The organism is Streptomyces sp. NPDC046859 (genome assembly GCF_040645135.1).
GTDB lineage: Bacteria > Actinomycetota > Actinomycetes > Streptomycetales > Streptomycetaceae > Streptomyces.
On sequence record NZ_JBEYXR010000001.1, the window covers coordinates 282090 to 512775 of the forward strand.

The 230686-nt window shown below is 72.3% G+C and carries 198 protein-coding genes, 4 tRNA genes and 4 pseudogenes (1 of these 206 running past the window's edge); 115 read left to right on the forward strand and 91 right to left on the reverse strand.

Features of this window, described 5'->3' with window-relative positions:
• The first annotated feature begins 3 nt into the window (after positions 1 to 3).
• Together ABZ899_RS01315 and ABZ899_RS01320 are read left to right on the forward strand one after the other, a co-directional pair.
• Positions 4 to 432 (forward strand): thioesterase family protein, encoded by a 429-nt coding sequence (locus ABZ899_RS01315; RefSeq protein ID WP_361339026.1) that lies wholly within the window; start codon positions 4 to 6, stop codon positions 430 to 432.
• Positions 429 to 1121: a hypothetical protein gene (locus tag ABZ899_RS01320; protein WP_361339029.1), complete on the forward strand. Its 693-nt coding sequence runs from the start codon at positions 429 to 431 to the stop codon at positions 1119 to 1121. Before ABZ899_RS01315 ends, ABZ899_RS01320 begins: the two co-directional genes overlap by 4 nt.
• A 21-nt stretch (positions 1122 to 1142) precedes the next feature.
• Here the strand turns inward: ABZ899_RS01320 and ABZ899_RS01325 are convergent, their stop codons facing one another.
• Positions 1143 to 1556 carry a globin gene (locus ABZ899_RS01325; protein ID WP_361339032.1) on the reverse strand — a complete coding sequence of 138 codons (414 nt, stop codon included), beginning with the start codon at positions 1554 to 1556 and terminating at the stop codon, positions 1143 to 1145.
• 99 nt (positions 1557 to 1655) lie between these two features.
• On the opposite strand from ABZ899_RS01325, the gene ABZ899_RS01330 reads away from it, so the two are divergent.
• The gene (locus ABZ899_RS01330) at positions 1656 to 2678 is read left to right on the forward strand and encodes a methyltransferase domain-containing protein (protein WP_361339034.1); all 1023 of its coding nucleotides are present in this window, start codon (positions 1656 to 1658) and stop codon (positions 2676 to 2678) included.
• A 109-nt stretch (positions 2679 to 2787) separates the two neighbouring features.
• Here ABZ899_RS01330 and ABZ899_RS01335 read toward each other — a convergent pair whose 3' ends face one another.
• The 15 genes from ABZ899_RS01335 to ABZ899_RS01405 form a co-directional block, all read right to left on the reverse strand.
• A complete protein-coding gene (locus ABZ899_RS01335; RefSeq protein ID WP_361339037.1) occupies positions 2788 to 4104 on the reverse strand; it encodes an FHA domain-containing protein in 1317 nt (438 codons plus the stop codon).
• Positions 4105 to 4198: 94 nt separating this feature from the next.
• A complete protein-coding gene (locus tag ABZ899_RS01340; protein ID WP_361339039.1) occupies positions 4199 to 5539 on the reverse strand; it encodes a VWA domain-containing protein in 1341 nt (446 codons plus the stop codon).
• 96 nt (positions 5540 to 5635) lie between these two features.
• The gene (locus ABZ899_RS01345; protein WP_361339042.1) at positions 5636 to 7009 is read right to left on the reverse strand and encodes a PP2C family serine/threonine-protein phosphatase; all 1374 of its coding nucleotides are present in this window, start codon (positions 7007 to 7009) and stop codon (positions 5636 to 5638) included.
• A gap of 3 nt (positions 7010 to 7012) precedes the next feature.
• On the reverse strand, positions 7013 to 9526 hold the full coding sequence (locus ABZ899_RS01350) for a tetratricopeptide repeat protein (protein WP_361339044.1): 2514 nt from the start codon (positions 9524 to 9526) through the stop codon (positions 7013 to 7015).
• Positions 9527 to 9542: 16 nt separating this feature from the next.
• Positions 9543 to 10880 (reverse strand): hypothetical protein, encoded by a 1338-nt coding sequence (locus tag ABZ899_RS01355; protein WP_361339046.1) that lies wholly within the window; start codon positions 10878 to 10880, stop codon positions 9543 to 9545.
• A 67-nt stretch (positions 10881 to 10947) separates the two neighbouring features.
• Positions 10948 to 12009: a glutamate ABC transporter substrate-binding protein gene (locus ABZ899_RS01360; protein WP_361339048.1), complete on the reverse strand. Its 1062-nt coding sequence runs from the start codon at positions 12007 to 12009 to the stop codon at positions 10948 to 10950.
• Positions 12010 to 12023: 14 nt separating this feature from the next.
• Complete coding sequence (locus ABZ899_RS01365) at positions 12024 to 13493, reverse strand: hypothetical protein (protein WP_361339051.1); 1470 nt, start codon at positions 13491 to 13493, stop codon at positions 12024 to 12026.
• A 255-nt stretch (positions 13494 to 13748) separates the two neighbouring features.
• The gene (locus ABZ899_RS01370; protein ID WP_361339053.1) at positions 13749 to 14720 is read right to left on the reverse strand and encodes a BadF/BadG/BcrA/BcrD ATPase family protein; all 972 of its coding nucleotides are present in this window, start codon (positions 14718 to 14720) and stop codon (positions 13749 to 13751) included.
• Entirely contained in the window at positions 14711 to 15976 is a 1266-nt protein-coding gene (locus ABZ899_RS01375) for a 6-phospho-beta-glucosidase (protein WP_361339056.1), read from the reverse strand. Before ABZ899_RS01375 ends, ABZ899_RS01370 begins: the two co-directional genes overlap by 10 nt.
• A gap of 7 nt (positions 15977 to 15983) precedes the next feature.
• Positions 15984 to 16874, reverse strand: coding sequence for a carbohydrate ABC transporter permease (locus ABZ899_RS01380; protein ID WP_361339059.1), 891 nt, complete (start codon positions 16872 to 16874; stop codon positions 15984 to 15986).
• Positions 16871 to 17818, reverse strand: a complete 948-nt coding sequence (locus tag ABZ899_RS01385) for a sugar ABC transporter permease (protein ID WP_361339062.1) — start codon at positions 17816 to 17818, stop codon at positions 16871 to 16873. The genes ABZ899_RS01380 and ABZ899_RS01385 overlap by 4 nt, the downstream gene beginning before the upstream one ends.
• A 5-nt stretch (positions 17819 to 17823) precedes the next feature.
• A complete protein-coding gene (locus ABZ899_RS01390) occupies positions 17824 to 19152 on the reverse strand; it encodes an ABC transporter substrate-binding protein (protein ID WP_361339065.1) in 1329 nt (442 codons plus the stop codon).
• Between the two features lie 93 nt (positions 19153 to 19245).
• Entirely contained in the window at positions 19246 to 20457 is a 1212-nt protein-coding gene (locus tag ABZ899_RS01395) for an ROK family transcriptional regulator (RefSeq protein WP_361339068.1), read from the reverse strand.
• A 169-nt stretch (positions 20458 to 20626) separates the two neighbouring features.
• Entirely contained in the window at positions 20627 to 21892 is a 1266-nt protein-coding gene (locus ABZ899_RS01400) for an MFS transporter (protein ID WP_361339071.1), read from the reverse strand.
• Between the two features lie 245 nt (positions 21893 to 22137).
• A complete protein-coding gene (locus ABZ899_RS01405; protein ID WP_361339074.1) occupies positions 22138 to 23232 on the reverse strand; it encodes a mechanosensitive ion channel family protein in 1095 nt (364 codons plus the stop codon).
• A 326-nt stretch (positions 23233 to 23558) separates the two neighbouring features.
• Between ABZ899_RS01405 and ABZ899_RS01410 the strand changes: the two genes are divergently transcribed.
• Positions 23559 to 24095, forward strand: coding sequence for an HNH endonuclease (locus ABZ899_RS01410; RefSeq protein ID WP_019760491.1), 537 nt, complete (start codon positions 23559 to 23561; stop codon positions 24093 to 24095).
• Positions 24096 to 24144: 49 nt separating this feature from the next.
• Here the strand turns inward: ABZ899_RS01410 and ABZ899_RS01415 are convergent, their stop codons facing one another.
• From ABZ899_RS01415 to ABZ899_RS01435, 5 genes are read right to left on the reverse strand one after another with little or no spacing between them, the layout of a single operon-like run.
• Complete coding sequence (locus ABZ899_RS01415; RefSeq protein ID WP_361339078.1) at positions 24145 to 24744, reverse strand: hypothetical protein; 600 nt, start codon at positions 24742 to 24744, stop codon at positions 24145 to 24147.
• Positions 24741 to 26075 carry a hypothetical protein gene (locus tag ABZ899_RS01420; RefSeq protein WP_361339081.1) on the reverse strand — a complete coding sequence of 445 codons (1335 nt, stop codon included), beginning with the start codon at positions 26073 to 26075 and terminating at the stop codon, positions 24741 to 24743. Before ABZ899_RS01420 ends, ABZ899_RS01415 begins: the two co-directional genes overlap by 4 nt.
• Entirely contained in the window at positions 26072 to 26833 is a 762-nt protein-coding gene (locus tag ABZ899_RS01425; protein WP_361339083.1) for an ABC transporter ATP-binding protein, read from the reverse strand. The genes ABZ899_RS01420 and ABZ899_RS01425 overlap by 4 nt, the downstream gene beginning before the upstream one ends.
• 52 nt (positions 26834 to 26885) lie before the next feature.
• Positions 26886 to 27719 carry a zf-HC2 domain-containing protein gene (locus ABZ899_RS01430; RefSeq protein WP_361339086.1) on the reverse strand — a complete coding sequence of 278 codons (834 nt, stop codon included), beginning with the start codon at positions 27717 to 27719 and terminating at the stop codon, positions 26886 to 26888.
• The gene (locus ABZ899_RS01435; protein ID WP_361339089.1) at positions 27716 to 28315 is read right to left on the reverse strand and encodes an RNA polymerase sigma factor; all 600 of its coding nucleotides are present in this window, start codon (positions 28313 to 28315) and stop codon (positions 27716 to 27718) included. Before ABZ899_RS01435 ends, ABZ899_RS01430 begins: the two co-directional genes overlap by 4 nt.
• A 175-nt stretch (positions 28316 to 28490) precedes the next feature.
• On the opposite strand from ABZ899_RS01435, the gene ABZ899_RS01440 reads away from it, so the two are divergent.
• The 3 genes from ABZ899_RS01440 to ABZ899_RS01450 are packed head-to-tail and all read left to right on the forward strand — an operon-like array spanning position 28491 to position 31220.
• Positions 28491 to 28751 carry a hypothetical protein gene (locus tag ABZ899_RS01440; protein WP_361339091.1) on the forward strand — a complete coding sequence of 87 codons (261 nt, stop codon included), beginning with the start codon at positions 28491 to 28493 and terminating at the stop codon, positions 28749 to 28751.
• Positions 28752 to 30893, forward strand: a complete 2142-nt coding sequence (malQ, locus tag ABZ899_RS01445; protein ID WP_361339095.1) for a 4-alpha-glucanotransferase — start codon at positions 28752 to 28754, stop codon at positions 30891 to 30893.
• Positions 30894 to 30944: 51 nt separating this feature from the next.
• Positions 30945 to 31220, forward strand: coding sequence for a hypothetical protein (locus ABZ899_RS01450; protein ID WP_361339097.1), 276 nt, complete (start codon positions 30945 to 30947; stop codon positions 31218 to 31220).
• A 114-nt stretch (positions 31221 to 31334) separates the two neighbouring features.
• Here the strand turns inward: ABZ899_RS01450 and ABZ899_RS01455 are convergent, their stop codons facing one another.
• Entirely contained in the window at positions 31335 to 31913 is a 579-nt protein-coding gene (locus ABZ899_RS01455; RefSeq protein ID WP_361339100.1) for a TetR family transcriptional regulator, read from the reverse strand.
• A 94-nt stretch (positions 31914 to 32007) separates the two neighbouring features.
• Entirely contained in the window at positions 32008 to 32481 is a 474-nt protein-coding gene (locus ABZ899_RS01460; protein ID WP_361339103.1) for a DUF1203 domain-containing protein, read from the reverse strand.
• A gap of 112 nt (positions 32482 to 32593) precedes the next feature.
• Here ABZ899_RS01460 and pepN (ABZ899_RS01465) point away from each other — a divergent pair, with 112 nt between their 5' ends.
• Complete coding sequence (gene pepN / locus ABZ899_RS01465) at positions 32594 to 35176, forward strand: aminopeptidase N (RefSeq protein WP_361339106.1); 2583 nt, start codon at positions 32594 to 32596, stop codon at positions 35174 to 35176.
• An 87-nt stretch (positions 35177 to 35263) separates the two neighbouring features.
• Here the strand turns inward: pepN (ABZ899_RS01465) and ABZ899_RS01470 are convergent, their stop codons facing one another.
• Positions 35264 to 36280 (reverse strand): aspartate-semialdehyde dehydrogenase, encoded by a 1017-nt coding sequence (locus ABZ899_RS01470; protein ID WP_361339109.1) that lies wholly within the window; start codon positions 36278 to 36280, stop codon positions 35264 to 35266.
• Between the two features lie 345 nt (positions 36281 to 36625).
• On the opposite strand from ABZ899_RS01470, the gene ABZ899_RS01475 reads away from it, so the two are divergent.
• A complete protein-coding gene (locus ABZ899_RS01475) occupies positions 36626 to 37177 on the forward strand; it encodes a sigma-70 family RNA polymerase sigma factor (RefSeq protein WP_361339112.1) in 552 nt (183 codons plus the stop codon).
• A gap of 1 nt (position 37178) precedes the next feature.
• The gene (locus ABZ899_RS01480; protein ID WP_361339115.1) at positions 37179 to 37937 is read left to right on the forward strand and encodes a hypothetical protein; all 759 of its coding nucleotides are present in this window, start codon (positions 37179 to 37181) and stop codon (positions 37935 to 37937) included.
• A 51-nt stretch (positions 37938 to 37988) separates the two neighbouring features.
• On the opposite strand, the gene ABZ899_RS01485 is transcribed toward ABZ899_RS01480, so the two are convergent.
• From ABZ899_RS01485 to ABZ899_RS01495, 3 genes are all read right to left on the reverse strand, one after another.
• Positions 37989 to 41276 carry a S8 family serine peptidase gene (locus tag ABZ899_RS01485; protein ID WP_361339118.1) on the reverse strand — a complete coding sequence of 1096 codons (3288 nt, stop codon included), beginning with the start codon at positions 41274 to 41276 and terminating at the stop codon, positions 37989 to 37991.
• 207 nt (positions 41277 to 41483) lie between these two features.
• The gene (locus ABZ899_RS01490) at positions 41484 to 41903 is read right to left on the reverse strand and encodes a hypothetical protein (RefSeq protein WP_115508631.1); all 420 of its coding nucleotides are present in this window, start codon (positions 41901 to 41903) and stop codon (positions 41484 to 41486) included.
• Positions 41904 to 41913: 10 nt separating this feature from the next.
• On the reverse strand, positions 41914 to 42645 hold the full coding sequence (locus tag ABZ899_RS01495; protein ID WP_361339121.1) for a hypothetical protein: 732 nt from the start codon (positions 42643 to 42645) through the stop codon (positions 41914 to 41916).
• A 232-nt stretch (positions 42646 to 42877) separates the two neighbouring features.
• Between ABZ899_RS01495 and ABZ899_RS01500 the strand changes: the two genes are divergently transcribed.
• The 4 genes from ABZ899_RS01500 (at position 42878) to ABZ899_RS01515 (ending at position 47659) form a co-directional block, all read left to right on the forward strand.
• Positions 42878 to 43609, forward strand: a complete 732-nt coding sequence (locus ABZ899_RS01500; protein WP_361339124.1) for a Crp/Fnr family transcriptional regulator — start codon at positions 42878 to 42880, stop codon at positions 43607 to 43609.
• 167 nt (positions 43610 to 43776) lie between these two features.
• On the forward strand, positions 43777 to 46122 hold the full coding sequence (locus tag ABZ899_RS01505; protein ID WP_361339127.1) for an AAA family ATPase: 2346 nt from the start codon (positions 43777 to 43779) through the stop codon (positions 46120 to 46122).
• An 18-nt stretch (positions 46123 to 46140) separates the two neighbouring features.
• Positions 46141 to 46356, forward strand: coding sequence for a hypothetical protein (locus ABZ899_RS01510; RefSeq protein WP_361339129.1), 216 nt, complete (start codon positions 46141 to 46143; stop codon positions 46354 to 46356).
• A 106-nt stretch (positions 46357 to 46462) separates the two neighbouring features.
• Positions 46463 to 47659 carry a serine hydrolase domain-containing protein gene (locus tag ABZ899_RS01515; RefSeq protein ID WP_361339132.1) on the forward strand — a complete coding sequence of 399 codons (1197 nt, stop codon included), beginning with the start codon at positions 46463 to 46465 and terminating at the stop codon, positions 47657 to 47659.
• Between the two features lie 81 nt (positions 47660 to 47740).
• Here the strand turns inward: ABZ899_RS01515 and ABZ899_RS01520 are convergent, their stop codons facing one another.
• The gene (locus ABZ899_RS01520; RefSeq protein WP_361339135.1) at positions 47741 to 48793 is read right to left on the reverse strand and encodes a hypothetical protein; all 1053 of its coding nucleotides are present in this window, start codon (positions 48791 to 48793) and stop codon (positions 47741 to 47743) included.
• Positions 48794 to 49002: 209 nt separating this feature from the next.
• The gene (gene pepN, locus ABZ899_RS01525; RefSeq protein ID WP_361339137.1) at positions 49003 to 51585 is read right to left on the reverse strand and encodes an aminopeptidase N; all 2583 of its coding nucleotides are present in this window, start codon (positions 51583 to 51585) and stop codon (positions 49003 to 49005) included.
• A gap of 135 nt (positions 51586 to 51720) precedes the next feature.
• Between pepN (ABZ899_RS01525) and ABZ899_RS01530 the strand changes: the two genes are divergently transcribed.
• Positions 51721 to 52359 carry a DsbA family protein gene (locus ABZ899_RS01530; protein ID WP_361339140.1) on the forward strand — a complete coding sequence of 213 codons (639 nt, stop codon included), beginning with the start codon at positions 51721 to 51723 and terminating at the stop codon, positions 52357 to 52359.
• 3 nt (positions 52360 to 52362) lie between these two features.
• On the opposite strand, the gene ABZ899_RS01535 is transcribed toward ABZ899_RS01530, so the two are convergent.
• The 10 genes from ABZ899_RS01535 to ABZ899_RS01580 are packed head-to-tail and all read right to left on the reverse strand — an operon-like array spanning position 52363 to position 62270.
• A complete protein-coding gene (locus tag ABZ899_RS01535) occupies positions 52363 to 52596 on the reverse strand; it encodes a hypothetical protein (RefSeq protein WP_361339143.1) in 234 nt (77 codons plus the stop codon).
• Positions 52596 to 53651, reverse strand: a complete 1056-nt coding sequence (locus ABZ899_RS01540) for a glycerophosphodiester phosphodiesterase family protein (protein ID WP_361339146.1) — start codon at positions 53649 to 53651, stop codon at positions 52596 to 52598. The genes ABZ899_RS01535 and ABZ899_RS01540 overlap by 1 nt, the downstream gene beginning before the upstream one ends.
• Positions 53652 to 53705: 54 nt before the next feature.
• Complete coding sequence (locus ABZ899_RS01545) at positions 53706 to 55130, reverse strand: FGGY-family carbohydrate kinase (RefSeq protein WP_361339149.1); 1425 nt, start codon at positions 55128 to 55130, stop codon at positions 53706 to 53708.
• Between the two features lie 20 nt (positions 55131 to 55150).
• Entirely contained in the window at positions 55151 to 56179 is a 1029-nt protein-coding gene (locus tag ABZ899_RS01550; RefSeq protein WP_361339152.1) for a 2-hydroxyacid dehydrogenase, read from the reverse strand.
• Positions 56176 to 57255: an ABC transporter ATP-binding protein gene (locus ABZ899_RS01555; protein ID WP_361339154.1), complete on the reverse strand. Its 1080-nt coding sequence runs from the start codon at positions 57253 to 57255 to the stop codon at positions 56176 to 56178. The genes ABZ899_RS01550 and ABZ899_RS01555 overlap by 4 nt, the downstream gene beginning before the upstream one ends.
• Positions 57233 to 58057 (reverse strand): DeoR/GlpR family DNA-binding transcription regulator, encoded by an 825-nt coding sequence (locus tag ABZ899_RS01560; protein ID WP_361339157.1) that lies wholly within the window; start codon positions 58055 to 58057, stop codon positions 57233 to 57235. The genes ABZ899_RS01555 and ABZ899_RS01560 overlap by 23 nt, the downstream gene beginning before the upstream one ends.
• A complete protein-coding gene (locus ABZ899_RS01565; RefSeq protein WP_361339160.1) occupies positions 58054 to 59139 on the reverse strand; it encodes an ABC transporter ATP-binding protein in 1086 nt (361 codons plus the stop codon). Before ABZ899_RS01565 ends, ABZ899_RS01560 begins: the two co-directional genes overlap by 4 nt.
• A complete protein-coding gene (locus ABZ899_RS01570) occupies positions 59136 to 59966 on the reverse strand; it encodes a carbohydrate ABC transporter permease (RefSeq protein WP_361339163.1) in 831 nt (276 codons plus the stop codon). Before ABZ899_RS01570 ends, ABZ899_RS01565 begins: the two co-directional genes overlap by 4 nt.
• Complete coding sequence (locus ABZ899_RS01575) at positions 59963 to 60844, reverse strand: sugar ABC transporter permease (RefSeq protein WP_361339166.1); 882 nt, start codon at positions 60842 to 60844, stop codon at positions 59963 to 59965. The genes ABZ899_RS01570 and ABZ899_RS01575 overlap by 4 nt, the downstream gene beginning before the upstream one ends.
• 4 nt (positions 60845 to 60848) lie before the next feature.
• A complete protein-coding gene (locus tag ABZ899_RS01580) occupies positions 60849 to 62270 on the reverse strand; it encodes a sugar ABC transporter substrate-binding protein (protein ID WP_361339169.1) in 1422 nt (473 codons plus the stop codon).
• A 170-nt stretch (positions 62271 to 62440) separates the two neighbouring features.
• On the opposite strand from ABZ899_RS01580, the gene ABZ899_RS01585 reads away from it, so the two are divergent.
• Positions 62441 to 63904 carry an FGGY-family carbohydrate kinase gene (locus ABZ899_RS01585; RefSeq protein ID WP_361339172.1) on the forward strand — a complete coding sequence of 488 codons (1464 nt, stop codon included), beginning with the start codon at positions 62441 to 62443 and terminating at the stop codon, positions 63902 to 63904.
• A complete protein-coding gene (locus ABZ899_RS01590; RefSeq protein WP_361339175.1) occupies positions 63901 to 64551 on the forward strand; it encodes a histidine phosphatase family protein in 651 nt (216 codons plus the stop codon). Before ABZ899_RS01585 ends, ABZ899_RS01590 begins: the two co-directional genes overlap by 4 nt.
• 128 nt (positions 64552 to 64679) lie before the next feature.
• Here the strand turns inward: ABZ899_RS01590 and ABZ899_RS01595 are convergent, their stop codons facing one another.
• The 8 genes from ABZ899_RS01595 to ABZ899_RS01630 form a co-directional block, all read right to left on the reverse strand.
• Positions 64680 to 65321, reverse strand: a complete 642-nt coding sequence (locus tag ABZ899_RS01595; protein WP_361339178.1) for a superoxide dismutase — start codon at positions 65319 to 65321, stop codon at positions 64680 to 64682.
• Between the two features lie 104 nt (positions 65322 to 65425).
• Positions 65426 to 66817 (reverse strand): amino acid permease, encoded by a 1392-nt coding sequence (locus tag ABZ899_RS01600; protein WP_361339181.1) that lies wholly within the window; start codon positions 66815 to 66817, stop codon positions 65426 to 65428.
• 121 nt (positions 66818 to 66938) lie between these two features.
• Complete coding sequence (locus tag ABZ899_RS01605; protein WP_361339183.1) at positions 66939 to 67835, reverse strand: TauD/TfdA family dioxygenase; 897 nt, start codon at positions 67833 to 67835, stop codon at positions 66939 to 66941.
• Between the two features lie 27 nt (positions 67836 to 67862).
• Entirely contained in the window at positions 67863 to 69203 is a 1341-nt protein-coding gene (locus tag ABZ899_RS01610; protein ID WP_361339186.1) for an LLM class flavin-dependent oxidoreductase, read from the reverse strand.
• Positions 69204 to 69253: 50 nt separating this feature from the next.
• Entirely contained in the window at positions 69254 to 69967 is a 714-nt protein-coding gene (locus ABZ899_RS01615) for an ABC transporter ATP-binding protein (protein WP_361339189.1), read from the reverse strand.
• Entirely contained in the window at positions 69943 to 70791 is an 849-nt protein-coding gene (locus ABZ899_RS01620; protein ID WP_361339192.1) for an ABC transporter permease, read from the reverse strand. Before ABZ899_RS01620 ends, ABZ899_RS01615 begins: the two co-directional genes overlap by 25 nt.
• 5 nt (positions 70792 to 70796) lie before the next feature.
• Positions 70797 to 71861: an ABC transporter substrate-binding protein gene (locus ABZ899_RS01625; protein WP_361339195.1), complete on the reverse strand. Its 1065-nt coding sequence runs from the start codon at positions 71859 to 71861 to the stop codon at positions 70797 to 70799.
• Positions 71862 to 72078: 217 nt separating this feature from the next.
• Positions 72079 to 73293 (reverse strand): ROK family protein, encoded by a 1215-nt coding sequence (locus tag ABZ899_RS01630; protein ID WP_361339198.1) that lies wholly within the window; start codon positions 73291 to 73293, stop codon positions 72079 to 72081.
• A 463-nt stretch (positions 73294 to 73756) separates the two neighbouring features.
• On the opposite strand from ABZ899_RS01630, the gene ABZ899_RS01635 reads away from it, so the two are divergent.
• On the forward strand, positions 73757 to 74338 hold the full coding sequence (locus tag ABZ899_RS01635) for a biotin transporter BioY (RefSeq protein ID WP_361339201.1): 582 nt from the start codon (positions 73757 to 73759) through the stop codon (positions 74336 to 74338).
• A gap of 82 nt (positions 74339 to 74420) precedes the next feature.
• Here the strand turns inward: ABZ899_RS01635 and ABZ899_RS01640 are convergent, their stop codons facing one another.
• Positions 74421 to 75149, reverse strand: a complete 729-nt coding sequence (locus ABZ899_RS01640) for an LPXTG cell wall anchor domain-containing protein (protein WP_361339203.1) — start codon at positions 75147 to 75149, stop codon at positions 74421 to 74423.
• Between the two features lie 240 nt (positions 75150 to 75389).
• On the opposite strand from ABZ899_RS01640, the gene ABZ899_RS01645 reads away from it, so the two are divergent.
• Positions 75390 to 77996: a protein kinase gene (locus tag ABZ899_RS01645; protein ID WP_361339205.1), complete on the forward strand. Its 2607-nt coding sequence runs from the start codon at positions 75390 to 75392 to the stop codon at positions 77994 to 77996.
• A gap of 87 nt (positions 77997 to 78083) precedes the next feature.
• On the opposite strand, the gene ABZ899_RS01650 is transcribed toward ABZ899_RS01645, so the two are convergent.
• On the reverse strand, positions 78084 to 79559 hold the full coding sequence (locus ABZ899_RS01650) for an amino acid permease (RefSeq protein ID WP_361339208.1): 1476 nt from the start codon (positions 79557 to 79559) through the stop codon (positions 78084 to 78086).
• Between the two features lie 219 nt (positions 79560 to 79778).
• Between ABZ899_RS01650 and ABZ899_RS01655 the strand changes: the two genes are divergently transcribed.
• A complete protein-coding gene (locus tag ABZ899_RS01655; RefSeq protein WP_361339210.1) occupies positions 79779 to 80270 on the forward strand; it encodes a ribose-5-phosphate isomerase in 492 nt (163 codons plus the stop codon).
• Between the two features lie 85 nt (positions 80271 to 80355).
• Positions 80356 to 81165, forward strand: a complete 810-nt coding sequence (locus tag ABZ899_RS01660) for a DNA-formamidopyrimidine glycosylase family protein (protein WP_361339213.1) — start codon at positions 80356 to 80358, stop codon at positions 81163 to 81165.
• Between the two features lie 16 nt (positions 81166 to 81181).
• On the opposite strand, the gene ABZ899_RS01665 is transcribed toward ABZ899_RS01660, so the two are convergent.
• On the reverse strand, positions 81182 to 82438 hold the full coding sequence (locus ABZ899_RS01665) for a GNAT family N-acetyltransferase (protein ID WP_361339216.1): 1257 nt from the start codon (positions 82436 to 82438) through the stop codon (positions 81182 to 81184).
• Positions 82439 to 82600: 162 nt separating this feature from the next.
• Between ABZ899_RS01665 and ABZ899_RS01670 the strand changes: the two genes are divergently transcribed.
• Together ABZ899_RS01670 and ABZ899_RS01675 are read left to right on the forward strand one after the other, a co-directional pair.
• Complete coding sequence (locus ABZ899_RS01670; protein ID WP_361339218.1) at positions 82601 to 83779, forward strand: PP2C family protein-serine/threonine phosphatase; 1179 nt, start codon at positions 82601 to 82603, stop codon at positions 83777 to 83779.
• A gap of 16 nt (positions 83780 to 83795) precedes the next feature.
• A complete protein-coding gene (locus tag ABZ899_RS01675; protein ID WP_361339221.1) occupies positions 83796 to 84272 on the forward strand; it encodes an HD domain-containing protein in 477 nt (158 codons plus the stop codon).
• A 9-nt stretch (positions 84273 to 84281) separates the two neighbouring features.
• Here ABZ899_RS01675 and ABZ899_RS01680 read toward each other — a convergent pair whose 3' ends face one another.
• The gene (locus ABZ899_RS01680) at positions 84282 to 85484 is read right to left on the reverse strand and encodes an acyltransferase family protein (RefSeq protein WP_361339223.1); all 1203 of its coding nucleotides are present in this window, start codon (positions 85482 to 85484) and stop codon (positions 84282 to 84284) included.
• Between the two features lie 540 nt (positions 85485 to 86024).
• Between ABZ899_RS01680 and ABZ899_RS01685 the strand changes: the two genes are divergently transcribed.
• The 4 genes from ABZ899_RS01685 to ABZ899_RS01700 all read left to right on the forward strand — a co-directional run bounded on the left by ABZ899_RS01685 (position 86025) and on the right by ABZ899_RS01700 (position 90679).
• On the forward strand, positions 86025 to 86219 hold the full coding sequence (locus ABZ899_RS01685) for a hypothetical protein (RefSeq protein WP_004001285.1): 195 nt from the start codon (positions 86025 to 86027) through the stop codon (positions 86217 to 86219).
• A 70-nt stretch (positions 86220 to 86289) separates the two neighbouring features.
• Positions 86290 to 88452 (forward strand): serine/threonine-protein kinase, encoded by a 2163-nt coding sequence (locus ABZ899_RS01690; RefSeq protein ID WP_361339225.1) that lies wholly within the window; start codon positions 86290 to 86292, stop codon positions 88450 to 88452.
• 44 nt (positions 88453 to 88496) lie between these two features.
• Positions 88497 to 89288 (forward strand): alpha/beta hydrolase, encoded by a 792-nt coding sequence (locus ABZ899_RS01695; protein ID WP_361339227.1) that lies wholly within the window; start codon positions 88497 to 88499, stop codon positions 89286 to 89288.
• Positions 89289 to 89398: 110 nt separating this feature from the next.
• A complete protein-coding gene (locus ABZ899_RS01700) occupies positions 89399 to 90679 on the forward strand; it encodes a PP2C family protein-serine/threonine phosphatase (RefSeq protein ID WP_361339230.1) in 1281 nt (426 codons plus the stop codon).
• 113 nt (positions 90680 to 90792) lie between these two features.
• On the opposite strand, the gene ABZ899_RS01705 is transcribed toward ABZ899_RS01700, so the two are convergent.
• Positions 90793 to 90863, reverse strand: a tRNA-Gly gene (locus ABZ899_RS01705).
• A 131-nt stretch (positions 90864 to 90994) separates the two neighbouring features.
• Between ABZ899_RS01705 and ABZ899_RS01710 the strand changes: the two genes are divergently transcribed.
• The 5 genes from ABZ899_RS01710 to clpX all read left to right on the forward strand — a co-directional run bounded on the left by ABZ899_RS01710 (position 90995) and on the right by clpX (position 95745).
• Positions 90995 to 91071: transfer RNA gene (locus ABZ899_RS01710), tRNA-Pro, on the forward strand.
• 208 nt (positions 91072 to 91279) lie between these two features.
• Positions 91280 to 92674: a trigger factor gene (gene tig / locus ABZ899_RS01715; RefSeq protein ID WP_361339233.1), complete on the forward strand. Its 1395-nt coding sequence runs from the start codon at positions 91280 to 91282 to the stop codon at positions 92672 to 92674.
• Between the two features lie 268 nt (positions 92675 to 92942).
• On the forward strand, positions 92943 to 93551 hold the full coding sequence (locus ABZ899_RS01720) for an ATP-dependent Clp protease proteolytic subunit (protein WP_055570713.1): 609 nt from the start codon (positions 92943 to 92945) through the stop codon (positions 93549 to 93551).
• A 52-nt stretch (positions 93552 to 93603) separates the two neighbouring features.
• On the forward strand, positions 93604 to 94284 hold the full coding sequence (locus ABZ899_RS01725) for an ATP-dependent Clp protease proteolytic subunit (protein ID WP_361339236.1): 681 nt from the start codon (positions 93604 to 93606) through the stop codon (positions 94282 to 94284).
• 177 nt (positions 94285 to 94461) lie between these two features.
• Positions 94462 to 95745, forward strand: coding sequence for an ATP-dependent Clp protease ATP-binding subunit ClpX (clpX, locus tag ABZ899_RS01730; RefSeq protein WP_062669900.1), 1284 nt, complete (start codon positions 94462 to 94464; stop codon positions 95743 to 95745).
• A 69-nt stretch (positions 95746 to 95814) separates the two neighbouring features.
• Here the strand turns inward: clpX and ABZ899_RS01735 are convergent, their stop codons facing one another.
• On the reverse strand, positions 95815 to 96762 hold the full coding sequence (locus ABZ899_RS01735; RefSeq protein ID WP_361339238.1) for a hypothetical protein: 948 nt from the start codon (positions 96760 to 96762) through the stop codon (positions 95815 to 95817).
• Positions 96763 to 96898: 136 nt separating this feature from the next.
• Here ABZ899_RS01735 and ABZ899_RS01740 point away from each other — a divergent pair, with 136 nt between their 5' ends.
• The 11 genes from ABZ899_RS01740 (at position 96899) to ABZ899_RS01790 (ending at position 112383) form a co-directional block, all read left to right on the forward strand.
• Positions 96899 to 99523, forward strand: a complete 2625-nt coding sequence (locus ABZ899_RS01740) for a valine--tRNA ligase (protein ID WP_361339241.1) — start codon at positions 96899 to 96901, stop codon at positions 99521 to 99523.
• A gap of 89 nt (positions 99524 to 99612) precedes the next feature.
• Positions 99613 to 101115, forward strand: coding sequence for a folylpolyglutamate synthase/dihydrofolate synthase family protein (locus ABZ899_RS01745; RefSeq protein WP_361339243.1), 1503 nt, complete (start codon positions 99613 to 99615; stop codon positions 101113 to 101115).
• Between the two features lie 7 nt (positions 101116 to 101122).
• Complete coding sequence (locus ABZ899_RS01750; RefSeq protein WP_361339246.1) at positions 101123 to 101479, forward strand: DUF4233 domain-containing protein; 357 nt, start codon at positions 101123 to 101125, stop codon at positions 101477 to 101479.
• 65 nt (positions 101480 to 101544) lie between these two features.
• Positions 101545 to 101958, forward strand: coding sequence for a nucleoside-diphosphate kinase (ndk, locus tag ABZ899_RS01755; protein WP_361339248.1), 414 nt, complete (start codon positions 101545 to 101547; stop codon positions 101956 to 101958).
• Positions 101959 to 102225: 267 nt separating this feature from the next.
• Positions 102226 to 103245 carry a rod shape-determining protein gene (locus ABZ899_RS01760; RefSeq protein ID WP_004001297.1) on the forward strand — a complete coding sequence of 340 codons (1020 nt, stop codon included), beginning with the start codon at positions 102226 to 102228 and terminating at the stop codon, positions 103243 to 103245.
• Positions 103246 to 103394: 149 nt separating this feature from the next.
• Entirely contained in the window at positions 103395 to 104417 is a 1023-nt protein-coding gene (mreC, locus tag ABZ899_RS01765) for a rod shape-determining protein MreC (protein ID WP_361339250.1), read from the forward strand.
• A gap of 13 nt (positions 104418 to 104430) precedes the next feature.
• On the forward strand, positions 104431 to 105102 hold the full coding sequence (mreD, locus tag ABZ899_RS01770; protein WP_361339252.1) for a rod shape-determining protein MreD: 672 nt from the start codon (positions 104431 to 104433) through the stop codon (positions 105100 to 105102).
• A gap of 167 nt (positions 105103 to 105269) precedes the next feature.
• Positions 105270 to 107531 carry a penicillin-binding protein 2 gene (gene mrdA / locus ABZ899_RS01775; RefSeq protein ID WP_361339255.1) on the forward strand — a complete coding sequence of 754 codons (2262 nt, stop codon included), beginning with the start codon at positions 105270 to 105272 and terminating at the stop codon, positions 107529 to 107531.
• Positions 107528 to 108727, forward strand: coding sequence for a rod shape-determining protein RodA (gene rodA, locus ABZ899_RS01780; RefSeq protein ID WP_361339258.1), 1200 nt, complete (start codon positions 107528 to 107530; stop codon positions 108725 to 108727). The genes mrdA and rodA overlap by 4 nt, the downstream gene beginning before the upstream one ends.
• 91 nt (positions 108728 to 108818) lie before the next feature.
• On the forward strand, positions 108819 to 110321 hold the full coding sequence (locus tag ABZ899_RS01785) for a CYTH and CHAD domain-containing protein (RefSeq protein ID WP_361339260.1): 1503 nt from the start codon (positions 108819 to 108821) through the stop codon (positions 110319 to 110321).
• Positions 110322 to 110409: 88 nt separating this feature from the next.
• Entirely contained in the window at positions 110410 to 112383 is a 1974-nt protein-coding gene (locus ABZ899_RS01790) for a TIGR03960 family B12-binding radical SAM protein (RefSeq protein WP_361339263.1), read from the forward strand.
• Between the two features lie 117 nt (positions 112384 to 112500).
• On the opposite strand, the gene ABZ899_RS01795 is transcribed toward ABZ899_RS01790, so the two are convergent.
• Positions 112501 to 113073, reverse strand: coding sequence for a hypothetical protein (locus ABZ899_RS01795; protein ID WP_361339265.1), 573 nt, complete (start codon positions 113071 to 113073; stop codon positions 112501 to 112503).
• 299 nt (positions 113074 to 113372) lie between these two features.
• On the opposite strand from ABZ899_RS01795, the gene ABZ899_RS01800 reads away from it, so the two are divergent.
• From ABZ899_RS01800 to ABZ899_RS01850, 11 genes are all read left to right on the forward strand, one after another.
• Positions 113373 to 114443 (forward strand): hypothetical protein, encoded by a 1071-nt coding sequence (locus tag ABZ899_RS01800; protein ID WP_361339267.1) that lies wholly within the window; start codon positions 113373 to 113375, stop codon positions 114441 to 114443.
• 48 nt (positions 114444 to 114491) lie between these two features.
• Entirely contained in the window at positions 114492 to 115274 is a 783-nt protein-coding gene (locus tag ABZ899_RS01805; protein WP_361339269.1) for a TIGR03936 family radical SAM-associated protein, read from the forward strand.
• A gap of 261 nt (positions 115275 to 115535) precedes the next feature.
• Positions 115536 to 119519, forward strand: a complete 3984-nt coding sequence (locus tag ABZ899_RS01810; RefSeq protein ID WP_361339271.1) for an Rne/Rng family ribonuclease — start codon at positions 115536 to 115538, stop codon at positions 119517 to 119519.
• Positions 119520 to 119765: 246 nt separating this feature from the next.
• Entirely contained in the window at positions 119766 to 120086 is a 321-nt protein-coding gene (rplU, locus tag ABZ899_RS01815) for a 50S ribosomal protein L21 (protein ID WP_004931419.1), read from the forward strand.
• A 14-nt stretch (positions 120087 to 120100) separates the two neighbouring features.
• Positions 120101 to 120355 carry a 50S ribosomal protein L27 gene (gene rpmA, locus ABZ899_RS01820; RefSeq protein WP_055620927.1) on the forward strand — a complete coding sequence of 85 codons (255 nt, stop codon included), beginning with the start codon at positions 120101 to 120103 and terminating at the stop codon, positions 120353 to 120355.
• Positions 120356 to 120493: 138 nt separating this feature from the next.
• Positions 120494 to 121939, forward strand: a complete 1446-nt coding sequence (obgE, locus tag ABZ899_RS01825) for a GTPase ObgE (protein ID WP_361339274.1) — start codon at positions 120494 to 120496, stop codon at positions 121937 to 121939.
• A 232-nt stretch (positions 121940 to 122171) separates the two neighbouring features.
• On the forward strand, positions 122172 to 122405 hold the full coding sequence (locus ABZ899_RS01830; protein WP_361339277.1) for a hypothetical protein: 234 nt from the start codon (positions 122172 to 122174) through the stop codon (positions 122403 to 122405).
• Between the two features lie 218 nt (positions 122406 to 122623).
• Positions 122624 to 124183: an alkaline phosphatase D family protein gene (locus tag ABZ899_RS01835; RefSeq protein WP_361339279.1), complete on the forward strand. Its 1560-nt coding sequence runs from the start codon at positions 122624 to 122626 to the stop codon at positions 124181 to 124183.
• A gap of 471 nt (positions 124184 to 124654) precedes the next feature.
• Complete coding sequence (locus ABZ899_RS01840; RefSeq protein WP_361339282.1) at positions 124655 to 126154, forward strand: bifunctional cytidylyltransferase/SDR family oxidoreductase; 1500 nt, start codon at positions 124655 to 124657, stop codon at positions 126152 to 126154.
• A gap of 147 nt (positions 126155 to 126301) precedes the next feature.
• Complete coding sequence (locus ABZ899_RS01845; protein ID WP_361339533.1) at positions 126302 to 128341, forward strand: hypothetical protein; 2040 nt, start codon at positions 126302 to 126304, stop codon at positions 128339 to 128341.
• A gap of 270 nt (positions 128342 to 128611) precedes the next feature.
• Positions 128612 to 129781 carry a glycosyltransferase family A protein gene (locus ABZ899_RS01850; protein ID WP_361339535.1) on the forward strand — a complete coding sequence of 390 codons (1170 nt, stop codon included), beginning with the start codon at positions 128612 to 128614 and terminating at the stop codon, positions 129779 to 129781.
• On the opposite strand, the gene ABZ899_RS01855 is transcribed toward ABZ899_RS01850, so the two are convergent.
• Together ABZ899_RS01855 and proB are read right to left on the reverse strand one after the other, a co-directional pair.
• On the reverse strand, positions 129753 to 131795 hold the full coding sequence (locus ABZ899_RS01855; RefSeq protein ID WP_361339285.1) for a hypothetical protein: 2043 nt from the start codon (positions 131793 to 131795) through the stop codon (positions 129753 to 129755). The genes ABZ899_RS01850 and ABZ899_RS01855 overlap by 29 nt on opposite strands.
• A 107-nt stretch (positions 131796 to 131902) precedes the next feature.
• The gene (gene proB, locus ABZ899_RS01860; protein ID WP_361339537.1) at positions 131903 to 133009 is read right to left on the reverse strand and encodes a glutamate 5-kinase; all 1107 of its coding nucleotides are present in this window, start codon (positions 133007 to 133009) and stop codon (positions 131903 to 131905) included.
• 210 nt (positions 133010 to 133219) lie between these two features.
• On the opposite strand from proB, the gene ABZ899_RS01865 reads away from it, so the two are divergent.
• The 5 genes from ABZ899_RS01865 (at position 133220) to ABZ899_RS01885 (ending at position 138848) form a co-directional block, all read left to right on the forward strand.
• The gene (locus ABZ899_RS01865; protein WP_361339288.1) at positions 133220 to 134635 is read left to right on the forward strand and encodes a polysaccharide pyruvyl transferase family protein; all 1416 of its coding nucleotides are present in this window, start codon (positions 133220 to 133222) and stop codon (positions 134633 to 134635) included.
• A 261-nt stretch (positions 134636 to 134896) separates the two neighbouring features.
• Entirely contained in the window at positions 134897 to 135352 is a 456-nt protein-coding gene (locus ABZ899_RS01870) for a hypothetical protein (protein WP_361339539.1), read from the forward strand.
• Positions 135353 to 135445: 93 nt separating this feature from the next.
• Positions 135446 to 136732 (forward strand): glutamate-5-semialdehyde dehydrogenase, encoded by a 1287-nt coding sequence (locus tag ABZ899_RS01875; RefSeq protein ID WP_361339291.1) that lies wholly within the window; start codon positions 135446 to 135448, stop codon positions 136730 to 136732.
• A 162-nt stretch (positions 136733 to 136894) separates the two neighbouring features.
• Positions 136895 to 137491 carry a hypothetical protein gene (locus tag ABZ899_RS01880; protein WP_361339294.1) on the forward strand — a complete coding sequence of 199 codons (597 nt, stop codon included), beginning with the start codon at positions 136895 to 136897 and terminating at the stop codon, positions 137489 to 137491.
• Between the two features lie 274 nt (positions 137492 to 137765).
• Positions 137766 to 138848 (forward strand): hypothetical protein, encoded by a 1083-nt coding sequence (locus ABZ899_RS01885; protein ID WP_361339297.1) that lies wholly within the window; start codon positions 137766 to 137768, stop codon positions 138846 to 138848.
• Positions 138849 to 138858: 10 nt separating this feature from the next.
• Here ABZ899_RS01885 and ABZ899_RS01890 read toward each other — a convergent pair whose 3' ends face one another.
• Entirely contained in the window at positions 138859 to 139962 is a 1104-nt protein-coding gene (locus ABZ899_RS01890) for a M48 family metallopeptidase (protein ID WP_361339300.1), read from the reverse strand.
• Positions 139963 to 140089: 127 nt separating this feature from the next.
• Here ABZ899_RS01890 and ABZ899_RS01895 point away from each other — a divergent pair, with 127 nt between their 5' ends.
• From ABZ899_RS01895 to ABZ899_RS01940, 10 genes are all read left to right on the forward strand, one after another.
• Positions 140090 to 140251, forward strand: a complete 162-nt coding sequence (locus tag ABZ899_RS01895; protein WP_361339303.1) for a hypothetical protein — start codon at positions 140090 to 140092, stop codon at positions 140249 to 140251.
• 130 nt (positions 140252 to 140381) lie between these two features.
• On the forward strand, positions 140382 to 140546 hold the full coding sequence (locus ABZ899_RS01900) for a hypothetical protein (protein WP_361339306.1): 165 nt from the start codon (positions 140382 to 140384) through the stop codon (positions 140544 to 140546).
• A 76-nt stretch (positions 140547 to 140622) separates the two neighbouring features.
• The gene (gene nadD, locus ABZ899_RS01905; protein WP_361339309.1) at positions 140623 to 141261 is read left to right on the forward strand and encodes a nicotinate-nucleotide adenylyltransferase; all 639 of its coding nucleotides are present in this window, start codon (positions 140623 to 140625) and stop codon (positions 141259 to 141261) included.
• A 25-nt stretch (positions 141262 to 141286) separates the two neighbouring features.
• Entirely contained in the window at positions 141287 to 142954 is a 1668-nt protein-coding gene (locus ABZ899_RS01910; RefSeq protein ID WP_361339311.1) for an LCP family protein, read from the forward strand.
• Positions 142955 to 143051: 97 nt separating this feature from the next.
• On the forward strand, positions 143052 to 143498 hold the full coding sequence (gene rsfS / locus ABZ899_RS01915) for a ribosome silencing factor (protein WP_062669963.1): 447 nt from the start codon (positions 143052 to 143054) through the stop codon (positions 143496 to 143498).
• The gene (locus tag ABZ899_RS01920; protein WP_361339314.1) at positions 143489 to 144166 is read left to right on the forward strand and encodes a histidine phosphatase family protein; all 678 of its coding nucleotides are present in this window, start codon (positions 143489 to 143491) and stop codon (positions 144164 to 144166) included. Before rsfS ends, ABZ899_RS01920 begins: the two co-directional genes overlap by 10 nt.
• A 108-nt stretch (positions 144167 to 144274) precedes the next feature.
• Positions 144275 to 144347: transfer RNA gene (locus ABZ899_RS01925), tRNA-Ala, on the forward strand.
• 325 nt (positions 144348 to 144672) lie between these two features.
• Positions 144673 to 144846, forward strand: coding sequence for a hypothetical protein (locus ABZ899_RS01930; protein WP_361339316.1), 174 nt, complete (start codon positions 144673 to 144675; stop codon positions 144844 to 144846).
• A gap of 3 nt (positions 144847 to 144849) precedes the next feature.
• Complete coding sequence (locus tag ABZ899_RS01935; protein ID WP_003976229.1) at positions 144850 to 145083, forward strand: hypothetical protein; 234 nt, start codon at positions 144850 to 144852, stop codon at positions 145081 to 145083.
• Positions 145084 to 145221: 138 nt separating this feature from the next.
• Positions 145222 to 145294 (forward strand) — tRNA-Ala (locus tag ABZ899_RS01940).
• A 132-nt stretch (positions 145295 to 145426) separates the two neighbouring features.
• On the opposite strand, the gene ABZ899_RS01945 is transcribed toward ABZ899_RS01940, so the two are convergent.
• A complete protein-coding gene (locus tag ABZ899_RS01945) occupies positions 145427 to 147049 on the reverse strand; it encodes an NADH-ubiquinone oxidoreductase-F iron-sulfur binding region domain-containing protein (protein WP_361339318.1) in 1623 nt (540 codons plus the stop codon).
• Positions 147046 to 148380, reverse strand: coding sequence for a cytochrome b/b6 domain-containing protein (locus tag ABZ899_RS01950; protein ID WP_361339321.1), 1335 nt, complete (start codon positions 148378 to 148380; stop codon positions 147046 to 147048). The genes ABZ899_RS01945 and ABZ899_RS01950 overlap by 4 nt, the downstream gene beginning before the upstream one ends.
• A gap of 446 nt (positions 148381 to 148826) precedes the next feature.
• Between ABZ899_RS01950 and leuS the strand changes: the two genes are divergently transcribed.
• The 8 genes from leuS (at position 148827) to holA (ending at position 159676) form a co-directional block, all read left to right on the forward strand.
• Positions 148827 to 151700, forward strand: a complete 2874-nt coding sequence (gene leuS / locus ABZ899_RS01955) for a leucine--tRNA ligase (RefSeq protein ID WP_361339322.1) — start codon at positions 148827 to 148829, stop codon at positions 151698 to 151700.
• A 131-nt stretch (positions 151701 to 151831) separates the two neighbouring features.
• On the forward strand, positions 151832 to 152596 hold the full coding sequence (locus ABZ899_RS01960) for a hypothetical protein (protein ID WP_361339323.1): 765 nt from the start codon (positions 151832 to 151834) through the stop codon (positions 152594 to 152596).
• A 90-nt stretch (positions 152597 to 152686) separates the two neighbouring features.
• Complete coding sequence (locus ABZ899_RS01965) at positions 152687 to 153532, forward strand: DegV family protein (RefSeq protein WP_361339326.1); 846 nt, start codon at positions 152687 to 152689, stop codon at positions 153530 to 153532.
• Between the two features lie 110 nt (positions 153533 to 153642).
• Positions 153643 to 154758: a ComEA family DNA-binding protein gene (locus tag ABZ899_RS01970; RefSeq protein ID WP_361339328.1), complete on the forward strand. Its 1116-nt coding sequence runs from the start codon at positions 153643 to 153645 to the stop codon at positions 154756 to 154758.
• Between the two features lie 104 nt (positions 154759 to 154862).
• Positions 154863 to 157373: a ComEC/Rec2 family competence protein gene (locus tag ABZ899_RS01975; protein WP_361339541.1), complete on the forward strand. Its 2511-nt coding sequence runs from the start codon at positions 154863 to 154865 to the stop codon at positions 157371 to 157373.
• A gap of 4 nt (positions 157374 to 157377) precedes the next feature.
• Entirely contained in the window at positions 157378 to 158226 is an 849-nt protein-coding gene (locus ABZ899_RS01980) for an arylamine N-acetyltransferase (protein ID WP_361339331.1), read from the forward strand.
• 67 nt (positions 158227 to 158293) lie between these two features.
• Positions 158294 to 158539 (forward strand): hypothetical protein, encoded by a 246-nt coding sequence (locus ABZ899_RS01985; RefSeq protein ID WP_062669464.1) that lies wholly within the window; start codon positions 158294 to 158296, stop codon positions 158537 to 158539.
• Between the two features lie 147 nt (positions 158540 to 158686).
• Positions 158687 to 159676: a DNA polymerase III subunit delta gene (holA, locus tag ABZ899_RS01990; protein ID WP_361339333.1), complete on the forward strand. Its 990-nt coding sequence runs from the start codon at positions 158687 to 158689 to the stop codon at positions 159674 to 159676.
• Between the two features lie 265 nt (positions 159677 to 159941).
• Here the strand turns inward: holA and rpsT are convergent, their stop codons facing one another.
• Positions 159942 to 160208: a 30S ribosomal protein S20 gene (gene rpsT / locus ABZ899_RS01995; protein WP_015660447.1), complete on the reverse strand. Its 267-nt coding sequence runs from the start codon at positions 160206 to 160208 to the stop codon at positions 159942 to 159944.
• 240 nt (positions 160209 to 160448) lie between these two features.
• On the opposite strand from rpsT, the gene lepA reads away from it, so the two are divergent.
• Both lepA and ABZ899_RS02005 read left to right on the forward strand, forming a co-directional pair.
• Positions 160449 to 162317, forward strand: coding sequence for a translation elongation factor 4 (gene lepA, locus ABZ899_RS02000; protein ID WP_361339336.1), 1869 nt, complete (start codon positions 160449 to 160451; stop codon positions 162315 to 162317).
• Between the two features lie 230 nt (positions 162318 to 162547).
• A complete protein-coding gene (locus ABZ899_RS02005; protein ID WP_361339339.1) occupies positions 162548 to 164422 on the forward strand; it encodes an AMP-dependent synthetase/ligase in 1875 nt (624 codons plus the stop codon).
• A gap of 49 nt (positions 164423 to 164471) precedes the next feature.
• Here the strand turns inward: ABZ899_RS02005 and ABZ899_RS02010 are convergent, their stop codons facing one another.
• Positions 164472 to 165047 carry a response regulator gene (locus ABZ899_RS02010; protein WP_361339341.1) on the reverse strand — a complete coding sequence of 192 codons (576 nt, stop codon included), beginning with the start codon at positions 165045 to 165047 and terminating at the stop codon, positions 164472 to 164474.
• A gap of 10 nt (positions 165048 to 165057) precedes the next feature.
• Positions 165058 to 169687, reverse strand: a pseudogene (locus ABZ899_RS02015) (HAMP domain-containing protein).
• 192 nt (positions 169688 to 169879) lie between these two features.
• Here ABZ899_RS02015 and ABZ899_RS02020 point away from each other — a divergent pair.
• Positions 169880 to 171994, forward strand: coding sequence for an ATP-binding SpoIIE family protein phosphatase (locus tag ABZ899_RS02020; RefSeq protein WP_361339344.1), 2115 nt, complete (start codon positions 169880 to 169882; stop codon positions 171992 to 171994).
• 27 nt (positions 171995 to 172021) lie between these two features.
• Positions 172022 to 173254 carry a radical SAM family heme chaperone HemW gene (gene hemW / locus ABZ899_RS02025; protein ID WP_361339347.1) on the forward strand — a complete coding sequence of 411 codons (1233 nt, stop codon included), beginning with the start codon at positions 172022 to 172024 and terminating at the stop codon, positions 173252 to 173254.
• A gap of 135 nt (positions 173255 to 173389) precedes the next feature.
• On the opposite strand, the gene ABZ899_RS02030 is transcribed toward hemW, so the two are convergent.
• Both ABZ899_RS02030 and ABZ899_RS02035 read right to left on the reverse strand, forming a co-directional pair.
• Complete coding sequence (locus tag ABZ899_RS02030; RefSeq protein ID WP_361339350.1) at positions 173390 to 174190, reverse strand: DUF3097 domain-containing protein; 801 nt, start codon at positions 174188 to 174190, stop codon at positions 173390 to 173392.
• 31 nt (positions 174191 to 174221) lie between these two features.
• A complete protein-coding gene (locus ABZ899_RS02035) occupies positions 174222 to 174965 on the reverse strand; it encodes an MBL fold metallo-hydrolase (protein WP_361339352.1) in 744 nt (247 codons plus the stop codon).
• Between the two features lie 166 nt (positions 174966 to 175131).
• On the opposite strand from ABZ899_RS02035, the gene hrcA reads away from it, so the two are divergent.
• The 8 genes from hrcA to ABZ899_RS02075 all read left to right on the forward strand — a co-directional run bounded on the left by hrcA (position 175132) and on the right by ABZ899_RS02075 (position 184518).
• Positions 175132 to 176148, forward strand: coding sequence for a heat-inducible transcriptional repressor HrcA (gene hrcA, locus ABZ899_RS02040; protein ID WP_361339355.1), 1017 nt, complete (start codon positions 175132 to 175134; stop codon positions 176146 to 176148).
• A complete protein-coding gene (gene dnaJ / locus ABZ899_RS02045; RefSeq protein ID WP_361339357.1) occupies positions 176149 to 177285 on the forward strand; it encodes a molecular chaperone DnaJ in 1137 nt (378 codons plus the stop codon).
• Positions 177286 to 177363: 78 nt separating this feature from the next.
• Positions 177364 to 178491, forward strand: coding sequence for a nitronate monooxygenase (locus tag ABZ899_RS02050; protein ID WP_361339360.1), 1128 nt, complete (start codon positions 177364 to 177366; stop codon positions 178489 to 178491).
• Complete coding sequence (locus ABZ899_RS02055; protein ID WP_361339362.1) at positions 178488 to 179234, forward strand: 16S rRNA (uracil(1498)-N(3))-methyltransferase; 747 nt, start codon at positions 178488 to 178490, stop codon at positions 179232 to 179234. The genes ABZ899_RS02050 and ABZ899_RS02055 overlap by 4 nt, the downstream gene beginning before the upstream one ends.
• Before the next feature lie 140 nt (positions 179235 to 179374).
• Positions 179375 to 179827, forward strand: coding sequence for a hypothetical protein (locus tag ABZ899_RS02060; RefSeq protein WP_361339544.1), 453 nt, complete (start codon positions 179375 to 179377; stop codon positions 179825 to 179827).
• 75 nt (positions 179828 to 179902) lie between these two features.
• Complete coding sequence (locus tag ABZ899_RS02065) at positions 179903 to 183154, forward strand: S41 family peptidase (RefSeq protein WP_361339365.1); 3252 nt, start codon at positions 179903 to 179905, stop codon at positions 183152 to 183154.
• Between the two features lie 92 nt (positions 183155 to 183246).
• Entirely contained in the window at positions 183247 to 183600 is a 354-nt protein-coding gene (locus ABZ899_RS02070; protein ID WP_361339368.1) for a histidine triad nucleotide-binding protein, read from the forward strand.
• Positions 183601 to 183606: 6 nt separating this feature from the next.
• Entirely contained in the window at positions 183607 to 184518 is a 912-nt protein-coding gene (locus ABZ899_RS02075; RefSeq protein ID WP_361339370.1) for a ribonuclease Z, read from the forward strand.
• Positions 184519 to 184522: 4 nt separating this feature from the next.
• Here ABZ899_RS02075 and ABZ899_RS02080 read toward each other — a convergent pair whose 3' ends face one another.
• On the reverse strand, positions 184523 to 185791 hold the full coding sequence (locus ABZ899_RS02080; RefSeq protein WP_361339373.1) for an MFS transporter: 1269 nt from the start codon (positions 185789 to 185791) through the stop codon (positions 184523 to 184525).
• A 199-nt stretch (positions 185792 to 185990) separates the two neighbouring features.
• Positions 185991 to 186779 carry an IclR family transcriptional regulator gene (locus tag ABZ899_RS02085; RefSeq protein ID WP_361339375.1) on the reverse strand — a complete coding sequence of 263 codons (789 nt, stop codon included), beginning with the start codon at positions 186777 to 186779 and terminating at the stop codon, positions 185991 to 185993.
• Positions 186780 to 186874: 95 nt separating this feature from the next.
• On the opposite strand from ABZ899_RS02085, the pseudogene ABZ899_RS02090 reads away from it, so the two are divergent.
• Positions 186875 to 187297 (forward strand): annotated as a pseudogene (locus ABZ899_RS02090) (dihydrodipicolinate synthase family protein); the annotation flags it as partial.
• On the opposite strand, the pseudogene ABZ899_RS02095 reads toward ABZ899_RS02090, so the two are convergent.
• Positions 187292 to 187636: pseudogene (locus ABZ899_RS02095) on the reverse strand (dihydrodipicolinate synthase family protein); the annotation flags it as partial. The pseudogenes ABZ899_RS02090 and ABZ899_RS02095 overlap by 6 nt on opposite strands.
• A 2-nt stretch (positions 187637 to 187638) precedes the next feature.
• Between ABZ899_RS02095 and ABZ899_RS02100 the strand changes: the two are divergent.
• Together ABZ899_RS02100 and ABZ899_RS02105 are read left to right on the forward strand one after the other, a co-directional pair.
• Positions 187639 to 187842 (forward strand): annotated as a pseudogene (locus ABZ899_RS02100) (5-dehydro-4-deoxyglucarate dehydratase); the annotation flags it as partial.
• 158 nt (positions 187843 to 188000) lie between these two features.
• Positions 188001 to 189089 carry a PfkB family carbohydrate kinase gene (locus ABZ899_RS02105; protein ID WP_361339547.1) on the forward strand — a complete coding sequence of 363 codons (1089 nt, stop codon included), beginning with the start codon at positions 188001 to 188003 and terminating at the stop codon, positions 189087 to 189089.
• 7 nt (positions 189090 to 189096) lie between these two features.
• Here the strand turns inward: ABZ899_RS02105 and ABZ899_RS02110 are convergent, their stop codons facing one another.
• The 3 genes from ABZ899_RS02110 to ABZ899_RS02120 form a co-directional block, all read right to left on the reverse strand.
• Positions 189097 to 189897: a VOC family protein gene (locus ABZ899_RS02110; protein ID WP_361339378.1), complete on the reverse strand. Its 801-nt coding sequence runs from the start codon at positions 189895 to 189897 to the stop codon at positions 189097 to 189099.
• A gap of 87 nt (positions 189898 to 189984) precedes the next feature.
• Positions 189985 to 190338, reverse strand: coding sequence for a cytidine deaminase (locus ABZ899_RS02115; protein ID WP_361339381.1), 354 nt, complete (start codon positions 190336 to 190338; stop codon positions 189985 to 189987).
• Between the two features lie 29 nt (positions 190339 to 190367).
• The gene (locus ABZ899_RS02120; RefSeq protein WP_361339550.1) at positions 190368 to 191186 is read right to left on the reverse strand and encodes a helix-turn-helix transcriptional regulator; all 819 of its coding nucleotides are present in this window, start codon (positions 191184 to 191186) and stop codon (positions 190368 to 190370) included.
• A 148-nt stretch (positions 191187 to 191334) separates the two neighbouring features.
• On the opposite strand from ABZ899_RS02120, the gene ABZ899_RS02125 reads away from it, so the two are divergent.
• A complete protein-coding gene (locus ABZ899_RS02125) occupies positions 191335 to 192786 on the forward strand; it encodes an MFS transporter (RefSeq protein WP_361339383.1) in 1452 nt (483 codons plus the stop codon).
• On the opposite strand, the gene ABZ899_RS02130 is transcribed toward ABZ899_RS02125, so the two are convergent.
• The 5 genes from ABZ899_RS02130 to era form a co-directional block, all read right to left on the reverse strand.
• A complete protein-coding gene (locus tag ABZ899_RS02130) occupies positions 192748 to 193107 on the reverse strand; it encodes an MmcQ/YjbR family DNA-binding protein (RefSeq protein ID WP_361339386.1) in 360 nt (119 codons plus the stop codon). The two genes, ABZ899_RS02125 and ABZ899_RS02130, sit on opposite strands and share 39 nt — an antisense overlap.
• Entirely contained in the window at positions 193104 to 194411 is a 1308-nt protein-coding gene (locus ABZ899_RS02135) for a hemolysin family protein (RefSeq protein ID WP_361339389.1), read from the reverse strand. Before ABZ899_RS02135 ends, ABZ899_RS02130 begins: the two co-directional genes overlap by 4 nt.
• Positions 194408 to 194905, reverse strand: coding sequence for an rRNA maturation RNase YbeY (ybeY, locus tag ABZ899_RS02140; protein WP_055620879.1), 498 nt, complete (start codon positions 194903 to 194905; stop codon positions 194408 to 194410). The genes ABZ899_RS02135 and ybeY overlap by 4 nt, the downstream gene beginning before the upstream one ends.
• 13 nt (positions 194906 to 194918) lie before the next feature.
• A complete protein-coding gene (locus ABZ899_RS02145) occupies positions 194919 to 195992 on the reverse strand; it encodes a PhoH family protein (RefSeq protein ID WP_361339392.1) in 1074 nt (357 codons plus the stop codon).
• A 141-nt stretch (positions 195993 to 196133) separates the two neighbouring features.
• The gene (gene era, locus ABZ899_RS02150; protein ID WP_361339395.1) at positions 196134 to 197102 is read right to left on the reverse strand and encodes a GTPase Era; all 969 of its coding nucleotides are present in this window, start codon (positions 197100 to 197102) and stop codon (positions 196134 to 196136) included.
• 158 nt (positions 197103 to 197260) lie between these two features.
• On the opposite strand from era, the gene ABZ899_RS02155 reads away from it, so the two are divergent.
• Complete coding sequence (locus ABZ899_RS02155) at positions 197261 to 197599, forward strand: P-II family nitrogen regulator (protein WP_361339398.1); 339 nt, start codon at positions 197261 to 197263, stop codon at positions 197597 to 197599.
• A 24-nt stretch (positions 197600 to 197623) separates the two neighbouring features.
• On the opposite strand, the gene ABZ899_RS02160 is transcribed toward ABZ899_RS02155, so the two are convergent.
• Positions 197624 to 198472 carry a helix-turn-helix transcriptional regulator gene (locus ABZ899_RS02160; RefSeq protein WP_361339401.1) on the reverse strand — a complete coding sequence of 283 codons (849 nt, stop codon included), beginning with the start codon at positions 198470 to 198472 and terminating at the stop codon, positions 197624 to 197626.
• Positions 198473 to 198591: 119 nt separating this feature from the next.
• On the opposite strand from ABZ899_RS02160, the gene ABZ899_RS02165 reads away from it, so the two are divergent.
• On the forward strand, positions 198592 to 199446 hold the full coding sequence (locus ABZ899_RS02165; protein ID WP_361339404.1) for an NAD(P)H-binding protein: 855 nt from the start codon (positions 198592 to 198594) through the stop codon (positions 199444 to 199446).
• A 16-nt stretch (positions 199447 to 199462) separates the two neighbouring features.
• Here the strand turns inward: ABZ899_RS02165 and ABZ899_RS02170 are convergent, their stop codons facing one another.
• The 3 genes from ABZ899_RS02170 to ABZ899_RS02180 are packed head-to-tail and all read right to left on the reverse strand — an operon-like array spanning position 199463 to position 202230.
• Positions 199463 to 200818, reverse strand: coding sequence for a GH1 family beta-glucosidase (locus ABZ899_RS02170; protein WP_361339552.1), 1356 nt, complete (start codon positions 200816 to 200818; stop codon positions 199463 to 199465).
• A gap of 54 nt (positions 200819 to 200872) precedes the next feature.
• Complete coding sequence (locus ABZ899_RS02175; protein WP_361339406.1) at positions 200873 to 201139, reverse strand: protealysin inhibitor emfourin; 267 nt, start codon at positions 201137 to 201139, stop codon at positions 200873 to 200875.
• Between the two features lie 20 nt (positions 201140 to 201159).
• Positions 201160 to 202230: a M4 family metallopeptidase gene (locus tag ABZ899_RS02180; protein ID WP_361339408.1), complete on the reverse strand. Its 1071-nt coding sequence runs from the start codon at positions 202228 to 202230 to the stop codon at positions 201160 to 201162.
• 348 nt (positions 202231 to 202578) lie between these two features.
• On the opposite strand from ABZ899_RS02180, the gene leuA reads away from it, so the two are divergent.
• The 5 genes from leuA to ABZ899_RS02205 all read left to right on the forward strand — a co-directional run bounded on the left by leuA (position 202579) and on the right by ABZ899_RS02205 (position 208698).
• On the forward strand, positions 202579 to 204300 hold the full coding sequence (gene leuA / locus ABZ899_RS02185) for a 2-isopropylmalate synthase (protein ID WP_361339410.1): 1722 nt from the start codon (positions 202579 to 202581) through the stop codon (positions 204298 to 204300).
• Positions 204301 to 204485: 185 nt separating this feature from the next.
• A complete protein-coding gene (locus ABZ899_RS02190) occupies positions 204486 to 205184 on the forward strand; it encodes a TerB family tellurite resistance protein (protein WP_361339413.1) in 699 nt (232 codons plus the stop codon).
• Between the two features lie 87 nt (positions 205185 to 205271).
• The gene (locus tag ABZ899_RS02195; RefSeq protein WP_361339416.1) at positions 205272 to 205682 is read left to right on the forward strand and encodes a VOC family protein; all 411 of its coding nucleotides are present in this window, start codon (positions 205272 to 205274) and stop codon (positions 205680 to 205682) included.
• A gap of 55 nt (positions 205683 to 205737) precedes the next feature.
• Positions 205738 to 208101 (forward strand): excinuclease ABC subunit UvrA, encoded by a 2364-nt coding sequence (locus tag ABZ899_RS02200; RefSeq protein ID WP_361339419.1) that lies wholly within the window; start codon positions 205738 to 205740, stop codon positions 208099 to 208101.
• Between the two features lie 180 nt (positions 208102 to 208281).
• On the forward strand, positions 208282 to 208698 hold the full coding sequence (locus ABZ899_RS02205; protein ID WP_361339554.1) for a helix-turn-helix transcriptional regulator: 417 nt from the start codon (positions 208282 to 208284) through the stop codon (positions 208696 to 208698).
• 63 nt (positions 208699 to 208761) lie between these two features.
• Here the strand turns inward: ABZ899_RS02205 and ABZ899_RS02210 are convergent, their stop codons facing one another.
• Entirely contained in the window at positions 208762 to 209688 is a 927-nt protein-coding gene (locus ABZ899_RS02210) for a hypothetical protein (protein WP_361339422.1), read from the reverse strand.
• Entirely contained in the window at positions 209685 to 210209 is a 525-nt protein-coding gene (locus ABZ899_RS02215) for a SigE family RNA polymerase sigma factor (RefSeq protein WP_361339425.1), read from the reverse strand. The genes ABZ899_RS02210 and ABZ899_RS02215 overlap by 4 nt, the downstream gene beginning before the upstream one ends.
• Before the next feature lie 81 nt (positions 210210 to 210290).
• On the opposite strand from ABZ899_RS02215, the gene ABZ899_RS02220 reads away from it, so the two are divergent.
• Positions 210291 to 210728: a protein-tyrosine phosphatase family protein gene (locus ABZ899_RS02220; RefSeq protein WP_361339428.1), complete on the forward strand. Its 438-nt coding sequence runs from the start codon at positions 210291 to 210293 to the stop codon at positions 210726 to 210728.
• On the opposite strand, the gene bla is transcribed toward ABZ899_RS02220, so the two are convergent.
• Complete coding sequence (bla, locus tag ABZ899_RS02225; RefSeq protein ID WP_361339430.1) at positions 210721 to 211674, reverse strand: class A beta-lactamase; 954 nt, start codon at positions 211672 to 211674, stop codon at positions 210721 to 210723. The two genes, ABZ899_RS02220 and bla, sit on opposite strands and share 8 nt — an antisense overlap.
• Positions 211675 to 211742: 68 nt before the next feature.
• Here bla and ABZ899_RS02230 point away from each other — a divergent pair, with 68 nt between their 5' ends.
• The gene (locus tag ABZ899_RS02230) at positions 211743 to 212885 is read left to right on the forward strand and encodes an abortive phage infection protein (RefSeq protein ID WP_361339433.1); all 1143 of its coding nucleotides are present in this window, start codon (positions 211743 to 211745) and stop codon (positions 212883 to 212885) included.
• On the opposite strand, the gene ABZ899_RS02235 is transcribed toward ABZ899_RS02230, so the two are convergent.
• Positions 212882 to 213415, reverse strand: coding sequence for an N-acetyltransferase (locus ABZ899_RS02235; protein ID WP_361339436.1), 534 nt, complete (start codon positions 213413 to 213415; stop codon positions 212882 to 212884). The two genes, ABZ899_RS02230 and ABZ899_RS02235, sit on opposite strands and share 4 nt — an antisense overlap.
• Positions 213416 to 213596: 181 nt before the next feature.
• Between ABZ899_RS02235 and ABZ899_RS02240 the strand changes: the two genes are divergently transcribed.
• The 6 genes from ABZ899_RS02240 to ABZ899_RS02265 all read left to right on the forward strand — a co-directional run bounded on the left by ABZ899_RS02240 (position 213597) and on the right by ABZ899_RS02265 (position 220170).
• Positions 213597 to 214394, forward strand: a complete 798-nt coding sequence (locus ABZ899_RS02240; RefSeq protein WP_361339439.1) for an SCO2525 family SAM-dependent methyltransferase — start codon at positions 213597 to 213599, stop codon at positions 214392 to 214394.
• Between the two features lie 72 nt (positions 214395 to 214466).
• Entirely contained in the window at positions 214467 to 216317 is a 1851-nt protein-coding gene (locus ABZ899_RS02245; RefSeq protein ID WP_361339442.1) for an SCO2524 family protein, read from the forward strand.
• Between the two features lie 3 nt (positions 216318 to 216320).
• A complete protein-coding gene (locus ABZ899_RS02250) occupies positions 216321 to 217238 on the forward strand; it encodes an SCO2523 family variant P-loop protein (protein WP_361339445.1) in 918 nt (305 codons plus the stop codon).
• The gene (locus ABZ899_RS02255) at positions 217235 to 218215 is read left to right on the forward strand and encodes an SCO2522 family protein (RefSeq protein WP_361339447.1); all 981 of its coding nucleotides are present in this window, start codon (positions 217235 to 217237) and stop codon (positions 218213 to 218215) included. Before ABZ899_RS02250 ends, ABZ899_RS02255 begins: the two co-directional genes overlap by 4 nt.
• Position 218216: 1 nt before the next feature.
• Positions 218217 to 219191: an SCO2521 family protein gene (locus ABZ899_RS02260; protein ID WP_361339450.1), complete on the forward strand. Its 975-nt coding sequence runs from the start codon at positions 218217 to 218219 to the stop codon at positions 219189 to 219191.
• Positions 219192 to 219234: 43 nt separating this feature from the next.
• Positions 219235 to 220170, forward strand: a complete 936-nt coding sequence (locus ABZ899_RS02265) for a DUF6879 family protein (protein WP_361339453.1) — start codon at positions 219235 to 219237, stop codon at positions 220168 to 220170.
• On the opposite strand, the gene ABZ899_RS02270 is transcribed toward ABZ899_RS02265, so the two are convergent.
• Positions 220154 to 220348 carry a DUF397 domain-containing protein gene (locus ABZ899_RS02270; RefSeq protein WP_361339456.1) on the reverse strand — a complete coding sequence of 65 codons (195 nt, stop codon included), beginning with the start codon at positions 220346 to 220348 and terminating at the stop codon, positions 220154 to 220156. The genes ABZ899_RS02265 and ABZ899_RS02270 overlap by 17 nt on opposite strands.
• Complete coding sequence (locus ABZ899_RS02275) at positions 220330 to 221160, reverse strand: helix-turn-helix transcriptional regulator (RefSeq protein ID WP_361339459.1); 831 nt, start codon at positions 221158 to 221160, stop codon at positions 220330 to 220332. The genes ABZ899_RS02270 and ABZ899_RS02275 overlap by 19 nt, the downstream gene beginning before the upstream one ends.
• A 113-nt stretch (positions 221161 to 221273) precedes the next feature.
• Here ABZ899_RS02275 and ABZ899_RS02280 point away from each other — a divergent pair, with 113 nt between their 5' ends.
• The 4 genes from ABZ899_RS02280 (at position 221274) to ABZ899_RS02295 (ending at position 223416) form a co-directional block, all read left to right on the forward strand.
• Complete coding sequence (locus ABZ899_RS02280) at positions 221274 to 221480, forward strand: hypothetical protein (protein WP_361339557.1); 207 nt, start codon at positions 221274 to 221276, stop codon at positions 221478 to 221480.
• On the forward strand, positions 221477 to 221692 hold the full coding sequence (locus tag ABZ899_RS02285; protein ID WP_361339462.1) for a hypothetical protein: 216 nt from the start codon (positions 221477 to 221479) through the stop codon (positions 221690 to 221692). Before ABZ899_RS02280 ends, ABZ899_RS02285 begins: the two co-directional genes overlap by 4 nt.
• 110 nt (positions 221693 to 221802) lie before the next feature.
• Positions 221803 to 222549 (forward strand): DNA repair protein RecO, encoded by a 747-nt coding sequence (gene recO / locus ABZ899_RS02290; protein ID WP_361339465.1) that lies wholly within the window; start codon positions 221803 to 221805, stop codon positions 222547 to 222549.
• A 27-nt stretch (positions 222550 to 222576) separates the two neighbouring features.
• Positions 222577 to 223416, forward strand: coding sequence for an isoprenyl transferase (locus ABZ899_RS02295; RefSeq protein WP_361339468.1), 840 nt, complete (start codon positions 222577 to 222579; stop codon positions 223414 to 223416).
• A 68-nt stretch (positions 223417 to 223484) separates the two neighbouring features.
• On the opposite strand, the gene ABZ899_RS02300 is transcribed toward ABZ899_RS02295, so the two are convergent.
• The 5 genes from ABZ899_RS02300 to ABZ899_RS02320 all read right to left on the reverse strand — a co-directional run bounded on the left by ABZ899_RS02300 (position 223485) and on the right by ABZ899_RS02320 (position 227143).
• On the reverse strand, positions 223485 to 223892 hold the full coding sequence (locus ABZ899_RS02300; RefSeq protein WP_361339471.1) for a hypothetical protein: 408 nt from the start codon (positions 223890 to 223892) through the stop codon (positions 223485 to 223487).
• Positions 223893 to 224028: 136 nt separating this feature from the next.
• The gene (locus ABZ899_RS02305; RefSeq protein WP_361339473.1) at positions 224029 to 224445 is read right to left on the reverse strand and encodes a transcriptional repressor; all 417 of its coding nucleotides are present in this window, start codon (positions 224443 to 224445) and stop codon (positions 224029 to 224031) included.
• A 60-nt stretch (positions 224446 to 224505) separates the two neighbouring features.
• Positions 224506 to 225408, reverse strand: coding sequence for a metal ABC transporter permease (locus ABZ899_RS02310; protein WP_361339476.1), 903 nt, complete (start codon positions 225406 to 225408; stop codon positions 224506 to 224508).
• Positions 225408 to 226199 (reverse strand): metal ABC transporter ATP-binding protein, encoded by a 792-nt coding sequence (locus ABZ899_RS02315; RefSeq protein WP_361339479.1) that lies wholly within the window; start codon positions 226197 to 226199, stop codon positions 225408 to 225410. Before ABZ899_RS02315 ends, ABZ899_RS02310 begins: the two co-directional genes overlap by 1 nt.
• The gene (locus ABZ899_RS02320; protein ID WP_361339481.1) at positions 226196 to 227143 is read right to left on the reverse strand and encodes a metal ABC transporter substrate-binding protein; all 948 of its coding nucleotides are present in this window, start codon (positions 227141 to 227143) and stop codon (positions 226196 to 226198) included. The genes ABZ899_RS02315 and ABZ899_RS02320 overlap by 4 nt, the downstream gene beginning before the upstream one ends.
• A 163-nt stretch (positions 227144 to 227306) precedes the next feature.
• Between ABZ899_RS02320 and ABZ899_RS02325 the strand changes: the two genes are divergently transcribed.
• The 3 genes from ABZ899_RS02325 to ABZ899_RS02335 all read left to right on the forward strand — a co-directional run bounded on the left by ABZ899_RS02325 (position 227307) and on the right by ABZ899_RS02335 (position 230015).
• A complete protein-coding gene (locus ABZ899_RS02325; protein ID WP_361339484.1) occupies positions 227307 to 228689 on the forward strand; it encodes a glycine--tRNA ligase in 1383 nt (460 codons plus the stop codon).
• A gap of 119 nt (positions 228690 to 228808) precedes the next feature.
• On the forward strand, positions 228809 to 229474 hold the full coding sequence (locus tag ABZ899_RS02330) for a 1,4-alpha-glucan branching protein (RefSeq protein WP_361339487.1): 666 nt from the start codon (positions 228809 to 228811) through the stop codon (positions 229472 to 229474).
• A gap of 7 nt (positions 229475 to 229481) precedes the next feature.
• Positions 229482 to 230015, forward strand: coding sequence for a GNAT family N-acetyltransferase (locus ABZ899_RS02335; protein ID WP_361339489.1), 534 nt, complete (start codon positions 229482 to 229484; stop codon positions 230013 to 230015).
• Here the strand turns inward: ABZ899_RS02335 and ABZ899_RS02340 are convergent, their stop codons facing one another.
• Positions 230016 to 230686 carry the 3' portion of a chitinase gene (locus ABZ899_RS02340; RefSeq protein WP_361339492.1) on the reverse strand. It continues 376 nt past the right edge of the window, so the window shows 671 of its 1047 coding nt (coding positions 377-1047); its start codon lies off the right edge, out of view; it ends in the stop codon at positions 230016 to 230018.

Genomic DNA, 230686 nt, shown 5'->3' on the forward strand with positions numbered 1-230686 from the left:
GTCTTGCGGCACCTCTACCGCTGCCCACTGCGCTGGGCGGACATGGACGCGTACGGCCACGTCAACAACGTGGTGTTCCTCCGCTATCTGGAGGAGGCCCGTATCGACTTCCTGTTCCGCCCGGAGAAGGACTTCCAGCAGGGGTCCGTGGTGGCGCGCCACGAGATCGACTACAAGCGGCAGCTCGTCCACCGGCACACCCCGGTGGACATCGAGCTGTGGGTCACGGAGATCAGGGCCGCGTCCTTCACCCTCGCCTACGAGGTGAAGGACGGCGACGTGGTCTACGTCCGGGCGTCGACGGTGATCGTGCCGTTCGACTTCGAGGCGCAGCGACCGCGCCGGATCACCGCGGAGGAGCGGGAGTTCCTCCAGGAGTACACGGACGACGGCCGGGAGAAGGCCGACGAGGAGGAGGCCGTCGCCGCATGACGGTGCTCCATCTCGCCGACGAGGGGGAGGCGGCGGATCTCGCGGCCTTCCTCTCCCGGCTGCTGCACTACGACCGCGGCGCGGCCGTCCGCCTCCAGGCGGCCGGCACCGCCCTCGCCGTGTTCGGGCGGCCGCCCTCCTTCGAGGTGCTGGCGATCCGCGCGGCGCGGCTCGCCAAGCCGTACGAGAACGGCCTGGACGTCACACTGGACGTGACCGTCTCGGCCGGTGAACTGCTCGAGTCCGTCGACGAGTCGGCGGCGACCGCCGTCGTCCCGGCGGCGGTGACCGGCCCGCCCTGGGCCGGGGTGCTGCCCCCACGCGGCGGCTGGCGGCGCGAACCGGGGCTGCCGGCGCCGGACGCGCTGCGCGCGATGGTGGACGCTGCGGTCGCCGAGTTCCGCTCCCGCACCGGGGAGTTGCCGCCCGAGCGGCGCACCCGGGCCGAACTCGACGGGATCGGGCGGCAGATCTGGTCCCGTACGGTCGGCGACACCGCGTTGCCCGTGCGGGCCGTGCACGCCGCGCAGTCGCTGGGCTTCCTGCGCGGCCGCGCGGGCGCGGCACAGCCGGACCAGCCGCCGGCCGGGCTCTTCTCGTCGGGCGCCTGGCTCAGGCTGCGCACGCCCTTCGGGTCGGTCGCCGTACGCCGGGCGGGGCTCGGGACGCTGGACGTCAGCGTCCGCTGACCACAGGGCTCCGGGGCGTGGTCAGCCCGCCGTGTTGACCATGGACGCCGCCGCGTAGGTCAGGTACTTCCACAGCGTCCGCTCGTGCTCCTCGGAGAGGCCGAGCTCGTCCACGGCGACCCGCATGTGCTTCAGCCAGGCGTCGTGGGCCGCGCGGTCCACGGTGAACGGGGCGTGGCGCATCCGCAGCCGGGGGTGGCCGCGGTTGTCGCTGTACGTGCTGGGTCCGCCCCAGTACTGGATCAGGAACAGGGTCAGGCGCTCCTCGGCCGGACCCAGGTCCTCCTCGGGGTACATGGCCCGCAGCTGCGGGTCCCCGGCCACGCCCTCGTAGAAACGGTGGACGAGGCGGCGGAAGGTCTCCTCCCCGCCGACCTGCTCGTAGAAGGTCTGCTCCTGAAGCGTGCCGCGCCGAATCTCATTCACATCGTCCATGGTCTCAGACGCGGAGACGGAGGACTTCAGGCTTAGGACCAGCCGTCCCCGGCGCCCGGGACGGTCGCCGCGGGGCGGCTTCCGCAGGACAGTGGACGTATGAGCGCGCAGGCTTCGGACCATGATTTCGACGACCTTGACGACCTTGACGACCTTGACGACCTCGACGAGCTCGCCGTCTCGGCGCGGGCCGCGATGGTGCGCGAGATCGAGCGGAGCGGGGCGTGGGACGACGACCCGGTCTGGCGGGACGCCTTCGAGCGGGTGCCCAGGCACCTGTTCGTGCCGTACTACTACGTCGGCGCCACCCGCGGCTACGAGCGGTGCTGGGGCGAGAGCCCGGGCGCGGCCGCGCGGGCCCGCTGGATGCGGGGGGCGTACGCCGACACCCCGCTCGCGACCCGGCTGCGCGACGGCGAACTGCTCTCGTCCAGCAGCCAGCCGTCCCTCATGGCGATGATGCTGGTGGCGCTGGAGGTGGCGGACGGGCACCGGGTGCTGGAGATCGGCACCGGCACCGGCTACAACGCCGCCCTGCTCGCGCACCGGCTCGGCGACGACGGCCTCGTCACCACCATCGACCTGGAGCCCGAGATCACCGAGTCGGCGCGACGGCATCTGGAGGCCGCGGGCCACCGCCCCGTCGTGGTGACGGGCGACGGGGCGCGCGGGGTGCCCGAGCGCGCCCCCTTCGACCGGATCATCGCGACCTGCACGCTGCGGTCCGTCCCGCGGGCCTGGCTGGCCCAATGCCGCCCGGGCGCGCGCGTCCTCACGCCGTTCGCCACCGGACTGGTCGTGCTGACCGTGACGGACGCCGGGCACGCCGAGGGGCGCTTCCTGGCGACGCCCGCCTACTTCGTGCCCCTGCGCGGGGCGTCCCGGTCGGAGCCGGAGCCCGTCCAGGTGGGCGGGCTGCCGCGCGGGACCAGGGACCACGAACTGTTCCGCTTCCTGCTGGCGCTGACCCGGGGCGGCATCGACCCCCAGGAGGCGTACGCGCTCTGGGAGCGGGAGGGCCGGCCGTCGCGGGAGCGGTACGGGATCACCGTGCGCGGCGAGCGGGCGTGGGCCTGGCTGGACGACCCCGAGGGACCGTACGCCTGGCCGCTGCCCGGCTGAGCAGCCCGCGGCCCCGCCCTACCGCGTGAAGGGACCGCGCATACGGCGAAGGGGCGGCCGTACGCGCCGTCAGGCCGTACGGCCGCCCCTGCGAGCGCCGGAGCGCGGGCTAGCCGCGCCGGATCGTGATCGTCGTCCACGCCCCGACGTGCACCCGGTCGCCGTCCTGGAGCGGAACGGGGACGAAGGGCTGGATCGGGTCCTCGGAGTTGTTCACCGTGGTGCCGTTCGTCGAGTTCTGGTCGACGACCGCCCAGGTGCCGTCCGGCTGCTGCACCAGCACGGCGTGCTGGTGCGAGACGCCCGGGTCCTCCGGCGGCACCGACAGGTCGATGTCGGGGGACTCGCCGGTGGAGTGCCGGCGGCGGCCGATGGTGACCTGGTTGCCGGTGAGCGTGCGCTGCTGCTCGGGCGAGTACGCGGGCAGGTTCAGGCCCGCGGCCTCCGGGCCGGAGCGCTGCATCATCGCCATGAAGTACTCACGGTCCGGACCGATGGTCGCCGTCCAGGTCGCCGGCTGCTGCTGGTAGCCGGGGCCGGGCGGCGGGGCCTGCCCAGGACCCTGCTGCGGGTAGCCGTAGCCGCCCTGCCCGGGGCCGCCCGGCGCGCCCTGGCCGGGGACGGAGCCCGGAGGCGAGATCACCCAGTCGTCCCCGCCGCCACCGAAGGACGGGCCGCCTTGCTGCGGGCGGTTGCCCCCCTGCGGGAAACCGGGCGGGGCCTGCGGGGCCGAGTGGCCGGGACCGGCCGGATGGAACGCCTGCGGGGCGCCACCGCCCGCGCCGGGGCCGGGCTGCGTGGGGGCGGGCGGCGGGGGAGCCTGCCGCGAGGGGTCGCCGAAGCCACCGGGACCGCCCGGACCGCCACCGGGGCCGCCGCCGAAGCCGCCAGGCCCACCGGGGCCACCCTGGCCGCCACGGCCGGGGCCGCCCGGGCCCTGCGGGTCCGCGCCGAACGGCGGGATGGGCTCCGCCGGGCGGTTCACCTGGGACGGGCGCGAGCCCTGGTAGTCGTAGGAGTCACCGCCGCCGAACGACGGCGGGGGACCGGGCTGCTGCTGGAAGTGCGAGGGCAGGCCGGGGCCGCCGGGCGCCGGGGGACGCGGGGCGGCGGGCGTGTACGAGGTCGCCGTGTTCGTCAGGAAGTTCCACCGGCACTCCTCGCAGAACGGCGCACCGCCTTCACGGGGCGTGCGGCACTGCGGGCAGAGCTCCGGCTCCGGACCGCCGGGCATGGACGGACGCCCGCCCTGCTGGCCGGGGTGAGGACCACCATGGCCACCATGGCCACCGGGCGGCGGGAAGCCGTAGCCGCCGGCGGGCGGGGGCGGCGGCGGGGGCGGAGGTACGGCACCGGCCATGCGGTGACCGCAGACCTCGCACCAGTCGTCGGAACCCGACTGGTGTCCGTTCGGGCAGGTCGGCATGTCGGCGCTTCCCCCTCTCCTTTCCGGTCGTTCCCGACCGGATTTCTTCCCACCCCGAGGGGCCAGGCTCGATGCTTCTGCAGGGTCCTGCTGGTCACTTCTTTACACGAACAGTCTTTGTCGACCGTGTCTCGAGTGTCATCTCGTCGGCCTCCGCGACCTTCGCCTTCAGTCGCACAGTACCTGTCGCGACATCGACCACGTCCACCACCTTCGCAAGGAGTTTCGCCGTATCCGCGTTTCCGGAGGCCCCGGCGAGCTGAACGGCGCGGCCCAGTTTGGCCGTTGCTCCATCGATATCGCCCGCTTTGCGGAGATCCAACCCTTCCTGGATGGCCTGGGCCAGTTCGGCCTGCCCGGTGTAGTGGGCGACTTGGGGGTTGATCGATGTCGAAGCGGTCATGTCGTCGGTCCATACGGCCCGTACGAGACCCTGTGCGCCCAGGTTCTGAGCACTTCCGTCCGGTTGGGGCACGACCAGGGAGACCCGGGCGGCGAGCATCTCCTGGCCGAGGCCGGCGGCCGGGACCTCCACGCATACGTGGTAGTCACGGGACTCGTCGCCCCAGGAGCCCGTGGGGTAGTCGCCGGCGCGCGGTCCCGCCTCGGTACGGCGGCCGGTCAGGTCCTCGACCGTGGGCGCGACCTGCTTGACGAACCGGATCGTGGTGCCGACCGGGGTCCACACCCGCAGAGCGACGTCCGCGACCTCCTTGCCCATCGCGGTCTCCATCATCCCCGTGAAGTCGGCGGCGAGGCCGGCCGGGTCGGCGACGATGTCCGCGCTGCCGAGGAGGGCGGAGGCGATCGATGTGACTTCTTTCACTTCCCAGTCGGTGCCCACGCCCCGGGCGTCACAGGTGAACCGCCCGGCGCAGGCGTCCAGTGCGGCCTTCAGGTCGCCGGCCGACTCGTGCTCGTTGCGGCCGTCGGTGAGCAGGATGCCGTGCCGGATGGCGACGTCGGCGGAGGAGAGCAGCCGGTCGGCGAGGCGCAGCCAGGTGCCGATGGCGGTGCCGCCGCCCGCGCTGAGCTTGCGCAGCGCCTGCTTTGCCTGCTCGCGGGTGGTGGTGTCGGCGACGGCGAGGCGGCCGCCGCCCGGGTACACCTCCTTCGCCACATGGGTGCCGCCGATCACCGCGAAGTGGACGCCGTCGCGCAGGGTGTCGACGGCGGCGGCCGTGGCGTCGCGGGCGTTGCGCATCTTGGTCGGCGGATAGTCCATCGAGCCGGAGCAGTCGACCATGAGCGCGACGGCCGCGTTCGCGTCCGGTCCGGCAGGACGGGCCGCGGCGGCCGTACCGCCGAGGGTGCCGCCACCGGTGGAGGTGACCGTGACGATCGCGTTGACCTCGCTGCCGCCCTCCGGCAGGTACTCGTTCTGGTACACGTCCACCGAGAACCGCGGCACGCTTGGTTTCGAGAAATTGGCCATATGTTCTCAAATCCCCCTAGAGAACCCCGTGCTGGGGTCATGGCTGCCGACGGACCGGTCCCCTCCGGTCCGTTGAGGCCGTCCCCGCGGCAGGCCTCAGGCCGATCCTGCCCCTGCCGGCGGTGCCGGGAACGGCAGGACGGCCACTGTTACGTTGTCGTGCCCGCCGCCGTCGAGGGCGTGGCCCACGAGCACCCGGGCGGCGTGCAGGGGGCGCGTGGCGGCGTCGGCCGGGACGATCTCGGCCATGTGCTCGGCGGCCTCGGCGTAGTTCCACAGGCCGTCCGTGCAGACCACGACGACCCCCGGGCGGTCCGGCTTGAAGGACGCGGTGTGCGGCTCCAGTTCGTAGGCGTCCGCGCCGAGCCAGCCCGTGATGGCGTGGGCCCGCTCGTCGGCGTACGCCTCGGCCTCGTTCATCAGGCCCGCCGCGACCATCTGCGCGGCCCAGGAGTCGTCCTCGGTGAGCCGGGCTGGGGGAGCGGAGCGGTCGGCCGGGACCCAGTAGACGCGGCTGTCCCCGACCCAGCCGACGACCAGCAGGTCCGGGGTGACCACGGAGCCGACGATCGTGCACGCCGGGGCGTTCTGGTGGGGGGCCTGCTCGCGGGCCGTGGCCGGTTCGGCGGCGAGCGCGTTGACCGCGTTCGAGGCGGCGACGATCGCCTCGTGCAGGGCCTGCTGCGGATGGGTGCCGCGGGGCAGCGCGGCCAGCAGCGACTCGGCGGAGGCCCGGGACGCGGCCAGGGAGGCGTCGTCGGGGCGGGTCGCCGAGGACACCCCGTCGCAGACCATCGCCAGGGTCGCCGGGCGCCCGTCCGGCAGGGTGGTGCAGGCGACGGCGAACGCGTCCTCGTTGCGGTGGTGGCGCAGTCCGCGGTCGCTGACGGCGGCGACCGGGCCGGCCTCCTGCTCCATGTGGTCCCGTTCGCGGGGCTGGGCGTGCCCGCAGTTCTCGCAGTAGCCGTCCCGGTCGACCTGGCCGGCGCGGCAGGCGACGCACACCTTGGTGCCCTCCGCCGGGGTGGGCGCCCCGGCGCCCACCCGGGGGTCGGGGGCCTGCAGGGCGTACGTGTCGGGCTCGGCCGGGCGGTCGAGGCGCACCCCGGAGGGCTGCGCGTCGGGGGACTCGGCCTGGACGGGGACGCCGTCCGGCACGGTGGGGGTGCGCGGGGCGGGGTCGCTCTCGCCGGCCTGGGCCGGGAACCGGGACGGGCCGGACGCGGGCGCGGCGGGGGCCGGGATGCCGGGCGGCGGCACCGGCGGCGGGGGAGGCGTGCCCGGGGGCAGGTCGTGACCGCCGGACCCGGTGCCCGCGGAGGCCGAGCCGTTCAGCGCGATGGTGGGGTGGTCGTCCGGCCGTGCGGGCACGGTGGACAGGTCGTATCCGCACGCACCGCAGAAACGGTCACCCGAGTCGAGCGGCCAGGCGCAGCTCGGGCAGGCGGACAACTGGGGCATCTGCGACATCAACTACACCCACGTCCGGGGGCGGTAACGGTTGGCACGTTCCACCAGGTCGATCCTCTCCTCGCCGCCCGGGGCCAGCCGGGCCAGCATGCGGTACGAGCGCTCCAGGCCGAACCGCAGTCCCCGCTCGTCCAGGCCACTGCCGAGCAGCGTCCGTCCTCCGGGGGCGGACGGGGCGGAACCCTGGCCACCGGAGAGTATCCAGTCCAGCGCCGCACCGAGCACTTCCGCCGACAACTGCTCCCGGCGCGCCGGGTCCAGGCCGTACGCGTCCAGCGCCTCCACCTGCCCCGCGGCGGCCGTCAGGTCGTCCAGGAACGGTACGTCCCCGGCGACCGCCGTGCGTTGACGCAGCCGGGCCCGGACCGCCGCGACGCGTGCCGCCGTGTAGTGGATCGAGCTCTCCGGGACGGACTCCAGGGTCGCCACGGCCCCGCGGCGGTCCCCCGTCGCGAGCTGGACCCGCGCCAGGCCGAAGGCGGCGCTGACATGGCTGGGGTCGGTCGTCCACACGAGGCGGTAGTACTCGGCGGCGTTGTCCAACTGGCCCAGCACCTCGGCGCACAGACCGAGGGCCAGCTTGGGGGCGAGCTCCCCGGGGAAGGCGTCGTAGATCGCGTCGAAGGCGAGCGCGGCGCCCTCGTGGTCCCCGGTGGCCAGCGCGGCCACGCCCCGGTACCAGACGACCCGCCAGTCGTCGGGACCTTCGTCCTCCAGCCGCAGCAGGGCCTCGTGCGCGGCGCCCGGGTCGCCGCCCTCCAGCCAGGCCCGCACCTGCCGCAGCCGGGACTCCGTCGACGGCGCCGGCACCGCGGCGAGCGCGCCGAGCAGCTCCGCCGGGGCGGTGGTCAGCAGACCCGCGAGGAAACCGGCGTTCGGGTCCGCGGGATCGACATGGGGGACCGGCAGGGCCAGCGCGGCGGCGGGGGCGTCGGCCTCCTTGACGATCCGTGCCGGGGCCGGCGCGGTCGCGGCCGGCGTCCGGCGGGCGGCGCCCCCGCGGGCCGGCACCGGGCGCGCCCCCAGCCGGGAGACCTCCCCGGCCGGCTCCGGGAACAGCACGGTGTCGGTGACCCGCACCTCCGGCCCGAACAGGGTGGACAGCGCGGGCCGCGCCCGGCCCGTCTGCAGGGAGACGACCTCGCGCAGCACCCCCGTCAGCTGCTCCGCCATCTCCTGCGCGGAGGCGAAACGGCGGGCCGGGTCGGGGTCGGTGGCACGGACCAGGAGCCGGTAGAAGGACTCGTACCGGCGGAAGACCTCGATGTGGTCGGGGTCGGGCAGCGAGTCGGCGTAGACGTTCGTGTAGCCCTGGAAGTCGAAGGTCAGCACGGCGAGGGTGCGGGCGACCGTGTAGAGGTCCGAGGCGACCGACGGGCCGACCTCGGCGACCTCCGGCGCCTGGTAGCCGACCGTGCCGTAGACGGCCGACTCGTCGTCGTCCATCCTGCGCACCGCGCCCATGTCGATCAGCTTGAGCTGGTCCTCGGTCTGGAGGGCGTTGTCGACCTTGAAGTCGCAGTACAGCAGGTTGCGGTTGTGGAGATGGCCGAGCGCCTCCAGGGCCTCGATGCCGTACGCGCACGCCTGTTCCACCGGCAGCGGGTCGCGCCGGCCCGTCTCCGTACGGCGCGCGTTCGCTATCTCCTTCAGGGACTTGCCGCCGACGTACTCCATCACGATGTAGCCGTCGAGGGAGCCGGTGCGCTGGTCGAGGTGCTCGACGAAGTTGTAGATCCGCACGATGTTGGCGTGCTCGATCTCCGCGAGGAAGCGCCGCTCCGATATCGCCGCCGCCATCGCGTCCTGGTCACCGGTGTCCAGCAGGCCCTTGAGCACCACCCAGCGGTCGGAGACCGCCCGGTCCACGGCCAGGTAGATCCAGCCCAGCCCGCCGTGCGCCAGACAGCCCACGACCTCGTACTGGCCGTGCACGACGTCCCCGGCGCGCAGCTTGGGCACGAACGAGTACGGGTGCCCGCACTTCGTGCAGAACCCCTCGGTGCGGCCCGGCCGGTCGCCGCGGGCCCGGCCGACGGGCGCGCCGCAGTCGGAGCGGGAGCAGAACCGCTTGCGCTCCGGCACCTCCGCCTTCTCCAGCACCATCGCGCGCGGGTCGGGCCGCGGCACGTCCGGCACCTGGACCAGGCCGGCGCCGAGCCGGCCGCGGCCGCTGGAGCCGGCCGTGGAACCGGAGCTGCGCACCGACACCGAACGGCCCGTGGACCGCCCCGACACCGAGCGCGACAGCCGCCCCGACACCGAGCGCCGGGACCTCGAGGAGCGCGACGACTGCGAGGACGTCCGCGAGCTGCCCCGGCCGGTGGAGCGCGAACCGCCGCCGGCCGAGGCGCCCTTGCCGCCCGCCGCGACCCCGGTGGACGGCGAGCCGACGGTACCGGTCGCCGAGACGACCGGGGCCAGGCCGCAGGTGTCGCAGTACAGCTCGCCGCCGCCCATGTCCTCGTACGACCCGGTGCAGTCCGGGCGCTGACAGGTCTGCCCCGCCTGGCTCATGTCTCCCCCCTGCCCCTCATGTCCCGCTCCCCGCACCGTCCTCGGGAGTGCGCGGACCCGGGATGCGGCCACCGCCGCCGCCGAGCAGCTCGGCCGCCGCCTGCTGGTAGCGCAGGACCGCCTGCTCGGCGACGCGCAGGTCGCAGGGCGCGCTCCACAGCATGCGGCGCGCCGCGTCGTAGCGCTCGACCAGCAGCGGGTCCTCCGCGAAGCCGTGCCGGGCCACCTTCGCCTTGTACGCGTCGAGACGGCCGCGCAGCTCGGCGCGGACCGCCAGCGGCGCGGTGACCGCCGTCAAGGACTCACGCGCGCGCAGCAGTTCGTCCTCCGCCTTCTGCTCCAGGGACTCCAGCAGCGGCGACAGCCGGTGCCACTGCGCCTGCCGGCGGTACTCGGCGGCCGTCGCCAGCTGTTCCTGGAGCACGGTCGGGGGACCGCTGACGACCGGCACCTCGGTGGCGGCGATCTTCGCCAGCACCTCGCCGCGGGCGGTGCGGGCCTCGGCGAGCGTGCGGTCCGCGCGGGAGAGCACGTCCCGCAGCCGCACCAGGCGCTGCTCGGCGTCCTGGCGGACCGTCAGGACCGCGTCGATCTCCCGGCGCACGTCCTCCAGGGCGCGCGCCTCACGGTCGTACACGGTGGTGTCCGGACGGCCGCCGCCCGGCGCCGAACTGCCCTTCGTGGGCACCCAGTAGGCCAGCGGGTCCGACACCACCTCGGCGCGCAGCCGGGTCAGCGTGCGGGTGATCCGCTCCAGGTCGTCGCCGGCCGGATGCTCGCCGGGGCGCACCCCGACGGAGTGCGCGAGCCGGCGGGTGCGCTGGAGCTCGGCGGCGAGTAAATCGATCCGGGCGGGCAGCGCGGACCAGACGGCGTCGGCGGCCACGACCATGTCCAGCGAGGTCGCGTACAGCTCGTTCATCCGGTCCACGAGCGCGGCCAGGGAGTACCGCTCGCTCAGCCGGCCCGGACCGCCGTGCGGGGTCGGCCCGTTGGCGGCCGCGGCGGCCTGGCCGGCCACCGTCACGCACTCGCCGCGCAGCAGTTCCGTCAGCTCCACCAGGTCCTCGCGGCTGGACCAGCGGCGCCGGGAGCGGATCTCCCGGGCCGAGCGCAGCGCGCCCGTGTAGGCGTCGAAGTACGCCCACAGCAGCGTGATCGAGGCCTCCACCGACGTCCAGCGCTCCTTGGTCACGCCGGTCAGCTCGGCCCCTTCGAGGAGTCTGCGGCCCGCGTGGTCCTGGAGGGCGAGCAGCGAGGTCTCGATCGCCTCGTGCTCCTGGCCGAGCCGCGCCAGCGCACGGTCCACCTCGTCCCGGTCCATCACCGGCCCGGCGGGGTCCGTGACGCCCATCGATCACCTCTCGCTGCGTTGAGTTCCGTCAGTCGTTCGTCCGTGCCGTCCCGCGCCCGCGGGCCGCTTACGCGTAGCGGGCCTCGGGCGGGGTCGCCGACGCCGACTTCCTGCCGTCCGTGTCCATGGTCGGGTGGAGCCACTTCTCGTACGACTCCGCCCAGCCGCCGTCCTCGACGTAGTCCTCCAGGATCCGGTTGACCCGGCGGACCAGATCGTCGGATCCCCTTTTCATCGCCACTCCGTAGTACTCGTCAGTGAACAGGCCGCCCTTGAGCTCGACGGCCGGGTCCTGCGCCGCCTGGCTCGCCGCGAGCGCACCGTCCGTGACGACCGCGTCGACCTCCCCGAGCTGCAGTTTGACCAGGCAGTCGAGCTGATTGGGGACGGTGGTGCGGATGTCGGTGGAGGCGGGCAGGACGCCTTCCTTCCTGCCCGCTTCGAGGTTGTCGTACGCGGTCGATCCCCGGGCCGAGCACACCTTGCGGTCCGCCAGGGACGCGTCGAACCCGGTGACCTGCGACGTCTTGGGCGCGAGGACCTGCTGACCGGTGACGAAGTAGGGGGCGGAGAAGGCGACTTGCTCCAGCCGGTCACAGGTGATCGTCATGGTGCGCACGACCATGTCGACCTCGCCCTTCTGGACCGCCTCGATCCGCCGGCTGGTCGGGATGGCCTTGAACCGCACCGCGTCGCGGTCGCCCAGGATGTCCTCGGCGATCCGGTGGACCAGGTCGATGTCGAACCCCTCCAGCTCGCCCGAGGGGTTGTTCGGGTCGAGGTAGCCCCAGCGGTAGCTGTTGGTGTCGACGCCGACGACCAGACGCCGGTCCTCCCGGGCCTTGATCGCGTCGACGGCCGGGGTCTTCCCGCCGCCGCCGGACGGCGACAGGCTCCGGTCCTGCGGGTCCTCGCAGCTGTCGGCCCTGACCTGCCCGGCGTGGGTGACACCGTGCCCGGCCGGGGCGGCGCCGCCGGCGGACTGGGACAGGGGCAGCAGCAGCGCGGCGGTGACCGCCAGGGCGCAGAGGAAGGCCATCGCGCCGACGCCGCCCCAGCCGCGCAGGCCCGCCCGCAGGCGCCGCCACCGCCGGGCGGAGCCGACACGGGCGCCGGCGTGTGCGTTCATCGTCCTGCCCCCTCTCACCGGTACTCCGACAGCCTGCGGCCGATGCCGAGGACGGCGCCCGCCGCGCCCAGCACCGCGAGGACGGCGGCACCGGCCGGGACGCCCGTCAGCGCGTCCAGGCCGCCACCCGCGGCCCGCCGGAACTCGCCCTGCTCGTGGGTGAGCGCGGTCGCCAGCGCCTTGTCGACGTTGTCGAAGCACACGCTCGTCGGCTCCTTCGCGGCGCCGATGACGCGGTCGCGGGCCGCCTGGTAGTTCCCGGAGTCGCTGTCCGCGCGCGCGAGGTCGTGGCGGTCCTTCCAGACCTTCATGAAGCCGTTCGCGTCCCGTACGGGCTTGCTGCCCGCCGCGTCGTCGGCGAGGTCCGCGGCCCGCGCGAGCGCCGAGCGCAGGGCGTCGATCTGCCGGTCGTAGCCCCACTCGTAGGCGTCCACCACGCTCCCGTCGTCCAGGGCGCGGGTGTCGGCGCCGCGGCGGACCAGGGTGAGGTTCTCGTCGCTGCGGGCCGTCAGGGAGGCGATCCGCGCCTCGTGCAGGACCGTCAGGGAGCGCACGCCGTGCTCATGGGAGTCGTCCAGGCCCGCGCGGGCCACGGTGTGGCTCACCGTGAGCCACAGCAGGGCGACCGTGGCGGCGGCCGTGGCGGCGACGAGGCCGTGGTTGAGGACCCGGTTGGTGCGCCGGTAGGTGCGGTGCTGGGCCCACACCAGGGCGGCCAGTGCGAGGACGCCGAGGCCGAGCGAGGCCCACGGGAAGGAGCGGGCGTCGGCGTAGTCGGCGCCGAGGCGGGCGTTCTCCGTGCGGTACAGCTTCTCGGCGGCCGGCAGCATCCGCTGCTGCATCATCTCGTTCGCCGCGCGCAGATAGGCGCCGCCGACCGGGTAGCCCTGGCGGTTGTTGGCCCGCGCCGTCTCCACCAGGCCCTTGTACTCGGGCAGCAGCCGGCTCAGCGAGGCGATCGTACGGGCCGAGGCCGAACCCGGATCGGAGTTGGCGGCGGCGGTGACGAGCTTGGCGGCGGCCGTACGGATGTCCTTCTCGTAGCCCGCGCGCATCGCCGGCTTCTCCTGGAGGCCCGCGAGATAGCCGCTGGCCGCCGCGGTGTTCGCGTCGGCCAGGGAACGGTAGATGTCGGCCGCGTCGGAGCTGAGCGGCTGGCTGCGGTGCAGGACGTCGTCGGCCGCGGCCGTGCGCTCGGTCATCTGCCAGGCGGCGACGGCGCCGAACGCGACGACGAGCAGCGCGAGGACGGCACCGAGGATGCGCAGCCGGCCCGGCTCGGTGGTGGCGGCCGCCCGGAGCTGGTCCAGGCCTTCCGCGAACGCGGTGCGGCGGGCCCGCGGGCCGGGCGCGGGCGCGGCGGAGGCGGGCGCCGACTCGGGTGCGGGAGGCCCCGGTTGGGCCGGCACGGACGACAGCGTCGGCACGCTCCTGGCCGGGTCCTGGCCCGGTGGCGGCGCGCTGCCGCCCGGTGTCCGTGTCATGCCGACCTCCCCCATGGCCATCCGTCGCGGGCCAGTATCGCGGCCAGGACCGGCATCCGCACCGGCCTCGCCCGACCTCGGTCCGGTCACGGCGGTGGTCCCGGCTCCCGGCACCGCCGAACACGCCCCCGCACCACCCCCTGCCCATGAGAACGCCGTGGGAATCGGTTCGGTTCCACCTCGTCGCGCCGGGCGGCCGGGGAGTGCGGGGGCGTGTCCCGGGAGCGCCCGGGGGCGTCCCCGGGCGGGAGCGGGCTACGGCTCGAAGTGCCGCCGCAGCCGGGTGTGCGCCTCCTCGGGGGCGCCCACCGCGTCCAGCCCGAGCAGGGCCGCGCCCAGCACCGGACGCGCCGCCACCACCTCCGGTACCGCCTTGGGGGCGCGGACGGCCAGCAGGTCCCGTACGCCGTCGTCCAGTTGGGGGTGGCGGGCCGCCAGGACGCTGCCGCCGAGCAGGACCGGCGTCTCCTCCCCGAGCAGACCGAGCCGGGTCAGGGCGACCGTCGCCATGGTGACCACCTCGTCGGCCAGCCGGTCGACGAGGGCGCGCGCGACCGGGTCGCCGGACGCGGCCGTGGCGAAGAGCACCGGCGCCAGTTCGTGCCGGCGCCGCTCCGGGATGTGCCCCAGGTGCAGGGCCTCGATCAGCGCGTACATGGAGGACAGCCCGAAGTGGGCGGGCAGCGAGTCGGCCAGCGAGGTGGGCGCGCCCCGTCCGTCCTCCGCGCGTGCCGCGTGCCACAGCGCCTCCTCCGCCAGGCCCCCGCCTCCGCCCCAGTCCCCGGACAGCCGGCCGAGCGCCGGGAAGCGGGCGGTGCGCCCGTCGGGGCGCAGGCCCACGCAGTTGATGCCGGCGCCGCAGACGACGGCCACCCCGCGGGGCTCGGTGACCCCGGCGCGCAGGATCGCGAAGGTGTCGTTGCGGACCTCGGCACGGGTGCCCCACGCGCGGGCGTGCAGCGCGGCCGCCAGGGTCTCCTCCTCCACCGGCAGGTCGGCGTTGGCCAGACAGGCCGACACGTGGTCGGCGCGGGTCACGCCCGCGGCCGTGAACGCCTCCTCCACGGCTTCGGCGAGCGTGTCCATCGCCTGCCCGACGCCCACGGCAGGCGGCCGGAACCCTCCCGCGCGGGCGGTGGCCAGGACGGTGCCGTCGCCCGCCACCACGGCGACGTCGGTCTTGCTGTTTCCCGCGTCGATGGCGAGGACACGTGCGGTCATGCCCACGCGAGGTGCTCCCGGTTGTGTGCGATCAGCTCGTCGGTGAGCTTCTCGGCGTACTCGAACTGGCCGACGAGGGGATGCGCGAGGAGCGCCTGGAACACCCGGTCGCGGCTGCCGTGCAGGGCCGCGGAGAGCGCCAGGTCCTCGTAGGCCGTCACCTGCGCCGTCAGACCCGAGTAGAGCGGATCGAGGCGGGGCACGGGCAGCGGCGCCGGGCCGTCCTGTCCCACGGCGGCCTGCACCTCGATCACCGCGTCGTCGGGCAGGAAGGGCAGCGTGCCCCGGTTGAGGGTGTTCACCACCTGGTAGGGGCTGCCGGCGCCGTTGAGCAGGGCGGCCGCGAGGTCCACCGCCGCCTCCGAGTAGTACGCCCCGCCCCGCCTGGACAGCAGCTCCGGCTTCTCGTCGAGCGCCGGGTCGGCGTACAGGGCGAGCAGCTCGCGCTCCATCGCGGCCACCTCGGCGGCGCGGGACGGCTTGGTGCGCATCTCCCGTACGACCGCGTCGTGGGCGTAGTAGTAGCGCAGGTAGTAGGACGGGACCACGCCCAGCCGGTCCAGCAGGACGCGGGGCAGGCGCAGGTCGGCGGCGAGGGCGTCGCCGTGCTCGGCGAGCAGCTTCGGCAGGATGTCCGCGCCCTCGGGGCCGCCCAGGCGCACCCCGGTCTCCCAGGTGAGGTGGTTGAGGCCGACGTGGTCGAGGTGGATCTCGGCGGGCGAGGCGCCGAGCAGGGCGGCGAACTTGCGCTGGAAGCCGATCGCCACGTTGCACAGGCCGACCGCCCGGTGACCCTCCTGGAGCAGGGCGCGGGTGACGACGCCGACCGGGTTGGTGAAGTCGATGATCCAGGCGGCGGGGTTGGCGCGCCGGACCCGCTCGGCGATGTCCAGGACGACCGGCACGGTGCGCAGGGCCTTCGCGAGGCCGCCGGCGCCGGTGGTCTCCTGGCCGACGCAGCCGCACTCCAGGGGCCAGGTCTCGTCCTGCTGCCGGGCCGCCTGGCCGCCGACGCGCAGCTGGAGCAGGACCGCGTCGGCGCCGTCGACGGCCGCGTCCAGGTCGGTCGTCGTGGTGATCCTCCCGGCGTGGGACTGGCGGGCGAAGATACGGCGGGCGAGGCCGCCGACCAGCTCCAGGCGGTCCGTCGCCGGGTCCGTCAGGACCAGTTCCTCGATGGGCAGGGTGTCGCGGAGGCGCGCGAAGCCGTCGATGAGTTCCGGCGTGTAGGTCGAGCCTCCGCCGACCACGGTGAGTTTCACTTGAGATTCAACCCTTTACTCCGGTGAGCGTGACGCCCTCTACGAACGCTTTCTGGGCGAAGAAGAACACGAGGATCACGGGGGCCATGACCAGGACGGTCGCCGCCATGGTGAGGTTCCAGTCGGTGTGGTGCGCCCCCTTGAACGACTCGAGTCCGTACGACAGGGTCCAGGCGCCCGGATTCTCGGACGCGTAGATCTGCGGCCCGAAGTAGTCGTTCCAGGCGTAGAAGAACTGGAAGAGGGCCACTGCGGCGATACCCGGTTTCGCCATGGGCAGCACCACCCGCAGCAGGGTGCGCAGTTCGCCGCAGCCGTCGACCTTCGCCGCGTCCAGGTACTCGTCGGGGATGGTGGTGAGGAACTGGCGCAGCAGGAAGATCGAGAACGCGTCCCCGAACGCCATCGGGACGATCAGGGGCCACAGGGTGCCCGACAGGTCCAGCTGCTTCGCCCAGAACAGGTACATCGGGATGATGACGACCTGCGGCGGCAGCATCATCATCGAGACGACCAGCATGAGCGTCAGGTTCCGGCCCCGGAAGCGGAACTTGGCGAGCGCGTACGCCACCGGGACGGACGAGACGAGGGTGAGGACCGTGCCGAGCCCGGCGTACAGCAGCGTGTTGCGCCACCAGGTCAGGAAGCCCGGGGTGTCGAGGACCTGGGCGTAGTTGCCCCACTCCCAGGTCCGCGGGACCAGGTCGCGGGTCAGCGTCTGCTGGTCGCTCATCAGCGAGGTCAGCACGACGAACACGAACGGCAGGGTGAAGAACAGGGCGGCCGCGACGCCCAGGGAGTGCACGGCGATCCACTCCAGCACCGCGCGGCGGCGCGCGGTGCGTTCGGCGGCGGTCGGGGTGGCCGGCCGCACCGGCCGTTCCAGCACCTGGGTCATGGCCGGTCACCTGCCTGGATCAGTCCGCCCCGGCGCCGCATCAGCAACGCGGTGAACGCCATGGCGAGGGCGAACAGGACGAGCGCGACCACACAGGCGGAGCCGTAGTCGAAGCGCTGGAAGCCGAGGTTGTACACGAGCTGGGGGAGGGTCAGCGTCGACTTGTCGGGGTAGCCCGGCTCGAACTGCTGGCCGGAGCCGCCGATGACGCCGGAGGCGACCTTCCCGGCGACCAGCGGCTGCGTGTAGTACTGCATCGTCTGGATGACTCCGGTGACGACGGCGAACATCACGATCGGCGAGATGTTCGGCAGGGTGACGTACCGGAACCGCTGCCGGGCCGAGGCGCCGTCGAGTTCGGCGGCCTCGTACTGCTCCTTCGGGACGTCGAGCAGGGCGGCCATGAAGATGACCATGAGGTCGCCCACCCCCCACAGCGCGAGCGCGGTGAGGGCCGGCTTGGACCAGGCGGGATCGGTGAACCAGCCGGGCGCCGGCAGACCGAGGTCGCCGAGCACGGAGTCGACCGGGCCGGTGCCGGGGTTGAGCAGGAAGACGAAGGCCAGTGTCGCGGCGACCGGCGGGGCGAGGTAGGGCAGGTAGAACAGGGTGCGGAAGACCCCGGTGCCGGTCCTGATCTTCGTGATGAGCAGGCCGACGCCCAGCCCGAACACCACCCGGCAGGTCACCATGACCAGCACCAGCCAGAGCGTGTTGCGCAGCGCGGGCCAGAACAGCGGGTAGTCCTGGAAGACGTAGGACCAGTTGTCCAGGCCCCGGAACGCGGGTGTGCCGAAGCCGTCGTACCTCATCAGCGAGAAGTACACGGTGGACACCAGCGGATAGGCGAAGAAGACGCCGAACCCGATGAGCCACGGTGACAGGAAGGCCACCGTCCGAAGCGCCGACCTGCGGCGCTTCGCGCGGAGTGTGTACGTCGCCATCGGGGCTACTTCGCCTGCTCGATGTCGCGGTCGATCTGCTCGGCGGTCTTCTCCAGACCGGCCTGCAGATCCGTCACCTTGCCGGACTCGTACTGGTAGCCGAAGTCCTGGAGGGTCGTCTGGTAGGTCGAGCCGTTGACGGACGCCGGCGGGGTGTTGGAGTGCGGGTTCTGCGCGATGTCCAGGAACGTCTTGAAGCCGGGCTCCACCTTCAGCCCGGGCGACTTCAGTGCCGCGAAGGTGGAGGGCACGTTGTGGATGGCGTTGGCGAAGGACACGACGGCCTCGGTGTCGGTCGTCAGGTACTTCACCAGCTCCCAGGCGGCGTTCTGCTTCTCGCTGCGCGGGGCGATGCCGATGATCGTGCCGGAGAGGAAGCCCTTGCCGTACTCGTCCACCTCGTCGTCGGCGACGGGCATCGGCGCGGTGCCGATCCCGAAGCCGGCGCCGGCGTCCTTCGCCATGCCGAGCCGCCACTCGCCGTCGAGCTGCATGGCCACCTGGCCGGTGTGGAAGGGGTGCTTGGCGCCCCACTCGTCGCCGAAGGTGTTGCGGTACTTCTCCAGCTTGGCGAAGCCGCCGAGGTCGTCGACGAGCTTCTTCTGGTACCGGAACATCTCGGCGAACGCCGGGTCCTTCGCGACGCTGGACTTGCCGTCCTTGCCGAAGTAGGCGTGGTCCCACTGGGACATGTAGTGGTCCACGACCGTCTCGTAGCCGTGGTAGGTCGGCATGAAGCCGAGCTGCTCGTAGCCGTCGCCCTTGCTCTTCGTGAGCTTCTTGGCGACCTCCGCGAACTCCGACCAGGTCTTCGGCGGCGCGGTGATGCCGGCCTTCTTAAAGGCGTCCTTGTTGTAGTAGAGCCCGTAGGCGTCGCCGAGCAGCGGCAGGGCGCAGCGGGTGCCCTCGAACCGGGTGTAGTCCAGCATCGGCTTCGGGATGAGCTTGTCGAGGTCGAGCTTCGACTTCTCGATGAAGGGCTTGAGGTCGAGGAAGGCGCCTGAGGAGCAGAACTTGCCGACGTTGGAGGTCGTGAACGACGACACCACGTCGGGGCCGTTCGAACCGCCCGCGCGCAGCGCCTGGTTGAGCTTGTCGTCGTTGATGTTGCCGACGACCTTCACCGTGATGTTCGGGTGCGCCTTCTCGAACGCGTCGACGTTCGCCTGGATCGCCTCGACCTCGGCGGGCGCGCTCCAGCCGTGCCAGAAGGTGATCGTGGTCCGCGCGTTCGGGTCGTCGTTCGCGCCGGTCTCCGAGGAGCCCGTACAGGCCGTGGCGAGCAGGGCCAGGGAGGCGGACGCGGCGAGGGCCGCCGTGGTCCGGCGGGACATCGAGGATATGACTTTCCTGGACTTTCCGGGCATGGCGAGGTCTCCCAAGGGCGGGACGGGGTGGGTGTGGGTGGTGCGGGGGCGGGGTGCGGGTCAGCGCGAGGTGTCGAAGACCTCGTCGCGGGTGGCGGCGAGGGCGCTCTCCAGCGCGCCGCGCAGCACGGGGTGTTCACGGACGTCGCCGACGACGAGCCGGGGCCGGGCCGCGGCCAGTTCCTCCAGCTCGTTCTGGACGAGGGTGCGCAGGGTGTCCCCGCCCGCGGTCAGCGAGGCGCCGCTGAGGACGACGAGTTCCGGGTCGAGGACGGAGACCAGGGAGGCCAGACCGGTGGCCAGCCGGGTCGCGTAGGTCTCCAGGAGCCGCCGGTGGGGGTCGTCGTCCCGGGCGGCGGCCCGCTCGACCAGGGCGGCGGCCACCTCCGCGTACGGCCCCGACGGGATGTCGGGGACGCCGAGTTCACGGGCGAGGCGGGGAACGGCCTGGGAACCGGCCAGCTCCTGGTAGCCGCCGCTGTTGGCCTTGGTCACCTGACGGACGAGGGGGGCGCCCGGCACGGGCAGGAAGCCGACCTCGCCCGCGCCGCCGGTCCAGCCGCGGTGCAGCCGGCCGCCGAGGACCAGGGCGGCGCCGAGACCTCCCTCGTTCCACAGCAGCACGAAGTCCTCGTGGCCGCGGGCCGCGCCGAGCCGCTGCTCGGCCACCGCCGCGAGGTTGACGTCGTTCTCGTACTCGACCGGCATCGGCAGCGACGCGGCGAGTTCGTCGAGCAGCGCGGGGGAGTGCCAGCCGGGCAGATGGGAGGCGTAGCGCAGGCGGCCCGTGTTGGGGTCGAAGGCGCCGGGGGTGCCGATGACGAGCCGGTGGACGTCGGCCCGGGTCAGGCCCGCCGCCTTCACCGCCCCGTCGAGGGCGTCGGTGACCTGCCGCACGACCGGCTGGGACGGACGCCTGCCGGGGGTGGGCAGTTCGTACGACCCGACGGTGCGGCCGGTGATGTCGGCCACGGCGGCCAGGACCCGCTCCGGGGTGACGTCGAGGCCGGCGGCGTACGCGGCCCTCGGGTTCACCTCGTACAGCTGGGCGTTGGGGCCGGGCCGCCCTTCCGTGGTGCCGGTGGCCAGGACCAGGCCGGCGGCCTCCAGGCGGGCCAGCAGCTGGGAGGCGGTCGGCTTGGAGAGGCCGGTGAGCTTGCCGATCCGCGTGCGCGACAGCGGCCCGTGCTCCAGGAGGAGGTCCAGGGCGGCGCGGTCGTTCATGGCGCGCAGGACGCGCGGGGTGCCCGGCGTACCGGCGGTTCCTGCCATGGGGTGCGACACCTGCCTCTCGGCTGCCCAGCTTCCCAGTGATCGTCCGGCGGCGTCCATCCCGGACGCCCGCGTGATCACTGTTAGGAAAGTTTCCTATTGCCTGCGGAGGAAACTAGGCCGGTGGGGAACGCGGAGTCAAGGGATTCCGCCCGGCGAGACCCGCTCGTCACCCGGGGAGGCCGGGCTGCGGTGCGCCGGGGGCCGGAGCACCGGGACGCGGCGCCCGCGTTTCCTCGCGCCAGGGCAGCAGCAGCGGCGTCGCCAGCAGCAGGACACCGGCCAGCGCGATCGCGGCCCGGGGGCCCGTCAGCAGCGCCAGCACGCCCCACAGCGCGGTCATCGCGGCCGTCACCGTCCTGCTCGTGATCGACCACGCCGTCAGGGTGCGGGTCACCCGGTCCGGCGGGGTCCCCTCCAGACGCCGGGTGGCGAGCACCGGGGTGAACACCGCGGAGCAGGTGATCAGGCCGAACTCCACGGCCATCACGAGCACCAGGCCCGCCGTGCCCGGCCCCACGAAGGCCAGCCCGACCGACCAGCAGGCCCGCAGCGTGCCGGCCACCAGCAGCACCCGGCGCTGCCCGTGCCGGGCGACCAGCCGCCGGGACAGCCGGGAACCCAGCAGACCGCCCAGGCACGGCACGGCGAAGGCGAGCCCGTACTGCCAGGGCGTGAAGCCGAGCCGGCCCAGCATCAGCACCGCCAGCAGCGGGGACGCCACCATGATCAGGGCGTTCACCAGGACCGTGTTGAGGAACAGCGGGCGCAGCGCGGCATGGCCGAGGATGTGCCGCCAGCCCGCCCGCAGATCGCCCGGCCGCGGGCCCCGCGCGCCCTCGGGGCGCTCCGGGTGCCGCTCCGTCCCGCCCACGGCCCGCAGCCCCAGCGCCGACAGCAGATAGCTCGCCGCGTCCGCCAGGACCGTGGCCACCGGCCCGAACACCCCCACGGCCACACCGCCCAGCGGCGGGCCCAGCGCCGTGGCCGTCCAGGCCGTCGCCTCGAACCGGCTGTTGGCCGCGAGCAGGTCCTCCGGCGGCAGCAGGGACTTCAGGAACGCCCCGCTCGCCGCGCCGAACGTGATGTCCGCGGCGGCCGTCACCACCGACACCGCCAGCAGCTGGCCGAGGCTCAGCACGTCCAGCGCGTACGCCACGGGCACGCTCAGCAGCGCGGCGCACCGCAGCAGGTCCGCCCCGACCATCACCGGCCGCTTCGGGCGGAACTCCACCCAGGCGCCGAGCGGCACCGCGAGCACCGCGCCCACGGCGAGCCCCGAGGCCGCCAGCAGCGCCACCTCGGTCGGCCCGGCGTGCAGTGCGAGGACCGCGATCAGCGCGAACGCGTCGAAGGCGAGCCGCGTGCCGAACGTGCTCACCGCGTACGCGGCCCACAGCCGGCCGAAGCGCCGCCCCAGGGACCGCTCGCCCATGGCCTCCACCGCCCCCGCCCGCCGTCCGCCGCCCCCGGCATCCAAGCCAGTCCGGGCCACGGGGGCAAACCGGCGGGTCAGGGCGGGCCGGAAACCGGCCGGCCGTTGGGCGAGGCGAGTGCCCGCACCCGGTCGCGCAGGGGGGCGGCGCCGACTCGACGTCCTGCCGGGCCGGGCGGGACGCGTCGGCCGGCATCCGCGCGGCCACCGCGCCGGGACACCCGCTGCGGCCGGCCCTGGAGCCGCTACTTCGTCACGTTGGGCGGCGTGAGCGGCGTGGCGGCCTGGGACTGCGGCGAGGCGGCGTTGGCGTAGGCGGAGGGAGCCGCCACCGCGGCGGTGGCGTCGTCGGCGGGCCCCTCGTCCGGGGCCGCCGCCGGCCGGCCGATGATCGGGATGTCGGCGGCGTCGAAGGCGCGCTTGACCCGCCAGCGCAGCTCGCGCTCCACCGTCAGGGACTTGCCCGGCATGGTCTTCGCGGACAGCCGCACCACCATCGAGTCCAGCAGCAGGCTGTCCAGGCCCAGCACCTCGATCGGCCCCCAGAGGAGCTCGTTCCACGGCTCCTCCTTCGTCATCTTCTCGGCGACCTCGTCGAGGGTGGACTTGATCTTGTCGAGGTCCTCCTCGGCGCGGACCGTGACGTCGACCCCGGCCATCGACCAGCCCTGCGACAGGTTGCCGATGCGCTTGACCTCGCCGTTGCGGACGTACCAGATCTCACCGCCCTCACCGCGCAGCTTCGTCACGCGCAGCCCGACCTCGATGACCTCACCGGAGGCGACGCCCGCGTCGATCGTGTCGCCCACGCCGTACTGGTCCTCCAGGATCATGAAGACGCCGGAGAGGAAGTCGGTGACCAGGTTGCGGGCGCCGAAACCGATCGCCACGCCCGCCACACCGGCGGACGCCAGCAGCGGGGCCAGGTTGATCTCGAAGGTGCCCAGGACCATCAGGGCGGCCGTGCCCATGATCAGGAAACTGGCCACCGAGCGCAGCACCGAGCCGATCGCCTGCGAGCGCTGCCGGCGGCGCTCGACGTTGACCAGCAGACCGCCCAGTGCCGTGCCGTCCACCGTCTGCCCGCCGCGGCCCATCCGGTCGATGAGCTTGGTGATCGCACGGCGGACGGCCACTCTGAGCACCGCCGCTATCACCAGGATCAGCAGGACCCGCAGACCGATCGCCAGCCAGGTCGACCAGTTCTGCTCGACCCAGCTGGCGGCCTCGGCCGCGCTCTCGTGGGCGTCCCGGATCGAGGGGACCGCCGGGGTCGTCGTTTCCGAGGGGACCGGCGACGGCGTCACGTCGGCGGCCGGCAGGACGGCGGGCAGGGACACAGCGGGTACCTCCAGTGCAGCGGCCTGCCCCGCGGCAGGTGGTCAAGGTCGGCCAAGGTCACGAAAAGGTCACCGGCGGGGCAGACCCACCACACTATCGGGGCATCGCGTGCACATCGTCCCCACGTTCGGGGGAGGGACGGCGCTCACGTGGGGATGAACTGGTGGGATGAACCGTTCATCACTCTGGGGAGGCGTCGGATGTGGTCGAAAACACTCCCAGGCCGTTACCGGGACATGGTGGCGCCATCACCAGGCATGAGGGGAAACTGACTACAGATCGTCCCGGCGCGAGCCACGCGCCGCCGACGCCCAAGGAGGCATCCGTGCCGCATGTCCTGGTCCTCAACGCGTCGTACGAGCCGCTCGGCGTCGTACCGCTCCGCCGCGCGCTCGTCCTCGTCCTCGAGAACAAGGCAGTATGCCTCGAGGAGTCCGGCGCCTATCTGCACAGCGCAACCGTCACCGTCCCCGCACCCAGCGTGGTCCGGCTCAAGCGATTCGTGCGCGTCCCCTACCGGGGGCCCGTTCCTCTCACCCGCAGGGCGCTCTTCGCGCGCGACGGGGGCCGGTGCATGTACTGCGGTGGCGTCGCAACCAGCGTCGACCACGTCATCCCGCGCAGCCGCGGGGGCAAGCACGTCTGGGACAACGTGGTGGCGTCCTGCCGCCGCTGCAACCACGTGAAAGCCGACCGCCATCTGTTCGAGATCGGCTGGCGGCTGCGCCACAAACCGGCTCCGCCGACCGGTCTGGCCTGGCGCATCATCGGCACCGGGCATCGTGACCCGCGCTGGTTGCCGTACTTGCAACCGTATGGGGCGGATGACGCCTTGGCCCGGATCGACGGCATTTCTGCCTGAGGTTCCGGGCCTTCGCGTATGCCGGGTGCACGGGGGCGCGGCTCCCTCCTCAGGGAGTTCCGCGCGCCCCCTTCACCGCGTACGAGCCGCCCCCGACGGCGAACAGCGCCGCGGCCGCCGCCCACCCGGCGCCGCCGGTACCCGGCTCCAGAAGCCATGCCCAGGCGGGCAGTGACGTGCCCCGCAGGCCCGAGACACCCATGTACATCGCGCTGACGTAGCCGAACACCGGCAGCCAGCTCAGCCGCGCGCCCAGGACCACCGCCGCGCCCGCCGTCAGGCCGGTGCAGCCCAGGACGTTGCGGACCATGGCGGGCGGGCCGAAGGTCTGCGCGCTGGACAGGACCGCCAGGGGGAGCAGTGCGGCGGCCAGCGCCGTCAGGCACAGCAGATGGGTCAGCCGGCGGCGCCACCAGGGGCGCACCGCCGTGCGGTCCAGCTCCTCGGAGGCGGAGTGCAGGCTGGTGCCGATGGCCGTCGCGGCCACCAGCGGGCCCAGGGCCACCACCGGGACCCTGCGCTCCGGGTCGAGGTAGGAGTCCAGGGAGTGGGCCGCCCAGACCGCCAGCACGGCGGTCGCGGCGAGCGCGGCGACCGTCTGCGCAAGGGCCCGGGAGCGGGCGTACAGGACGATTCCGGTGCTGGTCACAGGGTCGGCACTCCGTTCCGGTCGCAGTTCTTCGCCGTCGCGAAGTACTCCGAGAGCCACGCCCGGCGCTCGTCCTCCGCCATCCCCAGCAGCCGGGCCCGGGCCTGCTGCCTGGCCTTCAGCTCGGCGCGGTCGGTCGCGGAGCCCCGGGCGTCCAGGTCGTCGAAGAGCTTCTCCGCCGGGCTCGGGGCCAGGTAGTGCTCCACGGCGGCGTCCGTGCGGGCGACGGCGGGGTCCGTGTGGTCGCATTCCGCGCGGCGGCCGACGAGGGCCGTCCCCGCCTCCCACGCGTACCGCTCGGGCTCGGTGAGCTTCCCGCGGACGACCGACCAGCCGAGCGGGGTGACCATCGGGAGCTCGGCCTCGTCGGCGCGCGAGCGGCCCACGCGGTCCTCGAAGCGGACGGGGACGTTGTCCACGCCTTCCAGCCGGCCCGTCAGACCGGACAGGGCCTCGGTGATCTGCGGCAGCAGCTTCCCGTACCGCGTGTTCACACACACCTGCGGGGTCGTGGAGGTGTCGCAGACCTGGCGTTGGGCGACCGGGTTGGGGCGGGTCAGGCCGCCGGCCTGGACCAGGACCACCGCGGCGGCCGTCGCGCAGGCCAGCGGCACCAGGGCCGTGACCGGGCGGCGGGCGGTGAGGGCCAGCACCGCGGCGGCGGCGAGCCCGCCCACCCACACCACCGACACCCACGGCTGCCACCACACCGGCATCCGGTGGACGGAGGTGTCGATCAGCGGGGACAGGGCGGAGAGGGCGTTGCCGTGGTCGTAGGAGAGGAAGCCGAGCACGGCGTACCCGGCCGTCGCCAGCACCGGGGCCGCCAGCCGCCAGCGCACGGCCCGGCCCACCACCTGGCCCGCGAGCGCCGCGCTGCCGAGGAGGAGCGAGTCGGTGAGGGGGACGACCAGGTACGGGCTGTCCCCGGTGGCGCAGTACCAGGTGGCCAGCAGCGCGCACCCGGCGGCGAGGAGGTGCCCCGCGGCCACCCAGAGGGCGACCGGCACCGCCGACGCGAGGAAGCGGGGCAGCGCACCGCGTACGGCGGTCTCCAGCAGATCGCCGGTACCGCGCCGGCGCTCCCGCCCGCCCTGCCAGCAGCCCGCGGCCAGCGCCAGCGGGATGCCGAGCAGGACCGCGGCCGCGTGCGTACGGTCCCGGGTCTCCGCCCACCCGCCCTGCCAGCTCTCGGCCGGCACGGCGAGGGCGACGACCAGCGTGAGCAGCACGGCGGCACCGGCGAGCGGGGCGAACCCGCGCCGGAACTCAGGTCGCAGGGGAGCGGCCCCGGCGGCCGCCGGGGGCTTCCTCTCCATGAGCAGCGTCATCGGGCCGCCACCTCCCGGTGGGCGCGCAGGGCCGCCGTGTAGCCGCGCTCGATGGGGTGGTCGCCGACACCGTCCGCGACCGCGCCGAGGGCGGTCAGCGCATCGGGGGTGCCGCGGTAGGCGAGCCGGCCCCCGGCGATGAGCGTGACCTCCGTGCAGGCCGCGGCCACGTCCTCCACCAGGTGCGTGGAGACCAGGACCGTGGCGTCGGCGCCGAGTTCGCGCAGCAGCTCGCGGAACTCCACGCGCTGCTCCGGGTCCAGGCCCGCCGTCGGCTCGTCCAGCAGCAGGACCGCCGGGTCGTTGACGATGGCCTGGGCGATGCCGACGCGGCGGACCATGCCGCCGGACAGCGTCCGGATCCTCGCGTCGATCCGGTCGGCCAGCCCCACCCGGGCCACGGCACGCTCCACGGCGGCCGGGGTGTCCGCGGCCGGCATGTCCTTCAGCCAGGCCATGTAGGCGACGAACTCCCGCACGGTGAAGCCCGGGTAGTGGCCGAACTCCTGCGGCAGATAGCCGAGCCTGCGGCGGACCTCGGTGCGTCCGCGCGGGTCGGCGACATCCTCGCCGAGCATGCGCACCCGGCCGCCCGTCGGGGCGGCGACCGTGGCGAGCACGCGGATCAGCGAGGTCTTGCCCGCGCCGTTCGGGCCGAGCAGCCCGTGCACGCCCCGGCCGAAGGCGAGGTCGAGGGAGTCGAGGGCGACGGTCTTGCGGTGCCGGACATGCAGACCGGCCACCTGAATGGTGGTCAAGGAGGCTCCAGAGCCGAGAGATGACGTGGTCGAGTGCCGTTCGAGGCGGTGTTCAGGGCCGTTCGAGGCGGTCGTACGCCGTGCGCCGGGCCGCCAGCAAGGCCGCGCACAACGCCGCGGCCGCCGCCCAGCCGCCCTGCGCGCCGGCGCCGCCGACGTAGAGGGAGAGCTGGTCCGACAGATGCCGGGAGACCGCGCCGTCGGGGGTCGCCAGCACCGGTGCCAGGACGGCGCACAGCCAGCCGCCCCCGGTCACCGCGGTCGCCGTGCGCAGCCCCAGCCAGCCGCCGAGGGCGAGCGCGGCCAGCGTCAAGGCGAGTCCGGGCAGCAGCCAGGCGGCGGCTCCCGGCGCGCCCGAGGACGGCAGGACGACACCGGTGAGGGTCAGCAGCGGCAGGCTCACCGCCAGGACCACCGCGGTGCGCACCAGCGCCAGCCGCAGCCCCGCCGACGGGGTGGACGCGGCCAGTTCGTGCAGCGGGTCGGCGTGGCGGCCGTACGACAGGGCCACCCCGGCGACCGGCACCACCGGCGCGACGGCCAGCAGCAGGGGGCGGGCCCCCGGGAAGTCGGCGACGTGGGCGAGCACCACCGCGCCGAACGCCACGAGCAGGACGGCGGGCAGCCAGGCACCGCGCACGGCGGGGGCGGCGGCCCACAGGAGACGGGGGGTGCGCAGGGGTGCCGGCCTCGCGGCCGCCAGGACGGTGTCCCGCACCTCCGCCAGCACCGGTCCCGCCTGCGTGGCCCGGACCGCCCCGGACACCCGGCCCGCGCAGGAGGCGCAGGACTCCAGGTGCTTCTCCAGGGACCAGGCGTCGGCGTCGGGCAGGGAGCCGTCGGCGTAGCCCGCGATCAGGTGGTCGGGTGCGTGCCAGCCGGTCATGCCGGGCCTCCCATCGGGGACGGAGCCAACTGGGCGAGCGCGGCGCGCAGTTCGGCGCGGGCGCGGGTCGCCCGGGACTTGACGGTGCCCTCGGGGATGCCGAGCAGCCGGGCGGTCTCACGGGTGGTCAGCCCGTCCACCACCGTGGCGCGCAGCACCTCCCGCAGCTCCGGGGAGATCCGGGTCAGGGCGGTGCCGACGTCGCCGTACTCCAGCCCCGTCAGCACCCTCTCCTCCGCGGAGGGCGCTGACGGGGCCGGTCCGGCGCCGGCCGGGGCCGTGTCGAGCGGCGTGGTCTCCAGCCGCCCGGCCCGCTCCTGCGCCCGGCGCGCGTCGATCAGCCGGCGTGCCGCGATCGTCCACAGCCAGCCGCCCGCCTCCTCGCCCCGGTGCGCCCCGGCCGACCGCCACACGGTGACGAAGGTGTCCTGGAGCACCTCGCGCACCACCTCGGGGTCCGCGCAGCGCCGGGTGAGGCGGGCGTGCAGCCAGCCCGCGTGCCGGTCGTACAGGGCGGCCAACGCCGCCGGGTCCCCGGCCGCGACGGCACGCAGGAGGGCCCCGTCCCCCTCGTCCTTCTCCCGATGGCCCCCCATGGGGCGGAACAGTCTCACACCCCGTCTATCGACGGCCCCGGCGGCGCCGGTTCGCGGTGGGGCGACGGAACGGGGTGTGACCCAGGCCACGTTGTTCCGCCGAGTACGTCTGCCGCCGCGCCCGCTGGGTAGGGCTGCCGTGACCCGCCGTCGTACCGAGACCCCAGGAGGCCCCGTGCCCACCGCACCGGCCCTGTCCAAACCGGAGGCGCCCTTCGCGCCCGAGACGCACGCCTGTGTCTTCAGCGCCGAGGGCGCCTGCGCCGCGACCCCCCTCACCAGCGAACCCCCGCTCCCCGACGCCGAACCCCTCACCAGCGAGCCGCCGCTCGCCGACGCGGTGCCGCTGACGAGTGAGGCCGCCTACTGGGACATGGAGGTCGATCCGGGTATGGACACCGGTATGGACACGGACATGAGCGCCCTGAGGCCGTAGATGACACAGACGCGGTCGGCCGACATCCCCGCCGAAGGGTCCGGACAGCCCCAGGACCCGCCCTCCGACGATCTGTCCCGGCTCGCCGAACTGCACGGCGTCGCCCCCTCCTACCGGCCGTCCCCCGACCTTGCGGTCGCGGCCCCCGCCACCGCCCTCACCCGTACGCTGACCGCCCTCGGCGTCGACACGAGCACCCCCGCCGCCGTCGCCGCGGCCCTCCACGCCCGCGAACGCGCCCTGCGCGAGCGCCTGCTGCCCCCGACGGTGGTCTGCTGGAGCGGCACCGCGCCGCGCGCCCTCGACGCGCTGCCGCCCGGCACCCGGCTGACCGTCACCACCGAACAGGGCGGGACCCACAGCGACACCGCCCGGCTCCCGCCCGGCGTGCACCGGCTGACCGCGGCCGCGCCGGACGGCCGCACCGCCCACAGCCACCTCGTCGTCGCCCCGCCCCGGCTGCCCGCACCCCCCGGACGAACGTACGGACTCCTCGTCCAGCTCTACTCCCTGCTGTCCCGCCGCTCCTGGGGCATGGGCGACCTCGGCGACCTCGCCGCGCTCGCCGACTGGGCCGGACGCTCGCTCGGTGCCGGCTTCGTCCAGGTCAACCCGCTGCACGCGGCCGTGCCGGGACCGCCCACCGACCCGTCCCCCTACCGGCCCTCCTCCCGGCGCTTCCCCGACCCGGTCCATCTGCGCGTCGAGGACGTCCCCGAGTTCGCCCGGGTCGAGGACCGGGCCCGGGTGGACGCCCTGCTGGAACGGGCCGCCCGGCTGCGCGAGGGGGTGCTGGAGAAGGGCGCGCTGATCGACCGGGACGCGGTCTGGGAGGCCAAGCGCGAGGCGCTGGAACTGGTCTTGCAGGTGCCGCTCGACCCCGGCCGGCAGGACGCGTACGCCGCGTTCCTCGCCCGCGAGGGGCAGGCGCTGGAGGACCACGCCACCTGGTGCGCGCTGGCCGAGGTGCACGGCGCGCACTGGCGGCGCTGGCCGTCCGGCCTGCGCGACCCCAGGTCCGCCGAGACCGCCCGCGCCCGGCGCGAACTGGCCGGCCGCGTCGACTTCCACCGCCGGCTCGCCTGGCTCACCGACACCCAGCTGACCGCCGCCCAGCGGACCGCGCGGGAGGCGGGGATGGCCGTCGGCGTCGTCCACGACCTGGCCGTCGGGGTGCACCCGGACGGCGCGGACGCCTGGGCCCAGCAGGAGTACTTCGCGGCCGGGATGTCGGTCGGAGCGCCCCCGGACGCCTTCAATGCCCGCGGCCAGGACTGGGGGCTGCCGCCCTGGCGCCCGGACCGGCTGGCCGAGTCGGGCTACGAGCCCTACCGGATGCTGCTGCGCGGCCTGTTCGGCTACGCGGGCGCCCTGCGCATCGACCACGTCATGGGGCTGTTCCGGCTGTGGTGGGTGCCCGAGGGAGAGCCGCCGACCGAGGGGACGTACGTCCGCTACGACGCCGAGGCCATGCTCGCCGTCCTGGTGCTGGAGGCGTCCCGCGCCGGAGCCGTGGTGATCGGCGAGGATCTCGGCACCGTGGAACCCGGCGTACGGGAGCGGCTGCGGGCGCGCGGGGTGCTCGGCACCTCCGTGCTGTGGTTCGAGCGGGACTGGGAGGGCGACGGCCGCCCGCTGCCGCCCGAGTCCTGGCGCGCCGACTGCCTGGCCACCGCCACCACCCACGACCTGCCGCCCACCGCGGCCCGCCTCACCGGCGAGCACGTCGAACTGCGCGACCGGCTCGGCCTGTCGACGCGCCCGCTGGAGGAGGAGCGCGCGGAGGCGGCGGCCGACGCCGCCGAGTGGCTGGCGCTGCTGTCCCGGCTCGGGCTGACCGACGGCCAGGGGGGTGAGGACGGCGAGGAGGCCGGCATCCGGGCCGTGCACCGCTTCCTGCTGCGCACCCCGGCGCGGATGGTCGGCGTCTGGCTGCCGGACGGCGTGGGCGACCGCCGCCCGCAGAACCTGCCGGGGACCTGGGACGAGTACCCCAACTGGCGCCTGCCCGTCGCCGACGCGGCCGGGCGGCCGGTCACCCTGGAGGAGCTGACGGCCTCGCCCCGGGTCCGCGCGCTGCTGGAGGTGCTCCGCGAGGACACGTCCCGGTCCGGTCCGCCGCGCGGCGCCGGCCGCCCCTGACAGCACCCCCCGGACGCGCGCGCCCCGGCGGCGTTCGGTACTTTTGGGCCCGTGGACAAGAAGAACGCCCTGCGCGCCGGCGCCCTGGCCTCCGGTACGACGCTGATGATGCTGCTGATGTCGTCCCCCGCCCTCGCGCTCACGCGTGACGACGGCGACGACCCCGGTCAGGGCCTGAGCGTCGTGGAGACGCTGGCCCTGTACGTGATCGCCCCGATCGTGATCTTCGCGGTCATCGCGGGTCTGGTCATGGTGCTGGACAAGTCGCACAAGAAGAAGGACCCGACCAGCTCCAACATCACCACCAAGGCCGACGCGACGGCCTGACGCGAGCTCTTCCGAGTCCGCCGCGCGCTGTCGAGGGCGCCGGTCCCGTTCCGGGTGCGCGGGGGCGTGCACCGGCCGGGGCCGGCGCCCTCGTGCGCGCGCTGCCGGTCGCGCTCACGCCGGGTGCGGCGCGGTCAGGTACCGCTGCACCGTCGGCGCCAGCCACGCCACGATCTCCTCGGGGGACAGCGCCACCGCGGGCGGGAAGCGCAGCACATATCGGGTGAGCGCGAGACCCAGCAGCTGTGAGGACGCCAGCGCGGCCCGTGCCGGGGCCTGCTCCGGATCGGGGCACACCCGCAGAGCCAGCGGCAGCAGCTGGTCCGCGAAGATGCCCCGCATACGCTCGGCCCCGGCCTCGTTGGTCGCGCCGACCCGCAGCAGGGCCGTGAGCACCTCGTTCTTCTCCCACATCGTCAGGAAGTGGGTCACCAGCGCCTGTCCGGCCGTGTCGCGGCTGACGGACGCCGGGTCCGGCAGCTCCAGGTCGATCGCCACGGCCGCCGCGAACAGGCCCTCCTTGTTGCCGTAGTAGCGCATCACCATCGACGGGTCGATGTTCGCGTCGCGGGCGATGGCGCGGATGGTGGCGCGGTCGTAGCCGTCGGCGGCGAAGCGCTCGCGGGCCGCCTCGAGGATCGCCGCGCGGGTCGCGTCGGAGCGGCGGGCGGTCCGGGGCGTGCTCTGGTCCATATCAACAACCGTAGGCCAACGCGTATGGGCCAACAAGTGTTGACAACCTGCCGAGGCGCTCCCGGGCTCACCCTGGCTGAGCGTGCCCGCCCGCTCAGCCCCTGCGCACCTCGTACAGGAAGCAGCCGTACTCCACGGCCCGCACATGGACGAACTCCACCGCCGGATCGGCGAACGCCTGCGCGAACGCCGCCTCGAAGGCGCCCGGCTCCACCAGCCGGCCGCCGAGGATCCGCCCGTCCGCCGCGTAGCGGCGCACGACCCGGTGCGCCCGGTCGAAGGGCGGCGCGTCACCGGCGGGGCCGCCGCACTCCCCGGCGTGCACGAACACCGGCCCCTGCTCGTCGTAGGCCCCCGGATCCACGCCCGCGCCGGCCGCCCAGCGGCGCAGCGGGGCGTACGACACGAGGGCGACGCGCTCGCCCGGCTCGCTGCGGCGCAGGCAGCAGCGCAGCGGCGCCCCGCCCTCCTCGTCCGTGACGGGAACCATCCGGCGTCCCGCGTCGTCAGTGGAGCGCAGTTCCTTCAGGACCGCCGGACCGATGGCATGTGCGAGGAAGGTCGTCATGGCCCCAGCCTCCGTTGCGCGGGCGCCGCCCACCGGCGGGTCGCGGACATCGCGCTCCGGTCAGGTCCCATGGAAGGATGACCGAACCCACACATATCGAGGAGATGACCGCGTGCCTGGCACAAACCTGACCCGCGAAGAGGCACAGCAGCGGGCGAAGCTGCTGACCGTTGACTCGTACGAGATCGATCTCGACCTCTCCGGCGCGCAGAGTGGGGGAGGCACGTACCGGTCCGTCACGACGGTGCGCTTCGATGTCGCGGAGAACGGCGCCGAATCCTTCATCGACCTGGTGGCACCGACCGTCCACGAGGTGACCCTGAACGGAGACCAGCTCGACCCGGGCGAGGTCTTCCAGGACTCCCGCATCACCCTGCCGGGCCTGCTCCAGGGACGCAACATCCTGCGTGTCGTCGCCGACTGCGCGTACACCAACACCGGCGAGGGCCTGCACCGCTTCGTCGACCCCGTCGACCAGCAGGCGTACCTGTACACCCAGTTCGAGGTGCCCGACGCCCGGCGCGTGTTCGCGTCGTTCGAGCAGCCCGACCTGAAGGCCACCTTCCAGTTCACCGTGAAGGCGCCCGAGGGCTGGACGGTCGTCTCCAACTCGCCGACACCCGAGCCGCAGGACAACGTCTGGACGTTCGCGCCGACGCCGCGGCTCTCGACGTACGTCACCGCGCTCATCGCCGGCCCGTACCACTCCGTGCACAGCGTGTACGAGAAGGACGGCCAGTCCGTGCCGCTCGGCATCTACTGCCGCCCCTCCCTCGCGGAGTACCTCGACTCGGACGCCATCTTCGAGGTCACCCGGCAGGGCTTCGACTGGTTCCAGGAGAAGTTCGACTACGCCTACCCGTTCGAGAAGTACGACCAGCTCTTCGTCCCGGAGTTCAACGCGGGCGCCATGGAGAACGCGGGCGCGGTGACCATCCGCGACCAGTACGTCTTCCGCTCCAAGGTGACCGACGCGGCGTACCAGGGCCGCGCCGAGACCATCCTGCACGAGCTGGCCCACATGTGGTTCGGCGACCTGGTCACCATGGAGTGGTGGAACGACCTGTGGCTGAACGAGTCGTTCGCCACCTACACCTCCGTCGCCTGCCAGGCGCACGCCCCCGGCACCCGCTGGCCGCACGCGTGGACGACGTTCGCCAACCAGATGAAGACCTGGGCGTACCGGCAGGACCAGCTGCCCTCCACCCACCCGATCATGGCGGAGATCCGCGACCTGGACGACGTCCTCGTCAACTTCGACGGCATCACCTACGCCAAGGGCGCCTCCGTCCTCAAGCAGCTCGTCGCCTACGTCGGGCAGGACGAGTTCTTCCGGGGCGTGCAGGCGTACTTCAAGCGGCACGCCTTCGGCAACACCCGTCTGTCCGACCTGCTCGGCGCCCTGGAGGAGACCTCCGGCCGCGACCTGAAGACCTGGTCGAAGGCATGGCTGGAGACAGCCGGCATCAACGTCCTGCGCCCCGAGTTCGAGACCGACGACAGCGGCGTGATCACGTCCTTCGCGATCCGCCAGGAGGCACCGCCGCTGCCCCCGGGCGCCAAGGGCGAGCCGACGCTGCGCCCGCACCGCATCGCGGTCGGCTTCTACAACCTCGACGAGGCGTCCGGGAAGGTGCGCCGCGACGAGCGCGTCGAACTGGACGTCGACGGCGAGCTGACCGCCGTGCCGCAGCTCATCGGAAAGGCCCGCCCGCAGGTCGTCCTGCTCAACGACGACGACCTGTCGTACGCCAAGGTCCGCCTGGACGCGCGGTCCCTCGCCTTCGTCACCGAGCACCTCGGCGACTTCGAGTCCTCGCTCGCCCGCGCCCTGTGCTGGGCCTCCGCCTGGGACATGGCCCGCGACGGCGAGCTCGCCACCCGCGACTACCTCTCCCTCGTCCTGTCGGGCATCGGCAAGGAGTCCGACATCGGTGTCGTGCAGTCGCTGCAGCGCCAGGTGAAGCTGGCGCTCGACCTGTACGCCGCCCCTGCCGCCCGAGAGGCCCTGCTCAACCGCTGGACGGACGCCACGCTGGCCCATCTGCGCGCGGCCGAGCCGGGCGGCGACCACCAGCTGGCGTGGGCGCGCGCGTTCGCGGCCACCGCCCGCACCCCGGAGCAGCTGGACCTGCTGGAGGCCCTGCTGGACGGCTCCCAGTCCGTCGAGGGCCTGGCCGTCGACACGGAGCTGCGCTGGGCGTTCGTGCAGCGCCTGGCCGCCGTGGGCCGCTTCGACGAGCCGGAGATCGCCGCCGAGTACGAGCGGGACCGGACGGCCGCCGGTGAGCGCCACGCCGCGACCGCCCGTGCCGCCCGTCCGAGCGCCGAGGCCAAGGCCGAGGCGTGGGCGTCGGTCATCGAGTCCGACAAGCTCCCGAACGCCGTCCAGGAGTCGGTGATCGCGGGCTTCGTCCAGACCGACCAGCGCGAGCTGCTCGCCCCGTACACGGAGCGGTACTTCGCGGTCGTCAAGGACATCTGGGACTCCCGTTCGCACGAGATCGCCCAGCAGATCGCCATCGGCCTGTACCCGGCGCTCCAGGTCTCCGAGGAGACCCTGCGCCGGACCGACGCGTGGCTGGCGGAGGCCGAGCCCAACGCGGCCCTGCGCCGGCTGGTCTCGGAGTCCCGCTCCGGCGTGGAGCGGGCGCTGCGGGCCCAGGCCGCGGACGCGGCGGCCGAGCAGGAGTAGACCGAGCGGGGAGCGACCGCTCCCGCCGACGACGAGGGGGCGCCCACCGGCTCGGGTGGGCGCCCCCTCTGCGCGTCGGTGCGGCGGTCAGGCCTTCAGCTCGGCCGCGACCAGCTCCGCGATCTGCACCGCGTTCAGCGCGGCGCCCTTGCGCAGGTTGTCGTTGGACAGGAACAGGGCGAGACCGTGCTCGACCGTCTCGTCCTGCCGGATCCGGCCGACGTACGACGGGTCCTGGCCGGCCGCCTGCAGCGGGGTGGGGACGTCGGTGAGGGCCACGCCGGGCGCGCCCGCCAGCAGCTCCTTGGCGCGCTCCACGCTGATCGGGCGGGCGAAGCGGGCGTTGACCTGCAGCGAGTGGCCGGAGAAGACCGGGACGCGCACACAGGTGCCGGAGACCTTCAGCTCGGGGATCTCCAGGATCTTGCGGGACTCGTGGCGGAGCTTCTGCTCCTCGTCGGTCTCGTTGAGGCCGTCGTCCACGATCGAACCGGCCATCGGCAGCACGTTGTACGCGATCGGCGCCACGTACTTGTTCGGGGTGGGGAACTCCGCCGCCGAGCCGTCGTGGGTCAGCTTCGGCGCGTCGTCACCGACCTTCTTGACCTGCTCGAACAGCTCGTCGACACCGGCGAGGCCCGAACCGGACACCGCCTGGTAGGTGGCGACCACCAGCGCCTGCAGGCCCGCCTCGGCGTGCAGCGGCCTCAGCACCGGCATAGCGGCCATCGTGGTGCAGTTCGGGTTGGCGATGATGCCCTTGGGGCGGTCCGCGATCGCGTGCGGGTTCACCTCGGAGACGACCAGCGGGACCTCGGGGTCACGGCGCCACGCGGAGGAGTTGTCGATCACCACGGCACCCTGGGAGGCGACCTTCGGGGCCAGCGCCTTCGAGGTCGAGCCGCCCGCCGAGAACAGCACGATGTCCAGGCCCGAGTAGTCGGCCGTCGCCGCGTCCTCCACCGTCACGCCGTCCAGGACCGTCCCCGCCGAACGGGCCGAGGCGAACAGGCGCAGCTCGGTGACGGGGAAGTCGCGCTCCTTGAGGATGCTGCGCATGACCGTGCCGACCTGACCGGTGGCTCCGACGATTCCGACCCTCACGGCGACTCCTTCTGAGTGGCTTGTCTGTCTCTGCTGCATGGCCGAGGCCTTTCCATCATGCGTCCGACCTCGGTGGACCTGTCCAATTCTTTGCCCGCGATGCCCACAGGATGGGACGCCGCGAGGGTGCCGCCCGGCTCCAGTTGTTCCGCTCACACCCGAGCTGAGCTGGAAGAACCGGCCCGGTGGCGGCCTCGCGCCGCAAGCTCGCCTGCCCACCGCCCCCACCGCTACGCGAAGGTGTGACGTACACCTCCGTTCGGTGCCGGGAAAACGGGGGACCGCACCGAACGTTTCCGTGCCTCCCGGCGTCATAGGCACCACACGGCGAGGGGAGGGGTGGCTGTGCTGCGCAGAAAGGCCCGCCGCGGTCAGGGGGGAGGTGCCGTCCGGGACGCGGACGTCCTGGACGACCCGCTGGACGCGGCCCAGGAACGCCGGGTGCGGGCGGTGCTCGCGCTGGGCGGGGTGCCGCAGGCGGACCTGCCGGACGGGGTGCAGCAGGTCCGTCTGCGGCTGCTGGAGCGGGCCGCCGGCGGCCACGAGGCACCGCGTGACGTGTCCGCGTGGGCGGCGGTCGTCGCCTCCAACCTGGCGATGGACTGGCACCGGGCCCGTAAGCGGCAGGAACGCCTCGGGGAGCGGCTCGCCGCGCTGCGCCAGCCGGTGGCGCACCCCTCCGGCGAGGAGACCAGCCTGCTCTCCCTCGCCGTCGCGCGGGGCCTGGACGAGCTGCCCGACACCCTGCGCCAGGTGGTGGTCCTGCGCTTCTTCGCCGACCTGCCGGTGCGCGGGATCGCCGAGGAGCTCGGCATCCCCGAGGGCACGGTCAAGAGCAGGCTGCACACGGCGGTACGCGCGCTGCGGGCCCGCCTGCACGAGGACGAGGTGGTGTGACGTGTCCGCCGAACACGACGGGGCCGACGCCCTGATGACCGCGATCACCGGTGAGCCGCTGCCGCCCGGCGCCCGCGCGGACGCCGCCTTCCTGGCCGAGCACCGGGCCGCCGAGGCCGACCTGGCGGTGCTGCGCGAACAGCTCGGCGTCATCGGTCACGCGCTCGCCGAGCCGCCCCCAGCGACGACCCCCGCCCCCGCACCCGCGCTGCCGGTCCGTCCGTCCCCCCGGCCGAGGCGCCGGGCGTTCTCCCTGGCCCTCGGCGGCCTCGCGGTGGCCGCCGCGGCCTCCGTGATGGCCGGCATGGGCTGGCTGATGTCCGGCGGCGGGACCGGTGCCGCCGACAGCTCCGGCCTGGACGCCGGCTCGTCCGCCGAGAAGCAGTCCGACGCCGGCGGCGTGGCCTTCGGCAGCGCCCGGTATCTGGCCTGCTCCCGGCTGGTCGCCGAGGGCGAGGCCACGGCCGTCGAACGGCTCCCCGGGACGACCACGCTGCGGATCACCCTGAGCCTGACCCGCGTCTACCTCCCGGAAGTCCCGGAAGAGGACGCGAAGGGGAGCAAGCCCGACGAGGAGCAGGTCTTCGTGGTGGACGAGAACGTCGTCCCCGGCATCCGTGCCGGCGACCCCGTGCTCGTCGGCGTCCCGCGCGGAGCGGACCAGCCCGACTTCTGGGCGGTCGGCGAGCGCCAGATCGCGCTCGAGCGGGCGATGGTCACCGCCTCGCTGCCCGAGGCCCGCGAGCTGACCTGCGGATGACGAAGGGGCGGGCGCCCGACCGGACGCCCGCCCCCATGGTCCCGCCCGTGGTTACGGGGTGACCTTCTCGATCTTCACGCTGGCCACGCCCGCGGCGGTGCCGCGCGCGTTCAGCAGCTGCACCTGGCCGAAGAACTCACGGCCGGCCGGCGCCTCCGCGGCCGCGGTGACCGTGGCGTCGACGGTGACCGAGGCACCCGTGGCGAGCTTCACCGGCGCCGACTCGTCCACGTCGACGGTGCCGAGGGAGGCGGAGAAGAACACGTCCAGGTAGTCGTACGCCGTCGTACCGCTCGGCACCGCGTAGCCGACCACCTCGACGGTGTACGTGCCGGCGGCCGGCTTCGCGACGGAGACGGCCTCCTCGGAGTCGCCGTCCGCGGAGCTGGCGACCTGGTTGCCGGCCGCGTCGTAGACGGCCAGGTCGAGGTCGGCGGCCGCGTCGGAGACGTTGCCGATGGAGACGTCCAGCGACGCGGCGCCCTCGGGCACGTCGACCGTGGTGGTCTGCGTGTCGCCCTCGATGATCGACGGACGCGCCGACTTCGAGGAGCCGAGCGGACCGCCGGCCAGCCTGCCGTCGATCGCGGCGTACTTGTTCGTCACCTTCCAGGAGGCGGTGGCCGGCGTGCCGACCTTGGCCTCGGGGATGGTCACGGTCTCCGGGTCGAAGGCCGCGCCGAGGACGGTGACGTCCAGCTTGTACGGGTTGTCGAGCAGCGGCGAGGTGCGGCGCGCCTCGACCTCGATCTCCCAGACGCCGGGCTGCGGGTCGGCGTACGCGCGCACGTCCGGCTTGCAGCCGTTGCCGTCGAGGTAGTTGTTGTAGCAGTACGGGGTGCCCGTGGTGTCCGACGGGACGCCGTAGGGGTGGATGGCGATGAACCGGGTCTGGCTCTTGTCCTTCAGCCCGCCGATCGCGACCTCCAGCGACTTGGCGCCCTCGGGCACGGTCACGAAGTAGGACGCGGTGCTGTTGCGCTGCACCGAACCGGACGCGGCGTAGGTGTACTTCAGCGGAGCCGAGGCCACGACCGTGTTGAGGACCAGCTTGTCGGTGCCCTCGGTGCGCGGGTCGTCGACCTCGAGGATCGCGCTCTTCAGGCCGGCCGAGGACGGCTTGGCGGAGATCTTCACGGTGACCGGCTTGTTCAGGCCGAGGCTGACCTCGTCCGAACCGACGATCTTGAAGGTGCCCCCGGCGTTGTTCTCCAGGTGCAGCTCGTGGCGGACCGCCTTGTCCGCGCCGGACGTCCGGGTGATGGTGACGTCGTACGTCTTCTTCTGCCCGGCCTTGAGGCCGCCCTCGCGGTCGTAGATGCCGGTGCCGTAGCCCGGCGTCTTCAGGAACTGGTCGATCGCGGTGTCGACCGGCGCCTTCACCGTGTACTCGTGGGCGGTGGCGCCGTTACGGATGGCCTTCCAGGCGTCCACGATGTTGATGAGGCCGGCACCCTCCTCGTACGCCTGCACACCCTTGATGTGGTCGGCGGTCGAGGTCAGCGCGGTGCGCAGCTTCGCGGGCGTCAGGTCGATGCCCTTCTGCTTCGCGGCGCTCAGCAGCAGCGCGGACGCGCCGGCGGCCTGCGGGGAGGCCATCGAGGTGCCCTGCAGCATCGAGTAGCCGGCCGGCAGCTTGTAGCCCGCCTCGGCGACCGGGCCGCCGGGCAGCCAGGTCTGCGTGGTGTTGATCGAGGCACCCGGCGCGGAGAGCGTCGGGGTGAAGCCGCCGTCCTCACGCGGGCCGCGCGAGGAGAACGGCATCATCGCGTACTTCTTCTCCACGGCGGAGCCGTAGTTGGCGGCCCAGGTGTCCTTGGAGATGGTCGCGCCGACCGAGATGACCTTGTCGGCCAGACCCGGGTCGCCGATGGTGTTCGCGCCGGGGCCGGAGTTGCCCGCGGAGATCACCAGCTGGACGCCGTAGGTGTCGATGAGGCGCGTGTAGAGCTCGGCGCGCGCGTTGTTGCCGTCGTTCAGCGCCGGGAGGCCGCCGATGGACATGTTGACGATGTCGACGCCGCGGTTGACGACGAGGTCGATCATGCCCTCGGTGAGCGCCACGTTGGTGCAGCCGCCGGTCCAGGTGCAGGCACGGGAGGCGACCAGCTTGGCGCCGGGCGCCGCGCCGTTCATCTTGCCGCCGAACAGGCCGTTCGCGGCGGTGATGCCGGCGACGTGCGTGCCGTGCTCGGACTCGATGACACCGATGTTGACGAAGTCGACCTTCTTGCCGACCCAGTCGCCGCCGTACGGGTCCATCGGCACGTCCTTGCGGATCTGCACGACGAACGGCTGCCGCTCCACCACGTCCGTGGACGGGTCGTCGGTGCCGAAGTACCCGATCTGGTAGCCGTCCTTGTACGGCTTCATCGGGGTGTCGTCACCGAAGTCGCCGTTGTTGTTCAGGTCGACGCGGACCGTGCCGTTCGCGGCGTCGTACAGGACACCCCAGACGTCGGTCGTGTCGCCGTCGCGGTTGGCGTCGCCCGCGGCGTCACCGCCGGTGGTGTACGACTCCGCGAAGGCGCTCACCCGGTACGACCCGGCGGGCGCCTTCCAGGTCTTGCCGCCGTAGGTGAAGGAGGGGCCGGAGACGGAGGTCGTCATCGGGCGCCAGGTGCGGTCGCTGTCGACGATCGGGTCGGTGGCGGTGACCCAGTCGACGATCTTGCGCTCGCCGGTGGTGGTCTTCTGCAGCGCGGGGTGGCCCAGGTCGATGCCGGAGTCCAGGATGCCGATGGTGATGCCGCGGCCGTCCGCCTTCGGGTTCTTCTTCACGAAGTCGACGGCGCCCGTCTCGAAGGACGGGTTGTACGGGTTCTCCGCGGGGGTCCGCTTGTCGGGACCGGCGTACTTGCCCGCCGTGGCCGCCGACTTCTTCGTCGAGACGGCCGGGTCGTCCAGCGGGATCTCCTGGCGCAGGTCGATGCCGTGCACGGAGGAGAGCTTCGTCGCGGCGGAGATCGCCGCGTCGGCCTTGCGGGTGGGGACCGTCGCCCGGACGTAGCCGAGCTTGTCGTAGCTCTGGCCCACCGAGCCGACCGCGTCCAGCTGCTCGGCGACCTTCTCGGTCTGGCCGGGCGCGGTCGCGACCATCATGGTGACGTACTTCTCGCCGGTCGCCTTGGCCTCGGCCAGGCGGTCCGCGTCGTCCGAACCGAGCTTGTCGTGCGCGGACTTCACACTCGGGTCCGCCGTCGCGGGAGCGGTGTCCGCCGCGACGGCGAGGGGTATCGGCCCTGCCGCGGAGAGCGCGGCGACCAGGCCGGCGGCCACGGCTATGCGCACCGCACGTCTCGCGCCCGGCTTCGGTTCGCGCTGGGGGCTGTTGATCATCGGCATCCCTTGGAGGTAAAGGAGCATCGGGCGTCCGGAATGCGATCCCGGACGATCGCACAGCTTTATGCAACGGAAGGGCGATAGGGAAGAGTTGACCGAATCGAAATGGACTGATGGGGAAAACCCCCTACGACTTTGCGGGAGATCAGCCCTGAATCGGGGCAAGCCGCACCGCGGGTCCAGGCCCCTTCCACGGGCCCCGCGTCAGTCCTCGGCGGCCTGCTTCTCCGGGGCGTTGACGTGCAGTGTTCCGTGCTGCACTGCGTACACCGTCCCCCGGTCCCGCGCGGTGTTCGTCTGCCGCGCCGGGCGGTCCCCGGGAGCACCGGCCGGCAGGTCGACGGCCAGCCCGGCTAGGGCGGCCCGGCACGACGGGTCCTGCCGCAGCAGCGCCGCCAGCTCCTGCGCCCAGTAGCCGTACAGCGCCCGGCGCACCTCGTCGGGGACGGCGGAGTCCCGGACCAGCTCGGCCCCGCCGTCGAGCTGGGTGGCCACCGCGGACCGGCGGCCCCGGCGGAACAGCCCGGCGACGGTGTCCCGGGTCTCCTGCCACGCGTCGGTGGCCATCGCCGTGACCAGCGCGGCGGCGCCGGCCTGGGCCAGCAGGGTCAACTCGTCGCTCATGACCGCTCCTTCACGGGTGCCTGGTGATCCGGACGTGCAGGTCGCCGTTCTGCGCGGCGTTGATCACGCCGTTGCCCGACGCCTTGTTGCGCATGGTGACGGCGCCGGGCGCGGCCCGGTCGCGCGTGCGCGCCTTCCTCTTCGGCTCCCATGGGGGTGTCCACCCGGGAGTGTGCAGCCAGGCGTCCGCGGTGAGCTCCTTCACGGTGAAGCCCACCTCGTGGAAGGTGTCCGCGTCGATGCCCTCGTAGCCGTGCCGGACGGTGTCGTCGTACACATGCCGCGACATCAGCAGCGCGAGCGGCACGGACCGTGGTGCCTGCTTCAGGGCCGTGCGCAGCGGCGGGGCGTCCAGCAGCCGGGCCAGCGTCTCCAGCGGCGCCCCGACCACGTCGCCGTCCGCCGTCAGCCCGACCTCCCCGGCATGCAGCGCCATCCGGACCCGGATCCGCGTCGCCGGGTCCCGGTCCCCGGCGTTGTGGGCGCGCAGCAGCCCCGCCAGCTCGGCCACCAGCGGATGCACCAGCGGGGCCTTGCGCGTCCCGGCGGGCGCCGTCACCCGCAGGCCGTCGCCCAGGTCGTGCCGGGCGCACGCCTCCCAGTCGACACCGCTGCGGCCGAACGCCGTCCGCAGCAGCTCCCGGAGCGTCGCGCGGTTGCGCACCAGCGCCGTGTTCCCCCGCCCGGACGACTTCTCGATGTCGACGGCCAGGACGGCCCGGTACTCCCACTGCGTCTCCATACGGCCCTTCCTCGCGTACGACGGCGGGGTGGCGCGGCGCGGAACACGGCGGTGGAGCTCCGCGCCGCGCCGGCTCCCCTCGCACCACTGTGCCCGCTGCGCCGCGCGGACAACACGTAGGAATACAGGGTTCGGTGGGAACCGTGTGAGCACCGGTCCGAGTGTGCGCCGCCGGGCCCGCCGCAGCACACTGGACCCGGGCGACGGGGCCGGAGCGGGGAGAGGTGGGGCCATGGGGAGCAGCGGGACGGGCCGCGCACGGCACGGGCACCGGCAGTCCGGCGCGGGCGAGTGGCCGGCGACCAGCCCGGTGGGCCGGCTCGGACCGGCCGACCGCGCCCATCTGCTCGCCCTCGGCGTCCCGGTGCGGCACCCCGCCGACCGGGTGCTCATGCGGGAGGCCGAGCGCACCGACCATGTGCTGATCCTGCTCGACGGCCTGGTCAAGGTCACCGGCCACGCCGACGACGACCGGGCCGCCCTGCTGGCCGTCCGGATGCGCGGCGATCTGCTCGGCGAACTCGCCGCCCTGGACGGCGGACCCCGCTCGGCCACGGTGACCACGTGCGGGCCCGTCGGCACGCGGACCGTGTCCCGCGCGGAGTTCCTGCGCTGCCTTCGGGAGCGGCCCGGGATCGCGCACGCGGTCCACCAGTCCGTCGTGGCCAAACTGCGCGCCGCCAACGCCCATCGCGTCAACTTCGTCGGCTGCGACGCGGCCACCCGGCTCGCCCGGGTCCTGCACCACCTCGTGATGACGTACGGCGAACGGAACGGGGACGGGGCGGTACTGCGCTGGCCGATCACCCAGCCCGAACTCGCCACGCTGGCCGGCGCCTCCGAGCCGAGCGTGCAGAAGGCGCTGCGCCGGCTGCGCAACGACGGGGTCATCACCACGGGCTACCGTTCGATACGCGTCGACTCCCTCGCACGCCTGACCGCCTTCACTCACCCGAACGAGTGAGTGAACTCCCGTGTGAGACAGGTGAGTTGGATCCAGATGTGTGCGACGGGTGGTGAAGATGGAGGGGCCCTTCGCAAAACCGTAATTGGACGGTGAGCCGGTCCGCCGCCCTGGTTAGCGTGACGCCCGCACCGACGGACACGATCACGAGAGACCACGGGGTGACCATGGCGGACACGGGCGAGGACGACGGGACACGGACCGGGAACCGCGTCGACATCGACGGGGACGCCACGGGACCGGTGATCGCCGGCAACTACAACGTCGTCGTCGACGCACAGCACGGCTCCACGGTGACCGTCCTCATGGACGGCCGGCGGCCCCGCCCCAGACGCCGGGACCGCATCCGGCTGCTCCCACGCCGGCAGGGCACGCCCCTCGGCCGGGACGCCGACCTCGCCGCGATCGCGGCCGCGCTGCACGCGGGTGAATCCGTCCAGCTGTGGGGGCCGCCCGGCGTCGGCAAGTCCGCGCTGCTGCGGCACGCGGCCCGCACCCTGGACGCCGGCGGCGACGGGGTGGTGTTCCTCGACGCCGCACGCCGCGAACCCGAGGACCTGGCGCAGGACATCTTCGAGGCCTGCCACAGCACCGGCGGCTACGCCCCCTCCCGGGGTGAGCTGCCGCAGCTCATGGAGGGCGTCGAGGCGACCGTCTACGTCGACAACGCCGACTACACCGCTGAGCAGCTGCGCACCGTCATGGACGCGGCCCCCGACGCGCTGTTCGTGTTCGCCGGGCGCGAGGAGGTACTGCAGGGCACCGACGGCAGGGCGCACCGCGTCGAGGGCGTCACCCGGGACGCCGCCGCCGAGCTGCTGACCCGCGAACTGGGCGGGCCCAGCGACCCCGACCTCGTCACCGCCCTGTGGGAGGCCGCCGCCGGCACACCGCTGCTGCTGCTCCGCGCAGCCGCCGTCGCCCGGCTGGACCCCGCGGCCGGACTGCCCCGGCCCGGAGCGGTACGGGAACTCCTCCACCCCCTGTTCGACCGGCTCGACGAGCCCTCGCTGCGCGCCCTGCATCTGCTCGGCACCTTCCGCGACGCCGAACTGGACCCCGAGCACATCGGCGCCCTGAGCGGGACCCCGGACGCCGCCGCGTTCTGCGCGGGCCTCGCGGGACTCGGACTGGCCGAGGAGACGGAGCTGGGGTACCGCGTGGCGGACGGTGTCGTCGCGGCGCTGCGGGAACGCCAGGGGCTTCGGCCGTACGCGCTGGAGCGGCTGTGCGGGTACTTCGCGGACTGGGCCGCGCGGCCGGAGACGCCGGCGGCCCAGGTCGCCGGGCACGCCCGGGCGCTGGAGGTGCTGGCGGAGCTGGCCGAGCAGTCGGGGCGGGCGGACCTCGCCGTCCGGGTCGTCCGCGCGGCCTCACCCGCCCTCGCCCGGTCGCTGCGCTTCGGTGTCTGGGGGCGACTCCTGGACCAGGGGCTGCCGGCCGCGCAGCGGGCGGGGGACCGGCAGGCCGAGGCGTACTTCACGCACGAGCGCGGCGTCCGTGCCGTCCTCACCGGCAACCGGGTCCTCGCCGCCGTCCTGCTCGCGGAGGCGGGCATCCTCTGGCGCCAACTGGGCGACACCCAGGGCGCGGACGCGGCGGCGAACGCCCAGCAGTACGTGCCGCAGGAGCCGGGGGCCGGGGCCGGGTCGCCCGACGGGCCGGGGGAGGTGAACGCTCCCGAGGGTGGCGGCTCGGACGTCGGCTCGTCCAGTACGGATCCGACGCCCCTCCAGGACCCGACCGCCGGCACCGTGCCCGGCACACCTGCCCCGGAACCGGCTCTGACGCCGGAGACGGGCGCCTTCATGCCCACCGACCCCGGACCCACCGCGCCCGACATGCCGACGGTGCCGTCGGATCCCGGCATGTCCGGAGGCGGTATGCCGGTCGACCCGGGAACGGCCGCGTCGCCCGCGACGGGTGTTCCACCGACGGGAATCGGGAAGGCCGGTGGCGCCGTCGCCGCGTCCGCCGGGGCCGGTGGAGCCGGAGCCGCGATCGCCCTCAAGGTCGCCGCGGTCATCGCCGCCGTCGTCATCGGAGCCGTCGCCGTCGAGCAGAACCGGAGCTCGTCGGAGTCCGCTTCGGACACCCCCGCAGTCAGCGCCCCCACGCCGACCGTGGAATTCACCGCCCCGACGGATCCTGTGGACGCGACCACCGACGAGCCGGAGCCGGAGCCGACCGGCCTGGCGGGTACGTGGAACGGCAGCGACGGCGGGACGTACGTGTTCACGGACGCAGGGCTCGGGACCTACACGATGGCTGACGAGGACGGCTGCGGTAACCCGACCTCGACGGAGTTCACCGGCAGCGGTGACACCTACAGTGCCACGGCCCCGGGATACGCCCGTGAACCGTGCGACCTCGTCCTGGGCCAGATCCGCACCACGATCACCCTCGGCGAGGACGGGGACACAGCCGAGGTCACCCAGGAGGTGGTGTCCGTCGTGGACCGGTCGGCGCGGTGCACCACCTGCCAGTCCTTCACCCTGACCCGTGCCTCCTAGCCGGACCCCGGAGCCCTCATGCCGAACACACCGCCCAGCCACAACGAGATCCACATCGGCCACAACGCCTCCGGCCCCGTCGTCGCCGGGGACGACAATCACGTCAAGGTCACCGGCCCCGCCGAGCCGACCCAGACCAACACCGCCCGCAACGACGGCACCGTCTACGCCGCCGCCAACGGTGACATCCATGTCCACCACGACACCGCGGACGAGGAGCCGGCGGAGGACTGACTGACCGAAACACGCCCAACCCCCGTCACCCGGGTCAACTTCCGCCGCATCCGCCCGGTCTCTCCCCCCGACCGCGCTCGACGTGAGCGCACGAAGGGGGAGAGACATGAACGTACGGACGACCCGCGCGGCCCTCGTGGCGGCCACGGCGGTGGCCCTGTCGGCCGCCCTCGCCGCACCGGCCGTCGCGGCGCCGCCCACCACCGGGCACGAGGCCACCCGTGCGGCGGCCCAGGCCGCGGTCGAGGCGGGGGTGCCCGGCGTGACCGTCCGGGCGAGGGACCAGCATGGCACCTGGTCGGCGACGCCCGGCGTCGGCCGCATCGGCACGGACAAACCCCGCTCCGCGGACGACCGTTACCGGGTCGGCAGCATCACCAAGTCGTTCGTCGCGACCGTGCTGCTCCAACTGGAGGCGGAGGACCGGCTGTCGCTGGACGACACGGTGGACGAGTGGCTGCCGGGCCTGGTCCGGGGCAACGGCCACGACGGACGGCACATCACCCTGCGCCAACTCCTCAACCACACCAGCGGCGTCTACGACTACACCGCCGACCCCGGATTCGTACGCGACCACTTCGCCAAGGACGGCTTCTTCGAGCACCGCTACGACACCAGGAAGCCGAGGGAGCTGGTCGCCGTCGCCATGACGCACGAGCCCACGTTCGCGCCCGGCACGTCGTGGAGTTACTCCAACACCAACTACGTCCTCGCGGGCCTGGTCATCGAGAAGGTCACGGGCCGCCCGTACGGCAAGGAGATCGACCGGCGCATCATCCGCCCGCTCAAGCTGACGGCCACCTCCGTCCCCGGCACCCGCGCCACGATGCCCCGGCCCAGCAGCCGGGCGTACTCCAAGCTGGCGGACACGGCGACGGGACCGACGTACGACGTCACCGAACTCAACCCGTCGATCGCCTACGCGGCCGGCGAGATGATCTCCGACAACAAGGACCTCGACCGCTTCTACACGGCCCTGCTGCGCGGCCGGCTCCTCCCGCGCGAGCAGCTGAACGAGATGACCACGACCGTGCCCGCCGCCGAGGGCATCGGATACGGGCTGGGCCTGATGAGCGTCGAGCTGTCCTGCGGTGTCACGGTCTGGGGCCACGGCGGGGGCATCCACGGCTCGACGTCCCAGGCGTCCGTCACCCGGGACGGCCGGCACGCGCTGACCCTCAACCTCAACGGCGACTGGGCGGGCGACCCGGGGGCTCTCACCGAGGCCGAGTTCTGCGGCAAAGACACCGCCAAGGACACCGGTACGGCGTCCGCCACTCGGCGGGGCCCCGCCCTGCGCTGACCCGCCGTGAGGGGCCGCCGACGCCGCGCGGCCCCTCTGTTGCCCCCCCGGACACCCCCTGATCCGTGCCCCGGTGCGTCACTAGCGGGGCAGGACCACGACGTACGCGGCCGGGTCGCGGTCGACCGCCGCCATCAGGGCCGTCCGGACCACCGCGGCCTGCTGCTCCATGGTGTGGCGCAGCTTCTTAGGGGTGATGTGGACGACCGTGATGCCGAGCCGCTCCAGCGTCTCCCGCTTGCGGGCGTACTCGGACCACTGGGCGTCGTCGTCGCCCCGGTCGCCCTGGCGGGGCGCGCGGGTGTCCAGTTCGACCGCCACCGAGTGCTCCGGCCAGAACGCGTCGAGGCCGCCGAGGTGGGGGCCGCCGGGCAGTCGCAGGTCCACGTTCCACACCGGATCCGGCAGGCCGTGCTCGCGGACCATCGTGTAGAGCAGGTCCTCCGCGCGGGCCCGGCCCTCGGCGAGCAGGGAGTCCACCGCGTCCACCACGTGCGGGCGGTTCAGCAGCTTCGCCTGCGTCAGTTCCCGGACCACGGCCGCCGGTTCGCAGTGGCCGCCGCGCACGGCCTCGGTGAGCAGCCGGCGGACGGCGCGGGCGTCCTTCAGCTCCGCCACCGCGTCGGCCAGCGCGCGCGGCACCGGCGCCACCGGCAGCCCCGTCACCTGCTCCGGGACGGGCAGCGCGGTGGTGCGCAGGACGCGCGCGCAGCCCGTGGAGCGCAGCCGGCGCATCCGCGGCACCAGGACGTCGACGGTGTCCAGCGCGGTGAGCGGCGGGGCGGCGGAGAAGCCGTGCAGGGTCAGGGCGGCGAGCCCGGTGATCATCGCCTCGGCGTAGGCGGGCGCGGCGGGCGCCTCGCCCCCGCTGGGCTGGGCGGGCACTCCGGGCGACCGCTCCCGCGCGGCGTACATGAGCACCGCGTGCAGCCGCTCCTCGCTGGTGGGCGGGCCGGGGTGGAGCAGGTAGACGCCGGGCAGGAGCTGCTGCCACGGGCCGCCGGGCCGGCACTGCTCGTTCGTCTCGGCGGCGGAGACCCCGTGGGCCTTGAGGCGGGCGGCCGTCATGACACGGCGGTGGACCTCGGAGAGGTGGTGCAGGGGGCGGGGGGAGAGGGGGGTGTTGTGGTTCATGACCCGGAGACTTCCGCGTCCGATGAGCCCTTTAACCGCTGTTACACGTCCGTCGACAAACACGGACAACACCGCGCTAAAGGACGGGTGTTCGGTTGCCGAGTAGACACGGAAAACCCCTGGTCCGTTCGGGTGGGACCAGGGGTTACGGCTGCTATTGCCTGAATTCCGTAACGGTCACGGACCGCCGTGATCGTTGGCCAAAGGTGTCAGTCGGTTGACGCCGTCGCGTCGCACGCCTGCGCCCGCAGCGCCCGCGCCAGATCGTCCCGCGACTCCAGCACCAGCCGCCGCAGCGCCGGCGCCGCGTCCTCGTGGGCCGTGAGCCACGCGTCCGTCGCGTCCAGCGTGGCCCGCGACTGCTGGAGCGCCGGGAACAGGCCCCGGACCACGTCCATGCCGATCTGGATGGACCGCTCCCGCCACACCCGCGCGATCGCCGCGAAGTACTTCTCCGTGTACGGCGCGAGCAGCTCCCGCTGCGACGCCTGCGCGAACCCGCCGATGGTGGCCTCGGCCAGCGCGTTGGACAGCGCGTCCGACTCCACGACCTGCGCCCACGCCTGCGCCTTCACCGCCTCCGAGGGCCGGGCGGCCAGAGAGCGCACCTGGTGGCGCCTGCCCGACGCCGTGTCGTCGCGGGCCAGTTCCTCCTCCAGCGCCGACGCGTCGACCACGCCGTGCGCGGCCAGCGGCTCCAGGAACGCCCAGCGCAGCTCCTGGTCCACCACGAGCCCCTCGACGGTCGCCTTGCCGTCCAGCAGACCCGACAGCAGCTCCAGGCCCTGCTCGTCGGTCACCCGGGCGAAGAACCGCGCCCACGCCAGCTGCTGCTCGCTGCCCGGCCCGGCCGCGTGCAGCTGTTCCGACGCGCCCTCGGTCAGCAGCCGCGCACCGAGCTCGCGCCACTCGGGCGCCGCGTAGTGCGTCAGCGCCGAGTCGGCCCACGCGTGCAGCATCTGCAGCACGCCGATGTCCGACTCGCGGCCGCCGAACCGGAGCACCAGGCCGATGAACTCCCGGGCCGGCAGCAGAGCGTCCCGCGTCATGTTCCACAGCGCCGACCAGCACAGGGCGCGCGCCAGCGGGTCGGTCAGCTCGCCCAGTGACTCCCGCAGCGTCGCCAGCGACGTCTCGTCGAAGCGGGTCTTGCAGTAGGTCAGGTCGTCGTCGTTGACCAGTACCAGGTCCGGCGCCTCGGAGCCGGCGAGCTCCGCCACGACCGTCCGCGGCCCGTCCACGTCCGTCTCGGCGCGCGCGTAGCGCTCCAGCGCCCCGTCCGCGCCCCGCCGGTACAGTCCCACCGCCACCCGGTGCGGACGCAGCTCGGGGTGCGACTCGGGGGCCTCCTGCACCACGGCCAGCTCGTCGACGAGGCCCTCCGGGTCCAGCAGCACCTGCGGGGTGAGGGCGTTCACGCCCGCCGTCTGGAGCCAGGAGCGCGCCCAGGCCCCCATGTCCCGCCCGCTGGTCTCCTCCAGCACCGACAGCAGGTCGCCGAGCCGCGTGTTGCCGTACGCGTGCCGCTTGAAGTAGCGGCGGGCGCCCTCCAGGAAGGCGTCCTGGCCGACGTACGCCGCGAGCTGCTTCAGCACGCTCGCGCCCTTGGCGTACGTGATGCCGTCGAAGTTGAGCTTGGCGTCCTCCAGGTCACGGATGTCGGCCGTGATCGGGTGCGTGGAGGGAAGCTGGTCCGCGCGGTACGCCCACGCCTTGCGGCGGTTGGCGAAGGTGATCCAGGCGTCCTTGAAGCGGGTCGCGCCGACGTTGGCGAACGTGCCCATGAAGTCCGCGAAGGACTCCTTCAGCCACAGGTCGTCCCACCACTCCATGGTGACCAGGTCGCCGAACCACATGTGCGCCATCTCGTGCAGGATCGTGTTGGCGCGGCCCTCGTACGACGCCCGGGTCACCTTCCCGCGGAAGATGTACTCCTCCCGGAAGGTCACCAGGCCCGGGTTCTCCATCGCGCCCAGGTTGTACTCGGGCACGAACGCCTGGTCGTACTTCCCGAACGGGTACGGGTAGTCGAAGTGGTCGTGGAAGAAGTCCAGCCCCTGCTTGGTGATCAGGAAGACGTCGTCGGCGTCGAAGTGCGGGGCGAGCCCCTTGCGGCACATGGCGCCCAGCGGGATCTCCAGCCGGCCGCCGTCGGCGAGCTCCCGCGTGTAGGAGTCCGTCACATAGTGGTACGGCCCCGCCACGACACACGTGATGTACGTCGAGATCGGCTTGGTCTCGGCGAACCGCCAGACGCCGTCCGCCAGTTCACCGGCGCCGTTGCTCCACACCGTCCACTGCTCGGGCGCCCGGACCTCGAACCGGAACGGCGCCTTGAGATCCGGCTGCTCGAAGTTCGCGAAGACCCGGCGCGAGTCGGCCGGCTCGTACTGGGTGTACAGGTAGACCTCGCCGTCCTCCGGGTCGACGAAGCGGTGCAGGCCCTCGCCGGTGCGCGAGTACGCGCACTGGGCGTCGACGACCAGCTCGTTGTCGGCGGCGAGGTCCTCCAGGACGATCCGCGAGCCGTCGAAGACCTCGCTCGGGTCGAGGTCACGCCCGTTGAGGGAGACGGACGTCACACGCGGCGCGATCAGGTCCGCGAAGCTCGACGCGCCGGGCTCGGCGCAGCGGAAGCGGATCGTGGTGACCGAGCGGAAGGTGCGCGGCTCACCGTCCCCGGGTCCCTCGCCGAGGGCGGACCGTACGTCGAGGGACACCTCGTACCCGTCGACGGCCAGCAGGGCGGCCCGCTCCCGGGCCTCGTCGCGGGACAGATTCTCACCGGGCACGCGTGGCACTCCCTTGTGTCGTGGATGCGGCTGAACAGGACCGATCCTGCCATGCGCACCTGACGCGGGGCAGCCGGGAATGGGCGGGCGGACCGGGGTTGTTCCCGTGGAAAACGTTTCCTCCTGAGGAGAGACATGTCGGACAAGACCCCCGTCGACTTCTGGTTCGATCCGCTGTGCCCCTGGGCCTGGATGACCTCCCGCTGGGTCCTGGAGGTGGAGAAGGTCCGTGACATCGAGGTCCGCTGGCATGTGATGAGCCTCGCGGTGCTCAACGAGGACAAGCTCGACGAGCTGCCCGAGGAGTACCGCGAGATGCTCTCCACCACGGCGTGGGGTCCCGTCCGTGTCGTCATCGCCGCCCAGGAGGAGCACGGCGCCGACGTCCTCGGTGACTTCTACACCGCGCTCGGCACCCGTATCCACAACCAGGGCGAGGGCCCCGGCCGGGAGACCGTCGCCGCCGCCCTGAAGGACGCCGGTCTGCCGGACTCCCTCCTGGAGCACTGGGACGGCACCCCCTACGAGCCGCAGCTGCGCGCCTCCCACAAGGAGGGCATCGACAAGGTCGGCCAGGAGGTCGGCACCCCGGTCATCGCCGTCCCCGGCGACGACGGCGAGCAGATCGCCTTCTTCGGCCCGGTCGTCACCCCCGCCCCGAAGGGCGAGGACGCCGCCAGGCTGTGGGACGGCACCCTCGCCGTGGCCTCGGTGCCCGGCTTCTACGAGATCAAGCGGACCCGTACGAAGGGCCCCGACTTCAGCAACCTGTAGGGATCACCCGTCGGCTGCGGTCTCCTCCTCGAGGAACGTCTCGGGGAGGCGGCCGTAGCCGCCCTTGTTCATGTGCGGGTAGTACGTCAGACAGCCCTTGGCGGTGCACCGCCACAGGTTGTCCACGTAGAAGCTCGGCCCCTCCTTCTCCCGCACCCACGCCTTCTCGTCCTTCTCGAGGAACCGGAAGATCTGCATGGTGCCGCAGGTCGGGCACTCCAGTGTGCGGGTCCTCATCAACCCCTCCTCGCCGTCACCGCCAGGTCCGGGAAGTCGGTCACCACCGCGTCGACCCCCAGTCCGTAGTACAGCGCGTACTCGGCGAACGCGTCCCCGAAATCGTTCGGTCCGGTTCCCCGCCGCAGATGCGCCGGCAGGAACTGGTTCTCCGCGCGGAAGGTGTACGCCCCCACCCGCAGCCCCGCCGCGTGCGCGTCCGCGACGAGCGGCGTACCGGCCACCGAGGACTTGTCGGGCCCGATCCAGCCGGCGTACTCCGCGATCCGGGCGAGCCCGGCCGGCGCCATCATGTCCCGGTACGTCGTCGGATCCCCGGCCGACACCAGGTCGTACGGCCCGCCCGTGGTCCCCAGCGCCTGCCACAGCTCCAGCCCCAGCCGCGCCGCCGCGATCCGCCGCAGGCTGGTCGGCTCGAACGACTGCACCACGCACTCGCGGCGGCCCAGCCGGTTGCGCCGCACCGCCTCCACCAGCTTCGGCTCCAGCGGCAGCCCCAGCGAGCGGAAGTAGGTCGGGTGCTTGGTCTCCGGGAAGACGGCGATCGTCCGGCCGTGCTCCTTCGACAGCCGGCGCGCCAGGTCGACCACCTCCTGGAAGGTCGGCACCTCCTCGCGCCCGTCGAACACGGTGTTGCGGTTGCGGACCTGCGGCAGCCGCTCCACCGCCCGCAGCGTCTTCAGCTCCGCCAGCGTGAAGTCCTCCGTGAACCAGCCGGTCACCGCCCGCCCGTCCACCGTCTTCGTCGTCCGGCGGTCCGCGAACTCCGGGTGCGCGGCCACGTCGGTGGTCCCCGAGATCTCGTTCTCGTGCCGGACCACCAGCACATGGTCCTTGGTCGGCACCAGGTCGGGCTCGATCCAGTCGGCCCCGGTCTGCACGGCGTACGTGTACGAGGCCGCCGTGTGCTCGGGACGCCAGCCGGCCGCACCGCGATGGCCGATGACGAGAGGCCGACGCGGGCGCGCCGGGGCGGCGGAGGCGGGGGCGGGCACGGCGGCCAGCGCCGGGCCGGCGGCCGCCGCGAGCAGCAGCGATCGACGTCTCACAGGCATGGGATGTCCCTTTTCTGGTAGGGGAGTTGCCGGGCCGGTCGGGACCGGAGGGCGTCAGGCGCGCGCCCGCCGCCGGGCTTGCGCCAGCCGTTCCAGGTGCTCCTCGTACGCCCGCGCGTAGTACGCGGCGCGCTCCGCGTCGGGTGCGACGACCGACGTCGGCCGGGTCCAGGCCGCCGTGTCCAGCGGCACCCCGTACCGCCCGGCCGCCGCGAGCACCGCCCCCCGCGCGCCGACCTCGCCCTCGACGACCCGCAGCGGCCGGCCCAGGACGTCGGCCAGCAGCCGCATCCAGGCGGGGCTGCGGGTGCCGCCGCCGCACACGGCCAGCGTGCCGGTGAGCCCGGCCGCCGCCAGGCAGTGCCGGGCGGCGAAGCCGATGCCCTCGCAGGTCGCCCGGATCAGGTCGGCGGGCGTCGACTCCAGGGAGACTCCGGTCAGCTCGGCGCGCAGCCGGGGCTCGACGAACGGCGCCCGCTCACCGGACGGCGCGAAGTACGGCAGGACCCGTACCCCGTGCGCCCCCGGCGGGGTCCCGGCCAGCAGCCCGTCGACCTCCTCGTGCCGCACACCGGTCGTCGTCAGCACCCAGTCCAGTGCCGCCGTGCCGACCATCGCCGGCATCGCCCGCAGCCAGTGCCCGGCGCGGTCGGTGCTGATGTACAGGCCGGCCGGCTCGCCGCCGAGATCGAGCTCGGTGGTGGCGACCAGCGCGGCCAGACACGTCCCGACGATGAGCAGACCGTCGCCGGGCGCGGTCGCCCCCGCGCCCAGCGCGCAGGCCGGCAGGTCGTACGGCCCGTTCACGACCCGTGTCCCGGCGGGCAGCCCCTCGCCGCGCGCCGGAGCGGTCGCCACCGGATCGCTCACGGGGGCGAGCAGACCGCGCCGGTGGGTGAGCCCCAGCAGCTCCACCACCTTGTCGTCGTACCTGCGGGTCAGCGGGTCGAGGAACGGCATCGACGCGTCCGAGACGTCCGTCGTCGCGTCCGCGCCCGTCAGCCGCCGGAACACCATGTCCTTGCAGTACAGGGCGACGGCCGCGGCGTCCAGCGCCTCCGGCTCGTGGGCGTCCAGCCAGGCCAGCAGCGGCCCCGGGGACCCCGGGAACATCGCGCCGCCCGTACGCCGGAACACCGCCTCGGCCGTGCCGTCCGCCAGCCACCGGTCGAGCAGTCCGTGCGCCCGGCCGTCCATCCAGGAGGCCGCGGCCCGCACCGGCCGCCCCCGCCCGTCGACCAGCCACACCCCGTCGCCCTGCCCGGTGAGCCCGGCCAGCTCGACCGGCTCCGGGACCCGGGCGGTCAGCTCCTCCAGGACGGCGACGACCGCCCCGTACACCTCGTCCATGTCCTGCTCGACGACGCCGTCGCGCAGGGCGAGCGCCACCGGGCGGGCCGCCACGCCCCGCTCGTGTCCGTCGCCGTCGAAGGCCGCCGCCTTCACCATGGACGTGCCCACATCGATACCGACGTACATGCCAGCCTCCTCGGGTCCCGTCACGTCAGGCAGTGCGCGAGGGGCTCGCCGCGCACCCAGCGCCCCACCTCCGCCGCGGCGATCGCCGCCGCCTTCTCCGCCACGGCCCGGGAGGCGCCGCCCAGGTGCGGGGTGAGCACCACCCGGTCGGTGAGCGCGCGCAGCCGGGACCGGGCGGGCAGCGGCTCGGTCGCGTACGTGTCCAGGGCCGCCGCGGACACCTGGCCGCTCTCCAGCGCGTCGCACAGCGCGTCCTCGTCCAGCAGCGGGCCGCGGGCGGCGTTCACCACGACCGCGCCCCGGGGCAGCAGGGCCAGCTCGCGGGCGCCGAGCAGCCCGCGGGTCTCGTCGGTGAGCCGGGCGTGCAGGGTGACGGCCCGGGAGGCGCGCAGCAGGTCGTCGAGGGAGGCGACCCACAGGCCGTGGATCTCGCCCCGGACGTACGGGTCGTGCACCAGCACCCGGGCGCCGAAGGCGCACAGCGCGCGGGCCACCCGGCTGCCGACCGCCCCGTAGCCGACCAGGCCGACCGGCAGGTCCTCCAGCTCCAGACCGCTGTGCGCGTACGTGTAGTAGGTCGCCCCCTCCCAGCTTCCCCGCCGGGCGAGCAGGTCGTGCGCCTGCGGGATGCGGCGCAGCGCGGACAGCAGCAGGCCGACGGTGAACTCGGCGGTGGCGGCGGCGTTGCGGCCGGGCGCGTAGCAGACGCGGACGTCATGGCGTTTCGCCGCGTCCAGGTTGACGTTGACCGGGCCGCCCCGGCACACCACCACCAGCCGCAGGGCGGGGCAGGCGTCCAGGACGCGTTCGGTCACCGGGCCCATCTGGGTGACCAGCACCTGCGCGCCGCCGAGCGCGGCGATCAGCTCGTCCTCGGCGTCGCTGGCCTCCGTCACCTCGGCCACCGGGCGGAACGGTTCCAGCGGCCAGCCGAGGGTCAGTTCGGCCGTCTCGCAGTCGGCCTCCCGGGCGAGGGCCTCGCGGATCAGGGACGGCAGGATGAAGTGGTCGCCGGCGGCCACCACACGCACGCGGTTCCCGTGGGTCATCGCAGGGAGTCTCCTGTCTCGGCGTCGAAGACATGGGTGAGGCGGGGGTCGGCGGTGACATGGACGCGGTCGTCGTGGGCGAGGCGGACCTCGGGGCCGGTGAGGACCACCAGCGGCTTGTCGGCTCCGTCGACGGCGAGGGTGGCGAGGCCCGACTCCAGCAGCGGCTCGTGGGCCACGACCCGGGCGGCGAGGCCGTCCGCGCCGCCGAGCGCCAGGTCCTCCGGGCGGATGCCGACCACCACCTCGCGGCCCGCCGCCACCGGTACCGGCAGCGCGATCCGGGCCGTGGCCGACAGCCGGGCGTGGCCGTCGGCGGTCGCCGTGCCGGGGAGCAGGTTGATGGCGGGTTCGCCGACGAAGTCCGCGACGAAGACGGTGGCGGGGCTGTCGTAGATCTCGTACGGGGTGCCGAGCTGCTGGATCACGCCGTCCTTCATCACGGCGATCCGGTCGGCCAGCGACAGGGCCTCCTCCTGGTCGTGCGTGACCAGGATGGTGGTGTGGCCCAGGTCGCGCTGAATGCGTTTGAGTTCGCGGCGGGTGGTGTCGCGCTGGGCGGCGTCGAGGTGCGAGAGGGGCTCGTCCAGGAGCAGCACGTCGGGTTCGCGGATCAGCGCGCGGGCCAGGGACACCCGCTGCTTCTGGCCGCTGGACAGCCCGGCCGGGCGGGCGTCGAGCACGCCGGTCAGGTCCACGCGTTCGGCGATCTCCTTCACCCGGCGGGCCACGTCCGCCCGGTCGGCCCCTTTGCGGGCCCGCAGGCCGAACGCCAGGTTCTCCGCGACCGTCAGCGGCGGGTACAGCGCGTAGTTCTCGAAGGCGACCCCGATGTTGCGGCGCCGGGCGGGCAGGCCGGCCACCGACGCGCCGCCGACCAGGATGTCCCCGCCGGTCACCGCCTCCAGCCCGGCGATCATCCGCAGCGTGGTGGACTTCCCGCAGCCGGACGGGCCCAGCAGGCCGAGGAGTTCACCGGAGCGCAGGGCCAGGTCGATGCCGCGTACGGCGGCCACGGGCGGGCGGCCCCGCGCACGGTAGGTCTTGCGCAGATCACGTAGCTCCAGCTCGATCATCGCCACCCCTCGTCGCGGTCGAAGTGCACACTTCGTAGCGGACCTTGTGCTCGTCCAGGTCCCGCAGGGCCTCCGCCGACGCCCCGTCGTCCACGAGGAGCAGGTCGAAACGGGACAGCGGGACCACCCGGTGCAGGGCGGCGCGGGCGAGCTTCGTGTGGTCGATCAGCAGGACGTTGCGCGCGGCCGCGTCGAGCATGGCGCGCTTCACCGACACGATGTGCTGCTCCTGGTGGTAGGCGTAGCCGCCGCGCACGGCCGACGTGGACGCGAAGCAGACGTCGACGCGCAGCTGCTCGATCGCCTCGACGCAGGACACGCCCAGGAAGGACGAGTGCAGCGGGTCGTAGTCGCCGCCGAGGGCCATCAGGCGGATGCCGCGCTGGTCGGCGAGCAGGTTGATGGCCTCCAGGAAGTTGGTGACGACCGTCAGCGGGGTGATCTCGCCCAGCCGCAGCCCGCGGGCTATCTCCAGGGTGGTCGTGGAGTCGTCCAGCATGATCGCCATGCCGGGCTCGACGAGCTTCAGGGCGCGCTCGGCGACGGCGGCCTTCTCGGCGCGCATGGTCTTCAGCCGGTACTGCACGTTGGACTCGAACACGCCGGAGGGCTGCGCGGTCACGCCGCCCCGGAACTTGCGGACGATGCCCTGCCGTTCGAGCTCGTCCAGGTCCCGGTGGATGGTCATGAGGCTCACCCCGAACCGCTCGGCCAGGTCCGCGGCGGTCGCCGACCCGTCGGCGAGGACCTGCTCGGCCATCGCGGCCTGACGGGCGGCGGGGCCCTGCTGTGCGTGGTTCATGGTCCGATCCTTCGTCCTGGACGCTCCGGCCGGTCGGCCTCGAACAGCAGCAGGTTCTCAGGCCGGACCGACAGTCGTACCGGATCGTCGGGACGGAGACCGGCCGCCTCGCCGCGCGGGACGACGAGCGCCACGCGCTGGTCGCCGAGCCGCACGGTGACCTCCACCGAGCGGCCCAGCACCTCGGTGACGTAGACCGTGCCGGTGAGCGTGTGACCGGGGCCCGCGCCCAGGGTGAGATCGCGGGGCCGGACACCGATCAGCACCCCGGTGCCCGGCGCCGCCCGCGCCCGCAGGTCCAGCTCGACCCCGCCGTCCGCCGACCGGAAGCCGCCGCCGGGAGTGACGGTGCCGGGCAGCAGGTTGATCCGGGGCCGGCCGAACGCCCGCGCCACCTCCGTGTCATGGGGCCGGTACCAGATCTCCTCCCGCGTCCCGGTCTGCACGATCCGCCCGTCCCGGATGACCCCGATCCGGTCGCCGAGCGCCAGGGCCTCGACGGAGTCGTGGGTGACGTACAGCGTGGTGGTGCGGCGCACCGACCCGATCGCCTTCAGCTCGGCGCGCATCTGCTGGCGGAGCTTGGCGTCGAGGTGGGAGAGCGGCTCGTCCAGCAGGAAGGCGCGGGCGGGGCGGACCAGGACCCGGCCGAGGGCGACCCGCTGGCGCTGCCCGTTGGACAGCTGCCCGACGGGCCGGTCCAGCAGGGCCGCGATGCCGAGGAGCCCGGCCACCTCCCCGATCCGCTCGCGCGCCCGTGCCGCGGGGAGGCGGTGGCGCGGCGAGCGGAGCGGGAAGGCGAGGTTGTCGTACACCGACTTGTGCGGGTACAGGGCGTAACTCTCGAAGCACATGGCCACGCCCCGGTCGTACGGTTCGACCCCGCGCTGGTCCACACCGTCGAGCTCGACGGTCCCGGCGTCGGGGAGCTCCAGCCCGGCGACGGTCTTCAGCGTGGTGGTCTTCCCGGCGCCGGACGAGCCGAGCAGGCAGAAGAACTCGCCCTCGCGCACGTCCAGGTCCAGCCCGTCGAGCGCCCGGACGGCGCCGTACGCCTTGGCGACGCCCCGCAGCCGGATCACGACTTCACCGCCCCGAACGACAGCCCCCGCACCAGGTACCGCTGGATGGTGAGCGCGAGCAGCAGCGGCGGTACGACGGAGACCAGCGCGGCGGCGGCCGTCAGGTTGTACTTGGGCCGGTCGCCGCCGAGGAAGGACAGGGCGCCGACGGTCACCGTCTGGGCCTCGCTGGAGGTGAGGATGAGCGGGAAGACGAAGTTGTTCCAGGCGAAGATGAAGGCCAGCAGCGACACGGCCGCCACCCCCGGTTTGACCAGGGGGAGCGCCACCTTCACGAACGCCTGCTTGCGGCTGTAGCCGTCGAGCAGGGCCGCCTGCTCCAGCTCGGGGGTGAGGTCCGCGAAGTACGAGCGCATGATCCACACGATCAGCGGCAGCGTGACCAGCTGGAGCACCCACACCATGCCGACATAGGTGTCGAACAGCCCGAGCTTCTGGTACAGCACGAACAGCGGGATGATCACGGTGAGTTCGGGCGCGAACCGGAACGACAGCAGCGTGAACATCAGGTTCTCGGAGCCCTTGAACCGCCAGCGTGCCGAGGCGTACGCCGCCGGCAGGCCGACGACGAGCGACAGGAGCACCGCCCCCACCGACACCACCAGGCTGTTGACGAAGAACCGCACGAAGGGGATGCCCTCGCTGTCGCCGAGGACCGTGCGGTAGCCGTCGAGAGTGGGGGAGAAGGAGAAGTAGGTGGAGAACAGCTGGTTCGCCGGCTTCAGCGACAGGATCACCATCCAGGCGATCGGGAACAGCGCGAAGACGAAGTAGAGGATCAGGGCGGCGTCCGCCATCCAGCCCAACAGGCGCCTGCTCACGGTCATTTCGCCTCCGCCGCCTTCCGCTGGATCTTCCCGAGGTGCTTCACCAGCACCATCGCCGCCAGGTACACCACGGCCCACAGCACGATCGTGTAGCTGATGCCGAACGAGTAGCGCTGGAAGCGGATCGCCTCCAGATAGGCCCGGATCTGCAGGACGACGGTGGAGTCGCCCGGCCCGCCCTCGGTGAGGGCGTAGATGATGTCGAACACCTTCAGCGAGTCCATGAACCGGAAGATCACCGCGACCAGCACGTACGGCCACAGCATCGGCAGGGTCAGCCGGCGGAAGGTGTACCACCAGCCCGCCCCGTCGACGGCCGCCGCCTCGAACGGCGAGGTGGGCAGGGACCGCAGCCCGGCGAGCGCCAGGATCGCCACGAACGGGGTGTAGACCCAGACGTCCACGGCGATGGACGACAGCAGGGCCCCGGTCGGGGTGTCCGTCCACTGCACGCCGCCCAGCCCGAAGGGCCGCAGCAGATGGTTCACCACCCCGACCGACGGCTGGAGCATCAGCTTCCAGATGATCGCCGCGATCACCGGCGCGATCATCAGCGGCAGGATGAGGATCTTCTCCAGCACCCGCCCGACGAGTGACGAACGGTGCAGCAGCAGGGCGACGGACACCCCGAGGACCGTCTCGGCCGCGGCGGCGCCGACCGCGTACAGGACCGTCACCCAGGCCGAGTTCCAGAACGCCTCCTCGGTGAAGACGGTCGTGTAGTTCTCCAGCCGCACCAGGTCCGGCTGCGGTTTGCTCGCCGAGAAGTCGAAGAGCGTGTAGTACAGGCCGAGCCCGAAGGGGTAGAGGATTCCGCAGGTCAGCAGCAGGGCGGGGACGATCAGGACGTACGGGCGCAGGGCGGGCCGCCATCCCATCGCGCTAGTCCACCTTGCCGGCGAGGTCGCCCGCCAGGTCGTCGAGCACCTGCTTCGCGCCCTGGCCGCCGTAGATCTCCTGGAGGGCGGCGGCCCAGCTGGTGGTGGCGTCGAAGAACTGCTCCTGCGGGGTGAACTGGATCCTCGTCCGGTCGACGACGGTCTCGAAGGTCTCGATGAAGCCGGGCAGGTGCTTCATCTTGTCCTTGTAGGCGGGGTCCTCGGCGACCGACTTCCGTACCGGGTCGATGTGGTTGTGCCGGATCGCGCTCCTGCGCAGGTGCTCCCTGCCGGTCGCCCACTGCAGGAACAGCCAGGCGGCGCTCTTCTTCCGGCTCCTTGCGTTCATGCCGAGCGACCAGATCCACATGTTGGTGGCCAGCGACCCGTCGGGCCCCTTGGGGCCGGGGTGGAAGGCGATCTTCCCGGAGGCCGGGCTGGCGCCCTCGACCGCCTGGAAGTAGGCGGCGGTGTCCGCGTCGAACAGCATCCCGGCCTTCCTCGCGCCCAGGTCGCTGGAGCACTGGTACCAGGTGTACGACGTCCACGACGGCGGCCCGCCCTGCTTGACCATGGCGGCCCAGTCCCGGGTGAACGCGACGGCCTCGGGGCTGTTCATCGCCGGTGTGAGCTTCCCGCCCTCGACCGTGAAGTCCTTCAGCCCGTTGCGGGCGTACATGGTCATGAAGCCGGGGTGGATCGTCGCCCAGCTCCGCGAGCCGCGCACGGCGATCCCGTACATGCCGTCGAACCCGGCGCCCGGCGCCTTCCGCTTGATGGTCCCGGCGATGTCGCGCAGCTCGTCGAAGGTCTCGGCGGGCCTGAGGCCCAGCTTCCTGAACACCTCCGTGTTGTAGGCGACGACGTTGGTCTCCCAGCCCCACGGCAGCGCGTACTGCCCGCCCTGCCCGAGCGGGGCCCCCGCCTTCAGGGACCACTGGTCCGCCTGGAGGAGGTTGGGGAAGAAGTCGGCCTGGTCCCATTCGGCGCCGGTGGCCGAGGAGTTGCGCATCCAGGGCCCCAGGTCCTCCAGCCAGCCGGGCGGCCCGTACTGCCACACCATGTACGCGCCCAGCATGAAGACGTCGTAGGAGGCGCGTCCGCTGGACAGGTCGACGGTGAGCTTGTCGAAGTAGTTGTCCTCGGGGAAGACGTCGTACTCGACCTCGATGCCGGTCTTCTCGGTGAACGACTTCAGATCGGCTATCAGTGCGTCCGTGTACGGGTGCTTGTTCAGCAGGGCCTTGACGGTCGTGCCCTTCTCCCGCCGCCAGTCGAAGGAGCCGGTGACGTCGTCCGCCGCCGAGCCGTCGCTCTTGTCGTCCCCGCCGCCGAACCCGGTCCCGCAGGCGGTCAGCAGGGGCGAGGCGGCCAGGGCGGCGCCCAGCGCCAGGAAGCGCCGGCGGTCGTGCGCGTGCGTGTCCATCCGTGACCTCCACGTGGGGCTCGGGCCATCCGGGTGCGAGAGGGGCCAACACGGCGAGTCGAGTCGTTAACAGAGGGTGGAACCAAGGAAGTTGGGCGTCAATCCCTCGCGCACGGGAAAATATCGGTGCAGAGTGAGAAGTTAACGTTTCCAACTGTGCGGGGGACCGGATGGCGGACCGGGACGACGTGGCCTGGCTCGGGATCGACCTGGGCACCCAGAGCGTGCGCGCCCTGCTCGTCACCGGGGACGGCACGGTCCTCGGCGGCGGGTCGGCGCCGCTGACCGGACGGCGCGACGGCGTACGGCACGAACAGGACCCGGCCGGCTGGTGGGACGGCCTGTGCGCGGCCACCCGGGCCGCGCTGCGCGGGCGGGCGGGGACCCGGATCGGGGGGCTCGCGCTCTGCGGCACGTCCGGGACCGTCCTGCTCACCGACGGCGCCGGCCACCCGACGAGCCCCGCGCTCATGTACGACGACGCCCGCGCGACACAGCAGGCGGCGCGGGTGCGCGGGGCGGGGCTCGCCATGCAGGACACCTGGGCGCTGCCGAAGGCCCTGTGGCTGACCGAGACCCACGGGCCGGGCCGGATCACCCACCAGCCGGACCTGATGGTCCTGCTGCTCACCGGCGTCCTGCCCCCGGCCGACTCCAGTCACGCCCTGAAGACCGGTTACGACCCGGAGCGCGGCGCCTGGCCGGACGCGCTGGCCCGGCTCGGCCTGCCCGGCGAGGCGGTCCCGGACGTCGTGCCGCCAGGCACCCGGCTCGGCGAGGTCTCCGCGTCCGCCGCCGACGCCACCGGCATCCCCGCCGGCACCCCCGTCGTCGCCGGCATGACCGACGGCTGCGCGGCCCAGATCGCCTCCGCCGCGCTGCGCCCCGGCGCCTGGAACTCGGTGCTCGGCACCACCCTCGTCCTCAAGGGCGCGTCCCTCACCCCGGTCCGCGACCCGGCCGGCGTGGTCTACAACCACCGCGCCCCCGACGGCAGCTGGCTGCCCGGCGGCGCCTCCAGCGTGGGCGCGGGCGTCCTCACGGCCGCGTTCCCCGGCGCCGACCCCGCCGCCATGGACGAGCGGGCCGCCGCCCACGAGCCGTCCGGCGCGGTCACCTATCCGCTGGTCTCGCCCGGCGAGCGGTTCCCGTTCCTGGCGCCCGGCGCCACCTCGCTCGTCCTCGGCGAACCGGAGTCGGACGCCGACCTGTGGGCCGGACTCCTCCAGGGCGTCGCCTTCGCCGAACGCCTGTGCCTGGACTACCTGCACCACCTCGGCGCCCCGGTCGACGGCCCGCTCACCTTCACCGGCGGCGCGGCCCGCAGCCCGTACTGGAACCAGCTGCGCGCCGACGTGCTGGGCCGGCCGGCCCGGGTGCCCCGGCAGACCGAACCGGCCCTGGGGATGGCCGCGCTGGCGGCGTACGGCACGGGCGCCGCGCCGGGGCTCACGGACGCCGCGGAGGCCATGGTCCGCCTCGGCCCGGCCGTCGAACCCCGGCCCGGGCGCACCGCCCTCTTCGCCGGGCCCTACGCCCGCCTGGTCGACGAGCTGACCGCCCGCGGCTGGCTGCCCCCGCCGGTCGCGGCGCACGCGCACGCCCGCCTTGACGGGGATACTGCCGACTCATGACCACGCGCACGAGCACGACGCTGCTGCTGGCCCGGCACGGGCAGACCGTCTGGCACGCCGAGAACCGCTACGCCGGGGTCAGCGACGTGCCCCTCACCGGCACCGGACGGGCCCAGGCCGAGGCGCTCGGCCGCTGGGCCGCCGCCCACCCGGTCGACGCGATCTGGACCTCGCCGCTGTCCCGGGCCGTCGTCACCGCCGAGCCCGCCTGCCGTGCCCTCGGCCTGACCCCGCGCCGCGAACCCGGGCTGCGCGAATGCGACTTCGGCGTCCTGGAGGGCCGTACGCTCGCCGAGTTCGCCAGCGAGGACCCGGCCGCCGCGGCGGCGTACCGCGCCGATCCGGTGGCGCACCCGTTCCCCGGCGCCGAGGACCCGGCCGCCGCCGCGGCGCGCGGGGTCGCCGCCCTGCGCCGGGTCGCCGCCCGGCACCCGGGCGGGCGTGTGCTAGTGGTCGCCCACAACACCCTGCTGCGGCTGGTGCTGTGCACCCTGCTGTCCATCCCGGCCCGGGAGTACCGCAGGGTGTTCCCGCGGCTGCGCAACACCGCCCTCAGCGAACTGCGCCTGGCCCCCGACGGATCGGCCGCGCTGCTCTCCCTGAACGTGCCCTGCGAGCCCGAGCCGCGCGGCCCGTCGGCCCCGTGACGGAGACGACCTTGGCGCCCCGGACACCGGAGGCCCCCGTGCGTCACGTCCGCGCGGGGGCCTCCGTCCTTCCGCCTGCCGTGCGTGAGCGGTGAGAAGACGATCACGAGGCAGGACGACTCACGGGGTCAGGGGGCGAGCAGCAGCACATCGGCGCGGGAGCGGGCGGCCGCGTACCGCGCGGCGACGTCCCTCCAGTCGACGACCTGCCACATCGCCTCGATGAAGTCCACCTTCTGGTTGCGGTACTGCAGGTAGAAGGCGTGCTCCCAGGCGTCGAAGACCAGGATCGGGGTGGCGCCCTGGCCCACGTTGCCCTGGTGGTCGTAGACCTGCTCGACGATCAGCCGGCCGCTCAGCGGCTCGTACGCGAGCACCCCCCAGCCCGAGCCCTGGGTGGTCGCGGCGGCCTTGGACAGCTGCGCCTTGAAGCGGGGGAAGGAGCCGAAGGACTCGGCGATGGCGTCGGCGAGCTCGCCCACACCGTCCTTCTCCAGCGGCTCGCCGCCTCCGTCGCCGGACATGTTCCGCCAGTAGATGCTGTGCAGGATGTGCCCCGACAGATGGAAGGCCAGGCTCTTCTCCAGCCCGTTGATCTGCCCCCACGCCTCCTTGTCCCGCGCCTCGGCCAGCTGCTCCAGCGTGTCGTTGGCGCCCTTCACATAGGCCGCGTGGTGCTTGTCGTGATGCAGCTCGATGATCTCGGGGCTGATCACGGGCGCGAGCGCGGCGTAGTCGTAGGGCAGGTCCGGGAGTGTGTAGACGGGCATGGAGGTCCCCTCAGAGCGCTTGTTGCAAGTGGCTTGCAACAACAAGCTAACAGCAAAAAGCCCCCGTGTGGATCACACGGGGGCTTCGCGGGGTGCCGGACCGGTCAGGTCCTGGCGCGCGAGCGCTGCCAGGCGTACCCGGCCGCCGCCAGGAACAGGGTCATCGCGCCCGTGGAGTACAGCTGCACCCGGGTGTCGGGCTCGCGGGCCATCAGCACGAAGATCGCGGCCATACCGGCCAGCGCCACCCACGTCAGCGCCGGGAACGCCCACATCCGCACGACCAGCTTCTGAGGCGTCTCGCGCTCCAGACGGCGGCGCAGCCGCAGCTGGGAGACCGCGATGAAGATCCAGACGACCAGGATGACCGCGCCGATCATGTTCAGCAGCCACGGGAAGACGTCGTCAGGACGCCAGTACGACAGGACGACGCACACGAAGCCGAAGACGGACGACGCGAGGACCGCGACCCTCGGCACCCCGCCCGACACCCGGCCCAGCGCCGCCGGGCCCTGGCCCCGCCGGACGAGGGAGTAGGCGATGCGCGACGAGCCGTAGATGTTGGCGTTCATGGCGCTCAGCAGGGCGACCAGGATCACCACGTTCATCAGCTGCCCGGCGCCGGGGATGCCGAGCCGGTCGAGGGTGGCCACGTAGGGGCCGTCCTCGACGACCGCCGCCGAGTTCCAGGGGACCAGGGTGACCACGACGGCCATCGAGCCGATGTAGAACAGGGCGATCCGCCACATGGCCGTGCGCACCGCGCGCGCCACCCCGCTGACCGGGTCCTCCGACTCGGCCGCCGCGATGGTGACCGTCTCCATGCCGCCGTAGGCGAACACCGACGCCAGCAGGCCGATGATCAGCCCGTCGGTGCCGTTCGGCAGGAAGCCGCCCTCACCGGTGAGGTGCGCGGTCCCGGGCGCGTCGGCGCCGGGCAGCAGGCCGGCGATGGCCAGCCCGCCCAGCACCAGGAACAGCGCGATCGCGCCGACCTTCAGCGCGGCGAACCAGAACTCGAACTCCCCGAAGTTCTTCACCGCGGCCAGGTTCGCGCCGCAGAACACCACCATGAACAGGGCCACCCAGGCCCACTCCGGGGTGCCGGGCAGCCAGCCCGTGACGATCTTCGCCGCGCCGATGCCCTCCAGCCCGACGGCCGTGCACAGCAGGACCCAGAAGGACCAGCCGGCGGTGAACCCCGCCCAGGGGCCGATCGCCCGCTCGGCGTGCGCGGAGAAGGAACCGGAGGAGGGATACGCGGCCGACATCTCGCCGAGCATCCGCATCACCAGCATCACGAGGAGGCCGGAGACGACATAGGCGACGACGATCGACGGTCCGGCGGCGGCGATCCCGGCCCCGGACCCCACGAACAGGCCGGCGCCGATGACACCGCCGAGGGCGATCATCGACAGATGGCGCTGCTTGAGGCCGTGGGACAGGGAGACATCGGCCGCCTCGGGAGGCGTCGACTCGGTGGTGCTGTGCTGCATGGGAGCGGCTCGTCCAATGCGTGAGAGGGTAAAAAACCCCCACAGCATGGGCAGCCTCTCCGCTCAGGAGGAGAGGCTGCCCACTATGCGGACACCGGCCGCACCCTGTGTGACTCCCGCGTCACGCCGCGACCGGCGTGTAGTGCGAGGCGTCCCCCTCGATCGAGTAGCTCGCCTTCCCCTCGATGCCGACCGGCACGTCACCGGCGACGGTCACCCGGTGCAGACGGCGCGGCCGGCCGTCGTAGTTGTCGACCGCGTAGTGCTGCGTGATGCGGTTGTCGAAGACGACCAGCTGGTTCTCCGACCAGCGGTGGCGCAGGATGTTCTCCGGCCGGGTGACGTACGCCTGGAGCAGGTCGAGGATCTTGCGGGACTCGCCCGGCGACAGCCCCACGATCCGCTGCGCGAACCCGCCGATGAACAGGCCGCGTTCACCGGTCAGCGGATGGACGCGCACCACCGGGTGGGCCGTGCGGTACGTGATCGAGGTGAATTGGGCGCGCTGCGCCGCCTGCTGCTCGTCGATCTCCTCGTCCGGCACCGCGTAGTCGTAGTCGTTGGTGTGCTCCGCCCACAGGGTGTCCGCCAGTGTGCGCAGCGGTTCGGGCAGCTGGCGGTAGGCGGCCGCCGCGTTCGCGATCAGCGTCTCGCCGCCGTACGGCGGGAGGGTGATGCTGCGCAGGGTCGTGGCCTGCGGCGGGTTGAGGACGAACGTGACGTCGGTGTGCCAGTGGTTGGCGGCACGGCCCCGCTCGCTGTCCACGGGCAGCACGTTCGGGGCGCCGGCGATCGAGGAGACCGTCGGGTGGGCGGTGGTGACGTCGCCGAAGTGCCGGACGAAGTCCTGGTGGCCGGCGTCGTCCAGGTCCACGTCGTCCAGGACGAGCGCCTTGTGGACGTTGAGGGCCTCACGCAGCGCGGTGACGGTCTCCTCGGCGAGCGGCCGGGAGATGTCGACGCCGGACACACGGGCCCCGATGTGCGCGGTGATCTTCTGGATCTCGATGTCTGACACGGATGGTCCTTCCGGTAGGCGTCTGGTTCAGACGAGGGCGTTCTCGCGGACGGTGTACTGGTTGGCGGGGCGCGGCAGCCCGTAGCGCTCGCGCAGCGTGCGGCGCGGGCCGTACGCGGTGCGCAGCAGGCCGCGCTCGCGCAGGATCGGCACCACCTGGTCCACGAAGGCGTCCAGACCGGACGGGAGCACCGGCGGCATGATGTTGAAGCCGTCGGCGGCTCCTTGCGTGAACCACGTCTCGATGGCGTCGGCGACCTGCTCGGGCGTACCGGCGAAGGTGAGGTGGCCGCGCCCGCCGCCGAGCCGTCCGATCAGCTGCCGGACCGTGAGGCGCTCGCGCCGGGCCAGCTGCACGACGAGCGTGTACCGGCTCTTGGCGCCCTCGACGGCGTCCTCGGACGGCAGGTCGGCGGGCAATGGGCCGTCCAGCTCGAGGGTGCCCGGCTCCAGCTGCAGCAGACTCTCCAGCCGGGCCACGCCGTGCGTGTGCACGATGTGGTCCTCCAGCACCCGCTCGGCCGCCCGGGCCTCGGCCTCGGTGGATCCGATCACCGGGACGATGCCCGGCAGCACCTTGATGTGGTCGGGGTCCCGGCCCGCCTCGGCGGTACGGGCCTTGAGGTCGGCGTAGAAGGCCCGCGCGTCCTCGATGGTCTGCTGCGCCGTGAACACGGCCTCCGCGTGGCGCGCGGCGAAGCGCTTGCCGTCCTCGCTCGACCCGGCCTGTACGAGCAGCGGGTACCCCTGCGGGCTGCGCGGGACGTTGAGCGCCCCCTCGACCCGGAAGTACGTCCCCCGGTGCCGCGGCGGATGGATCTTGCTGTCGTCGCCCCACACGCCGGCCGCCTTGTCGGCGACGATCGCGTCGTCCTCCCAGCTGTCCCACAGCTTCCGGGCGACGTCCAGGAACTCGGCGGCCCGGGCGTACCGCTCGGCGTGCGCGGGCTCCGCGTCCAGGCCGAAGTTCCGGGCGGCCTCGGCACCGGCGGTGGTGACGATGTTCCAGCCGGCCCGGCCGCCGCTGACGATGTCCAGCGAGGCGAACTTGCGGGCCAGGTTGTAGGGCGAGTTGTAGGACGTGGAGGCGGTGGCGATCAGCCCGATGTGCTCGGTGGCCGTGGCCAGCGCGGTGAGCAGCGTCAGCGGCTCCAGGGCGCCGGCGGGCCGCTGCGCGAGGTTGCTCCACAGCTGGGGGCCGTCGGCGAGGAAGAGCGAGTCGAAGGTGCCGCGCTCGGCGGTCCGCGCCAGCCGTACATGGTGGGCGAGGTCGACGTGCGCGTACGGATCGCTCTCCGGAAGCCGCCAGGAGGCCTCGTGATGGCCGGTGTTCATGAGGAAGGCGTTGAGGTGGAGCTGTCGGGTCATGGGAGTCCTAGGTCGGGGTCGCGGGGGAGTGCGGTCGCGCGGGCCGGTGGTCACCTCAGGTCCTCGGTCACGCCGAGCGCCGCGAGCAGCCGTTCGCGGTACGCCGACCGGGGCGTGTCGCGGTCGATCGTCACGTCGAGCCCGATCCGGCCGTGCTCCAGGACGAGCACCCGGTCGGCGAGCACGATCGCCTCGTCGACGTCGTGGGTGACGAGCAGGACGGACGGGCGGTGGCGTTGCCACAGCTCCCGCAGCAGGTTGTGCATCCTGATCCGGGTCAGGGCGTCCAGCGCCCCGAACGGCTCGTCGGCCAGCAGCAGTTCCGGCTCGCGCACCAGGGAGCGCGCCAGCGCGGCCCGCTGCGCCTCGCCACCGGACAGCTCGTTCGGCCAGGCCCGCTCCCGGCCCTTCAGCCCGACCTCGGCGAGGGCCTCGCGGCCCCGCTCCGCCGCGTCCTTGCCGTCGAGGCCGAGGAGGACGTTGTCCAGGACCCGGCGCCAGGGCAGCAGCCGGGCGTCCTGGAAGACCACGGACACCCGCTCCGGGGCGGTCAGCTGCCCGCTGCCTGTCACGTGGTGGTCCAGGCCCGCGACGGCCCGCAGCAGCGTGCTCTTGCCGGAGCCGCTGTGCCCGAGCAGGGCCGTGAACTGGCCGGCGGGCAGGTCGAGGTCGATGCCGTCGAGGACGGTCCGTCCGTCGAAGGACCGGGTCAGACCGCGCAGTTGCACGGCGGGACGGGTCAGCTGCTCAGTGTGCGGCGCCACGACAGCACCCTCCGTTCGATGAGGCGGACCGCGCTGTCGGAGACCAGGCCGAAGACGCCGTAGACGACGAGGCCGACGAGGATGACGTCCGTCTGGCCGTAGTTCTGCGCCTGGAACATCATGTAGCCGAGGCCGCTGGTGGCGTTGATCTGCTCCAGTACCACCAGGCCCAGCCAGGACCCGGTCACGCCGAGCCGCAGCCCGACGAAGAAGCCGGGCAGCGCGCCCGGGACGACGATCTGCCGGATGAAGCGGAACCGGTTCAGGCCCTGCACCTCGGCGAGTTCCACGAAGCGGCTGTCGATGCCGGACAGCGCGGCATGGGTGTTCAGATAGATCGGGATGTAGACGACGATGGCGATGATCGCGATCTTGAAGGTCTCGCCGATGCCCAGCCACAGGATGAACAGCGGGATGAGACCCAGCGTCGGGATGGCCCGGTTGAGGTTGACCGTCCCGTCGATCAGCGCCTCCCCGGTCCGGGTGAGCCCGGACGCCAGGGCGAGGACGACACCGGCGGTGAGCCCGAGGACGAACCCGGTCCCGGCCCGCTGCAAGGACGTCAGGATGTCGTCCGGCAGGGACCCGCCCGTCCACAGGTGGGCGCCGGTCTCCACGACGGTCCACGGCGCCGGGATCGCGCCGGGGTCGAGCGCACCGGCGGCGGAGGCGGCGGCCCACAGCGCGACGAGCAGCAGGGGACCGGCGAGCCGGGCGGCGGGCAGACGCCGGCCGGGGGCCAGGGGGCGGCGCCGGCGGACGCGGCGGTCCGGTCTGGCCAGAGGCGGTGCCTCTGTCACGGTCGTGGTGGTCGTGGTGGTCATGACGGTCACCTCCGGTATTCGGCGGGCACGGACTTGGCCGCGATGCCCTCGAAGCGGTGGTCGAAGAGCTCGCCGACGTCGAACTTCTTCACGAAGCCGCCCCTCGCGAGCAGATCGGCGGTCTCCTGCTCCCACGTGATGGCCTCGCGCCAGGACGGCGGGAACAGCGGCTTGTTGGCGAGTTCCGTGATCGCCTCGGCCTGCGCGAGGGACAGGTTCTGCGTCTTGACGTAGAACTCCCGGTTCCAGACGTCCGGGTGCTCGTACGCCCACACCTGGCCCTTGGCCCAGTACGGGATGTAGGCGGCGACCGCGGCGGCCTTCGCCTTGTCGTTCAGCACGGAGACCGGCGCCCACAGCAGGTTCAGCAGGTCGACGACGTCGGTGACGACGGTGCGGGCGCCCTTGCCCTCGTACTGCTTCAGATAGGCGGGGGCCTGGCTGTTGGCGAGCGGGGCGACGTCGACCTGGCCGGACTGCAGGGCGGTGAGGAACTGGTTGCTGGTCAGCGGGACCAGCTCCACGTCGTCGTACTTCAGGCCGGCCTTGTTCAGGGCCCGCAGCAGGACGACGCCCTGCGCCTGGCCCTGCGAGAACGCCAGGCGCCTGCCCTTGAAGTCCGCGACCGTGCGGATGTCGCTGCCGGGCTTGGTGGCGAAGAGGTAGTTCGGCTTGCGGGTGATGTTGATCGCCACGATCTTCGCGTCGAAGCCCTGGTAGTGCGCCTGGATCGGCGGGATGCCCGCGTTGTTGGCCACGTCCAGGGACCCGGAGCGGAAGGCGTTGATGACGTCGGGACCCGCGCCGATGTTCAGCCAACTGCCCACCTCGAACGGTGGATCACCCAACTTCGCCAGCTTGAACTGCAGTTGCTGGACGTTCTGATACGAGGCGATCTTCAACGAGGTGCCCGCGGGCACCTTGTCGGCGAGCGGGGCGGTCGAGGCGCCCTCGCTGTCGGCGGCCGCGCCGCCGGCGCAGCCGCTGAGGCCCGCGACACCGGCCACGGTGCCGAGCACCGAGGTGAGGAAGAGCCGTCGGTCGACACCCGACACGGGGGAGGAAGGCATGGGAGGACTCCATGAAGAGTGGGAAACGGAAATAGGCATGCGGAATTCAGGAAGGGGGCCGTGAAAGGGCCGGGAAAAGAGAATTCACGCAGGAGGTGATGAGCGCTTCACACGCGGCGACGTGTCAGCAACAGTGGGTGCGACAGCTCACGAACAGGCTCATGACCAGCATGTTCCCGGTCGCGAGTGACCCCTGTCAATATTCGGAGTTTCTGAATTAAATAGCGTCAGGCAGTGCGCCCGCGGACGCGCCCAAGGGGTCCCGGTAGAGCACGTCCAGAGCCACCGAACCACCCGCCACCGCCAGCACGGAATCCGGGAAACTCGACGGTACGACCGACTCCGCGCGCGCGTCGCCCACCGCGGCGCGCAGCGCGCCGAGACAGTCCCCCCGGCTGAGGACACCGATCTCCGTGACCACCACGGTCTCCGGGTTGAGCACGTCGAGCAGCAGCCCCACGGCCCGGCCCGTCATCCGCGCCCGCTCGGTCAGCAGCCGCACGGCCGCCGTGTCCCCGTCGCGCGCGGCACGCACCACGTGCCGGGGGTTCGTGCCGCCGATGACCCCGGCCGCCCGCGCCCGGCGGCACAGCGTCCGCTCGCTCAACTCGGCCTGGAGGCACCCCGTCCGGCCGCAGGCGCACCGCTCCGTGCCGCCCGGCACCGGCAGGTGCGCGATCGTGCCGGCCTGCGAGCGGGGACCGTGGTGCACCTCGTCGTTCGTCGCGAACGCCGCGTCGACCACGTTGCCGACGAACAGGTGCAGCACACTGCGGCTGCCGCGCGCCCGCCCGAACAGCCGCTCCGCGTTCACCAACGCCCGCGCGTGCCCGTCCACATGGACCGGCAGCCCGGTGCGGGCGCCGAGCACGTCACGCACCGGCACCTCGCGCCAGCCCAGCAGCGGATGCTCGACGACCACCCCCGAGGCCCGGTCCACCCAGCCCCCGGCGGCGAAGCCGACACCGAGCGGCCGGACACCGGGACGTGCGTCGAGCAGCCCGGCCAGCGCGTCGGCGGCCCCGTCCAGGACGTCGTACGGATCGACCGCGCCGGAGTGCGGCACCTCCCGCACCGCCACGACCCGGCCGCGCAGATCGAGCAGCGCCACCGTGGTGTACGGCACCGCCACATGCACCCCGCCGACCACGAGCCGCGAGTCGTCCAGGTCGACCGGTACGTGCGGGCGCCCGACCCCGCCGGACGCCCGGGGCGCCGCCGCCTCGCGGATCAGCCCCAGCCCGGTGAGGTGGGCGCAGTGGCCGGTCACCGACGCGGGGGACAGCCCGGTCAGCCGGGCGATGGTGCTGCGCGCCACGGGCCCGTGTTCCAGCACCGACCGCAGGACGACGCTGGCACTGGTCCGGCGCCGGTCACGGTCGGCGACACGGGGGATCGGGGACGAAAGAGTGGGTGCCGCGGTACGGGGCATGGGGAGCTTCCTCGGGATCCGGTCCGACACTGCGCCGTGCTGAACGGCGAGCCGGGCCGGGTCACCCGGGCCGGCTCACCCCGGACGGCGACAGGCGGCCGCGCCCACGCGTCGCAGGTCGACGTGGCGACGCGACGTGAAGTTCCGGGACTGAGCGACCATGCGTTCGAAGCTAGCAAAGCGGGCCCGTGCTGCCCAGACGGCGACCGACGGGCGAGACGGTTCTTCATACGCGGGCAACATGATTGGCGGAACCCTACAGTCGCCCCGGAGACCGCCCCTGTGAGCCGTACGTCCCTGCCTCAGTGACCGGCATCACCCCGCACGGGGTGTACCGCACCTCCTTTGTCCGGAGCCCACCAAGCCCGTGATCCCGCCTTTGTCGACCACTGACGGTGAGGGACCGCAACCCCCTGGGATAGCGTCACAGCGTCCCGTACCGCCCTCACCTCGCGGAGTCCCCATGAGCACCGCCGCCGCAGCCCCCGCACGCACCGGGCAGGTCCTCGCCGACCTGCTCCCCGCCTCCCGCGTCCGCGACATCGCGCTCGTCGCCGGCGGCGCCGCCCTCACCGGCCTGGCCGCCCAGATCTCCGTGCCCGTGCCGGGCTCCCCGGTGCCGGTGACCGGCCAGACCCTCGCCGTGCTGCTCGTCGGCACCGCGCTCGGCGCCGGCCGTGGCTTCCTGTCGCTCGCGCTGTACGTGCTGGCCGGCATGGCGGGCGTGCCGTGGTTCGCGCAGGGCACCTCCGGCGCCGCCGCCCCCTCCTTCGGCTACGTCCTCGGCATGGTCCTCGCCGCGACCGTCGTCGGCGCCCTGGCCCGCCGCGGCGCCGACCGCACCGCGCTGCGCACCGTCGGCGCGATGCTGCTGGGCGAGGCGATCATCTACGCCGTCGGCGTCCCCTACCTCGCCCTCGCCACCGGCATGTCGGCGTCCGCCGCGATCGCCGCCGGCCTCGTGCCGTTCCTGATCGGCGACGCGGTGAAGGCCGCCCTGGCGATGGGCGCGCTGCCCACGGCCTGGAAGTTCCTCAACCGCTGACACCACGGCACATGAGCGAGAGGCTCGCCGGTCGCACGCCGACCGGCGAGCCTCCGCTCTTTGTCCCTCCTCCTCCGGGTGATCAGCTCCGCGGGGACCGCCGGGGCCTCCGCAGCTGCGACCACCACAGTCCCGCCGCCCCGGCCGCGAGCAGGGCCGCCCCGGCCGCGCCCAGCGGCAGGACGTCCCGGCCGGGACCGGTCTTGGGCAGCTCGTCGGGGCCCGGCGCCACCGGCTTGTTGTCCGTGCCCAGCAGCAGCGGTGTGGCCGGGGCGTCCGGCGACGGGTTGGTCGTACCGAACGGCACCGGGCCCTGCTGCCAGTACGTCTTCTTGCCGTCCCCCGTCTGGACGGGCAGGCAGATCTTGCCCTCCTTGCGTACGTCGAACGTCGCGTCCACGGCGTACGACTTCGACTCACCGGCGGGGAGATTGTCGAGAGGGCAGGCGAAACCGCTGTTCGAGCCCTCGGGTAGGTTCGTCCGGTCGATGGCCGAGCAGCCCTCGACATTCTTGACCGTCAGGCCGTCGAACCCGACGACCAAAAGCTGGATCTTTCCGCTGTCCTTGGTCCCTTCGTTCTTGACGGTGGCAGTGATCCCGGTTTTCTGCGAACTGTTGTCCACCGAGATTTTCTCGGGCAGTTCGGTGATGAGCTTCACTCCCGCCGGTGCCTCGTCGATGACCTTTCCCCCCTTGCTGCTGCCGGGTCCCTGGTCATCCGCACTGGCAGCGGAAGAGAAGATCATCACTGCCGAGAAAGATGTCGCGACCAGCGATCCCGCAATGGCCGTCGTGCGACGAGAACTCATGTTCGTCCCCCTTGCCTGCGCCTGAATTCGCAGTACTTGAAGAGCTACCACAAGATTTCTCCGCACTATGCTGGTACGGCCTGAAGTGTGACCATTGTGTTTCAATGGCAGATGTCCGATGTGGCATCGAGGGGGTGCAGCGGATTGCCGGGGAATACGCGAAGCGGTGGGGTTCCGGGTTTACTCGTGACGGGACGCTACCGATTGGTCGAGAGCATCGGCCAGGGGGGAATGGGGCGTGTGTGGCGAGCGGTCGACGAAATGCTCGACCGGCTGGTCGCCGTCAAGGAAATGCGGATAGACGGCCTCGACCCCGAGGACACCCGCACGCGCCGTGAACGCACCCTGCGCGAGGCACGGGCGACGGCCCGGATCGACCACCCCCACGTCGTCCGGGTCTACGACGTCGTCGACGAGGGCGAACACCTGTGGATCGTCATGGAGTTGGTGGCCGGCCGCTCCCTGGAACGCATCATGGCCGAGGACGGCCCGCTGGGCCCCGCCGAGACGGCCCGGATCGGCCTCGGCCTGGTGGCGGCCCTGGGCCAGGTCCACGCGCGCGGCGTGCTGCACCGGGACATCAAGCCGGGCAACGTCCTGGTGGAGTCGGAGGCCGTGCGCGGGCGCGGGCGGGTGGTCCTGACCGACTTCGGTATCGCGGCCATCCAGGACGCCAAGGCCCTCACCATGGTCGGCATGCTCGTCGGCTCACCCGACTACATGGCGCCCGAGCGGATCGCCGGACGCCCGCAGGGGCCCCCGTCGGACGTCTGGTCCCTGGGCGCGACCCTGTGCGCGGCCCTCGCGGGCCGCTCGCCCTTCTCCCGTGACACGACCCTCGCGACCCTGCACGCCGTGCTGTACGAGGAGCCCGAACTCCCCGCCGGCGCGGGCCCCTTGCGCCCGGTCCTCACCGCCCTCCTCCAGAAGGAACCGTCGTCCCGCCCGAACCTCGACGCCCTGGAGACCTTTCTGGAACGGGTGGCGTTCCCGCCCCCCACTCCGACGATCCCGGTACCCCCCGAGTCCGTGCCGGACCGGTCACCGGGGGGCGGTGACGGGGTCGGGGGGCCCTCCGCACCGGAGACGGCCGTGGGCCCCGGCCCCGCGGGCGCCGAGCCCTCGGCAGGCGAGCGGCCGGGCCCCGGACGGGACCCGATGGGCGCTGCGCACACGGCGCCGGGCGCCCCACCCTCCGAGGCACCGGAAGCTCCCGTTCCCGCGGCAGATGCGACGAGCCCGGCCGAGACGAAGCCGGGTACGCCCGCCCAGTCGTCCATGCCGGACGATCCGGCGGCCGGCCCCGCACCGGGCGGGCCCCCACCGGGCGTGACCGCCGCCGAGACCGCACCGGGGCGGGCCGCCGCCGGCCGGTCGCCGGACGGTCCCGGCGCCGGGCGCGAGCCGCGTGCACCGGGCCCCGCACCGAGCGCACCTGCCCCCGGCTCCACGCGGGACATGTCCGCCGGGAAGGCCGTGCCGGGTGTGCCGGGGCCGATACCGGGTGGGCCGGTCACCGGGTCCGTCGCGGCGGCACCCGATGCCGCAGTGGGCGCGCCTCCGACCGACCCCGCGAGGCGAGCCCCCGTCTCCGAGGCCACACCGGCGGCGTCCGCACCGGACACCCCCCGAGCCCCCGACCCCCGCGTGCCCGGAGACGTGCACGACGCCGTACCGCCGCGGCGGGCATCCGCCGCCGAGCAGGGCCACCCGGGCCCGGCCTCCGCTCCACACCCGCCCGAGGCAGCCGGAACGGCGGTCGCGCCCGCGCCGCCCACCCCGGTGCCCGAGCCCTCCGCACCGTCGGCCTCCCCCCACCCGACGGCCCGCTCCTCGGCCCTCCACAGCCCTTCGCCGACCCCGTTCCCGGACGCCCCGTCCGGCGGGCCCGCCGCCCCCGGCCCGTCGCCCGCGCCCCTGCCGGACGGCTCCACGCCGTCCCCGCCGCACGAACCTCTGCCCGGCGGCTCCACGCCGACCCCGTTCCCGGACGCCCCGTCCGGCGGGACCGCCACCGCCGGCCCGTCGCCCGCGCCCCTGCCGGACGGCTCCACGCCGCCCCCGCCGCACGAACCCCTGCCCGGCGGCCCCACGCCGACCCCGTTCCCGGATGCCCCGTCCCGCGGGACCGCCACCGCCGGCACCCAGGAGCCCGCACCCCCGCCCCCCGGCGCCTTTCCCGCCCGCCCCGAGGCACTCACCGAGCGGAGGCCCGGCAGCGGTCCGATCGTGTCGTCGCGGCCCCGGCCCCGGCTCCGCCGTATCGCCGTAGGGGTCGCCCTGACCGCCGTCGTCGCCGGTGCCGTCGTCGCCGGTGTCCTGCTGAACGGTGGTGGTTCCTCCGGCGGCGGCAGGGCCGGGCCGTCGGTGTCCGCGAGCACGTCCTCCTCGCCGACCGTGGAGGGGACGTCGCGGCCGCAGAGCCTGCCGCCCGGCGCCCACCGGGAGGCGGGCGGGTTCGCCTGGGCGACCCCCGAGGGCTGGAAGCGCGACGTCAAGACCGGCGCCGAGGTGCACTACACCGCGCCGGACGGCACCCAGGAACTCGCCGCCAAGTCGTCCCTCGCGCGCGGCGACCTGATGGACTCCTGGGAGAAGTCCGAGCAGGACGCCCGCCAGGGCGCCGACTACCGCAAGATCCGCCTCGCGCGCACCACGTTCCGGGACCACCCGGCGGTCGTCTGGGAGTACTCCTTCACGCTCCAGGGCGAGCCCTGGCGCGCCCGGCTGCTGGGCTTCACCGTGGACGGCAAGTCGTACCAGATCAACACCTGGTACCGCCCGGAGGCCGAGGAAGGGGCCCTCAGGACCTACGGCCGGGTCAGGGACAGCTTCACGGTGCTGTGACCGGGCCGCGCCCAGCAAGAAGGGAGGGGCGGCGGGCGCGCGTCGGCGCGTCCACCGCCCCTCCCCGGGGCACTCGGCGTCGTGGCCTCAGGCCGTCGTGACCTCGTCCGACCGCAGGTCCTCGGCGTCCGTGCCGGCCGCCTCGGGCGCGGTCGCGCGCCGGGGGGCGACCTTCTGCTTCACGAAGGCCACCGCCAGCACCAGCGCGGCCACGAGCAGCGACAGCAGCACGGTCTGCCGGCCGTCGTGCTCGGTGTCGGTGAGCATGTAGCCGAGGACGAAGACGATCAGCGCGGCCGTCGCCCAGGTCAGATACGGGTACAGCCACATCTTCACGACGAGCTTCTCCGGCGCCTCGCGCTGGATGATCCGCCGCATGCGCAGCTGCGAGAAGCAGATCACCAGCCAGACGAACAGGGCGACCGCGCCGGAGGAGTTGACGAGGAAGAGGAAGACCGAGTCCGGGAACTTGTAGTTGAAGAACACGGCCACGAACCCGAACGCCACCGACGCGAGGATCGCCGTGCGGGGCACGCCGTTGCCGGTCGTCCGGCCGAAGGCCTGGGGGGCGTCGCCGCGCCGGCCGAGCGAGAAGGCCATCCGGGACGCGGTGTACAGGCCGGAGTTCAGGCAGGACAGCACCGAGGTCAGCACGATGAAGTTCATGATCTGACCGGCGTGCGCGATCCCGAGCGAGTCGAGCGCGGCGACGTAGGAGCCCTTGTCGGTGATGGCCTTGCTGTCCCAGGGGAGCAGCGACACCACGACGAGGATCGAGCCCAGGTAGAAGACGGCGACCCGCCAGATGATGCTGTTGGTGGCCTTGGTGACGGCCTGCTGCGGGTGCTCCGACTCACCGGCGGCCAGCGTGGCGATCTCGCTGCCCATGAAGGAGAAGACGACCAGCAGCACGCCGGTGAGGATCGCTCCCGGACCGTGGGGCAGGAAGCCGCCGTGCCCGGTGAGGTTGCCGAACCCGGCCTGGTCGCTGTCGACGCCCGGCAGCACACCGAAGATCGCCAGCAGGCCGACCACGATGAAGCCGGCGATCGCGACGACCTTGATGCCGGCGAACCAGAACTCGAACTCGCCGTACGACCCGACGGACACCAGGTTCGTCGCGGTCAGCACGATCATCACGATGAGGGCCCAGGCCCACTGCGGGACGGCCGGGATCCAGCCCTCCAGGATCACCGCGCCGGCGGTCGCCTCGACCGCCAGCACGACCACCCAGAAGAACCAGTACAGCCAGCCGATGGAGAAGCCCGCCCAGGGCCCGAGCGCCCGGTCGGCGTGGGCGGAGAAGGAACCCGAGGTCGGGTTGGCCGCGGACATCTCACCGAGCATGCGCATCACCAGCACCACGAGCGTGCCGACGAGCGCGTACGAGAGGAGGATGCCGGGTCCTGCCGTGGCGATACCGGAGCTGGACCCGACGAAGAGTCCGGCACCGATGACACCACCGATGGCGATCATGGAGAGGTGGCGGTCCTTGAGCCCGGCCTGCAGGCCGTGGCCGCCGACAGCCGGTGCGGCCGTCTTCTTTGTCGGCTGCGAAGTCATGGAGCGGAGTTTCCTTTGCGCCGTGGGGAGTAGTCCTCGTACGGAGCGGATGACGTCGGCGTACGAGCCGGACCAGTGAATCCGAGGAGAACCGATTCGGGAACCTTTGATTCGTGATTGTTACTTGAGGTTTCCTTGAGCTTCTATAGTGCAGGTCACATTCCCAAGCGACGGCCACCCGACGCTGCTGCCCCACGGCGGCCGTGTCACACTCGTTGCATGCGCGTGTATCTCGGCTCCGACCATGCGGGCTTCGAACTCAAGAACCACCTCGTCGACTGGCTGAAGGCGGCCGGTCACGACCCGGTGGACTGCGGGCCCCACATCTACGACGCCCAGGACGACTACCCGCCCTTCTGCCTCCGCGCGGCGGAGAGGACGGTCGCGGACCCCGAGGCCCTCGGCATCGTGATCGGCGGCTCCGGCAACGGTGAGCAGATCGCCGCGAACAAGGTGAAGGGCGTCCGCGCGGCGCTCGCCTGGAGCGAGGAGACGGCGGCGCTCGGCCGCCAGCACAACAACGCCAACGTCGTGGCCGTCGGAGCGCGCATGCACACCACCGAGGAGGCGACGAAGTTCGTCGAGACCTTCCTCGGCACCCCGTACTCGGGTGACGAGCGTCACACCCGCCGGATCGACATGCTCAGCGCCTACGAGGCGACGGGCGAGCTCCCCCCGATCCCGGCCCACCACCCGCAGCAGGAGCGGTAACGCCGACCGGTGGCCGGGGGAGCACCGCCCCGGGGGCCCCGGACCGGCCGGACCGGGGCCCCCGGGAGACGACGAAGGAGCCACCGTGCCTGAGGGGCACACCATCCACCGGCTGGCCCAGGACTACGCCGCCGCCTTCCGCGGCACGTCACCCCGGGTCACCAGCCCGCACGGCAAGTTCTCCGACGCCGCGGCCCTCCTGGACGGCGCCGAGCTCAGCCGTACGGACGCCCACGGCAAGCACCTCTTCCTGGGCTTCCGCGACACCGACTGGGTCCACATCCACCTCGGCCTCTTCGGCAAGGTCACCTTCGGCGCCGCCCCGGCGCCCCCGCCCACCGACACCGTGCGGCTGCGCCTCGCGAACCCCGCCGCCTACGTCGACCTGCGCGGACCCACGACCTGCGCCCTGATCACCGGCACCGAGAAGCAGGCGATACACGACCGCCTCGGGCCCGACCCGCTGCGCCCCGACGCCGACCCGCGCGAGGCGTACCGGCGGATCTCCCGCAGCCGTACGTCCATCGCCGCCCTGCTCATGGACCAGAAGGTCATCGCCGGCGTCGGCAACGTCTACCGGGCCGAGGTCCTCTTCCGGCACAACATCGACCCCTACCGCGCCGGCCGGGACATCACCCCGGCCCAGTGGGACGCGATCTGGGCCGACCTCGTCGCCCTCATGCGCGAGGGCGTGCGCACCAACCGCATCGACACCGTCCGCCCCGAGCACACCCCGGAGGCGATGGGCCGCCCGCCCCGCGTCGACGACCACGGCGGCGAGGTCTACGTCTACCGCAGGGCGAACCAGCCCTGTCACCTGTGCGGCGGCGAGATCCGCACCGCCGGCCTCGCCGCCCGCAACCTCTTCTGGTGCCCCGGCTGCCAGACGCCGTGACCGTGGGGGCCGCGCGTCAGAAGCCGTGCGGCAGCCAGGGCGCCACCGGGGAGGCGAAGCCCGTCGCGGCCTCGTCCAGCGCCCCGCGCCGCAGCTCCCGCACCCGCCCGGCGGCGCCCAGCGCCCGCAGGCTCACCCCGCCGAGATAGGCCGCCCCCAACTCCCGTACGGACACGGCGAGATCGGCCGCGTCCGTCGTCCGCCGGCACGACGCGCCCTTGGAGTCGCCGATGAGCCGCCAACGCCCCGTGTTCCAAGGGCAGAAGGCGTCCTCGACCTCGAACACCACGTCCACCGGGGCCTGGTAGGTCCGGGCCTCCAGCGCGGCGCCCACGTCCACCAGGCGTATGTGCAGCGCGTCCTTCAACCGGATCCCGCACCGCCGGATGTCCGACACCTGGAACTGCCACGCCTCGTCCACCGGCCGCGAGCGCGTCACCACCTTCGACGTCAGGTCGACGTCGAACAGGAACCGCCACAGCGCCGACTCCGCGGCCGGGTCCAGGCCGTGGAGGTCCCGCAGCCGCACGACCCCGTCGGGTCCGCCGTGCCCCCACTCCGGCTGCACGCTGAACCGCGCGTAACCGACGAGCCCGCCGTCCCGCTCCGCCACCACGCACTGCAGCGGCGAACCGCCCCCGCGGCGGCCCTCCGGGTCCACGATGCCGAGCCGCTCCCAGCCGGGCAGCCGCGCGATCATCCCCGGCCGTCGCGGCACCGCCGCCGCGTACACCGCCTCGCACGCGTCGAGGACGTCGGCCGGCCCCGCGTACCGCAGCCGCACATCGTCGGTGCCGGGCGGCACCGACAGCCGTACGCGGGAGGTGTCGATCTCGGCGCTCGCCGCGAACGTGCCGACGCCGTAGCCGAACCGGCCGTAGATCACCGGCTCGGACGCGGTGAGCACCGCCAGCGGCCGGCCCGACTCGCGCACGTCGTCCAGCTGCCGGCGCATCATCGACGTCAGCACACCGCGCCTGCGGTGCGTGGCGGCGACGCCGACCATCGTGACGCCGGCGGCGGGCACGGCCGCGCCGCCCGGCACGGTCACCCGGAAACTGAACGCGCCGGCCGTGCCCACGCACGCGTCCCCGTCCCAGACGCCGAGGGAGTGCTCGACCTCGGTCAGGGACCGGTAGAGCTCCCGCTCCTCGGGCGCCTCGGCTGCTCCGCCGAACGCGCGCAGCAGAGTGTCGTACCAGATGTCCCACTCGTCCTGCCGCAACGGCCGTGGCCGAAGTCCGCCCGTGTCGCCCGCGCTCTCTTTCACCATGGACCATGCGTACCAGCGCGGTGCGGACGGGGCGAGGCAATTTCCCGGTGACGGCGACGCGGCGGCCATGTGTGAAGTTCACTGTGGAGTTGAACCTCGGACGGGGGACAAGTGGGACCTCCCGTGCCAAGCGACTGGTCCGATGGATAGGGTCCCGAACTGATGGCAGCAGGACGAGAGCGGCGCACGGCGGCCGAGACGTTCACGGCCCGGTCGAAGATGCAGTGGCACCGGGTCCGCACCGCCCTGCGCAGAAGCGCCGTGGACTACTTCCGCGGCGACGGCTCGGACTGGGTCGCGCTCGCCGGACTGCTCGTGACCGTGCCGCTGATCTGCGCCGCCACGATGATGAACCCCGTGTGGTTCTCACCGGCCGCGCTGGTCCTGCCGATCGTGGCGGGCGGGGTGCTGCTGCGCCCCGCGAGCCTGCTCGGGCTGTACGCGGCGGCGGCCACCGCGCTCATCGTCGAGTCCGTCCAGCTCGGCCCCTACACCGAGGGGCCGTCGCGGGTCACCCCCGGCGTCGTCCTGGTCGTGGCCGCGTGCGGCTTCTTCGGGCTGCTCATCGCGCAGTTCCGCAGCCGGGTCGGGGTGCCCTGGCGGCGCGGCGGCACCATGCTCTTCGACCTGCGCGAGCGCATCCGGGTGCAGAGCAAGCTGCCACAACTGCCGCACGGCTGGCACCGCGAGATGGCCCTGCGCCCGGCCGGCGGCCAGTCCTTCTCCGGTGACTTCGTCGTCGCGGCCCGGACCAACGGCGGCCGCACGCTGGAGGTCGTGCTGACCGACGTCTCCGGCAAGGGCATGGACGCCGGCTCCCGCGCGCTGCTGCTGTCGGGCGCCTTCGGCGGCCTGCTGGGCAGCCTGCCCCCGCACGCCTTCCTGCCCGCCGCCAACGGCTATCTGCTGCGCCAGGACTGGGACGAGGGCTTCGCGACCTCCATCCACCTCGTCCTGGACCTGGACTCGGGCGACTACGAGCTCTACTCGGCCGGGCACCCGCCGGGCCTCCAACTGAGCGCGGGCAGCGGGCGCTGGGAGGAGAAGGCCGCCGAGGGCCCCCTCCTCGGCGTGTACGACGGCGCGCAGTTCGACCCCGTGAAGGGTTCGTTGCGGCCCGGCGACGTCCTGATGCTCTTCACGGACGGTCTGGTCGAGACGTCCGACCGGGACATCACCGAGGGCATCGACCGGCTCACCGGGGAGGCCGACCGGTATGTCGCGGGCGGCTTCCACGGCGCGGCCTGGCACCTCATCGAGGCGGTGGCCAAGGACGTCAACGACGACCGGGCGCTCCTGCTGATCTGCCGCGAGGGGCCGACGGCGTCCGCGGCGCTCTGAGCGGGACACTGTCGGGGTGACCGAGACACCGCGGGACACCCCGCAGCCCACGCTGTCCCTCGCCGAGGTGGAGGCCGTCGCCCGCGCCGCCCACGCCGATCAGACCGACAAGGCCGGGCGGCCGTATTGCGAGCATCTGAGCGCCGTCGCGGCGGGCGTCCGCGCGCGGGGCGGCGACGACGACCAGATCGCGGCGGCCTGGCTGCACGACGCCGTGGAGGACGACGCGCTGTCCGAACGGTGGCTGGAGCGGGCCGCGCTGAGCCGCCGTACGAAGGACATCGTGCGGGCCGTCACCAAGCGGGCCGGGGAGCCGCCCGAGGGCTACGCGGCCCGCATCCTCGCCACGCCCGGCGCGCTGCTGGTGAAGGAGGCCGATCTGGCGCACAACGCCGATCCGGCGCGCCTCGCGGTCCTGGACGAGGGGACCCGGAAACGACTGACCGAGAAGTACACGCGGATGCGCGCGCTTCTCGGTCTGTCGGGAGCGTGACGTCCGGGGTCAGGCGTCGACCTTCTCGCGGGCGGCAGAGCCCTCCCGCCGCTCGCGGGCGCGGGCCAGTTCGGCCGCGTCCCGCTTGAAGGCCCACTCCATCCTCGGCTCCATGGCGAAGCGGAACACCCGGCGCACGGGTGCGGTGCACAGCAGCGTGACGCCGATCGCCGCGACGACGGTGACGAAGATCTCGCCGAGCGGGCGGTGCAGCCAGGCCGGCTCGAACCAGCCCTGGTAGTCACCGGCCTTCACGACGAAGCCGTGCAGCAGATAGCCGCAGAGCGTGCCGGCGCCGAGCGTGGTGAACCACATCCGGCGGCGCGGCACCCAGGCGAAGAAGCAGGACGTCAGCAGCAGCGAGCAGCCGAACATCGCCAGCACCATGACCGGGCCGGTCCACCACGGCGCCTGCAGCTCCTGCGCGGCGTCGCGGTGGTAGAACCACGCGGTGTTCATGCGCGGCACCGCCCAGTAGGCGAAGAGGAGCGTCACCACGCCGATGGGCAGCGACAGCATCCGCACCGTGCGCGTGCGCACCATGTGGAAGTGCTCCGGCTTCATGACGAGACCGAGCACGAAGTACGGCAGGAACTGCAGGACCCGCTGCAGGTCGAGGTCGTCGCCGATCTCCGGGGTGACGGTCGCCATCATGGCGAGGCCGAGCGCGATGGGCAGCGGCCAGCGCACGATCTTCCACAGGGGTGTGGTCAGCCGCCAGATGAACAGCGCGCACAGGAACCAGGTCAGGTACCAGGGGTCCAGGATGCTGACGTCCTGGCCGGGGTCGTCGTCGATCCAGCGCTTGAAGAGCGGGTAGGCCGTCTCGAAGACGATGTACGGCACCGCGACACCGGTGATCAGCCGCTTCATCCGGCTGGGGCTGGCGTCGAAGCTGCGGGAGAAGAAGCCGGAGATGATGATGAACGCCGGCATGTGGAACGTGTACACGACCGTGTACAGCGTCTCCAGGATCCGGCTGCCGCCCTTGATCGGCTCCCAGGAATGTCCTATGGCGACAAGGACGATCGCCAGGTACTTGGCGTTGTCGAAGAACGCGTCGCGCTGCTTGGCGCCCTTCGACCCGGCTCTGTCGGTGTCCTGAGCCTTCCTGTTCTGCGGTGAGCGCGGACTCGGCACTCCGTCCGCCGGCTGCTGGGCCGGGGGGAGTGGCGCTCTGTTGTGGCCGTACGGTCGCAGCGAGTCCGTCACAGACCCTCCCGCCGGAAACCGGGGGAGAGGATCCCGGACCGCGCTGCGCATGCGGGGGACGAGGCAGCGTGGAACATCTGAGGCACCCTAGCGTTGTCTGAGTGATTTCGTAAAACCCGCGAGGTCATTAACGTTTAATGTGCGCAACCTCGCACGGGCGGCTAACGCACCCCCGGCAGACCCGTGTTGGGCGCCCGCCTTGTCCGGATTCATACCGACAAGGCGAGCCATATGGCCAGGAGATGTCGCCGATGAAATGATCAACCCTCCATGAATTCGAAATAGCTGCGAACACCTTGTGTGGCGATGGAAACGATCCCGTCCAATTGGCTCCGCGGGTGTCTCCTCGAAATGCTGTACGGGCACGGCGGGAGAGGCGGACCACCCCTGGGGACGGCCGCACTCCCGGCACGGGTGTGGCGAACGAAACGTCACGTGCCGCATAGGCGGGCCCGGTTGGTGGCACGATGGTTCTGGCGGGGGTGCGCACGGTCGCGTCCCCGGGCCGGGAGAGCGGACCGACCGAGGGTGTGATCTGTTGTGGCCATTTCGCTGTCAGTGGTGCTGCTGTTGGCGATCGTGCTGGTGGTACTGATCCGAGGCGGATCACTGAAGGCCGGCCCCGCCGTCGTCGCCGTGCTGTTCGGCTTCTTCCTGGCCTCCACGGGCATGGCCGACGACATCCAGCGGTTCCTCAACTCGATAGCGGAGACCATCAACTCCATCCAGTTCTAGCGGTGTCCCGCCCGCGGTCCGTCGGGCGGCCCGGACACCTACGGATACCCTCGTTCGAGATCGTCGAACGGTGCGGAACGGGGGTACGTACGGCATGGCGCTGCGCGAGACCGACCCTGTGGAGGTCGGCGGCTACGCGATCGAGGACCGCCTCGGCGCCGGCGGCATGGGCGTCGTCTACCTGGCCCGCTCCGCCTCCGGCCGCCGGCTCGCCCTGAAGGTCGTGCACGCCCAGTACGCCGACGACGAGGAGTTCCGCACCCGCTTCCGCCGTGAGGTCGCGGCGGCCCGCCAGGTCAGCGGCGCCTTCACCGCCCCCGTCGTGGACGCCGACGCCGACGCGGCCCGCCCCTGGATGGCCACGCTCCACATCCCCGGCGCGGACCTGGGCACCCACGTCCGCCGCCACGGCCCGCTCCCCGCGCCCGAGTTGCGCGAACTCGCCGCCGGACTCGCGGAGGCGCTGCGGGACATCCACCGCGCCGGGATGGTCCACCGGGACCTGAAACCGGCCAACGTGATGCTCGCCGAGGACGGGCCCCGCGTCATCGACTTCGGCATCTCGCGCGCCACCGAGTTCGGCGCCTCCGACGTCCTCACCCAGACCGGCCGGGTGATGGGCACCCCGCCCTTCATGTCGCCCGAGCAGTTCTCCTCCCCGCAGGACGTCGGCCCCGCCGCCGACGTGTTCTCCCTCGGCTCCGTCCTGGTGTACGCCGCCACCGGCCACGGCCCGTTCGACAGCCCGAGCCCCTACGAGACGGCCCTGCGGGTCGTCGACGGCACACCCGAACTGGACGGCGTACCGCCCGAACTGCTCCCCTTCGTCCGGTTGTGCCTGGAGAAGCGCCCCGCCTCCCGCCCCACCACCGGCGAACTCCTCGCCCTCCTGCGCGACGGCCGCCTGCCCGACCCGCGCCCCGGGGACGCGACGCCGACGGTGTCACCGGACGCACCCCCGCCCCGCCGCCGCGGGCGCCCCTGGCTCGCCCCCGCCGCGGGCGCCCTGGCCCTGGCGGCCCTCGCCGCCCTGACCCTCACCCTCACCTCCGAGGACGCCGCCCCCGGGAACCTGCCCGCCGGCTGGCAGCCCTGGCGCAGCACGTCCGAGGACCCCGGCGTCGACAAGGAGCCGACCGCCCCCGACGGCCCGTTCGCCCGCTGCGCGGCCACCGGCGCCTCCCTGGTGTGCGCCGGCGACGACGTCATGGCGACCCGCTTCGCCCTCGCCGACGGCCGCAACACCTGGGCCCGCCCCGTCGACGAGACCCCCGACGAGCTCGGCCCCGGCGACCAGGGCACGGTCCTCGCCGCCCGCGCCGGCCGCGTCTACGTCTACGGCTCCGACGACCGCACCGTCCGCGACGAGAACCACTACCGCTACACCGTCCAGGCCCTCGACGCCGACAGCGGCGAGGCGCTCTGGGCCACGGTCACCGGCGACGGTCCGACGGCGTCCGAACCCACCAGCGAGCTCGGCTACGCCGTCGCCGTCCCCGAGGGCATCGTCACCGTCCACGGCCCCAAGGGGCAGCAGTACGCCCTGCTCGGCGCCGACGACGGCACGGTCCGCTGGAAGCACCCGCTCCCCGACCCCGACAGCCGGATATGCCTGCTGCGCGGCGCCGGCGGCCAGGCGTACCTGGTCTGCCAGAAGTGGTCCCCCGACGACGAGGACGTCAGCGGCACCAGCGTCGCCCGGCTCGACCCCGCCACCGGGCGGCCCCGCTGGACCGTGCGGCTCGACGGCGACCTGGACATCGTCGGCCAGACCGGCGGACGCCTGGTCCTGCTCCCCACGACGGGCGCCCACCGCACCCTGACCCTCGTCGACGCCGACGCGCACATCGTGACGACCGTGCGCCTGTCCGAGGCCCAGCCGGAGACGTCCACCCCCACGCTGCTCGGCGGCCGGCTCTGCTACACCCGCCCCAGCGGCAGCGTCCGCGCGTTCGCCCCGGAGGACGGACGCCGGCTCTGGGAGAGCAACTCCACCGTGGAGTCCCCCGGCCCCCCGGTGGCCTCCGCCACCCACCTCTACCTGGCGTCCCCGAGCGGCCGCCTCGCCGCCCTCGACCTGCGCACCGGCAGGGTCACCGCCACACTCCAGGGCCGCAACGACGCCGGCACCGCGGACGCCGGCGCCGGAGCCCCCCTGACCCTCGTGGGCGACGCCCTGTACGTCCCGTACGGCGTCCGCCCCGTCTACAGCGTGGACGTCCGCACCCTGTGAGAAGGCGCCGGGCCACGACCCCGGCTCTGGCATCCTGCGGGTCCATGACACCGGCACCGCTCTCCGAACCCGCCCGCGCCGCCCTGACCATCGACGGGCGCCGCCTGTCCTACCTCGACTTCGGAGGCCCGGGACGGCCCCTGCTCGCGCTGCACGGCCACTTCAACGAGGGCCGGACGTTCGCCTGCCTGGCGCGGGCGCTGTTCCCGCACTGGCGCGTCGTCGCGCCCGACCAGCGCGGGCACGGCTTCTCCGACCGGGGGCCGGACTTCTCCCGGGAGGGCTACGTCGGCGACGCCGCCGCGCTCATCACCCACCTCGGCCTGGAGCGGCCGGTGGTGCTCGGGCACTCGCTGGGCGGAGTCAACGCCTATCAGCTCGCCGCACGCCACCCCGAGCTGGTGAGCGCGCTCGTCATCGAGGACATCGGCACCGAGATCGACGACGATCTGTCCTTCTGCCTGTCCTGGCCGCGCCGGGCACCCACCCGCACGGCGCTGATCGAGCAGCTGGGGGACTCGGCCCGCTACCTCACCGACGCCCTGCGCGAGTACGCCGACGGCTGGGGCCTCGCCTTCCGCCCCGAGGACATGGTCACCTCCGTCGGGCAGGTCGGCGGCGACCACTGGGACGACTGGCTGGCCACGGACTGCCCCGCCCTGCTCGTCCACGGCACCGCGAGCGACACCCTCGGCGAGGCCCACGCGAAGGAGCTTGTCTCCCGCCGCCCCCACACCCGCCTCGCCCAGCTCCCCACCGGCCACACGGTCCACGAAACCGACCCCGCGGGCTTCGCGGCCACGGTGAGCGGATTCCTCGCCGCCCTGCCGACCTGAGGGGGCCCTGAGCCGTTCAGAGCGGCTGACGGGCCAAGTGCCACGCGCGCCGACGGCGGTCCGTGGCTCACTGCGACCCTGCTGGTGGTCGTCGCGACGGTCGGGCTCGCATGGTGGTTCTTCGCGATTCATCACCTGGCCGGCCGCGCGTCCACCGCTGTCCGTTCCATCCCGCCGAGGCGCCGCACGGGCTGAAGGCGCACATTGGACATATGCACCTTGGCCAGCGGTTCGCCGTCACATGGCAGCGGTGGCACGCCACCCGGGCCTTGGTGCTGGTCCCCATCGTGCTGATCGTCTCGATCACACTCGTGGACATCCACACCCCGGAAAGCGTCCACCTCGGTCCACTGCTGGTCGTGGCCCCCGCTATCACGGTGGCGATGGGTGGGGGCTGGCTGACCGGACTGATCGGCGTACTGGCGGTGGTGGCTCAGGTACTCGTCGCCGTTTTCCACGGGGGTCTGACCACACCCAACCACATCTGCCAGATCATCGGCCTCACCATCCTCTCGATGTTGGCCGTGATCGTCTGCCTGGTGCGTGACCGGCGCAGGGCCGAGCTCGCACAGGTGCGGTCCGTCTCCGAGGCCGCGCAGCGGGCGCTGCTACGCCCGCTGCCCCGGCGGCTGGGCACTGTGCACCTCTCGTGCACGTACCTGGCCGCCGCGAAGGAAGCCCATATCGGCGGTGACCTGTACGCCGTGGCCCATACCGGCGACCACACCCGCGTGCTCATCGGCGACGTCAGGGGGAAGGGACTGAACGCAGTGGGTGAGGCGGCTGCCCTGATGGGCGCATTCCAGGAGGCCGCTCACCATCTCGCCACACTGCCGGCGCTCGCCAACGCCCTGGACCGCAGTGCGTGCCGCTACTTCGCCCAGTTCCTGGGGGCGGACGACGAGGTCGAGGAGCACTTCATCACCGCGCTGCTGCTGGAGATCCCCGACCAAGGCTCTGTGGCGCGGCTGGCGGACTGCGGGCACCCGCCGCCCCTGCTGATCAGCCGGGGGAAGGTGACGAGTGTCCCGATCTCCGCGGGGCCGCCCCTGGGTCTGTGCGGGTTGACGCACGACATCCGCACTTCACACACGTTCCTGTTCGAGGATGGTGACACGCTCCTGCTGTACACCGACGGGCTCGCGGAGGCCCGCGACGGCAGCGGCGCCTTCTACCCCCTGGAAGAGCGACTCGCCCATTGGACCAGGTGCCATCCCGACACGCTCCTCGAGTGCGTCCGGCACGACCTCCTCGCCCACACCGGCGGGGCCCTGCGCGACGACGCCGCCATGCTTGCCGTACGGCGAACGGCAACGACGCACGCCGGACACCTCGGCGGCGAGCTGATAGGCAGCGATGGCCGCCCGATGGCTGACCTGAACCGCCGCTAGCGCTGTGCCCGGCTCCCATCCCGTCCGCCGTCACGGCGGGCTGAACACCGCCCCGGAAAACGATCAGGGCCAGGCGGAGGAGAAACCCTCCGGCCTGGCCCTGAGCCGTGCAGAGCGGGCGACGGGAATCGAACCCGCGTAGCTAGTTTGGAAGACTAGGGCTCTACCATTGAGCTACGCCCGCACAATGACGCGCCGCAGGTCAGTGACCGCGGCACTGAAGGCATCGTAGCGGGTCGGCCCCCCTCGTCGCACACCCCGGCAATGCGGAGGCCGTGTCAGCTGCGGGCATGTACCCTACGTGTCGCACCAGCACGGGGTGTGGCGCAGCTTGGTAGCGCGTCCGCTTTGGGAGCGGAAGGCCGTGGGTTCAAATCCCGCCACCCCGACCACGACCGGTCACCGCCGGCCTCCGCACGGCCACCTCGTGTGATCACGGCCGATGATCGCCTTTGGGGCGTGTCCTCGCTGCCGTTACTATGCAAGCTGCACGCCCGTGTGTCTCTCCGTACGAAGTCACGAAGTCCTCCGGGCGGCGAATCCGCCGGACCGGTCTGGTCCCGGCAGAACCCGAGAAGTCAGCCACAAGGAGACCGAACCGTGAAGAGCGCCGTGGAGACCCTGAACCCGACCCGGGTTCGGCTCACTGTCGAGGTGCCCTTCGAGGAGCTCAAGGACAGCCTCGACGCGGCGTACAAGAAGATCAACCAGCAGGTCACGGTGAAGGGCTTCCGCAAGGGCAAGATCCCGGCCCGCGTCATCGACCAGCGGTTCGGTCGTGGCGCCGTGCTGGAGGAGGCCGTCAACGACGCGCTTCCGAAGTTCTACACCGAGGCCGTCAACGAGGCCGAGATCGACGTCCTGGGCCAGCCCGAGGTCGACATCACCGAGCTGAAGGACGGCGAGAAGCTGAACTTCACCGCCGAGGTCGACATCCGCCCCGCCATCGAGATCCCGGACTTCTCCGGCATCGAGGTCGAGGTCGACGCCGTCGAGGTCACCGACGAGGACGTCGAGAAGTCCGTCGAACAGCTGCGCGAGCGCTTCGCGTCGACCTCCCCGGTCGAGCGCGCCGCCCAGGACGGCGACGTCGTCACCATCGACCTGCAGGCCGAGGTCGACGGCGAGGTCCTCGAGGACGGCATCGCCAGCGGTGTCTCGTACACCATCGGCTCCGGCGAGCTGCTGGACGGCATCGACGACGCCGTGAAGGGCCTGGAGGCCGGTGGCGAGGCCACCTTCACCTCCGAGCTCAAGGGCGGCTCGGCGGCCGGCAAGGAGGCCGAGGTCACCGTCAAGGTCACCCAGGTCGCCGCCCGCGAACTGCCCGAGCTGGACGACGAGTTCGCGCAGCTCGCCTCCGAGTTCGACACGCTCGACGAGCTCAAGGCGGACAGCCGCAAGCGCCTCGAGAACATGAAGCAGTACGACCAGGCCACGCAGGCCCAGGAGCGCGTCCTGGAGAAGCTGCTGGAGCTGGTCGAGGTGCCCGTCCCCGAGAAGCTCCTCGAGGACGAGATCAACACCCGTAAGCACAACCTCGAGCACCACCAGCTCGGCCAGATGGGTCTCGACCTCGCGCAGTACCTGGAGATCCAGGGCAAGACCGAGGAGGAGTTCGACGCCGAGACCAAGGAAGCCGCGGTCAAGGGCATCAAGACGCAGTTCGTCCTCGACGAGCTCGTCAAGCGGGAGAAGCTGAACGTCAACCAGGAGGAGCTCACCGAGCACCTCATGCGCCGCGCCGCCTCCTCCGGCATGTCCCCCGACCAGTTCGCCCAGGCGGTCGTCGAGGGCGGCCAGGTTCCGCTCCTGGTCGGCGAGGTCGCCCGCGGCAAGGCCCTGGCCGTCGTGGTCGAGAAGGCCACGGTCAAGGACACCAACGGCGAGGTCGTCGACCTGGACGACGAGGACGAGGTCGAGCAGGCCACGGAGGCCGTCGAGGCCGCCGAGGGCACCGCCGACGAGGCCGCCGAGGAGAAGTCCGAGGGCTGAGCCGACGGCCGCGTCAGCACACCTGGGAAGGGCCCGGGGATCACGCGATCCCCGGGCCCTTCCGGCGTTCCCCGCGCCCGCCGCCGCGTCCGGCGGACCCCCCGGCGCTACGCCCCCGGCGAACACCTGCCGCTCCGGGATTCCCCGAAGGGACCAGCGCGTTAGGGTCCATGAGTATGAGGGCAGGGGAGTCCCCATTGCCCACGCAGGACACGTGAGACGGCCCGGCGCCGTCGTAAGACGAGCAGGTGGATACGTGACGAATCTGATGCCCTCCGCCGCCGGTGAGCCTTCCATCGGTGGTGGCCTCGGTGACCAGGTCTACAACCGGCTGCTCAACGAGCGGATCATCTTCCTCGGCCAGCCGGTCGACGACGACATCGCGAACAAGATCACCGCGCAGCTGCTGCTCCTTGCCGCGGACCCCGACAAGGACATTTACCTCTACATCAACAGCCCCGGCGGCTCGATCACGGCCGGCATGGCGATCTACGACACCATGCAGTTCATCAAGAACGACGTCGTGACGATCGCCATGGGTCTCGCGGCCTCCATGGGGCAGTTCCTGCTCAGTGCGGGCACCCCGGGCAAGCGCTTCGCGCTGCCGAACGCCGAGATCCTGATCCACCAGCCGTCCGCCGGTCTGGCCGGTTCCGCCTCGGACATCAAGATCCACGCCGAGCGGCTGCTGCACACCAAGAAGCGCATGGCCGAACTCACGTCCCAGCACACGGGCCAGTCGGTCGAGCAGATCACCCGCGACTCGGACCGCGACCGCTGGTTCGACGCCTTCGAGGCCAAGGAGTACGGCCTCATCGACGACGTCATCCCGACGGCCGCCGGGATGCCGGGCGGCGGCGGCACCGGGGCGGCCTGACGGCCCCCTGCGCAGCCCCCAGCCGACCGCCACAGCCCCTAGGAGACAGACAGTGAACGACTTCCCCGGCAGCGGCCTGTACGCCCGCACCGAGGCCGAGTACACCGGCCCCCGCGCCGAGTCCCGCTATGTGATCCCGCGGTTCGTCGAGCGCACCTCGCAGGGCATCCGCGAGTACGACCCGTACGCGAAGCTCTTCGAGGAGCGCGTGATCTTCCTCGGCGTGCAGATCGACGACGCCTCCGCCAACGACGTCATGGCGCAGCTGCTGTGCCTGGAGTCGATGGACCCCGACCGGGACATCTCGGTCTACATCAACAGCCCGGGCGGCTCCTTCACCGCGCTCACGGCCATCTACGACACGATGCAGTTCGTGAAGCCGGACATCCAGACGGTCTGCATGGGCCAGGCGGCGTCCGCCGCCGCGATCCTGCTGGCCGCCGGTACGCCCGGCAAGCGCATGGCGCTGCCCAACGCCCGCGTGCTGATCCACCAGCCGTACAGCGAGACCGGCCGGGGCCAGGTCTCCGACCTGGAGATCGCCGCCAACGAGATCCTCCGGATGCGGGCGCAGCTGGAGGAGATGCTGGCCAAGCACTCCACCACGCCGATCGAGAAGATCCGCGAGGACATCGAGCGTGACAAGATCCTCACGGCCGAGGACGCGCTGTCGTACGGGCTGATCGACCAGATCATCTCCACCCGGAAGATGAACAACACCGACGTTCGCTGACGCGGACCCGGTATTGTCTGCTGCCCCTTGGCACGGTTTGGGACGGTGCACGTCAAAGTGAACCGCGCCAAGGGGGGCCCGAACGGGGGCCAAGGCAAGGTACCGTCGACATAAGGCAGCACCAGGAGCCGCTGGACGCGATGTCCAGTCGTCTCCCAGGCGAAGGGGAAGCACACCGTGGCACGCATCGGTGACGGCGGCGATCTGCTCAAGTGCTCGTTCTGCGGCAAGAGCCAGAAGCAGGTCAAGAAGCTCATCGCAGGCCCTGGTGTGTACATCTGCGACGAGTGCATCGATCTCTGCAACGAGATCATCGAGGAAGAGCTCGCGGAGACCAGTGAGGTCCGCTGGGAGGAGCTCCCGAAGCCCCGCGAGATCTACGAGTTCCTCGAGGGGTACGTGGTCGGCCAGGAAGCGGCCAAGAAGGCGCTCTCGGTCGCCGTGTACAACCACTACAAGCGCGTCCAGGCCGGCGAGAACGGCGGCGGTCAGAACCGCGAGGACGCCATCGAGTTGGCGAAGTCCAACATCCTGCTGCTCGGCCCGACGGGTTCCGGCAAGACGCTCCTCGCGCAGACGCTGGCCCGCATGCTGAACGTCCCCTTCGCCATCGCCGACGCGACGGCGCTGACGGAGGCCGGGTACGTCGGCGAGGACGTCGAGAACATCCTTCTGAAGCTGATCCAGGCCGCCGACTACGACGTCAAGAAGGCCGAGACCGGGATCATCTACATCGACGAGATCGACAAGGTCGCGAGGAAGAGTGAGAACCCCTCCATCACCCGCGACGTGTCGGGCGAGGGCGTCCAGCAGGCCCTCCTGAAGATCCTCGAGGGCACCACGGCCTCGGTGCCGCCGCAGGGCGGCCGCAAGCACCCGCACCAGGAGTTCATCCAGATCGACACGACGAACGTCCTGTTCATCGTGGGCGGCGCGTTCGCCGGCCTGGAGAAGATCATCGAGTCGCGGGCCGGCGCCAAGGGCATCGGCTTCGGCGCGACGATCCGCTCGAAGCGGGAGCTGGAGTCCAAGGACCAGTTCGAGGACGTCATGCCCGAGGACCTGGTCAAGTTCGGCATGATTCCCGAGTTCATCGGCCGCCTCCCCGTCATCACCTCGGTCCACAACCTGGACCGTGAGGCGCTGCTCCAGATCCTGGTCGAGCCGCGCAACGCGCTGGTGAAGCAGTACCAGCGCCTCTTCGAACTCGACGGCGTCGAGCTGGACTTCGAGCGCGAGGCCCTGGAGGCCATCGCCGACCAGGCCATCCTCCGCCAGACCGGCGCGCGCGGCCTGCGCGCCATCATGGAGGAGGTCCTGATGTCGGTGATGTACGAGGTGCCGTCCCGCAAGGACGTGGCCCGCGTCGTCATCACGGCGGACGTCGTCCACTCGAACGTGAACCCCACCCTGATCCCCCGCGACGCCCGCCGCGGCCCGGGCGAACAGAAGTCGGCGTAGCCGCCACCACGGAACAGCGGAAGGGCCCGGTCGACCGACCGGGCCCTTCCGCTGTTCCGTGGTGCCGCGTCAGGCCTTGACGCGGATCTCCTGCCGGACCTTCGTCGTGATGTCCACGGCGACGTCCTTGGCGATGCCCTTGGTGGCGTCACCCGGCGACACCATCGCGATGGTGCTGTAGTCCGCCCAGGCGCAGAACCAGTCCGTCTTCTCCTTCTTGGTGGCCAGGTCGGTGCCCTGGGCGGCCTGGCACTTCATGACCGCGCCGTCGAGGTCGACGGACTCGGCCTCACCGACCAGCTTGGTCTTGCCCGACGCGGAGGAATCCGAGGAGGAGTCCTTCTCGGCCGACTTCTTGAAGTCGGCGAAGAACCTGTCCAGCGCCGCCTCGGGGTCCTCGATCTCGCCGTAGGCGCCGAAGTAGGTGATGCCCTTCGCGGTCGCCAGTTCGGACAGGTCCGGCGTCGTGCTCGGGTCGCTGGGGTCGTAGGAGCTGAGGTCCGTCGTGGAGTACACGCCGACGACGCTCTCGCCGTTCTTGACGCCGCTCTTCTCCAGGTCCTCGGCGGTGTCGTCGGACCCGCCGAGGTTCTCGCCGACCTTGGTCGCACGCGTGTACTCGCTGAGCAGCTTCTCCGGCGTGGCCAGCTTGTGGGCGCCGTCGTCCTCCACCGCGGCCGAGCCGCCGCCGCTGCCCAGGACGAAGTACGCGCCGACGGCGATCGCCGCCACGACCGCCACCGCGCCGATGATCAGGCCAGCCTTCTTGCCGCCGCCGGACGGCTGCGGGGTCTGGGGCATGCCGTACGGCTGCTGGCCGTAGGGAGGCTGCTGCGGGGGGACACCCTGGGGCGCCTGCTGCGGGTAGCCGTAACCGGGCTGGGGCGGCGGCGCCTGCTGGGGGTAGCCGTAGCCGGGCTGGGGTGCCTGCGGCTGCTGGCCGTACGGACCCGGCTGGCCGTACGGACCGGGCTGCTGGGGCTGCCCGCCGTACGGGCCCGGCTGGTTGTAGCTCATCTCTGGGTTCCCCTCCAGATGCTCATGTGTTCCTGACATCCTGGCGCAGAGACGTCGGTCCCACGGCATCGGGGTGCCCACCGTTACAGAACAAAGGCGTTTCGGGACACGCCGGAGACACCCCTAAACTGACCCCGTGACCGAGAACGCTCAGCAGCAGCCACCAGCGCCCGACACCGAACTGCCGACCCAGTACGCGCCGGCCGATGTAGAGGGGCCGCTGTACGAGCGCTGGGTGGAGCGCGGTTACTTCGAGGCGGACGAGAAGAGCGACAAGCCGCCGTACACCATCGTCATCCCGCCGCCGAACGTCACCGGCAGCCTGCACCTGGGGCACGCCTTCGAGCACACGCTCATCGACGCCCTGACCCGGCGCAAGCGCATGCAGGGCTTCGAGACGCTGTGGCAGCCCGGCATGGACCACGCCGGCATCGCCACGCAGAACGTCGTCGAGCGCGAGCTCGGCAAGGAGGGCAAGTCCCGCCACGACCTCGGCCGTGAGGCGTTCGTCGAGCGCGTCTGGAAGTGGAAGGGCGAGTCCGGCGGCCAGATCTCCGGCCAGATGCGCCGCCTCGGCGACGGCGTCGCCTGGTCCCGTGAGCGCTTCACCATGGACGAGGGTCTGTCGCAGGCCGTCCAGACCATCTTCAAGCGCCTGTACGACGACGAGCTGATCTACCGCGCCGAGCGCATCATCAACTGGTGCCCGCGCTGCCTGACCGCGATCTCCGACATCGAGGTCGAGTACCAGGACGACGACGGCGAGCTCGTCTCCATGAAGTACGGCGAGGGGGACGACACCATCGTCGTCGCCACGACCCGTGCCGAGACGATGCTCGGCGACACCGCCGTCGCCGTCCACCCCGACGACGAGCGGTACAAGCACCTGGTCGGCAAGCTCATCAGGCTGCCGCTGACCGACCGCTCGATCCCGGTGGTCGCCGACACCCACGTCGACCCCGAGTTCGGCACCGGCGCGGTCAAGGTGACCCCGGCCCACGACCCGAACGACTTCGAGATCGGCCAGCGGCACGACCTGCCGGCCATCACGGTCATGGACGAGCACGCGGTCATCACCGCCCACGGCCCCTTCCAGGGCCTGGACCGCCTGGAGGCCCGCTCGGCCATCGTCGCCGCCCTGCGCGCCGAGGGCCGGATCGTCGCCGAGAAGCGGCCGTACGTCCACTCCGTCGGCCACTGCTCGCGCTGCAAGACCACCATCGAGCCGCGCCTGTCCATGCAGTGGTGGGTCAAGGTCGGCCCGCTCGCCAAGGCCGCCGGTGACGCGGTCCGCGACGGCCGCGTCAAGATCCACCCGCAGGAGATGGAGAAGCGGTACTTCGACTGGGTCGACAACCTCCACGACTGGTGCATCTCGCGGCAGTTGTGGTGGGGCCACCGCATCCCCGTCTGGTACGGGCCGGAGGGTGAAGTCGTCTGCGTCGGCCCCGACGAGGAGCCGCCCGCCGGCGAGGGCTGGCGTCAGGACACCGACGTCCTCGACACCTGGTTCTCCTCCGGCCTGTGGCCCTTCTCCACGCTCGGCTGGCCCGAACAGACCGAGTCGCTCGCGAAGTTCTACCCGAACTCCGTCCTGGTCACCGGCTACGACATCCTCTTCTTCTGGGTCGCCCGGATGATGATGTTCGGCCTGTACGCGATGGACGGCACCCCGCCGTTCCACACCATCGCCCTGCACGGCATGGTCCGCGACCAGTTCGGCAAGAAGATGTCGAAGTCCTTCGGCAACGCGGTCAACCCGCTGGACTGGATGGACAAGTACGGCTCCGACGCGCTCCGCTTCACCCTCGCGCGCGGTGCCAACCCCGGCGTCGACGTCCCGATCGGCGAGGACTGGGTCCAGGGCTCCCGGAACTTCGCCAACAAGATCTGGAACGCCACCCGCTTCGCGCTGATGAACGGCGCGACGGTCGAGGGCCCGCTGCCGGACCCGTCGGCGATGTCCTCCACGGACCGCTGGATCCTGTCCCGGCTGAACTCCGTCGTCGCCGAAGTCGACGCGTTCTACGACGACTTCCAGTTCGCCAAGCTGTCCGACGCCCTGTTCCACTTCGCGTGGGACGAGGTCTTCGACTGGTACGTCGAGCTGTCGAAGACGACGTTCCAGGCGGGCGGCGAGGCGGCCGAGGTCTCCAAGCGCGTCCTCGGCGAGGTCCTCGACGTCACGCTGAAGCTGCTGCACCCGGTGGTCCCGTTCGTCACGGAGACCCTGTGGACCACGCTGACCGGTGGTGAGTCGCTCGTGATCGCCGAGTGGCCGGCCGACAGCGGCTTCCGCGACCAGGGCGCCGAGCGGGAGATCGAGTCCCTCCAGTCCGTCATCACCGAGGTCCGCCGCTTCCGCGCCGACCAGGGCCTCCAGCCGGGCCAGCGGGTCCCGGCCCGCCTGACCCTGGACGGTACGGCCCTCGCCGCGCACGAGCCGGCCATCCGCCAGCTCCTGCGCCTCCAGCCGGAGGGTGACGGCTTCACGGCGACGGCGACGCTGCCGGTCGCGGGCGCGGAGGTCGCCCTCGACCTGTCCGGCGTGATCGACGTCGCGGCCGAGCGCAAGCGCCTGGCCAAGGACCTCGCCGCCGCCGAGAAGGAGAAGGCCCAGGCCACGGCCAAGCTCGGCAACGACGCGTTCCTGGCGAAGGCCCCCGACCACGTGGTCGACAAGATCCGAGGCCGGCTCGCGAAGGCCGACGAGGACATCGCCCGCATCACGGCCCAGCTGGAGCGCCTGCCGCAGGCGTAGGCGGCCCCACGGCCATGAAGGCCCCCGGTGCTCTCGGGCACCGGGGGCCTTCCCGTACGTCAGGCGGTCGGCCTCCGTAGACTGGCCCTGTGAGCGACCAGAACGAGCCCGACCCCCTCGACTCCTTCGACGAGATCATCGCGGAGGAGACGGACCGCGACCCCGACCTCGCCGTCATCGAGGCCGGCAGCCGCACCCTGCGCACCCAGGGCGGCCCTCCGCAGGCGGACGTGCCCGCCCGCCCCGAGGACCCCGAGGTCGACAAGGCCCTGCGCGAGGTCGAGGCGGAGCTGGCGACCCGCTGGGGCGAGACCAAGCTGGAGCCGTCGGTCGCCCGTATCGCCGCTCTCGTGGACCTCCTGGGCGAGCCCCAGCGGTCGTACCCGTCGATCCACATCACCGGGACCAACGGCAAGACGTCGACCGCCCGCATGATCGAGGCCCTGCTCGGCGCCTTCGAGCTGCGCACCGGCCGCTACACCTCGCCGCACGTCCAGTCGATCACCGAGCGGATCAGCCTGGACGGCGCCCCGATCTCCGCCGAGCGCTTCATCGAGACGTACCAGGACATCAGGCCGTACCTGGAGATGGTCGACTCCTCGCAGGAGTTCCGCCTGTCGTTCTTCGAGGTGCTCACGGGCATGGCGTACGCGGCCTTCGCGGACGCGCCCGTCGACGTCGCCGTCGTCGAGGTCGGCATGGGCGGCTCCTGGGACGCCACCAACGTCATCGACGCGGACGTCGCCGTGGTGACGCCGATCGACCTCGACCACACCGACCGGCTCGGCGACACCCCCGGCGCGATCGCCGGCGAGAAGGCCGGCATCGTCAAGCAGGACGCCACCGTGATCATGGCCCAGCAGCCGGTGGACGCCGCCCAGGTGCTGCTGAAGAAGGCCGTCGAGGTCGACGCCACCGTGGCCCGTGAGGGCCTGGAGTTCGGGGTCGTCGACCGCCAGGTCGCCGTCGGCGGCCAGCTGGTCACCCTGCGCGGCCTGGGCGGCGAGTACCCCGAGGTCTACCTCCCGCTGCACGGCGCCCACCAGGCGCACAACGCCGCGGTCGCCCTCGCAGCCGTCGAGGCGTTCTTCGGCGTCGGCGCCGCCCGCGCCGAGCCGCTGGACATCGACACCGTCCGCAAGGCGTTCGCCGCCGTCTCCTCCCCGGGCCGTATGGAGGTCGTCCGGCGGTCCCCGACCGTCGTGCTGGACGCCGCCCACAACCCGGCGGGCGCCCGCGTGACCGCCGAGGCGATCGGCGAGGCGTTCGACTTCAGCCGGCTGATCGGCGTCGTCGGCGCGAGCGGCGACAAGAACGTCCGGGGACTGCTGGAGGCGTTCGAGCCGATCTTCGCCGAGGTCGTCGTCACCCAGAACACCTCCCACCGCGCCATGGACGCCGACGAACTCGCGGCCATCGCCGTCGAGGTGTTCGGCGATGAGCGCGTCCAGGTGGAGCCGCGGCTGCCGGACGCCCTGGAGGCCGCGATCACGCTGGCCGAGGAGGAGGGCGAGTTCGCCGGCGGCGGCGTCCTCGTCACCGGGTCCGTCATCACGGTCGGCGAAGCCCGGCTGCTGCTCGGGAAGGGCTGAGTCCGGCATGCGTACGCTCTGTTCCTCGACGCTGATCGGTGAGTTCTTCGTCATCGGCTTCGCCGGTCTGGTCGCCATGAAGGAACCGGACCTGTCCATGGCGACCGTGTGGACGGTCAGCGGCATCGCGATGTTCCTGTGCGTGCTGCTGTGCGGCCTGGTGACCCGCCCCGGTGGCGTGTGGCTCGGCTGGGCCCTGCAGATCGCGCTGATCGCGTCCGGCTTCATCGTGCCCATGATGTTCTTCCTGGGCGTGGTCTTCGCGGCGCTGTGGTGGGCCTCCGTGCACTACGGCCGCAAGGTCGACGAGGCGAAGGCGAGATTCGCCGCGCAGGCGGACTCCTCCGCACCTGACGCTGCGTGACGGGCTGCTGGACACGCCCTGTAACCTCTTCCCACCGCACACCAGCAGTAAGAAGGAGCCCTCCCGTGACCCAGCGCACCCTCGTCCTGCTCAAGCCCGACGCCGTCCGGCGGGGCCTGACCGGCGAGATCATCAGCCGTATCGAGCGCAAGGCCGGCTGGCAGATCACGGCGCTGGAGCTGCGCACCCTGGACCAGGACACGCTGGAGCAGCACTACGGCGAGCACAAGGGCAAGCCCTTCTACGAGCCGCTGGTGGAGTTCATGGCCTCAGGGCCGGTCGTCGCCCTGATCGTCGAGGGGGAGCGGGTCATCGAGGGGCTGCGCCGGCTGGCCGGCCCGACCGACCCGATCGCCGCCGCTCCCGGTTCGATCCGCGGTGACTACGGGGTCGTCGTGCGGGAGAACCTGATCCACGCCTCGGACTCCGAGGAGTCCGCCGAGCGCGAGGTGAAGATCTTCTTCCCGGGCCGCGCCTGACCCACCCTGCCGTTCCCGAAGAGGGGCGGTCACGGGTAGTCTGCCGCCGACGGCATATGCCGGGCAATCGAGGGAACGGTTGCCCCCGATGGCCCGTCTCCACAAGCGGGGCGCCTCGCCATCTGCTGACAATGGCGAAGACCCTCCCGCAGTGTTCGTGCAGGCGCGTCTACGATGGAAGCCTTCACGTCACAGCACCCACTTCGCCGACCTGAAAAGCCGTCAAACGCTCCCAGGAAGGCCAGACGAATCCTGATGGGGAACTCAATGTCGTTCATCGGCCGTGACATGGCTGTCGACCTCGGGACCGCCAACACGCTGGTGTACGTCAGGGGTCGCGGGATCGTACTCAACGAGCCGTCCGTCGTCGCGATCAACACCAACACCGGTGGCATCCTCGCGGTCGGCGCCGAGGCGAAGAAGATGATCGGGCGCACGCCGGGCAACATCGTCGCCGTGCGGCCGCTGAAGGACGGCGTGATCGCCGACTTCGAGATCACCGAGCGGATGCTCCGCTACTTCATCCTGAAGATCCACAAGCGGCGGTATCTGGCTCGTCCGCGGGTCGTCGTCTGTGTGCCCTCGGGCATCACCGGCGTCGAGCGCCGCGCCGTCATCGAGGCGTCGTCCCAGGCCGGCGCCCGCCAAGTGCACATCATCGAGGAGCCCATGGCCGCGGCCATCGGCTCCGGCCTGCCGGTCCACGAGGCCACGGGCAACATGGTGGTGGACATCGGCGGCGGCACGACGGAGGTCGCGGTCATCTCCCTCGGTGGCATCGTCACCGCCCAGTCCATCCGGGTCGCGGGCGACGAGCTGGACAACGCGATCATCCAGCACATCAAGAAGGAGTACTCCCTCCTGCTGGGTGAGCGCACGGCCGAACAGATCAAGATCACGATCGGCTCGGCGTACGATCTCGACTCCGACGAGCACACCGAAATCCGCGGCCGGGACCTCGTCTCCGGGCTGCCGAAGACCGTCGTCATCTCCGCTGCCGAAGTGCGCAAGGCCATCGAGGAACCGGTCAACGCCATCGTGGACGCCGTCAAGACGACCCTCGACAAGTGCCCGCCGGAGCTGTCCGGCGACATCATGGACCGAGGAATCGTTCTGACCGGCGGCGGCGCCCTGCTGCGCGGACTCGACGAGCGGCTGCGCCGCGAGACGGGCATGCCGATCCACATCGCCGAGGACCCGCTGGACAGCGTGGCGCTCGGTTCCGGCAAGTGCGTCGAGGAGTTCGAGGCGCTGCAGCAGGTGCTCGACGCCCAGCCGCGCAGATGACGTAACTCTTTCGTTCCGCCGTACGAGATGATCGCCTCTCGTGCGGCGGATCGTTGATTCGGAGGCTTAAGCTCCCTCATATGCCTCCGCGCACCTGAACACCCCCCAACCCCCGCACATTCCAATGAGGAAGGGCACGGCCGCCGCACGTGAGGGACACACGAGAGAGCCGGCTGCTCCTGGTGCTGCTGGTCGCCATCGCGTTCGCACTGATCACGGTGGACATCCGCGGCGGTGAGGACTCCCCGGTCGACGGTGCCCGCCAGGCCGCCGCCGGGGTCTTCGGTCCGGTCGAGGACGGTGTGTCGGCCGCGGTGAACCCGGTCGGCAACGCGGTCTCCGCCATCCGTGACTCCGGCGAGCGCCACGACCGGCTCGCCCGGCTCGAGCAGGAGAACGCCGCCCTCAAGGCGAAGCTCGGCAGCGACGACCGCAGCCGCAGCCGCCTCAAGCAGCTCGACAAGATGCTGAAGGTCGCGGGCGAGGGCCAGTACGGCATCAAGGGCGCCCAGGTCATCGCGATAGGAGCGGCCCAGGGCTTCTCCTGGACCATCACCATCGACGTCGGCGCCGACGACGGCATCAAGCGCGACATGACCGTCCTGAACGGCGACGGGCTGGTCGGCCGCGTCACCACCGTCGGCTCGAACACCGCGACGGTCCTGCTCGCCAACGATCCCGACTTCACCGTCGGCACCCGCATGGAGTCCAGCGACGAGCTCGGCTTCGCCTCCGGCCAGGGCGACCGCCCGCTGCGGGTCGAACTCCTCAACGGCAAGGCCGAGGTGAAGAAGGGCGACCGGCTCGTCACCTTCGGCTCGCAGGCCGACAAGCCGTTCGTCCCCGGCGTCCCGGTCGGTGTCGTCTCCCGCGTCGACCCGTCCGGCGGCGGCCTGACCCGCACCCTGTACGTCACGCCGTACGTGGGCTTCTCCAAGCTCGACATCGTCGGCGTCGTCGTCCAGGCGCCGACGAAGGACCCGCGCGACACGGTGCTGCCCGCCAAGCCGAAGGCGAAGCCCACGCCGACCGTCACGGTGACCGTGACCCCGGGCGCCGAGGTGCCGGACGGCGGCGGGCAACAGCAGCAGGGCGACGCCCAGGAACAGCCCCTGGCCGGGGGCCTGCAGCCCCGCGCCGACGACCTGTACCAGTACGAGCAAGAGCAGTAGGAGCTGAGCCCTCATGCGCGTCAACCGGATCCTGCTCTCCACCTCCCTGGTCGTCGTCGCCCTGGTCATCCAGGTCAGCGTCCTCGCCCGGCTCCATCTGCCCGGCGCCGTACCGGATCTGCTGCTCCTGACGGTCCTGGGTCTCGCCCTCGTCTACGGCCATGTCGGCGGCGCCCTCGTCGGCTTCGGCGCGGGTCTGCTCGCCGACCTCGCCCCGCCCGCCGACCACGCCGCCGGCCGCTACGCGCTGGTCCTGTGTGTCATCGGCTATCTCGCCGGCCTGTTCAAACCGGACAACGGCAAGCTCAGGTCGGCCACCGGGCCCATGGTCGTCGTGGTCGTCGCCGCGGTCGGCACGACGCTGCTGTACGCGGGCGTCGGCGCGCTCGTCGGCGACACCGCCGCCCGCCATGTCGGCCTCGGCAGCCTCCTGTTCACGGCGGCGCTGTACGACCTGCTGCTCGCGCCCTTCGTCGTCCCCGGGATCATGGCGCTGGCCCGCCGCGCCGAGAACGACCCGCTCGCCGAGAGCGGCACCCAGGCGAAGAAGACCGACATCTCCTCCGGCTGGCTCTCCGGCGGCACCGGTCTGCGGATCGGCGGCCAGCGGGGCGGCCTGAAGGTCAGGACGGTCCGGGCGCGCACGGCACGCGCCGGGCGCATCAAGGGGGTCAAGCGCCTGTGAGGCCAGCGGAGTTCACCCGGACGGGTGAGCCGGGAGGGAACCCGGGCTCATCGGCGGGACGTTCCACACTCGTACACGCACAGCCGTACGGACGATCCGCACAGACGTCCGTCCTCGCACCGGCCCACGCGTACCGGCACACGCACTGAGAGGGGGAGACAGCCGCAGTGAGCAACATTCCCGAGACCGGCCGGACGCCCCGCGTCCAGATCCGACTCGTCGTCATCCAGATCCTCGTCCTCTCCCTCCTCGGCACCCTCGGCGGGCGCCTGTGGTACCTCCAGATCCGTGAGGGGGAGGCCTACGCCAAGGAGGCGTCGGGCAACCACGTCCAGCAGGTCGTCCAGCCCGCCGTGCGCGGCTCCATCCTGGACGCCCGCGGCGTGCCCCTCGCGGACAACGAGACCCGGCTCGTGGTCTCCGCCTCCCGCACCGACCTGCTGAAGATGCCGGACGACGGCAAGGCCGTCCTCACCAAGCTGGCCGGTGTGCTGGGCATGAAGCCCGCCGAGGTCATGGCGAAGGTCCGGCTCTGCGACGCCAAGACCCCCCAGCCCTGCTGGAACGGCTCGCCGTACCAGCCCATCCCCATCACGGACGAGGCCACCCCCAAGCAGGCCCTCCAGATCCGGGAGCGGGCCGAGGACTTCCCCGGCATCACCGCCGAGCCCCAGGCTCTGCGCCGGTACCCGGGCCCGGGCGGCGCCAACACCGCGCAGGTCCTCGGCTACCTCTCCCCGGTCACCGACGACGAGCTCCAGCAGGCCCAGGACACCGACTCGCCCTACCTGCGCTCCGACCAGGTCGGCCGCTCCGGCCTGGAGCGCCAGTACGACAGGGCGCTGCGCGGCAAGGCCGGCGTCACCCGCTACGAGGTCGACAACCTCGGCCGGGTCATCGGCGAGGCCGAGGCGGACCCGGCGCAGCCCGGTGCCAACCTCGTCACCAGCATCGACGCCCGCGTCCAGCGGGTCGCCGAGTACGAGCTGAACGAGGCGATGAAGCAAGCCCGCAAGGAGTGGGACCGCAACACCAACAAGCCGTACAAGGCCGACTCGGGCGCGGTCGTCGTCATGGAGGCCAAGACCGGCCGCATCGTCGCCATGGCCTCCAACCCCACCTACGACCCCAACGCCTGGGTGGGCGGCATCTCCGCGAAGGACTACAAGCAGCTGACGGGCAAGTCCTCCAACTACCCGCTGCTCAACCGCGCGATCCAGGGCCAGTCGGCACCCGGCTCGATCTTCAAGGTCATCCCGACCGCCGCCGCGGTCAACGCCGGCTACTCCTTCGACGGCCCCTACGAGTGCTCCAGCTCGTACTCCATCGGCGGCCAGGTCTTCAAGAACTTCGAGTCCAAGGGCTACGGCGGCATCAGCCTCGGCCGCGCCCTGGAGGTGTCCTGCGACACCGTCTTCTACCGGCTCTCCCACCAGGAGTGGAAGCGCGACGGCGGGACCAAGCCCAAGAAGAAGGCCAAGGACTGGTTCTACAAGACGGCCCACCAGTTCGGCCTGGGTGCCGAGACCGGCATCGACCTGCCCAACGAGGTCACCGGGCGCGTCCCCGACCGCAAGTGGAAGCAGGACTACTGGAAGGCCAACAAGGACGCCTGGTGCAAGTACGGCAAGAAGGGCGGCTCCTACGCCGAGCAGATCGCCTACGAGAACTGCCTCGAAGGCAACCGGCTGCGCGCGGGTGACTCCGTCAACTACTCCATCGGCCAGGGCGACACCCTCGTCACCCCCATCCAGATGGCCACGATCTACGCGGCCATCTCCAACGGCGGCACGCTCTACGACCCGACCGTCGGCAAGGCCGTCGTCAGCGCCGACGGGAAGACCGTCGAGGAGATCAAGCCCAAGCCGCACGGCAAGCTGCCGATAAACCGTCAGACGCTCGTCCGTATGGACGACGCCCTCGCCGGTGTCGCCACCCGCGGTACCGCCGCCTGGCGGTTCGCCGACGTCGGCTGGCCCCAGGACAAGATCCCGATGCACGCCAAGACCGGTACCGCCGAGGTCTACGGCAAGCAGACCACCTCGTGGTTCGCGACGTACACCAAGGACTACTCGGTCGTCATGACGATCTCTCAGGGCGGTACGGGTTCGGGCGCCTCCGGCCCGGCCGTGCGCAACATCTACGACGCCCTGTACGGCGTCTCCGACGACGGCACCATCGACAAGAAGAACGCGCTGCTGCCCACCCCGCAGAAGAAGCTGCCGAAGGTCCGCACCGACGGCACCATCACCTCGCCGAAGGTCTCCAAGGACCCGGCGAAGGAACAGCGCGCCACCCAGAAGAACGAGGCCGACCCGGACCCGCAGCAACTCGCCGGGACCGTGTCGACGCAGACGCCCGAGAACCGGGACACCCGGCGCCGAGGGCGCAGAAGCCGTAGGCGGGGAAGCCGGAGGATGCTCACATGACCGGCGCCAACAGCTTCCAGGTCTCCGGTTACGGGCCGCGGCGGGTCGGCTGGTCCCGCCTGTTCGCCCGGGACTCGCTCGCCCGCCGGCTGGACTGGCCGATACTGCTCGCCGGTGTCGCCCTGTCGATGATCGGCGCCGTCCTGGTCTACTCGGCGACCCGCAACCGCACCGAGCTCAACCAGGGCGACCCGTACTACTTCCTGATCCGGCACGTGCTGAACACCGGGATCGGGCTGGCCCTCATGGTCGGGACCGTGTGGCTGGGCCACCGCGCGCTGCGCACGGCCGTGCCCATCCTCTACGGCCTGTCCGTCTTCCTGATCCTGCTGGTCCTCACCCCGCTCGGCTCCACGATCAACGGCGCCCACTCCTGGATCAAGCTCCCCGGCGGCTTCTCGCTCCAGCCCTCGGAGTTCGTCAAGGTCACGATCATCCTGGGCATGGCGATGCTGCTGGCCGCCCGCGTCGACGCGGGCGACAAGCAGTACCCCGACCACCGCACGGTGGTGCAGGCACTGGGCCTGGCCGCCGTACCCATGCTGATCGTGATGCTCATGCCCGACCTCGGCTCCGTCATGGTCATGGTGGTGATCGTGCTCGGCGTGCTCCTCGCCTCCGGCGCCTCCAACCGCTGGGTCTTCGGGCTGATCGGCGCGGGCACCGCCGGCGCGATCGCCGTATGGCAGCTCGGCGTCCTGGACGACTACCAGATCGCCCGCTTCGCGGCCTTCGCCAACCCCGAGCTCGACCCGGCCGGCGTCGGCTACAACACCAACCAGGCGCGGATCGCGATCGGTTCCGGCGGGCTGACCGGCTCGGGGCTGTTCCACGGTTCGCAGACCACCGGCCAGTTCGTCCCGGAGCAGCAGACCGACTTCGTCTTCACGGTGGCGGGGGAGGAGCTCGGCTTCGTCGGCGGCGGACTGATCATCCTGCTGCTCGGCGTCATCCTGTGGCGGGCCTGCCGTATCGCCCGCGAGACCACCGAGCTGTACGGGACGATCGTCGCGGCCGGCATCGTGGCCTGGCTCGCCTTCCAGACGTTCGAGAACGTCGGCATGACCCTCGGGATCATGCCGGTCACCGGTCTGCCGCTGCCGTTCGTGTCCTACGGAGGATCGTCGATGTTCACCGTCTGGATAGCGGTGGGACTGCTCCAGTCCATCCGGGCGCAACGCCCGATGTCGGCCTGAGCGGCCCCCGGCACCCGGGGCAGGCCGTGAACCGCCCGCCCGCGCGGTTCACGGCCTGTCGCCGCCCCCGGAGTCCGATTACATTCGGCTCATGGCGGACACCAAGCGCGAGATCGAGCGGAAGTACGAGTCCGACGGCGGCGGCCTGCCCGACCTGACCGGTGTCGCAGGAGTCGCGGCCGTGCTCGAGAAGGGTGTCGCGCATCTGGACGCCACCTACTACGACACCACCGACGAGCGCCTCGCCGGAGCGTCGGTCACCCTCCGTCGCAGAACCGGCGGCTCCGACGCCGGCTGGCATCTGAAGTTCCCCGTCGCCCCCGGAGTGCGGGACGAGATCCAGGCCCCGCTCTCCGACACCCTTCCCGCCGACCTCGCCGCCCTGGTCCGCTCGCGCGTCCGGCACGCCGAGCTGGTGCCGATGATCCGGCTGCGCTCCGACCGCGACGCCCGTGACCTCGTGGACGCCGACGGGCGGGTCCTCGCCGAGGTCAGTGTGGACGCCGTACGGGCCGAGCGGCTCACCGGAGGGGGCGGCCGGACCGAGTGGACCGAGATCGAGGTGGAACTGGCGGACGACGGCGACCCGGCCCTGCTCGACCAGGTCGAGAAACGGCTGCGCAAGGCGGGCGTACGGCCGTCGGCGTCACCGTCGAAGCTCGCCCGCGCCCTCGCCGAGACCGCGCCGAGGAAGCTCGCCCCCGCGTCCGCGGAGCGGTCGCAGACCGCCGGCGACCACGTCCTCGCGTATCTCCGCACCCAGCGCGACACGATCGTCGCCCTCGACCCGGCGGTACGCCAGGACGCCGAGGATTCCGTCCACAGCATGCGCGTCGCCACCCGCCGCACCCGCAGCGCCTTCAAGTCCTTCGGCAAGGTCCTCGACCGGACCGTCACCGACCCGATCGCCGACGAGCTCAAATGGCTGGCCGGTGAGCTCGGCGTGGACCGGGACCGGGAGGTCCTGAGCGAACGCCTCTCCGCCGCCCTCGCCGAGGTGCCCGCACCCCTGGTCGCCGGGCCCGTCGCCGAGCGGCTGAACACCTGGGCCGGAAACCGGCCGGGCGGCGCGAGCGCCCGCCTCATCGGCATCCTCGACTCCCGCCGCTATCTGGCGCTGCTGGACGCGCTCGACGGGGTGCTCGCCGACCCGCCGCTGCTGAAGGCCGCCGGGAAGAAGCCGGGCAAGGTGCTCGCCAAGGCCGTACGCAAGGACTTCGGCAAGGTGGCCGCGCTCGTGCGGCAGGCGCAGGAGCTGGAGCCCGGAACCGAGCGCGACGTCGCCATCCACGAGGCCCGCAAGAAGACCAAGCGCACCCGGTACGCGGCGGAGGCGGCCCTGCCGGCCCTCGGCGGTCCGGCGAAGGACCTGGTGAAGTCCATGAAGGCCCTGCAGAACCTGCTGGGCGAGCACCAGGACAGCGTCATGGCCCGCCAGACCCTGCGCGAGCTGGCCGCGCTCGCGCACGCCGCCGGCGACAGCGCCTTCACCTTCGGACTGCTGTACGGGCGGGAGGAGCGGCGAGCGGCCGCCGTGGAGGCCGAGCTGCCCGCGTTCTGGGCCGGCGCCAAGGACGGGGCGGACGCCCTGTGACCCTCGGGGCGTGCTGGGGGCGCCCGGGGCCGCGTTAGGCTAGATGGTCACCCCTGTCAGTTCAGTCCAGCTCACGAAGGTTCGCGAGATGTCTGCCGAAACCGCTGCGGCCGCGGAGTCCGTGTTCCCGCAGCTCGAAGCTCTGCTCCCGCATGTGCAGAAGCCGATTCAGTACGTCGGCGGAGAACTCAACTCCACGGTCAAGCCGTGGGAGTCCTGCGACGTCCGCTGGGCGCTCATGTACCCCGACGCCTACGAGGTCGGGCTGCCCAACCAGGGCGTCATGATCCTCTACGAGGTCCTGAACGAGCAGGAGGGCGTCCTCGCCGAGCGCACCTACAGCGTGTGGCCGGACCTGGAGGCCCTGATGCGGGAGCACGACGTCCCGCAGTTCACGGTGGACAGCCACCGGCCGGTGAAGGCGTTCGACGTGTTCGGCCTGTCCTTCTCCACCGAACTCGGCTACACGAACATGCTGGCCGCCCTGGACCTCGCGGGCATCCCGCTGGAGTCCAAGGACCGCACGGTCGACGACCCGATCGTCCTGGCCGGCGGGCACGCCGCGTTCAACCCCGAGCCGATCGCCGACTTCATCGACGCCGCCGTCATCGGCGACGGCGAGCAGGCCGTGCTGGACATGACCCGGATCGTCCGGGAGTGGAAGGCGGAGGGCCGGCCCGGCGGCCGCGAGGAGGTCCTGCTCCGTCTCGCGAAGACCGGCGGGGTCTACATCCCGGCGTTCTACGACGTCGAGTACCTGCCCGACGGCCGGATCGCCCGCGTGGTCCCCAACAGGTCGGGCGTCCCGTGGCGGGTGTCCAAGCACACGGTCATGGACCTCGACGAGTGGCCGTACCCCAAGCAGCCCCTCGTCCCGCTCGCCGAGACGGTCCACGAGCGCATGTCCGTGGAGATCTTCCGCGGCTGCACCCGCGGCTGCCGCTTCTGCCAGGCCGGCATGATCACCCGCCCGGTCCGCGAGCGCTCGATCACCGGGATCGGCGACATGGTCGAGAAGGGCCTGAAGGCGACCGGCTTCGAGGAGGTCGGCCTGCTGTCCCTCTCCTCGGCGGACCACAGCGAGATCGGCGACATCGCCAAGGGCCTGGCCGACCGATACGAGGACGACAAGATCGGCCTCTCGCTGCCCTCCACCCGCGTGGACGCCTTCAACGTCGACCTGGCGAACGAGCTGACGCGGAACGGCCGCCGGTCCGGTCTCACCTTCGCCCCCGAGGGCGGCTCGGAGCGGATGCGCAAGGTCATCAACAAGATGGTCTCCGAGGACGACCTGATCCGCACGGTCGCCACCGCGTACGGCAACGGCTGGCGCCAGGTGAAGCTGTACTTCATGTGCGGCCTTCCCACCGAGACCGACGAGGACGTCCTCCAGATCGCCGACATGGCGACGAAGGTCATCGCCAAGGGCCGCGAGGTGTCGAAGTCGAACGACATCCGCTGCACGGTCTCGATCGGTGGCTTCGTCCCGAAGCCCCACACCCCGTTCCAGTGGGCCCCGCAGCTCTCGGCGGAGGAGACGGACGCCCGCCTCGAGAAGCTCCGGGACAAGATCCGGGGCGACAAGAAGTACGGCCGCTCCATCGGCTTCCGCTACCACGACGGCAAGCCCGGCATCGTCGAGGGCCTGCTCTCCCGCGGCGACCGCCGCATCGGCGCCGTCATCCGCGCGGTCTACGACGACGGCGGCCGCTTCGACGGCTGGCGCGAGCACTTCTCCTACGACCGCTGGATGGCCTGCGCCGACAAGGCCCTGGCCCCCTACGGCGTGGACGTCGACTGGTACACGACGCGCGAGCGCACCTACGAGGAGGTCCTGCCCTGGGACCACCTGGACTCCGGCCTCGACAAGGAATGGCTCTGGGAGGACTGGCAGGACGCCCTCGACGAGACGGAGGTCGAGGACTGCCGCTGGACCCCGTGCTTCGACTGCGGCGTCTGCCCGCAGATGGACACCCACATCCAGATCGGCCCGACGGGCAAGAAGCTGCTGCCGCTGACGGTGAAGAACACGGCACCGGCACCGAGCGGCCACGCTCACTGACCCGCCGGGGCGGCCACATCCGTACGGCCACTCGAGCCCCCTCCTGGACCGGAGGGGGCTCGGCGCACGGGCAGGTGGGGCACGGCGTGGTGGAGTTCGCCGCGGCCGGGTGCGGGGTCAGGTGTTCGTGGGTCTCGGGAAGCCCAGCGTGTCCAGCAGGGCCCTGAACAGGTCCTCCGCGAAGGGCTTTTGGGAGCGCAGCAGTCCCTCGACGGCGGAGCGCTCGGCCGTGGGGTGGACGCCGGCGGCTTCGGCCCAGGCGAGGGCGCCCTCGGCGTCCTCGGGGACGGCCTGGTCGAGTTCGGCGCGCTTGCGGCGGACGGCCTCGTGGAACGCCGGTGTGTAGAGCCAGGTGATCGGGTCGTCCACGTCGGCGGGCTCCTCCACGAGCAGCCGGGCGACGGCGTCCAGGTTCAGCCACGCCTGCCAGCGCCGGCCGGTGGTGTCCAGCCCGGTGACGAGTGCCAGGTCGCTGTCGGAGACGTCGGCGACACAGGCGGGGGCGCCGGTCCCGTCGACGAGGGCGGGGAGCCGTTCCACGTTCCAGGTGCCCTGCCGGAGCTGGACCGTCTGCCAGCCGCCGGCGCGCCGCTCGTCCAGGTCGACGGCACCCTCGGCGCCGTCGAACACAGGGCTCTTCCGCAGCGGACGGCTGCTGCGTGCGAAGACCAGATGCCCGGAGAATCCCATGGGTCCCCCTCCCACTCGTTGCGCGCACCCTACCGACCGGCACTGACAGCGGGGCCTCACCGTCCAGCGTGGCGACAGCTGTCGAGGAGGTGGTGGGGTGGGCACGGCTGTGGTCTGCCGCCCGCCGCCGCCCGGGCCGCCGAGACCGCCGAGGGCGAGACGCCGGCCACCCTCAGGACCGCGCGGGGCGTCAAGCTCGACATCACCGGCTTCGACCGGTCCGCCTCCTGTTGACGCACGGAGGCAGATCACTCCCGCCGGAGTGCATCCGACCAGGCCACCGCCGCGTCTACGCCGGTATGGATCTGGAGAAGGCGCCGCCACCGCGCCGGCAGCCCGAAGGGTGCCTGGTGGTCGCGATCCGCATACCCGTGCGCATCGTGGTGCTCCTGCTGGTCGTGCCGGTGCGGATGGTGTGGGACGCGCTCGTCGTCGGCGGGCGCTTCCTGAGGGACGTCGTGCTGCGCCCGCTGGGGCGGGCACTGTTCGTGTGGCCGTTCGTCGCGCTGTGGCGGTATCTCCTCGTGCCTCTCGGCCGGGGACTCGCCTGGCTGGGGAACGTGCTGCTCGTCGTGCCCCTGGCCCGGCTGTACCGGTACGTGCTCACTCCGCTCGGCCACGCGTGCGCGTGGGTGGGCCGGGGGATCGGGGCCGGTCTGACGTGGCTCCACGCGCGCGTGCTCACACCGGTCGGCCGGGCGGTCATGTGGGTCCTGCGGGGGATCGGCGCGGTCCTCGCGGCGGCCGGGCTCGGCGTCCTCGCGGCGCTGGCCTGGCTGGGGCGGTACCTCCTCGTCGTGCCCGCCGTGTGGCTGTACACGTGGATCCTCGCGCCCGTGGGGCGCGCGATCGCCTGGACCGTACGGATCGTCGCCACCGGCATCGGGGTCGGCCTGTACTGGACCCTCCGTGTGCTGTTCGTGCTGCCCGCCGTGGGCCTGTACCGCTGGGTGCTGGCCCCCGTCGGGCGGGTCCTCGCCGTCATCGGGCGGGAGGTCCGGGACGCCCTCGGGCACGCCTGGCGGGTCGCGGGGCGCGTCTCGCGCGCCGTCGGGCGCTTCCTCGGGACCCTCTTGCGGTGGATCTTCGTGGAACCGGTGCGCTGGGTGTACCGGACCGTGCTCACCCCGGTCGGACACGTCGTACGGGACGTCGTGCTGCGGCCCGCCGCCGAGGCCGCGCGCGCCGCCGGGCGGGCGGCCCGGCAGGCCCTGGCCTCCGTCCGCGCGTCCGCCCGGCAGGCGCGCGCCGACATCCGCCGGACGCTGTTCGGACAGCCGGAACGGCGCGAGATGGTGGCCCGGCGGGAACGTCCGGCGCACGAGACACGTACTCTTGGTAGCAGTACGACCGCTCTCACGAAGGACTGAACGACACTGGGCAAGCGACAGCCCGAAGGCCCGCCGCCCGCACCCGCGGTGCAGCGCATCCGACTGCGTTACACCAAGCGCGGCCGCCTCCGGTTCACCAGCCACCGTGACTTCCAGCGCGCCTTCGAGCGTGCGCTGCGCCGCTCCGAGGTGCCCATGGCGTACTCGGCGGGGTTCACGCCGCATCCGAAGGTGTCGTATGCCAATGCCGCACCCACCGGCACGGGCAGTGAGGCGGAGTACCTGGAGATCGCGCTCACCGAGGCGCGGGATCCGCAGCAGCTCAGGGCGCTGCTCGACGAGTCGCTGCCCACCGGGCTCGATGTCGTGGACGCGGTCGAGGCCCGGACCTCCGGGCTCGCCGACCGTCTCACGGCGTCCGTCTGGGAGTTGCGTCTCGACGGGGTGGAGCCGGCCGACGCCGCGCGAGCGGTCGCCGCGTTCCAGGCCGCCGAGACCGTCGAGGTCCAGCGCATGACCAAGAACGGCGTACGCACTTTCGACGCCCGTCCCGCGGTCGCCCATCTCGAGAGCGTCCAGAATTCGGAAACACACAGTTCCCAGGCCGATAGGCCGACGGACCGGCCTTGTGCGATACTGCGGCTGGTTGTTCGGCACGTGACGCCTGCCGTACGACCCGACGACGTCCTGTCCGGTCTCCGCGCCGTGGCCGACCTGGCGCCGCCGGTCCCCGCAGCGGTGACCAGGCTGGCGCAGGGGCTGCTCGATGAAGAGACCGGCACGGTGACCGACCCGCTCGCGCCCGACCGCGAGGCAGCGACGGCCCCAACCGAGGCCGGGACCGCTGCCGCCGCGACGGCGTCGGCGTAAGGAAGTTCCGCATAGGGACGGACGTCGAAGCGCCGCCCTCGTACTCGGGAGCCACCTGGGTCGGGCAGCGCACCGACCAGAAGACTTTCGCCAGGCCGTGCGCATGAGGCGTACGGAACCGGCGAGACAGGACACAGAGAGCTCCCGTGCGGCGCCCGCGCCCCGGACGGCGGCAGTCGCGCATCGCGCGAGCCGCGGACGTCACCGGCACACCGCCGGACCAGGCGCGGCGCCCGGGAGCCTGACGGGAGAAACGCCCGCATGCTTGAGCCGACCGAACCCACAGAGTCCGCCACGGACTCCGAACTGAACACTCCGAGCGACACCCTGCCGCCGCGCCGCCGGCGCCGTGCCGCCTCCCGGCCGGCGGGACCGCCCGCCGCCGCCGGGACGCAGCCCGCGGAGGTGGTCGAGCCGGCCATACCGGCCGCCGAGGCCGACCAGGTCGACGAGGAGAAGGACGACGTCGAGGCCGTCGAGGCCGACGTCGCCACCGAGGCCGAGGAGACCCCCGAGCCCGCGCCGCCGGCCCGTACGCGCCGGCGTGCGGTGCGCCGTGCGTCCGCGCCCACCGGTTCGCCGGCGGCCGAGGCCGCCGCCGAGACCGTGGTGCCCGCCACGGTCGCCGAGCCGGTCGCCGCCGAGCCCGCCCCGGCCGCCGCCGAGGTGTCCGAGGAGCCGGCCCCGCCGCGCACGCGGCGCCGTGCGACCCGCCGGGTGACCGCGCCCGCCGCCGCCCCCGCTCCCGCGCAGGAGACCGAGGACATCAAGCCCACCGAGAGCGACGCCGAGACCTCCGAGGCCGCCGCGGTCGAGGAGGCCCCCGAGGCCGCCCCGCGCCGTACGCGCCGTCGCGCCACCCGCAGTTCCGCCGCGCCGGAAGCCGTTCAGGCCGCCCCGGCCGACGAGGCGCCGGTGACCGAGCAGGAGCCCGCCCGGGCCGAGATGCCCGCCGAGTCGGGTGAGAGCACCGAGGCCGCCGCGTCCGAGGACGAGGCCGCCCCGCGCCGCACGCGCCGCCGCGCCACCCGCCGTACGGCCGCCCCGGCCGCCGCCGAGGAGGTCTCCGAGGAGACCGCGGTGGGGACGCCGGTGACCGCCGAGACTCCGCTGACCCCGGGTATCGAGACCGAGAGCCCCGCCGCGACCGCGGTCGCCGCCGCCGAGGACGACGCCGCTCCGCGCCGCCGTCGCCGCGCCGTCCGGCGTGCCGCCACCGGCTTCGCCGAGCCCGCGCGGTCCGCCGGTGAGGCGTCCGAGGAGGCGCCGCGTCCGTCGCGGCCCGCCGTGGCCGTCTTCCAGGCGCCCGTGTTCACCGAGCCGCAGTTCCAGACGCCGCAGCGCGCCGCCGCCGAGGCCGCCGCCGAGGTGGAGACGGAGGACGACGAGGAGCTCCGCGAGGAGCAGCCCGCCGCTCCGCGCCGCCGTCGCCGCCGCCGCGGCGAGGAGGCCGAGCCGCAGCCCGTCGAGCCCGCCGCCGAGGACGAGGCCGACGACACCGAGGACGGCGCCGAGGACTCCGCCGACGGCGACGAGTCCGAGGAGACCGGTTCGCGCCGGCGCCGCCGCCGCGGTGGCCGTCGCCGCCGTCGTGGTGACTCCGGGGAGCCGGACGCCGACGGCAGCGACTCCGACACCGAGGAGACCGCCGCCGCGCAGGCCGAGCAGGACGCCGAGGACACCGCCGAGCAGGAGGAGGAGGACGCCGAGGAGGCGTACGACGACTCCGCGGGCTCCGGCTCCACCAGCAGCCGCCGGCGCCGCCGCAGGCGCCGTCGCGCCGGCGACACCTCCGTGGACACCGAGCCGGGCGACGGCGACCCCGAGCGCACCGTCGTCAAGGTCCGCGAGCCCCGGCCGAAGTCCGAGCCGTCCGACGAGGTGCAGTCCATCAAGGGCTCCACGCGTCTGGAGGCGAAGAAGCAGCGCCGCCGCGAGGGCCGCGAGCAGGGCCGCCGCCGCGTGCCGATCATCACCGAGGCCGAGTTCCTGGCCCGCCGCGAGGCCGTCGAGCGCGTGATGGTCGTCCGTCAGCACGGCGACCGCACCCAGATCGGCGTCCTCGAGGACAACGTGCTCGTCGAGCACTACGTCAACAAGGAGCAGTCGACGTCGTACGTCGGCAACGTCTACCTGGGCAAGGTCCAGAACGTGCTGCCGTCGATGGAGGCCGCCTTCATCGACATCGGCAAGGGCCGCAACGCCGTGCTCTACGCCGGTGAGGTCAACTTCGAGGCGCTCGGCATGGCCAACGGGCCGCGCCGCATCGAGTCCGCCCTGAAGTCCGGCCAGTCGGTCCTCGTCCAGGTGACGAAGGACCCGATCGGGCACAAGGGCGCCCGTCTGACCAGCCAGGTCTCCCTGCCGGGCCGCTACCTCGTGTACGTGCCCGAGGGCTCGATGACCGGTATCAGCCGCAAGCTGCCCGACACCGAGCGGGCCCGGCTGAAGACCATCCTCAAGAAGATCGTCCCCGAGGACGCGGGCGTCATCGTGCGCACCGCCGCCGAGGGCGCGAGCGAGGACGAGCTGCGCCGTGACGTCGAACGGCTCCAGCAGCAGTGGGAGGAGATCCAGAAGAAGGCCAAGAGCGGCAACGCCCCGACGCTGCTCTACGGCGAGCCGGACATGACCGTCCGGGTCGTCCGGGACATCTTCAACGAGGACTTCTCCAAGGTCGTCGTCAGCGGTGACGAGGCGTGGGAGACCATCCACGGCTATGTCTCGCACGTGGCGCCCGACCTGTCCGAGCGGCTCCAGAAGTGGACCAGCGAGGTCGACGTCTTCGCCACGTACCGGATCGACGAGCAGCTCGCCAAGGCGCTGGACCGCAAGGTCTGGCTGCCCAGCGGCGGCTCGCTGGTGATCGACCGGACCGAGGCGATGGTCGTGGTCGACGTCAACACCGGCAAGTTCACCGGCCAGGGCGGCAACCTCGAGGAGACCGTCACCCGGAACAACCTGGAGGCGGCCGAGGAGATCGTGCGCCAGCTGCGGCTGCGCGACCTCGGCGGCATCATCGTCATCGACTTCATCGACATGGTGCTGGAGTCCAACCGGGACCTGGTGCTGCGGCGCCTGCTGGAGTGCCTGGGCCGGGACCGTACGAAGCACCAGGTGGCGGAGGTGACCTCGCTCGGCCTGGTCCAGATGACCCGCAAGCGGGTCGGCCAGGGCCTGCTGGAGTCCTTCTCCGAGACCTGCGTCCACTGCAACGGCCGCGGTGTCATCGTGCACATGGATCAGCCCACGTCCGTCGGTGGCGGCGCGAGCAAGCGCAAGAAGCGCGCGCGGGCCGGCGCCGGTCCCGAGCACGTGCACGAGGCGTCCGTCGTCACCGAGCCGGCCGAGACGGCCGAGGAGGAGGCGGAGACGGAGGCCGAGGTCGCCGCCGAGGTCGCCGAGCCGGCCGCGCTCGCGGAGCCCGCGTTCGCGCCCGACGAGGAGCTGTACAGCAGCGTCGCCGAGGCGGAGGCCGCCGCGCGCGGCGGGCGCTCCCGGCGCCGCGGGGGCCGGCGGGCGTCGGCCCCGGCCGGTGCGCCGAGGAGGGCCGAGGCGGTTCCCACCGCCCAGGACGTGACCGTCGCCGAGGAGATCGCCCGTCCGGTCCAGCCGGAGCCGGCCGCCGAGGCGACCGCCGAGCCGGCGGCCATGGAGGACGCGGTCGTGCCGGCCGCGCCCGCCGCGGAGGAGCCCGCCACCGAGGCGCCCGCCGCCGACGACGCCGCGCCCAAGGGACGGACGCGTCGCCGCGCCACCCGCAAGGTGTCGGCGCCCGCCGGGTCCCCCGCGGGGGCCGAGGCCGCCGTCGTGACGGTCGCCGAGACGGCGCCCGAGCCGGTCGCGGAGCCGGTCGCCGAGGCGGCCCCGGCCGAGCAGGCCGAGGCGCCCGCCGAGCCGGTCGCGGAGAGCGCCGCCCCGGCCCGCCCGCGCCGCCGTGCCGTGCGCAAGGCCACCGCGCCGACCGCGTCGGAGGAGGCGGCCGTCGTGGTCGTCCCCGCCGCCGACGAGGCACCGGCGGCCGACGAGGACGCCGAGGGCGCCGAGGAGGCCGCTCCGGCCAAGAAGACGGCCCGTAAGACGGCCAAGAAGGCCACCGCGAAGAAGGCCGCGGCCAAGAAGACGGCGGCGAAGAAGACGGTCGCCAAGAAGGCCACGGCCAAGAAGGTGGCCAAGACCGCCAAGACGGCCGCGGCCAAGTCGACGGCGAAGAAGACCACGGTCTCCGCCACCACCGACGAGTGACGCGTCCCGTGTGACACGAGTGCGGCCGGTCCCTGTGACCGGCCGCACCCGTTCGGGGCCGGGCCCGGTTTGACCCCCTCGGCAGCGGCCCCGTAACCTTGACCCTCGGTGTGTCCGTGGATATAGGACGCGCCACATCCCCGTAAACCTCGTCCTCCGACGCACCGGGTGCTTCGGAGAGGCCGTCCGCGTGCCGGGCGGCTGGACTGCGGGGGTGCCGTTCCCGAGCGAGAGAGTGAGATCCGCGTGTACGCCATCGTGCGCAGCGGTGGTCGCCAGCACAAGGTTGCTGTCGGCGACATCGTTGAGGTTGACAAGATTTCCACCGCCAAGGTTGGCGACACGGTCGAGCTCTCGACCCTGCTCGTTGTCGACGGCGACGCTGTGACCAGCGACCCGTGGGTGCTGGCCGGCATCAAGGTCCAGGCCGAGGTCGTGGACCACCACAAGGGGCAGAAGATCGACATTCTGCGCTACAAGAACAAGACCGGCTACCGCCGTCGTCAGGGCCACCGCCAGCAGTACACGGCGATCAAGGTCACTGAGATCCCCGCGGCTGCGAAGTAAGGGACTGAGGAGACATGGCACACAAGAAGGGCGCATCGTCCACCCGGAACGGTCGCGACTCGAACGCCCAGCGGCTCGGCGTGAAGCGCTTCGGCGGTCAGGTCGTCAACGCGGGTGAGATCCTGGTCCGCCAGCGCGGCACCCACTTCCACCCCGGTGCGGGCGTCGGCCGTGGCGGCGACGACACGTTGTTCGCGCTGCAGGCCGGTGCGGTGGAGTTCGGCTCCAGCCGTGGCCGCAAGGTCGTGAACATCGTCCCGGTCGCCTGAGTCCTCTGACTCACGGCCCTGCGCGCAGGGCTTCGACCGAACGTTTCGCGAGGCGGACCTCACTTCCCGGTCGGGAAGGCGGGTCCGCCTTTCGCGTGTTATCGAAGAGACATCCCGTACTTTCTGGAGGCACTGACCATGACCACCTTCGTGGACCGCGTCGAACTGCATGTCGCCGCGGGTAACGGAGGCCACGGCTGTGCCTCCGTCCACCGTGAGAAGTTCAAGCCGCTCGGCGGACCCGACGGCGGCAACGGCGGGCGCGGCGGCGACGTGATCCTCACCGTCGACCAGTCGGTCACCACGCTGCTCGACTACCACCACTCACCGCACCGCAAGGCCACCAACGGCAAGCCCGGTGAGGGCGGCAACCGCTCCGGCAAGGACGGCCAGGACCTGATCCTGCCGGTGCCGGACGGCACGGTGGTGCTGGACAAGGCAGGAAACGTCCTCGCCGACCTGGTCGGGCACGGCACGTCCTTCGTCGCCGCGCAGGGCGGCCGGGGCGGCCTCGGCAACGCCGCGCTGGCCTCGGCCCGGCGCAAGGCGCCCGGCTTCGCGCTGCTCGGCGAGCCCGGCGACCTGCAGGACATCGTGCTGGAGCTGAAGACCGTCGCCGACGTGGCGCTGGTCGGCTACCCGAGCGCGGGCAAGTCCTCGCTGATCTCGGTGCTGAGCGCCGCCAAGCCGAAGATCGCCGACTACCCGTTCACCACGCTGGTGCCCAACCTCGGTGTGGTGACGGCCGGTTCGACCGTCTACACCATCGCCGACGTCCCCGGTCTGATCCCGGGCGCCAGCCAGGGCAAGGGCCTGGGCCTGGAGTTCCTGCGCCACGTCGAGCGGTGCAGCGTGCTCGTGCACGTCCTGGACACCGCGACGCTGGAGTCGGATCGCGACCCCGTCTCCGACCTGGACATCATCGAGGCGGAGCTGCGCGAGTACGGCGGCCTCGACAACCGTCCGCGGATCGTCGTCCTGAACAAGATCGACGTACCGGACGGCAAGGACCTCGCCGAGATGGTGCGGCCGGACCTGGAGGCCCGTGGCTACACGGTCTTCGAGGTGTCCGCCGTCGCCCACACCGGGCTGAAGGAGCTGTCGTTCGCGCTGGCCGAGCTGGTGGGCCAGGCACGGGCCGCGAAGCCGAAGGAAGAGGCGACGCGGATCGTGATCCGGCCGAAGGCCGTCGACGACGCCGGGTTCACCGTGACCCGCGAGGAGGCCGGCGGCGAGCCGCTGTTCCGGGTGCGCGGCGAGAAGCCCGAGCGCTGGGTGCGGCAGACCGACTTCAACAACGACGAGGCCGTGGGCTACCTCGCGGACCGGCTGAACCGCCTCGGTGTGGAAGAGGAACTGGTGAAGGCCGGCGCCCGTTCCGGTGACGGCGTCGCCATCGGCCCCGAGGACAACGCGGTCGTCTTCGACTGGGAGCCGACGCTGACGGCGGGCGCGGAGATGCTGGGCCGCCGTGGCGAGGACCACCGCTTCGAGGAGCCCCGGCCCGCCGCGCAGCGCCGGCGCGACCGGCAGGCCGAGCGGGACGAGGCGTCGCGGGAGTTCGACGACTTCAAGCCGTTCTGACGGACACGGATCCCACGCGGTGTGAGCGACGCCGGGGCCACCACGGGTGGTCCCGGCGTCGTCGTGTCCGCACGCTCCGGGCCGGCGTGGTGGCCTGATCGGTGAACCGTGGGGAGACTCGTGGGGTTCCTGAGACAACCCCCGGGCGGCCCGATGCGTCGTACCGGGCGGCGTGCACGAGGATCGTGAACCTCGCCGCGCCTCAACCGCCGTACGGATCCACGGAGTTGCCGTGCCCCCACGTTCCCACCGCCGTATCCCGCTCTCGCGCCGCAGACGCGCGGGGCTCGCCACCGCTGCCGAACTCGTCGCCGGGGCGCCCGGCGGGAACGAGAACGCCGGGTCGGTGGGGGTGATCCCCTCCCCGGCGTCCGGGATCGCCCCGACGGGCTCGTCCACCTTCGGCGCCGCGACCCTCGGCACGGTCGCCGCGAAGGCAGGGCCGGCGGCCGACTCCGACGACTGACCCGGGCGGTCCGGCCGCCGAACGAACACCGGACCCGTCGCGGCGCGGGCGCCGGCGCACCCCCACAGACGCGCCGGAGCGCACCGCCGTGCCGTGACGGATCCTCTGATGTCTCCCCATTTGTCATGCACGCGAAGCTCGCTGTTCAGCGCCGGGTCCGCCCGGGAGCGCGAGCATCCGAAGTGTCCACGGAGCAAGCGAGGCAGGGGAGTTCACCGATGACCGGTGTGTCCGCATCCACGTCGCCCGACCGGCGCCGAGTGCTCACCGCGGGTGCCGCGGTGCTCGGCGCGGCGGCCTCCGCGCAGCTGTGGCTGCCCGCGGCCGCCCGTGCCACCGAGAAGCCGCTGCCGGACGGGGTGTTCAGCCTCGGCGTCGCCTCGGGCGACCCGCTGCCCGACGGCGTCGTGCTGTGGACGCGGCTGGCGCCCGACCCGCTGAACGGCGGCGGGATGCCCGCCCGGACCGTCTCCGTCGACTGGGAGATCGCCGACGACGAGCGGTTCCGCAAGCCGGTGCGCCGGGGCACCGCCCAGGCCCGGCCCGAGTCGGGCCACAGCGTCCACGTCGACGTCCGCGGGCTGCGCCCCGGCCGGACGTACTGGTACCGCTTCCGCGCGGGCGGGCAGCTCTCGCCCACCGGCCGCACGCGCACCGCCCCGCACCCCGCGAGCTCCGGCGGCCGGCTGCGCATGGCCCTGGCCTCCTGCCAGAACTGGCAGCACGGCTACTTCACGCCGTACGCCGACATGGTGGCCCAGGACCCCGACGTCGTCCTGTTCGTCGGCGACTACATCTACGAGTCGACGCCGTCGTCCACCGGAGTGCGGCGGCACGAGGGGAGCGGTGAGCCGTACACCCTCGACCAGTACCGCAACCGGTACGCCCAGTACCGCACCGACCCCGACCTCGCGGCGATGCACGCGGCCGCGCCCTGGATCGTCACGTTCGACGACCACGAGATCGACAACGACTTCGCCGGCGAGGTCCCGCAGGACCCGGACAAGCAGCCGCACGACGCCTTCGTGGCCCGGCTGACGGCGGGCTACCAGGCGTACTACGAGCACATGCCGGTCCGCGCGAGCGCCGTCCCCGACGGCCCGCACATCCGCATGCACCGCCGCCTGGAGTTCGGTCGCCTCGCGCGGCTCAGCGTGCTGGACACCCGCCAGTACCGCAGCGACCAGGCGACCACGCAGGAAGGCGCCCAGGACGTGGCGCGCACCATGCTCGGCGCCGGGCAGAAGCGGTGGCTGCTGGACGGGCTGCGCCACTCGCCGGCCCGCTGGAACCTGATCGGTTCGCAGATCATGATGGCGGAGACCGACCTCCAGGTCGGCGAGGGCAAACTCTGGTACTACGACGCCTGGGACGGCTACCAGGCCGAACGCGACGCGCTGCTGGAGGAGCTCAGGCACGTCCGCAACCCCGTCGTGCTGTCCGGCGACCGGCACCTCACGATGGTCAGCGATCTGAAGGAGGACTTCGCCGACCCGCGATCCGACGTGATCGGCGCCGAGTTCGTCGGCACGTCCGTCTCCAGCAACGGCGACCAGGACCAGGACGCCTTCCACCGGGAGTGGGACCCGAGGGTGCCGGACAACCCGCACTGGAAGCTGATCGACGCCCACCGCGGCTACCACCTCTTCGACATCCGCCACGACGGCATCGACGCCCGGGTGCGGATCGTGGACACGGTCCGCCGGCCCACGGCCACCGCGAGCACGCTGGCCCGGCTGCGGGTCGAGGCGGGCCGGCCCGGCGTCGAGGTGGTGTGACCCAGGTAACACCCGGTCGCGGCCCCGGAGTCCGTGCGGCTCCGGGGTCACCGCATCGGAACCCGATCGCTGCCGAATCTTGATTCGGAATTCCCGATTGCGGACCAGCGGTGAATTGTGCGGACGGGGCGGAGCATTCCGTACGGATGTGGAGATAGGCACCCCTGTGTGGCGGCCGCGCGGTACAGCGCGGCCGCCGCGTCGCGTACGGTTCGGGGGACATCGTCCAGGGATCCCGTGGGAACGCCCGGACACCATGGCCCGAAGCGCCCGCGCCAGGGGCCGCGGTGAGCCTGTGCCGTTACTCACAGCAATTCCAGGGACCTTCGGAGGGCCTCTCGGCAAGGACCATGGGTACAAGGTGAATGACAGGTTGCGCGCACATATGCGGCCGAGGACGCTCACCTTGCACTGCGGTAACCCCAAGTGGGACCATTTCGAAGTTCCCAGTCGCCACAAGGTAGGTCACCTGTGTCCCAGCACATAGCCAAGCCCCGTACCACCGCAGTGATCCTGGCCGGTGGAACCGGTCAGCGCGTGGGTCTGTCGATCCCCAAGCAGTTGCTGAAGATCGCCGGCAAGGCCGTCATCGAGCACACCCTGACCACCTTCGAGAAGGCCGACTCGATCGACGACGTCATCGTGCTGATGGCACCCGGATACGTCCCGGACATCGAGAAGATCGTCGCCAAGGCCGGGTTCACGAAGGTCAAGAAGATCATCGAGGGCGGCGCCACCCGCAACGAGACGACCGAGCGCGCCATCGAGGCCCTCGGCGAGGGCCTGGCCGAGGGCGAGGACCTCAACGTCCTCTTCCACGACGCCGTGCGCCCCCTGCTCTCGCAGCGCGTCATCGACGACTGCGTCACCGCGCTGGGGCGCTTCCAGGCCGTCGACGTCGCCATCCCGTCCGCGGACACCATCATCGTCACGCGCACCCACGGTGAGGACGGCGAGTTCATCACCGAGATCCCGGACCGCTCCCGCCTGCGCCGCGGCCAGACCCCGCAGGCCTTTAAGCTGTCCACGATCAAGCGCGCCTACGAGGTGGCCGCCGGCGACCCCAACTTCCAGGCCACGGACGACTGTTCCGTCGTGCTCAAGTACCTGCCGGACGTGCCGATCCACGTCGTCGCGGGTGACGAGTACAACATGAAGGTCACTCAGCCCGTCGACGTCTTCATCGCCGACAAGCTGTTCCAGCTCGCCTCCACCGCCACCCCCGAGCAGGTGAGCGAGGAGGCGTACCGCGAACTGCTCACCGGCAGGACGATCGTCGTCTTCGGCGGTTCCTACGGCATCGGCAAGGACATCGCCGAGCTAGCCGAGTCCTACGGCGCCAACGTCTACGCGCTGGGCCGCTCCACCACCGGCACCCACGTGGAGAACCCGGAGGAGGTCGACGACGCGCTGTCCAAGGCGTACGGCGAGACCGGCCGGATCGACTACGTCGTCAACACCGCCGGTGTGCTGCGCATAGGCAAGCTCGCCGAGACCGACAACGCCACCATCGAGGAGGCGCTGAAGGTCAACTACCTGGCCCCCGTGCAGATCGCGCGCTCCTCGTACAAGTACCTGTCCGAGACCAAGGGCCAGCTGCTCCTCTACACCTCCAGCAGCTACACCCGCGGCCGCGCCGAGTACAGCCTCTACTCCTCGACCAAGGCCGCCATGGTGAACCTCACCCAGGCGCTGTCCGACGAGTGGGCCGGCGACGGCATCCGCGTGAACTGCATCAACCCCGAGCGGACCGCCACCCCGATGCGCACCAAGGCCTTCGGCCAGGAGCCCGCGGGCTCGCTGCTCTCCTCCGAGGCCGTCGCCCGCACCTCGCTCGACGTCCTGCTCTCCGAGCTGACCGGACACGTCATCGACGTCCGCCAGCAGGACCCGACCGCGGCGGCGGGCAAGGCGTCCGGCTTCGAGCAGGCACTGGCCAGTGTTCTGGACCGCCAGGACGGCGTGGCATAATCAGCCATCAATAGCCTTATGGAATTCAGGCCTCTGCGATTCTTTGTTCACAAAGAATTCACAGGGGCCTGAGTCCTTCCCTCTTCAGACCGGCCCCTCTCCCTGAGCAGGTTCTCCGTGATATCCACCGCTATTCGCGTCGCCCGGGTGGGCAGTGCGGCCGAGCTGGCCGCGGCGGTCCTCATGATGCTGGGATTCCCGGCACTCATGCTGGCCGCGCTCGTCCCGAGCATTCCCGCCTTCGCGGCGGCGGCCGCCGTGACGTACCTGGCGGACCACTATCTGCACCGCAAGGGCAGCTACCTGGTCAACCGCCTCAGCAAGGTCCGGGCCGGTCTGTCGATCCGCTTCCTGATCAGGGAGCTCCTGCTGCTCCTGCTGCTCGCCCGGCTGAGCCTGGCGGACAACCTGGTCTACTACGGCGCGATCGCCTGCTTCATCGCCTTCTACGGCCTCCAGGCCCCGCACGGCGCGCTGGTCACCCTGATCCGCAACCGGCGCCGGATGCCGGTCGCCACCCGCAACGTCGACCTCGCCTCGCGCATCCGCATCCCGGACGCCCCGCCGCGCCGGCTGCTGCACCGCTCCGCCGAGAAGATGCTGCACCTCGACCTCGCGGCCGTCGTCGGCATCCTCGTCTCCGCCTGGCTGGAGAAGTCCGCCGTCGGCTTCGTCGGCATCGGCATCACGGTGGGCCTCGGTCTGCTCTACGTCCTCGCGCTCATGCCGTACGTGCGCGGCCGGAAGGTCCCGCCGAGGGCCGAGCTGGTCCTTGCCGCCGTGGACGACTGGCTGCGCGCGTACCGGCCCGAGACGGTGCTGTACTTCTCCGGCTCCAAGGACTCCGCGTACCAGGTCAACATGTGGCTGGAGACCATGGAGCAGCTGGACACCAAGCCGCTGATCATCCTGCGCGAGCGCGTCATCCTGGCGAACCTGGCGCCCACCACGGTCCCCGTCGTCTGCGTGCCCGGCGGTGTGCACCTGATGAACCTGGACCTGAGCACCGTGCGGGTCGCCCTGTACGCGGCGAACGTCGGCAAGAACATCCACCTGCTGCGCGTGCCCACCATGAAGCACGTCTTCATCGGCCACGGCGACAGCGACAAGCTGGCCAGCGTCAACCCGTTCAGCAAGGTGTACGACGAGGTGTGGACCGCCGGCCGCGCGGGCCGCGACCGCTACGCCATAGCCGACGTGGGCGTCCGCGACGACGACATAGTGGAGGTCGGCCGCCCGCAGCTCGCCCCCATCCGGACCTGGCAGGGCGTCCCCGAGGGCCGTGTCCCGACCGTGCTGTACGCGCCCACCTGGGAGGGCTGGGACGGCAATCCCGGCAACACCTCGATCGTGCTCGCCGGTGAGAACATCGTGGGCAAGCTCGTCGCCGCCGACCCGCCGGTCCGCGTCCTGTACAAGCCGCACCCCTTCACCGGCACCGTCAGCAAGGAGGCCGGCGCCGCGCACCAGCGGATCACCGCCCTCGTCGAGCGGGCCGCCGCCGAGCGTGCCGCCGACCCTCGCTTCACCGCCGACACGGCCGCGCAGGCCGCCGCCAAGGCCGAGCTGACCCGGATCGAGGCCCGGCTGGCCGAGCTGTCCGGCAAGGCCGGCACCAGCGGCGACGAGGCCGAGGCCACCCGCGACGGGCTGCTCGACCCGGCCCGGCACGAGGAGGTCGCCCGGCTGCGCGCCGAGTGGAACGCCGCGTACTGGCGTTCCTTCCCGGCCCACGAGCACCGCGTCATCTCGGGCGCCGAGCCGCGCCTGTACGACTGCTTCAACGTCTCCGACGCGATGGTCTCCGACATCTCCAGCGTCGTCTCCGACTTCATCGCCAGCGGCAAGCCGTACGCCGTCACGGACTCCGCCGAGCTGGGCGTGGAGGAGTTCAAGCGGCAGAACACGGCCGTGCGCGCCGCGACGATCCTGTCGAACCGCGCGGAGCCGCTGGGCGAGCTGCTGGACGCGGTCCGCGACCCGTCCGCCGACCCGCTGGCCGCCGACCGCACCGAGCTGAAGCGCTACCTGCTCGGCCCGGACGAGCCGACGTCCATCGAGCAGTTCAACGCGGCGGTGGCGGACCTGGCCATCAAGGCCGAGACCCGCAACGTCGGGCAGGAGTCACGCGTGCCGGCCGTGCCCGCTCAGCGGGTCGCGGCGACCGGGGACGATGTGACGGCCTAGCCCGGAAAATTCGTCTCGCGGCCCCTGAGGAAAACATTCCTCGGGGGCCGCGCCTTTTCTTTCGAACCTCTTACTTTTTCCGCCCGGTCATTTCCCGTCCCGCCTTCGCATTGTGATCTGACTCACCAAAACGCGCCTCTGAGGCAACCACCCCTCATGGTCGGCCGTCTAGTGGGTAGTGAATGAGGCGATACAGGGGGAATATCCCATTGACGAGGGGGAAAAGTGACGCAGCCTGATGTGTCAGTGATCATCGGGGCGTACGAAGCGATGCCGTACCTGGTCGAGTGCCTCGCGTCGGTCGAGGCCCAGACCATCGACCCGGGGCGCATCGAGGTCATCACCGTCGACGACGGTTCGACGGACGGCACGGGGGAGTGCCTGGAGGAGTTCGCGGCCCGGTCGGCCATGCCGGTGACCGTGATCAGGCAGGAGAACTCGGGAGGCCCGAGCGGCCCGCGCAACGTCGGTCTGGGGAAGGCCACGGGACGCTATGTGTTCTTCCTGGACGCCGACGACCGGCTCGGTCCCGAGGCGCTGGAACGCATGGTCGCGATGGCCGACCGCAACGGCACCGATGTGGTGCTCGGCCGGGTCGAGGGCGTCAACCGCGGTGCGCCCAAGTCGATGTGGGGCCGGACGCTGGACCGCACCGACGTCTTCTCCTCCAACATCCGGTTCACGCTGAGCGCCCAGAAGCTGTTCCGCCGCGAACTGCTGACCCGGCACGGCATGCGCTTCGACGAGTCGCTGTGGACCGGCGAGGACGCGCTGTTCACCATGGAGGCGTACCTGCGGGCGGACGGGGTCTCCGTGATCGCCGACTACACCTGCTACTACCTGGTGGGCCGCGACGACGGCAAGCACGTGACGAAGAGCGGCGGTTACGAACTGCGCTTCGACTCCGCGCGTGCCCTGATGCACCTGATAGCCGAGCACCTGCCGGCGGGCGAGCGCCGCGACCTGCTCATGACGCGCCCCTTGGTCGTCACCCTGCTCCCGCAGTTCGGGCCCCGGTTCGCCAAGGACAGCGCGAAGGTACGACGGCACAAGCTCGAACTGGCCAAGCCCCTCATGGACGCCTACTGGACTCCCGGCATCGCCGGCCGGCTCAAGGTCGAGGAGCGGCTGCGGCTGCACCTCGTGGCCGAGCAGCGGCCCGAACTCCTGCTGTCCGTGGCGAAGTTCCTCAAGGACAAGAAGCAGCCGGCGGCCCTCCTGGAGCGCGGCGGCCGCCGTCTCTACCTCGCCTACCCGCACTTCCGGGACGCCGCGGCCGGCATCCCCGACTCCGTGTACCTCGCGGAACCGCGCGAGGCCCGCGCCTACCCCGGATACCGGGAGGGCGGCGCGGGCTCGCTGCTGAGGAGGGCTGCGCGCAAGGCGCGGCGGATGCTGAGATCCGCCGCCGCTACGGGTGGGCGCGCTGCGGCGGTGTAGCGGACCGCCGCTGGTCGGGGATCTCGGTGGGGACCTCCGCCGCCATCCGCTCCGCCATCCGCGCACGGTGCGCCAGGGCCGCCGAGCACAGCGCCCGCACCGCCCGGTTGAAGCGCTCCTGCGACGCCGGCTCGTCCGGGCCCAGCAGGTGCCGCTTCAACTCGGCCCGTTCCTGGGCCAGTTCGTCCTTCCCGGGCTGCCGCACCATGTCGAGCAGACCGGACACCCCGGCCGCGTCCGCGGTCAGCACGGTCGCCGCCCGCACGGTCGGGAAGGTCTTGCGGAACACGTCCTCCGCCAGACCGCTGGTGTTCGCCACCGCGTACGGCTTCCCGCTCGCCAGGAAGTCGCTGATCACGCTCGACACATCGCTGATCAGCAGGTCCGCCTGGTTGAAGCAGGAGTACAGGGTGGGCCGGGCGTCGACGACGATCTGGTGCTCGCCCTCGGGCAGCGACGCCCAGTACGCCTCCTCCCAGGCGGTCGTGGTCCGCGCCACCGCCTCGGCCCGCCCCGGCTCCGGTGCCGACTGGACCAGCATCCGCTCGACCTGGTCGGCGCCGGGCCGCCCGGCGAGCGTGGTCAGCCGGTCCAGCTCCCGGGTCAGCATGGCGAGTTCACCGGTGTCGCGGGGGCGGGGGACGGCCCGCTCCCGATTCGCCGCCCGGATCAGCTCACGGATGCGCTCGTCGGCCGCCCCGGCCCGCGGATCCACCGAACCGGTCAGCGGATGCGGCTTGTACAGCACCCGCACCCCGGGGTCGGCGAGCAGCGCCCGCACCACGTTCTCGCCGGCCTCGATCACCGAGGTGTTGCCCGGGTTGCCGTCCCAGCCCTCCCAGGTCGGCGCGTACAGGACCGTCGTCCAGGGCCCGGTGGGCGGCCCCTGGTACGGCAGTACGCCGTCCAGCTGCGGGCGGCCGATCTCCACGACGTCCTTGTCCTCGACGCCGACCTCGGCGTACGCGTACCGCTCACGGGCCGCGGGCCCGGCCACCCAGACCTCGTCGTACGCCTTCGCGTACGGGTTGCAGGACGACAGCTTGTCGCTCTCCCCGTGGTTGACGAAGGTGTGCTTCAGCGTGGGGATGCGCAGGACCTGCGAGGTCTTCCCCGAGTTCGAGGGGTGGATGAGGATCTGGAGGGACGACTCCTCCAGGCGCAGCAGCGTGGACACCTTCGGCAGGCACAGGATCGGCACGTCGGTCGGCGCGATCTTCTGCACCATGAACCGCTCGCGCAGCACGATCAGCGGCCGGCCGTCCAGCTTCGCGAGCGGCTCCAGCCACATGTTCGCCTGGTACGCCGACGACGCGCCGCCGGAGAAGTACAGCCCGGCCGTCGGCCGGTAGTCCGCCAGCCAGGCGTCCAGCCACTCCAGCGCCTGCCGCTCACCGACCGGGCGGCGGCTCGGCAGCAGCCGCAGCAGCAGGTCGGACAGGCCCAGGACGGCCAGCCCCAGGGACAGGGCGACACCGAGGGCCGCGCACCGGGGGTCGCCGATGGCCGCCGTGACGAGCAGGCCCAGCGTGGCCGGCAGCCCGAACAGCAGCAGACGGGGGCCGGGGCGGCGCAGCAGCAGCGGCGGCGCGGGGGACAGGCGCAGCGCCGAGGCGTCGATGTTGCGGGTGACGACCGGGAGCGTGCGGGTGCGGCGGACCAGCACCGACGCGGCCTGGATCGCGCAGTGCAGGGCGTAGAAGGCGAGCAGGCCCCCGACGAGCGGGGTGTACAGCGGCTCCTGCTGCTCGCCGAGCCGCAGCAGGGCCACGACGAGCAGCAGGTCCCGCAGCACGTGCCGCACGGTGATGTCCGCGTGCGACTTGGCGAACGCCGTCAGCACGACGCGCTGCCAGCGCAGCAGCACGCCCTCGACGGCCAGGGACACCGCCGTCGCGGCGAGCAGCAGCGGGACGTGCGGGCGCAGCGCCGCGCCGGCCTGGACGCAGAAGGCGGCGGCCAGCAGGGCCGTGACGAGTGCTCCCGCCGGGATGCGGGACAGGGGTGCGGGCAACGCGGTCACTCCAAGGTCGGCGCGGGACGTCGTGCGTCCGGTTCAACGCGCGGTGGCCCGGAGACGACACGCCCGTGCCGCCGCGCACCTGGAGTGACCGTGCTGCCCTAGGACGTCAGCAGCACCAGGTCGTCGCGGTGGACGACCTCCCGCTCGTACTCCGCGCCCAGCTCCCGGGCCAGTTCGCGGGTCGAGCGGCCGAGGAGCTGGGGGATCTCCTTGGCGTCGAAGTTGACGAGGCCGCGGGCGACCGCGCGCCCGGTGCGGTCGCGCAGCTCGACCGGGTCGCCCGCGCTGAACTCGCCCTCCACGGCGGCGATCCCGGCCGGCAGCAGCGACGTGCGGCGTTCGACGACCGCGCGGACCGCGCCGTCGTCCAGGGTCAGCGAGCCCTGCGGGGTGGAGGCGTGCTGGAGCCAGAGCAGGCGGTCGGCGGAGCGCTTGCCGGTGGCGTGGAAGTACGTGCCGGTGTCGCCGCCGGAGAGCGCCTCGGCGGCGTGGACCGCGCTGGTGAGGACCACGGGGATGCCGGCGGCGGCGGCGATGCGGGCCGCCTCGACCTTGGTGACCATGCCGCCGGTGCCGACGCCGGCCTTGCCGGCGCTGCCGATCTCGACGTCGGCGAGGTCCTGCGGACCGTGCACCTCCGCTATCCGCGAGGTCCCCGGCCTGCTGGGGTCGCCGTCGTACACGCCGTCCACGTCGGACAGGAGCACCAGCAGGTCGGCGTGGACGAGATGGGCCACGAGGGCGGCGAGCCGGTCGTTGTCGCCGAAGCGGATCTCGTCCGTGGCGACGGTGTCGTTCTCGTTGACGACCGGGAAGGCCCCCATCGCCAGCAGCTTGTCGAGGGTGCGCGAGGCGTTGCGGTGGTGGGCGCGGCGGCTCATGTCGTCGCTGGTGAGCAGCACCTGCCCGACGCGGACGCCGTAGCGCGCGAACGAGGCGGTGTAGCGGGCGACGAGCAGGCCCTGGCCGACGCTCGCGGCGGCCTGCTGGCGGGCGAGGTCCCGGGGGCGGCGACGCAGTCCCAGCGGGGCGAGACCGGCGGCGATGGCGCCGGAGGAGACGAGGACGATCTCCCGCTCCCCGCCGCTGCGGCTCTTGGCGAGGACGTCGACCAGCGCGTCCACCCGGTCGGCGTCCAGGCCGCCGGACGCGGTGGTCAGCGACGACGAGCCCACCTTGACGACGATCCTGCGGGCCTCGTGCACGGCCTGCCTTGCCCCTGCCACCGCTGCTCTTTTCCCTCGTGCGCCGGTTTCCCCTTCCGGCAATCTACGCGAAGGGGATCGTGGGGCGCTCGGGCATTCCAGCTCCCGGACAGGGCGGGTGGTAACCGCTTGCTCACGACCCGCGTACGGCCAAAAGGTTGCGTCCGTTGCCTATGGAAATCAAAGATGCGGTAAATCTAAGGTGACGTCGTGTCACACGCTCCCCAGGATCACCGCAGCACACGGCGCCTTCTCCTCCGTTCGGGCAAGAGTCCCTACGACGTCGTCCCCGTCGAGGAGGCCCTCGAACAGGACGTCATCGCCACCAACTCCGGCAACCTGATCTTCAGTGACGCCACCCACAAGATCCTCGAGACCCCGGGCACGGAAGTCGTCTCCAACGGCATCCGCACCGACGTCTCGGCGGCGGGCCGGATCAACGAGGAGTTCGACGCCTTCGTCATCCCGCTGGCGAACGCGTTCCGGCCGTCGTTCGAGGCGCAGCTGAAGCGGCTCACCCGGCTGATCGAGAAGCTGCGCATCCCCGTGGTCGTGGTCGGCGTCGGCGCGCAGGCCGGGCTCGGCTACAACGCGGGACGGCTGAAGGGCATCGAGCCCGCCGTGCGCGCGTTCGTCTCCGCGGTGCTGGACCGCAGCGCCTCGATCGGCGTGCGCGGCGAGTTCACCGAGAAGTACCTCAACGACCTCGGCTTCCGGGACGTCGAGGTCATCGGCTGCCCGTCGCTGTTCCTGTACGGCAAGGAACTCACCATCACCAAGATGGAGCCGGCCCTCGGCCCCGGCTCCCGGATCGCCGTCAACGGCTCGCACAGCGCCGTGAAGTCGCAGGGTCTGGACCGGGTCCTCAAACGGGCCCACGCGCGCTATCCGCACCTGCGCTTCATCGGGCAGAACCTCAGCGACGCCCGGCAGCTGTACTGGCGTGACCTGTCCGACCCGAACGGCCTGGTCACCGCGATGCCGACGCACCCCGAGCACCCGATGTACCGGGAGGACAAGGTCCGCGTCTACATCGACCCGGTCACCTGGATCGACGACCTGCGCGGCTTCGACTTCTCCTTCGGCTCCCGCATCCACGGCAACATCGCCGCGCTGCTCGCCGGCACCCCGGCGACCGTGCTGTGCGGGGACTCGCGGACGCTGGAGCTGTGCCGCTACTTCGGCATCCCGCACCGCCGGATCGACAAGCTGCCCGAGGACCTGGACCCGGCGTCGCTGTACGAGGAGGCCGACTTCGGCTCCCTGATGAGCGGCCACCAGGAGCGCTTCGAGCGGTTCACGGCGTTCCTGGACCGCAACGGCCTGGAGAACACCTTCACGCACGGCGACGGCGGCGCCGCCTTCGACGAGCGGATGCGGTCGCTGACCTTCCCGGCGGGCATCCGCCCCTGGAACGAGGCCGACCTCGCCTCGCTGGCCGGCCGGTTCGCCTTCCTGCAGCGCCGGGTCGGTGAACTCGCCAAGGACAACGAGCGGTTGCGGCGCGACCTGGCCCGGGCCACGACCGGCGGCGGGGCGCTCCCGACGTCGGTCTACCGGCGGGCGCGGCGGGTGGTGGGCGCCCCGATCCGTCGGGCGCTGCAGTCCGGCCGCCAGGTGTATTGATCACGAGCGTTGTCAACGCTCGTGATCAATACACCCAGGCCGTGTCCGTGAAGTCCGGCCGGCCGTCCGGCGTCCGGCACGCCCCGCCGCCGTGCCGGACGGCCGAAAACAGGGGGAACACCCCGTTGTGAACGTCGTCATGAGGTGGACGTTCCGCAAAACCGCCCCGCGAGCCCTGGCGGCCTGCTCAACTTTGTCTCACGGACACATTCCGCCGACCGCCCGGTCGGTCACTGCGTGAAGGAGGCCGTCGTGAGACGAGTGCGCCCTGGGACGGCGCCCCGCAGTGCCGGTGGGGGCCCGTCCCGCGCGGCCGGTGAGGAACGCGCCCTGACGAGCGTCGCGGCCGGCGACCGGTTCGATCAGCCCGAGGACCTGCCCCGCCTGTGGCACGTCACCCTCAGCGTCTCCGGCAAGGAGGCGCCGCTGAAGGACGTCCGCCGCTCGCTCGAACAGCTGGCCCACGACCACCCCTTTCTGCTGACCAGCCGGTACGCGAACGACCACGCGGAGATCCGCTACTGGGAGGAGGCCCGCGACCTGCACGACGCGGCCGCCGTCGCGCTGCGCCTGTGGGGCGAGCACCGCCAGAGCGCGGGCCTGCCGCCGTGGGAGATCGTCGGCCTCGAGGTCATCGACCGGGAGACCTACCACCAGCGCCTCGCGGAGGGGTACGGACCGCTTCCGGCCACACCGGTGGGCGTCCACCCCTTCTGACCGTCACCCGGGCCGGGGACGCGCCCCGCGGGCCCCGTCTCGCGGTGCGGAACACGCACGGGAACCGCGCGGCGGGCGCACTACCCTTCTTCTATGACCTCGCTCTCCCCGTACGACGCCATGACCCCGGTCACCCAGGCCGCCTACCGCGCCAAGGCCGCCGCGGCCGATCTGGCCCCCCTGCCGCGGGCCGAGAAGGACGACGCGCTGCTGGCCATCGCGGACGCCCTGGAGGTCCGCACCAGCGAAATCGTCGAGGCGAACGCCAAGGACATCGCCAGGGCCCGCGAGGCCGGCACCAGTGAGGCGATCGTCGACCGGCTCACCCTCACCCCCGAGCGGGTCCGGGCCATCGCCTCCGACGTGCGGGACGTCGTCGCGCTGCCCGACCCGGTCGGCGAGGTCGTCCGCGGCTCGACCCTGCCCAACGGCATCGACCTGCGCCAGGTCCGCGTCCCGCTGGGCGTCGTCGGGATCATCTACGAGGCCCGCCCCAACGTCACCGTGGACGCCGCCGCCCTCTGCCTGAAGTCCGGCAACGCCGTGCTGCTGCGCGGCTCGGCCTCCGCGTACGAGTCGAACTCCGCGCTGGTCCGGGTGATCCGTGACGCCGTCGGCGGCGCCGGGCTGCCCGCCGACGCCGTGCAACTGGTGCCGGGCGAGAGCCGGGAGAGCGTGCGCGAGCTGATGCGGGCCCGCGGCCTGGTCGACGTGCTGATCCCGCGCGGCGGCGCCTCGCTGATCCAGACGGTCGTCACCGAGTCCACCGTCCCGGTGATCGAGACCGGCACCGGCAACTGCCACGTCTACGTCGACGCCCACGCCGACCTCGACATGGCCATCGACATCCTGATCAACTCCAAGGCCCAGCGCGTCAGCGTCTGCAACGCCGCCGAGACCCTCCTCGTCCACCAGGACATCGCGCCGGAGTTCCTGCCGAGCGCCCTGGACGCCCTCGCGGAGGCCGGCGTGACCGTGCACGCCGACGACAGGGTCATGGCGTACGCCAAGGACTCCAAGGCCACCGTCGTCGAGGCGACCGCCGAGGACTGGGAGACCGAGTACCTCTCGTACGACATCGCCGCCGCGGTCGTGGACTCGCTGGAGCGGGCGGTCGAGCACATCCGCCTGTGGACCTCCGGCCACACCGAGGCCATCGTCACCACCTCGCAGCAGGCCGCCCGCCGCTTCACCCAACTGGTCGACTCCACCACGGTCGCGGTGAACGCCTCCACCCGGTTCACGGACGGCGGTCAGTTCGGCTTCGGCGCGGAGATCGGCATCTCCACCCAGAAGCTGCACGCGCGCGGCCCGATGGGACTGCCCGAGCTGACCAGCACGAAGTACATCGTCACAGGCGACGGGCACATCCGGCGCTGACCCGGCGTCCCCTCCGGCCCGGCCGTCAGGCGCCCGCGAGGTCCTCGGGGGCGCCCGGCGCACGGCCGGGGCATATGCGTCCGACACGCGCCCCGCGCACGCGTCCGTGCCACGGGAAAGGCGTCTCAGCAGGCGGATGAATTTCCATACCGTCTGCCCAAAATGACCCCCCAGGTCTACTCTGGATCCGTGCCGGAGGACGTGGGGGGCACGCCGTTCCCGGACGGCTGGGAGCCCGACGACGACCACGACCGCGGGGTGTCGGACGAAGAGTTCGCCTCCGTGGTCTTCGACGAGGCCTTCGTACGTGCGGCCGTGGTGCACGAGCCGACCGCCGTCGAGCGCCTCCTGGCCGCCGCGCAGGCGAGAGCCGAGGCCTCCGAGGCGGAGGCCCGCCGGGCCGTCGGCCGCGGCGACCGGTTCGACGAGGCCTACGGCGAGCTCACCGGCTTCGGCCACGACCCGGACTTCGACGACCTGTACGACCGCGACCTCCCCGAGGACGGCTACGGCGGCTCCGGGGCGTTCGGCAAGCAGGTCCGCTGGCATCGCCCGGTCGCCTGGGTCCTCGCCGTCGTGATGGGCGTCGGCATGGTCGCGCTGGCCTTCGCCGCCGTCTACCGGGGCGCCTCCTCCAGCAGTGGCGACCAGGCGCCGGTCCCGGCCACCACCGGACTGGAGCAGGACGGCGGACCGGTGCCCTCGGCCTCCGCCGACTACTCCCGGCCGGCCGTCTCGGCGATCCCGCGCACCCCCTAGAGCCTTTCGTTTGGATCGTCCCGGCGTCGCGGGGCCTGGCACGCGCATCCGCGGCGTTGTCGTCGCTCGCCGACGCTCCGCGTCGACTCCCTCCTCCGCCTTGCAGCCGCACTCACCGGACCCCGCTCGGGCACGTCACCATGTCCCGTCGGCCACAGCCGGGCTGATCCAGACGAAAGGCCCTAGGCCGACCGGCCGAATCCGGTGAGAACCCGTCAGAAGTTGGCCTGTGGGCGGGCGTTTACCCGGGCCCCGCGAGACCTAACCTGAAGATATGGGAGGGTCAGGAGACCCACCGGAGGGGACACCCGAAGGCGGCCCCGGAGGTGGCGAGGACGAGTACCGGTCCGTCGTCTTCGACGAATCGTTCGTGCGGGCTGCCCGCCTCCAGGAGTTCTCCGCCCAGGAGCGCATCACCGACCACGCTCCCGCCGTCCGCCGCCTCCCGCCGCTGCGCAAGAGACTCTCCCGGCAGGCCCTGATCCTCGTCCTGCTGATGGCCCTCGCCTTCGGCACCGCGATCTACATGGGCGTCCGGCACCCCTACCAGACCCCCGACGGCTCGGGGCCGCCCGCCGAGCCGCTGCGGATGACCGTCATCCCGCTCACGCCCCGCGGCGAGGTGCCCGGAGCGGGCGACACCGACCTGCTGTACGCGCGCAGCCCCGCCGCGCAGTTCCGCATCGGCGCCGAGGGCATCCCGCTGCCCGCCGCCCGGCGCACCGCGCACTTCTCGGACAGCCAGGTCACGGGTGCGCTGTCGATCGCCAAGGACTACATCGTGCGGTCCGCCCTCTACCCCGAGGTGCTGACCGGCGACCAGACCCGCCCGGTGCGGGTGCTCCTCGACTCCGACCAGCTGGACCAGTTCGACCGGAGCTTCACCCATCCGGCCCCGGACGGACGGCACGCGCCGACCGGATGGCTGGTGCGCTTCGACGCCTCCCAGGCGGAACTCGCCGACCGCAGGATCCGGGTGCAGGGCACCCTCCAGGCGGCCGAGACCGACGCCACCACGCTGGAGGTCACCGCCGACCACACCTTCGTCTACGCCCTGCGCCCCGTGCGCGAGGCCACCGGCGGACGGAAGGCCGACGCCTCGCTGTTCACCCTGCGGCGCGAGCTGCAGTTCCGGTTCGACCGCGAGGACCTGCGGCTGCACCAGGCTCAGCTCGTCGTCTCCTACGTCCAGGCCGGACCGCTGTCCTGCGCCGAGGACTCCGTGAACCGGCTCCACCCGCTGCTGGCCGGCCAGACCGCCAAGGAGGGCGGACCGGCCGGGACCGACCCCTACGCCACCGGCGGGGCGACGGCCCTGTGCGGCTCGCTGGCGCCGGGGTCCCAGCCGAAGGTGTGAGCCGCCCGCCTCAGGCCGTGCCGCCCGCGGCGTCGTCCCCGTCCCCGCGCGCGGGCCCGTCCTTCGGCGGCGCCGAGCCCGTGAAGCCGCCGAAGCCCCTGCGCACCCGGCCGCCCAGGTCGCCCGCGCCGCCGGCGATGTCCGAGACCAGCTTCATCAGCGGGTCCTTGGACGACTTCACATGGTCGGCGTAGTGGGACGCCGACTCACGGAAGGAGTCGGTCACCGAGGTGTCCTTGTCCTCGGAGCGGCGCGGGTAGTGGCCGTCCATGATCCGCTGGAAGTCGCGGGACTCGGCCCACCGCTTCAGCTCGGCCGCGCGGACCGTCGTGAAGGGGTGCGAGCGGGGCAGCACGTTCAGGATCTTCAGGACCGAGTCGCGCAGGTCGCCGCCCGCCTCGTACTCCTCGGCCTGCTTCAAAAAGGCGTCCACGTTCATCTCGTGCAGATGGTGGCCGCCCGCGAGCTTCATCAGCCCGCGCATCGACGCCTGGAGGTCCTGGCCGACGAGCAGGCCCGCCCGGTCCGCGGACAGCTCCGACTTGCGGAACCACTCCCGCAGGCCCGTCACGATCGCTATGATCGCCAGGTTGCCCAGCGGGATCCAGGCGACCCGGACCGCGAGGCTGGTCAGGAACAGCAGGATCGTGCGGTACACCGAGTGACCGGAGAGCGCGTGACCCGCCTCGTGGCCCACGACGGCCCGCATCTCCTCCTCGTCGAGCAGCTCCAGCAGCCCTGTCGTCACGACGATGACCGGCTCGTCCAGGCCGATGCACATCGCGTTGGGGACCGGGTCCTGGCTGACGTACATCGGGGGGACCTTCTCCAGGTCCAGGATGTAGCAGGCGTCCCGCAGCATGTCGTTCAGGTGCGCGAACTGCTCGTCGGAGACCCGGACCGAGTCCGACAGGAACAGCAGTCGCAGGCTGCGCTCGGGCAGCAGGCCGCTGAGCGCCTTGAACACCGTGTCGAAGCCGGTGAGCTTGCGCAGGGCCACCAGGGCGGAGCGGTCCGCGGGGTGCTCGTACGCCCGCGAGGAGATCCCCGGGAAACGGGTGCGCCGCCTGCTCGGCACCTGCTCGTGCCCGCTGTGCTCGTGGCCGTCGGACATGTCTTTCCCCCATGTGCGTGTGAGTGGCCCTTTGCGGACCCTTGTGCGGCCCTTTGCGTCCCCGAGGATGGGCCCAGCCTAGGCGGAGTTACCGTGGACGGGCACTACAGCGAAGGAGTTCGGCGTCATGGAGCACACCACCGCGGCCGCGTGGTTCACCGAGGCCGCACACGCGGCCGAGCAGCCGGGGTCGGGCAATCTGCTGCGGATCGTGCTGATCGTCATGGTCGTGGGCTGTGTGCTGACCGCGTGGCTCCTGCTGCGGGGCTACAGGCAGAAGGACGACTGAGCCGCGGCGAAGGTTCCCCGGGGCGGGCCGGAGCGCCACCGACGGTGGAGTCGGCGTGATCGCCGTCGTGGCGGCCGCATACGATGAGCCGACGTCTTTATCCCGCCCACACCGATAGGTCACGCCGAAGATGAGCTTCCACAGCGCAGCTGCCCAGTTGGTCACTCTCGCCGCCGAGGGCGAGGAGCACGGCGGCAACCACAACAGCATCAGCCCGCTGCTCACCGGCGGCGGCGCCTTCGTCATCCTCCTCGTGCTGCTGTGGGTCACGACCCGCTTCAACCGCGACCGCTGATCCCGGGCGGCCTCCAGGCTCCGCCCGCGCGACCGCCGGCCGGAGCTCTCAGGCGGGGCCGGTAGGGTCTGCACGCATGGGAGAGCAGGACATGCCTACCGGCCCCGGCAACGGACCGACGAACCCCGGCAAGCGCCGTCTCGGCGTCATGGGCGGGACGTTCGACCCGATCCACCACGGCCACCTCGTCGCGGCCAGCGAGGTCGCCGCGCGGTTCCACCTGGACGAGGTCGTGTTCGTGCCGACCGGCCAGCCGTGGCAGAAGAGCCACCGGCACGTCTCCTCTGCCGAGGACCGCTATCTGATGACGGTCATCGCCACGGCGGAGAACCCGCAGTTCTCCGTCAGCCGCATCGACATCGACCGGGGCGGCCCCACCTACACCGTGGACACGCTGCGCGACCTGCGCGCGCTGAACCCCGACACGGACCTCTTCTTCATCACCGGTGCCGACGCCCTCGGCCAGATCCTGACCTGGCGCGACTCCGAGGAGCTGTTCTCCCTCGCGCACTTCGTCGGGGTCACCCGCCCCGGCCACCAGCTCGACGACGCCGGCCTGCCGAAGGGCGGCGTCTCCCTGGTCGAGGTCCCCGCGCTGGCCATCTCGTCCACCGATTGCCGGGCGAGAGTCGCGAAGAAGGATCCCATCTGGTATCTGGTGCCGGACGGTGTCGTGCGCTACATCGACAAGCGCGAGCTGTACCGCGGCGAGTGAGGCGAGTGAGCCGAGAGGGGCTACGGTGAACGACCGATACGACGCGGGCTACGGGGACGTCCCGTACGAACTGGTCGGCTACGACGAGTACGGCCGGCCGGTGTACCGGCAGGTCCCGGCGCAGCAGCAGCCCCAGCAGCACTACGACCCCTACGCTCAGCAAGGCTACGGACACGACCCGTACGCGACCGGCGCCCAGCAGCAGCCCCCGCCGTACGACGCCTACGGCGACACCGGCCCGCAGGCGCCCGCGCCCTCCTACGACCCGTACGGCACCGGCACGCAGGCGCCGTACGACCCCTACGGGCAGACCGCCGCCGGTGGCCGGCAGCCCCGGGTCGCCGAGCAGACCGCCTACATCCCGCAGCAGGCAGGCCCGGCCGAGGAGCGGGACACCGACACCGGGGAGCGGGCCGACCGGGACTACCGCACCGAGCAGTTCGCCTTCGTCGAGGAGCCCGACCAGGACTCCGAGGACGTCATCGACTGGCTGAAGTTCACCGAGAACCGCACCGAGCGGCGCGAGGAGGCCCGGCGACGGGCACGCGCGCGCGTGATCGCCCTCGTCGTCGTCCTCGCCCTCGTCGCGGCCGGCGGCGTCGGCTACCTCTGGTACGCGGGGAAGCTCCCCGGGCTCGGCTCGTCGGACGGCAGGACGGACACCGCGACGCCGGCCGGCGCGCAGAAGCGCGACGTGATCGTCGTCCATCTGCACAACACCGCCAAGGGCGGCACCTCCACGGCCCTGCTGGTCGACAACGCCACCACGCAGCAGGGCACCACCGTCCTGCTGCCGAACTCCCTCGCCCTCAGCTCCGACGACGGCGGCACGACCACCCTGGCCAAGTCCGTCGACGACGACGGCTCCTCCGGCACCCGCGACGCCATCGACACCGTCCTCGGCACCGAGATCCAGGGCACCTGGCGGCTGGACACCCCCTATCTGCAGAACCTCGTCGACCTGATCGGGAACATCGAGGTCGACACCGACGTGAACGTGCCCGACCCCTCCGCCAAGTCCAAGGGCGCGGCGCCCCTCGTCCGCAAGGGCAAGGCGCAGACCCTCAGCGGCAAGACGGCCGTCGCCTACGCCACCTACCAAGGCGCCGGCGAGGCCCAGAACGCCCAGCTGCAGCGGTTCGGGCAGGTCGTCCAGGCCGTGCTGCGCAAGCTGACCTCGGACACCGGCGGCGCCACCACCACCGTGCGGACCCTCGGCATGATCATCGAGCCGCCGCTGACCGAGAAGGACCTCGGCGCGTTCCTCGCCCGGCTCGCCGACCTGGCCAAGGGCGGCGACTACAAGACGGCCCTGCTGCCCGTGCAGGACGACGGCACGCTCAGCGAGGAGGCCAGCGCGAGCGTCGTGAAGGACGTCCTGGGCGGCACCGCGAAGAGCCCCGACAAGGACGCCGCCGTCCGCGTGTCCGTCCGCAACGCCAGCGGCCTCGAGGACAACTCCGCCAAGGCGCGCGTCGTGCTGCTCAACGGCGGCTTCACCTTCCTGGAGGGGGGCACCGCGTCCGCCGCGGCGACCAGCCAGGTCCGCTACGCCGACGCGGCCGACAAGGCCGACGCCACCGAGGTCGCCAAGACCCTGGGCCTGCCCGCGGGCGCGGTCCGCAAGGGCGAGGTGTCCGCGAACGCGGACGTGACGGTGGTCCTCGGCCAGGACTACGACCCGTCCTCCTGAGCACCCGGCACCCCACGTGCGCCGGTCATCACGTGGGGTGCTGTCACCGGTCCGTGAGACCCTTGAAGACAAGTGCCCATCGACCGAAAGCCTTGTAGTGACCGCTACCGACCGTTCCACCGAGCTCGTCCGCACCGCCGCGCAGGCCGCCGCCGACAAGCTCGCGCACGACATCATCGCCTACGACGTGAGCGACGTACTGTCGATCACCGATGCCTTCCTGCTCGCCTCCGCGCCCAACGACCGCCAGGTCAAGTCGATCGTCGACGAGATCGAGGAGCGGCTGAACAAGGAGCTCGGCGCCAAGCCGGTGCGCCGCGAGGGCGACCGCGAGGCCCGCTGGGTGCTGCTGGACTACGTCGACATCGTCGTCCACGTCCAGCACAGCGAGGAGCGCGTCTTCTACGCTCTGGAGCGGCTGTGGAAGGACTGCCCCGAGCTCGACCTGCCCGAGGACGCCAAGGCCACCCGCGGCAAGGCCGCCGAGCACGCCAAGCTCCAGGCCGCGGAGGAGGCCGCCGAGCTGGACGGTGAGTGGCGGTGAGCGCCACCGGTGAGGGGACCGCCGGCCGCCCCGGCCGGGGCCGACGGCTCATCCTGTGGCGGCACGGCCAGACCTCGTGGAACGTGGAGCGCCGCTTCCAGGGCACCACGGACGTCGACCTGACCGAGGTGGGCGTCTCCCAGGCCCGCCGCGCCGCCCGGCTGCTCGCCGGTCTCAAGCCCGACGCGATCATCTCCTCCGACCTCCGGCGCGCCGCCCGCACCGCCGCCGAGTTGGCGGCACTCACCGGCCTGGAGGTGACCCACGACGAGGCCCTTCGGGAGACCTACGCGGGTGTCTGGCAGGGCATGACGCACGAGGAGATCATCGCCCGGTACGGCGAGGAGTACGCCGCGTGGAAGCGCGGCGAGCCGGTCCGCCGCGGAGGCGGCGAGCTGGAGACCGAGGTCGCGGACCGTGCCGCCCCGGTGGTGCTGCGGCACGCCGAGAAGCTCCCTCCGGACGGCACGCTCGTCGTGGTCAGCCACGGCGGCACCCTGCGGACCACCATCGGCCGCCTCCTGGGTCTGGAGCCCCGGCACTGGGAGAGCCTGGGCGGCCTGTCCAACTGCTGCTGGTCCGTCCTCGGCGAGGGCGCCCGCGGCTGGCGCCTGCTGGAGCACAACGCCGGCACCCTGCCGGAGCCGGTGCTCGGCGACGACGACTGACGCCGACGGTCCCGGCCGGGGCGGCCCGGGACCCGGATTTCACTTTCCGGCAGGTCGCAGGCTAAAGTTCTTCTTGTTCGCCCCGCCGAGCGGGAAGAACAGCGACAAGGGGCTATAGCTCAGTTGGTAGAGCGCCTGCATGGCATGCAGGAGGTCAGGAGTTCAATTCTCCTTAGCTCCACAGCGAGACAACAAGATCCCGCCGATCGATCCGATCGGCGGGATCTTTTGGTATCCGGCACGGGTGCCCTGACCAACGTCCTCCGGCACGGGGGCGGTTCGCACGGGACACCACCCGCGCGAACTGTTCCCCTCCGGCTTGAGTGACTTGGGCCCCGCAGGCGTATACCTCTCAGGAGGCGTCCAGGCGCGGTGGACGCGCGGTCCCGGACGCCGACGGGCCCGCCGTGTCCGGACTGGTACTGAGGCGTCGCTGACCGTATTGGCCCGGCCGTGGCAGAATCAAACGGCCGGAAGGGGGCGCGTCCCGACGGGAGGGAGCAGTGATGCCTGCGAGCATCCTCGAAGAGGTCGGTCACCTCTTCGAGACGGCATTGGCACGGGACACGATCACCCGCCTCAGCTGCCCTTCCTGCGGTTCCGTCCATGTCGCCCAGCTTCTCGGTGACAACGGCGGGATCTCCTACGTGTGCACGGCCTGCGGCCACAGCTGGAGCTGATCGATGGGTGCACACAGGCGAAAGTGCGACTGGTGCGGCAGCGGAACGCCGATCGTCCGTGACATGGAACCGGTGAACCCCGACTACCAGTACTGGTGCGAGGAATGCGCGCGGGCGCTGATCATAAAAGGCGACCCCATCGAGACCTACCGGGAACTCGAGGGCGAGCCGATCTACGGGCGGCTGCTCGAGGAGCACTGCACGCTCAAGCGCTTCTATTCCTTCGTCACGGCGTGACGCTCCTACGGGTCCCCCAACTGTCATGAAATCCGACATTGGTGGACATAGTGGACGCGGGGGCAATGGATTTGGTGCTGCACCCCCTCGACCGGTAATGTTGGCGTCGCCGCCAGGGAGACCGGGCGGACCAGGCAAGGGGCTATAGCTCAGTTGGTAGAGCGCCTGCATGGCATGCAGGAGGTCAGGAGTTCAATTCTCCTTAGCTCCACAGTGAGATCCCCCGGGTCGATGAGACCCGGGGGATCTTTTTCATGTGCGCGCCGCGCGGGTGCCGCCGCGCCGGGGACGCCCGAAGGGGCCGCCCGGATCGGACGGCCCCTCCCCGCGCGTCTACGGCGCCTCAGCGGCCCAGCGCCCGCCGGCCCCTGCCCTCGCGGCTCTGGGACAGCACCGGCAGGTTGGAGCGGGACGCGTCCTGCGCCCGCGTGTCCTCCTCGATGCGCAGGGCGAGCGCCGGGCAACGCCGTACCGCCCGCAGGGCCTTGGCCTCCGCGTAGCGCGGCACCATGGCCTGGGCGACGGTCGGGAAGCCGTCGGCGCCGAGCTGGAAGACCTCCGGGAGGATGTCCGCGCACAGGCCGTGGCCCCGGCACAGCGTCCAGTCGACGAAGATCTTCTGCCGGCTGGGGCCGTTCTCCTCGGCCTCGCCGCCACCCCGGACGCCCGTCGGGGCCATGCCGCCCTCGAACAGCGGCAGAACGCCCTCCACGGGCCGCCCGCAGCCGTTGCCGAGGACATGGGCGGCGAGGTCGTCCGTGAACGCCTTGATGGTCGACTCGAGGAACATCGCCGAACCGTCCGGGTGCGAACAGGCACCGCGCCGCTTCACGTTCGTGGCGACCTGCTTCAGCGCCTCCAGGGCGGCCGGGCCGCCGCCGTTGATGATGTCCTCCATGCCGCGCGCCGCGGCCGGCAGACCGAGGTAGCAGGGCCCGCACTGGCCGGCGCTCTCCTCGGCCAGCCACCGCGCCACCCGCAGCGACTCGCCCAGCGGGCAGGTCTCCTGACTGATCGGCAGGATCGCGCCGGCGCCCAGCGAACCGCCCACCGCGTCCAGCGAGTTGCGGGAGACGATCGCCTCGTTCACCGTCGCCGCGTCGATCCACTTGCCGTGGTAGCCGCCGGTCAGCACGCCCTGCGGGACCGGCGGGGCCCCGGCGAGCTGGAGCACGTAGCGCAGCGGCACGCCCGTGGGGACCTCGATGACCATGGGGCGCGCCACCGCGCCGGAGACCGTGAGCATCACGGTGCCCGGTTCGTCGTACAGGCCGGTGTTGCCGTAGCGCTCGGGGCCGATGCGGGCGGCGATGGCCAGCTGGGCGAACGTCTCGGCGTTCGACAGCAGGGTCGGTGCGCCGCCCACGCCGTTCTGCGAGGCGCTGACCTTGCGGCCGGGCGGGATCGCCGGGCCGCCGTCGATGGAGCGGATCAGGGACGCGGCGGCGCCGGTCACCATGCGCACGGGGTTGCGCTGCACGAACGCGCGCAGCGCCGAGCGGCGGCTGTTGCTCAGGCCCCGCTCGGCGAGCGCGGCCTCCATGGACCGCTGCGTGGACTCCCGGGTGACCCCCACCACGAGCGTGCGGGCCCCCAGGGCCTCGGCGACCAGCAGCGCGCCGTCCAGGATGAGGTGCGGGGCACGGTTGATCATCACCGTGTCCTTGCGGCAGGCCGGTTCGTCCTCACTGCCGTTGACGACGACGACCGGCCGCACCCCACGCTTGATCGCGGACTCGGCGACCGAGCGCAGCTTCTTGTGGAAGGGGAAGCCCGCGCCGCCGCGGCCCTTGAGGTTGATGTTCTCGGCGAGCTTCGCGAGCTGCTCGCCGCCCATCGGTTCCAGTGGCCCGTGCACCTTGAGGTGCATGGGCAGGTCGAGCCGTTCCACAAGGTCGAAGCCCGACGTGAGCTGGGGAAGACCGACCACGCGGACTTCGGGGACGTCGGGCAGGGCCTCGTTCACTTAAAGCCTCCGGAAGGCGTGTTCCAAGGTTCGCCCGGACCCGGTGCGTCGAAGTCGTAGGGGGCACCGGGCATCGTTTGGGTGGCGGGACCGCTGTCGTTGTACGTGTCGTTCTGGTTGTACGTACCGAAGACGGCGTTTGTCTCGGAGGTGTCGTACACATCACTCGACCCGTAGCCCGAGGCGGCCCCTCCGTAGGCCGGGGCGCCCGCAGTGCCGTAGGCGGGGATGTTGTTGAGGCCGGTGTCGTTGAGCGGGTCGTAGGCCGAGGGGGGTGCCTCGCCGACCGGCGGCGGGGAGGGGATCGGCCAGCTGCCCGTGCCGCCGTCGGCGCGCGGGACGGCCTGCGTGGGCTGGGTGTCGAACGACAGGTCCATCCGGGCCGTCCGGTCGGCCGCGTACGGCTCCTGCCGGCCGCCGGGACGCGGGGAGACGGCACGGTAGGCGGCGGCGAAGCCTCCCGTCGTCTCGGCGGCCGACGGGGCCTGCGCCGGCATGCCGGGCAGGGGGCCGCCGCGGTCGTCGCGCGAGGAGCGCCTCGCGGCGCGCGGACCGTCGAAGCCCGGTGCCGCCGATCCGGCAGCCGCCCGCGCGCGGCTCTCCTCCAAGCCTTCGCGGACGCCCGGCTCGTTTCCGATGATCTGGGCGATCCGGTCGGCGACACGGCGCTTGACCGGGCGCGGCGCGGCCCGCAGGGCGAGGGCGGCGGCGACGCCGATCACGCACAGCTCGTAGCAGACCATGAAGAAGGGCTTGGCCGGGCGCCCGGCGAACAGGCCGTGGATCAGGGCCGCGCACCACGCCGGGTAGGCCAGCATGTGCATTGCGCGCCAGCGTGCGGCGATCGGCGCGGGGGAGGCGAACTGGTTGCGCAGGGCGCCGGTGACGCCGACGAAGATCATGAGCAGCGCGGCCAGCGAGCCGAGGCCGATCAGGAAGGCGCTGCCCGGGATCTCGTCGCCGCCGAAGAACAGCAGGCTGAACGGGATGACCGCGGCCATGAGGCCGGCATGGTCCAGAGCCAGCTTGACGCCGATGTGCACCAGCAGGAACGCGATCGAGGCCACGGCGGTGACCCGGTGGACGCCCTGGGCGATGATCCGCTGACGGGTGTCGAGGATCATCCGGTCCTGGGCGACCAGGCCCCAGATCACCGAGCAGGTGAGACACACGAGCGACAGGACGCCGGCACCGAAGTTGAGGAAGTCCTGGAGCGGGGCGCCGCCGAGCAGGACGAGCAGGGGTATGAGCAGCAGAACGGCGGCCGTCGCCACCCCGTAGGCCGACCGGCCCGGCTGGGGGAGCGAACTGTTACTACGACGAGGGTTCATGGGGGCAACTCCGAGCGGTTCGGGAAGGCGGTCCCGGTGCCGCACTCTAAGTGGCTCCATACCGGGGGGTACGGCGTTTGAGTTATTGCGTTGTTATCTACGGGCCGTGAGGGGCGTCCGATGTCCCTTAGCGTGTGTTACGCCGGGTAACGTTTGAACATTGTTCAGCTTTTCCAGGTCTTCACAACTGTCAGGTACGCAACCGAGGGCTCGGATGTTCACGCGCGCGCCCGCCGGAAGCCCGTCGCTCCCCGCTCCTGCGCTGCGGTACCCTGGCGCCATGCGTGCCGTACGCCTTCTGCTTAGCGAGCCGCGCTGATCACTCCCGACCACCGGGCGATTCGGATGGTCGGCATCGGCGCGGCGTCCCCTCCTGTGCGAGGGGATTTTTCGTTTTTCGACAATCGCAGCCGCGGGCAGAGACGATCGATGGAGCTTTGAGGATCATGAGCGAGACGAACCCCGCTGCCGCCGCCGAGGTGGCCGCGCCGCACCGCTACACGGCCGCCCTGGCGGCCGAGATCGAGGCACGCTGGCAGGACTTCTGGGACGCCGAGGGCACGTACGCGGCTCCCAACCCCACGGGCGACCTGGCGGGCGACCCCGAGCTGGCCGCCAAGCCCAAGAAGTACATCATGGACATGTTCCCCTACCCGTCCGGGGCCGGCCTGCACGTCGGCCACCCGCTGGGGTACATCGCCACCGACGTCTTCGCCCGCTTCCAGCGCATGACCGGGCACAACGTCCTGCACACCCTGGGCTTCGACGCCTTCGGCCTGCCCGCCGAGCAGTACGCGGTGCAGACGGGCACGCACCCGCGCGTCTCCACCGAGGCCAACATCAAGAACATGCAGAGCCAGCTGCGCCGGCTGGGCCTGGGCCATGACAAGCGCCGGTCGTTCGCCACGATCGACCCGGACTACTACAAGTGGACCCAGTGGATCTTCCTGCAGATCTTCAACTCCTGGTACGACGACGAGGCCGGGAAGGCCCGGCCGATCTCCGAGCTGGTCGCCCGGTTCGAGTCGGGTGAGCGGGCCGTACCCGGCCACGCGCGCGCGTGGAGCGAGCTGAGCGCCGCCGAGCGCGCCGACGTCCTGGGCGAGTACCGGCTGGCCTACGCCTCCGAGGCGCCGGTCAACTGGTGCCCCGGGCTGGGCACCGTGCTGGCCAACGAGGAGGTCACCGCCGAGGGCCGCTCCGAGCGCGGCAACTTCCCCGTCTTCAAGGCCAAGCTGCGGCAGTGGAACATGCGCATCACCGCCTACGCCGACCGGCTGCTGGACGACCTGGAGGAGCTGGACTGGCCCGAGGCCATCAAGCTGCAGCAGCGCAACTGGATCGGCCGCTCCGAGGGCGCCCGCGTCGACTTCCCGATCGACGGCGAGAACATCACCGTCTTCACCACACGCCCCGACACCCTGTTCGGCGCCACCTACATGGTGCTGGCGCCCGAGCACCCGCTGGTCGAGAAGTTCACCCCGGACGCCTGGCCCGAGGGCACCCACGAGGTGTGGACCGGCGGCCACGCCACGCCCGCCGAGGCCGTCGCCGCCTACCGCGCGCAGGCCGCCTCCAAGTCCGACGTCGAGCGCCAGGCCGAGGCCAAGGACAAGACCGGCGTCTTCACCGGCTCGTACGCGACCAACCCGGTCAACGGCGAGAAGGTCCCCGTCTTCATCGCCGACTACGTCCTGATGGGCTACGGAACCGGCGCGATCATGGCCGTCCCGGCCCACGACTCGCGCGACTTCGCGTTCGCGCGCGCCTTCGAACTGCCCATCGTCTGCGTGGTCGAGCCCACCGACGGCCGCGGCACCGACCCGTCGGCGTGGGACGACGCCTTCGTCTCCTACGACGCGAAGATCGTCAACTCCTCCGGCGACCACGTCTCCCTGGACGGCCTGGGCGTCGTCGAGGCCAAGGCGCGCATCACCGAGTGGCTGGAGGCCGAGGGCCGCGGCGAGGGCACCGTCAACTTCCGGCTGCGCGACTGGCTGTTCAGCCGCCAGCGCTACTGGGGCGAGCCCTTCCCGATCGTCTACGACGAGGAGGGCGTCGCCCACGCGCTGCCCGAGTCGATGCTGCCTCTGGAGCTGCCCGAGGTCGAGGACTACAGCCCGCGCACCTTCGACCCGGACGACGCCGACACCCAGCCCGAGACGCCGCTGTCCCGCAACGAGGACTGGGTCGACGTCACCCTGGACCTGGGCGACGGCCCCAAGCGCTACCGGCGCGAGACCAACACCATGCCCAACTGGGCCGGCTCCTGCTGGTACGAGCTGCGCTACCTGGACCCGCACAACGACGAGCGGCTGGTCGACCCCGAGATCGAGCGGTACTGGATGGGCCCGCGCCCGGGCATGCCGCACGGCGGTGTCGACCTGTACGTCGGCGGCGCCGAGCACGCCGTGCTGCACCTGCTGTACGCCCGCTTCTGGTCCAAGGTCCTGCACGACCTGGGGCACGTCTCCTCCGCGGAGCCGTTCCACAAGCTGTACAACCAGGGCATGATCCAGGCCTACGTCTACCGGGACGCGCGCGGGATCGCCGTACCGGCGGCCGAGGTCGAGGAGCGCGACGGCGCCTACTGGTACCAGGGCGAGAAGGTCACCCGGCTGCTGGGCAAGATGGGCAAGTCCCTGAAGAACGCCGTCACTCCGGACGAGATCTGCGCCGAGTACGGCGCCGACACCCTGCGCCTGTACGAGATGGCCATGGGCCCGCTGGACGTGTCCCGGCCGTGGGACACGCGCGCGGTGGTCGGCCAGTTCCGGCTGCTGCAGCGCCTGTGGCGCAACGTCGTCGACGAGACCACCGGCGAGGTGACCGTCGTCGACACCGAGCCCGGCGAGGAGACGCTGCGCGCCCTGCACAAGGCGATCGACGGCGTGCGCGGCGACCTGGAGAACATGCGGTTCAACACCGCCATCGCCAAGGTCACCGAGCTGAACAACCACCTGACGAAGGCGGGGGGCCCCGTCTCCCGCTCCGTCGCCGAGGCCCTGGTGCTGATGGTCGCGCCGCTGGCCCCGCACATCGCCGAGGAGCTGTGGCGCAAGCTGGGCCACGAGGACTCGGTCGTCCACCACGACTTCCCGGTCGCCGACCCGGCGTACCTGGTGGACGACACCGTCACCTGCGTCGTCCAGATCAAGGGCAAGGTCAAGGCCCGCCTGGAGGTCGCGCCGTCGATCTCCGACGAGGACCTGGAGAAGGCCGCGCTGGCCGACGAGAAGGTCGTCGCCGCGCTGGGCGGGGCCGGCATCCGCAAGGTCATCGTGCGGGCGCCGAAGCTGGTGAACATCGTCCCGGCGTAGGCACCGCCGCGACGGTCGGGGTGATCCCCTACGGGCAGGTTCGGGGTTCCGCCGGAACTCCGGACCTGCCCGTAGCGTTTACCGTGGAGAAGCGGCGTGGCGCACGTCGCGGCAGGTAGGAGGAGGAGCCCGTGGAAGCAGTGTTCGCAGTCGTCGCCCTGCTCTTCGTGCTCTTCGTCGCGCTCGGCGTGTTCGCCACCGTCAAGGTCGTGGGCGCCGCCAAGCGCAGCGCCGACCGGCACATCACCCAGGCCCGCCGCACCGTCGAGGACCACACCCTCAAGGCCAAGGCGCTCGGACGCCCCGGCCCCGCCGGTGAGGTCGCCCGGCTCCGCCTCTCCCTGCGCACCTCCATGCGGGCCACGCAGGAGGCGCTGGAGGCCCTCGCCGCCGAGGACGGGTCCGTCAAGGAGTCCCTCGCCCTCTTCCAGCGGCTCAGCGCCCACGGCCACGAACTGGACGGCGAGCTGCGCCGCCTGGAGTCCGAACCGGACCGCACCACGCTCGCCGCCCGGCTGCCCGACCTGCGCGAACGCACCGAGCGCATCACGCACTCCGCCGACTCGCTGCGCTGGGCGGCCCGCGACCGCGCCCACCGCTTCGCCGACGACGACCTGGACTCCCTCAGCGCCCAGATCGACATGGAGGCCGGCGCCCTGCGGCACTGGCAGACCGAGGCGTCCGAGCCCTCGGCGACGGACTCCTCGGAGCGCCCCGCGCCGCCCCCGTGGCCGGAGGCCCCCGCCACGGACTCCGCAGCGGCGCCCGAGCAGACCTGGCCGGACAGTCCCCGGACCCGGCAGGCCGAGGAGCCGACGAGGCCCGCCATCACGCCGCCCGCACCCCGCCCGACGTATCCGTGGCAGAAGAAGCCCCGCCCGGAGAGCACGACTTGAGCCCGCGGCACGATCCGTTCCGGTCACGACGGCCCCGGCTGAGCGGGGTCGGGCTGCCGCCCGGGCACTACGCCAGGTAACCTCCAGCTCATGTCCCGCCATGTCGCGATCGTCACCGATTCAACGGCCTACCTGCCGCCCCGGACGATGCAGCGCCACGGCATCACCGCGGTCCCCCTGACCGTGGTCCTCGGCGACCAGGCGCTCCTCGAGGGCACCGAGATCTCGACCCGTTCCCTCGCCCAGGCGTTGCAGAAGCGACGCCCCGTCACCACCTCGCGCCCCAGCCCCCAGGTCTTCGCCGAGCACTACCGCAAGGTCGCCGAGTCCGGCGCCACGGGCATCGTGTCCCTGCACCTGTCCGCCGAACTCTCCGGCACCTACGACGCCGCGGTGCTCGCGGCGCGCGAGGCGCCGGTGCCCGTACGGGTGGTGGACACCGGGATGGTCGCCATGGCCCTCGGGTTCAGTGCGCTCGCGGCCGCCGAGACGGCGGAGGCCGGGGGCACCGTGGACGAGGCCGTCGCCGCCGCCGAGAAACGCGCCGGGGGCACGGCCGCCTACTTCTACGTCGACACCCTCGAATACCTGCGCCGCGGCGGCCGGATCGGCGCGGCACAGGCGCTGCTGGGCTCCGCGCTCGCGGTGAAGCCCCTGCTCCAGCTGGACGCGGGACGCATCGACCTCCTGGAGAAGGTGCGGACGGCGTCCAAGGCGATCGCCCGGCTGGAGGAGATCGCCGCCGAGCGGGCGGGCGGCGCCCAGGTCGACATCGCGGTGCACCATCTCGCGGCCCACGAACGGGCGTCGGCGCTCGCGGACCGGCTGCGCACCCGGGTACCGGGGCTGGCCGACCTGCACGTCAGCGAGGTCGGCGCGGTGATCGGGGCGCACACCGGGCCGGGTCTGCTGGGGGTCGTGGTCTCGCCCCGGTGACCGGTTCGCCGATCACCCGTACGGATGGCGTGGTTGTCCACAATCAGCGTTCCGTCCACGGAAATTGAGCAAGATCATCGCGAACGCGACGGGTGCCGGAAGCTCGTGGCATGGCACTTCGATCACGTACTTCGACGGGTACATCTCCGGGTGCCCGCGCCACGGGGGTCACCAGCGGCCCCGGACGCGGGCCCACCTCCGACGGCCGCGTCCGTCATCGGCGCGGCGGACATGACGGCGCCCGGAGCAGGGCCGGGCAGCGCCGGGCTTCGGCCCGGGAACTGCGCCGCCGGGCCGAGCTGATCTTCGCCGAACGGGGCGGGGATCGGCCGGAGTCGGGGACGGGGCCGCCGGGGGCGGTGGGCGCGGTGGCGTCCGACGTCGGCGGCGGGTCGCGTCGTGGTCCCGAGCCCGATCTCGACCTGGGGCCTGATCGCGCTCCCGAGCCCGATCTCGAGCTCGGGCCTGATCGCGCCCCCGGTTCCGGGGGCCCGGTCGCTCGAGGGCTGCGGGGGAGGCTGGGGCCGGCGCTGTGGGAGCGGATGCCGGTGTGGGTGCAGGCCCGGTGCGGCCTGGAGCGGCGCAGTGTGATCGCGCTCGTCGCCGTGCTCGCCCTCGCCGGAGCCCTGGCCGTGCAGCACTTCTGGGCCGGCCGGGTGCAGCCCGTGCGGGCCCCCGAGGTGGTGAGCGCGGCGGCCTCCCACGGTGACCGAGCGCGGGGCGGGGCAGCCGAGTCCGACGCGATGGCGTCCGCGGGGCCGGGCACCGCGGGCTCGCCAGGCGCCGAGATCGTGGTCGACGTGAGCGGAAAGGTCCGTGAACCGGGTGTGCACCGGCTGCCCGCCGGCTCGCGCGTCGCCGACGCCCTGCGGGCGGCCGGCGGGGTGCGGCCCGGCACGGACACGGACGGGCTGAACCAGGCCCGCTTCCTGGTGGACGGTGAGCAGGTGATCGTCGGCGCTCCGCCGGGTGCCGCCGGACCCGCCCCGGCCGCGGGGACGGGCGGCGCCGCCGGTGCCGGGGGCGCGCCCACCGCACCGGTGTCGCTCAACACCGCCACGCTGGAGCAGCTCGACACGCTTCCGGGTGTGGGGCCGGTGCTGGCCCAGCACATCATCGACCACCGCACCCGGCACGGTGGCTTCCGCTCGGTGGACGAACTGCGCGACGTGAACGGCATCGGCGACCGCCGCTTCGCCGACCTGCGGAACCTCGTACGGCCATGAAGGCCATGAAGGGGGAGGGGTACGGCGGCGGGCCGGCCGGGGACGAGCGGCGCGCTCATCAGGACTCCCAGGACAGCGAGGCCCGGCGCGGCACCCGCGCCGCCGTGCACGCGGCGTCCGGCAGCCGGCTCGGGGCGTCCCATCCGCGGCAGGAAGGGCCGGCGGATCTGCGGCTGGTGCCGCCCGCCCTGGCCGCCTGGGCCACGTCGGCGGTGATGCTGGACGCCGCACCGGCGTGGGTGACCGGCACGGCGGTCGGATGCCTGGTCGCGGCGGGCGTCCTGCTGACCCTGCGGACGGGCCGGGCACACGGCCGGGTGACGGGCCGGTCCGGCCGGCCACGCGCCACGGCCGCCGCCGCCCTGCTCTGCGTCGCCGCGGCCGCCGTGTCCGCCGGGTTGCACGGAGCCGACCTGCGGCGCGGGCCGCTGCCGGGCCTTGCCGAGCGGTATGCCACGGTGATCGCCGAGGCGGAGATCACCTCCGACCCCCGGCTCTTCCGGCCTCCGGTGCGAGGACCGGCACCGGCGCCGACCGCCGTGCTGTTCGACGCGGACGTCCGGCGCGTGGAGACGCGGGACGGCACGACCGTGGTGACCCGGACACCGGTGCTGATGGTGGTCGACGTCGAGCGGCGGACCGCTTCCTCCGCCGGCCCGCCGCCAGGCACCGAGGAGGACCGCCCGTCCCCCTGGCTGGCTCTGCTGCCCTCCACACGGGTACGGGTGACGGCACGCGTCGTGCCGCCGTCCGGCAGCGGTGACGTCGCGGCCGGGCTGCGGGTGCGGGACCCCGCGGTGCCGGACGTGGTGGGGGAGCCGTCGGCGGCCCAGCGGCTGGCGGGGCGGTTGAGGGCGGGGCTGCGGGAGGCGACCGACGGGCTGCCCGCCGACGCCCGGGCGCTGCTGCCCGGGCTCGTCGTGGGGGACACCGCGCGGATCACCCCGGAGCTGGACGAGGCGTTCAAGGAGACCGACCTGGCGCACACGCTGGCGGTGTCGGGGAGCAACCTCACGATCATCCTCGTCCTGCTCGTCGGCCCACCCGGACTCGCCCAACGCGCCGAGCGCCGTGGGCTCGCACCCCGCCTCGGCATCCCGCTGCGGACGACCGCGCTGCTCGGCGGGGCGCTCACCCTCGGGTTCGTCGTCGTGTGCCGGCCCGACCCGAGTGTGCTGCGGGCCGCGGCCTGCGGGGCGGTGACCCTGCTCGCCCTGGCCACCGGGCGCCGCCGGTCGCTGATCCCGGCGCTCGCGACCGCCGTGCTGCTGCTGGTGCTGTACGACCCGTGGCTGTCCCGCAGTTACGGCTTCCTGCTCTCCGTCCTGGCCACCGGCGCCCTGCTCACCCTCGCGCCCCGCTGGAGCGCGGCGCTGGGCAGGCGCCGGGTCCCGCCGCGGCTCGCCGAGGCGCTGGCCGCCGCTGCCGCCGCGCAGGCGCTGTGCGCGCCGGTCGTGGTGGTGCTGTCGGCCCGGGTGAGCCTGGTGGCGGTGCCCTGCAACCTGCTCGCGGAGTTCGCCATCGCACCGGCCACCGTGCTGGGGTTCGCGGCGCTGGCCGTGGCGCCGTGGGCGATGCCCGTGGCGAAGGCGCTCGCCTGGTGCGCGGGGTGGCCCGCGGGATGGATCGCGGACGTCGCCCGGACCGGCGCCGCGCTGCCCGGTGCGGGAGTGGACTGGCCGGGCAGCTGGACCGGGGCGGCGCTGCTCGCCCTGGCCACGGTGGCCGTGCTGCTCGCGGGGCGCCGGCTGGTGCGGCATCCGTGGTGGTGCGGGGTGTTCGGGGCGCTGCTCGTGCTGGCCGTGGTGCAGCCGCCGCCGCTGACCCGGGTGGTCACGGGGTGGCCGCCGCCCGGGTGGCGGTTCGCGATGTGCGACGTCGGGCAGGGCGACGCGACGGTGCTCGCGGCGGGCGCGGAGACGGGCGTGGTCGTGGACGCGGGACCCGACCCGGTGCTGGCCGACCGGTGCCTGCGCACCCTCGGCATCACACGGATCCCCCTGGTCGTCCTGACGCACTTCCACGCGGACCACGTGGCGGGCCTGCCCGGCGTCCTGAGGGGCCGGCAGGTCGGGGCGATCGAGACGACGGGACACCAGGAACCGTCGGACCAGGCGGAGTTCGTACGACGGGAGGCGGCGGCGCGGGGCGTCCCGGTGACGCGGGCCACCGCAGGCGAGGAGCGCCGCACCGGCGGCCTGAACTGGCGCGTGGTGTGGCCGCCACCGGGTCCGGCGATGGTCCCGGAAGGGCCGAACGACGCGAGCGTCACCCTGTTCGTCCGGTCGGCGGGCCTGCGGCTGCTGCTGCTCGGAGACCTCGAACCCCCGGCGCAGCGCGCCTTGTTGAGATCGCCGGCCGGGGCCCTGCTGGGCGGGGTGGACGTGCTGAAGGTGGCGCACCACGGCTCCGCGTACCAGGATCCGGGGCTGCTGCGCCGGGTGGCGCCGCGGCTGGCGCTGATCTCGGCGGGCGCGGACAACCCGTACGGGCATCCCGCCCCCCGCACGGTCGCGGCGTTGCGGGCCCAGGGCGCGGTGGTGCTGAGCACGGACCGGGACGGGGCGCTGGCGGTCACCGGTGAGGGTGCGGATCTGGCCGTGGCGGGAGACTGAGGGCATGGATTTTGTGGAGATCGACGCCTACCTGAGCCGTCTGGGGGCCGAGCGTCCGGCCCGGCCCACCGCCGAGGCCCTGCGCGAGCTGCATCTGCGCCATCTGCGCACCGTGCCCTTCGAGAACCTGTCGATCCATCTCGGCGAGGAGATCGTCCTGGAGGAGAAGCGACTGCTGGACAAGGTGGTGGGCGCCGGCCGCGGCGGGTTCTGCTACGAACTCAACGGCGCGTTCGGGGCGTTGCTCGGCGCGCTCGGCTTCGAGGTCACGCTGCTCGCGGCGCGTGTGCACGGCAAGGAGGGAAAGCTCGGCATCCCCTACGACCACATGGCGCTGAAGGTGGGGACGGCGGACGGGGGCACCTGGCTGGCGGACGTGGGCTTCGGGGCGCACAGCCACCATCCGCTCGCGTTCGACGTCCGCGGCGAGCAGGGGGACCCGGCGGGGGTGTTCCGGATCACCGAGGCCGGGCCGGACGCGGCGGGGGTGCGCGGCGGGGACCCCACGGCAGGGGGAGAGGAGGCGGCCGACCTGGAGGTCGTCATGGACGGCAGGCCGGAGTACCGGCTGGAGCGGCGGCCGCGGGTGCTCGCGGACTTCGTGTCCGGCGCGTGGTGGCACAGCACCTCGCCCCATTCGCACTTCACGCAGTCGCTGGTGTGCTCGCGGGTCACGGAGGAGGGAGGGCGGATCACGCTCAGCGGCCGCGTGTTCAAGGAGACGGCGCCCGACGGGAGCCGTACGGAGCGGGAGCTGGGCACGGACGAGGAGGTGCTGGAGGTCTACCGGGAACGGTTCGGCATCGCACTGGACCGGGTGCCGGCGGTCCGGCGCCCCGGCGGGGGCGGGTGAGGCACCCCACGGCCGCAAGGCGGGGGCCCCGGCCTCCGGCGCTCCCCGGGTGCCGGAGAATCGGCCCGTGAGCGATGTGAGACATGTGCTGGTGCTGCCCGATCGGGACGCGGCCGAGGAGGCCGCCGAGGCGCTGCGGGAGCGGTTCGGTATCGAGGAGGAGCCGCACCTGGTGCGGGACGCCCTGGCCGGGGAGGACGACGCCGAGGACGCGCAGTGGCTGCTGGTGCTCCGCGACGAACGGGAGCGCCTCGACCCCGAGGAGCTCGACGCGTTCGCGGGGGAGTGGGAGGGCTGGCGGGAGGAGCCGTGACCGCCACCGGGGGGAGAGCGGCCCGGCCACCGTGCGGGGAGGGACCGTGACCGCCACCGATGCGCGGTCGCTGTGCGGGGAGGAGCCGGTCGCCCTGCGGGGAGGAGCCGGCCGTCGTTGTCGTACCCCCGTGCCATGCTGTACGCGATGGCCAGGAAGACTGCGAACGACGATCCCCTCGCCCCCGTGACCCTCGCCGTGGGTCAGGAGGAGCTGCTGCTCGACCGTGCCGTGCGGGAGGTGGTGGTCGCCGCGCGGGCCTCCGACGCCGACACGGACGTACGGGACCTCACCGCGGACCAGGTGCAGCCCGGCACGCTCGCGGAGCTGACCAGCCCGTCGCTGTTCGCGGAGCGCAAGGTCGTCGTCGTGTGGGACGCGCAGGACCTGTCGGCGGACACCATCAAGGACGTGACGTCCTATCTGGCGTCTCCCGCCGAGGAGATCACGCTGGTGCTGCTGCATGCCGGTGGGGTCAAGGGCAAGAAGCTGCTCGACGCCGCCCGCAAGGCGGGGGCGCGCGAGGTGGCCTGCCCGAAGATGACCAAGCCGGCGGACCGGCTGGCGTTCGTCCGGCAGGAGTTCCGCGCCACCGGCAGGTCCGCCACGCCTGAGGCCTGCCAGGCCCTGGTGGATGCCATCGGCAGCGACCTGCGGGAGCTGGCGTCGGCGGTGAACCAGCTGGTCGCGGATGTCGAGGGCACCATCGACGAGGCCGTGGTCGGGCGCTACTACACGGGGCGCGCCGAGGCGTCGAGCTTCACCGTCGCCGACCGGGCCGTGGAGGGCCGGGTGGCGGAGGCGCTGGAGGCGCTGCGCTGGTCGCTGTCGACCGGCGTCGCGCCCGTCATGATCACCAGTGCGCTCGCGCAGGGCGTGCGGGCCATCGGCAAGCTGTCGTCCGCCCGCGGTGGCCGGCCCGCCGATCTGGCCCGGGAGCTGGGCATGCCGCCCTGGAAGATCGACCGGGTGCGTCAGCAGATGCGGGGGTGGACGCCCGACGGCGTCGCGGTCGCGCTGCGGGCGGTCGCCGAGGCCGACGCCGGGGTGAAGGGCGGCGGGGACGATCCGGAGTACGCCCTGGAGAAGGCGGTCGTGACGATCGCCCGCGCCGCCCGCTCCCGAGGCCGCGGCTGACGCCCCACCCGACCCTTCTGCGCCCTGATCCGAACGGCAGGCGTCACGGTGGCGAGGGGAATCTGGCGTAGCGGCTGGATGCCGACGGCATGCCGAAGGCCCCGCCGCCCGCCCTGGGGAAGGGGGGCGCCGGGGCCTTCGGACCGAGCTGCTGGATCCGCACCCGCGTGGCGAACGCAGGCCGCGTGCGGATCCGGGGGTGCCGGACGGGAGCGGATGAGAGAGGGCCCGCTCGAGTCCCTCCGGCGGTCAGATCAGAGAGATGTCAGCCCTTGAGGGACGCGACCTTCGAAGCAAGCGCCGACTTCTTGTTGGCGGCCTGGTTCTTGTGGATGACGCCCTTGGAGACGGCCTTGTCGAGCTGACGCGCGGCAGCGCGCTGGTACTCGGTGGCCTTCTCGACGTCACCCGCGGCAGCGGCCTCGCGGGCCTTGCGGATCGCGGTCTTCAGGGAGGACTTGACGGCCTTGTTGCGCAGCCGGGCCTTCTCGTTGGTCTTGATCCGCTTGATCTGGGACTTGATGTTCGCCACGAATGAGCCTTTTCAGGTTCAGGCACGGGCCAGGAGCCTCCCGAAGCGGAGACCGGTCCCGTACCAGGTGATTTCTTGAAGGTGTGCCTCGCGCTGAGAGGGCAAGAGACACAGCCACCCAGACTAGCAGTGGGCCGAAGAATGGCCCAAACCCGCTCCACGTCGCCGCCCATGGGACCATGGAAGCCTACGTATCGATCCGACCCGAGGCATAAGGCGCCTCAAGAGACAGGACCCTGCGTGCCCGCGACCCCTAACCATGTGCCCGAGCCGAGCCGTACCGACCCGGCTCTGATCCGCAATTTCTGCATCATCGCGCACATCGACCACGGCAAGTCCACGCTCGCCGACCGGATGCTCCAGCTGACCGGGGTGGTCGAGCAGCGGCAGATGCGTGCTCAGTACCTCGACCGGATGGACATCGAGCGCGAGCGCGGCATCACGATCAAGTCCCAGGCGGTGCGTCTGCCGTGGGCTCCCACCCACGAACCCGGCAACACGCACATCCTCAACATGATCGACACCCCGGGGCACGTCGACTTCACCTACGAGGTCTCGCGGTCGCTCGCCGCCTGCGAGGGGACCATCCTCCTCGTCGACGCAGCCCAGGGCATCGAGGCGCAGACCCTCGCCAACCTCTACCTGGCGATGGAGAACGACCTCACGATCATCCCCGTGCTGAACAAGATCGACCTGCCGGCCGCGCAGCCCGAGAAGTTCGCCGAGGAGCTCGCCAACCTGGTCGGCTGCGACCCCGACGACGTGCTCCGGGTCTCCGCCAAGACCGGCGTCGGCGTCGACGCGCTGCTCGACAAGGTGGTCAGGGAGATCCCCGCGCCGGTCGGCGTCGCGGACGCCCCCGCCCGCGCGATGATCTTCGACTCGGTCTACGACTCCTACCGCGGTGTCGTGACGTACGTCCGTGTCATCGACGGCCAGCTCAACAAGCGTGAGCGCATCAAGATGATGTCGACGGGCGCCACCCACGAGCTGCTGGAGATCGGCACGAACTCGCCCGAGATGCTGTCGGCCGACGGCCTCGGTGTCGGTGAGGTGGGTTACCTCATCACCGGTGTGAAGGACGTCCGCCAGTCCAAGGTCGGTGACACCGTCACCAGCCAGCACAAGGGGGCCACGAAGGCGCTCGGGGGCTACAAGGACCCCAAGCCCATGGTCTTCTCCGGCCTGTACCCGCTGGACGGCTCGGACTACCCGGAGCTGCGCGAGGCCCTGGACAAGCTGCAGCTCAACGACGCCGCCCTCGTCTACGAGCCGGAGACCTCGGCCGCCCTCGGCTTCGGTTTCCGCGTCGGTTTCCTCGGGCTGCTGCACCTGGACGTGATCCGGGAGCGGCTGGAGCGCGAGTTCGGCCTCGACCTGATCGCCACCGCCCCGAACGTGGTCTACCGGGTGGTGATGGAGGACGGCAGCGAGCACACCGTCACCAACCCCAGCGAGTTCCCCGAGGGCAAGATCAGCGAGGTGTACGAGCCGGTCGTGCGCGCCACGATCCTCGCGCCGACCGAGTTCATCGGCTCGATCATGGAGCTGTGCCAGACCCGGCGCGGCACCCTGCTCGGCATGGACTACCTCTCCGAGGACCGGGTGGAGATCCGCTACACCCTGCCGCTCGCGGAGATCGTCTTCGACTTCTTCGACCAGCTGAAGTCCAAGACGCGCGGCTACGCCTCGCTGGACTACGAGCCCACCGGCGAGCAGACCTCCAGCCTGGTCAAGGTCGACATCCTGCTGCACGGCGACAAGGTGGACGCCTTCTCGGCGATCACGCACAGGGACCAGGCGTACGCCTACGGGGTCCGGCTGGTCGCCAAGCTCAAGGAGCTCATCCCGCGGCAGGCATTCGAGGTGCCGGTCCAGGCCGCCATCGGCTCCCGGGTGATCGCCCGCGAGACCATCCGCGCCATCCGCAAGGACGTCCTCGCCAAGTGCTACGGCGGTGACATCTCCCGTAAGCGCAAGCTGCTGGAGAAGCAGAAGGAAGGCAAGAAGCGGATGAAGATGGTGGGTTCCGTGGAGGTTCCCCAGGAAGCCTTCATCGCCGTGCTGAGCAGCGATGACAGCGCGGGGTCGGGCAAGGGCAAGAAGTAACCCCGGGTAACCCTGTGTGACCCGGCGAATCGCCACATCGGGGGGTCCGTCGTGCGAAAGCGCGACGGACCCTTTTGTGCGCGCGTCGTGACCGTTCGGAGGAAGTGACAGGGCGCAGGCTCTTACGCAGGGGGCTGCCGACCTTTACCCTGATCCCTGCTCGATAGTTACTCGCGAGTTAAACAAGCGAGTCGAACCAGCCGCACCGTCGCGGGCCCCCGGAGGATGTCGTGAGCCACCCACAGACACTGATCGAGAACCGCCCGCCCAGCGTGGCGACCCTCTTCCTGGAGCGCGTGGCCGCCACGCCGGACGCCGAGGCGTACCGCTATCCCACTCCGCCGGCGTCCGGGGAGGGCCCCGACGACTGGAAGTCGTTGAGCTGGGCGCAGGCCGCCGAGCGCGTGCACTCCATCGCCGCCGGGCTCATCGAGCTGGGTGTGCAGCCCGAGGAGCGGGTGGCGCTCGCCTCCTCCACCCGGATCGAGTGGATCCTCGCCGACCTGGGCATCATGTGCGCCGGCGCGGCCACCACCACCGTGTACCCGCAGACCAACGCCGAGGAGTCGGCGTTCATCCTCGCCGACTCCGAGAGCCGGGTGCTGATCGCCGAGGACGCGGCGCAGGTCGCCAAGGCGCGCGAGAAGCGGGCCGAGCTGCCGCAGCTCCTCCAGGTGGTCGTGATCGACGCGGCCGGGGTGGAGACCGACGACTGGGTGATCGGCCTCGCCGAGCTGGAGGCCCGCGGCGCCGCCCGGCTGGAGAAGGAGCCCGGGCTGATCAAGCAGCGGGTCGGCGCGATCACCAAGGACCAGCTCGCCACCCTGATCTACACCTCCGGCACCACCGGCCGCCCCAAGGGTGTGCGCCTGCCGCACGACAACTGGGCGTACATGGCGAAGGCGATCGCCGCGACCGGTCTGGTCGGCGAGGACGACGTGCAGTACCTGTGGCTGCCGCTCGCGCACGTCTTCGGCAAGGTACTCACCTCGGGCCAGATCGAGGTCGGTCACGTCACCGCCGTCGACGGCCGTGTCGACAAGATCATCGAAAACCTGCCGGTCGTGAAGCCGACGTACATGGCGGCCGTGCCGCGCATCTTCGAGAAGGTCTACAACGGGGTCGCCGCCAAGGCCCGCGCGGGCGGCGGGGCCAAGTACAAGATCTTCCAGTGGGCGGCCGGGGTCGCCCGCGAGTACGCCAAGGTCACCCAGGACAACTTCCGGCGCACCGGCACGCACTCCGCGCCGTTCGGCCTGGCCGCCAAGCACAAGGTCGCCGACACGCTCGTGTACACCAAGATCCGCGAGGCCTTCGGCGGCAACCTGCGCGCCTGTGTCTCGGGCAGCGCCGCGCTCGCCCCGGAGATCGGCTACTTCTTCGCGGGCGCCGGCATCCACATCCTGGAGGGCTACGGCCTCACCGAGTCCTCCGCCGCGTCCTTCGTGAACCCCGGCGAGGCGTACCGCACCGGCACGGTCGGCAAGCCGCTGCCCGGCACCGAGGTCCGTATCGCCGACGACGGCGAGATCCTGCTGCGCGGCCCCGGCATCATGGAGGGCTACCACGGGCTGCCCGAGAAGACCGCCGAGGTCCTGGAGGCCGACGGCTGGTTCCACACCGGCGACATCGGCGAGCTGTCCGCGGACGGCTACCTGCGCATCACCGACCGCAAGAAGGACCTCATCAAGACGTCCGGCGGCAAGTACATCGCGCCCGCCGAGGTCGAGGGCCAGTTCAAGGCGGTCTGCCCCTACGTCTCGAACATCCTCGTGCACGGCGCCGACCGGAACTTCTGCACGGCGCTGATCGCGCTGGACGAGGTCGCCCTGCAGCCGTGGGCCGAGGAGAACGGGCTCGCCGGCAAGCCGTACGCCGAGATCGTGGCGGCACCGGAGACCGTCGCCATGGTCGACGCCTATGTGCAGCAGCTCAACGCCGGGCTGCAGAAGTGGCAGACGATCAAGAAGTTCCGGCTGCTGCCGCGCGACCTCGACGTGGAGCACGGCGAGATCACGCCGAGCCTGAAGCTGAAGCGCCCCGTCGTGGAGCGCGAGTACAAGGACCTCATCGAGGAGATGTACGCGGGGACGCGGGAGGCCTGACCCTTCCGGTGGGGACCGCACGGCGTGCCGCGCGGTCCCCACGTCCGGGTCAGGAGCCGTGCGGACCGCCGGCCAGCTCCCGCAGCTCGCGGACCCGGTCGCGCAGCGTCGCGGTGTCCGGGGGATCCTCCCGGTCCAGGTCCCGTGCCAGGGCGTCCAGGCGCAGGAGGAACTCGGTGGGGCGCGGCGGCCTGCGCGCCAGCAGCCGGGCCAGCTGCTGGTTCTTGCGGTGCAGCTCAAGGAACACGCTGACCTTGGCACGCAGCACCCACGGGTCGAACGGCTTCGTCAGATAGTCGGCGGCTCCCGTGGCGTAGCCGCGGAACGCGAAGCCCGGCTCGTCGTCCGCGCCGGTCAGGAAGATGATCGGGACGTCCTTCGTCTGGTCGAGCCGCTTGATGTTCGCGGCGGTCTCGAACCCGTCCATGCCCGGCATCCGGACGTCGAGCAGCACCAGGGCGAACCGCTGCCGCAGCAGCGCCTTCATCGCCTCCTCACCCGACCGCGCCCGGACCAGAGGCTCGTTGAGGGACCCGAGCACGGCCTCCAGGGCGATCAGGTTGTCCTCCATGTCGTCGACCAGAAGGATGCCGGCACGCTCGTCGGCCGTTGCCTCAGCGATCATGGGAAAAGCCTCATTCGGTGATGGTGGGCGGGACCTCTTCCCTTCCGGAAGCGCCCGGTGCCGGTCCTGCGGTGGACGCCGGTGACATGGGGGAGTCCTCCGGGTCCGCGGCCCCGGGGTCCAGGAGGTCGCAGACGACGGTGAGCAGCTGGTCCACGTCCACCGGTTTCGGTACGTAGTCGTTGGCGCCCCGCGCGATGGACTTCTCCCGGTCGCCGGGCATCGCCTTCGCGGTCAGGGCGACGATGGGCAGGTCCGCCCAGCGCGGGGTGCGGCGGATGGCGGAGATCGTCTCGTAGCCGTCCATCTCCGGCATCATGATGTCCATCAGCACCAGCCCGACGTCCGGGGCCCGCTCCAGCGTCTCGATGCCCTCACGGCCGTTCTCCGCGTACAGGACCGGCATGCCGACGCGGCCGAGGACATGGGTGAGTGCGAACACGTTGCGGATGTCGTCGTCGACGATCAGCACCCGGCGCCCGGGCAGCACCCGTCCCGGGCGGCCGGTCCGCCAGGACTCCAGCTTGGCCGGCGCGGGCCAGGTGTCGTCCGCCTCGTGGACCGCCGGGAACGGCTCGGCCGACGGCTGCTGCGGCACCTGCGGCTGCCGCTGCTCGCCCAGCGCGCCGGTCACCGAGTGCCCGGGCCCGACGACGGGCACGTACAGGGTGAACGTGGAGCCCCGGCCCGGTTCGCTCTCGGCGACGATACGGCCGCCCAGCAGGCCCGCGATCTCCCGGCTGATGGACAGCCCGAGCCCGGTGCCCCCGTACTTGCGGTTGGTGGTGCCGTCGGCCTGCTGGAACGCCTCGAAGATGACCGGGAGCTTCTCCCGCGCGATGCCGATGCCGGTGTCCGACACCGCGAACGCGATGACCTCGTCGCCCTCGGCGCCGTAGCGGTGCTCGGGGTCCTTCACCCGGCCGACCCGCAGCTCGACCTTCCCCGACGCGGTGAACTTGACCGCGTTGGACAGCAGGTTGCGCAGGATCTGCTGGAGGCGCTGCTCGTCGGAGTACATCTCGTGCGGCACGTCCTCGCCGACCCGCATCTCGAAGGCGAGCCCCCGGTCCAGGGTGAGCGGGCGGAACGTGGCGTGGACGTAGTCGAGCAGCTTGATCAGCGGCAGCCGCTTGGGGCGTACGTCCATCCGGCCGGCCTCGATCTTCGACAGGTCCAGGATGTCGTTGATCAGCTGGAGCAGGTCCGAGCCGGAGCGGTGGATCGTCGTCGCGAACTGCACCTCCTGGTCGGACAGGCGCCCGTCGGGGTTGTCGGAGAGCAGCCGGGCCAGGATGAGCAGCGAGTTGAGCGGGGTGCGCAGCTCGTGCGACATGTTCGCCAGGAACTCCGACTTGTACTGCGAGCTGGTCGCGAGCAGGGCCGCCTTCTCCTCCAGTTGCGCGTTGGAGCGCTGGAGCTCCGCCTGCTGCAGCTGCAGTTCGTCCGAGCGTTCCTGGAGCTGGCGGGCCAGCCGCTGGGACTCGCCGAGCAGGGACTCGGTGCGGGAGTTGGCGATGATCGTGTTGATGGCGACCGCGATGGTGTTCACGAACTGGTCGAAGAACGCCAGATGCACGTCGGAGAAGCGGGAGAAGGACGCCAGTTCGATCACGCCGAGGAGCTTGTCCTCGAACAGGATCGGGATGATGACGACGCTGGTCGGGGCGGCTTCGCCGAGCCCGCCCGCGATCTTGATGTAGTCCGGCGGGGCCTCCTCGACCAGGATGCGCTTCTTCTCCCTGGCCGCCTGCCGGACCAGCCCGTGCACCGGGAGGCCGCCGGTCTCGATGGTGGTGCCCTGGGCGGAGCCGTACCCGGCGATGAAGGCGAGCCCCTTGGTGGGCACCGCCGTGTGCAGCGCCGCGCCCTCCTCGTCCGGGTCGGCCAGGAAGAACGCCCCGTACTGGGCGTTGACCAGCGGGGTCAGCTCGCGCAGCAGCAGGTCGGCGACCTCCATCAGATCCCGGTGCCCCTGCATCAGCGCGGCGAGCCGGGCGAGGTTGGACTCCAGCCAGTCCTTGGCGCGGGTCGTCTCGCGCAGATTGGCCACCATCAGGTTGATGTTGTCCTTGAGCTCGGCGACCTCGCCGCGCGCCTCCACCGTGATGGAGCGCGACATGTCGCCCTGCGTCACCGCGGAGGCCACCTCGGCGATCGCGCGGACCTGGGTGGTGAGGTTCGAGGCGAGCTCGTTGACGTTCGTCGTCAGGCGCTTCCAGGTGCCGTACACACCCTCCACCCGGGCCTGCCCGCCGAGCTGCCCGGCCGAGCCGACCTCGCGGGCCACCCGGGTGACCTCGGAGGAGAAGGAGGAGAGCGTGTCGACCATCGTGTTGATGGCGGTCTTGAGCTCCAGGATCTCGCCGCGCGTCGACGTCGATCTTCTTCGACAGGTCGCCGTTGGCGACGGCCGTGGTGACCTGGGCGATGTTGCGGACCTGCGAGGTCAGGTTGTCCGCCATCGAGTTGACGTTGTCGGTGAGGTCCCGCCACACCCCGCAGACGCCCAGCACCTGCGCCCGGCCGCCCAGCCGGCCGTCGGTGCCGACCTCGCGGGCGACGCGGGTCACCTCGTCGGCGAAGGCGCGCAGCTGCTGCACCATCGTGTTGACGGTGTCCTTGAGTTCGAGGATCTCGCCGCGCGCGTCCACGGTGATCTTCTTCGACAGGTCGCCGTTGGCCACCGCGGTCGTCACCTGGGCGATGTTGCGGACCTGCGACGTCAGGTTCAGCGCCATGAAGTTGACGTTGTCGGTGAGGTCCTTCCAGACGCCGGAGACCCCGCGGACCTGGGCCTGACCGCCGAGGTTGCCGTCGGTGCCGACCTCACGGGCGACGCGGGTGACCTCGTCGGCGAAGGCGGAGAGCTGGTCGACCATGGTGTTGATGGTCGACTTCAGCTCCAGGATCTCGCCCTTCGCCTCCACGGTGATCTTCTTGCCGAGGTCGCCCTGGGCGACGGCGGTGGACACCAGCGCGATGTTGCGGACCTGTGAAGTGAGGTTGTCCGCCATGAAGTTGACGTTGTCGGTGAGGTCCTTCCAGACGCCGGAGACGCCCCGGACCTGGGCCGGCCCGCCGAGGTTGCCCTCGGTGCCGACCTCGCGGGCGACGCGGGTGACCTCGTCGGCGAAGTCGGAGAGCTGGTCGACCATGGTGTTGATGGTCGACTTCAGCTCCAGGATCTCGCCCTTGGCATCGACGGTGATCTTCTGGCTCAGGTCGCCGTTGGCGACGGCGGTGGTGACCTGGGCGATGTTGCGGACCTGGGAGGTCAGGTTCGATGCCATGAAGTTGACGTTGTCGGTGAGGTCCTTCCAGACGCCGGAGACCCCCCGGACCTGCGCCCGGCCGCCCAGCCGGCCGTCGGTGCCGACCTCACGGGCGACGCGGGTGACCTCGTCGGCGAAGGCGGAGAGCTGGTCGACCATGGTGTTGATGGTCGACTTCAGCTCCAGGATCTCGCCCTTCGCCTCCACGGTGATCTTCTTGCCGAGGTCGCCCTGGGCGACGGCGGTGGACACCAGCGCGATGTTGCGGACCTGTGAAGTGAGGTTGTCCGCCATGAAGTTGACGTTGTCGGTGAGGTCCTTCCAGACGCCGGAGACGCCCCGGACCTGGGCCCGGCCGCCGAGGTTGCCCTCGGTGCCGACCTCGCGGGCGACGCGGGTGACCTCGTCGGCGAAGGCGGAGAGCTGGTCGACCATGGTGTTGATGGTCGACTTCAGCTCCAGGATCTCGCCCTTGGCATCGACGGTGATCTTCTGGCTCAGGTCGCCGTTGGCGACGGCGGTGGTGACCTGGGCGATGTTGCGGACCTGGGAGGTCAGGTTCGATGCCATGAAGTTGACGTTGTCGGTGAGGTCCTTCCAGACGCCGGAGACCCCCCGGACCTGCGCCCGGCCGCCCAGCCGGCCGTCGGTGCCGACCTCGCGCGCGACGCGGGTGACCTCGTCGGCGAACGCGGAGAGCTGCTCGACCATCGTGTTGACCGTCAGCTTCAGCTCCAGCAGTTCGCCCGTCGCCTCCACGGTGACCGTACGGGTCAGGTCGCCCCGCGCCACCGCCGTCGTCACCAGGGCGATGTCCCGCACCTGGGCCGTGAGCCGGGACGCCATCGTGTTGACCGCCTCGGTCACGTCCCGCCAACTGCCCGACAGCCGCTGCACCTTGGCCCGCCCGCCCAGCCGGCCCTCGGTGCCGACCTCCCGGGCCACCCGGGTCACCTCGCCGGTGAACAGGGAGAGCTGGTCGACCATCTTGTTCACCGCCCGGCCCAGACGGCGCAGGTCGCCGCGTAACTGGCGGCTGCCGTCGTGCAGGTCGACGCGCTGGGTGAGGTCGCCGCCCGCCACCGCGTCGAGCACCCGTGTGGCGTTGGCCGCCGGCGCCACCAGGGCGTCGAGCACGCCGTTGACGTCGTCGACCCGGGTCGTCCAGTCGCCCTGACCGGGGCTCGCCGACAGCCGCTCGTCGAGCCGGCCGTGCCGCACCAGCTCCCGTTTGACCCGCCGCATCTCCCCGTTGAAGTGGGTGCTGCGGTCCATGATCTGGTTGAAGACGGCGGTCAGTTCGGCCACGATGCCGTCCCCGGTCTCCGGGAGCCGGCGGAAGTCGCCGTCGCGCGCCGCGGTCATCGCGGCGAGCAGCGGGCGCAGCTCCGCCGCTCGAAATCGACCGTCATTCGGTCCGTCTTCGAGCACAGGCGTAGCAGGGTTCTCACTCATGGCGGCCCACTTCGGTAACTCGGTGCTTATGGGCGCGGCCAGTCTGTCACTCTGTCGGCGTCCGCTGAGGCGTATTCGTTCGAAGTGCTCGGGGAGCTGTCCATGGGGGCCATTCCGGTGCAACGGGAGACCGTCACCCGTGCCTCTGATGCGCCCGCGCACCTGGAGGACGCGCCCCCGCGCGCCCAGGACGCGCCCGCGCACCCCCCGAGTGCGCCCGCACACGGAGGCCCGCTCAGCGGTGCGCCCGCGCACCACACGGACGCGCCCGCGCACGGACCGGACGCCCCCGCACATCCGAGGGACGCCCCCGCGCCCGCCCTGCCGCCCGGGGAGACCCGTGCCACCCTCCCCGGCAGCCCTCTCTCCCCGGGCACCGCCCGCACCCTCGTGCGCACCGCCCTGACCGAGTGGGCGTGCTCCGGCCTCCCCGGCGCCGGCCGCATCCAGGAGCGGCAGATCCAGGACACCGTCCTGGCCGTCAGCGAACTCGTCACCAACGCCGTCGTGCACGCCGGCACGGACGTCCGGCTGACCTGCCGGCTGGAGCCGGACACCGGTGCCCTGGTCGTCGAGGTCCTGGACCACCACCCCTCGCGCGCCCCGCGCGACACCGAGGCCGAGGGCCCGTACGACGCCTCCGAGCACGGGCGCGGACTGCGCCTGGTGGCCCGGCTCGCCGAGTCGTGGGGCGTCACCTACCGCGCCGGGGCCAAGACCGTGTGGGCCCGGCTGCCGCCCGAGGACCAGGTGGGGGACGCGGACGGTGCGACGCGCACCTACGGCCGGGAGCACGGGCCGGACGGCGGACTGCGCGTCGCCGAGATCCTCGCGCCGGAGCCACGCCCGGCCGCGCCCCCCGACACGGCCGGGGAGCACCCCCACCGCGGGGAGCGGGAGCGGGACTGGCTCGACCGGGGCGCCCTCTCCTTCCTCGCCGAGGCGTCCGACCTGCTCGCCGGGCAGCTCGACGAGAACCTGGTCGCCGCGCTCGCCGGCCAGCTGATCGTGCCGCGCCTCGCCGACTGGTGCGCGGTGTGGCTGGAGGACGAGGTCGCCGGACGCTGGGGACACGCCGGCCCCGGCGAGAGCGGCCCGCCGGACGGCACCGGCCCCCGCCTGGCCCGCGTCTGGCACGCCTCGGAGAACCACATCGAGGACCTGCGCCACGTCCTGGGGAAGGAGCCCCCGCGCCCGGCGGACGACCACCGCACCGGGCCCGTCACCCACCCCTGGCCGGGCGCGGCGCTCGGCGCACGCGGAGCGCGGGGCACCGCGCTCGCGTACCGCCTGATCGCGGGGGGCCGCCCGCTGGGCACGCTGGTCATCGGGCGGGCCGGCGTGACGAGCTTCCCCGACGAGATCACCGGGCTCGTGGAGGATCTCGGCCGGCGGGTGGCCCTCGCCATCGGCGCGGCCCGCCAGTACGCCCGGCAGGCCACCATCAGCCGGGTGCTCCAGCGCGGGCTGCTGCCGGGCGCCGTCGCGAAGATCCCCGGTGTGGCCAGCGCGCTGGTGTACGAACCGTGCGACAAGGGCGGCCCGAGCGGCGACTTCTACGACCTCTTCCCGGCCCGCGACGGCCGCTGGTGCTTCGCCATCGGCGACGTCCAGGGCAAGGGGCCCGAGGCGGCCGTGGTGATCGGCATCGCACGCCCCTGGCTGCGGCTCCTCGCCCGGGAGGGCTACCGCGTCGCCGACGTCCTCGACCGCCTCAACCAGCTCCTCCTCGACGACGCCACCGAGGCCGCCGACGCCGCCGCCCGCGCCCTCGTCGGGCCCGTCGCCCCCGGCGACGGCCCGCAGACCCGCTTCCTGTCCCTCCTGTACGGCGAGCTGACCCCGTTCGACGGGGGCGTCCGCTGCACGCTCGCCTCCGCCGGGCACCCGCTGCCCCTCCTGCTCGGCGCGGACGGCGAGGTCCACACCGCCGCCCAGCCGCAGACCCTGCTCGGAGTGTTCGAGGACGCCACCTACACCAGCGAGACCTTCGAGCTGCGCTCCGGCGAGACCCTGCTCTGTGTGACGGACGGGGTGACGGAGCGGCGCAGCGGCTCCCGCCAGTTCGACGACGGCGACGGCCTCGCGAGCGCCCTGGCCGGCTGCGCGGGCCTGAACGCCGACCTCATCGCGGAACGCATCCGCAGGCTCGTGCACGAGTTCGGCGGGCGCCCACCGGACGACGATCTCGCGCTGCTGGTGCTCCAGGCCGAGTAACCCGAGCGGTGCGGGACAATGGAGCCCATGCCCTCCGCACTCCCCGACGGCGAGCCCGTCCCCGCCGACGGCGCGCTGCCCCCGCACGCGCTCACCGGCGCGGCCGACCGCCCCCTCGGCTTCTACCTGCACGTCCCGTACTGCGCGACCCGCTGCGGCTACTGCGACTTCAACACCTACACGGCGACCGAGCTGCGCGGCAGCGGCGGCGTCCTGGCGTCCCGCGACAACTACGCCGAGACCCTCGTCGACGAGATCCGCCTGGCCCGCAAGGTGCTCGGCGACGACCCGCGCGAGGTCCGCACGGTGTTCGTCGGCGGCGGTACGCCCACCCTGCTGGCCGCCGGCGACCTCGTACGGATGCTGGGGGCGATCCGCGACGAGTTCGGGCTGGCACCGGACGCCGAGATCACCACGGAGGCCAACCCGGAGTCGGTCGACCCGGCCTACCTGGCCACGCTCCGCGAGGGCGGCTTCAACCGGATCTCGTTCGGCATGCAGAGCGCGCGGCAGCACGTCCTGAAGGTCCTGGACCGCACCCACACCCCCGGCCGTCCCGAGGCCTGCGTCGCCGAGGCCCGCGCGGCCGGCTTCGGCCATGTGAACCTGGACCTGATCTACGGCACCCCGGGGGAGTCCGACGACGACTGGCGGGCGTCCCTGGAGGCGGCGATCGGCGCCGGGCCCGACCATGTGTCGGCGTACGCGCTGATCGTCGAGGAGGGCACCCAGCTGGCCCGGCGCATCCGCCGGGGCGAGGTCCCGATGACCGACGACGACGTCCACGCCGACCGCTATCTGATCGCCGACTCGGTCCTCGCGGAGGCGGGCTTCTCCTGGTACGAGGTGTCCAACTGGGCGACCACGCCGGAGGGCCGCTGCCTGCACAACGAGCTGTACTGGCGCGGCGCCGACTGGTGGGGCGCGGGGCCGGGCGCCCACTCCCACGTCGGCGGGGTGCGCTGGTGGAACGTCAAGCACCCCGGCGCGTACGCGGCGGCGCTCGCGGAGGGACGCTCGCCGGGCGCCGGACGGGAACTCCTCACCGACGAGGACCGGCGCGTCGAGCGCATCCTGCTGGAGCTCAGGCTCCGCGAGGGCGTACCGCTGGACCTGCTGCGGGAGGAGGGGCTGCGGGCGTCCCGCCGCGCCCTGTCCGAGGGGCTGCTGGAGCGCGGGCCCTACGACGAGGGGCGCGCGGTGCTGACCCTGCGCGGGCGGCTGCTCGCGGACGCGGTGGTCAGGGACCTGGTGGACTGATCACCGGGACAGGTGAACCGGTGCGGGACGCCGGTCCCCGGTGTCCCGTCGATCGGGCCGGTCTCCCGGCGCCTGGCACCGCTCGCTGATCCGGCCCGACCGGCAGGACACCCCGAGCCGCCGCCCCGCCCGGCGCTACCCGGTGACGAAGTCGATCAGCTCCTCGACCCGCCCCAGCAGCTCCGGCTCCAGGTCCTTGTAGGACCCCACCCGCTTCAGGATCGCCTGCCAGACCGCGCCGGTGTTGTCCGCAGGCCAGCCCAGCGCCCGGCAGACGCCCTTCTTCCAGTCCTGACCGTGCGGCACCCGGGGCCACGCCTCGATGCCCAGCGCCGCCGGCTTCACGGCCTCCCAGACGTCGATGTACGGGTGGCCCACCACCAGGGCGTGCTCGCTGGTGACCGCCTGCGCGATCCGCCACTCCTTCGAGCCCGGCACCAGGTGGTCCACCAGGACGCCCAGCCTTGCGTCGGGGCCCGGCGCGAACTCCGCGACGATCGCCGGCAGGTCGTCGACGCCCTCCAGGTACTCCACGACCACGCCCTCGATGCGCAGGTCGTCGCCCCACACCTTCTCGACCAGCTCGGCGTCGTGCCGGCCCTCCACGTAGATGCGCCCGGCGCGCGCCACCCGTGCCCGCGCGCCCGGGACGGCCACGGAGCCGGACGCCGTGCGCGTCGGACGCACCGGACCCGTGGCCGGCTTCACCAGGGTCACCACGCGGCCCTCCAGCAGGAAGCCCCGGGGCTCCAGCGGGAACACCCGGTGCTTGCCGAAGCGGTCCTCCAGGGTGACCGTGCCCGCCTCGCAGCGGATCACCGCGCCGCAGAAGCCCGTACCGGGCTCCTCGACCACCAGCCCCGGCTCCGCCGGGACCTCGGGGACGGACGCGGGCTTCTTCCAGGGCGGGGTCAAATCCGGGGAGTACTGGCGCATTCGGATGACGATAGGAGAAGCCGCCCCGCGGTCACCGCGACACGCCGAATCCGGCGGCCAGCTCGTCGCGCTGCCGCCGGACGAACTCCGCGTCCACCACCGCTCCGTGACCAGGCACGTACAGCGCGTCCTCGCCGCCCAGGTCGAGCAGGCGGTCCAGCGCGGCCGGCCAGTGCGACGGCACGGAGTCCGGGCCGGCCTGCGGTTCACCGGACTCCTCCACCAGGTCGCCGCAGAACACCACCTCCGGGTCGCCCGGGAGCAGGCCGGGCACCAGGACGACCAGGTCGTGGGCCGTGTGGGCCGGACCCACGTTCGCCAGCAGGACCTGGCGCCCGCCGCCGAGGTCCAGCGTCCACTCGCCGCTCACCGGATGGCGGGGCACGACCAGCGCGTCCGCCGCCTCCTCCGCCGCGGCCGCGTCCAGGCCGTGGCGCACCGCGTCCTCGCGCAGCTCCTCGCGCGCCCGCCGTCCCTCCAGGACGGTCTCCATGCCCACCGGACCGTAGACCTCCGCGCCCGCGAACGCCGCGGCGCCGAAGACATGATCGAAGTGGGGGTGGGTCAGCGCGAGATGGGTCACACGGTGACCCGTCAGCCACTGCGCCTGCGTCCGCAGCCGTGCCCCCTCCGCGAGGCTCGAACCGGCGTCGACGACCAAGGCGGTGCCGTCACCCGCGACCAGCCCCACGGTGCAGTCCCACCCCGGCAGACGGCACCGGCCCACCCCGTCCGCCAACCGCTCCCACCCCAGCTCTTCCCAAGTCACCGTCATACCGCGACGCTAGCCAAGACGCCCCCGCGGAGCACGGAGGCGAAACCGACCGGCCTTGCCCGGGGTGTACCCCGCCGCCGTACACTGGCCGGGGACGGCTGGCACTCGGATGGACAGAGTGCCAGGAACCGTGTCAAGGGGACCGACCACTGGAGGTGTGCGCGAGATGCTGAGTGAACGCAGGCTTCAGGTGCTGCGCGCGATCGTCCAGGACTACGTCGGGACGGAGGAGCCGGTCGGCTCCAAGGCGCTCACCGAGCGGCACAACCTCGGCGTCTCCCCGGCGACCGTGCGCAACGACATGGCGGCCCTGGAGGACGAGGGCTACATCGCGCAGCCGCACACCAGCGCCGGGCGCATCCCCACCGACAAGGGCTACCGGCTCTTCGTCGACAAGCTCGCCGGTGTGAAGCCGATGACCCCGCCCGAGCGGCGCGCCATCCAGAACTTCCTCGACGGCGCCGTCGACCTCGATGACGTCGTCGCGCGGACCGTGCGGCTGCTCGCGCAGCTCACCCGGCAGGTCGCCGTCGTGCAGTACCCGTCGCTGACCCGGTCCACCGTCCGGCACGTCGAGCTGCTCTCGCTCGCCCCCGCCCGCGTGATGCTCGTGCTGATCACGGACACCGGCCGGGTCGAGCAGCGGATGATCGACTGCCCGGCACCCGTCGGGGAGGCCTCGCTCGCGGACCTGCGCGCCCGGCTGAACAGCCGGGTCGCCGGCCGGCGCTTCACCGACGTGCCCCGGCTCGTCGAGGATCTGCCCGAGGCGTTCGACGTCGAGGACCGCGGCACCGTCTCGACCGTGCTCTCCACCCTCCTGGAGACGCTCGTCGAGGAGAACGAGGAGCGGCTGATGATCGGCGGCACCGCAAATCTGACCCGCTTCACACATGACTTCCCCCTCACCATCCAGCCGGTGCTCGAAGCCCTGGAGGAGCAGGTCGTGCTCCTCAAGTTGCTGGGGGAGGCGGGGGATTCGGGCATGACCGTGCGGATCGGGCACGAGAACGCCTACGAGGGACTCAACTCCACGTCCGTCGTGTCGGTGGGCTACGGTTCGGGCGGCGAGGCAGTCGCCAAGCTCGGCGTGGTCGGACCGACCCGCATGGATTACCCGGGAACGATGGGAGCGGTACGCGCAGTGGCACGTTACGTCGGACAGATCCTGGCGGAGTCGTAGGTGGCCACGGACTACTACGCCGTCCTCGGCGTGCGTCGCGACGCGTCGCAGGAAGAGATCAAGAAGGCCTTCCGGCGGCTCGCCCGCGAGCTGCACCCGGACGTCAACCCGGACCCGAAGACCCAGGAGCGGTTCAAGGAGATCAACGCCGCCTACGAGGTGCTGTCGGACCCGCAGAAGAAGCAGGTCTACGACCTCGGCGGCGACCCGCTGTCCCAGGCGGGCGGCGGAGGCGCGGGCGGCTTCGGCGCCGGCGGCTTCGGCAACTTCTCCGACATCATGGACGCCTTCTTCGGCACGGCGTCCCAGCGGGGCCCGCGCTCGCGGACCCGGCGCGGCCAGGACGCGATGATCCGGCTGGAGGTCGAGCTCGACGAGGCGGCCTTCGGCACCACGAAGGACATCCAGGTCGACACGGCCGTCGTCTGCAGCACCTGCAGCGGCGAGGGCGCCGCGCCCGGCACCTCCGCGCAGACCTGCGACATGTGCCGCGGCCGCGGCGAGGTGTCGCAGGTGACCCGGTCCTTCCTGGGCCAGGTCATGACGTCGCGCCCCTGCCCGCAGTGCCAGGGCTTCGGCACCGTCGTCCCCACGCCGTGCCCGGAGTGCGCGGGCGACGGACGCGTGCGGTCCCGCCGCACCCTCACCGTCAAGATCCCGGCCGGCGTCGACAACGGCACGCGGATCCAGCTGGCCGGCGAGGGCGAGGTCGGCCCCGGCGGCGGTCCGGCCGGCGACCTGTACGTCGAGATCCACGAGCTGCCGCACAGCACCTTCCAGCGGCGCGGCGACGACCTGCACTGCACCGTCACCATCCCCATGACGGCGGCGGCGCTCGGCACCAAGGTCCCGCTGGAGACGCTGGACGGCATGGAGGAGGTCGACATCCGGCCCGGCACCCAGTCCGGCCAGTCGATCCCGCTGCACGGCCGCGGCGTGACCCATCTGCGCGGCGGCGGCCGCGGCGACCTCATCGTGCACGTCGAGGTGCAGACGCCCACCAAGCTCGACCCCGAGCAGGAGCGCCTGCTGCGCGAGCTGTCCAAGCTGCGCGGCGAGGAGCGGCCCCAGGGCCAGTTCCAGCCCGGTCAGCAGGGGCTGTTCTCGCGCCTGAAGGACGCCTTCAACGGACGGTGACCCGAGCGGCCCGATCCCTTCCGCCGCAAGGGGAAGGGCCGATTCGGACTTGTTCCGAGGACGTGACAACATGCGGGCATGTCCTCCGCACTGACCGATCTCCTGCCTCACCCGATCGTGCAGGCACCCATGGCGGGCGGCGTCTCCGTGCCGCGGCTCGCCGCTGCCGTGTCCGAGGCCGGCGGGCTGGGCTTCCTCGCCGCCGGGTACAAGACCGCCGACGGGATGTACCAGGAGATCAAGCAGCTGCGGAGCCTGACCCAGCGCCCCTTCGGCGTCAACCTGTTCATGCCCCAGCCGGAGCACCCCGGTGCGAGCACCGGCTCCACCGCGACGGCCGGCGCCGCGCCCTCCCATGCCGCGGCCGTGGACGTGTACGCGCACCAGCTCGCCGGTGAGGCCGCCTGGTACGAGACCGAGCTGGGGGACCCCGACAGCGGCCGGGACGACGGCTACGACGCCAAGCTCGCCGTGCTCCTCGACAACCCGGTGCCGGTCGTCTCGTTCCACTTCGGGGTGCCGGGCGCCGACGTACTGGAGTCCTTCCGGCGCGCCGGGACCTTCACCCTCGCCACCGCCACCACCCCGGACGAGGCCCTGGCCGTCGAGCGGGCCGGCGCGGACGCCGTCATCGCCCAGGGCGTCGAGGCGGGCGGCCACCAGGGCACCCACCGCGACAACCCGGAGGCCGAGGGGGCCGGACTCGGCGTGCTCACCCTGGTGTCCCAGGTCCGCGAGACGGTGGGCATCCCCGTCGTCGCCGCCGGGGGCATCATGCGGGGCGGCCAGATAGCCGCCGTCCTCGCCGCCGGGGCCGACGCCGCCCAGCTCGGCACCGCCTTCCTGGCCACCCACGAGTCCGGCGCGAACGTCGTGCACAAGCAGGCGCTCACCAACCCCCTGTTCGTCCGGACCGAGCTGACCCGCGCCTTCTCCGGCCGCCCGGCCCGCGGCCTCGTCAACCGCTTCCTGCGCGAGCACGGCCCGTACGCGCCCGCCGCCTACCCCGAGGTCCACCACCTGACGGTGCCGCTGCGCAAGAAGGCCGCCGCGTCCGGCGACGCGCAGAGCATGGCGCTGTGGGCGGGACAGGGCCACCGGCAGGCCCGGGAGCTGCCCGCGGGCCGGCTCGTGGAGGTCCTGGCCGCCGAGCTGCACGCCGCCTCGACAGCGTTGTCCGCCCACCCGAAGGGACCCACCCGATGACCGCGCCCGTGTTCGTCGTCGACTCCCTGGAGCACGCGGGCGGGCCGTACGTCCTGGACGGGCCCGAGGGCCGGCACGCCGTGTCCGTGAAGCGGCTGCGCACCGGCGAGGAGGTCGTCCTCACCGACGGGCGGGGGCACTGGGCCGAGGGCGTCGTCGCCGCCGCCGAGGGCAGGGACCGGCTGGTGGTGGACCTGGGCGCCGTGGCGGAGGAGCCCGCCCCCCGGCCGCGGATCACCGTCGTGCAGGCCCTGCCCAAGGGCGACCGGGGCGAACTGGCCGTCGAGACCATGACCGAGACCGGCGTCGACCGGATCGTGCCGTGGGCCGCCGGCCGCTGCATCACCCAGTGGAAGGGCGAGCGCGGCGCGAAGGCCCTCGGCAAGTGGCGGGCCACCGCCCGCGAGGCCGGGAAGCAGTCGCGCCGGGTGCGCTTCCCCGAGGTCACGGACGCGGCGACGACCAAGCAGGTCGCCGAACTCCTCGCGGGGGCCGCGTTCGCCGCCGTCCTGCACGAGGACCGGGACTACGGCAGCGAGCCGCTGGCGACCGCCGAACTGCCCTCCGACGGCGACCTGGTGCTCGTCGTCGGACCCGAAGGCGGCGTCTCACCGGAGGAGTTGGCCGTGTTCGAGGGGGCCGGGGCCCGGGCGTACCGGCTCGGCCGTTCCGTGCTGCGCACCTCCACCGCCGGGACCGCCGCGACGGCCCTGCTGCTGGGGCGCACCGGCCGCTGGTCCTGACACACCATGGCCGTATGCGCCCTACCGCGTCACGCGGGACAGTGGCAGGCTGCCCTTCCATGGGGGTATCGCACACGATCCGGGTCCGTGCGGCGCGAGGGGTCGCCGTGACGGCGCTCGCCGTGCTGGGAGCCGGCGGCATGGCCGCCTGCGATCCGGGCGGCCTGAGCGCCGCGTCCGTCGCGTTCACGACCGACCAGACCGTCACCGAGGAGCTGGAGCGGCAGAAGGCCGACGTCCAGTGGCTCAACTGCACCGGCTCCTACGACGGCGGGGGCGGCGGGAGTTCGCCGAAGGCCGGTGAGCGGACGGTCGTCAAGGTCGACTGCGAGGGCGAGACCTCCGACGGCAGGGACATCACCGTCACCGGCCGGATCACCCGGGCCGTCAGCGGCTCCTGCGTGCGCGGCGACCTCGTCGCGAAGGTCGGCGGCAAGGAGTGGTTCCACGTCAACGGGCTGGGCAGGTGCGACGCCACCCCGTCCCCCGTGCGGCCCGGCGACGGCGGGCAGCCCGGCCCCACCGTCACCGTGACCGTCACGAAGACCGTCTACTGCCAAGAGCGCCCGAACTGCTGGCCGGAGGGCAAGTGAGCGGTCGGCCACCGGACCGTGGGGAACCGCCCCGAAGCCCTGTCCGGCACGGCCGCCCTTGCCTAGGGTGATCGCGTGACACAGTCCGCGACCTCCGCCCCGGCCCCGCCCTCCTATCTGCGGTACCCGCATCTGCACGGCGACCTCGTCGCGTTCACCGCGGAGGATGACGTCTGGCTCGCCCCCCTCGACGGCGGCCGCGCCTGGCGGGTCAGCGCCGACAACGTCCCCGTCAGCTCGCCGCGCATCTCGCCCGACGGCACGACCGTCGCCTGGACGTCCACCCGCGACGGCGCGCCCGAGGTGCACATCGCGCCGGTCGACGGCGGCCCCTCCACCCGCCTCACCCACTGGGGCAGCCAGCGGACCCGGGTGCGCGGCTGGACCCCGGACGGCCGGGTCCTCGCCATCAGCACCTGGGGCCAGGCGGGCAGCCGCCGCACCTGGGCGCACGCCGTCCCGCTCGACGGCGGACCCGCCACCACCCTGCCGTACGGGCCCGTCGGCGACGTCGTGCACGGGCCGCACCTGCTGCTCGCCTCCGCGCCGATGGGGCTGGAGGCCGCCCGCTGGAAGCGCTACCGGGGCGGCACCGCGGGCAAGTTGTGGATCGACCGCGACGGCGACGGCGACTTCGTCCGGCTGCACGAGGAACTCGACGGGAACCTGGAGTGCCCCCTGTGGGCGGGCGACCGGGTCGCGTTCCTCTCCGACCACGAGGGCGTCGGCGCCGTGTACTCCTCCCTCGCCGACGGCTCCGGCCTGCGCCGCCACACGCCCGTCGGGGGCACCTCCCCCTCGAGCGCGGCCGAGAGCGGGGGAGGCTTCTACGCCCGGCACGCCTCCGGCGACGGCACGCGGGTGGTGTACGCGAGCGCCGGCGAGCTGTGGCTGCTGGACGACCTGGACACGGCCGAGCCGCGGCGCCTCGGCGTCCGGCTCGGCGGCCAGCGCACCGATCGCCGGCCGTACGTCCTGAACGCCGCCCGCTGGTTCGGCTCCGCGTCCCCCGACCACACCGCGCGCGGCAGCGCGGTCGCCGTCCGCGGCAGCGTCCACTGGGTCACCCATCGCTCCGGCCCCGCCCGCGCGCTCGCCGCCGAGCCCGGCGTCCGGGCCCGGCTGCCACGCACCTTCCGCACCGACGGCGAGGAGTGGGTGGTGTGGGTGACGGACGCGGAGGGCGAGGACGCCCTCGAGTTCGCCCCCGGGACCGGTCACACGCCCGGCGCCACCCCGCGCCGGCTCGCCGCCGGACGGCTCGGACGGGTGCTGGAGCTGGCCGTGGCCCCCGACGGCAGCCGGGCCGCGGTCGCCGCGCACGACGGACGGCTCCTGATCGTCGAGCGGGAGACCGGCGAGGTCCGCGAGGTGGACCGCAGCGCCGACGGCCCTGTCTCGGGGCTGGTGTTCTCGCCGGACTCGGCCTGGCTGGCGTGGGCGCACCCCGGACCCGACCCGCTGTCCCAGCTGAAGCTCGCCAACACCACCGACCTGTCGGTGTCCGAGGCGACCCCGTTGCGATTCCGGGACTACGCGCCCGCGTTCACGCACGACGGCAAGCACCTGGCGTTCCTGTCCACCAGGGCCTTCGACCCCGTCTACGACGAGCACGTCTTCGACCTCGCGTTCGTGGTGGGCTCCCGGCCGCACCTGATCACCCTCGCCGCGACCACGCCGTCCCCGTTCGGCCCGCAGCGGCACGGGCGGGCCTTCGACGCCCCGGACAAGGACGAGACCCCCGACAGCGAGGGCACCCCGGCCACCCGGATCGACCTCGAGGGGCTCGCCGACCGGATCGTGCCGTTCCCGGTCGAGGCCGCCCGCTACTCGCACCTGCGGGCCGCCAAGGACGGGGTGCTGTGGCTGCGGCACCCGGTGCGCGGCGCGCTCGGGGCGGCCCGCGCCGGCCTCGACGACCCCGAGCCGAAGACCGAGCTGGAGCGCTACGACCTCGTGCAGCGGCGCGTGGAGCATCTCGCCGACGACGCCGACCACTTCGAGGTCAGCGGCGACGGCCGGCGGGTGCTGCTGTGGACGGACGGGCGGCTCCGGGTCGTCCCGAGCGACCGGCGCGCCTCCGGCGACGAGGGCAGCGGCTCCAACGTCGCCGTGGACCTCGGCCGGGTGCGGCAGCGCGTCGACCCGTCGGCGGAGTGGCGCCAGATGTTCGAGGAGACCGGCCGCATCATGCGCGACCACTTCTGGCGGGCCGACATGAACGGCGTGGACTGGGCGGGTGTCCTCGACCGCTACCGGCCGCTGCTCGACCGGGTGGCCACCCACGACGACCTGGTGGACCTGCTGTGGGAGGTGCAGGGCGAACTGGGCACCTCGCACGCGTACGTCGGCGGGCGCGGGCACGGCGGCGGGCCCCGGCAGGGCCTGCTCGGCGCGGACATCTCCCGTCACGAGGACGGCAGTTGGCGCGTCGACCGGATCCTGCCGTCGGAGACCTCCGACCCGGAGGCCCGGGCGCCGCTGGCCGCGCCGGGCGTCGCGGTGCGCCCCGGGGACGCGATCGCCGCGGTGGCCGGGGTGCCGGTGGACCCGGTGACCGGGCCCGGCCCGCTGCTCGTCGGCACCGCGGGCAAGCCGGTGGAGCTGACGATCTCGCCGGCCGGCGGCGGGGAGGCCCGGCACACCGTCGTCGTGCCGGTCGCCGACGAGGAGCCGCTGCGCTACCACGCGTGGGTCGCGGACCGGCGTGCGTACGTCCACGAGCGGTCCGGCGGCCGGCTCGGCTATCTGCACGTGCCGGACATGCAGGCGCCCGGCTGGGCCCAGATCCACCGCGACCTGCGGGTCGAGGTGGCCCGTGAGGGACTGGTCGTGGACGTGCGGGAGAACGGCGGCGGGCACACCTCGCAGCTGGTCGTGGAGAAGCTCGCCCGGCGCATCGTCGGCTGGGAACTGCCGCGCGGCATGCGCCCGTACAGCTACCCGGTGGACGCGCCGCGCGGTCCCGTGGTGGCCGTGGCGAACGAGTTCTCCGGCTCCGACGGCGACATCGTCAACGCGGCGATCAAGGCGCTGGGTCTCGGGCCGGTCGTCGGCACCCGCACCTGGGGCGGGGTCATCGGCATCGACAGCCGCTACCACCTGGTCGACGGCACCCTGGTCACCCAGCCCAAGTACGCGATCTGGCTGGAGGGTTACGGCTGGGACGTGGAGAACCACGGGGTCGATCCGGACGTGGAGGTGGTCCAGCGCCCGCAGGACTGGGCGGCCGGCCGGGACGCCCAGCTGGACGAGGCGATCCGGATCGCCCTGGAGGCGCTGGAGAGCACTCCGGCGAAGACCCCGCCGGCCCTGCCCGACCGCTGAGGGACCGCCGCGCGATCACCCTCCGCGCGGCGGCCCCCGGCGGCGATACGATGCCCCGGTCACACCATCGCCGTCCAACGCCCGGAGGGACCATGGCTGGGGAGCCGCAGGACGACTGCCTGTTCTGCAAGATCGTCGCGGGGCACGTGCCGGCGACGGTCGTGCGGGAGACCGAGACGACCGTCGCCTTCCGCGACATCAACCCGCAGGCGCCCACCCATGTGCTGATCATCCCCAGGGCGCACCACAAGGACGCCGCCGCGCTCGCCACCGCCGACCCGGCGCTCGCCGCCGACCTCCTGCGCGAGGCCCAGGCCGTCGCCGACGAGGAGAAGCTGGACAGCTACCGCATCGTGTTCAACACCGGTGCGGGCGCCGGGCAGACCGTCTTCCACGCGCACGCCCACGTCCTCGGCGGCCGCGGTCTCGAGTGGCCCCCCGGATAGGCAGCCGTGTCCGTACGCGAACTGGTCGTCCTCGGGACGGCGAGCCAGGTCCCGACCCGGCACCGCAACCACAACGGCTACGTGCTGCGCTGGGACGGCGAGGGCATCCTGTTCGACCCCGGCGAGGGCACCCAGCGGCAGATGCTGCGGGCCGGGGTCGCCGCCCACGACCTGAACCGCATCTGTGTCACCCACTTCCACGGCGACCACTCGCTGGGACTCGCCGGGGTGATCCAGCGGATCAACCTCGACCGGGTGCCGCACCCCGTCACCGCCCACTACCCGCGCTCCGGGCAGCGCTTCTTCGACCGGCTGCGCTACGCGACCGCCTACCGGGAGACCGCCGAGATCGCGCCGGCCCCGGTCGACGCCGACGGGGTCGTCGCCACCACCGGCGCGTACACGCTGCACACCGCCCGGCTGTCGCACCCCGTCGAGTCGTACGGCTACCGGCTGGTCGAGCCCGACGGCCGCCGGATGCTGCCCGAGCGGCTCGCCGCGCACGGCATCCAGGGCCCGGACGTCGGCCGGCTCCAGCGGGACGGCGCGCTCGGCGGGGTCACGCTCGACGACGTCAGCGAGGTCCGGCGCGGGCAGCGGTTCGCGTTCGTCATGGACACCCGGCTGTGCGACGGGGTGTACGCCCTCGCCGACGGCTGCGACATGCTCGTCATCGAGTCCACCTTCCTGGACGAGGACGGCGCCCTCGCCGAGGAGCACGGGCATCTGACGGCCGGTCAGGCCGCCCGGGTGGCGCGGGACGCCGGGGTGGGTCACCTCGTGCTCACCCACTTCAGCCAGCGCTACACCGACTCCGGGGAGTTCGAGCGGCAGGCGCGGGCCGCGGGGTTCGACGGCGACCTGACCGTGGCGCACGACCTGCTGCGGGTGCCGTTCCCGAAACGCCGGCACTCCTGACCCTCTAGGTGGCGGAAGCCAGGCGCTCCGGCGCGGCCGGTGCGGCCTCGGCGGTGTCCAGCGGGATCGCCACGACCTCGACGCCGTCCGCCGCCCGGGCCGTCTCCGGCGTACGGCGGCCCAGCGCCACCACCGTCAGCGGAACGGCGACGACCAGCAGCACCGCCGCGAGGATCACGCCCATCGCCGGGAAGCCCGCCCCGGCCGACAGCACGCTCCCGGCGAGCGGGCCCGCGGCCGTGCCCAACGACGAGGCCGAGCCGACGAGCACCGCCCAGCGGCCCCGGCCGTCGAGGGAGGCGGCCAGTCCGATGACGTACGAGAGCACGATCGGGTAGAGCGTGTTCCAGGCGATCTCGCCGGTCGCGAACGTCGTCAGGTCCGTCGCGGACGCGCTGAGCGCGATGCACACGGCGATGAGGGCGGTGCCGCCCCCCACGGGCAGCGCGCGGCCCAGCCGGGGGCCGAGCGCGCCCGCCCCGGTCACACCGAGCAGCCCGGCGCCGAGCGCCACGGCGAACACCGCGCCCACCGCGGTCTCCGTGAGGTGGGCCTGGTCCAGGCCGATCCGGCCGCTGACGCCCCACAGGGAGTTCTGCGCGAGCGACCACAGGAGCATGCAGCCGGCGAGGACGAGGCCGTGGCGGCGGTGGGGGAGCGGGGCCGGGGGAGGTGCCGCCGCCGATGCCGAGGGGGCCTCGGCGGCGGGGAGGCGGCCGGTGAGCGGCCACACCGCGAGCGCGGTGAGCGCGATCGCCGCCAGGGGCCGGTCGTGGCCGGGACCGAGGCGCGGGACCGTCAGATAGACGGCGCCGGCGAGGGCGGAGACACCCAGCAGGCCCGCGGTGGTGACCCGGTGCGGGTCGGTGCTCCAGGCCCCGCGGCCCGTCCGGGCCGGGTGCGCCCCGAGCGCGGCGATCCGGGTGGCGGCGACCGCGGTGACCGTGCCGGACCCGAGGCCGCCGGCCATGACGCCGAGGACGACGGCCGGGACGGCGTGCGCGAGCGCGGCCCCGCCGTAGCCGAGCAGCGCCAGGGCCAGCCCGGTCCGGGCGAGCGCGCGGGCGCCCAGGCGCTCGACGCGGGAGGCCAGCAGGAAGCCGGCCGCCGCCGAACTCAGCAGCAGGGCACTGCCGATGGCGCCGGCCTGGGTCGGGGTGAGCGGAAGGCCCGAGTCGAGCCTGCCGACGACGGTCGGCAGCAGATACGGGGCGAGGTACCCGGCCGTGAACAGGGCGACGAGGGGCCAGGGGGTGGTGCGAGCGGCGAGCACGGGCGTTCCCAGGGCATGCGAAAGGAGCGGCACAGAAGGGGGAGAGGCGCAGGCCGTCGACGGACAGGAACGCGCGGGCAATTTGTATCAAGCGCGGGGACACGCGAAGAAGGGCGGGTGGTGTGATCTGAGCCACGTCCCGTTTGGGTGGGGTGCGCGGGGGTAGCAGCGATGCCTCACTCCACCGCGCCGGGGCCTCTCACCTGCGCCAGTGCACCGGTCCGCCCGCCGCGCCGGGAGCCGTCGCCTCGATCTTCGTGCGGATCTCCCGCATCACGGCGACGATCCGCTCCTCATGCCGGGGCGACCAGCGGGCCACCGGCACCGAGCAGCTGATCGCGTCCTGCGCGGGGGTGTCGTAGCGCAGGGCGAAACCGAGGCCGATGATGCCGGGGACGCTCTCCTCGAGGTCGACCGACCAGCCGCGTTCGCGCACCCCGGCGAGGTCGGCGGCCAGGGAGGCGCGGGTGGTGCGGGTGCGGGGCGTCAGGGCCGGATACGGGCCCTCGGGGAGGGCGGAGTCGGGGCGTTCGGCGAGCAGGGCCTTGCCCAGGGCACCCGCGTGGGCCGGGTGGCGCCGGCCGACCCGGCTGAGGGTCCGCAGATAGGCGTGGGACTCGCGGGTGGCCAGATAGGTGACGTCCATGCCGTCCAGGCGGGCCAGGTGGACCGTCTCGCCGAGCGCCTGCGACGCCTCGTCGAGGTAGGGCCGCACGAGGCGGACCCGCGGGTCGGAGTCGAGGTAGCTGGTGCCGGTCAGCAGGGCGTGGATGCCGATGCCGTACAGCGAGCCGGTGACGTCGGTGCGCACCCAGCCCCGCGCGATCAGGGTCTGGAGCAGCGCGTACATGGAGCTGCGCGGGACGTCGAGCGTGTCGGCGAGCTCCTGGAGGCGGGCCGGGCGGTCCCCGCGCGCGGCGAGGAGTTCCAGCAGCTCGACCGTGCGCGCCGCGGACTTCACCTTGCGGACGCCGCCTGTATCCGACATGCGCCGATCGTAATCGGCGGGCCCGGCCGTTGACGTTCCGCCGTTCATTCACCTAATCCCCGTTCTCATATGTGGACAGCGTTCATAAGGGGGAGATGATCGGCGTGGGCGTCGCCACGGACACGGCCAGTGACAGGCCCACGGGCCCCGTCGGGCGGCTGCGGGACGGCATGGCCCGCGGTGTGCTGTCCTTCCCGCTCACGAGCTTCCACGCCGACGGATCACTCGACGAGGCCGGCTGCCGCGCACACCTGGCCGTCCAGCTCGCGTCCGCGCCGGGCGCCGTCTTCCCCGCCTGCGGCACCGGCGAGTTCTTCTCCCTGGACGAGGACGAGTACCGGGCCGTCGTCACCGCCGCCGTCGAGGAGACGGCCGGCCGCGTACCCGTCGTCGCCGGTGTCGGCTACGGCTGGGCGCAGGCCGCCCGCTTCGCCCGGATCGCCGAGGAGGCCGGCGCCGACGCCCTCCTCGTGCTGCCCCACTACCTCGTCGCCGCCCCGCAGGACGGCCTCGTCGCCGTCCCGGAGTGCGGCGAAGAAGGCGCTGGCGATCTCGGGTGCGAAGGCGTGGACGGCGGAGGAGTAGGCGGGGACGCCGACGGTGGCGTAGGCGCGGGCCTGGAGTTCGGCGGTGGAGGCGCCGTTGAAGAACAGGAAGCCCTCGGGGGCGGCGAGGGTGAGGCGCTGGAGGCGGTCGAGGTCGCTGTGGCCGTCCTTGAGACCGACGACGCCGGGGACGCGGGCGATGCGGCGCAATGCGGCGGGGGTGTAGGCGACCGGTCCGCGCTGGTAGGCGATGAGCGGCAGCCGGGTCCGGGCGGCGAGCGCCTCGACCGCACCACCACCCTCCTGCTGCGCGAGTGCGCGAGTTCTACGTACCGCTCGCCGACATCCGCGACCGGGTGCCCGGCTACGCCGTGTCCCTGGTCAAGGCCGCCGCCCGGCTGCGCGGGCACCCCGTCGGCCCGGTGCGCGCCCCGCTGACCGACTCGTCCCCCGGCGACCTGGCCGATCTGCGCGCCCTCCTCGCCGGCGGACTCGCCCTCGTGGGCGCAACCCTGTGACCTGACGGTCGCGCCGGACGGGGAACACGTGGCGTTGTCAGCGGCGTGGTGCACACTGGCCAGATCAGGACCACGCCAGGGAGCGCACCGTGACCACGCCCACCGCGCCCACCGGAGAGGGACCCCCGCCGCAGGGGCCGCCGCCCCCGGTCAAGGGGCTGTACCGACGGGCCCAAGTCGACCCCCTCGAGGGCCTGCGCGGGCCCGCCGACCCGCCGTGGGACGTGTATCTGACCGGCACGGTCTTCCTCGACATCATCTTCACCGGCCTCGACTCCGCCCCGGTGCGCGGCACCGAGTCCTGGGCGCGCGGCATGGGCTCCAGCCCCGGCGGCGTGGCCAACATGGCGACGGCGCTCGCCCGCCTCGGCCTGAGGACGTCCCTCGCCGCCGCCTTCGGCGACGACCACTACGGCGACTACTGCTGGGACGCGCTGGAGCAGGGCGAGGGCATCGACCTCTCGCCCTCGCGCACGGTCCCCGGCTGGCACTCGCCGGTCACCGTCTCCATGGCGTACGAGGGGGAGCGCACCATGGTCTCCCACGGGCACGAGCCGCCCCCGGAGGAGCCCGCGCCGGACTGCCCGCCCCGCGCCCGGGCCGCCGTCGCCTCCCTGGTTCCCGGCACCCGGGCCCCCTGGATCGCCCAGGCCGCGAGCAAGGGCACCCGGGTCTTCGCCGACGTCGGCTGGGACGACACCGGCGCCTGGGACCTGGCCGGGCTCACCGACCTGAAGTACTGCGAGGCGTTCCTGCCCAACGCCGAGGAGGCCATGCGGTACACCCGCACCGGCTCGCCCCGGGAGGCCGCCCACGCCCTCACCGACCATGTGCCCGTCGCCGTGGTCACCCTCGGCGCGGAGGGCGCCTACGCGGTCGACGGACGGACCGGCGAGACGGCCGTCGTGCCCGCCATCGCCGTCGAGGCGCTGGACCCCACCGGCGCGGGCGACGTCTTCGTGGCCGGGTTCGTCACCGGCACCGTCGCGGGCTGGCCGCTCGCCGACCGCCTCGCCTTCGCCGGGCTGACCGCCGCCCTCTCCGTCCAGGAGTTCGGCGGCTCGCTGTCGGCGCCGGGCTGGGCGGAGATCGGCGCCTGGTGGCGCCGGGTGCAGTCCCTGGAGGGCCAGGACCCCGAGGCCCTGCGCCGGTACGCGTTCCTCGCGGACCTGGTGCCGGAGGAGGCGGGGCGGCCGTGGCCGCTGCGCCGGGCGGTCCCGACGATCGGCTTCCGCCGCCCGGCCTGACCCGGGGTCAGCCCGCCACGACCGGGGTGAGCAGCACGAAGTCGGCGCCCGCCGGGTCCAGGCAGACCGCCAGCCGGCCCACCCCCTCGGCGTCCACCGGGCCCATCTGCACGCCGCCGCCGTTCCGGGTGACCTGTGCGACGGCCGCGTCGCAGTCCTCGGCGCCGAACACCGGGTGCCAGTACGGGCGGCCGTCCGCGAGCGCCAGGTTCTCCTTCGGCAGCTCCATCACACCGCCCTGCATCCGCTCCTCGGGCAGCCCCGCGGGCGTGATCAGGCTGTACGCGCCCCCGTCGCCCGGCAGGTCCATGGCGCTGTACCGCCAGCCGAAGAGCCCGCCGTAGAACTCCTTCGAGGCGGCGGCGTCACTCGTGTACAGCTCGGTCCACGCCAGGGCGCCCGGCGCGTCCGCCAGTTCGAAGCCGGAGGTGCTGCCCGGCTGCCACACCGCGAACTGCCCGCCCAGCGGATCGCTGAACTGGGCCATGCGGCCCCAGTCCCCGAGGTCGGTCGGTGGCACCCGCACCGAGCCTCCGGCCCGTTCGACCGCCTGTGCCGCGGCGTCGGCGTCCTCGACGGCGAAGTAGAGCATCCAGGCCGACCGCGCCCCCTCCTCGGTGAGCGGGCCCAGCCCGGCGACGGCCCGGCCGTCCTTCTGGAACATCCCGCCGTCCGAGTCCCCGGCCTCACCCATGGGCTCATGGCTCCAGCCGAGCACCGCGCCGTAGAAGGCCGCGGCCGTCCGCACGTCGGGGGCGCCGAGGTCGAGCCAGCAGGGAGAGCCGGGTGCCGAGTCGGTGGTGATCATGACGATCCCCTTTCGCGGGTTCTCGGCACCAGCCTGACACCCCGCACCGGCACGCGCCCGCCGCGGCGCACCGGCGGCGGCCCGGTCTCAGCCGGCCGGCACCGTCGTGCGCACCGTGCCGTCAGGGCCCGCCACCAGGACCGGTGTCCCCGCACCGCCCAGGTCGCGCACCGCCGCGAGGTCCTCGGCCCGGGCGCTTGCCTCCTCGGTCACGACCGCCGCCGCCTCCAGCGACTTCGCGCCCGACGCCACCGCCATCGCCACCGCCGTGCGCAGGGCGCTCAGCCTCAGGGAGTCCAGGTCGACGGTCCCGGCGACATACGTCCGGCCGGTCTCGTCTCGTACGGCCGCCCCCTCGGGCACGCCGTTGCGGGCCCGGGCGGAACGGGCCAGGGTGACGATCTTGCGGTCCTCGGGGTCGAGCGCGCTGCTGTCGGTCATGCCCCCGAGCATACGGAGCACCGGCCGGCCTACCCGGCCACGGGGTACATCGCCCCACGCCGCGCCTCAGGCGAGGCCAGCCACCGGAGCTTCGCGGCCGTCGCCTCGTCCAGCGGGGTGTGCAGCACGATCGACAGATCCGGGCGGACCGGCATCTGCATCACGCTCGACTCCAGGCGCAGCAGCCCGACCACCGGGTGGTCCAGCTCCTTGCGGATCTGTCCCGCGTCCTCGATGTCCCGGCGCTCCCACAGCTCGGCGAACTCCGGGCTGGACGCCCTCGCCTCGGCCAGCACCTCCTGGAACCCCTCGTCGTCGGGGTTGGCCATGCACAGGGCGCGGAACTGGGCGACGACCGAGGAGGCGTTCTCCGTCCAACTCCGGGACCGCGCACGGTACATGGGGTCCGTGAAGAAGTCGATCAGGCAGTTCCACCGCAGGCCCGGCCGCATGCTCAGCACCGTCGAGGCGGCCTCGTTGAACATCACGCCGTTGTAGTACCGGTCCATGATGTGCGCCGGATACGGCATCCACGCGTCGATCAGTCGCCGCAGCCCGTCGCACATCTGCCGCTTGTCCGGGGCGACTTCGGCCGCCGGGGGATTGAGCCCGGCCAGCACGTACAGATGCCGGCGCTCGGCGTTGCTCAGCAGCAGCACCCGCGCCACGGAGTCCAGCACCTGCGGGGAGACCGAGATGTCCCGGCCCTGCTCCAGCCACTGGTACCAGGAGGCGCCCACGCCCGCCAGCACCGCGACCTCCTCGCGCCGCAGCCCCGGTGTGCGGCGCCGCGCACCGCCGTCCGGCAGTCCCGCCTCGCCCGGTGAGACCCGGGCCCTCCTGCTCATCAGGAACTCGCGCAGCTCGCGCCGCCGATGACTCTTCAGCGTGCCCCCGGACACGTGCCGATCCCCCCTGTCGCGTCGGCTGGTGGTGCCACCACCAGCACAACTTGCCGCTCCCCACGCCTATTCCGCGACCGGGAGGCTCATGTTCATGGCGATCGACACCGACCTCACCCCCTCCTCGTCCCCACCGCTCGGCACCCCCCGGATGTCGCGGCGCGACAAGCTCGTCCTGTTCGTCCTGTGCGCAGCCCAGTTCATGGTGGCCCTCGACTTCTCCGTCCTGAACGTCGCGCTGCCCGTCCTCGGGGCCGACCTCGGCATGGACCGGTCCGCGCTCCAGTGGGCGGTCACCGCGTTCGCCCTGCCGTCCGGCGGCTTCCTGCTCCTGTTCGGCCGCATCGGCGACCTGTACGGGCGGCGCCGCCTCTTCCTCACCGGGCTCGGCCTGTTCGCCGCGGCCTCCGTGCTCGCGACCCTCGCCTGGGACCCGGCGTCCTTCCTCGCCGGACGGGCCCTGCAGGGCCTCGGCGCCGCGGTGATCGTGCCGACCGGCATGTCCCTGCTGACGACGACCTTCGCCGAGGGCCCCGCACGCGACCGGGCGCTCGGCATCTCCGGGACGCTGATGTCCCTCGGCTTCACCATCGGCGTGGTCGCCGGCGGCGTCCTCACCGACACCCTCGGCTGGCGCTCCACGATGGGCCTGCTCGCCCTCTTCGCGCTGATCGTCCTGCCCCTCGCGCCCGGCCTGCTGCCGGAGTCCCGCACGCCCGCGCGGCCGCACCTGGACGTGCCCGGCGCGGTCACCGTCACCGGCGGTCTGCTGTCCCTGATCTACGCCCTGACGACGGCCGCCGACCACGGCTTCGCCCGCGCCGACGTCCTCGCCACGCTCGTCCTGGGCGCCGCCCTGCTCACGGCGTTCGCGGTCGTCGAGTCCCGCACCCCGGCACCGCTGGTCTCCCTGCCGATGCTGCGCCGCCGCACGGTGGCCTGGGGCAACCTGGGCGGCCTGGTGACCTTCTCGATGATGTCGACGGTGGTCTTCGTCCTCACCCTGTACCTGCAGGGCATCCTGCACCTGTCGGCCTGGGAGACCGGTCTGGTCTTCGGCGCCCAGGGCATCGTCTCGGTGGTCGCCGGATCGCTCACGCCGCGTTTCGTCAGCCGGCTCGGAGCGCGCCGCACCCTCGTCGTCTCCCTCGCCGGACAGGGCGTCTTCACCGGCGGCCTGCTGCTCCTGGACGCGCACTCCTGGTCCGTCTGGCTCGCCGCGGCGGCCGTGTCGCTGGCCAGCATGTTCCACCTGGGCGCGATCATCTCCTACGGCCTGACCGTGACCTCCGGTGTCCCCGACGCGGAACAGGGCCTGGCCACCGGCCTGGTCACCTCGACCCAGCAGGTGGGCATCACCGTCGGCATCCCGCTGCTCGGCGTCCTCGCCACCACCTCCGGCGATCTGCTCGGCGGCACCCGCACGGTCATGGCGCTGGACACCGGCATCGTGCTGGCCGCCGCCGCTCTGGTCGCCGTCGGTCTGCGCACCGGCCGGAAGCCGGTCTCAGGGGCGGTCGAGCCGGAGCCGCTCGGCACGCGGTAGACCCGCCACGACCAGGTCGTACGAGTCCTCCACGAGCTCCCGGGCCAGCCGGTCCGGGAGCTCGCCGTCCACCGTCACCGTGTTCCAGTGCCGCTTGTTCATGTGGTAGCCGGGGACGATCAGGCCGGGGTGCTCGGCGCGCAGCCGCATCGCGTCCTCCGGATCGCACTTCAGGTTGACCGTCAGGGGCCGGGCGTCCAGGTTCGTCAGCGCGAACAGCTTGCCGACCACCTTGAAGACCGAGGTCTCCGGGTTGAAGGGGAACTCCTCCACCACGGCCTCGAACGACAGGCACAGCGCCCGCAGCTCCTGAGGTGTCACTCCTGACCCGTCTCCTCCGCGGGGGGCGCCGCGGGGCCCACCGGCTCCACGAGCACGGTCACGATCTTGTTCCGCCGGCCGGCCGCGGCCTCCGCCGTCAGACGCAGCTCACGTCCGTCGGGCAGCTCCACCGTGGACGACGCCCCGGCGATCGGGACCCGGCCCAGCGCCTTCGCGAGCAGACCGCCGACCGTCTCCACGTCCTCGTCGTCGTACTCGTCCAGGCCGTAGAGCTCGCCCAGGTCCGTGATGTCCAGGCGGGCGGTCACCCGGTAGCGGTCGCCGCCGAGCACCTCCACCGGGGGCAGCTCACGGTCGTACTCGTCGGTGATCTCGCCGACGATCTCCTCGAGGATGTCCTCGATGGTGACGATGCCGGCGGTGCCGCCGTACTCGTCGATGACGACGGCGACGTGGTTGCGCTCCTTCTGCATCTCGCGCAGCAGGTCACCGGCGTTCTTGGTGTCCGGCACGAAGACCGCCGGGCGCATCGCGGTGGACACCAGCTCGCTCTCCGCGTCCCGCGAGATGTGCGTCTTGCGGGCCAGGTCCTTCAGATACACGATCCCGACCACGTCGTCCTCGCTCTCCCCGACGACCGGGATCCGGGAGAACCCGGAGCGCAGGGCGAGGGTGAGGGCCTGGCGGATCGTCTTGTACCGCTCGATCACGACCAGGTCCGTGCGCGGGACCATCACCTCGCGCACCAGGGTGTCCCCGAGTTCGAAGACCGAGTGCACCATCCGGCGCTCCTCGGCCTCGATCAGCGACTCCGCCTCCGCCAGGTCGACCAGCGCGCGCAGCTCCGCCTCGGAGGCGAAGGGGCCGCGGCGGAAGCCCTTGCCGGGGGTGAGGGCGTTGCCGACGAGGATGAGCAGCGACGGGATCGGGCCCATGATCCGCGCCAGCGGCACCAGCACGTACGCCGCCGCCGTCGCGGTGCTCAGCGGGTGCTGCCGGCCGATGGTGCGCGGCGAGACCCCGACGGCCACGTACGACACGAGGACCATGACGCCGATGGCGACCAGCAGGGCCTGTGTCGTCCCGGAGAACTCCTGGAGGCAGGCGTACGTGACGATGGCGGCCGCCGCCATCTCGCAGGCGACGCGGACCAGCAGCGCCACGTTCAGATAGCGCGTCGGGTCGGCGGCGACCTGCGCCAGTTTCGCGCTGCCCCGGCGGCCGCCGCGCACGGCCTCCTCGGCGCGGAAACGGGACACGCGCGCCAGGCCCGCCTCCGCGCAGGCGGCGAGCCAGGCGACGACGACCAGGGCGATCGCGCCGGCGACGAGGGGCAGACTCATGACACGGTCGGGGCCGGGGAGGGGCCGGTCAGCCCCTTCTCCGCACGCCAGCCGTCCACGATGGCCGCCTGCAGACCGAACATCTCGGCCTTCTCGTCGGGCTCCTCGTGGTCGTAACCGAGCAGGTGCAGCACACCGTGGACGGTGAGCAGCTGCAGCTCCTCGTCCATGCTGTGCTGCGTGGGCGCCTCGGCGCCCTGCTTCGCGGCCACCTCCGGGCACAGCACGATGTCCCCGAGCAGCCCCTGCGGGGGCTCGTCGTCGTCCTTGGACGGGGGCCGCAGCTCGTCCATGGGGAACGACATGACATCGGTGGGCCCGGGCAGGTCCATCCACTGGATGTGAAGCTGCTCCATGGCGGCGGCGTCCACCACGATCACCGAGAGCTCGGACAGCGGGTGGATGCGCATCCGCCCCAGGGCGTAGCGGGCGATGTCGAGGATCGCCTGCTCGTCGACCTCGGTGCCGGACTCGTTGTTGACGTCGATCGACATGCTGGTGCTCGGTCTACTTCCCCTTGTGCCCGGACTTGCCCCGGCTCTGCCCCTTGTGGGTGCCGTTCTGGGTGCCGTGCGTGCTGTCGTACTTCTCGTAGGCGTCGACGATACGGCCGACCAGCTTGTGCCGGACGACATCCTGCGACGACAGACGCGAGAAGTGGACGTCGTCGACGCCGTCCAGGATGTCCTGCACCTGCCGCAGACCGGACTTGGTGCCGTCCGGGAGGTCGACCTGGGTGACGTCACCGGTGATGACGATCTTCGAGTCGAAGCCCAGGCGGGTGAGGAACATCTTCATCTGCTCGGGGCTGGTGTTCTGCGCCTCGTCCAGGATGATGAAGGCGTCGTTGAGCGTGCGGCCGCGCATGTAGGCGAGCGGCGCGACCTCGATCGTCCCGGCCGCCATGAGCCGCGGGATCGAGTCGGGGTCGAGCATGTCGTGCAGCGCGTCGTACAGCGGGCGCAGATAGGGGTCGATCTTCTCGTAGAGCGTGCCCGGCAGGAAGCCCAGCCGCTCGCCCGCCTCGACCGCCGGCCGGGTCAGGATGATGCGGTTGACCTGCTTGGACTGCAGGGCCTGTACCGCCTTCGCCATGGCCAGATAGGTCTTGCCCGTACCGGCGGGGCCGATGCCGAAGACGATCGTGTGCTTGTCTATGGCGTCGACGTACCGCTTCTGGTTGAGCGTCTTGGGGCGGATGGTGCGGCCGCGCGAGGAGAGGATGTTCTGCGTGAGCACCTCGGCCGGGGTCTCCTGGCCGTCCCCCTCGCCGTTGTCACTCGCCCTGAGCATGGCGATCGAGCGTTCCACTGCGTCCTCCGTCATCGGCTGCCCGGTGCGGAGCACCAGCATCATCTCGTCGAACAGGCGCTGGATGAGGGCGACCTCCGCGGCGTCGCCGACCGCACTGATCTCGTTGCCCCGGACATGGATGTCGGCCGCCGGGAAGGCCTTCTCGACCACGCGCAGCAGGGAGTCGCCGGACCCCAGCACGGTGACCATGGGGTGCTGGGCGGGGACGGTGAACTGTGCTCTCGCCTGTCCCTGCGCGGGTGTGGGAGCTGTGGGTGTCTGAGTCATGGGCCGGCTCTGAAGGCCTTGCTCGTCCTCCTCGAAACGACTCGCCCGCCACATGGGCGGCCTGGCGTTTTCCAGGGTACGCCGGGGGACCGACAACGCCGTAGGGCTTTTCCCCGGGCGGCCGTGGGAGCCGGCCGGGCCTCAGAACCCCAGCTTGCGCAGCTGGCGGGGGTCGCGCTGCCAGTCCTTGGCCACCTTGACGTGCAGGTCCAGGAAGACCGGCGTGCCCAGCAGGGCCTCGATCTGCTTGCGGGACTTGATGCCGACCTCCTTCAGGCGCTTGCCCTTGGGGCCGATGACGATGCCCTTCTGGCTGGGCCGCTCGATGTAGACGAAGGCGTGGATGTCCAGGAGCGGCTTGTCGGCGGGCCGGTCCTCGCGGGGCAGCATCTCCTCCACGACGACGGCGATGGAGTGCGGCAGCTCGTCGCGGACGCCCTCCAGCGCGGCCTCGCGGATCAGCTCCGCGATCATGACCTGCTCGGGCTCGTCGGTGAGCTCGCCGTCCGGGTACAGGGCGGGGCCCTCCGGCAGCAGCGGGACGATCAGGTCGGCCAGCAGGTCCACCTGCTCGCCGGAGACCGCCGACACCGGGATGATCTCCGCCCACTCGAAGCCCAGCTCCTTGCCGAGCTGGTCGATCGCGATGAGCTGCTCGGCGAGCGTCTTGCCGTCCACCAGGTCGGTCTTCGTGACGATCGCGATCTTCGGCGTCTTCTTGATCGACGCGAGCTCCTTGGCGATGAAGCGGTCACCGGGACCGAGCTTCTCGTTCGCCGGGAGACAGAAACCGATCACGTCGACCTCGGCCCAGGTGGTGCGGACCACGTCGTTCAGCCGCTCGCCCAGCAGGGTGCGCGGCTTGTGCAGGCCCGGGGTGTCGACCAGGATCAGCTGCGCGTCCGGCCGGTGCACGATGCCGCGCACGGTGTGCCGCGTGGTCTGCGGCTGGTCGGCGGTGATCGCCACCTTCTGGCCGACCAGAGCATTCGTCAGCGTGGACTTGCCCGCGTTGGGACGGCCCACGAAGCAGGCGAAGCCCGCGCGGTGGGGGGCCTCGGACTGGGCCGACGGCTCGGAAGACTTGCTGCGAACGCTCATGGCGCCCATTGTCCCTGATCCCCGGAGCCCCGCCGCACACAGGGCGGCCTCGTGCCCTTACGCCGCGCGCGCGGAGCGCCTACGATCACGGGGCCCGGCGCCCCCGGCGCCCCGCATCGCTGCACGTCCCGTGTCCGCCACCCCGCCCGGAAGGCCACCCAGCAGGCATGAAGCTGATCACCGCGGTCGTCAAGCCGTACCGGCTCGACGAGGTCAAGAGCGCCCTGAGGGAGCTCGGCGTGCACGGCCTGACCGTGACGGAGGCGAGCGGCCACGGCCGGCAGCGCGGGCACACCGAGGTGTACCGGGGCGCCGAGTACCAGGTCGACCTGGTGCCGAAGGTGCGGATCGAGGTGGTCGTCGAGGACGCGGCGGCCGACGACGTCGTCGAGGCCGTCCTCACGGCGGCGCGGACGGGGAAGATCGGCGACGGCAAGGTCTGGGTGCTGCCCGTCGAGACGGTCGTCCGGGTCCGCACGGGCGAGCGCGGCCCCGACGCCCTGTAGCACCGCCCGGCGCCCCGGGCGCGGTCACCTCGTGCCGGCCGTCATGTCCTGCAGCCCCACCACGCGCAGCAGCTGGAGGCGTTCGTGGGCCTCCGTGCCGGGGCGGGCGGAGTGCACGACCAGGCGGTGGCGGTGCTGGTTGCTGACCATGACCTCGCAGTCCAGCTCCAGCAGACCCACCAGCGGGTGCACGAACCGCTTGGTCGCCCGCTCCCGCCGCGACACCTCGTGCTCGTCCCACAGCCGGGCGAACTCCGCGCTCCCCGCGCGCAGCTCGGCGACCAGCCCGGCCGGCTCCGGGTCGTCGGGGCGGGCCGCGGCCACCGAGCGCAGATGGGCCACCTGGGACCGTGCGAGGCCCTCGAAGTCCTCCGGAGGGAACAGCGCGCGCGAGTCCGGATCGAGGAAGAAGCGCCGGGTGAGGTTCCGCTCCCGCCGCGGGCGCGACATCACGTCCCCCACCAGCGCCCTGGCCATCGCGTTCTGCGCCAGCACCTCACCGCAGTCCGTCACCACCTGGGCCGGTGTGTCGTACAGCCGGTCCAGGATCAGCAGCAGCCCGGGGCGCACGTGCTCCGACGCCGTCTCGTGCCGCGGCGGCTCCTCGCCGGCCAGGTGGAACAGATGGTCCTGCTCGACGTCCGTCAGACGCAGCGCGCGGCCCAGCGCGGTGAGCATCTGACGGGACGGCCGCGGGCCCCGGGACTGTTCCAGCCGGGTGTAGTAGTCCACCGACATGCCCGCGAGCTGCGCCACCTCCTCCCGGCGCAGGCCCGGCGTACGGCGCCGGGAGCCGGGCGTGAGACCCACGTCCGACGGGGCCAGCCGGGCACGGCCACGACGCAGGAAGTCGGCGAGTTCCGCTCGGTTCATCCCACCAGCCTGCTCCCTGGCGCGCCCCTTATCCAGGGACCGCCGATCCCCTGATCGACGGGTCTCTCCCGCCCGCACCGGTCCCGTCCGACGGTGGTGGGTGACGAGAGGAGCAGATCATGCAGACACTGGTGACGGGTACGACGGGACAGGTCGGCCGGCGCTTCGTGCCGAGGCTGCTGGCGCAGGCCGGCGCGGGGGAGCGGGTCAGAGTCCTGGTCCGGGACGCGGCCCGGGGCGAGCGGTTCGCCGAGCTGGGCGCCGAGGTCGTCGTCGGCGACCTGCGGGACGTCGAGGCGCTCGGCAAGGCGGTCGCGGGGGTCGACGCGGTCGTCAACGTGGCGGCGTCCTTCCGCGGGGTGCCCGACGAGGAGGCGTGGGCGGTCAACCGGGACGCCGCGGTGGCGCTCGGCCGGGCCGCCCAGGCGGCCGGGGTGGAGCGGTTCGTGCAGGTCAGCACGAACAACGTGTACGGCACCGGACGCGGGCGCCCGCTGGTGGAGGAGGACGAGAGCAGGGCCGGCGGGCACATGTGGGGCGCCTACCCCGCCTCCAAGGCCGAGGCCGAGCGGGCGCTGCTGGCGATGGAGGACCTGGACGTGCGCATCGCCCGGCTCCCGTTCGTCTACGGCGAGGGCGACCCGCACCTCGCGAACGTCATGGCCTGGGCGCCGCGCTGGGCCCCGCACCAGCGGCTGCACATGGCCCACCACGCGGACGTCGCCCAGGCCCTGATGCGGCTGCTGTACACACCGGGCATCGCGGGCCGGATCTACAACGTCGCCGACGACGCCCCCGTCACCACCGTCGAGCTGTACGGGCTCAACGGCCTGGAGGTGCCCGCCGGGCTGTACGACAACACCGACCCCGACCCCTGGCACAACATCGTGGACACCCGGCGCATCCGCCGCGAGCTCGGCTTCCGGCCGATCTACCCGAGCGTGTGGACCGCCCGGGACGCCGGGGCGCTGTGACGCCGGTCCGGACCGGTCAGGCGGTCCGGGTCCCCGTCCGCCGCTGGGCCCGCAGCAGGTCGCGGAACCAGCGGTAGGAGGCCTTCGGGGTGCGCCGCCCCGTGGCGAAGTCGACGTGCACCAGGCCGAAGCGGCGCGCGTAGCCCTCCGCCCACTCGAAGTTGTCCAGCAGGGACCACACGAAATAGCCGCGCACGTCCACGCCCGCCTCCAGGGCCCGGTGCAGCGCGCGGACGTGCCCGTCGAGGTAGGCGATCCGCGCGTGGTCGTCGACGCCCTCGTAGGAGCAGCCGTTCTCGGTGATGACGACCGGGGGGAGACGGTCGCCGTAGCGGTCCCGGAAGCCGGTGAGGAGTTCCGTCAGCCCCTCCGGCACCACCGGCCAGCCGAAGTCGGTCCTCGGCACACCCTCGATGTCCCGTACGGAGAAGGGCAGTTCGGCGGGCATGCTGGCCCCGCCGAACTCGATCTCGGTGCCCTGCGGCGCTCCCACGCGGGTCGGCGCGTAGTAGTTGACGCCGTAGAAGTCGAGCGGCTCGGCGACGACCCTCAGATCCGCCTCGACGTCCCCCGGCATGAGCGCCTCGACGCCCTCCGGGTAGCGGCCGAGCAGCAGCGGGTCGGCGAACAGCCGGTTCAGCAGCAGGTCGTAGAAGTCCGCCGCCTCCAGGTCCGCCTGCTCCCGGGACGCCGGCCAGGTCGGCCCGTGCGAGTTCGCGATCCCGACGTCCGCCGCGCCGGCCGCGCGCAGGGCCTGTACGGCGAGCCCGTGCGCCAGCAGCTGGTGGTGGGCGACCGGCAGGGCGTCGAACAGGAGCCGCCGGCCGGGCGCGTGCGTGCCCAGGGCGTGGCCCAGCAGCGTGTGCTCGGCCGGCTCGTTCAGGGTGATCCACGTGCCGACCCGGTCCCCGAGACGCTCGGCCACCCGGGACACGTACGCGGCGAACCGGGCGGCCGTGTCCCGCTCCAGCCAGTCCAGCGCGACGGGCAGGTCCCAGTGGAAGAGCGTCGGCACCGGCCGCACGCCCGCCGCGCACAGCTCGTCCACCAGACGGTCGTAGAAGTCCAGTCCCCCCGGGGAGTCCACCCGGGGCCAGGAGATCGAGAACCGGTACGCGTCCACGCCGAGCCCGGCGAGCAGCGCCACGTCCTCGCGGTAGCGGTGGTAGTGGTCGCAGGCCACGTCGGCCGTCGAGGAGTCCTTCACCCGCCCCGGCTCGGCCGTGAACGCGTCCCACACGGACCGCCCACGCAGGTCCGCCGCGCCCTCGATCTGGTGGGCCGAGGTGGACACCCCCCACAGGAAGCCCGCCGGGAAACGGGGTGTCGGCCGGGTCGCACCGCGCTCGTCGATCGCCATGCGCCGGATCATCTTCATCGGCGGCGCGGTAAGTCAACGCCCGGACGGGAACTGCCCGTCGCCCCGCTACGCGCCCTCCTTCAGCACCCGTGAGACGAGCGCGCGCTGCTCGTCGGTGAGACGGGGGTCGGAGCAGTACACCGTCCGCCCGTCCACGGTGATCTGGTAGCTGAAGCCGTCCGGCACCCCGACGGGAGGCGTGCCCCGGCCGGACGCCAGCGCGCCCTCGGCCAGGGCGTGCCACTCCCCGGCGTCCGCCCGCCCGGCGGTGTCCACCTCCGCGTGCCGCTCGATGCCCGCGAACCCACCCGTGCGCCGTACCCGAATACGCATGGGACCTGTCTATTACGCCGCTACAGGATCCGCACCCCCACCTGCTCCCACGCCTTCGCCACGGCCCGGAACTCGTCACCGCCGTCACCGAAGCGCTCCCGCGCCGCCTTCACGGTGAGTGCCGCGAAGTCGGTGAACAGCGCCCGGTCCGGGAGCTCGCCGCCGGTGAGGACGTCGAACCAGATCCGTCCCGCCCGTTCCCAGGCGTGCCCGCCGAGCGCGGTGGCCGCCAGGTAGAAGGCGTGGTTGGGGATGCCGGAGTTGATGTGGACGCCGCCGTTGTCCCGGCCGGTGCGGACGTAGTCATCCATCGTGGCGGGCTGCGGGTCCTTGCCGAGCACGTCGTCGTCGTACGCGCTGCCCGGCTCCTTCATCGAGCGCAGCGCCTTGCCGGTGACTCCGGGGGCGAGCAGGCCCGCGCCGATCAGCCAGTCGGCCTCGGCGGCGGTCTGGCCGAGCGTGTACTGCTTGATCAGGGCGCCGAAGACGTCGGACATCGACTCGTTGAGCGCGCCCGGCTGCCCGTAGTAGGTGAGGTTGGCCGTGTACTGCGTGACGCCGTGGGTGAGTTCGTGGCCGATGACGTCGATCGGGATGGTGAAGTCGAGGAAGATCTCGCCGTCCCCGTCGCCGAACACCATCTGCTCGCCGTTCCAGAAGGCGTTGTTGTAGTCCTCGTCGTAGTGGACGGTGGCGTCCAGCGGCAGGCCGTCGCCGTCGATGGAGTGCCGGCCGTACGCCTTCAGGAACAGCTCGAAGGTGGCGCCGAGCCCCGAGTAGGCGCGGTTGACCGTGGCGTCCCGGCCGGGGTCGCCGCCCTCGCCGCGGGCCTCGGTGCCGGGCAGGGCGGTGCCGTGCCCGGCGTCGTAGACCGTGCGCAGCGGCTGGTCCGACGGCGCCTTGGCGCGCGGTGCCGGCGCGAGCCCGAACTCGGTCGTCACGCGGCGCCTGCCGCGCAGCTCGCTGTCGCGGATCAGGGTCCGGCGGGCCGGGCCGGAGAGCGCCGGGTCGTCGTGGCGGGCCAGCCGGTCGAGGACGTGCGGCGGTACGACGGTGCAGAAGACGGGCTCGAAGCCCCCGTTGGTCGTCATGTGCCGCACCATCGCACTGCGTGAGGACGGTGTCACTACCTGCGACCATGATTGGTGAAATAAGCGGATCTGGTCACCGTGCGTGGTCGCTCTGTGTTATGCGACCGTGTCCGGATTGTGGCTTTTCGCACAGGCGCTCGGGGCTCTCCGCATGACGCCGGTCCCGCATACTGATATGGACCGCCGCATACCGGAGGGCTCGGCTAGCATGCTTCGCATCATGCTTTTCGGGCTGCTTCTTCTTAGCTGCCGCGGCGAGGGCCTGTAGTCCAGGTCGACTCCCTCCCCGCGGAGCTTGGCGTTGCGTCGTCGGCCGTCCTTCCGGACATCCTGAGGAGCCCCGCAGACATGGCGAACCGCCAGCAGCCCAGCACCATGCCGATCCACAAGTACGGCCGCTACGAGCAGGTCGACATCCCTGACCGGACCTGGCCGGCCCAGCGCGTCACCACCGCTCCCCGCTGGCTCTCCACCGACCTGCGCGACGGCAACCAGGCCCTGATCGACCCGATGTCGCCCGAGCGCAAGCGCCGGATGTTCGACCAACTGGTCAAGATGGGCTACAAGGAGATCGAGGTCGGCTTCCCCGCCTCGGGCCAGACGGACTTCGACTTCGTACGGTCGATCATCGAAGAGCCCGGCGCCATCCCGGACGACGTCACCATCTCCGTACTGACCCAGGCCCGCGAGGACCTGATCGAGCGCACGGTGGAGTCCCTGAAGGGCGCCAGGCGCGCCACCGTCCACCTGTACAACGCCACCGCCCCCGTCTTCCGCCGCGTGGTCTTCCGCGGCTCCAAGGACGACATCAAGCAGATCGCCGTCGACGGCACCCGCCTGGTGATGGAGTACGCGGAGAAACTGCTGGGCCCCGAAACCGAGTTCGGCTACCAGTACTCGCCGGAGATCTTCACCGACACCGAGCTGGACTTCGCGCTGGAGGTCTGCGAGGCGGTGATGGACGTCTACCAGCCCGGCCCCGGCCGCGAGATCATCCTCAACCTGCCCGCCACCGTGGAGCGTTCGACGCCGTCCACGCACGCGGACCGCTTCGAGTGGATGCACCGCAACCTGTCCCGCCGCGAGTACGTCTGCCTGTCCGTCCACCCGCACAACGACCGCGGCACCGCCGTGGCCGCCGCCGAGCTGGCCCTGATGGCCGGCGCCGACCGCGTCGAGGGCTGCCTGTTCGGGCAGGGTGAGCGCACCGGCAACGTCGACCTGGTCACCCTGGGCATGAACCTGTTCTCGCAGGGCGTCGACCCGCAGATCGACTTCTCCGACATCGACGAGATCCGCCGTACGTGGGAGTACTGCAACCAGATGGAGGTCCACCCGCGCCACCCGTACGTGGGCGACCTGGTCTACACCTCCTTCTCCGGCTCCCACCAGGACGCCATCAAGAAGGGCTTCGACGCGATGGAGGCCGCGGCGGCGGCCCAGGGCGTCACCGTCGACGACATCGAGTGGGCGGTCCCGTACCTGCCGATCGACCCCAAGGACGTCGGCCGCTCCTACGAGGCGGTCATCCGCGTCAACTCGCAGTCCGGCAAGGGCGGTATCTCCTACGTCCTGAAGAACGACCACAAGCTGGACCTGCCGCGCCGGATGCAGATCGAGTTCTCCAGGATCATCCAGGCGAAGACGGACGCCGAGGGCGGCGAGATCACCGGCGCCGACATCTGGGCGACCTTCCAGGACGAGTACCTGCCGAACCCGGAGAACCCCTGGGGCCGGCTGCAGGTCAGGAACGGCCAGTCGACCACCGACACCGACGGAGTGGACACCCTCAAGGTGGAGGCGACCGTCGACGGCGTCGACACGGTCCTGGAAGGCAGCGGCAACGGTCCGATCTCGGCCTTCTTCGACGCCCTGGCGAAGATCGGCATCGACGCGCGCCTGCTGGACTACCAGGAGCACACGATGAGCGAGGGCGCGTCCGCGCAGGCCGCCTCGTACATCGAGTGCGCCATCGACGGCAAGGTGCTGTGGGGCATCGGGATCGACGCCAACACCACCCGCGCCTCGCTGAAGGCGGTCGTGTCGGCCGTCAACCGGGCCGCCCGCTGACGGTCCGCCGCAGCCGTGGAGGAGGCCCCGCCCGCCGTGCTCCGGCGGGCGGGGCCCGCTCATTTCCGGCCAGGCGAACGCGCAGGTCACGGAGAGGTCTCGTCCGGGGTACTGACTCCACGTCCAAGATGTGGCTAACATCACGCAAGCGCGGCGATGTTGCCGTGGCGTTACGGAGGTGCGACGTGCTGCCAGGACGGGGACGAGACGGCCGTGCCGCCAGGCCTGCGCGCCTCCTGGGCACCCGCACCGTGTGGACGGCCGCCGGAGACGGCGAGTTCTTCTGCCCGGGGTGCGGAGGCGACCGCAACTACCAGCGGCTGACCGGACGCCGCCGCTTCACCCTGCTCGGCGTCCCGGTGCTGCCGCGCGGCGAGACCGGCCCCGTCGTCGAGTGCGCCGCCTGCCGCCGCCACTTCGGCACCGACGCCCTGGACCACCCGACCACCACCCGCTTCTGCGCGATGCTCCGCGACGCCGTGCACACCGTCGCCCTCGCGGTGCTGTCGGCGGGCGGCACCTGCGCCCGCCCCGCCCTGGAGACCGCCGCGGCCACGGTGCGCGCGGCCGGCTTCGACGACTGCACGGAGGAGCAGCTCAGCGCCCTGGTGGACGCGCTGGCCGCCGACACCGGCCGGGTCCTGTCCGAGCCCTGCGGCCCCGGGCTCGCCATAGAGCTCCACGAGGCCCTGGACCCGCTCGCCCCGCACCTCGCCCCCGCCGGCCGCGAGTCGATCCTCCTCCAGGGCGCCCGCATCGCCCTGGCCGACGGCCCTTACACCCCCGCCGAACGCGACACCCTCGCGACGGTCGGCGCCGCCCTCACCCTGTGCGCGGACGACGTGGCGGGCCTGCTCGCGGCGGCGGCACGGACGCCTTCCTGACGTCCTCCCGACCCCCTTGCGGGGCCTCCGGCGACGAGGTCAGGAATCGAGAAGCGCCGCCCTCCGCCCGCCGCTAGCGTGACGGGCATGGACATCAGCATTCACGCCAGCTTCCTCCCGCACGACGATCCGGAGGCCTCCCTGGCCTTCTACCGCGACGTCCTCGGCTTCGAGGTCCGCAACGACGTCGGGCAGGGCACGATGCGCTGGATCACGGTGGGCCCGCCCGGACAGCCCGGCACCTCGCTTCTGCTCGCGCCGCCCGCCGCCGACCCCGGCGTCACCGACGACGAGCGCCGCGTCATCGCCGAGATGATGGCCAAGGGCACCTACGGTTGGCTGCTGCTGGCCACCGCCGACGTCGACGAGACGTTCGAGAAGGTCCAGGCCGCCGGAGCCGAGGTCGTGCAGGAGCCCACCGACCAGCCGTACGGTGTCCGCGACTGCGCCTTCCGCGACCCCGCGGGCAACATGGTCCGCATCCAGGCCAGGGGCTGAACCGCCCGCTCACCGGACGACGCGCCTTTACCCAGTCGCAGATGGAGACCTCACGATGACCGAGCCGCACGTCGCCGACAGCCACGATCTGATCCGTGTGTACGGGGCGCGGGAGAACAACCTGAAGGACGTCAGCATCGAGATCCCGAAGCGCCGGCTGACGGTGTTCACCGGCGTCTCCGGCTCCGGCAAGAGCTCGCTGGTCTTCGACACCATCGCCGCCGAGTCGCAGCGGCTGATCAACGAGACCTACAGCGCGTTCGTCCAGGGCTTCATGCCGAACCTGGCCCGGCCCGAGGTCGACGTCCTCGACGGACTGACCACCGCCATCACCGTCGACCAGCAGCGCATGGGCTCCGACCCGCGCTCCACGGTCGGCACCGCTACCGACGCCAACGCGATGCTGCGCATCCTCTTCAGCCGGCTCGCCGAGCCGCACGTCGGGCCGCCCTCCGCCTACTCCTTCAACGTCGCCTCCGTCTCCGCGAGCGGCGGCCTCACCGTCGACCGGGGCGCCGACCGGACGAAGACGGAGAAGGTCAGCTTCAGCCGCACCGGCGGCATGTGCACCCACTGCGAGGGCCGGGGCCGGGTCTCCGACATCGACCTCACCCAGCTCTACGACGACTCGAAGTCGCTCGCGGAGGATCCCTTCACCATCCCCACCTACACGGGAGACGGGTGGGTCGTGCGGGTCATCACCGAGTCCGGCTTCTTCGACAGGAACAAGCCGATCCGCGAGTACACCAAGAAGGAGCGGCACGACTTCCTCCACCGCGAGCCCACCAAGGTCAAGATCAACGGAGTCAACCTCACCTACGAGGGCCTGATCCCCAAGCTGCAGAAGACCTTCCTGTCCAAGGACCGCGAGTCGATGCAGCCGCACATCCGCGCCTTCGTGGACCGCGCCGTCACCTTCGCCGTCTGCCCCGAGTGCGACGGCACCCGGCTCAGCGAGCAGGCCCGCTCCTCCAAGATCAAGGAGCTGAGCATCGCCGACGCCTGCGCCATGGAGATCCGCGACCTCGCCGAGTGGGTCCGCGGCCTCGACGAGCCGTCGGTCGCGCCGCTGCTGGCCAAGCTCCGGCACACCCTCGACTCGTTCGTGGAGATCGGCCTCGGCTACCTCTCCCTGGACCGGGCCTCGGGCACGCTCTCCGGCGGCGAGGCGCAGCGCACCAAGATGATCCGCCACCTCGGCTCCTCGCTCACCGACGTCACCTACGTCTTCGACGAGCCCACCGTCGGACTGCACCCGCACGACATCCAGCGCATGAACAACCTGCTGCTGCGCCTGCGGGACAAGGGCAACACGGTCCTCGTCGTGGAGCACAAGCCGGAGACCATCGCGATCGCCGACCACGTCGTCGACCTCGGCCCGGGGGCGGGCACGGCCGGTGGCACCGTCTGCTTCGAGGGCACCCTCGACGGCCTGCGGACGTCCGACACCGTCACCGGCCGCCACCTGGACGACCGCGCCAAGCTCAAGGACGCGGTGCGCACCCCCACCGGCACCCTGGAGATCCGCGGCGCCACCGCCAACAACCTCCAGAACGTCGACGTCGACATCCCGCTCGGCGTGCTCTGCGTCGTCACCGGCGTCGCCGGCTCCGGCAAGTCCTCCCTCGTGCACGGCTCCATCCCGGCGCCCGAGGGCGTCGTCTCCGTCGACCAGACGCCGATCCGCGGCTCGCGCCGCAGCAACCCGGCGACCTACACCGGGCTGCTGGAGCCGGTCCGCAAGGCGTTCGCCAAGGCCAACGGCGTCAAACCGGCCCTGTTCAGCGCCAACTCCGAGGGCGCCTGCCCCACCTGCAACGGCGCCGGCGTCGTCTACACCGACCTGGCGATCATGCAGAGCGTCGCCACCACCTGCGAGGACTGCGGCGGCAAGCGGTTCGACGCCTCGGTGCTGGAGTACCGCCTCGGCGGCCGGGACATCAGCGAGGTGCTCGCCATGTCCGTGACCGAGGCCGAGGAGTACTTCCGCGAGGGCGAGGCCCGCATCCCCGCCGCGCACCGGATCGTCCAGCGGATGGCGGACGTCGGGCTGGGCTACCTCACCCTCGGCCAGCCGCTGACCACCCTGTCCGGCGGTGAGCGCCAGCGCCTCAAGCTGGCCGTGCACATGGGCGACAAGGGCGGCGTCTACGTCCTCGACGAGCCGACGACCGGTCTGCACCTGGCCGACGTCGAGCAGTTGCTCGGCCTGCTGGACCGGCTGGTGGACTCCGGCAAGTCCGTCGTCGTCATCGAGCACCACCAGGCCGTCATGGCCCACGCCGACTGGATCATCGACCTCGGCCCCGGCGCCGGCCACGACGGCGGCCGGATCGTCTTCGAGGGCACCCCCGCCGACCTGGTCGCCGCCCGCTCCACCCTCACCGGTGAGCACCTCGCGGCCTATGTGGGCGGCTGAGCGCCGATGTGCCTGACCGGATCACCGGCCAGGGCCCTGCTGGCGTCCCGCTCCCGCCCGCCGCGGGAGTGGACGTCGCCGCGGGCGCCCGGCGAAGATGTGAGGGTGACGTCCCACCGTTCCACACCCGACGGACAGCGCCTGCGCACCCTGGTCGCGCTGCGCCGCGTCCGCGACCGGATGGACCGGGAGTACGCGCAGCCGCTCGACGTCGAGGCTCTCGCCCGCGGCGTCCACATGTCGGCCGGCCACCTCAGCCGCGCATTCCGGGCCGCCTACGGTGAGTCGCCCTACGGCTATCTGATGACACGGCGCATCGAGCGCGCGATGGCCCTGCTGCGCCGCGGCGACCTCAGCGTCACCGAGGTCTGCTTCGAGGTCGGCTGCTCGTCCCTGGGCACCTTCAGCACCCGCTTCACGGAGCTGGTCGGGATGTCGCCGAGCGCCTACCGGCGTCAGGAGACCGGCGCCGTGGCCGGCATCCCGTCCTGTGTGGCCAAGCAGGTGACGCGGCCCATGCGGAACCGGGAGGCTCCGTTCTCCCTGGCCGCCGCCGTCAACGGGACGGCACCGGCGGGCGCCCGCGCCACCACGTGACGGAGGGCCGGGGGCGCCCTCCCCGGCGCGGCGCCCCCGGCCCTCCTCCCTCGCGGAACGGCCCTACGGCAGGGCCTTGTCGAAGTACTTGTCGTCGTCGGAGTCGTACACCAGCCCGCCCCCGGCGTCGTAGCCCTTGATGTGCGGAGCCCGCGTGACCTGCTCGTTCAGCACGCCGGACGCGACGAAGCGGCCGTCGTTCACGGTGGCCTCCGCACGGTCGTCGCCGTAGGAGACCGTCACCCGGGCCACCGACGGCTTGGCCGTGCCGATCACCGCCCAGCGGAACGGCAGCCTCCAGCGGCCGTGGTCCAGGACCGACTGCTGGAAGAGCCGGTTGCTGTTGGGGTTCACCAGCACCGCCCCCTCGTCCGCGATGGCGCCGCTGTCGTCGGTGAACGCGGTGATGCCCTGCGTCACCCCGTCCCGGAGCCGGCAGATCAGCGAGGACCGCTCCTGGTCGTCGGCCTGCGCGACCACGTACACGCCGTCGCCCGGCGCGTCGGAGTCGCCGGTGCTGCGCATCGCCAGCACGATCGCGTACGCGTCCGGCGGGGCCAGACCCGGCCCGCCGGGCCGGTCGCGGGTGAACTCCGAGTCCAGGCAGTGTTCCAGCCCGTCCCTGGCCTGGTCGTAGGTGATCCCGTCGAACAGCGCCGCCCCCGCGCGGTCGGGCTCCGCGCTCGGCGTCGGGGACGCCTCCCGCGAGGCCGGGGCCGAGGCCGACGGCGTCGGAGCCGCCGCCGTGCTGCCCTGCGCGCTCCCGGCCCCCAGTCCGTACACCGCGGCCGGCACCGCCGCCAGCGTCGCCAGGGCCGCCCCCGCCACCGCCACCCGGCGCCGCCGTTCGAGCGCACCCCGCCGCCGGATCTGCGGATAGGGGGCCGCGGACGGCCGGATCGTGTACGCGTCCTCGGCGAGCAGTTCCCTCAGTTCCTCCTCGAAGTCCCGCTCGTCGTGCGCCGCCTGCCGCTTCTCGTCGTCGTTCACCGGTTGCCTCCCTGACCGGACGGGGTCCTCCGGGCGAGCCCCGGATACGTACGCAACTTCGCCAGCCCTTTGGACGCCTGGCTCTTGACCGTCCCCACGGAGCAGCCGAGCAGATCGGCGACCTCCGTCTCGGACAGGTCCTCCCAGTACCGCATGACCACCACCGCCCGCTGTCTGGGCGGCAGTTGGGCCAGGGCGCCGAGCAGCGCACCGCGCTCGTCGACCCCCGCGTAGCCCTCGTCGCGTCCCGCGCGTTCCGGCGGGGCGTCGGTCAGCGACTCCGGGACCCGCCGCTTGCGGAACCGGTCGCTGTTGCAGCTGACCAGCATCCGCCGGACGTACGCCTCCGGGTTGTCGGCGCGCGACACCCGCCGCCATGAGCGGTACGCCTTCGCCAGAGCCGTCTGGGTCAGGTCCTCCGCGTGGTGCGTGTCCCCGGTGAGGAGATACGCGGTCCGTACGAGGTGCGACCATCGCGCTCTGACGAATTCCTGGAACTGGGCCTCTGGTTCGGCCTGCATCAAGCACCCTCCCTCGCCCCACAGACCACCACCGCGCCGGAATCGGTTGCCCGGCGCGCGGCGCCCGGTTCGAATGGGACGGTGGAGACCGAGAAGCAGTGGCACGAGAGCGACCCCGGGGTCCTGAGACTGCCGTCCGGGCGGCTCGTGCGCGGGCGCGCCCTGCGCCGCCCCCTCGACCCGGCGGCACCCCCGCCCACCTACGGCGTCTATCTGCTGGGCCGCCGGCCGCCCGAGGCCGGCTGGGAGACCCACTGGATCCGCTGGCCCGACTTCCGCCTCCCCGCCGACCGGGCCGCCGCCCGCGCGGCGCTCGCGGCGGCCTGGGAACGGGCCCCCGAGGAGCGGGTCGAGATCGCCTGCGGCGGCGGACGCGGCCGTACGGGGACGGCGCTGGCGTGTCTCGCGGTGCTGGACGGCGTACCGGCCGGGGAGGCCGTGGACTTCGTGCGGCGGCACTACGACCGGCACGCCGTGGAGACGCCGTGGCAGCGGCGTTACGTGCGGGCGTTCAGGTGAGCGTGTCCGCCACCAGCCGTGTCGCCTCGGCGATCAGCGGATGGTCGTACTCCGCGTCCCGCTCGGGCCGGGTCGTCATGACCGCGAGGACGAGCGGGACGCCCGCCTCCGTCCAGGCGACTCCGGCGTCGTTGTTCGCGGCGTAGAAGCCGCCGCCGGTCTTGTCGGCGACCGTCCACGGCGGCGGCAGGGCCGCGCGGAAGCGGTTGACGCTGGTGGTGTTGTGCAGCAGCCAGTGCGTCAGCCGGGCCCGGTCGCGGACGTCGAGGGCGTCACCGAGGACCAGCCGGGCGTAGCCGCGGCCGATGGCGCGCGGGCTGGTGGTGTCGGTGACCCGCCACGGCTCCGCCGAGTTCAGCTCGGTCTCCCAGCGGTCGAGCCGGGTCACCCGGTCGCCGATGGAGCGGGCGAAACGGGTCACCGCCGCGGGGCCGCCGATCTGACGCAGCAGCAGGTTGCCGGCCGTGTTGTCGCTGAACCGGATCGCCGCGTCCGCGAGTTCGGCGACGGTCATGCCGGTCTCCAGGTGCGCCCGGGTGACGTCGGAGTTGTCCACCAGGTCGGCCTCGGTGTAGTGGATCCGCCGGGCCAGCACCTCGCCGTCCCGGTCCAGGTCGCGCAGCACGGCCGCGACGGCGAGCGGCTTGAACAGCGAGCACACCGGGAAGCGTTCGTCGGCGCGGTGGGCCACGGTCCGGCCGGTGGCCACGTTGTGGGCGTACACGCCCAGCCGGGCGCCGTGGCCGCGCTCCAGCTCGCGCAGCCGGGCCCGGACGTCACCGCCGGTCGTGGCGTGGGCGGGCCCGGCGGCCAGGGCGGCGGCCGCGGTGCCCGCCGTGAGGAGCAGGGCGCGGCGGCTCAGGGGGGAGGGTGTGGGGGAGGGAATCGCGCTCTCCTTCGTTCGAGGGACTTCGACGATCTGTCCATGACCGACGCCACCGGTCATCCCTTGGTTGCGGAGCCGTGGACCATCGGCCGACGGCGGGACGCGTCCGTCCTCGCCACAGTGGCCGTATGGAGAACACCGACGGGATCAGCAGGGCACGTTTCCTGGCCGGGACGGCGGCCGTCGCGGCGGCTCTCGCGGCGCCACCCGCGGGGCGCGCGGAGGCAGCCGGGCGGCGCACCCGGCGCACGGGCCTCAGGCACCGGGGCGTCGTCTACACGGTCGGCGCGGGCGAGACGCCCGGCACCGCCTGGAGCGTCACCCGGATGCGCGCGGACGTCCGGGTGATCCGTGACGTGCTGCACGCCGACACCCTCGACGTCACCGGCGACGGGGTGGACCGCCTCACCGCCACGGCCGCCGAGGCCGCCGAACGGGGACTGCACGTCTGGCTCCAGCCGACCTTCGCAGACATCCCGGCCCGGGACATCCTGGAGACCGTCGCCGAGTGCGGCCGGTTCGCCGAACGGCTGCGCCGGCAGGGCGCGAGCGTCGACTTCAGCGTGGGCTGCGAGTTCTGGCTGTTCGTCCCCGGCATCGTCCCCGGCGCGACGGTCCTGGAGCGCGTCGCCAACCTCCGGAACGGCGGTGTCGACATGGCGGCGATGCGGCGCCGGCTGGCCGCCTTCACCGCGCGGGCGGCCGCGACCGGCCGGTCCGTGTTCCACGGCCGCCTCGGCTACGCCGCCGCGCAGGACGAGGAGTTCGAGCCCGTCGACTGGGGCCTGTTCGACGTGGTCGGCATCGACTACTACTCCTGGTTCCCCCGGCGCCCGGAGTACGTCCGCGACCTGCGCCGGTATCTGCGCTGGGGAAAGCCCCTGGCCATCACCGAGTTCGGCACCTGCGCGTTCGTCGGCGCCCCCCGGACGGCCGGCATGGGCTGGGACATCGTCGACCGCACCAAGGAGCCGAACGAGATCAAGGGCGACGTCGTGCGCAGCGAGCGCACCCAGGCGGCCTGTCTGACCGACCTGGTGGACGTCTTCGAGTCGATGGGCCTGTACGCGGCGATGGCCTTCGAGTTCGTCACCCCGGACGCCCCGCACCGCCCGGACGACCCCCGCCACGACCTGGACCTGGCCAGTTACGCCATCACCAAGCCCCTCAGGGACCGCCCGGACGACCCCGCGTCCCCCTGGCACTGGGAGCCCAAGGAGGCGTTCCACGCCCTGGCCGCCCGGTACGGCGCCTGCCGCGAGACGGCCTAGCCCGGTCCCATCCGCAGGACCATGATGAGCCGGTCCTCGCCGGGCCCCAGGTAGCTCCGGTGCACGCGCCCGTCGGTGGAGAAGCCGAGGGTGCGGTACAGCGTGATGGCCGCCGCGTTCGTCGGCTCCACGGTCAGCCGCACCTCGTGCACCCGCTCCCGGCGCAGCTGCCGCAGCACCTCCAGCATCAGCCGTTTGCCCAGGCCCCGGCCGCGCTGGTCGGCGCTGACGGCGAGGCTCAGGACCCAGCACACATAGCCGTCCGAGGTGGTCACGAACAGCACATAGCCGTGCAGGCACTCGCCGTCGTCCAGGACGAGGATGCGGTCCCCGTGGACGTCGATGTGCTGCCGGAGCACGAAGTACGGGTACGGCTCCTCGGGGAAGACCTCCCGGTCCACCCGCAGGAGCTCGGGCAGATCGGCCTCGGTGACGCCCCGCATGGTCAGGGGCCGGTCGGCTCGGTCGGCGAAGAACGCCCGGTCGGTGTGGTGTCCCGAGAAAGGGAAACGTTCCTCCGGTAGCGCCATCAGCCGCCCCCTGTGTGATGGAATGCCGTCACTCGTACAGGTGAGTACCCGTTGCCCGCCGTTTCGGGAGCCCACCGAGGTCCGCCCCATCTTGAGCAGCGCCCTTCCCACTGGACAAGACCGCACTGTGCCTATGCCCCAACGCGCTCCCGATGCGCCTCCTTTTGGTACCGTTGGTGGAATGACCCAGAGATCGTCGGGGGGCGTCCAGGTGATGAATGCCGATGTGCCATGGGACGCGGCATTCGACTCGATCGCCTACCTTGATCACAATTACCGCGCCTTACAGGCGGAGGACGCGGAGATCCTGCACATCATCCGGGACCATTTCGGCGACCATTTCCGGAAGCAGGGCGTCGGACCGGTCAGCGGGATCGACGTGGGGGCGGGGGTGAACCTGTACCCGGCCCTGGCCATGCTGCCCTGGTGCGACGAGATCACCCTCTTCGAGCGCTCGGCGTCCAACGTGGACTACCTGACGAGCCAGATCGACGGCTACGACGACAACTGGGACACGTTCTGGTCCGCCCTCTGCCGCAAGGACTGCTACCGCTCCCTGGACATGGACCCGCGTGAGCGCTTCCGCAAGGTCGTCCGGGTCGAGCAGGGCGACATCTTCGACCTGTGGCGGCACGAGGGGCGCTGGTCCGTGGGCACCATGTTCTTCGTCGCCGAGTCGATGACCGCCGCCCACGAGGAGTTCCGGCTCGGCGTCGAGAGATTCATGCGCGCCCTGGCTCCGGGCGCCCCCTTCGCCACGGCCTTCATGGAGCATTCGACGGGGTATCACGCCGGTGAGCATTTCTTCCCGGCGTGTGACGTGGGAGAATCCGAGGTGCGCGCGAGCCTCGAGGCATTCGCGGGTGACTTCAAGGTCCAACGACTCGAATCCGCGGCAGCCGTACGCGACGGATATTCGGGGATGATCGTGGCCTACGGCTGGCGCGCGAATTCGGATTCGGCCATTCCGGTCGGCTGATCGACGAGGCTTCACAACAGCACAGCGGTATTCCTGAAGTGAAGGCAGTGCGGCCTGTGTGAGGGGCATGGGATGCAGATCAAGCCACGCCAGCATCTGCTGGACATCTGGCAGGCGATTGCCCGCCACTCTTTCGACGGGGGGGAGTGGCAATGGGGCGAATGGGGCAAGGAGAGCAGCGTCGCCGACGCCGAGCGGCTGCTCTGCCTGCTCTATCCCGCCACCGAGATCCCCGCCTTCCGGCTCGACGACCCCGACACCACCCAGGAGGACGTCCAGCAGGTCCTGAAGAAGGCCGGAGGACGCCTGGACATCCCGGCCAACCTCGTGACCGCGGCGGCCGACTTCATGCGGACGCACACCGGTGAGGACAAGAGGCCCACGTTCGCGGGCGGTTACTACTTCGGCTCCCAGGACAAGGCGAAGGAACTCACCGAGGAACAGCGCCGGCTGGACGTGGTCGACTCCTACTCCATGTCGATCACCCTGTGCCTCGCCCTGCTCGGTTTCCTCAAGGTCTACGAGACCAGGACCCGGCGCAGCGACATCAGGGAGACCATCGCCGAACTGCGCTCCGCCACCAGCAACCGCCTCACCGCCGCCATGGTGAGCCTGCTGCGCTCCTTCGTCGTCAACGTCTTCGACACCGACTCCTCCCAGGGCCGCACCCTCACCGAACTCCTAGGTCAGCAGCGGCTGTCGCAGCGCCAGGTGCTGAGCCAGTTCCAGAACCGCTTCCGCCCGCTGCGCGCGGCGATCAACGAGAGCGTGTTCCTCGGCATCGACGTCCAGGAAGGGCTCAAGGACGAGAACCAGCTCTTCGAGTGCGGCTGGGCCTGGACCATGGTCAAGGACGCCCCCGAGGTCGAGACCACCGAACCCATCGGCCCGCAGCCCGAGGGCGTCGCCAACCCGGTGCCGTACCTGTACTTCACCGTGGTCGCCCTCGACGGCATCCAGGACCTGTTCTCCGACCGCACCCTCACCCTCGGCCTGCTCAACACCGAACAGCAGAGACTCGCCGAGTCGCTGCGCCTGCGGTGGGAGCTGACCCAGCAGTACTGGTCCGGCATCGCCCGCTTCGACACCGACCGCTGGCCCCTGGAGGACATCCCCTGGCGCACGACGGGACAGAAGCTGGAGTCCGAGTACTTCTCCCTCTCCGTCGCCGCCATCCTCGTGCACGACCTGATGCGCCGCCGGGCCACCGACGACGACTTGACCCGCACCGTCGGCGTCATGGAGCGCCTCGCCGAGCGCGGCCGCATCACCAGCCGCATGGTCCGCGACGACCCGGTCGTCCACGAGCTGCACAACGTCGGCGTCGCCCTGCCGCTGCAGGGCAGCGAACGCCTCGGCCCGCCCATGACCTGGGCCATGACCGACTTCTCCGCGCAGCTGCTCAAGCGGACCGTCCAGCTGTGCACCCTCTCGCGCAACCTGGCCTCCCACGACCGGCTGCTCCGCCTCGCCGAGGACGTCTTCGGCCACATGTGGCGCCGGCGCATCCGCGACGGCGAGGGCATCGGCCTGTGGGACAACATCCACGCCGCCTACCCGGAGGCGGAGATCCACCAGCGGCGCGTACCGGTGTCCTGGAGCATCACCGAGCGGGTCACCGAGGTCATGGTGCAGGCCAACGTCATGTACCGGCAGCCCCCGATCCGCAGCAACGACCTGACCGAACTGGCCCGGGCGCTGCTCAGCGAGGCCGCCCACCTGCTGGGCAACGAGCAGATGGAGCCCGCCCCCGCCGACGCCGGCCGGCACGGCATGCAGCTGCGCAACATCGAGGTGAAGCTGCGCCGCGCCCGCAGCCTCGTCGAGGAACAGCCCGGCACCGCCTACGCCCTCACCCTCGACGTCCTCGGACAGCTCGACTCGCTCGCCCGCGCCCGCGAGGCCGCGGACCGGGGAGTGTGACACGTGCTGATCTTCTCCGCCTCCGACAAGGGAGGCACCGGCCGCTCGGTGACGAGCGCCAACCTGGCCTACCACCGGGCCCTGGCCGGTGACGACGTCTGCTACCTGGACTTCGACTTCGGCTCGCCGACCGCGGCGGCCGTCTTCGACGTGGCCGACGCCCGCCAGGCCACCGAGGACCACGGTCTGCACGCCTACCTGATAGGAGAGGTCGGCGAACCCGCCCGGATCGACGTCTGGGCCGAGACCGAGCACCAGGTGCTGCGCTTCCCGCCGCCCGGCTGCGGCCGGCTGGTGCTGATGCCCGGTGACGTCAGCGGCGGCGAGTTCGCCACCAGCGAGGACAATCTGCACCGCTGCGTCGACCTCCTGATGAACCTCTCCTACGAGTTCGACCTGGTCATCGTGGACCTCAGCGCCGGCCGCTCCTACGCGGTCGACATGGTCCTGGAGGCCACCGCCCAGCCCGAGATGAGGGAGGTCGCCGCCCGCTGGCTGGTCTTCCACCGCTGGACCCGCCAGCACGTGGCGGCCGCCGCCAGCCTGGTCTTCGGCAAGCGCGGCATCCTCGCCGGCGGCGTGGACCGCGGACACGGCGAGGAGGCACTGCGCAACGCCATCCGCTTCGTCCGGGCCGCCGTACCCGACCCCGAGTCGCCGCTGTGGTCGCAGGTCTCGCCCACCCAGTCGGCGTGGATGCGCAAGACCGACGGCGACCTCAAGCAGCTCGCCTCCACCCAGGGCATCGGCTACAGCATGGTCCTCGGGTCCGTGCCGCTCGAACCGGTCCTGCAGTGGCGGGAGCAGCTCATCACCGACGAGGACGTGCTCGACAGCCAGATCGCCAACCAGGAGACCTGGCAGGCGCTCAGCCGCCTCGCCGAACGCCTGACCGACGACAAGTACTGGGAGCCGGCATGAGCGAAGCCGTCTTCCAGGAGACCACCGCTCAGCCGCGCACCCAGTCCGTGCCGCTGGCCCATCTCTCCCTGGAACTGGGCCACCTCTACATGGAGGACTACGAGGCCGGGCCCAAGCGGCTGGGCGAGCACTTCGCGGAGGTCCGTGTCTGGGCGGACGCCGTACGGGCCTCCGCGGCCCGGCGCGGCAGGCGCCCGCGCATCAGCACCTGCTTCCTGATCGACGACTACTTCAGCCGCTTCTCCACACCGGCCGAACTCGTCCCCATGGTGCTCAAGGAGGCCGAGAAGGCGGGCCTGGTCATCGACTACCTGGCCCGCGAGTCGGCCTGCGCGGTCGCCGACCGGGTCGAGCTCGCCGAGTCCGTCATGCACCGCCTGGTCGAGTCGCCGCCGCCCGGCAGCCACGGCTCCCGCCCGCCCGTCAGCCGCACCGGCTGGCTGGCCAACGGCGAACGCAGCCCTTCGGCGTCCCGCAGCGCCCTCGGCGAGGTCAAGGGCTGGCAGCCGCCGCGGGAGACGGCTGCCCGCAACCACTCCATCTTCATGGACGTCGAGCTGTGGTCGGAGGAGGACGGCCGGCGTCTGTGGTCCTGCCCCTTCCTGGCCGCCGTGTGGCAGCTCGCCCGGCTCGGCCTGCTGCGGCACCTGGGCGACCCGGTCCTCGTGCCCACCGAGTGGCGGGGCGCGGACTTCCCGCAGGAGTGGGACCGGCTGCCGCCGGTGGTCAAACTCAGCGACACCAACGCGGCGTTCAGCGCCTACCGCACGTGCAGCCTGATGCCGAACCGCTTCGTCGCCGTGGAGGACGCCGTCCGGCTCGTCCTCGACCAGATAGACGTCGACGCGGGGGCGCTGCGGCAGGTCGCCGAGCGGTCCGCCGCCGAGGGGATGCCGGTGCCCGCGGCGGTCGCCCAGCGCGCCACCTACGTCTTCTACGAGGAGCCCGGCGACTCCTCCGAGGCCGGGGGGACCTGAGATGACGGCGGCCCCGGCCCACCCGGCGCGTTCGGTCCTCGCCTGCGGCGAGGTGCGCACCTGTCTGCTGCCGTCGCTCCAGCCGCTCGACATCCGGGCCGCCGCCCAACTGCTCCGGCTCCGCGCCGACGAACCCGTACGGCTCTCAGAGCGGCCCTCCATGCATGCGCTGTCCCCCGAGGTGCTGACCGGCGTGGACTGCCGGCTGCCCGCCTCCAACGGCAGCAAGGTCCGGGGCGTCGGCACGGTCGCCGCCCGCGCCGCGCTGACCGAGGGGCGGCTCCTGCAGGCGACCGCCTGGTTCGGCGTGCCGGCCACCGGTCCCGACCTGCGCCGGCCCTGGGGCCAGTACCTGGTGCGGCCGGGCCTCGTCGAACCGTTCGGCAAGCTGCCCGAGCAGGCCACCGCGGACGGGGTGCTGCGCGGCGCCGGACGCGGCGAGCTCGACCTCGGGGTGATCGCCGAGGGACTGCTGGCCCGGCTGCGGCGGCACGCGCTGCTCGACCGCCGGGTGCCGTTCAAGTCCAGCCCCACCCGGCTGCGGTGGGTGGCCCGGCGGGAACCGGCGGGGGAGCGGGCCTCCCTGACGAGCTTCACCCTCGCCGAGGGCGGACTGCGCACGATGGAACTGCGGATCCCGGCCGACGTCCCGGCCGCCTCCGCCGCCGGTCTGTGCGAGGATCTCGCCCTGCACGACTGGCTTTTGACGACCGTTCAGCACATGCTGGACAACAGCAGGCTCGGAGCGGCGGGCGGCCCGTCGGTGATCGAGACCCTGCAACCGGTCGTCGTCCACCTGCTGCATCTGTGGATGCCGCGGGCCCACGTGGACCCCGCGCTGGCCCACCTGTGGGACGTACTGGAAGAGCGGCCGGGGTTCTCCCGTCAGTGGGAGAACCTGAGCCGGCGCATCAGGGACCGACTCGCCCTGCAGGCCGTGGCGGCGCCGCGGCAGGCGCTCAGCGACGCGCGCTGAGGGGTATCACCGCAGTACAACCGGAACCGACGGGGGATGACAGATGAGCACGACGTCATTAGGGAACGGGAACGGCGGCAGGAACCAGCCGCAGCCGCAGAACGCGGGCCGGCACAAGGTGCTGCTGAGAGTGCTGGTCGCGGGCGTGGCGGGCGCCGTGACCTTCCTCCTGAGCGGTCTGCTGAACCAGGAGGACGACAACCTGTGGGAGTGGACGATGTCCATCTCCCTCGGCTGCACGGTGCTGATCGTGCAGTACCTGGTCGACTTCGGCGAGCGGTTCGAGAAGGTCGACCAGGGCTTCGCCGAGATCCTCTCCGCGACGGAGCTGTTCAGCCAGGTCGACGGCTCGGTGCTGCGCTCCGAGGAGGTGACCCGGCTCGTCCTCGGCTACACCCGGGTCCGGGAGCGCGGGGGCGACATCATGCAGGCCTTCGCCGAGAAGGAACTCGGGCGCCTCGCCCGGATGATGGAGGGTCTGGGCAGCGGCACCGCGGACTGCCCCGGCGAGAACCACGAGTGGCTGATCGACCTCACCGACTGCACGAAGATGACCCTGGACGCCACCAGCACCTCGGTGGACCGGGAGTTCTGGTACAGCGGGCCGGCCGAGCGGTATCTCGCGGCGCAGGAGAAGGCGATCCGGAGGCGGGGCGTCGAGATCCGCCGCCTGTTCATCGTCAGGACCGAGGACGAGGTCACCCCGGAGCTGCGGGCGCTGTGCGACGACCACCGCAGGCGGGGCATCGACGCGCGGATCGCGGTGCGGTCGCTGATGGAGTCCAACCCGAGGGTGAGCGACTTCATCGTCTTCGACGGCGAACTCTGCCACGAGACCAAGCCGGACCAGGAGAACAACCCGGACAGCACCCTGCTGAGCGCCGACCCGGACCACATCGAGGACCACGTCACGCAGTTCACGGACCTGTGGGCCGAGGCGGAGCGCCAGCAGACGCCGCGGGTCACCTCAGAGACGTGAGGAACCCCGCCCAGGCGTGAGCGGGGAACAGCAGCACGGGACCGTCCGAGGCGAGTTTGGAGTCCCGGACGGGAACGGTCCCGGGGACTCCGTCGGCCACCTCGACGCAGTTGCCTCCGTCGCCGTTGCTGTAACTGCTCCTGTGCCAGCGAGCGCCGCTCAGCTCGTCCGTGTGCATCGTCTGAAGTCCTCAGCTGCCGACTCGACCAGGGCCAGGGACGCGTCCGGAGACAGCGCGGCTCCCCTGAGCAGATCGTAGGCGCGGCTCGCACGCTTCACCACCGCCGGGTCGTCCAGGACGCTGCCCGAAAAGGACGTCTCCGTATAGGCAGTTGGCGGTGCGTCGTCGAACTCCATCAGGCGCAGCGAGCCGTTGTTCGCGGCCGCCCCCGCCGCGAAGGGCAGCACCTGGAGCAGCACCTTGCGGCTGCGCGCGGCCGCCGCCAGGTGCGCCAGCGCCTGCGCCGCGACCTCCGGGCCGCCGACCGGCACGCGCAGCACCGTCTCGTGCACGATCGCGCAGTACTCCGGCCGTGTGGCGTCCTCCAGGATCGCGGACCGCTCGGCGCGCGCCGCGACCCGCTCCTCGATGAGATCGTCGGTCGCGAACGGCTGCGTCGCCACGACGAGCGCTCTCGTGTACGCCCGTGTCTGGAGGAGCCCCGGGACGACGGACGGCTCCCAGTCGCAGATCCTCGTCGCCAGCCTCTCCAGCTCCGCCGTCCTCGCGAAGTAATCCGCGTACCGGCGGTCCCTGATGAGCTTCTGCCAGAGGCGCTCGAAAATACCGTCGGTTTGCAGGGTGTCGTCAATCCTCTGAGCGATATCCAGCTGAGGCTTTCGAATCGCCTGTTCGAACTGGCCGATGTATCCGCCCGACACGAAAACCCGCGCCCCCAGTTCCGACTGCGTAATACCGGCGTTCTCCCGGCGCCTCTTCAGCTCCGCGCCGAAGAACTCCCACGCCGCCTGACGTGAAGCGTTGGCCATGGCAACCCCCCTGCCCTGCGACGCCCTTGTAGTGCGCAGACTCCCACCGAGTGTAGGCGCCACGGGTCACTATGGACCGGGGATGCGTGAAATCCGAATTCGAGGGGAGCAAAGTGAGGGAACGGCACTCGGCGCACTGCGTCGAAGAAGCGGAGGAAGTGGTGAAGGAATTGCGGGCCGCGCTGGAGAAGGCAGGAATTGCGCTCCCGACACTCCGGATCGATCCGGCGAGTCTCGCGCGTGAGGCGCCGTGCCCGCTCGTCGAATTGGGCCGCTGCACGGTGGACACCGCACGGCGACTCGCGGCGGTGCTGCGGTGAAGCCGTCCATCGGGTCGTATGTCTATGACACTCTTTCGGGTCGCATCGGCGTCGTGATGGGCCACGAGGGCCCGTACGTGCAGCTCCGGCCGCACGGCGGCGGCAAGGAGTGGGACGTCGCCCCGGCGTCGGTGCGCCCCGCGACCCCGTCCGAGCGGCTGCGCGCGGCGACGGCGTACGCGAACGCCCGCAGCAGGGGCGAGGTGCCCTGAGGGGGCGCCTCCGACACCCAGCGCCACCGCCCCGGCACCGTCCGCGCCGGCGGGGCGGTACGTGACCCCGGCCGCACCCGCCGGTCACCCGCGTACGCGACAATGAGGGCATGAGTCTGTTCCGCGACGACGGCATCGTGCTGCGCACCCAGAAGCTGGGTGAGGCGGACCGGATCATCACCCTGCTCACGCGCGGGCACGGGCGGGTGCGGGCCGTGGCGCGCGGGGTGCGGCGCACCAAGTCGAAGTTCGGGGCCCGGCTCGAACCGTTCTCCCACGTCGACGTGCAGTTCTTCGCGCGGGGGAGCGAGCTGATCGGACGCGGGCTGCCGCTGTGCACACAGAGCGAGACCATCGTTCCCTACGGCGGCGGCATCGTCACGGACTACGCCCGCTACACCGCGGGGACGGCCATGCTGGAGACCGCCGAGCGGTTCACCGACCACGAGGGCGAGCCGGCCGTCCAGCAGTACCTGCTCCTGGTCGGGGCGCTGCGCACCCTCGCCCGCGGCGAGCACGAACCGCACCTCGTGCTCGACGCCTTCCTGCTGCGCTCCCTCGCCGTCAACGGGTACGCCCCGAGCTTCGGGGACTGTGCCAAATGCGGCATGCCGGGACCGAACCGCTTCTTCTCGGTGGCCTCGGGGGGCTCGGTCTGCGTCGACTGCCGGGTGCCCGGTAGCGTCGTACCGTCGCCGCAGACCCTGGACCTGCTGGGCGCGCTGCTCACCGGTGACTGGGAGACCGCGGACGCCTGTGAGCCGCGGTACGTCCGGGAGGGCAGCGGACTGGTGTCCGCCTATCTGCACTGGCACCTGGAGCGCGGGCTGCGCTCGCTCCGGTACGTCGAGAAGTAGAAGAAGCCAAAGGGAGACGAGAAACACATGGCCGTGAGTGGGTTCCTGGGGCGCCGGCGCCGCGAGTACAGGACGCCGGAGCCGCACCCGTCCGGTGCCCGCCCGCCCAAGCTGCCGGGCGAGCTGGTCCCGGGCCATGTGGCGATCGTCATGGACGGCAACGGCCGCTGGGCCAAGGAGCGGGGCCTGCCGCGCACCGAGGGCCACAAGGTGGGCGCGGAGCGGGTGCTGGACGTCCTCCAGGGCGCGATCGAGATGGGCGTCGGCGCGATCTCGCTGTACGCCTTCTCCACCGAGAACTGGAAGCGCTCGCCCGACGAGGTGCGCTTCCTGATGAACTTCAACCGGGACTTCATCCGCAGGACCCGCGACCAGCTCGACGAGCTGGGCGTGCGGGTGCGGTGGGTCGGCCGGATGCCCAAGCTGTGGAAGTCGGTCGCCAGGGAGCTGGAGATCTCCCAGGAGCAGACCAAGGACAACGACAGGCTGACCCTGTACTTCTGCATGAACTACGGCGGGCGGGCGGAGATCGCGGACGCCGCGCAGGCGCTGGCCGAGGACGTGCGGGCCGGGCGGCTCGACCCGTCCAAGGTCACCGAGAAGACCTTCGCGAAGTACCTGTACTACCCGGACATGCCGGACGTGGACCTGTTCCTGCGGCCCAGCGGCGAGCAGCGCACCTCCAACTACCTGCTGTGGCAGAGCGCCTACGCCGAGATGGTGTTCCAGGACGTGCTGTGGCCGGACTTCGACCGGCGTGACCTGTGGCGTGCCTGCCTGGAGTTCGCCTCGCGCGACCGCCGCTTCGGCGGCGCCATCCCGAACGAGGAGCTGCTGGCCATGGAGGGCCGCTCCGAGGAGGAGTGACGCCCCGCGCACGGGAACGGCCCCGCCCCACCGAGGTGGGACGGGGCCGTTCGCGGTTCCGTGGACCCTTAGTGGTCGTTGAGGAACGTGTAGTCCTTGCACTCGCCGTCGGGCGCCCGGCAGAACTTGAAGCCGATGCGGGTGTTCTCCGGCAGGTCGAAACTGCCGCCCATGCTGGCCTTGCGGGTGGCGGTGTTGCCCTCGCCGCCGACGGTGAACGAGTAGCGCGGGTTGCCGCTCGGGCTGCCGATGTACACGTTCATCGTGACACCGCGGCCGTCGGCGTCGTTGTCCTTGATCGTGACAACGTCACCGTACTCGTTGAAGAAGCCGGTGCCGCTCCAGTCGACACCCGGCACGTCCCCCCAGGCATCCCCCGTGTGCATGGTGTGGTCCGCGGCCACCGCCGAGTTGGCGACGGCCAGCACCATGGCGGCGCTCGCGGCGGTCACACCAGCGATACGTCCCAGTCTCAAGTTGTACTCCCCTGTTTCCTGTGTGACTCCTGTGGTCGCAGAAGCCATCGTGATCATACAAACACAAGATCAGGGCAGGCCAACGGTTTTGTGATCCAGCCAACTCGGCCGGGACGACTCAGGAGTTGACGGGAAGTCAGCAGCTGGCGGCCGCGCAGTCGGCGCAGGTGCCGAAGATCTCCACCGTGTGCGCCACGTTCACATAGCCGTGCTCGGCGGCGATGGCGTCCGCCCACTTCTCCACGGCCGGACCCTCGACCTCGACGGCCTTGCCGCAGACCCGGCAGACGAGGTGGTGATGGTGCTCGCCCGTGGAGCAGCGGCGGTAGACGGACTCGCCCTCGGAGGTGCGCAGGACGTCGACCTCGCCGGCCTCGGCGAGGGACTGCAGGGTGCGGTAGACGGTGGTGAGCCCGACCGAGTCGCCCTTGTGCTTGAGCATGTCGTGCAGGTCCTGGGCGCTGCGGAACTCGTCGACCTCGTCGAGGGCCGCCGCCACGGCGGCGCGCTGCCTGGTGGCCCGGCCCTTCACGGGCGGTCCTGCCGTCGTCACCGTTGCCTCCTCACGTCTGCGCCTTGCCCGCGCCATTGTGCCAGCCTGACCTGTGCCCGGTCAGACGCCGACCTTGCCCGCGGCGTCCCCGCTGTCCGGAACCGCACACTCCACAGGGTCCCCGGCCGGCTGCGCCGCCGCCAGGGCCCGAGCGCGTCGCCGGGCCAGCGGGGTCGCCAGCGCGGTCAGCACGATGAACGCGCCGATGGTCAGCAGCACGATGGTCGCGCCGGGCGGGACGTCCTGGTAGTACGAGGTGACCGTGCCGCCGATGGTCACCGTCACACCGATCGCCACGGCGATCGCGAACGTCGCCGCGAAACTGCGGGACAGCTGCTGGGCCGCCGCCACCGGCACCACCATCAGCGCGCTCACCAGCAGCAGTCCGACCACCCGCATCGCGACCGTCACCGTCACGGCCGCCGTGACCGCCGTCAGCAGGTTCAGCGCACGCACCGGAAGGCCCGTGACCCGCGCGAACTCCTCGTCCTGGCTGACCGCGAACAACTGGCGGCGCAGCAGCAGCGTGATGAGGACCACGAACGCCGCGAGGACGCAGATGGCCGTCACATCGGACTCGGACACCGTGGACAGCGACCCGAAGAGGAACGACAGCAGGTTGGCGTTGGCCCCGCCCGGCGCGAGGTTGATCAGCATGACGCCGCCGGCCATGCCGCCGTAGAAGAGCATCGCCAGGGCGATGTCGCCGCGCGTCCGGCCGTACCAGCGGATCAGCTCCATGAGCACCGCGCCGAGCACCGACACCAGCGTGGCCGTCCACACCGGCGACCAGGACAGCAGGAAGCCGAGGCCGACGCCGGTCATGGCGACGTGGCCGATGCCGTCGCCCATCAGCGCCTGTCGGCGCTGCACGAGGTAGATGCCGATCGCCGGCGCGGTGATGCCCACGAGGATCGCGGCGAGCAGCGCCCGCTGCATGAAGTCGTAGTTCAGGAATTCCATCAGCTCAGCAGTCCCGTCCGGATCGGTTCGGCGTCGTGAGCCGCGTGCGGGTGTACGTGGTCGTGGCCGGGCAGCGCGTGCTGGCCGACCGCCTTCGGAGGCGGGCCGTCGTGCAGCACACAGCCGTCGCGCAGCACGACCGCCCGGTCGATCAAGGGCTCCAGCGGGCCCAGTTCGTGCAGCACGAGCAGGACCGTGGCACCGGCCGCGACCTGCTCGCGCAGGGTGTGCGCGAGGACCTCCTGGCTGGCCAGGTCGACGCCCGCCATCGGCTCGTCCATGATCAGCAGCTCCGGTTCGGCGGCCAGGGCGCGGGCGATGAGCACCCGCTGGTGCTGGCCGCCCGACAGGGCGTCGACCGAGTCCTTGGCACGGTCCGCCATGCCGACGAGCTCCAGCGCGTGCCGGACGGCCGCGCGGTCGGCCTTGCGGAAGAGCCCGAAGCGGGTGCGCGAGAGCCGGCCCGAGGAGACGATCTCGCCGACCGTGGCGGGCACGCCGCCCGCGGCCGTCGTGCGCTGCGGGACGTAGCCCACCCGCGCCCAGTCGCGGAACCGGGCCCGCGCGGTGCCGAACAGCTCGATCTCACCGGCGCTGACCGGCACCTGGCCGATGACACTGCGCACGGCCGTCGACTTGCCGGAGCCGTTGGCGCCGAGCAGGGCGACGACCTCGCCGCGGCGCACGCTGAGGTCGATGCCGCGCAGGACCGGGCGCGAGCCCAGCTCGGCGCGGACGCCGCGCAGCGAAATGACGGGCTCGCTCATGCCGTCCTCCAGAGAGTGGGTCATCGGGCGCCCAGCGCCTTCTTCAGGGCTGTGAGGTTGGCCTCCATGACCGCGAAGTAGTCGTCGCCCCGGGACGTGCCCGTGATGCCTTCGAGCGGGTCCAGGACGTCCGTCCTCAGGCCCGCGTCGCGGGCGAGGGTCTTCGCGGTCTTGCCGGACACCAGGGTCTCGTAGAACACGGTGGTCACCCCGTCCGCCCGGGCCTCGGTCCGCAGCTCCCTGATCCGGGCCGGGCTCGGCTCGCTCTCCGGGTCGACCCCGGAGATGGCCTCCTGGGTCAGGCCGTAGCGCTCGGCGAAGTAGCCGAAGGAGGCGTGGTTGGTGAAGAAGACCTTGGTCTTCGTGTTCTTGAGCCCGTCGCGGAACTCGGTGTCCAGCGCGTGCAGCCGGTCGACCAGCGCGTCGGTGTTCTTCCGGTAGTCGGCCGCGTGGTCCGGGTCCGCCTTCGCGAAGGCGGACCCGACGCCCTCGGCGATCTCCGCGTACCTCACGGGGTCGAGCCAGACGTGCGGGTCGAGGCCGTGCGACTCCTCCTCGGAGTGCTCCTCGCCGCCGTGGTCGTGCTCGGCGCCGCCGTGGTCCTCCAGCTTCGTGAGGTCCGCGGCGTCGATCTTCGTCTTCAGGCCCGCCTGGTCGATGGCCTCGTCGACGGACGGCTGGAGTCCCCTGAGGAACAGCGCCGCGTCGGACTCGTCCAGCTGGGCCCGCTGGCGGAGGCTGAGCTCCAGCTCGTGCGGCTCCTGGCCGGGTTCGGTGAGGGTGGTGACGTGCACATGGTCCCCGCCGATCCGCTCGGCGAGGAACTGCATCGGATAGAACGACGCGACGACATCGAAGTCGCCGCCGGCGGCGGCGCTGTCCGTCGAGCAGGCGGACAGGGTGCCGAGCCCGAGGGCGGCGACGGCCGCGAGGGCGACCCGGGGTATGTGAGATCGTCGTACGTTCATGACAGTCATTTTCAACTGTACTGGAAACCATTGTCAACAAGCGTGTTGGAGCGTCCACGGAGCGCTACCGATTTGATTGGAGGGGAGCCCCCGCCGGTACCCTGAAGCATTCGCTGTAGAAGCGCCTCGCTTCGTCGCCCATCGTCGTAATGAAGAGAGCACCGTGGCCGCCGACAAGATCGACACCATCGTCAGCCTGAGCAAGCGCCGTGGCTTCGTATTCCCGAGTAGTGAGATCTACGGCGGCACGAAGGCCGCCTGGGACTACGGACCGCTGGGTGTCGAGCTCAAGGAGAACCTCAAGCGCCAGTGGTGGCGTTACATGGTGACGTCGCGCGAGGACGTCGTCGGTATCGACTCGTCCGTGATCCTCGCCCCCGAGGTGTGGGTCGCCTCCGGTCACGTCGCCACCTTCACGGACCCGCTGACCGAGTGCACCTCCTGCCACAAGCGGTTCCGCGCGGACCACCTGGAGGAGGCGTACGAGGCCAAGAAGGGTCACCTCCCCGAGCACGGCCTCGCCGACATCAACTGCCCGAACTGCGGCAACAAGGGCCAGTTCACCGAGCCCAAGCAGTTCTCGGGTCTGCTGTCGACGCACCTCGGCCCGACCCAGGACTCCGGTTCCGTCGCCTACCTGCGCCCCGAGACCGCCCAGGGCATCTTCACCAACTTCGCCCAGGTGCAGACCACCTCGCGCCGCAAGCCGCCGTTCGGCATCGCCCAGATGGGCAAGTCCTTCCGCAACGAGATCACGCCCGGCAACTTCATCTTCCGCACCCGCGAGTTCGAGCAGATGGAGATGGAGTTCTTCGTCAAGCCGGGCGAGGACGAGAAGTGGCAGGAGTACTGGATGGAGCAGCGCTGGAACTGGTACACCGGTCTCGGCCTGCGCGAGGAGAACATGCGGTGGTACGACCACCCGAAGGAGAAGCTCTCCCACTACTCCAAGCGCACCGCTGACATCGAGTACCGCTTCCAGTTCGGCGGCAACGAGTGGGGCGAGCTGGAGGGTGTCGCCAACCGCACCGACTACGACCTCTCCGCCCACGCCAAGGCCTCCGGCCAGGACCTCTCCTACTTCGACCAGGAGGCCGGCGAGCGCTGGACGCCGTACGTCATCGAGCCGGCGGCCGGTGTCGGCCGCGCGATGCTGGCGTTCCTGCTCGACGCCTACGTCGAGGACGAGGCGCCCAACGCCAAGGGCAAGATGGAGAAGCGGACCGTGCTGCGGCTCGACCCGCGCCTCGCGCCGGTGAAGGTGGCCGTGCTGCCGCTCTCCCGCAACGCCGACCTGTCCCCGAAGGCCAAGGGCCTCGCCCAGGCGCTGCGCCAGAACTGGAACATCGAGTTCGACGACGCCGGCGCCATCGGCCGCCGCTACCGCCGCCAGGACGAGATCGGCACGCCGTTCTGCGTCACCGTCGACTTCGACACGCTGGAGGACAACGCGGTCACCGTCCGTGAGCGCGACTCCATGAAGCAGGAGCGCGTCTCCCTCGACCAGATCGAGGGCTACCTGGCGAGCCGCCTGATCGGCGCCTGACCGCCCGGACACCGTCACACGGGGTCCCCACCGTCCTCTCCGAGGGGCGGCGGGGACCCCGCGTCGTCTCCACCGGCCCCCGGCCGCCCCCACCGACGGCGTCCGAGAGAATCTGCGGCATGGCCATCATCCACCGCACCACCCTCACGCCCACGAAACTGGAACTGCTCGCCGCCTGGCTGCCCTCGCGCCCCTGGTACGCCGGTGCCGGTGCGCCCCGGCCCGAGAAGGCCGGCGGCTTCCGGCTGGACGACCCGCAGGGCGAGGTCGGCATCGAGTTCATGGTGATCACCGACGCATCGGCCCCGGGGACGGCCGGCTACCTCGTCCCGATGACCTACCGCGGCGCCCCCCTCGACGGGGCCGGGCACGCCCTCATCGGGACCACGGAGCACGGGGTCCTGGGCCGGCGCTGGGTGTACGACGGCTGCCACGACCCGGTGCTGGTCGCCGAGTTGCTCGCCCTGATCGACGGGCGGGCCGAGGCGCAGGCGCAGAGCGTCTCCGACGCCGTCGACCGGGACGTCACCCGCTCCCGCACCGGCCCCGCCCTCACGGGGGAGCAGCCCGGCCTCCCGGTCGCCGAGGACTCCGCGCACGGCACCCGCGTCGCCACGGCCGACGGCTCGCTCCTGCTGCACCGCGTGCTGAGCCCGGCCCCCCAGGGCGCCCCGCCGCTGCCCGACGGAGCCCTCGGGCACGTCGGCGGCGTCTGGAGCCTGCCGGACGGCACCCGCGCCCACGGCCTCTTCGTCACCCTGCACCCCGGAACCGGCCGGGACTGACCGCCGTATGGGGACGCCCCTGGCCGGCGCGCGCCTCTCCGACGGGGAGATCACCCTGTCCCCGCTCGGGCCGGACGACGCGCCGGCCCATCTCGCCGGCGAGGACGAGCAGTTGATCCGCTGGCTCAGCGGCGGCCCCGGCACCCCCGAGGGTGTCGCGGCCTATCTGCGGCACTGCGCCGGACAGTGGGCGGGCTCCGGCTCCCTGCGGGCCTTCGGCATCCGCGTGGACGGCGGCCGGACGCTCGCGGGGACGATCGACCTGCGCTTCGCGGCGGAGGGCCTCACCCGGGGGCAGGTCAACGTCGCGTACGGCCTCTACCCGGCCTGGCGCGGGCGGGGCCTCGCGACCCGGGCCGTCCTGCTGGTCTGCCGGTACGCGGCCGCCGCGGGCGCCCGGGCGGCCGTCATCCAGGTCGAGCCGGGCAACGCGGCGTCCGTCGCCGTGGCCCGCCGGGCGGGGTTCACGCCCGGCGGGCAGCGGTTCGCGGACGACGGGACCCTGTTCGACCGGTACGTCAGGGAGCTGGGGAGTCCGTGATCAACGGCCTTGCAGAGCCTTGACGCTGTCGCCGAAGGTCCAGTTCTTCGAGCCGTCCCAGTTGAGCGACCAGGTCATCAGGCCCTTGAGGGCGCCGCCGTAGTGCCGCCAGGCCTCGCCGACCCGGGACGGCGACATGTGGCCGCCGCCCGCGCCGGGCTGCGCGGGCAGGCCCGGCACCTGCTTGCCGTAGGGGACCCTGATGGTGGTGCCCTGCACTACAAGGCCCTTGTCGAGGCAGTCGGTCTGGGCGACGAAGCCCTCGACGGTGCCGGCCTGGTAGGAGTCTCCGGAGCAGCCGTACATGCTGCCGTTGTAGTACTGCATGTTCAGCCACCACAGGCGTCCGTTGTCGGCGTACTTCTTGATGATCGGCAGGTAGGCGCCCCAGATCGAGCCGTAGACGACGCTGCCGCCCGTGACGTACGCCGTCTCCGGGGCCATCGTCAGGCCGAAGCCGGACGGCATCCGCGCCAGGATGCCGTCGATGACGCGGACGAGGTTGGCCTGCGACGCCGACAGCTGCCCGATGTTCCCGCTGCCGGTCAGGCCCGTCTCGATGTCGATGTCGATGCCGTCGAAGTTGTACCGCTTCAGGATCGGGACGATCGTGTCGACGAACCGGTCCGCCACCGCCGTCGAATTGAGGTCGATGCCGGCGGTGGCGCCGC

Bases quoted from the DNA above. Each gene is read 5' to 3' on its own strand.
- ABZ899_RS01735 (WP_361339238.1), bottom strand. From the start codon at position 96,762: ATGAGCTACAACCAGCCGGGCCCGTACGGCGGGCAGCCCCAGCAGCCC.
- ABZ899_RS02265 (WP_361339453.1), top strand. From the start codon at position 219,235: ATGAGCACGACGTCATTAGGGAACGGGAACGGCGGCAGGAACCAGCCG.
- ABZ899_RS01720 (WP_055570713.1), top strand. From the start codon at position 92,943: ATGCCCTCCGCCGCCGGTGAGCCTTCCATCGGTGGTGGCCTCGGTGAC.
- ABZ899_RS02085 (WP_361339375.1), bottom strand. From the start codon at position 186,779: ATGTCGGATACAGGCGGCGTCCGCAAGGTGAAGTCCGCGGCGCGCACG.
- ABZ899_RS02170 (WP_361339552.1), bottom strand. From the start codon at position 200,818: ATGATCCGGCGCATGGCGATCGACGAGCGCGGTGCGACCCGGCCGACA.
- ABZ899_RS02215 (WP_361339425.1), bottom strand. From the start codon at position 210,209: ATGCAGGCCGAACCAGAGGCCCAGTTCCAGGAATTCGTCAGAGCGCGA.
- ABZ899_RS02235 (WP_361339436.1), bottom strand. From the start codon at position 213,415: ATGGCGCTACCGGAGGAACGTTTCCCTTTCTCGGGACACCACACCGAC.
- ABZ899_RS01390 (WP_361339065.1), bottom strand. From the start codon at position 19,152: ATGTCCCGCCGGACCACGGCGGCCCTCGCCGCGTCCGCCTCCCTGGCC.
- ABZ899_RS01665 (WP_361339216.1), bottom strand. From the start codon at position 82,438: ATGGTGAAAGAGAGCGCGGGCGACACGGGCGGACTTCGGCCACGGCCG.
- ABZ899_RS02135 (WP_361339389.1), bottom strand. From the start codon at position 194,411: ATGAGTCTGCCCCTCGTCGCCGGCGCGATCGCCCTGGTCGTCGTCGCC.
- ABZ899_RS01635 (WP_361339201.1), top strand. From the start codon at position 73,757: ATGAGCACCGCCGCCGCAGCCCCCGCACGCACCGGGCAGGTCCTCGCC.
- ybeY (WP_055620879.1), bottom strand. From the start codon at position 194,905: ATGTCGATCGACGTCAACAACGAGTCCGGCACCGAGGTCGACGAGCAG.
- ABZ899_RS01785 (WP_361339260.1), top strand. From the start codon at position 108,819: ATGGCGGACACCAAGCGCGAGATCGAGCGGAAGTACGAGTCCGACGGC.
- ABZ899_RS01560 (WP_361339157.1), bottom strand. From the start codon at position 58,057: ATGAACCACGCACAGCAGGGCCCCGCCGCCCGTCAGGCCGCGATGGCC.
- ABZ899_RS02255 (WP_361339447.1), top strand. From the start codon at position 217,235: ATGAGCGAAGCCGTCTTCCAGGAGACCACCGCTCAGCCGCGCACCCAG.
- ABZ899_RS01420 (WP_361339081.1), bottom strand. From the start codon at position 26,075: ATGACGCTGCTCATGGAGAGGAAGCCCCCGGCGGCCGCCGGGGCCGCT.
- hemW (WP_361339347.1), top strand. From the start codon at position 172,022: ATGCCCTCCGCACTCCCCGACGGCGAGCCCGTCCCCGCCGACGGCGCG.
- ABZ899_RS01575 (WP_361339166.1), bottom strand. From the start codon at position 60,844: ATGGGATGGCGGCCCGCCCTGCGCCCGTACGTCCTGATCGTCCCCGCC.
- bla (WP_361339430.1), bottom strand. From the start codon at position 211,674: ATGACCGGTGGCGTCGGTCATGGACAGATCGTCGAAGTCCCTCGAACG.
- ABZ899_RS02180 (WP_361339408.1), bottom strand. From the start codon at position 202,230: ATGACGACCAACGGGGGCTTCGAGCCCGTCTTCTGCACCGTCGTACCG.
- ABZ899_RS01900 (WP_361339306.1), top strand. From the start codon at position 140,382: ATGAGCTTCCACAGCGCAGCTGCCCAGTTGGTCACTCTCGCCGCCGAG.
- ABZ899_RS01355 (WP_361339046.1), bottom strand. From the start codon at position 10,880: ATGGGCGTCACGGACCCCGCCGGGCCGGTGATGGACCGGGACGAGGTG.
- ABZ899_RS01555 (WP_361339154.1), bottom strand. From the start codon at position 57,255: ATGATCGAGCTGGAGCTACGTGATCTGCGCAAGACCTACCGTGCGCGG.
- ABZ899_RS02035 (WP_361339352.1), bottom strand. From the start codon at position 174,965: ATGACGGTGACTTGGGAAGAGCTGGGGTGGGAGCGGTTGGCGGACGGG.
- ABZ899_RS02160 (WP_361339401.1), bottom strand. From the start codon at position 198,472: ATGAACCGAGCGGAACTCGCCGACTTCCTGCGTCGTGGCCGTGCCCGG.
- ABZ899_RS02200 (WP_361339419.1), top strand. From the start codon at position 205,738: ATGACCGAGCCGCACGTCGCCGACAGCCACGATCTGATCCGTGTGTAC.
- ABZ899_RS01380 (WP_361339059.1), bottom strand. From the start codon at position 16,874: ATGACCCAGGTGCTGGAACGGCCGGTGCGGCCGGCCACCCCGACCGCC.
- ABZ899_RS01495 (WP_361339121.1), bottom strand. From the start codon at position 42,645: ATGGAGACGCAGTGGGAGTACCGGGCCGTCCTGGCCGTCGACATCGAG.
- ABZ899_RS02125 (WP_361339383.1), top strand. From the start codon at position 191,335: ATGGCGATCGACACCGACCTCACCCCCTCCTCGTCCCCACCGCTCGGC.
- ABZ899_RS01585 (WP_361339172.1), top strand. From the start codon at position 62,441: ATGGCGGACCGGGACGACGTGGCCTGGCTCGGGATCGACCTGGGCACC.
- mreD (WP_361339252.1), top strand. From the start codon at position 104,431: ATGCGCGTCAACCGGATCCTGCTCTCCACCTCCCTGGTCGTCGTCGCC.
- ABZ899_RS02310 (WP_361339476.1), bottom strand. From the start codon at position 225,408: ATGGAATTCCTGAACTACGACTTCATGCAGCGGGCGCTGCTCGCCGCG.
- ABZ899_RS02050 (WP_361339360.1), top strand. From the start codon at position 177,364: ATGTCCTCCGCACTGACCGATCTCCTGCCTCACCCGATCGTGCAGGCA.
- ABZ899_RS01550 (WP_361339152.1), bottom strand. From the start codon at position 56,179: ATGACCCACGGGAACCGCGTGCGTGTGGTGGCCGCCGGCGACCACTTC.
- ABZ899_RS02330 (WP_361339487.1), top strand. From the start codon at position 228,809: ATGGCCATCATCCACCGCACCACCCTCACGCCCACGAAACTGGAACTG.
- ABZ899_RS01640 (WP_361339203.1), bottom strand. From the start codon at position 75,149: ATGAGTTCTCGTCGCACGACGGCCATTGCGGGATCGCTGGTCGCGACA.
- ABZ899_RS02240 (WP_361339439.1), top strand. From the start codon at position 213,597: ATGACCCAGAGATCGTCGGGGGGCGTCCAGGTGATGAATGCCGATGTG.
- malQ (WP_361339095.1), top strand. From the start codon at position 28,752: ATGACACAGACGCGGTCGGCCGACATCCCCGCCGAAGGGTCCGGACAG.
- ABZ899_RS01790 (WP_361339263.1), top strand. From the start codon at position 110,410: ATGTCTGCCGAAACCGCTGCGGCCGCGGAGTCCGTGTTCCCGCAGCTC.
- ABZ899_RS02115 (WP_361339381.1), bottom strand. From the start codon at position 190,338: ATGACCGACAGCAGCGCGCTCGACCCCGAGGACCGCAAGATCGTCACC.
- ABZ899_RS01970 (WP_361339328.1), top strand. From the start codon at position 153,643: ATGGCACTTCGATCACGTACTTCGACGGGTACATCTCCGGGTGCCCGC.
- ABZ899_RS01485 (WP_361339118.1), bottom strand. From the start codon at position 41,276: ATGATCAACAGCCCCCAGCGCGAACCGAAGCCGGGCGCGAGACGTGCG.
- ABZ899_RS02070 (WP_361339368.1), top strand. From the start codon at position 183,247: ATGGCTGGGGAGCCGCAGGACGACTGCCTGTTCTGCAAGATCGTCGCG.
- ABZ899_RS02205 (WP_361339554.1), top strand. From the start codon at position 208,282: ATGGACCGGGAGTACGCGCAGCCGCTCGACGTCGAGGCTCTCGCCCGC.
- leuA (WP_361339410.1), top strand. From the start codon at position 202,579: ATGGCGAACCGCCAGCAGCCCAGCACCATGCCGATCCACAAGTACGGC.
- ABZ899_RS01520 (WP_361339135.1), bottom strand. From the start codon at position 48,793: ATGAACCACAACACCCCCCTCTCCCCCCGCCCCCTGCACCACCTCTCC.
- ABZ899_RS02335 (WP_361339489.1), top strand. From the start codon at position 229,482: ATGGGGACGCCCCTGGCCGGCGCGCGCCTCTCCGACGGGGAGATCACC.
- ABZ899_RS01950 (WP_361339321.1), bottom strand. From the start codon at position 148,380: ATGAACCCTCGTCGTAGTAACAGTTCGCTCCCCCAGCCGGGCCGGTCG.
- ABZ899_RS02155 (WP_361339398.1), top strand. From the start codon at position 197,261: ATGAAGCTGATCACCGCGGTCGTCAAGCCGTACCGGCTCGACGAGGTC.
- ABZ899_RS01750 (WP_361339246.1), top strand. From the start codon at position 101,123: ATGCGTACGCTCTGTTCCTCGACGCTGATCGGTGAGTTCTTCGTCATC.
- ABZ899_RS01700 (WP_361339230.1), top strand. From the start codon at position 89,399: ATGGTGGTTCTTCGCGATTCATCACCTGGCCGGCCGCGCGTCCACCGC.
- ABZ899_RS01535 (WP_361339143.1), bottom strand. From the start codon at position 52,596: ATGAGGACCCGCACACTGGAGTGCCCGACCTGCGGCACCATGCAGATC.
- ABZ899_RS02270 (WP_361339456.1), bottom strand. From the start codon at position 220,348: ATGCACACGGACGAGCTGAGCGGCGCTCGCTGGCACAGGAGCAGTTAC.
- ABZ899_RS01365 (WP_361339051.1), bottom strand. From the start codon at position 13,493: ATGACACGGACACCGGGCGGCAGCGCGCCGCCACCGGGCCAGGACCCG.
- ABZ899_RS02260 (WP_361339450.1), top strand. From the start codon at position 218,217: ATGACGGCGGCCCCGGCCCACCCGGCGCGTTCGGTCCTCGCCTGCGGC.
- ABZ899_RS01320 (WP_361339029.1), top strand. From the start codon at position 429: ATGACGGTGCTCCATCTCGCCGACGAGGGGGAGGCGGCGGATCTCGCG.
- ABZ899_RS02195 (WP_361339416.1), top strand. From the start codon at position 205,272: ATGGACATCAGCATTCACGCCAGCTTCCTCCCGCACGACGATCCGGAG.
- ABZ899_RS01510 (WP_361339129.1), top strand. From the start codon at position 46,141: ATGCCGAACACACCGCCCAGCCACAACGAGATCCACATCGGCCACAAC.
- ABZ899_RS01435 (WP_361339089.1), bottom strand. From the start codon at position 28,315: ATGGGGGGCCATCGGGAGAAGGACGAGGGGGACGGGGCCCTCCTGCGT.
- ABZ899_RS01625 (WP_361339195.1), bottom strand. From the start codon at position 71,861: ATGCCTTCCTCCCCCGTGTCGGGTGTCGACCGACGGCTCTTCCTCACC.
- ABZ899_RS01800 (WP_361339267.1), top strand. From the start codon at position 113,373: ATGGATCTGGAGAAGGCGCCGCCACCGCGCCGGCAGCCCGAAGGGTGC.
- ABZ899_RS02245 (WP_361339442.1), top strand. From the start codon at position 214,467: ATGCAGATCAAGCCACGCCAGCATCTGCTGGACATCTGGCAGGCGATT.
- ABZ899_RS01430 (WP_361339086.1), bottom strand. From the start codon at position 27,719: ATGACCGGCTGGCACGCACCCGACCACCTGATCGCGGGCTACGCCGAC.
- ABZ899_RS01570 (WP_361339163.1), bottom strand. From the start codon at position 59,966: ATGACCGTGAGCAGGCGCCTGTTGGGCTGGATGGCGGACGCCGCCCTG.
- ABZ899_RS01610 (WP_361339186.1), bottom strand. From the start codon at position 69,203: ATGACCCGACAGCTCCACCTCAACGCCTTCCTCATGAACACCGGCCAT.
- ABZ899_RS01540 (WP_361339146.1), bottom strand. From the start codon at position 53,651: ATGCCTGTGAGACGTCGATCGCTGCTGCTCGCGGCGGCCGCCGGCCCG.
- ABZ899_RS01505 (WP_361339127.1), top strand. From the start codon at position 43,777: ATGGCGGACACGGGCGAGGACGACGGGACACGGACCGGGAACCGCGTC.
- ABZ899_RS01695 (WP_361339227.1), top strand. From the start codon at position 88,497: ATGACACCGGCACCGCTCTCCGAACCCGCCCGCGCCGCCCTGACCATC.
- ABZ899_RS01890 (WP_361339300.1), bottom strand. From the start codon at position 139,962: ATGTCCGACGGCCACGAGCACAGCGGGCACGAGCAGGTGCCGAGCAGG.
- ABZ899_RS01895 (WP_361339303.1), top strand. From the start codon at position 140,090: ATGGAGCACACCACCGCGGCCGCGTGGTTCACCGAGGCCGCACACGCG.
- ABZ899_RS01360 (WP_361339048.1), bottom strand. From the start codon at position 12,009: ATGAACGCACACGCCGGCGCCCGTGTCGGCTCCGCCCGGCGGTGGCGG.
- ABZ899_RS01345 (WP_361339042.1), bottom strand. From the start codon at position 7,009: ATGTCGCAGATGCCCCAGTTGTCCGCCTGCCCGAGCTGCGCCTGGCCG.
- ABZ899_RS01400 (WP_361339071.1), bottom strand. From the start codon at position 21,892: ATGGGCGAGCGGTCCCTGGGGCGGCGCTTCGGCCGGCTGTGGGCCGCG.
- ABZ899_RS01460 (WP_361339103.1), bottom strand. From the start codon at position 32,481: ATGACGACCTTCCTCGCACATGCCATCGGTCCGGCGGTCCTGAAGGAA.
- ABZ899_RS01530 (WP_361339140.1), top strand. From the start codon at position 51,721: ATGTCGGACAAGACCCCCGTCGACTTCTGGTTCGATCCGCTGTGCCCC.
- hrcA (WP_361339355.1), top strand. From the start codon at position 175,132: ATGCTGAGTGAACGCAGGCTTCAGGTGCTGCGCGCGATCGTCCAGGAC.
- ABZ899_RS01385 (WP_361339062.1), bottom strand. From the start codon at position 17,818: ATGGCGACGTACACACTCCGCGCGAAGCGCCGCAGGTCGGCGCTTCGG.
- ABZ899_RS01490 (WP_115508631.1), bottom strand. From the start codon at position 41,903: ATGAGCGACGAGTTGACCCTGCTGGCCCAGGCCGGCGCCGCCGCGCTG.
- ABZ899_RS01850 (WP_361339535.1), top strand. From the start codon at position 128,612: ATGCCGTACCTGGTCGAGTGCCTCGCGTCGGTCGAGGCCCAGACCATC.
- ABZ899_RS01325 (WP_361339032.1), bottom strand. From the start codon at position 1,556: ATGGACGATGTGAATGAGATTCGGCGCGGCACGCTTCAGGAGCAGACC.
- ABZ899_RS01670 (WP_361339218.1), top strand. From the start codon at position 82,601: ATGGCAGCAGGACGAGAGCGGCGCACGGCGGCCGAGACGTTCACGGCC.
- ABZ899_RS01590 (WP_361339175.1), top strand. From the start codon at position 63,901: ATGACCACGCGCACGAGCACGACGCTGCTGCTGGCCCGGCACGGGCAG.
- ABZ899_RS02275 (WP_361339459.1), bottom strand. From the start codon at position 221,160: ATGGCCAACGCTTCACGTCAGGCGGCGTGGGAGTTCTTCGGCGCGGAG.
- ABZ899_RS01965 (WP_361339326.1), top strand. From the start codon at position 152,687: ATGTCCCGCCATGTCGCGATCGTCACCGATTCAACGGCCTACCTGCCG.
- ABZ899_RS01795 (WP_361339265.1), bottom strand. From the start codon at position 113,073: ATGGGATTCTCCGGGCATCTGGTCTTCGCACGCAGCAGCCGTCCGCTG.
- ABZ899_RS01880 (WP_361339294.1), top strand. From the start codon at position 136,895: ATGACCCCCCAGGTCTACTCTGGATCCGTGCCGGAGGACGTGGGGGGC.
- holA (WP_361339333.1), top strand. From the start codon at position 158,687: ATGGCCAGGAAGACTGCGAACGACGATCCCCTCGCCCCCGTGACCCTC.
- ABZ899_RS01875 (WP_361339291.1), top strand. From the start codon at position 135,446: ATGACCTCGCTCTCCCCGTACGACGCCATGACCCCGGTCACCCAGGCC.
- ABZ899_RS01620 (WP_361339192.1), bottom strand. From the start codon at position 70,791: ATGACCACCACGACCACCACGACCGTGACAGAGGCACCGCCTCTGGCC.
- ABZ899_RS01600 (WP_361339181.1), bottom strand. From the start codon at position 66,817: ATGCAGCACAGCACCACCGAGTCGACGCCTCCCGAGGCGGCCGATGTC.
- ABZ899_RS01835 (WP_361339279.1), top strand. From the start codon at position 122,624: ATGACCGGTGTGTCCGCATCCACGTCGCCCGACCGGCGCCGAGTGCTC.
- ABZ899_RS01340 (WP_361339039.1), bottom strand. From the start codon at position 5,539: ATGGCCAATTTCTCGAAACCAAGCGTGCCGCGGTTCTCGGTGGACGTG.
- ABZ899_RS01885 (WP_361339297.1), top strand. From the start codon at position 137,766: ATGGGAGGGTCAGGAGACCCACCGGAGGGGACACCCGAAGGCGGCCCC.
- ABZ899_RS02230 (WP_361339433.1), top strand. From the start codon at position 211,743: ATGGAGAACACCGACGGGATCAGCAGGGCACGTTTCCTGGCCGGGACG.
- rpmA (WP_055620927.1), top strand. From the start codon at position 120,101: ATGGCACACAAGAAGGGCGCATCGTCCACCCGGAACGGTCGCGACTCG.
- era (WP_361339395.1), bottom strand. From the start codon at position 197,102: ATGGGCGCCATGAGCGTTCGCAGCAAGTCTTCCGAGCCGTCGGCCCAG.
- ABZ899_RS01595 (WP_361339178.1), bottom strand. From the start codon at position 65,321: ATGCCCGTCTACACACTCCCGGACCTGCCCTACGACTACGCCGCGCTC.
- ABZ899_RS02020 (WP_361339344.1), top strand. From the start codon at position 169,880: ATGGGGGCCATTCCGGTGCAACGGGAGACCGTCACCCGTGCCTCTGAT.
- recO (WP_361339465.1), top strand. From the start codon at position 221,803: ATGAGTCTGTTCCGCGACGACGGCATCGTGCTGCGCACCCAGAAGCTG.
- ABZ899_RS02060 (WP_361339544.1), top strand. From the start codon at position 179,375: ATGGCCGCCTGCGATCCGGGCGGCCTGAGCGCCGCGTCCGTCGCGTTC.
- ABZ899_RS01545 (WP_361339149.1), bottom strand. From the start codon at position 55,130: ATGTACGTCGGTATCGATGTGGGCACGTCCATGGTGAAGGCGGCGGCC.
- ABZ899_RS02030 (WP_361339350.1), bottom strand. From the start codon at position 174,190: ATGCGCCAGTACTCCCCGGATTTGACCCCGCCCTGGAAGAAGCCCGCG.
- rodA (WP_361339258.1), top strand. From the start codon at position 107,528: ATGACCGGCGCCAACAGCTTCCAGGTCTCCGGTTACGGGCCGCGGCGG.
- ABZ899_RS02055 (WP_361339362.1), top strand. From the start codon at position 178,488: ATGACCGCGCCCGTGTTCGTCGTCGACTCCCTGGAGCACGCGGGCGGG.
- ABZ899_RS02165 (WP_361339404.1), top strand. From the start codon at position 198,592: ATGCAGACACTGGTGACGGGTACGACGGGACAGGTCGGCCGGCGCTTC.
- ABZ899_RS01335 (WP_361339037.1), bottom strand. From the start codon at position 4,104: ATGCCGACCTGCCCGAACGGACACCAGTCGGGTTCCGACGACTGGTGC.
- ABZ899_RS01655 (WP_361339210.1), top strand. From the start codon at position 79,779: ATGCGCGTGTATCTCGGCTCCGACCATGCGGGCTTCGAACTCAAGAAC.
- ABZ899_RS01650 (WP_361339208.1), bottom strand. From the start codon at position 79,559: ATGACTTCGCAGCCGACAAAGAAGACGGCCGCACCGGCTGTCGGCGGC.
- ABZ899_RS01395 (WP_361339068.1), bottom strand. From the start codon at position 20,457: ATGGCAGGAACCGCCGGTACGCCGGGCACCCCGCGCGTCCTGCGCGCC.
- ABZ899_RS01515 (WP_361339132.1), top strand. From the start codon at position 46,463: ATGAACGTACGGACGACCCGCGCGGCCCTCGTGGCGGCCACGGCGGTG.
- ABZ899_RS01330 (WP_361339034.1), top strand. From the start codon at position 1,656: ATGAGCGCGCAGGCTTCGGACCATGATTTCGACGACCTTGACGACCTT.
- ABZ899_RS01630 (WP_361339198.1), bottom strand. From the start codon at position 73,293: ATGCCCCGTACCGCGGCACCCACTCTTTCGTCCCCGATCCCCCGTGTC.
- ABZ899_RS01500 (WP_361339124.1), top strand. From the start codon at position 42,878: ATGGGGAGCAGCGGGACGGGCCGCGCACGGCACGGGCACCGGCAGTCC.
- nadD (WP_361339309.1), top strand. From the start codon at position 140,623: ATGGGAGAGCAGGACATGCCTACCGGCCCCGGCAACGGACCGACGAAC.
- leuS (WP_361339322.1), top strand. From the start codon at position 148,827: ATGAGCGAGACGAACCCCGCTGCCGCCGCCGAGGTGGCCGCGCCGCAC.
- ABZ899_RS01455 (WP_361339100.1), bottom strand. From the start codon at position 31,913: ATGGACCAGAGCACGCCCCGGACCGCCCGCCGCTCCGACGCGACCCGC.
- ABZ899_RS01580 (WP_361339169.1), bottom strand. From the start codon at position 62,270: ATGGACACGCACGCGCACGACCGCCGGCGCTTCCTGGCGCTGGGCGCC.
- ABZ899_RS01810 (WP_361339271.1), top strand. From the start codon at position 115,536: ATGCTTGAGCCGACCGAACCCACAGAGTCCGCCACGGACTCCGAACTG.
- ABZ899_RS01760 (WP_004001297.1), top strand. From the start codon at position 102,226: ATGTCGTTCATCGGCCGTGACATGGCTGTCGACCTCGGGACCGCCAAC.
- ABZ899_RS01930 (WP_361339316.1), top strand. From the start codon at position 144,673: ATGCCTGCGAGCATCCTCGAAGAGGTCGGTCACCTCTTCGAGACGGCA.
- ABZ899_RS01935 (WP_003976229.1), top strand. From the start codon at position 144,850: ATGGGTGCACACAGGCGAAAGTGCGACTGGTGCGGCAGCGGAACGCCG.
- ABZ899_RS02010 (WP_361339341.1), bottom strand. From the start codon at position 165,047: ATGATCGCTGAGGCAACGGCCGACGAGCGTGCCGGCATCCTTCTGGTC.
- obgE (WP_361339274.1), top strand. From the start codon at position 120,494: ATGACCACCTTCGTGGACCGCGTCGAACTGCATGTCGCCGCGGGTAAC.
- ABZ899_RS01350 (WP_361339044.1), bottom strand. From the start codon at position 9,526: ATGAGCCAGGCGGGGCAGACCTGTCAGCGCCCGGACTGCACCGGGTCG.
- ABZ899_RS02175 (WP_361339406.1), bottom strand. From the start codon at position 201,139: ATGCGTATTCGGGTACGGCGCACGGGTGGGTTCGCGGGCATCGAGCGG.
- ABZ899_RS02145 (WP_361339392.1), bottom strand. From the start codon at position 195,992: ATGACTCAGACACCCACAGCTCCCACACCCGCGCAGGGACAGGCGAGA.
- ABZ899_RS02110 (WP_361339378.1), bottom strand. From the start codon at position 189,897: ATGATCACCACCGACTCGGCACCCGGCTCTCCCTGCTGGCTCGACCTC.
- ABZ899_RS02295 (WP_361339468.1), top strand. From the start codon at position 222,577: ATGGCCGTGAGTGGGTTCCTGGGGCGCCGGCGCCGCGAGTACAGGACG.
- ABZ899_RS02120 (WP_361339550.1), bottom strand. From the start codon at position 191,186: ATGAGCAGGAGGGCCCGGGTCTCACCGGGCGAGGCGGGACTGCCGGAC.
- ABZ899_RS01980 (WP_361339331.1), top strand. From the start codon at position 157,378: ATGGATTTTGTGGAGATCGACGCCTACCTGAGCCGTCTGGGGGCCGAG.
- ABZ899_RS02315 (WP_361339479.1), bottom strand. From the start codon at position 226,199: ATGACCCACTCTCTGGAGGACGGCATGAGCGAGCCCGTCATTTCGCTG.
- ABZ899_RS02320 (WP_361339481.1), bottom strand. From the start codon at position 227,143: ATGAACGTACGACGATCTCACATACCCCGGGTCGCCCTCGCGGCCGTC.